Here is a 211,138-nt window from a genome sequence, read left to right on the forward strand (position 1 = left end):
CGACTTGCATGTATTAGGCACGCCGCCAGCGTTCGTCCTGAGCCAGGATCAAACTCTCCAAAGAATTTGATATAGCTCTTGAAAATGACGAAGCTTGCGCTTCAATCAAAACTTGTAAAACTTTTTTGCCTCATCGTTCAGTTTTCAAAGTTCGTCTGTCGCGCTTGGCGACTCAATTAATTTATCACGTTTCCTGATTAAAAGTCAACAACTTTTTTCACAAATTGTTTTTCTGGAATAATCATTTGCTGTGACAACGTTTATAACTATAATGCCTATTTACCACCGCGTCAATAAAAAATAACAAGAAAATAAAAAAAGATTGGATCTCTGTATTTAGAGACCCAATCCCAATCAATTTGTAGCCAGTGGCACGTATCCTGTCTTTTCAACAAGTGACTGTCCTTCTTCAGACGTCAGCCATTCGATGAACGGCTTATATTGCTCGTATTTGTCGGTCGTCGTGACCGCATAAAACTCGGATGTGATCGGGTACGTCCCGTCCCCGATTGTCTCGACCGTAGGCGCGACATCATCGACCCGTAACAATTTAATCGCATGTTCATCTACCATCTCCGTTGCATAAAAGCGGAACGAGAATCCGATGGCATTTTTATGGTTTTGATAGGAAGCCGTCTGTTCGATGATGCCACCCATTCCTTCCGGGACATCCTCGACCGGGGCGTCCATAAGCTTTTTGTCCCCCATCAAACGCTGCAAAGCCGTTTGGCTCCCGCTGTCTTCTGGCCGTTGGAACGCTCGAATCGAATCTTTTTTACCACCGACTTCATCCCAACTCGTAATGTCCCCTGCATAGATGTTTTGAATTTGTTCCAATTCGAGCGAGTCGACCGGATTGTCTTCATGTACAAAAAAGACGAACGCCTCACGGCCGATCGGTGTCATCTGAAACTCTACTCCTTGTCGCTCAGCTACTGCCAACTGTTGATCGGACGGTCCGGCTACAAAGATGATATCCGTTTCCCCTTTAACCAATCGCTCATACGCTGTACCTGTCGTCGTCGAGACGACCGAGCTGACTTCAGGGCTATCGGGGTTATAATCCGCTTCAGGATAAACCGCCTCGACGAATGCAGCATACATCGGATACAGCGCCGTCGCGCCGTCTAGTCGGGGAATGTTTGTTCCAATCTCAAATGTTGAAGGCTTATCGAGTTCAGCCAAATCAGACTTAGGCTTGAACGGTTGATAGTCACGCAACGAGACGCCACGTTCTTCAATCCGTAATCCCGCCGTATACACGTAATATCCTTTCACGGAACTAAAGAAAACAATCCCGACAACCGTTCCAATTAAAGCGATACGTTTGAGTTGTCCTTTCGATAACGACGAAAAGTCATATAGCGCCATAATAACAATCAAGAGAACGACCACGTACCAAATCGTCCAAATGATCGGCCGCTCACTTCCGAGAGGATCGCCCATCGCAAACAATCCTGTCACAATTGATAAGAATCCAGCCGCAAATATAATAAACACACTGCCGAGCAGAAATTTAGTAACCTTCATTCGATTCAGTTTCCCCATTCTCTTCTATATAGTTAAGCAATTTCATAAGCGACCGCTTCGACGCCTACTCCTTTTGTCGGACGTGTCACTGCCCGGACGTAACCTTTCCGGACTAAGAAGCCGACGATGCTGCCGAGGTCGACTTTTAACTCTTGTAAGTTCGGGTGCTCCATCAACTCCGAGAACGACCATGGTTCGTCACGTTGTTGCATCGCCTGCAAAAGTAACAACGTACCCGGCAAGACTTTAGATTGAATTAAATGCTCCATGCCGATGATGACCAGGTGAATACGTTGTTCGAGTGATTCGTGCCCGTTCACGAGTTCGTCGTGAAGCTTATACACTTCTAGGTCGAGTTTACGGACTTGCTTCCATAATACAATCTCCGGGTGGATTCCTGCCTCCAGGATGGAGAGCCGCGCCAAATGCGTGAGCGCATGGTGGATTTGGGTGAACGCATCTTGATGCTCTTCCTGTAAGAACAGTCCGCGCCCATCTTCGAAACGTCTAAGCAGCTTGGCGAACGCGAGCGAGAGTTGCAGTCGTTGTTCCTCGTTCGAGAAATTGCGCAACCGTTGCCTGAGCTCGAGCAAAAACTCATTTCGTTCGAACAGCACCATGCCGTCTTCGATCCAATGGATGGCACGCCGGTTCTCGTTCATTAGAATCCAACGATCCATCATCGAATCACTGACTATATGAAGAACGATTTTTTCTTGTCCGACTTGATAGTGTTTCACTGTCCAAAATGGTTCTTCCTTCGCTTCAATCACAATCAACAATCGATCCGATTGATCTGTTAATGGATCGCGCGGCCGTTTCTTCTTCACTTCAATGATGCCAAGCGTTGTTTTCAAGGCTGCATATTCTGAATAAATTGTTCGAGTCGCATATTCCATCGTCACCTTGATACCTTCTTTCTAATTAGTAAACGTCAATCGGTTCACACGATTATCTAATCTGATACAAAAATGATTCGCCTTCTTTTAAAATTCTCCTGCCACCGATTGTACGAACTTCTCAGCTTCGAGCAGATGAGCTATAGTAAAGACAGACATGGAGGGATTATGTATGAAAAAACGGGGGAATAAAATCAACCGCGCCAGAAACCTGGCTTTGCTGCTCGTGTTCGCTGGGATTGGGGTCATGTATCTCGGACTACTTGCCAAAAGCATCGCGTGGCTGATGATTATTTTCATGTTGCTCGGTTTCGTGATGGTACTGTCGAGCTCGGCGCTTTACTTCATCGTCGGCATGGCGTCGACGAAAGCAATCATCGTCACTTGTCCGAACTGTGAGAAAGAAACAAAGATGCTTGGACGTGTCGATCTATGTATGCATTGCGATGAACCGTTGACGATCGATCAATCGCTCGAAGGCAAAGACTTCGATGAGAAGTATAACAAACGTCAATCACACCAGAACGACTAAAAAAACATCCTCAGCCTGAGGATGTTTTTAATGTTTATGCGCTTGTTCAGTTTGGCAAGCCGGGCACGTCCCGTATACTTCGAGGCGGTGACGATCCACTTTGAACCCTGTCAATTGAGAAGCGACCGCTTCAATCTCGTCAAGGACAGGATAGTTAAAGTCGACGACTTTCCCGCACGCATCACAGATGATGTGATAGTGACGTGATGTCACAAAATCGAAACGGCTCGAAGCGTCACCATAATTCATCTCTTGAACAAGTCCGATATCTTTAAAGACACGTAAGTTGTTATAGACGGTGGCGACACTCATGTTCGGGAATCTACCCGAAAGTGCCTTATAAATGTCATCCGCTGTCGGGTGACTGTGCTCCGTGACGAGGTACTCCAAAATCGCCTGTCGCTGAGGCGTCATTCTGACTCCATGTTCTCGGAGCGACTGAACAGCATGGTCAAGCATTTCGCTTCCCACGTCAATCCCTCATTTCTTCTATTAGAATTTATGCGAAGTGTCTGTTTAGAATTAACCTATTTCTTACATAGTAATCTTTATAAATAGTGTACTGATTTCTAAACCCTTCGTCAAACGTTGAGATTATGCGGTTGACGGCTGTGATACAATAATTGCGAATTTGTAAAAGGAGGCAATACATATGACAACATCATCAAATCGTAAAATTTCAGACGTACTATATGAAGACGCATTGACGCATATCGTCGGGGGTGTCAACAGTCCCTCACGTTCGTTCAAAGCGGTCGGCGGCGGTGCCCCGGTTTATATGGAGCGCGGCGAAGGTGCTTATTTTTATGATGTGGACGGCAACCGCTATATCGATTACTTGGCCGCATATGGACCGATCGTTACCGGCCATGCCCATCCCCATATCCACAACGCCCTCATCGAAGCGTCCTCAAAAGGGCTTCTTTACGGGACGCCTCACGCGCTTGAGGTCGACTTCGCCAAGAAACTAAAAGCGGCGATCCCATCGATGGACAAAGTCCGCTTCACCAATTCCGGGACCGAGGCCGTCATGACGACAATCCGTGTCGCCCGTGCCTATACCGGACGCGAACTCGTCGTCAAGTTCAGCGGCTGCTACCATGGCCATTCCGACTTGATGCTGATTGCGGCGGGAAGCGGACCGGCGACGCTCGGCTCACCCGACTCAGCCGGTGTGACCCGCGCCACGGCGAAAGAAGTTATCACCGTCCCGTTCAACGACGTCGAGTCGTACCGGGCGATGATGAACGAATGGGGCGATCAAGTCGCTTGCGTTCTCGTCGAACCGATCGTCGGAAACTTCGGGATCGTTGAGCCAAAACCCGGCTTCTTGCAAGCCATCAACGAGATCACCCATGAACACGGCGCGCTCGTCATTTACGACGAAGTCATCACAGCGTTCCGGTTCACGTACGGAAGTGCCCAACAAGTGTACAACATCGAGCCAGACATGACGGCGCTCGGTAAAATCATCGGTGGTGGACTTCCAATCGGAGCATACGGCGGGAAAGCAGAAATCATGGAGACGGTCGCACCGCTCGGACCCGCTTACCAAGCCGGGACGATGGCCGGAAACCCCGCCTCGATGGCGACCGGACTCGCTTGCCTCGAAGTGCTCGAGCAACCGGGCGTCTATGAAACATTAGATTCGTTAGGCGCACGTCTCGAAGCAGGGATCCGTGAAGCCGCGAAAACTCACGGCGTCACGATCACGCTTAACCGCCTAAAAGGCGCGCTCACCGTCTACTTCACGGACGAGATCGTCACGGACTACGAAGGAGCCGAGAAGTCGGACGGCGAAGTATTCGGCCGCTTCTTCAAATTGATGCTTGAGAACGGTGTCAACTTGGCCCCTTCTAAATATGAGGCGTGGTTCTTGACGACGGAACATACGGAACAAGATATCGATGAGACGATTGTCGCAGTAAATCGCGCGTTCGCACAGCTATAAAACAAGGAGATGCCGCGGCATCTCCTTTTATGTTCATACGGACGGACGAATCCACAATTGATCATATCGCGGGTGACCGAACACATCGAGCGGCACATCTCCAAAGAAACTCGGAAAGCGGCGCTCACGAGCGACATGATACAGCGGGATGACGAGGGCCTCCTCAGTCAAATAGCGTTCGACTTCGCGATGCAGCATCGACCAAGCGCTCATGTCGGTTTGTTGATAGCGGTCCATCATCGCCCGGAGTTCCACTCCATTCGCGAGCAATTTGCCGACAAGCGACAGTTCACTCGTCAAAAAGGCTAGGAACGCCAAATCAAGATCTTCACTCATCATCTCTCCGCATAAAATCAAATCGGCACGGCAAAGCGTCTCATCTTGTAACAAAGACCCAATCGTATACGTCTCAGTCTCGACGGTAAACCCGGCCGTCCGTAACTGTGTAGCCACGAGCGCCGCGTCTTGCGCCGCCACTTCAAACGGCAAGTGCAACAGCCGGAGCGGACGCTGACAGATTGTCCCCTCCCCGGGCACGTGAACGGGACGACTCATCTCCGGAAAAAATCCATGCGCCACTTGGTGACGCTCTCCTCCCATCTCCACGAACGCCTCTTTTTGAATCGCTCGTTGAATCGCATGGCGCGCCGGCGCATCGTCCTTCAACCAAGACTGCCTCATGTTGAACACGAGATAGCGTGCTCCCGCCTCGGCGATCCACTTCACGAGGCTATGGTCGTCACGGGTGCTCCATTTCGCATAATCCGTTTCGGAAAACGTGACGAATTCAACCACATCCAAAGACGGTCTCGGCCGGAGCCCACGCTCGAACGCTCTTAAACGTACGACTTCCTCCGACGTCTGCTCCAGCTTGAACGGTCCCGTCCCCACGACCCCTTCGGCCCCTTGATACGTTATCGAGGCCGGGGTTTGGGCGAGAAGTCGTTCAATATAGGCCAGGTGTGCTTTCGTATGTAAATCAATGACGTACGGCGCCGGGGACTCGACTCGTTCGATCGGTGCGAACAACCATACTTGTTTGCCATGATCCAATAACCGATTCAACGAATAGACGACGTCCTTGGCCGAAAGCGTCACCCCGTTATGAAACGTTACCCCTTTGCGGATATAGCAACGAAATCCGAACGGTGTTTCCTCTATATAATGTGCGAGCGAGGACTGGACAGTCGTCCCGTCCCATTCGAACAGGCGGTCGAAGACGTGCCGTGACAAAGACGCCTCCATCGCGATGTGGATATCGAGCGGATCGAGCGATTCGAGCGCCCTCGTCCGCGGAAAAATGAACCGGTCTTCTTCAGTCTGCTCAAAGCCAAAACGGCTCCAAATAAGTGCTTGAATCACTTCTCGCAAGGCGGGTGGCCAGTCCCATTCCAACCACTTGGCCGCATCGGCCATCGAGGCCTGAACGAAAGACTCATCAATCCAAGCTCTCAGGGTCCGGTCAAACTCCGGCTGAAAGCGGAGCACCGATTCATGGCCTCGTCCTTTCCCCGGCCGATACTCCACCCACCCGAACGTTTCCCACATCTTCATATCCCGTTTCACTTGTTTCTCGCTATAGCCGACCGTATCGACCGCTTCCCGTAGTGTCAGTTCCACTTTGTTCTGTTCCAACGCACGACGATAAATCGCCACCAGCTTCGCATTCATGTCGTTCCCCCTAAAAGTGGACATCCAAAAATCATTTGTCTCTTTTTACCAAGTGTAGTCCACGATTAGACTAGTAACAAGGAGGTGCTCGCATGAAATTCAAAGATTTCCCTTTAAACGTTCGACTCCGGCTCGTCTGCGGCTTTTTCATCCGCATCGTCGGCTCGGCTATCTTTCCATTCATGGCTTTATATTTTTCCGAAGAACTCGGCAAAATCGCTGCCGGAATTATCATGACGTCGTTTGTTGTCGTCGGCTACGTCACCGGCTTGTTTGGCGGGTACTTTTCAGACCGCTTCAACCGCAAGCACGTGCTTCAAATCGGTCAGATCGTCCAAATCCTTTGTTTTCTGGGGATGACGGTCGCCATTCATCCGTCAAATAACTGGGCGTTTGCCGTCGCCGTGCTTTACTTTGGTCACGCCGTCGCGAACGGTTTGAACTACCCGGCTCTCGAAGCCATCGTCATCGATTCGATGGAAGAGTCGAACCGTAAAGCGATTTACGTATATGACTACTGGCTCGTCAATTTGGCGATTGCTGGGGGCGTCATGCTCGGAGGTGCTTTTTATCGAGACTATCGTTTCGGACTATTCGTCGGAATGACGCTCGTGTTGACGATCACGACGCTCGTCTTGCAACGTTTTCTCGTTGATAGCTATAAAGGAAACCGTTCGACGTCTGCTAACCCGCTCGTCGGCGTGTATCAAAACTATCGAATCGCACTCAGTGACCGTCGTTGGATGCTGTTCGTCCTCGGTAGCATGCTCGTCTTCTCGACCGAGTTCCATATGGCAAACTATATCGGTGTCCATTTGGCCGAATCGTTCACAGAACGGTCGATCGTCGGCGTCCCGTTCGACGGCGTCCGCATGATGGCGTTCATGCAGCTTGAAAACACGTTGCTCGTCGTCGCCATCACGTTCGCGGTCACCGCTTTTGTGAAACGCTACCGGGAAAAGTATATCTTCTTCATCGGCTTATCCTTATACGTGACGGCCTATGCCGCGATTACGTCAATGAACTCGTTCATCACGCTTGCCGTCCTCGCCATCGTCTTCACCATTGGTGAGTTGCTCTATTCGCCGATTCGACAAGTGAAACAAATCGACTTGATCGACCCGACTCGACGGGCCTCATACCTCGCCTTCGGAGGCTTGACGTTCCACGGGGCGAAACTTGTCGCCGCAGCCGGCATCGTCGTCGGCGCGTTCATCGGGCCGGTATTCATGAGCGGCTACATGTTCTTATTTGGCGCCCTTGGAGGTTACCTCTATTACATCTCGCTCTACAAGATGGAGCCTGCCCGTCAGCTCGCCGCTTGACGTTTGAGCATTCGTTCGAACGGATAAAGTCAGGAGAGAAGGAGGCGCTCCCTATGCCAGCCATTGTGTTATTTGACGGAGACTGCAACTTTTGTGACGCCAGTGTGCAGTTCATCTTAAATCGTGATTCAACAGGAAACTTCCATTTCGCCTCACTCCAAGGCGAGGCCGGACAAGCAATCCGAAAACGTCATCGTATCCCGGATACGGTCGATAGCATCGTTTTGATCAAAGACGGCGTCCCTTATTTGAAATCGGACGCGGCGACCCGAATCGCCGAGGGGTTGGACGGGAACTGGCGGATGCTTCGCTTCATCCGACTCGTCCCTAAACCGCTTCGTGATTTTGGTTACGACATCATCGCGAACAACCGCTATCGCTGGTTCGGTCAAAAAGAGACGTGCAAACTACCGACCCCAGAAGAACGGAGTCGCTTTATCGACCAAACACCAAACCAGCCGACTCATCAATGAGCCGGCTGGTTTTTTAGTCCATGCATGTCAAGTACGTCCAGTGGCACTCCGGCATCGGATTGCCCATAAAGCTGACCCCAAGGTCGTCCGCCCGGTGGATCGTCATCCACGGTGCATCGCCGACTTGGACGTAGACTTCATGATGCGGCGACTGGGTGTGACTTCCGGACAGTTTGAACGTCGCACTGTTTTTAAGTGCCGTGACGATGGTGTATTTAATATCAGGCGCAACGACGAGCGGATTGCCTACCGAATGTTGCAAACGAAATGCAGCTTTCCCCCGCTCGATGTCGACATCTTCTACATACACGCGGTCGACCGAAGCGACGTCTTCGCCCGTCAATCGATGATGCTTCGTATACCCGCGGGTAACGTTCGCATCTTTTTTTAACGAGATAATCGGAATATCGGTCAACCCCTCGACTTTCACTTCCGTCCGGGTCCGGTATTCGGTCGCATGGACGTTATAAGGACGTCCGTCCCCTTCAAAATACGGGTGCGGTGACATCAGGTTCGGGTTTTTAATCATCGGCGGACGAATGAACGTCTGGACACGCAGGTTAATGCCGTCGACCGTGGCCACGTCCGGACGTGTCGGACTGACGAGGAAATACATCGTGTAGAGCTCCTTGTCACGTCTCGTATCCGACTTCATCTCTTTCGCGATCGACATCACTTTTCCGACCATATGCACGATACGGGTCCCCGGTTTATCATCTCGCTTGACCGGACGCAAAGCCCGAACCTCATAGAGCGTCGGTTGTTCGAGCGGTGTCTCGTCGATGTATCCGCTCCCGACGATTTCCGCGATACGGCGTCCCTCACGATATACCGCATACGTGTCGACGTCCGCGATCGGGTCCCACTGTAAATACGTTCCGCTCGGCGCCACGACCGCCGACGTCAGATGACGATTCCAATACAAGTCGTCGTTTGGATTAACGGCCGCAGTATACAGTTTTGCCACTTCGCCAAACTCGTCCGAGATGCGGTAAGCGACTTGCTCCCCGACGCTCGTCTCCCGGTCGACATAATGCTGATCCGTCCCCTCATACACGTACTTCCCGTTCCGTGTGACGCGCACTTTCCCATCAAACGACCACGTTAACTCTAACCCGTCGTTGAGCGGACGGACATTGATCAATCCTTCCCCATTCATCATCGTGTCATCCCCCTTTTGGCATGTCGTTTCTTCATTCCCGTCTACTAGATACGGAAAACAAAAAAAGACTTCGAGTTGAACTCGAAGCCTCACTCCACGACAGCTAAGTCTTGGATCATATACAAATCATAGTACGCGCCACGGCGACGCATCAATTCTTCATGCGTTCCCGCTTCCATGATTCGACCGTTGTCGACGACGACAATTTTATCGGCGTCGGTGATCGTTGATAGGCGGTGGGCGACGATGAGCGTCGTCCGTCCTTTCGTCAATCTTGCGAGCGAATCTTGGATCATCGACTCACTCTCGAGGTCGAGCGCACTCGTCGCCTCATCGAGAATGATGATCGGCGGATGTTTGAGGAAGACGCGGGCGATGGCAAGACGTTGCTTCTGTCCACCCGACAGCTTCACGCCTTTTTCGCCGACCGGCGTGTTGTAACCGTCCTGCAAGTTCATGATGAACTCGTGGGCGTTGGCCGCTTTCGCAGCGGCGATGACGGCATCGTCCGTCGCTTCCGGATTCCCCATCCGGATGTTCATGGCGACCGACTCACTGAAGAGAACCGAATCTTGCATGACCATGCCGATTTGGTCGCGAAGGGCCCGGAGTTTAAAGTCACGGACATCGACGCCGTCGATTTTAATACTGCCGTCCGTCACGTCGTAAAAACGCGGAATCAGACTGACGAGCGTCGACTTTCCACCGCCGGACATGCCGACGAAGGCGACTCGTTCCCCGGACCGGATGTGCAGGCTGACGTCATGCAAAGCAAGCGTCCCTTCTTTTTCGTAGGCAAAGCTGACACGGTCGAGTTCGATGTCCCCGGCTGTCTGCACCGGCACGAACGCATCGCGTTTCTGTTCGATATCATACGGCTCATCGAGAAATTCAAAGACACGGTCCATCGACGCGACCGACTGCGTGAGCGTCGTCGCCGAGTTGACGAGACGACCGAGCGGTCCATAGAGGCGGTCGATATAAGCGATGAAGGCAACGAGTGTCCCGAGCGTGACCTCGAGTTGTAAGACGAGCCAAGAAGCCGACGTAAAGATTAAGATTGGCGCGATGTCCGTGATCGTCGACACGACGACGTACGTCTTCGCGTTCCAACCTGTATGGCGGAGTGCGGCTTTCAAGAAGCCGCCGTTCTGTTCTTCAAACGCTTTGTTCTCATACGGCTCGAGCGCGAAACTGCGGATGACGGCCATGCCGTTGACACGTTCGGTCAAATGGCCTTGAAGATCCGCGAGTGCGGCCGAGCGTTCTCGTGTGAGGCGGCGCAAGCGTCCATAGAAGTAGCGGACGGCGATCGCATAAAACGGGAGCGGCAAGATAGCGATGAGCGTCAATTGCGGGTCGATCGTATACATGATGGCGATGGCGATCAAAATCGTGACCATATCGAGCCAAATGTTCATGAGTCCCGTGATGACAAAGTCTTTCGTCTGCTCGACATCGTTGATGATACGCGAGATGATCTGCCCGGTCTTATTGTTCGAATAGTAGCGAAGCGATAGCTTTTGCACGTGGTCGAACAATCGGTTCCGAACGTCGAACAAAATTCGTGTTGCGGCCCATTGCGCTAAATATTGCCGCAAATACTCGATTGGCGGCTTCAAGACGAGGAAGATGAAGAAGACGATACCGAATAACCAAACGAGTTCGGTGTAATCGGCCGCCGGGTCCGGGTCCGTCAAATAGTTATCGATGACGTATTTGTAGAGCAACGGTAGCCCGAGCGGAATCGAGAATTTCAAGATCCCGACGAAAATCGTCAAAGCAATTTGTTTTTTATATGGTTTTACAAACTGTAAATAGCGTCTAACACTTCCCATAGAGCCCTCCTTCAAGAAAAAAAGCGGAGATGAGTACTCATCTCCGGTAACGTGCTTCGTATTCGCGATACCATTCATCGACGAATGTTGGGTTGAACGGCCCTTTCCGTCCTCGAATCCAGTTGATAAGTTCTTGAACGTTCTGTTTCAAGATTCGATCAATCGCTTTCGGATAATTCATTTCGCGACGATGCCGCTCATATTCATCCTCATCTAAAATCGTGTACGACATATCCGGGAACACTTTAATATCTAAATCGTAGTCAATGTACTTGATGGCTCGTTCTGCCCCATCGAACGTTGTCGGCGAACCTAGATTACAGTAGTAGTAAATCCCGTCTTCGCGAATCATACAGATGACATTAAACCAAAACTCAGATGAAAAGTAGCAAATTGCCGGCTCTCTTGTTCTCCATTGCCGGCCGTCTGATTCACTGACCATGATGCGGTCGTTGAACCCAATCATATCCGTTTTTGACGATTGAAGGACGAGCGTTTCTTCCCAAACGCGATGCAAAGTCCCGTTGTGCTTGTAGCTCTGTATCTCGATCTTGCTACCTGCTTTGGGAAATAAGCTCATAAGCTCCTCCTTTCCGCTATGATGCTGTACATTCTCATTTTTAATTATAGCGACTTTCAGAACCAATGAAAAAGGAAATCTCTTATTTTCACGAATTTAGTGCTTTTTGGAAGGCAACGGCTCGTCCTGCGAACATCGGGCGAAGAATAAACTGCTCGACAATCGCTTCGGGTAAGTAACTATCGAACGTCACTTCATCGACCATGACGGCCTTCCCATCGACTTCTTTCACACTGTGAACGTGACAAAACCGTTTGAACGGGAACGGCAAAGTCACACCTTGGTCACAAAATGCGTGCCGCCCCGCTAACGTGATCGCACTGATCCACGGCAGCGTGACCGGTCCGATACCAACACGGAGATGGATTCGATTACCTTCTACGGACGCGCCATCTCCGACGAGCGTCACTTCTGGAAACGTCGTCAGTTCAGATAAAAGCGACGCGTCTTGCAACAATTTCCACAATGCCTCGACGGAAGTATCGAACGGCGTTTCGACGTCAAACTGTCTCATTTCTATCCCCTACCAATCGTTCTAGTTTTTGTTGGGCAACCGACACGGTCAACACATCCCGCTCGTCCCCGGCGAGCCAAATCCACTCCTCGTCCGGCAACGTTTCGACCTCATATAAGTCGACGTACCAGATGATGTGTGAAAACACGTGTTTCACTTGTCCAATATAGGTTCCGTTTAACTGTTCCCCCGTTCCACGATCTGTAAGCGGGTATTGCCACATTCCCGCGAGCAGACCTGTATCGGGCCGCTGAACGTAGGCGATGCGACCGTCACGTTTACAGTAGAGGGCATCGAACATCTCGATCCGGGCCGCGCCTTTTTTCGTCTTGACCGGAAGCTCATCTTGGACATGATGTGCATAGGCGTAACATTCGTCTTGGACCGGACAGAGCGAGCACATCGGATTTTTCGGGGTACAGACGGTCGCACCGAGCTCCATGACAGCTTCATTAAAATCGGAGGCGTGCTCCGGGTCCATCAGGCGCCGAATGACTTGATCAAAAATCTTCCGCGTCTTTGGTACGGCAATATCTTCATAGATGCCAAACTGGCGGGCCATGACGCGCATGACGTTCCCGTCGACGGCAGGCTCGGGCTGATTGTAGGCGATCGAGAGCACGGCTCCGGTCGTATACGGACCGACCCCTTTCAATTTTTCAAACAGTTCTTTTTCCTCCGGTACGACGCCGTCATACGTAGAGACGACTTCTTTTACCGCTTGATGGAGGTTACGGACGCGTGAGTAATATCCAAGCCCTTCCCAATATTTGACGACCTCGTCGGGATGAGCCTCTGCTAAGTCCTCGATCGTCGGGAAGCGGTCCATGAATCGATTGTAATAAGGGATGACGGTATCGACGCGCGTCTGTTGGAGCATGACTTCGCTCACCCACACCCGGTACGGATTTTTCCCGTGTCGCCACGGCAAATCGCGTTTTTCACGATTGAACCAAGTGAGTAAATTTTCATTGAACTGACGAATAGTATAATTTGTGAACAATTTATCAATATCGAGCATTTTGTTTCCCCTCGTTTTAAAAATATTGTATGATGGTAGCGATCATTGAACGTCGTTTCTTTATTAACGGAGGTGCTGAAGCACATTGGATACTGCGACACACATTGGAATGGGCCTTGGTTTAAGCGCCCTTGCGACACTTAGCCCGGAAGTAGCAGGCGACTCGCAAATGTTCTTGGCTATGACGGCTACCGCTCTTGTCGGTTCGCATGCGCCAGACTTTGACACCGTCTTCAAACTTAAAGGAAACAGCACGTATTTACGCCAGCACCGCGGTCTTTCACACGGAATCACCGCACTTCTTGCTTGGCCGATCATCGTCAGTGCCATCATCGGTATGGTACTTGGCGTCAACCCTGCTTCATTATGGGTCATGGCACAAATCGCGGTATTGTTACACGTCACCGTCGACTTGTTCAACGCTTACGGGACGCAAGCCCTGCAACCTTTCTCGAAGAAATGGATTGGCTGGGGCGTCATCGGAACGTTTGACCCCTACTTGTTCTCTGCTTATTACGGAGCATATGTATTATGGCTTATCACAGGGGCAACTGTCCCGATTTTTGCACTGCTCATTGCGCTCGTCATCAGTTACTATGCGATTCAGTTCAAACTACGTAACCGTGCGCTCGCAACGGTCGCCCGTCACTTCGCCGGTGCCCATGAGCTCTTTATCTCACCAGGTATTGGTTGGGACGACTGGCACGTCGCCGTTCGTTTCCGCAACGGACTCGGTGCGGTCAAAGTGAAAAAAGGTGAAGTCATCGAATGTGGCCGCTTCCGTGACAAGGCGATGCCTGGCGAAGACGACCTGCACTTCGTCGAAGCTCGTAAAAATGCAGACTTGCAGTCGTTCTTAGCATTTTCAAAAATTCACACGTACACGGTCACACGTCACAACGGCATGATCGAGTATCGGTTCACGAACTTGCGCTACTTCTCGAAAGACATCTACCCGTTCGTTGCTGTCGTCATCGTCGACGAAGAGTCGAACGAAGTCTTGTCTTCGTTCACCGGTTGGGTGTTCAGCGAAGAAAGCTTACAAAAGAAACTTGTCTATGAACAGTAAAAAGTCGCTCTCACGAGCGACTTTTTCTTATGCCTCAGACTCCGTGAATTGGAGCTCAAATTCAAATTTCACTTTTTTATCGACGAGGACACCGCCGGCTTCAAGCGCCTGGTTCCACGTCAACCCGTAATCTTCCCGGTTGATCGTCCCGTCTCCGGTAAAGGCGTGCTTCATATTGCCCCACGGGTCTTTCGCACTGCCTTCATACTCGACTTCAAACGTCTCCTCGCGCGTCGTTCCACGAATCGTCAAATTACCGGTCAAAGCGAACTCGTTACCGCCTTTCGCTTGGAATGATGTCGACTCGAAGACGATGTCCGGATGTTGATCGGCGTCGAAAAAGTCGCCCGACCGTAAGTGTGCGTCACGGTCACCGTTGTTCGTGTCAATCGAGGCCGCTTTAATCGTCACGCTTACCCGTGCATTCGCTAAATCGTCAGGCTGTCCGTTCGCATCAACCGCAAACTCTTTAAGTTCGCCTTTCACTTTCGAGATCATCATATGCTTCACCGTAAAAGTGATTGAGCTGTGTGCTGGGTCGACTTGATAAGTTTTTGCCATGAATACGTCCACTCCTTCGATTTGAAATTGATTCCACAATACTGTTTTTACCACAAATCTTGACTTCAAAACATCTCGAAATAATTGTGTCAAATTATTGTCAAAAAATTTTGACTTTTATCACTGCAACCCGTTAGGATGAAAAAGGGAGCTATTGGCTTACTACAAAATGTAAGCGCATACATAGAACCCCTATACTTTACGGAAAAGGGAGGAACGATCATGATTTATGAAGTACCGAACTCTGCAGGCACGAAAGTCCAGTTCAAGGACCGCTATGAGAACTACATCAACGGAAAGTGGACAGCACCTTCAGGGGGAGACTATTTTGAGAACACCTCTCCGGTAAATGGTAAAGTGTTATGCGAGGTCGCTCGGTCGACGAAAGAAGATATCGAGCTGGCACTGGACGCGGCCCATGCCGCCAAAGGCGCCTGGGGCAAAACATCGGTCACCGAACGCTCGGTCATTTTAAACAAGATTGCCGACCGAATGGAAGAAAACCTTGAGATGCTCGCTTACGCGGAGACGTGGGAGAATGGAAAAGCCGTCCGTGAGACGTTGAACGCCGACCTGCCGCTCGCGATCGATCACTTCCGCTATTTCGCCGGTGTCATCCGCTCGCAAGAAGGCGGCATCAGCGAGCTCGACAACGACACGGTCGCCTATCACTTCGCGGAACCGCTCGGCGTCGTCGCTCAAATCATCCCATGGAACTTCCCGATTTTGATGGCAATCTGGAAAGTCGCACCGGCACTCGCCGCCGGCAACTGCATCGTCTTAAAACCAGCCGAACAAACACCGGCCTCGATTATGGTACTGATGGAGCTGATTGAAGACTTGCTGCCGCCAGGCGTGCTCAACATCGTCAATGGCTTCGGACTCGAGGCCGGGAAGCCGCTCGCCTCAAGTAACCGTGTCGACAAAGTCGCGTTCACTGGCGAAACGACGACGGGCCGATTGATCATGCAATACGCGTCGCAAAACATCATCCCGGTGACGCTCGAACTCGGGGGCAAGTCACCGAATATCTTCTTCGCCGACATTATGGATGCGGACGATGATTTCTTTGACAAAGCGATCGAAGGGCTCGTCATGTTCGCGTTAAACCAAGGCGAAGTGTGCACGTGTCCATCGCGCGCCCTCATCCACGAGTCGATTTATGAGCCGTTTATGGCACGCGTCCTCGAGCGCGTCAAAGCGATCAAGCTCGGCAACCCGCTCGACCCTGACGTTATGATGGGTGCTCAAGCATCAAATGAACAGCTGGAGAAGGTTTTATCGTATCTTGAGATCGGAAAAGCCGAAGGAGCCGAATGTTTGATCGGCGGTGAGCGCAACATGATGGACGGTGACCTCGCCGACGGCTATTACGTTCAACCGACCATCTTTAAAGGTCACAACAAGATGCGCATCTTCCAAGAAGAAATCTTTGGTCCAGTCTTGTCGGTGACGACGTTCAAGGACGACGCGGACGCGCTCGCCATCGCGAACGATACGCTCTATGGTCTCGGCGCCGGCGTCTGGACACGCGATATGAACCGGGCTTATCGGTTCGGCCGTGAGATTCAAGCGGGTCGTGTTTGGATCAACTGTTACCATCAGTATCCGGCCCATGCCGCGTTCGGCGGTTACAAAATGTCTGGGATCGGACGTGAAAATCATAAGATGATGCTCAACCATTACCAACGTACGAAAAATATGCTCGTCAGCTACAGCGAACAAAAACTCGGGTTCTTTTAAGATGGTGCGTCGCGTCGAGGCCACCCCCGCCACGCTCGCGCTCCTCGAGCAGTTGCTTGCGAAACACGGTCCGCTCCTGTTTCACCAGTCGGGCGGTTGCTGTGACGGGAGCTCACCGATGTGCTTCCCGCAAGATGAGTTCATGATTGGCGATCACGACGTCCTGCTCGGAGAGATCGGCGGCTGTCCGTTCTATATCCACGAGAAGCAGTACGAGTATTGGAAGCACACCCAGCTCATCATCGACGTCGTCGACGGCCGGGGCGGCATGTTCTCGGTCGAAGGCGTCGAAGGGAAACGGTTTTTGAGCCGTTCCCGCGTATTCACAGACGAGGAGCGTGCCGAGTTGCAACAGTCTTGATTGTTTTTTTGACCAGTCATCTTAACAGATGGTTGGTCTTTTTTGTGATTCACCGTGTACTTTTCAATTTCTTATTTCCAATAATCCCCAAAAATCACTCAATCGTTTCTCGTCATCTTGTATAGTGAACGTAGATAAGAAGGGAGAATGATGATGAGCCAATTATTAAACGAAGTACTTGGAAGTGTATTAATCTCCTTACTCAGTTTTGCTGTCCCGCTTTTTTTAATTTGTGGGACAATCGTGTACACAAAAGTAAAACGGTATAAACAAAGTCAATATTTTGCTCAGACCGGTCATCGCTACATCAAAGTCGTGCAAGATATCGGATTATATGGAGAGTACCGCTGTGTTGCTGAACTTGAGGCGCGCCGGCTCGCCCCGCTCATCTTGACGAACCTGTATTTGCCTCATCCAACAAAACGTGACCGGACGACAGAAGTCGATGTGGTGTTCATCGACGAGAGCGGTGTTCACGTCATCGAGTCCAAAAATTATAGCGGTTGGATCTTCGGACGGGAACAAGATCGACAGTGGACACAGGCTTTATCCAATCGAAAGAAGTTTAAATTCTACAATCCGATTAAGCAAAACGAGCTCCATATGCGGGCAATCGAACAGCTACTACATCTCGATCGAAGCTATTTACACTCCTGGATTGTCTTCAGTGATCGCTCTACGTTGAAGCGGGTTGAGTCGTCTAGCGTTCCTGTGTTGAATCGAAAAATATGGGCGAAGCAAATGATGGCCTCTCGTGAACCTCGATTGACGGCAGCTGAACGGATTGAAGTGTATGAACGACTCCTTCCTTATATGAACGCGAGCATCGAGGTCAAGGAAGCGCACATCGACGCCATCAGGCAGACAAAATCTCCAATCGGTTAATATAAGAATCAGCCTAAAAAGTCCCGCTCAACGTTTGAGCGGGACTTACTTTATTTACTCTGCATTTTGAAGCGCAAGTACAACTCGTTGTAATACGCGTTCATGCGTTTGCCTAGGTTTTCGTACACTTCAAGCTCATCTGTCACGTCTTTAGACGGATAGAACCGTTCGTCCGATGTGACTTCTTCATCTAAAAATTCAAGTGCTGCTTCGTTCGGTGTCGAATACCCGACGTAATCGGTATTTCGTGCCGCGATTTCAGCATCGAGCATGAAGTCGATAAATTGATGTGCCCCTTCAATGTTTTTCGACGTGCTCGGGATGACGAGGTTATCGAACCAAAGATTCGTCCCCTCTTCCGGGATGACGTACGTCAACTCGTCGTTCTCGTACATGATCTCAGAAGCGTCACCCGACCAGACGACGGCTGCGGCTGCTTCACGATTGGCCATGAGCATTTTGATCTCATCACCGACAATCGCTTTAATGTTCGGCCAAAGCGTTTCGAGCTTCGCTTCTGCCTCGAGCAGTTCATCACGGTCCGTCGTGTTGAGCGAATATCCGAGCGAGTTAAGACCGAAGCCCATCACTTCTCGTGTACCGTCCGCTAGCAAAATATCATTCTCGAGCGGCATGTCCCACAAGTCGTTCCATGATGTGATCTCACCGTCGACGAGTTCAGGATTGTAGACGATCCCGACCGTACCCCAGAAGTAAGGGACCGAGTACGTGTTGTCAGGGTCGAACGACTTGTCGAGGAAGCGTGGGTCGATGTTATCGAAATTTTCGAGTTTGTCGTAATCGATCGGCAAGAGCAGATCGTCTTCGATCATCTTACTGATCGCATAATCGGACGGGACGGCGATATCAAACGCGGTACCGCCTTGCTGGATCTTCGTCAGCATCGCCTCGTTCGAGTCGAACGTTTGGTAGATGACTTTGAGTCCGGTCTCTTCTTCGAATTCGCCGATCAAATCTTCATCGATATAATCACCCCAGTTGTAGACGACGAGTGTGTTATCGCCGCCAAACCCTTGGGCCATGTTGATTTGATACACCCAAACCAACAAACCAAAACTGACGAGAAGCGGCACTGTCAACATGATGACTAGTTTTTTCATCGTCTTACCTCCTTCGCACTCCGTTGTGCGAGTACGTAATAACCGAGGACGAGTATGAGCGTGAACACGAACAAGAGCGTCGACAACGCGTTGATCTCAAGTGAGATCCCTTGGCGTGCCCGTGAGTAGACCTCGACGGCAAGTGTCGTGAAGCCGTTACCCGTGACGAAGAACGTCACCGCAAAGTCATCGAGTGAATACGTCAGCGCCGTGAAGAACCCTGCGAAGATACCTGGCGTGATATACGGCAAGATGACTTTCGTGAGCACGTCCCACGAGCTCGCTCCAAGGTCACGCGACGCATCGATCAGTGTCGGGCTCATCTCTTGAAGTTTCGGTAACACTAAAATGACCACGATCGGAACCGAGAACGCGATGTGCGCCAAGAGCACCGAATAGAACCCGAGTTGAATGCCGAGCATCGTGAACAAAATGAGGAACGACGCTCCGATGATGACGTCCGGGCTGACGATCAAGACGTTGTTGAGCGATAAGAGCGACGTCTTCGTGAACCGTTGCCGTGCCGTATAAATGGCAAGCGCCCCGATGACACCGAGCACGGTCGAGATGGTCGCCGACAAGAGCGCAATGACGATCGTGTTCAAGACGATGACGAGCAAACGGGTATCTGTGAACAACGATTTATACCACTCGAGGGTAAACCCTTCAAAGTTACTCATCGTTCCCCCACTGTTAAACGAGTAAAACACTAGATAGAGGATTGGTGCGTACAGAATAAAGAACACCGCAATCAAATACAAATTCGCTAACTTGAATTTTTTCTTCTTCATCGACGCACCGCTCCTTTCGCGCCCCAGTCACGTGTGATGACCATGACGAGTACCATCGCCAAAATCAAGAATACAGCGATTGTTGACCCCATGCCCCAGTTTTGCGTGACGAGAAATTGTTGTTCGATCGCCGTCCCGAGCGTGATGACACGGTTTCCGGCAATGAGGCGCGTGATCATGAAGAGCGACAACGCCGGAATGAAGACGATTTGAATCCCTGACTTCACCCCGTCGAGCGTCAATGGGAAGATGACGCGACGGAACGTCGTCCAGTTCGAGGCACCGAGGTCACGCGACGCGTAGACGAGCGACGGCGGCAGCTTCTCGATGGCGTTGTAGATCGGCAAAATCATGAACGGGATGAAGATATAAACTGAAACGAATACGAAACTGAAGTCCGTGAATAAGATTTGTTTCGTCCCGATGCCGATCGCCTCTAAAAATTGGTTCGTGATGCCGTACGTTCCAAAGATACCAAGGAACGCGTACGCTTTCAGTAATAAGTTGATCCATGATGGCAAAATGATGAGCAACAGCCAGAGCTGCTTATGTTTCGTTCTCGTCAATAAATAAGCGGTCGGATACCCGATGAGAAGCGAGAAGGACGTGATGAGAAACGCATACCAGAACGAAGACAGTGTCATCGTCAAGTAAGTCGATGTGAAGAACATCTGATAGTTCTCTAAACTCAAGTTCCCTTCGATATCAAAAAATGAGTAGTAGACGACCAGGAGTAGCGGCGCGATGACGAACAGCGCAATCCATATCCAGTACGTCGTCAAATAGACCGTCTTGGCGGTTTGACTAGTTTGATTCATGGGCGACCTCCTCATACGATTCGAGACGACGGTCAAACTCTTCTTCGGTCTCGCCTAGACGCATGACGTGAACCGCCTCGTCATCGAACGTGAGCCCGATTTTCGACCCGACGACTGATTTCTTCGTCGAATGGACGAGCCACTCGTTGCCTTCTTGGTCGTAACAGCAAATCTCGTAATGGACGCCACGGAACAGTTGTGAGTCGACATCGACGACGAGTTTCGCCGCGTCGACCGACGTCATCTCCAAGTCTTCTGGACGAATGATGACTTCGACTTTTTCATTGCGGTCAAACCCTTGGTCGACACAATCGAACGTTTTCCCGGCAAACGTGACAAGGTGATCTTCCGGCATAACACCAGGAACAATGTTCGACTCCCCGATAAAGTCAGCGACGAAGCGGTTGATCGGCTCGTCATAAATATCTGTCGGTGTCCCGCTTTGAACGATCTCCCCGTTGTTCATGACGAAAATCTCGTCGGACATGGCGAGCGCTTCTTCTTGATCATGGGTAACGAAGATGAACGTGATTCCGAGACGCTGCTGAAGTTCGCGCAACTCGTACTGCATCTCAGTCCGAAGTTTGAGGTCGAGCGCTGAAAGCGGCTCATCGAGCAAGATGACTTCCGGTTCGTTGACGATGGCGCGGGCGATGGCGACGCGTTGGCGTTGTCCGCCTGACATCTCGTCGATTTCACGTGATTCGTAGCCTATCAAGTTGACGAACTTGAGCGCTTGTTCGACTTTCGTCTTGACGTCCGCTTCTTTCATCTTCTTGATGCGCAAACCGAAAGCAACGTTCTCGTATACGTTCAAGTGCGGGAACAAGGCGTAATCTTGGAAGACCGTGTTGACTTGACGTTTGTTCGCTGGCACGTCGTTGATCCGCTTCCCGTTGAACTCGATGTCACCTTCTGTCGCATCGGTGAATCCGGCGATGATCCGCAGAATCGTTGTCTTTCCGCATCCCGAAGGACCGAGCAGCGTATAGAATTTCCCACGCTCGATTTCAAAGTTAATATTCTCTAAGACGACAGTATCGTCGTACCGCTTCGACACGTTGTCAAAACGAATGATCGTTTCTGGGTTCATTTGGTTTCCTCCCTTGTTATAAATACGAATGTGTGGCGACGACGAGACACTCGCTTGCGCCATCAAAATCGTTGACGAGCTGATGCGCGTCTGAAGCGACGTAGTACAACGTCTCGCCCGGTTTGGCGAAGTACGTGTGGTTCCCTAGCTTGAGGGCGACACGGCCGGACAGTACGTAAACGAACGTCTCCGCGCGTGACGGCTCGTACCGTTTGAACTCCCCTTGTTTTGAGAACGTGAGGAGAATCGGTTCCATCTCTTTCTCATTGGATTCTGGGATGAGCCACTCCGTCCGATACAGCCGATTCTCGTCGACATATACCGTGCGGTCGTCTTCCGTATAGACGACTTTTTGATTGATTTCCTCATCGAAAAACTCTTTAGGCGAACATCCAAGCACTTCTAACAAATCAAACAGCGTCTCAAGCGAAGGAGAACTCAAATCACGCTCGATTTGGGAAATGTAGCCTTTACTTAAATCGGTACGTTCCGCCAACTCTTCTTGGGTCAACCCTTTTTTGACGCGGAGTCGTTTAATGTTTTGACCGACTTCCAAACTGTATTCCTCCTTCCCTTTCTAAGGAAAGTTTAGTGATACATGATACTTACTAAAGAAAGTTTATAAATACTCAACTCTAAAGCAAACAAATAGCGACTTTTATTATAACCAACTGTACCACGTTTGCAAGCAAAAAATCACGCAACAATCGCGTGATTTTTTAGTGGAGATCCCGTTTCGAAATCAGGTGTTTGAATTTTTCATTTTTCGTTTGAAATAAGTGCAATTGCGCCCCGTACGCATCGATTTGTTGAACGACGTATTGGAACGACTTTGCCTCCCCTGGGTACGGTTCACCAGCGCGGGCGAGTGTCGTCTCAAAATCTTCCCACAACACCTCAACCCACGTTAACGCCTCGTCTTCATTCAACAAGTCGTTCTTGTCTCTTAAGATTTCTGCCAACCGCTTGTATTGGTCTGACCGGTTCATACGCGCACCTCCGATAGCTCAGAGAGCGGGATCGCATGTTCCATCGCTTCTCCTTCAAACGTTCCCCAACCCATGACGCCGTTGACAAACTTCAATCGGAACGGACGATTATTGTAGGTGACGATATACGTCGTACCTGGTTTGAACGATGCCGGATCAATCAAATAACTCTCCGCGATGGCGATGCGGCGAAGCACGACCTCAATCTCACTCACCATACCCATCTGTTCGGCTTTTCGTTTCCGCTCATGCAAGTCACGAATTTCTTGCTCGAGCTCATACTTTGATAATGCACTCAACCGTTTTTCCATTTCGTTCACCTCACTTGTAGCGTATCAGATTTTCCGAGTAAAAGAAAAAGGCGAAACTGAATAATGTTCAGTTCGCCTTGAAGTTATAAAGCGGTTTAATCAGTTGATCAATCGTGACGGCCGGTTCAATATAGCGCACAATCTCTTTCATCGATTTATAGACGAACGGTGATTCATCAATTGTCGACTTCCGAACCGAGCTCGACCAGACGCCTTCCATCGATTTTTTAAATTCGTTGAAGTCGACGCGTTTTCGTGCCGCTGAGCGCGACATGATGCGCCCGGCGCCATGCGGACCTGAGAAGTTCCAGTCCGGGTTGCCTTTTCCGGTACAGATGAGCGACCCGTCACGCATGTTCATCGGGATGATGACGCGCTCTCCGGCTTTTGCGGAAATCGCCCCTTTTCTGAGGATCATGTCGTCGTGATCGATATAGTTGTGCACTGTATCGAACTGATCGACGACGTTCCAGTTCATCGCTTCGACGATGACATCGGTCATCGCCAGTCGGTTACTTGCCGCGTATTGTTGGGCAATCCGAACGTCATGCATGTAGTCGTCCATATCTGTACCTTCGATATAAGCGAGGTCTCGCAATCCTTGTTTCGCCGCCTTCGCGTACTCGAGATAAGCTTGAATATCACTTTCGCGTCCAGTTTCTTTCAAACGCTCGATCTCATTCTGTACTTCTGTCGTATCCATCATATGACGGATCGCTCGCTGCTGATAGTGTTCTGCAATTTGGACACCGAGGTGGCGTGAACCCGAATGGATGACGAGAAACGTCCGTCCATAATCATCACGGTTCACCTCAATGAAATGATTGCCCGAGCCAAGTGTTCCGACCGAGCGTAACGCCCGGTCTAGCTTATACGGGGCGCGAACGTCTTCTAGCGGAATCTTTGACGCGTATGAATGCGCCGACTCCCGGATGTTCATCCCACTCGGAACAAGTTGACGAATCATATCGTCAAGTTTTTGAAAGTCGATCCGCTTCACATTGATCTCGGTGCAAAGCATGCCACACCCGAGATCGACACCGACGAGGTTCGGTACGATTTTGTCGTGAATCGTCATCGTCGTCCCGACGACCGAGCCTTTGCCGGCATGCATATCCGGCATGATTCGAATCGCTGCCCCTTCCGTGAACGGTTGGTCGACGAGCGTTTGAATCTGTGCGCGCGTCATATCGTCAATCCGTTCATTGAAGACTGTAGCTTGATTATATTTGCCGATGATCTCCATAACGTCTCCTTTCTCAGCTGATCACTTGCTGTTTACTTTGCAACTCATGCATCCGGGCGTAGACGCCGCCGTCAGCGATGAGTGACTGGTGATTCCCGCGCTCGATGATTTGACCGTGGTCGAGGACGAGGATTTGATCGGCCTCACGAATCGTCGACAATCGGTGCGCGATGACGAACGTCGTGCGTCCGTATGTGAGCGTCTTCAGCGCGTCTTGGATGAGCGCCTCTGTCTCTGAGTCGACACTAGCAGTCGCCTCGTCAAGGACGAGGATCGCCGGGTCAAACACGAGCGCCCGGGCGAAACTGATCAATTGTCGCTCTCCACTCGAAAGTGAAGCGCCGCGCTCAATGACCGGCTCGTCGAGTCCTTGCGGCAACTGCTTGACGAACCGATCGGCACCGACCGCCGTCAACGCTTGCCAAATCCGTTCATCAGGAATGGTCTCATCACCGAGCGTCACGTTCGTCCGAATCGAGCCCGTGAACAAGAACGGGTCTTGCAACACGATGCCGAGATGGTCCCGAACGGCTTGCGTCGGAAGTGTCGTCACGTCCACCCCGTCGATGCAAAGTTTTCCTGACGACGGATCATAAAAGCGCATGAGCAAGTTCATGATCGAACTCTTACCGCTGCCGGTGTGGCCGACGAGTGCGACCGTTTCACCAGGTGCAGCTTGAATGTCGATCTGTTGTAACACGGGCTTTCCAGCCTCATAGCTGAACGTCACGTTGTCGAACACGACTTCGCCATTAAAGCGCGGAATGCGTTCAGACGAGACGTTTTCGCCTTTCTCGTCGAGCAGTTGGAACATTCGGTCCGCCGAAACGAGCGCTTGTTGGAGCGGTGACAACTGGTTCATAATTTGCGTCACCGGCTCAAAAATACGGGACACGTAATCGATGTAGGCGTAAAGTATCCCGAGCGTGAGCACACTGCCCGTTCCGAGCGTTTGCGCACCGACGACCCAAATGAGGAGCGCGAGTGCCATGTTGCGGAAGAAGTTGACCAAGTTGTGCGACATAAGGGCGTCGAGCTTCAACAGTTTCCGGCGTGTCTGGAAGTTGTCGCTGTTCTTGACATCGAACTCATCATAGACGAGGTCTTCACGCACATACGATTGAATGATCGGCATCGTTTGGATGCTCTCGTTCAATTGTGCGTTCATATCGGCGACGAGCGCCCGGACTTTAAAGTTGTTCCGGGTCGAGAGACGCTGGAACAACTTCACCCAGACGATGACGACCGGGATGATGATGAGCGAGACGAGTCCGAGGCGAACGTCTAGGAAGAACATGGCGATCAAAACACCGATCATCATGACGACGCTTTGGAAGACGCGGGCGAGAACGCCCAAATACAAATCACGAATCGTCTCCGTATCGTTCGTGACCCGGCTGACGATTTTCCCGATCGGCGTCTGGTCAAAGTAACGGACTGGAATCGTCTGCAAATGCCGCATGACGTCAAGGCGCATTGTCTTGACGATTGTATGCGCCGAACGTTGCAGGAGCATCTGTTGCCCCCAGTTGAGACCTGCTGCGATGAGCAACAGGACGACGTAGATGGCAGATAAGACGAGGACGGCCCGAAGATCCGTCTCATAAAACTGGAAGACGTCGGTCGAAGACAACGGCACGATGTTGTCGTACGTCGCTGTCTCCTCACTCCGCGTGATGGTCAAGACACCGTTATCGACTTCTCTGACCCCACCGCTCATGACGGCGTCCGGTACGAGATAGTAGCCTTCGGTCGTCTGAACGATCGAGACGGGACGGACGACGTCTTGCCCGTCCAACCGCGTCTCTTTCTCATAGTTATTGCCGTCAAACGAGACACTGCCCCCGGCCTCGACTTGAACCCAGTCGCGCTCGATAGCGACGATATGGTCATCGATGATAATTTTTGCGATATACGGTCCCGCAAGTTCTGCGCCGACCGCTAAAAAGAGTAGGATCAACCCGAGGAAAATCGAGCGCTTCACTTGTTTGGCATAGCCAACGAGTGAGCGAATCGTCTTTTTCCTGCGGACCGGATCTAATTCGTGTTGATCGATCATAAGAGATTCCCCCTTTCGTACGGATTACTCCGTCTCTCCTTGTCGATTGAACTGTTCGAAATACCAACCGTGCTGTTTCATCAGTTGGTCATGTGTGCCGCGTTCAGTGACGCGACCGTCTTGCAAGACAAGGATTTGATCAGCGTGGGAAACGGCAGACAAGCGGTGCGCGACGATGAACGTCGTCTGTTCGGCACGGCTCGTCCGGACCGAATCGATGATTCGGGCTTCCGTTTTCGCATCGACCGCCGAGAGCGAATCGTCGAGCAATAAAATCTCTGGGTCTTTCAAGAGCGCACGCGCAATCGACAGACGTTGTTTCTGTCCGCCTGACAGCATGACCCCTTGCTCGCCGACGACCGTATCGAGCCCGTTCTCTAAATGCTCGATATCGGTATCAAACGCCGCAAGCCGAATCGCCGTCTCGAGGTCGGCTTCGGTCGCGTCATCGGCCCCGAACAAGATGTTGTCGCGGACCGTCTTCGAGAACAATAGATGTTCTTGTGACACGTAACCGCTCCAACCTCGTACCGTGTCGAGTTTAATTTTGTGAACCGGGATCCCGTTGACGAGCAAAGAGTCATCGATTGGATATTCGCGGATCAGCTGACGCAGGAGCGTCGTTTTGCCGGCCCCGGTCGGTCCGACGATTCCGATCGTTTCTCCGCGTGATACGTGGAGTACGATGTCTTCGAGCGACGGGCGGCTCGCACCCGGATAGCGGAACGATAACGATTTGAAGGTGATCTTCTCTGGCACGTCGACTTGCACCGTGCCGTTCGAGACGACGTCCGGCGCTTCGTTCATCGTCGCTTCAATCCGCTCTAAGCTCGCCGTCCCGCGTTGGACGACGTTGATCAACTCACCGAACGCGTACATCGGCCAAATGAGCATCCCGAGATAAATGTTGAACGAGACGAGTTGACCGAGCGTGATGTCATTCGTAAAGACGAGGTACGTCCCGAACGACAAGCCGATCAAGTAACTCAAACCGACGAGCAGTTTGATGACCGGTTCGAACAATACGTCGATTTTGGCGACGTGCATGTTTTTCGCCATGACGTCGTCGGTGATCGTATCGAACTTCTTCGTATCCGCTTCTTCTTGCACGAACGAACGGATGACGCGAAGTCCTGAAATCGATTCGACGACTTGGTCGTTCATGACACCGAACGAATCTTGCGCCGCGGTGAAGCGAGCGTGAATTTGACGGCCGAGCTTATTCATCGACCAGGCAAGTAACGGCATCGGCAACAGTGCCGCGAGCGTCAATTTCCAATCGATGAACACCCCCATGATCGTCAATGCGATCAGTGTCATGTTGAACGAATCGACGAGCGTCATGACACCGAAACCGGCCGTCCGTTCAACCGCTTTCAAATCATTCGTCGCGAGCGCCATCAAGTCCCCGGTGCGGTGCTGTTGATAAAACCGCGGCGTCTGTTTGAGCAAATACCCGAAGAATCGGGCCCGCAGTTTTTTCTCGAGCAGGAACGCCGTCCCGAATAGACGCGCGATCCACAAGTACGATAAAACGTACGATAACACCATGATGCCTAGCAGTGAGCCGACGATTGTGATGAGCCGTTCCGTCGTCAAACTTCCTTCACGGATCGCATCGATTGCTTGCCCGATAATCCATGGCGGGAGCATATCGATGACCCCGGTAATGATGAGCAAAATGATCGCAATGACATACGTTCGTTTCTGCCTCTTAATAAACCAATCCAATTGTTTAATCAGTTTCACGACTGATTCCCCCTTCCGTCCTTTCCGAGCACGCAAAAAAGCGCACTCCACCTGATTGTGCAACCAATCGGATGAAGTACGCTTGAAAGTCTTCAGTCATTTGCATGGTCAGGGAAAGGACACTACCCCTATCCAGCTGCCGTGTTACGCAGTCAAATACGAGTAGCCATATGATGTTGTGTGTGTGCGTTGTAGTGTAGTCAAGTACTTCATCATGCTGGCTCCTCTCTCTTCATAGTTTGAAAATCTACTAAAACCTTAGCAGACTGTTCAGAAAATTGTCAATATTTTTTTGTAAAAATATTGTAACTTGTTTCAGTTTAAGAAGAACGTCGCGAGAATCATCCCGACGATCCCTGTTGCTGTCACATAGTAGATCATCGGCATGAGCGTGTAGCGAATAATCGTTCCTTCTTTACCGAGCAGACCTGCTACCGAAGCGACCGCGACGACGTTCAGCACACAGATCATGTTACCAGCGTTCGCGCCGGCCATCTGCATCGACAAGGCGAGCGTCTCACTCATCCCGACCGAATCGGCGACATTTGTCGTCAAGCTCGAGAACATCATGTTCGAGAACGTGGCCGATCCCGATACGAACGCTCCGAGCGCCCCGATCCACGGCGCGACAAGCGGCCAAACGCCACCAAACGTGTCCGCTGCAGCCGTCGCGAGTTCGACTGGCATCGATGCGAGTCCTGCTCCGCCATTCTCTGAATGGATAAAGATTCGAACCATTGGAACTGACGCCGCAAGCGTAATTAACGTTCCGCCGATACCGAGTGTCGTCGCTTTAAAGACCGACGTCACTTGCGACCAACTCATATTGTGTAAGAAGAACGTCGCAATCATCGTCAAGATGAACATGAACCCTGGTGAATAGAACGGCTCCCACGACGTCGAGATTCCTTCTACTCCTAAAATGTTCGGGAGGTCGATCCGGACACTGCGCGTCAACTCGTTCAAGAACGGGACCGTCCGTGTCAAGATGAGGAAGATCGTCAAAATCAAGTAAGGGGCCCATGCTTTCCACTGCGGAAGTTCACGTTTCCCTTTCCCGACTGTCGGCTGTTCAACCGGTTGGTCGAGCTCGTCGGCGTAACCGTCAAACGTCCAAATCCGTTTTGGCATGAGAATACCTTTTCGTGCCATCGCGACGAGAATCACAAGACCGGTCAAGCCACCGAGCATGCCCCCAAATTCAAATCCGAGGATGAGCGTCCAAATGTAAGCCGGAACGCTGTAGACGAGAGCCGCCACGAGGGCAATCGGCAGTACTTCGAATGCAGGTTTGACCGACTTCGCTTTACTAAAGAATCGAGTCAGCATCAAAATCAAAATGAACGGGATAAAAAGACCAACGAGCATATCGATCAATACCGTCTGTAAGACGACACTTGTTAAAAATTCGATTGATTCCGGTTTGCTCACATCGAGCGAGAGTCCGTTACCAATCCCGATCAAAGCCGGTGTCCCGACTGCACCGAACGTGACGGCTGATACGTCGGCCGACAAGGCGATGACAACAGCCGCAATCGGCGGGAAACCTAGTGCGATCAATAGCGGGGCCGCCACCGTCGCCGGTGTCCCAAAGCCTGAAGCACCTTCAATGAACGAAACGAACAACCAGCCGACGATGAGGACTTGAATCCGCGGATCCGGTGTGATGGTGACAAAACCGGAACGGATGGCGTTCATGCCGCCGCCCTCTTTCATCGTATTCATCATCCCGATCGCGCCATACACGATCCACGCTGCCGTGATCGCGATGACGATTCCTTGTAACACCGCCGCTGTAATGCGGGTTGCATCAAGTTCCCAGACGAAGAACGCAAGTAGCGCCGTCAACAGGAGCGAGAGTGGCATCGCAACCGATGCTGGTAAACGCATAATAACCAATAATACAAGCACAGCCAAAATTGGCACAAGTGCTGTAATCCATTCAAAAATCGTCAATGTAGACCCACCTTTTCAGATTTTTTCCCCTGCCGTAAATGAATTTCCCGTTATGTCTCTTGTTCAGCGAGTCGTTCTAAAGTCCGGTCAATCACCTCATACGGAAATCCTTTGCTCCGAAGCTGCATCTTCATGCGCTGTTTCCGCTCATATGGGGCATACCCGTTGTACTTCCGACTCAGTTTTTCAGCCTGCTTCAAGCAAGCTGCAAGCTCGACGTCCTCATCCTCGTTTTCCCAAAACGTAAGGATCGCCTCTGAAATGATATCAAACGAAAATCCTCTTTGCACCAGGGTTTGTTGAATTCTTTGTTGCACTTCTGTGGCGGAACGGCGATTCGTTTCCAATTGTTTCCTATTTACGAACTTTCCGGCTTTCTCAAGCTGGTCTTCGTGCGAGATCGCAGCGATGACCTCTTCAATGATTTCAGGTGTGATTCGAAGCTGGACCAATTCCCGCTTGATTTTGCTCGGGCCGCTCGGACTCGTATTAAACTTTGTCTGGGTGTAGGCTTTGGCGAATTCGGCATCGTTCAAATAGCGTTGTTCAATCAATCTGTCAATCACGCGCTTGATGGCTGCCTCATCTATCTCTTTCTTCACGAGATAGTCACGGACCTCTGAAACGGCACGCATTCGGTACGATAAATAATTGACGGCTGCTTTGTATGCTTTCTGTTCCTCTTCGGCTTGGAGGACGTCACGGACAAAATCGTCTTCAAGTTCCATCCCTTTCGTCAATCCATATTTAATGAAGACGTCTAAATCGATGGCGAACGCGAACTCTTCTTGCCCATCTTTCTCGATGAAGACGTTCAAGCGGTCCTTGTTTTTCTTTTGAGCCGTAAACTTGCTGATTTTCATGAAACCCCTCCTTTTCCTGCTTCTAACATATCACGTTCCCCTTTTCAGAAGGATTTTTGATAAGTTAAAAGAAAGGGTATTTATTTAACTAGCTATTGTATTTACCGTTATCATACCCGATTTGAAAACGCTTCAAGAATAATGGAGGGATTCACATGAAAATTGCAATCACCGGTGGTACCGGATTGATCGGCCGGCCGCTCGTTCGGGCGCTAGCCGAGGCCGGTCATCAAGTCGTCGTCTTGACGCGCCATCCGCGCCCACGTCAAGGAGGCATCTCGTTCGTCGAATGGTTGACGCCAGACAGCCATCCCGAGACCGAACTCCAAGATGTCGACGCCTTTATCCACTTGGCAGGAGCCTCCATTAACGACGGACGCTGGACGCACAAACAAAAACAAGCCATCCTCCAAAGCCGTATCGATGGGACGAAAGAAGTCGTTCGCATCATCAAAAACATGAAGCAGAAACCGGACGTTGTCATCAGCGGATCAGCAATCGGCATTTACGGCGAAGACCGGTCGATCACTTACTCGGAATCGACACCGCTCCCGGACCGGACCAACTTCTTAGGAAACGTCTGCGTCTTGTGGGAGAAAGAAATCGCGCCCGTCGCCGATATGGACATTCGTCTCGCCACGATGCGAACTGGTGTCGTCTTGTCAAACGACGGGGGCGCGTTCCCGCTCATGAAGCTGCCCTACACGCTCGGTGCCGGCGGACGGCTCGGTTCCGGAAAACAGTGGGTCCCTTGGATCCACATAGACGATCTCGTCCGCTTATTCGTCTACATCATCGAGACCGATTCGATGCATGGACCGGTCAACGGGACGGCGCCGACACCGGTGACAATGGACCAATTCGGGAAGACGCTCGGACAAGTGATGCATCGTCCACACTGGGCTCCGGCTCCGGCCCCGATCCTCAAACTCGTACTCGGCGAAAAGAGCGTGATCGTACTCGAAGGTGCCAAAGTCGTCCCGACAAAAGCGCTCAATCACGGCTTTCGTTTTCGCTATGAGACGTTAGAACCCGCACTAAAACAACTACTGCATTTGACTTGAGAGGAGACAGCTCGTGAGTAATCTATTAATTCGTAACGCCCATATTTATCCGATCACCGCGCCAAACTTTTACGGGGACATTCGCATAAAAGATGGAAAAATTGTCGAAATGGCGGACTTGTTAGACCCAACGGACGGCGAGACCGTCATCGAGGCGGAAGGCAACTTCCTGTTCCCCGGTTTCATCGATGCCCATACCCATCTCGGACTGTATGACGAAGGGACGGGTTCCGTCGGGAATGACGCCAATGAGACGGTCGAAGCGATGACACCGCACGCACGGGCCATCGACGGGGTTTATCCGCTCGATGAAGGCTTCCGTGAAGCGCTCATGGCCGGTGTCACGGCGGTCCAAGTCATGCCGGGCAGCATGAACGTCATCGGCGGAGTGACGAGCGTCATTAAAACGCACGGTCGCTTTATCGAGGATATGGTATTGCGCCGTTACGCCGGCTTGAAACTTGCTCTCGGCGAAAACCCGAAGCGCGTCCACAGTATGGGGAAATCCGGTGAGTTGACCCGCATGGGCATCATGGGACTACTGCGCGAGGCGTTCCGGACCGTCGATTCGACGAAGACGATCGGCACGTTCGGGAGTCAGATGATCCAACTCGCGCTCGACCGGAAGATGCCGGTCCGAGTCCACGCCCACCGTGCCGACGATATTCTTTCGGTCGTCCGCTTCGCTCAAGAGTTCGATCTCGATTACCGGATTGAGCACTGTACGGAAGGTCATCTCGTCGCCGAGAAGTTGCGTGAACTCGGCGTCAAACATGTCACCGTCGGACCGACGTTCACCCGTAAGTCTAAAATCGAACTTCAAAACAAAACGTGGGAGACGTACCGCATCTTGCATGAACACGATATGATCGTCTCGATCACGACCGACCATCCATATACCCCGGTCCAATATTTGAATCTTTGCGCCGGTCTTGCCGCCCGTGAAGGCCTTCCGGTCGACGTCGCCCTGCGCGCCATCACGATCCATCCGGCCCAGTCACTCGGGGTTGATGACCGCGTCGGGTCACTCGAAGTCGGCAAAGACGCCGACCTCGTCTTGTGGAGTCACTTCCCGCTCGACTACATGTCGAAGCCGATCATGACCATCGTCGACGGCCGTATCGTCTACTCGACGGATCGCTCGAAAACCCATCATGAAATGTGAGTAACCCCAGACGTGAAAGCGCTCTTTTATTTTTTTTGTGAAGTTACATTTTATTTGCTTGCTTTTTCAAAAAAAGTCTATAAAATAATCTTGTAACTCATAAAAGAGAGCAGCCAAGGCAAGTTCGAACAACGTAGCCAGAAGTATGCTTTCGTTACAACTATTCTTCAGCGGTCTGAACTAGGAGGAGGAATGTTTGGTGCTCAAATTTCGTGAGCTTACCGACTGCGCGGAGTTGTTCGAACTGATGCAACACCCAGATGTCTTTCCATATGTCCGTCAAAAGACGGTCCACTTTGACGAGTTTTTATTTAGCACGAAGCAAATCATCGAGCTAGAAGAGCAAGGAAACATCATCTCACGTACAATTACGAACGAGTTCGGTACCCCGATCGGGACGATCAGCTTGTTCGATGTGGAAACCGGTTACGGCTTCCTCGGTACGTGGCTTGGCAAACCGTACCATGGGAAAGGTTACAATCAAGTCGCGAAAGAAACGTTCTTCTCAGAGCTGTTCTTCGACCTTGATATTGAGAGTGTATTTTTAAAGATTCGCAAAGCAAATGAGCGTTCGATCGCGGCGGCGGCAAAACTTCCTTATGCGTTTTGCGCCGACGAGATCCGGCCCGATTTGTTAGCAGAAATTAATAGCGGTGACGTCGAATACGTCTTGTATGAAGTGTCGAAGTCGAGCTTCCAGCTGTACTTGCATTCACTTCATGCGCCTGAGTTCGATCATTCGTACGAAGCCCAACTCGAAGCATAAGCCAATTCTGACAAAGAATTGGCTTTTTTGTGGCGTTTTTGTGTGGATTTGTTGAGGACAACTTTACGACAATGAATAATTCTGTTCTAATTCGAAGAGATAGGTATGATAGAAGTATGAGGGAATTATCACATCCTTCGTTAACCGGTTTGTAAAGGAGAATGCCAGATGATAGAACCAGTATTTCGAATCTTAGTAACCGACGATGAGGAGCAGATGCGCGATTTGCTCGTTTCCAATTTAGAAAAAGAAGGCTATGAGACGGTCACCGCAACAAACGGCCTTGAGGCGATCGACTTGTTAAAAGAACAGTCGTTCCACCTCGTCTTGCTCGACGTCATGATGCCCGAGCTTGACGGTCTGACCGCCTGCATGCGCATCCGTGAGTTCTCGAACGTCCCGATCATCATGCTGACGGCCCGGTCTGAAGAACTCGACCGGATTCACGGATTGAAGATCGGCGCGGACGACTACATCACAAAACCGTTCAGCCCGCGCGAACTGCTCGCCCGAATCGAAGCGACACTTCGGCGCACGCACAACTTCTCAAAAGAACAAGAAGCCACGTTCGACGCCGGTGTCTTATCAATCGATATCGAAGGCCGCGCCGTCAGCGTGAAAGGCAAAACTGTCAACTTGACGCGTAAGGAGTTCGACCTCCTCTACTTGTTCATCACAAACGAAGACAAAGTGTTCTCTCGAGAACAGCTCCTCGACCAAATTTGGGGTACCGAATACCACGGCAACCTCCGGACGGTCGACACGCACATTAAAACGCTCCGTCTCAAGCTCGGCGAAGCCGGTGGCTACATCCAGACCGTCTGGGGGATCGGCTACAAGTTCGAGGCGAACGTATGAAGCAATACACGATCCGGAAGCGGATTTGGATCACCATCTGGACGGCCAGCCTCTTCTCTGCGTTCGTGTTCATCATCATGACGTTTTACTTGTACGACAAGTTTTACATTCAGACGCAAGAAGAACTGCTGATCAACCGCGGGGAGAAACTCGTCACCATCTATAAGGCGGACGGCTTCTCCGACGCGTTCGCTGACAGCATGACGTACACGAATGAACTGACCGAAACGAAAGTATTCCTCTCGTCCGTACGGGAAGATAGTCTCGGCTCCGGGAAGACGTTTTTACGCGAACAAGATCTCGCTCGTTTGCAAGACGGCTACGCCATCTCGGTCACGCGCAAGCACCCGACCGAGGATGTCGATATTCTCATGTCCGCGTTCCCGCTCATCCGTGACGGCGAACTCGATAATGCCCTCATCCTCTATATGGAGCTGAGCAAAATCAGTGAGCCGTTCCAACCGATCCGGCTGATGATCACGTTCTTGCTCATCTTGATGATTGTCAACTTGCTCATTTTCGGGACGCAAATCATCGACACAATCATTCAACCGCTCATCCAAATGAAACGCGCTTCCCAAGTGTATGCCAAAGGTGACTTCTCGCACCGCATCCCGATCGATTCCGATGACGAGATCGGTGACTTGGCCGAGACGCTCAACCGGATGGCCGAGTCTCTCGGACTCGTCGAGGAGCAGCGCAAAGAATTTTTGGCTAACGTCAGCCATGAGCTCCGGACCCCGCTGTCTTACATTCGCGGGTATACCGAGATGCTGCAAGACCCGACGCTCGACGAGAAGACGCAAGCCCAGTATTACGACATCATCGAGAACGAGACGGAACGGTTGCAACGACTCGTCAACGATCTGCTCGACCTCGCCCAGCTCGAACGCGATTCGTATCCGATGACGAAAGAACCGGTCGTGTACTCACAAGTGCTCGAAGACGTGTTATACCGGTTTGAACCGATCGCGCGCGCGAAAGGTGTCACCATCGAAGCGGATCTCGACTTCGACCTCATCATCCTCGGGGATCACGATCGCCTCGAACAAGTCGTCGGAAACTTACTCGATAACGCTCTTCGTTACACGGATGCCGGCAGGTCGATCCATGTGAGGACGTTCGCGGAAGAGAACTATGCCATCACCGAGATTCGCGATGAAGGCCGGGGCATCCCGAAAGAGGATCTCGATCAATTGACGAAACGTTTCTACCGCGTCAACAAATCGCGGACGCGTGAAGACGGCGGTACCGGACTCGGGCTCGCCATCGCCAAGCACATTATGGAACGCCATGGCGGCTCGATGCATTTCACGTCCGAAGTCGGCAGCGGCACGACCGTGTCGCTTGCTTTGCCGCTCTTGCCAGACGATGAAGACATATAAAAGAGGCAGCCGCGGCTGCCTCTTTTTAAATATCTTTGCCTTTATAGGCATCATCTGATTCGTTCATGAGCCGCTCGCGTTCGGCGTGTGTCTGCGGGAACCCGTTCGCTTGCCACTCGGCCCGATGATTCGAGTCGAGTTGCGTCAACCCTGCTTCCGCCTCGTCTTTATCGGAATCGACACTTTCCATCTTGTCCATCTTGCTCCACGTGTTATCCTCTTGGTCTTGCGTCAACAGCGCTGCGACTTTCGGCGCGACGAGTGCAGCACCAGCCACACCGAGCACGATCCCCATCAATACTTTCTTATCCATCCAATACCCCTCCTTAGTCACTATGCACAGATAATTCCACTGTTCCCGAAACTTGAAACACTTTTCTAAAGCGTTTACACAAAATACGGAAGTGGAATAACACTCAAAGAAGGAGGCGATGGAGATGAAGAAGCAGGAACAACCGTCAAAACGACCGTTCGATAATCCGGACGCCGTCGATACGGACAAAGAGAGCATCTTTGACCAAGAAGGCATGGAGACGGTCGACCCGATCCCGGTCGAAGAGCTGAATCAAAAAGTGAAAGACGAGAAACGAAAGCGCCACTCAAAAGACGACTCAGTCAGCGAGAAAAAATATGACGGCAACAAATAAGGATGCGGACAAAGTTGTCCGCATCCTTATTTTCATGTTAAGTCTTTTGGCGAGAAGCCGTATGGCAGCATCTCTTCTTTTGTCATCACTTTCGTCTCACCGGCCATGTTGGCCAAGATCAACGTGAAGTCGTCACTCGCAAACTCGGCGATGACTTGACGACAAGCGCCACATGGCGAGATCGGGCCGTCCGTGTCTCCGACGACGACGACCGTGTCGATTGACTTGCTGCCTTCCGACACCGCCTTGAAGATGGCAGTCCGTTCCGCACACATCGACAAACCGTACGACGCGTTCTCGACGTTACAACCTAAGATTTCCTTACCCGTCTCATCGATGACGACGGCACCGACGTTGAACTTCGAGTAAGGTGTATATGCGCGCGACCGCGCGTCAATCGCCTTATGAACGAGCTCTTGAACTTTTTCATGTGGAATCATTGAATGTTCCTCCGCTTCTTGAATTTAAAAAAGAAGTCTGACATCTGAACTATAACGTGAAAACGTTTTCTTTACAAGCGTTTTCACGGTCCCGTCAATATTTTTTCTTCTTCTTTTTCTCGAAGACGACAATCGATTCGACGTGAGCCGTTTGCGGGAACATATCGTACGGTTGGACGTAGTTGACCTTATAATCGGCTTTCATGAGTTGATCCGCGTCGCGCACGAGCGTCTGCGGGTTACATGACACGTAGACGATCCGTTTCGCTTTCGAAGAAATCATCGCGTTTAGGAGCTGATGGTCCACACCTGTTCGCGGCGGGTCGACGACGATGACGTCAGGAATCCACCCGTCTTTCACCCAGCGCGGAATCCAATGTTCAGCGCGCCCCTCGACGTATGTCGCATGATTGTAGCCGTTCTCACGCATGTGAGCATTTGCGTCTTCAACCGCTTCAGGTACGACTTCCATCCCGCGAATCTCTTTCGCGTGCGGTGCGAGCCAAAGTCCGATTGAACCGACACCGGCGTACGCATCGATGACGCGTTCTTCACCAGTCAGACCGGCCGCCTCGACGACTTCACGGTACATGACTTCGGTTTGGGCCGGATTGAGTTGGAAGAAAGCACGTGGCGACAAGTGGTAATGCACGTCGTCTAGCTGCTCGTCCATCTTATCTTGACCGGCGATGTGGACCGTTCGGTAACCGAAGATGACGCCCGACCGGTTCGAGTTGATGTTGATATGGAACGAGACGACGTTCGGCAATTCCATGATGCGGTCGCTGAGCGTATCCAAGTTCGGTACGTCCTCACTCCCGACGACGAGAACGACTTGAACGTCGTTCGTCTTGTAACCTGAACGGACGACGATCGTCCGGGCAAAACCGACGTCACGTCTCGCGTCATAGACCGGGATGTCGAGCTCGTTCAAAATACGGACGATAGCGTTGTTGACGTTCGTCGTATCACGTTGTTGCACCATGCAGTGCTCGATCGGCACGAGGTCGTTCGAGTTCGGCTTGTAGAGGCCTGAGACGATTTCGCCGCGTTGGACTGACAACGGGAATTGGGACTTATTACGATAGTACCAAGGGTTTTCCATCCCTTTCGTCGGACGGATATCGGACTTATCGACGTTCAACTTCGTCTTCTGACGGAACGCGTTGCGGACGATATCTTCTTTATAGTCCATTTGCAGACGTGAACTCATATGTTGAATCTGGCAACCGCCACATTCGTCATAAATTGGACACGGCGGTTTGACCCGGTCCGGCGAGTCGTTGTGTCGCTTCGTGACCCGCGCCTCGGCATAGTTTCGTTCGATGCGCGTGATTTCGATATCGGCTCGTTCCCCTGGTAACAGGTTCGGGATAAAGATGACCATCCGATTGATCATCGCGATGCCCTCCCCGTTAATGCCTAACCGTTCTGCTTTCGTGCTTGCACGTTCTCCTACGATCAATTTCAATGTGTTTCATCCTTTCGAGATACTTGTTCTAAATCTTTGGCGTAACGTACGACTTTCGCACGTAAGGAATCAATATCAGCTAACAATCGATGCAAATCCTCTGGCGTCGTGAATTCGTCTAACGTGTTGACTGATAAGCACAGTAACTCCGTTCTCGATTTTAACACGTTCATTTTTCCTGCCGTATCTGTTCGTGATTTACCCATCTCATGATCGCTCCTTCGCTTAGTGACAAAGAGTTGTTATTATAGCATACTATTTCATGTAACTTGATAAAAAGGTGGAATCCACATGCAAAACATCTCGACGACGTTCGATCCGTGGGAAGCGTATCTCGATCAAACCGAGTTCGGTCGACTCGTTCTCTCGAACGTCGAAGTGACGACGACGAAACTATGCAATATGCGCTGCGAGCATTGTGCGGTCGGCTATATGCTCGATCAAACGGAAGAACCCGAGGTCCCGCTCGAACTGTTGATTTCGCGCCTCGACGAGATCGAGCACTTGCGCGCCTTCTCGATCACGGGCGGTGAGCCGATGCTGTCGATGAAGTCAGTTCGAAACTATGTCGTCCCGCTTCTACGCTACGCTAAGGAGCGCGGTGCCCGCACACAGATCAACTCGAACTTGACGTTGCCGTTATCTCGCTATCATCTTATTACCCCTTACCTCGACGTTTTGCACATTTCTCATAATTGGGGAACGGACGCCGATTTCTTAGAGGGCGGTTTCGCGATGATGGACCGCAAGCCGAGCGAATCCGCTCGGCTCAAGATGCTTCAGACGATGAAGGACAATGCCCGAGCCCTCACGGCCGAAGGGGTCATCGTATCGGCCGAGACGATGATCAACAAGCGGACGATCCCCCATTTAAAAGAGATTCACGAGGAAATCGTCTCGCTCGGTTGTCAACGCCACGAATTGCACCCAATGTACCCCGCAGACTTCGCTAGCGCGCTCGAGTCGGCCTCTCTCGACGAGATCCGTCAAGCTATCCATGACGTACTCGACATTCGGGACGAGAACGTCTGGATGCTGTTTGGAACGTTGCCGTTTTACGCCTGCTCGGACTCAGAAGCCGACCGCGCCTTACTGCGGCGACTCTCGACTGCGAAAAACGTGACGGTCCGCAACGACCCGGACGGACGCTCCCGGTTGAACACGAACATTTTTGACGGTCAGATCATCGTCACCGACTTCGGCGACGAACTCGGCACACTCGGCACGTTGTACGATACGTCGTTCCAAGACGCGTACGATCAATGGACGAACAGCGCGTTGAACGCCACACTGTCGTGCCATTGTCCCGCCGTCAAATGCCTCGGACCGAACGCACTCGTCAAACAAGCGTACTATCCGACAGTCGACTTTAGACAACGTGTCGCCCACTCGTTTTAATTATTTCGATTCGGGAAATATTTAGTATATAAAACGAATCGAGGTGTTCGATGATGACAGCGATCTATGTGTTCATCGTTACCGTCATGGGAATCATCATTTTCGGAGGCGTGCTCAGCATCTTATTGACAGCCGCATTCGTTTCGGACAAAGTAGACCATGATGAAGTGTTCAGTCAAGGCAGTTGGGACGATGAGTTGTTACAAATAAATCATACTCCTCAACCGATTGATGAACCAAAAAGCTGAGTCCTCTCAGCTTTTTATTTTTGTATGTGAGGTGACCTATGGAACGGTTTCGTTTTTCGATCTTATTGCTCGTCGTTTTTATTTCGGGCTTGATTCAAGGGGCGCTCATCCCTTTACTATCCACATTAATCGAACGTGACGGCAACCCGGCCTGGCTGAACGGACTGAACGCGACGATGCTCTATTTGGGCATCATCGTCTCGGCACCGCTACTCGAACGGTTCGTCCGCAAATACGGATTCCGCCCGACAATCGTCCTCGGCATCGTGTTGACGGCGCTCGCCACGTTCTTTTTACCGCTTTGGCCGTCACTGCTCATGTGGGCCGTCATGCGCTTCGTCATCGGATTCGGGGACTCAGCGCTTCACTACGGCTCGCAAGTGTGGGTCACGTCGGTGAGCGAGAAACGGAGTCTCGGCCGGGCGATGGCGTATTACGGGATGTCGTTCAGTCTCGGGTTTGCAGTCGGTCCGTTGATCGCCCCGCTCGTCGATATTCACTTTTGGCTCCCGTTCCTCGTCTTGATCTTCTTCTGTCTCGGATCACTCTTCCTTATCTTCAAGGTCGACAACGAGTACCCCGAAGCGGAGAAAGTGAAGACGGATTCGACCGGACGCATCCGCCTCGTCTTGATCGGTGCCGGGTACACGCTGCTTCCGGCTTTTACATACGGCTTTCTTGAAGCGAGCCTGAATGCGAACTTGCCGATCTTCACCGTCCGTAACGACATCGGGCTCGCGCAGACGAGCACGCTCATCACGACGTTCATCGTCGCGTCCATCATCGTCCAGTTGCCGCTCGGACGGCTCGCCGATCACTTCGGGAAGAAACGCGTCCTGCAAATCGTCTTGACGCTCGGTACGCTCTTGTTCGCCCTCGCGAACCTCGCCGTCGACAACTATTTGTGGTTGCTCGTCTTGTTCGCCTTGGCCGGTGCCGGACTCGGTTCTACTTATTCGCTCGGCCTCGCCCATATGACGGAAGTGTTGCCCCGCTCACTCTTACCGACCGGCAACATGCTGTACAGCATCTCGTTCAGTGTCGGGTCGATCAGCGGTCCGATGATCGGTGCGTTTTGGGTCGCGTTGCCTAAAGAAGTATATTTCCTCATGTACGCCTTAATACTCGGCATCCTGTCGATCAGCCTGTTCACGTCAAAAGCCAAACCGATCGAAGCATAAGTAAAGGATGAGTCTCCTCGGAGATTCATCCTTTTCATTTGTCATTCGTTTGGTGGCCCGACTCTCACATCATTTCGTTCGAACGCCCGGATGAACACCTCATCGAGAGCGAACGGCTCCGTATCGAGCGATGCCAATACGTCGGACTTGAGCGTCACCTCGATGACGCGGTCATTGATTTGCCACTTCGTCTGGATGTCGTCGCCTTGCCTGACGGCGCGCACATCGACTTGGTCGTGATGTTCTTTCAATCCGCGACTCACGCACTTCATCACGTACTTGACATACTCGTCTCGCGGTTGGCGCGACACGAGGATGTTTCGGACAATCAAATTTCTCGTCATGGCACAAACCCTCCCTTCTGTTAACTTGTCGTACGCAAGTCTTTACAACGAAGACCGATTCATAACTGAAAAATTATCAGAATTTTTAATATATTTTGCCATGAGAATAAACTTCCGTCAACTGTACCTCGAACTCATTTCGCGGCAGAGCCGCCCGGTCGACGACGACCTTGAAAATACGTTGACAAGTAGATGCCGGCGATGACGAATAGTAACCCGACGAGCGCGTTCCAAGGAATCGTCTCACCGAGCAGTAAACTCGATAACAGGACGCCGAACAAGGGAACAAAGAACATATAGAGCGACACCCGGCTCACCGGGTTGTGCTTCATGAGCGTGTTCCACAACGTGAAACCAATCGCTGATAACAATGCGAGGTATAACAGGAACAATAGCGTCTTCACCGTGTAAGGCAAGAACACGCCTCCTGGGTCAAGGATAAATCCGACGATCAACAGGCCGAGCGAACCGATCACCATCGCCCAAGCGGTCATCGGGGCGACGTCATGATGTCGCGAGTAATCTTTCGCGACCAAGTTTCCGAACGCGCCAGACACCATCGCCAAGATGAGAAGAATTTCACCGATTCCAAAACCAATTTCCGAGCTTGCTGTCGGCCAGTTCGCGATGACGATCCCTGAGAAGCCGAGAGTGAGCGCGATGCCTTTCAACCGGTTCAACCGATCATCTTCATAGCGGAAATGTGCGAGTGCCATTTGAAAGAACGATGTCGAGCCGGCGATGATCGACCCTTGCACCCCGGTCGAGATGGACAATCCGATATAGAAGAACAGATATTGCAAAAACGTCAAGAACGCCCCTAAGTGTGCATATGCCTTCAATTTTTCCGCATTCAATCGGATCGGCCGCTTGAAGACGAGCCGGCTGATCACGAGCAACAGAATACCGGCCAGTAAAAACCGTTCGCCGGCAAAGAACAGTTGTTGGCCGTACTCGCCTGCTCCGATGTCTAACGCCTCATAACTTAATTTAATGAACGGGAAAGCACTGCCCCATAAAAACGTGTTGAACAACGCCAACAGCGTGACGCTCCAAGAGCGTTGAAAAATATTTTGCATGACACGAAATCTCCTTAATCTTTTAGTTTGTGAGTTGTTATGAATGATGATAAAATAGACTCACATGATAATCATTATAAATAAGAGACATGAAGAAAACGGATGTAAAACCCTTTAAAACAACAAAAGATAATGATAATCATCCTCAGTCATTATCATTTAAATGATATATATTCTCAATTAGAAAGAGGTGCCTACTATGAACGTACACGCAACTACTGCACAAGAAAAAAGCCACGTCTTCAAACGGGCAAACTGGTTCGAACATATCGAGCTCATCATGGCGCTCATCAGCGGTGTATTGATTGTACTCGCATATTTCACAGAAAGACAAGGCGGAACCCCTTGGATATACGTCACGCTCTACTTGAGCGCCTTCTTGATCGGCGGTTATGCCAAAGCCAAAGAAGGACTGACCGATACGTGGGAAACCCGTTCATTGAACGTCGAGCTACTCATGATCATCGCGGCGATCGGCGCCGCCTCGATCGGCTATTGGATGGAGGGCGCGATCCTCATCTTCATCTTCGCCTTGTCCGGCGCGCTCGAGACTTACACGCTGAACAAAAACGAGCGTGCGCTCGAATCGTTAATGGAACTCCAACCGGAACAAGCGACCCGTTTCGATGCAGCCGGCGGTCTCGAAGTCGTCCACATCGATGACTTAAAAGTCGGCGACCGGATTTACGTCCGGCCGGGTGAACGCATCCCGGTCGATGGGCGCATTTTGAGCGGGACCGCCTCCGTCGAAGAAGCAGCCATCACCGGGGAATCGATTCCGGTCGATCGGACCGTCGGCGACGAAGTGTTCGGTTCAAGTGTTAACTTGAACGGGGTGCTCACGTTATCCGTGACGAAACTCGCCACCGAGACGTTGTTCCAAAAAATCATTCAGATGGTGCAGCAAGCCCAAGAAGAAAAATCACCGTCGGCCCAGTTCATCGACCGCTATGAGGGACGATACGTCCAGATCGTGCTCATCTCGGTCACGGCCATCATCTTGCTCGGTCCCGTTCTCACTTCGTGGTCGCTCGAAACGAGCATATACCGCGGGATGATCCTGCTCGTCGTCGCCTCACCGTGCGCCCTCGTCGCGGCGATCACACCGGCCGCGCTTGCCGCCATCGCCTCGTCCGCTAAACACGGGATTTTGTTCAAAGGCGGTGTCCACATCGAGAACATGGGACACCTCAAAGCGATCGCATTCGATAAGACCGGAACACTCACAATCGGTAAGCCGGTCGTCCAAACGGCGTTGGTTCATCCTGACATGGCAGCAGAAGACGTTTATCGCGTCGTCAGTTTGATCGAAGAACATTCGATGCACCCGCTCGCCGAGGCGCTCGTCAAGTTCACGGGCAAACATACGGGGGACATGGACCACTTTAAAGACATCACTGGTTCAGGCATCGAGGCGACGATTGACGGCACTTCCTACCGGGTCGGTAAACAAAAGTTCGCCGACCGGAGCGGTGACTTCTACCGCGAAGATGTCGAGCGGTTAAAAGCCGCCGGACACACACTCGTCTTCGTCAGTGACGATAAGCAGACGATCGGTGCATTCGCACTGCGTGACACGTTACGCCCGGAAGCCAAACAAGCGATTGAGCGCTTGAACCATCTCGGAATCGCGACGATCATGATCACAGGCGACAATGAAGCGACCGCACGCGCCATCGCGACGGAGGCGGGCTTGACCCGCTACATCGCCGAATGCCTCCCGGAAGAGAAAGTCGAACAAATCAAGCTGTTAAAACAAGAGTACGGCACGATCGGGATGATTGGCGACGGCATCAACGACGCCCCAGCCCTCGCGACAGCAGATGTCGGGATCGCCATGGGCGAAGGAACCGACGCCGCACTCGAGACGGCTGACGTCGTCCTCATGAAAAACGACCTCGTCCGCTTGAGTTCAGCGATCGAGCAATCTCGTAAATTGAACCGGATCGTCTTGCAGAACGTCGTGTTCGCCCTCGGCGTCATCCTCGTTTTGATCGCGACGAACATCTTCGAGTTGCTCGTCATGCCGTTCGCCGTCGTCGGTCATGAAGGGTCAACGATTCTCGTCATTTTGAACGGACTGCGTTTGCTCAGTTCTTCATGGGACTGACAAATTTCGACAGCGTTTGAAACCGTCATTGAAAGCGAATGACGATTTCGCTATAATGGAAACAATGTGTCTAACAGACCGATAACAGATAGATGATTGGCTAAAGGTGGTACAGCATATGAATACGATTGCAGTGATCGGCAAAGTGTTTGTCGATATTAAAGGAACATCGTTCGCCCCGCTTCATAAAGATGCGAAAAACGTCGGGGACATCGCGTTCTCGAACGGCGGAACCGGCCGTAACGTCGCGCAAAACCTAGGTGTCCTCGGTAACGACGTCCGGTTCGTGTCAACCGTCACAAACGACCAAATCGGGATGGGTGTCCTTCAAGAGCTTCGCGACTTAAACGTCAACGTCGACCATGTCGACCTGCTTGAAGATAACGGTATGGGCATGTGGCTCGCCGTCATGGACAATAACGGCGATCTCCAGACCTCGATCTCGAAACAACCAGATGAAGCGATGATGGAACAATGTATCCTCCGCCGAATCGATACGGTGTTCGCCGAAAGCGAAGCCGTCGCCATCGACCTCGATTTGTCGGTCAACGTCTTGAATGAGACGATCGAACTTTGTCGCGAGATGAAGCTTCCGCTTTACGGGGTGTGCGGTCATTTGTCCGTCATCGAACGAAATCGCCACTTGCTTCAAGGCTTCACCGGCTTCATCTGTAGCCGTGAAGAAGCCGAAATCCTGTCTGATATGTCAATCGTCACCGTCGATGACGCATTGCGCGTCGCCGAAGTGCTCGCGATGAAAGGTGCGCCGCTCACAATCGTCACGATGAGCGAGCTCGGTGCCGTCTACGTCGATCTCCGGACGAACGAGCAAGGACACGTCCCGACGACGAAAGTCAAAGTCGCTGATTCAACAGGCGCCGGTGATTCTTTCTTCTCGGCCGTCATCTCCGAATTGATGAAACATCATTCGATCGAAGACGCGCTTCGCCTCGGCATGCGTGTCGCCGCAAAAGTTATCGGTTCTCATGAGAACGGTTTGACTTCTGATATGTACGAATCGTTAGAACAAAAGACGACAGATTAACAAAGCGCATCGACGGTGAGTCGATGCGTTTTGTTCACTATAAGCTACCGAAAGGAACGATCCCATTGGTCAGAACAAAATTACGCAGCGCCATCATCCTCACGAACGAACACGACGAGGTCGCGCTCATTCGACGCGAAAAAGAAAACGCACTCTATTACGTCTTCCCTGGCGGCGGTGTCGAATTTGGCCATACGGCTGAAGAAACTGCTGTCCGTGAAGCTTATGAAGAACTCGGTGTCCACGTCGAGCTTGAAGGAGTCGCCGCCTACGTCGCCTTCAACGGTGAATTGAATCCTTATTTTTGGGCCCGCGTCACAAGTGGCGAATTCGGCACCGGTACGGGCGAAGAGTTCCAAGCTGAACAGACGAACGGCTCGTACACACCGATTTGGGTGAAGCGGAGCGCATTGAGCCGCCTGCCGGTCAGACCCCCTTCTTTAGCCGAGCTGCTCACCACCAATCCAGAACGATTCTTTGACAAAACGTTAGCCGAAGACTGAATCAATGTGTAACCTGCTGACAAATCGGGAAAGATAGTTTCTAACGATAACGTTCAGGAGGATATGCGCATGGACACTACAGAAGTGAAAGAAAAAAAGAATTGGCTTTCCTTCGGGAAAGAGTTGTTTCGTCGTTTTAAAGAGCATGACGTTCAAGATTACGGGGCAACGCTCGCTTTTTTTTGGTTCTTATCCATTTTTCCGGGAATCATTTTTATTTTAGCGTTGCTCTCGTTCTTCGACATCACGCAAGCGTCGTTTCAAGAACAATTAAATAACCTGGCACCAGGTTCGGCGGCGACCGAGTTTTTATCAGGGATCTTTGAGGCAATCGGCGAGCCACGAGGCGGATTGCTCTCGATTGGTGCGATTTTAGCGATTTGGTCGGCCTCTAAAGGAGTCGAACGATTGATCAATATGGCAATCCACGCGTACGGTGAGGACAACGAACGCAACTTCTTCGTCAGTAAAGGCATCGCCCTCGGCTTGACGTTCCTCCTCGGCGTCGGCGTCTTGCTGCTCATCATCTCGAACGTGTTCGGCTCACAGATCATCGGATTCATTTCAGACTACCTCCCGATTTCCGGTGCCGAAGTCGTCTTGATCAACGTGTTCCGTTACGTGCTGACGACGGTCATCTTAATCTTGACGCTGTCGATCTTTTATAAGATCGCACCGCAACAACACGTATTTTGGAAAAGCACCGTCCCCGGCGCCATCTTTGGCGTCATCGCTTGGCAGCTCGTCTCACTCGGTTTTAGCCTATACGTCTCGAACTTTGGCAACTACGATTCGACGTACGGATCACTCGGAGGCATCATCGTCACGTTGCTTTGGCTGCAGTTGACCGGCATGATCATCTTGATCGGCTCTGAGATCAACGCCACGTGGCAACGCTTCTTCAAAACCCCGAGCGAGCAGGAGTATGAGAAAAACTATAAGAAAAACAAAAAATCCAAGTCGAAAGACTCGGACGAAGATGACTACAAAGATATTCCGGTCAACACGTACGGATGACAAAAGGCGAACTCCGTTGAGAGAGTTCGCCTTTTTGCATGGATGATTATGCCTCTACGACATCGAGTCGCCCCGTTCCTGGATCGATGACAAATCCGTGGACGTCCGTACCCGGCGGCAGGAGCGGATGGTTTTTGATCAGACTGACCGAGTTGACGACGTTCGCCTCGACCGAGTCAAAGCCATGCAACCACTTCTCCAAGTTCATGCCTGAGGCTTTGAGCGTCTGTAACGTCTGCGGATCAATTCCGCGCCGCTCCATCTCGCCGATGACCGCGTTCGGGTCGATAGCGGCCATGCCGCAATCGTAATGTCCAACAACGATCACCTCTTCCGCACCGAGAGCGTATAAGGCGACGAGAATCGAACGCATGACCGATCCGAACGGATGCGACAATACCGCGCCCGCGTTTTTGATGATTTTCGCGTCGCCGTTCTTCAAACCGAGCGCATGTGGCAATAACGACGTCAACCGTGTGTCCATACAAGTTAAAATGACAATTTTCTTATCAGGAAATTTATCTGACACGTACTGCTCATACTGCTTCTCTGTCACGAACCGTTCATTGAACGCAAGCATGTCTTTGACGACTGACATATCGTTCCCCTCCTCTATGTTTATGCGATAACGCGTGCGACGATCAATCCGATGACCATCCAGGCCCCGAACAACGTGTTGACCTTCGCCGTCATCGCCATCGCCGGCATCAGGTCGGCCGGCTCACGTTTCACCCAGAACCGCTTCACCGCACGAATCATGATCGGAACGGTCATTAACGAAAGCAATACCCAAGGCGTGACCCCGTAAACGAATACGGCGACGAGGATACCAATCAGCGCTACGATAAAGAATCCGGCCAAAACGAGCACGGCCCGGCGATGTCCGACGAGACACGCGATCGTGCGTCGTCCGTTCACCTTGTCGTTATCCAAGTCTCGAATATTGTTGGCCAGTAAAATCGCCCCGATCAAGAGCGCCATCGGGAACGACACGAGCAACAACTCAGTCGTCACCGTGCCGATTTGGATATACCCTGAAATCCCGATGATGACGTAGCCCATGAACAATCCGGCGACGAGTTCACCGAACGGCGTATACGCGATCGGAAGCGGGCCACCCGTATACAGATAGCCGACCACCATCGACAACGCTCCGATCCAAAGCAAATGCCAGCTCGTCGAAGCGGCAATGTATAGACCGAGAACTCCCGCGACGCCATACATCCCGAGCGCGATGCCGAGCACTTGACCCGGCGTGAACCCGTCTCGCACGATCGAGCCGCCAATTCCAATCGAGCCCTCGTGGTCGAGCCCGCGTTTGTAGTCATAGTATTCATTAAATAAATTCGTCGCGATTTGAATCAAGACCGAGGCGATGAGCATCGCCAAGAACAGACCCCATTTCAAATCGGTTTGACCGACGACGATAAACGTTCCTAACAGCACCGGAATAAAACTCGCCGTCAGTGTGTGCGGACGAATCATGCGCCAATAAGCACCTTTCTCTCTCTTCTTCATCTACTTCCCTCCCTTCGTTAGTTTACGTCTCCACAAAAAAATCTGTCAATGCCCGCCCCTCAATCGTCTGAAGTCATGTTTCTCGAGCATTTGACGGGCAGTACAGCCGTTAAGTCATGATACACTAAAAGATGAATATTCTATCGGATTGAGGAGGCTTTTCTTATATGCCAGATACTCAAACACACATTAAACAACGAATCGAACAAGCGCATAAACGCGCACGCGCATGGCAACGACCTGTCCTTGCCTCATACACGTGGGAGATCCCTTCGTTCGACGCGTTTCATATCATTCAAAATACAGAAACATCACACTATTATTTTTCGACACCCGATCGCTCACTTGAAATGCTCGGTTGTGCCGACGCGCTCGTCTTGACGGCGTCCGGACCCGAACGGTTCCAACGTCTGCAATACGACTGGAGCCTGCATCGCCGAGATGTCGATGCCGTCATCTATGCGTTCTCAGGATTTTCGTTCGATACGTTCGTCCGACCTCAAAAAAACATGTGGGACTCATTCGGCGAGGCGGCTTTAGTCGTCCCTAAATTTTTATACCGTCGTTCCGGTGACAAGCACACGTTGACGGTGTCGACCCTTGTTTCTTCAAACCAGACCGTTGAACAATATTTAATTCAACTAGCCGACCAATTGGCCCAGTTCAACGCCCTGCACGCGCCCGATGAGTCGACACCGACGTATTCGAAAGTAAAAGACGGCGTCGATCACTTTAAATCAAGTTTTCAACAGGCGAAAGGATATATCGCCGAAGAAAAAGTCGAGAAACTCGTCATCGCCCGGGAAGAGATTTACCAGACGTCAGATGAAGCGTTCCCGTTCGCGAAGACGCTACGGCACTTGTCTGAACATCAAGAAGGTAGTTACGTGTTCTTATATCAACCGAAACGGGAAATCGGATTTTTCGGGGCCACACCGGAGCGGCTCGTCCGTAAACAAGGACCGCATATCGAGACCGCGGCCATCGCCGGCACGATCAAACGCCCGGATACGGACGCGGAAACCGAGACGGCGAAACAGCAGTTGTTGCATGACCGTAAAAATTTAGAGGAGCACCAAATCGTCGTCAAAGACATTCAAAACGCTCTCACGCCTTATGCAGCGACCATTCATGTCGCACCGTCCCCGACGATTTTAGAGAACCGCTCGGTATTTCATTTACACACACCGATCAAAGCGACTTTGGACACGAACGCGTCTCTCCTCTCCATCATTGAGTCGTTGCACCCGACACCCGCACTCGGCGGTTCTCCGAAGCGGACGGCCGTCCGCTTGCTGCGCGACATCGAACGGTTCGATCGCGGCTGGTACGGCTCACCGTTCGGCTGGTTGAACACCGACGGAGAAGGTGAATTTGTCGTCTCCATCCGTTCGGCCCTCGTCCAGCATCAGTTCGTGGCATTATACGCAGGCTGTGGAATCGTCCAAGAGTCTGAACTCGAATCAGAGCTAGCCGAGACAGAAGTCAAATTGAGCCCGATCAAGCAAGCGCTCGGGTTAGACCAAGTCATTTCAGGAGGCAATCACGAATGAACGATATGTTAACGAATTGGGTATCCCATATGATGAATCGACTCGTCGAAACTGGGATTTATGACGTCGTCATCAGTCCCGGTTCGCGTTCGACACCGCTGGCGATGGCCGCGTATTTGCACCCGAATATACGCCATCACGTCGTCGTCGATGAGCGTTCAGCCGCTTTCTTCGCGCTCGGACTAACCCGCGCTGGCGAAGACGTTCGGCCGGTCGCATTAATTTGTACGAGCGGCACAGCCGCTACCAACTATTTTTCAGCTATCGCCGAGGCAACGATTTCCCAGCTCCCGCTCGTCGTCTTGACGACAGATCGGCCGCATGAGTTGCGTAACGTCGGGGCCCCGCAAGCAATCGATCAAGTCCGTCTCTACGGTGAACATGTGAAGACGAGCCTCGATCTACCGGTGCCCGAGCCAGAGAGTCTGCGCTATATGGAACAAGCCGTCGGACGTCTCGTACGCATGAGTGCGCAGGCCCCGCTCGGACCGGTCCATATTAACATTCCGTTCCGAGAACCGTTACTGCCCGATATCGAACGTCTGAAGTCACAATTGACCGCCACTTCGAGACGGAGCGAGACCTCGTACATTCGTCCCGTCACCGACGACTTGGTTCGCTTCAAACAAGAGACGGCCGTCGAACGGCTCGCTTTCGTCGTCGGACCTGGCACGCCGACGTCTTGGCTCGAAACCATCTCCAACGTAGCAAACACTCACCGAATTCCGGTGTTCGCCGATCCGCTCAGTGGCATGCGTTGCTTTGACGGCGTTTTGACGAATTATGACACGTGGCTCGCAAGTGAGCATAGCCCAGAATGGACGCCGAATGCGGTCGTTCGCTTCGGTGCGGCTCCTGTATCGAAACGGTTGAATGAATGGCTCAAACAGACCCACCAAATCTTGATTGAACAGCCTGGCTCGTTTCGCGACCCATCGAGTCGTGCGACTGTCGTCTACGGCGACGCGAATGATTATTTGGAGGTCATCGACGTCCCGTTTGACGACGTCTACCGCGCTCGCTTTTCCTTATTCGAACAAGTCGCCGAATCGGCCAAACCAAGTCTGAACGGTGAGAGCGCCTTGACGCGTCACGTCTTGAACGCTCAGATCGACCGGTTGTTCGTCAGCAACAGCATGCCGATCCGTGACGTCGACACGACGCTCGGCGCCGGACAAGCCGTATCCGTCTTCGCCAACCGAGGCGCGAACGGAATCGACGGAATCATCTCGAGCGCGCTCGGCGCTTGCTACGACACAGAACGAGCCGCGTTACTGATCGGTGACTTGGCGTTCTATCACGACAGCAACGCCCTGCAGTTACTAAAGACGCATCCTGGCTCGTTCTCGATCATCGTCGCCAACAACAACGGCGGCGGCATCTTCTCCTTCTTACCGCAAGCATCAATCGAGCCACAGATGTTCGAAGACTTGTTCGGTACACCGCTCGACTTGAACATCCGTGGCTTCGCCGACACATACGGGCTTAGCTATCAACTGCTCGAACGTCCAGAAGACGTGACAGCAGCGATCGAGGCCGAGATTCAGTTGATCGAATTCCCGTCTGACCGTGCCGACAACGTCTTATCCCACCGGAACTGGACGGAATCGATCTGCACGCGTCTCACGTTGGAGAACGGGACGTGAGACGCACTGTCCGTGACGTGTCGTATGAAGTGCTCGAGCACGGGTCCGGAAGACCGGTCCTCTTGTTGCACGGCTTCACGAGCAACGCCGGATGGCTCTCGTATTTCCCTGACTTGCCGATGCGCCTCGTCGCCCCGTCCCTGCTTCAACATGGACAGACCGGCAGTTGCTCGGTCGCCCGCGCGAAGATGAGCCAACAAGTGAAGGATTTGTCGACGCTGCTCGACACGGACGAAAGGCCGTGGACGGTCATCGGCTATTCGCTCGGCGGCCGCATCGGGATGACACTCGCAGCCTGTGACGAGCGCGTAGACCACTTCATCGGGATTAGTACGACGCCCGGTCTCACCGCTTCAGAACGACGAGCGCGACGCGACGCCGATGAACGGCTCGCGCGACGAATCGAGACGGACGGAATCGAAGCGTTCGTCGCCGCATGGGAGATGCTCCCGCTTTGGCGTCAAACGGACGAGATGCGGGCCTCGCTTCGACATGAGCGGCTCGCTCAAGATCCGTCGGCGCTCGCGAACAGTTTGCGCGCCATCGGGACCGGCAGTATGCCGTCGCTATGGACGCATCTTGACCGCCTGCCTCGAACCGATTTGATCGTCGGTGCGCACGATGTGAAGTTTCAAACGATTGCTCGCGCTATGCGTGAACGTCGTCCAGACATTCGGATACACGAAATTTCGGGTGCGGGCCATGCTCCCCATATCGAGAACGCCCAACAATTTGGTACAATGATAGAGAAATTGATTTTAGGGGGAATTTAAATGGAATCAGTAGCAAACTGGACATCGGTCCGGACGTATGAAGACATTAAATATGAGAAGTGGAACGGGATCGCAAAAATCACGATCAACCGCCCGGAAGTTCGGAACGCATTCCGTCCGCTCACGGTCAACGAATTGATTGACGCGTTCGCGCGCGCCCGTGACGATAAAGAAGTCGGCGTCATCATCTTGACAGGTGAAGGCGATCAAGCCTTCTGCTCAGGTGGCGACCAAAAAGTTCGCGGTCACGGCGGCTACGTCGGTGACGATGATATCCCGCGCTTGAACGTCCTTGATCTTCAGCGCTTGATCCGAGTCATCCCGAAACCGGTCATCGCCATGGTCGCTGGATACGCCATCGGTGGCGGACACGTCTTGCACCTCGTCTGTGACTTGACGATTGCGGCCGACAACGCTCGTTTCGGTCAAACTGGACCGAAAGTCGGATCGTTCGACGCCGGTTACGGTTCAGGCTACTTGGCCCGCATCGTCGGACATAAGAAGGCTCGTGAGATTTGGTACTTGTGCCGTCAATACGACGCACAACAAGCGCTCGACATGGGGCTCATCAACACGGTCGTCCCGCTCGAACAGCTTGAAGCCGAGACGGTCCAATGGTGCCAAGAGATCTTGCAACACTCGCCGACAGCACTCCGCTTCTTGAAAGCTGCGATGAACGCTGATACGGACGGCTTGGCCGGGATCCAACAGCTCGCCGGTGATGCGACGCTCCTTTACTACACGACAGATGAAGCAAAAGAAGGCCGTGACGCCTTCAAAGAAAAACGTGACCCTGACTTCGGTCAATTCCCGCGTTTCCCGTAAATCGTAAGAGAGTAGCGAATTCGCTACTCTTTTTTTGGAGGTAATTGTGATGGATTATGATTTGAAGCAACATCCTGTCGACACGATCGCCCTCGTCACCGCAACGGAACGTCTGACGTGGGGCGAATTGATCGATGAGAGCTCGCGCTTGGCACACTTTTTAGGCCGGACCGTTCCGGACGCTCGTCACATCGGACTGTATGCGTCAAATAGTAAAGACTATGTCGTCGCAGTCCACGCCGTCCATTTGCTCGGAAAAGTACTCGTCCCGTTGAATACACGACTGACCACAAGCGAACTCGCAATGCAACTCGACAAGGCCCACATCGACATCTTACTCGTCGATCAGGAAATCGACCTCAACGTCCCTCAAATCGACGTGAGCGTACGCGATCAAGAGCCATTGCGCCGACATCATCGCTGGGGGCGTGACGAGGTGATGTCGCTCATGTTTACGTCCGGCACGACCGGACACGCCAAAGCGGTGCAACAGACGTACGGAAATCATCGCGCGAGCGCCGAGGCCGCAAAAAAACATCTCGGATACGAGCCGACCGACCGCATGCTCGTCGTCACACCGCTGTTCCACATGAGCGGACTCGCTCAAGTGTACCGCTGCGCCCTGTTCGGCTCAGCATTATACGTTGAACCGAAGTTCGACGTCTTGCGTACGATCCAATTGATCGCGTCCGAACGGATCACCCATCTTTCCCTCGTCGCCATCATGCTCGGGCGACTGCTCGACGCAGGATTGACAAGTCACCATCTCCGCGTCATTCTCGTCGGAGGCGGACCGGTGCCACGGCCGTTACTCGAAGAAGCAGACCGCCGCCACTTGCCGATCGCGCAGACGTACGGGATGACGGAAACTTGCTCTCAAGTCGCGACGTTGTTGCCGTCCGAAGCACTGGACCATATCGGTTCAAGCGGTCAAGCGATCGCACCGACCCACATCCGTATCAGTCGCGATGGTGAGATCGAAGTCAATGGCCCGACCGTCACGCCCGGCTATTATAACGAATCGGAAGCGAACGCTTGGACCGAGGACAGGTACTGGCGAACCGGCGACCTCGGAACGATCCAAGACGGCTATTTATATGTTTTGGATCGCCGGAGCGACTTGATCATCTCGGGCGGAGAAAACATCTATCCCGCGGAGATCGAGAGCGTCCTGTTGCGATGCCCCGGTATCGAGGACGCAGGTGTCACCGGGAAGCCTGATCCGACATGGGGCGCCGTCCCGATCGCCTATATCGTCGGGACATACGACCCTCACGAACTTACGCAAATTTTAAACGACCACCTTGCTAAGTATAAGCACCCGAAGGCATTGATCGCGGTCACTCAGCTCCCACGAAACGCCAACGGAAAATTGATGCGACACCGCTTAAAGGAGACCGATTATGATTCAACGAGCTGACCTTTACATCGTCCCGCTCACGTTCAAACACCCGCTTGTGACAGCCCATGCCGTCTTGACGACGCGACGGACGGTCATCCTCCGTCTCGAAACGATCGACGGAGCAGTCGGATACGGGGAAGGTGTCGCCTTTGAGACGCCGTGGTACACGTCGGAGACGGTCCGCTCGACCGTCGACACGTCTGAACTGATCTATCGATTGCTGAAAGGGCAGACGGTCAGCGCGACCACATTTCCAGACCATGTCCGTTCGATCATCGGGCACCCGATGGCAAAAGCGATGTGGGAGAGTGCACTCTGGGAAATCGAGGCCGCCCGTGCTGGCGTGACGCTAAAACAACTTTTGCAAGCCGGACATCACGTCGCTTGCGGGCGGACGATTGGGATCGGCTTGCTCACCGAAACGTTGAACGCGATCGAACAGGCGCTCGATTCCGGGTTCGAACGGATCAAGTTGAAAGCATCGCCTCATGAGCTATTGACGGCGCTCGCGGAAGTGCGGACTTTTTTCCCGGACGCTCCGCTCATGATCGACTTGAACGGCAGTGCGCACGAGCAGTCGCTCGACTGGTTCGAACAACTCGACGCCCATCGCCTCTTGATGATCGAACAGCCTTATCCGAGCGACTGCTGGGTCGACTCGGCCGACCTGCAAACAAAACTCAAGACGCCCATTTGTCTTGACGAGTCCATCACCTCACGACAAGACGTCGAGACGATGAATCGGCTTCGGGCCGGACGCATCGTCAATATCAAACCCGCCCGCGTCGGGGGATTGACCGAAGCGCTCGCAATCCGTGACAGCGGTACTCCGTATTGGGTCGGCGGTATGTACGAATCATCGATCGGCCGTTATCATACGCTCTTATTCGCCTCGTTGACGGGTGCCGCCTATCCGGCCGACATGGCCGGAACGAGCGCCTATTTTGAGATTGACTTGCTCGATACGCCGCTCGAAGTCGAAAACGGTCAACTCTCGATCCCTGACGTCGTCACTCCGGATTGGAAAAAGATTCATCAGTTAAGCGAACAAATCATCCAATTAACGTAAACAAGGATACAGACCGCGGTCTGTATCCTTGTTTGATTGCGTCATTCTTCTCGGAACGTGCCAGTCAACACTTCATAGCCGTCCTCGGTCACGATGACCGTGTGCTCAAACTGCGAGACGGGGCTGTCGTTCGGTGTGAACAACGCCCAGCCATCCTCTTCTGACTGGTAGACAATCTCGTCTTTCGTCGAGACGAACGTCTCGACTGCGATGACTTGACCGACTTTCAAGATGTCATTCTCTTCCCGGCTATAATAATTGGAGATCGTCTCCGGTTCGCCGTGGAGCGTGCGGCCGAGTCCATGACCTGCCAAGTTTCGAATGACGGTGAAGCCATTTTTGCGGACATCCGCGTAAATCGCTTTTCCGATCTGGTTCACTTTCGTACCGGCCTTCACTTTGCTGAGACCTGCTTCGAGCGACGTGAGCGAGACCTCGACTAAGCGGACATGCTCTGGCGATTTCGGTGTGCCGGCGATCACCGTTCGTCCCGTGTCTGCATAATAGCCATCTTTCACGGCAGACACATCGACATTGACGATGTCCCCGTCTTTAATGACTTCTTTACCTGGAATTCCGTGGGCAGCCACTTCATTGATAGAGATACACGTATAGCCCGGAAACTCATACATCGTAATCGGCGCCGAGGCCGCTCCTTCTTCTTCAAGAATACGTTGCCCGATCGCATCGAGCTCCTTCGTCGTCATCCCTGGCGTGACGGCCCGTGCCATCTCATCCCTTGCCCGGGCGACGATTCTCCCAATCTCACGCAACGCATCATAATCGTAATCAAACATCATAATCCCTCTCAATCTAATAATCGGTTTTGGTATAAGTACTCTTCTGATAAATCGGCGAACAAAAACATGCCGTCCGGTAACGGGTAGCTGAACGTACGTGTCACTTCGTTGGAGCTGAAGTCGCGATAGTCTTCCGACAAATAGCCCCGCCCGCGAACACTCATCGCCGCCATCGTCCGGATAAAGTACGGTCGAAAACTCCAGTTATAGCCTCGGTATGTGTTATCGACTTTCCAAACGTGTTGCTCTTGGTAGACGTTCGCACTCGTCTGGAAGCCCGTTTGATCGGTCAAGTAGTAGCGGACGAGCATCCCTTCTAATTTAGGGGCGATATGGAGCAGCCATTCATCCTTCTTATCCCGTGACCATTTCCCGGTTTGGACGAGCTCCGCGACTTTTCCGTGAAGTTCGAATTCTAGCTCATACAACCGCTTCAATCGCTCTTGGTCGTGCAGGAAGAACGCTGGAACTTCTTGCGTGAGCACACTCATTCCTTTTGCTTCACGCGGCGGGGAATCCTCTTGACGACCTAACAAGCCGCCCATGTAGTAACTCCCACCGTGCTGCCAGGCGTAACGCAACTGACCGAGATGATCGATTGACTTATAAAGCAGCGGGGCCCCGAGTTTCGAAGCGATGTATTCCATCGTCTGGAGCATTTGGGGGTAAGTCACCGACAACGTCTTCTTCTCGACCATCGTTGCTAAATCGACAAGCAACAACTCCGGTGCAATCGTCATGATGTCCTCGATACTCGTCGACTCCGCGAAGTCGAGCGCGACTCTCACACCAGAAGATCGATAATATTGGACGACACGGGACAGACGAGACACATCGACGAGCTCGGTCCCTTGAAGTGTCACAAATATCCGGTGGAGCGGGAAGTTCAATTCCCGTAACGGTGCTAAAAATGCTTCGCCCCCTTCTTCAAGGATCCATTCCGACCGGCAGCGGAACGTGACGAACTGCTTTTCGTCACGTAACGCTTCGGCGGCCAACCGTTCCATCCGCTTGGCGATGTCGAGTTGATACTCGACCGGTACGTCGTCATCATAAAAGAACGGGGTGAGCGACTCGCCCCTGAAATGGCCGTGTACCATGTAGCCTTCCACTTGAAACGTGGCCGCCCCGAAAATCGGTTCATACGTCACTTCGACTTCATTTGGATTCATCATCACATCCACTGCATCCAATTGGATCACCTCATCCTCATTTTCGAAACAAGAAAGCGAGCCGGTTTCAGCTCGCTCGTGTATGCACATACATATAGGCACCGAAACAAGCAATAAAATACACGATACTCATCACACCGTATCCGATTCCCATCTTCCCGCCGACGCCGATGGCCATGACCAACCAAATCATCGCGCCAAACAAAAGTGTGGCGACCGGAATATATCGGAAATTCGGACGTACTGTCCGCATAACAATCGGCTTCAATGCTAGGATGCACGCCAATAATATGACGAGACCTAAACCTAGTTCTACCATCCGTTGACACCTCATCCTTCAATCTCTACTCGTTCAGTGTAGCATGAGATAAATAAAAAAACCGCAAATCCACTTAAGGAAATGCGGTTTTCGTTTTATCGATTAGTCACGCGGACGACGTGGGCCACGGTCTTCTGATGAGCGACGACGATCGTCAGTCCCACCAGTGCGTTTTCCACGGTATCCACCGCCACCGCTACGTTCGCCTGAGCGTCCGCCACGGTCTCCGCCGCCAGTGCGACGGTCTCCGCCACCACTGCGTGCGCCGCCACGGTATCCACCGCGGTCGTTGCGTCCACCTTGACGTTTCACACGGACTGGTTCTGCGTAAGAGATTTCAACAGGTGTTGAATCTGGCTCTTTCGTCAAACCACGAAGTGCTGCTGCGAGAAGCTCGACTGCTTCGTACTCTTCAAGGAGCTCAGTCGCAAGTTGCGTGTAAGCTTTGAAGTCGCCCGCTTGAACGCGTTCGATCAAATCTTCAGCTGATTGCTTTTGGTTTCCTTCAAGTACTTCTGCGATCGTCGGTACGTGACGACGGTTCATTTTCTTGTTCGTCACACGTTCGATTGACTTCACTTGACCGAATTCACGTGGCGTGATGAACGTAAGGGCAGTACCTGTTTTACCAGCACGGCCTGTACGTCCGATACGGTGCACGTAGCTTTCCGGATCTTGTGGGACGTCAAAGTTGTATACGTGTGTGACACCTGTGATATCAAGTCCACGCGCCGCTACATCTGTTGCGACCAAGATGTCGATCGTGCCGTTTTTGAAACGACGGATGACTTGGTCACGTTTTGATTGCGTCAAGTCACCGTGAAGGCCATCAGCCGTGTAACCACGTTTGATGAGTGCTTCTGTAACTTCGTCAACACGTTTCTTCGTACGAGCGAAGATGATGCTGAGTTCTGGTGAGTCGATGTCGATCAAACGGCAAAGCGTATCGAATTTTTGACCTTCGCGCAATTCGAGGAACTGTTGGTTGATGTTTTCAACTGTCATTTCCTTCGATTTTACTTTGATGATCGTTGGCGACTTCATGAAGCGCTCAGCGATCTTCTTGATTTGTGGTGGCATTGTCGCTGAGAAGAGAAGCGTTTGACGTTCAGCCGGAAGGCCTTTCAAAATCATCTCGATATCTTCAACGAAGCCCATGTTGAGCATTTCATCCGCCTCATCCAAGATCACTGTTTGGATCTCGTCGAGTTTGATCGTCTTGCGTTTCATGTGGTCCATGAGACGTCCAGGTGTCGCAACGACGATTTGCGGGTTCTTTTTCAAGCCGCGGATTTGGCGGTCGATTTGCTGACCACCGTATACAGGAAGTGCGTATACACGCTTCGTTTCCCCGATTTTGTTCAATTCTTCTGCAACTTGAATCGCAAGTTCACGTGTCGGTGCAAGAACAAGTGCTTGGACTTGACGCGCCTTTGTGTCGATTCGCTCAATTGTCGGAATACCGAAAGCTGCTGTTTTCCCTGTACCTGTTTGTGCTTGGCCTAATACATCCGCTCCTGTAAGTGCGATTGGGATTGTTTCAGCTTGGATCGGTGTCGCTTCCTCGAAGCCCATTTTGAGTACACCTTTTACTAATGCTTCACTTAACTGTAAATCTTGAAATTTTGTCAAATTATATTCTCCTTTGTTCATGCAAAAAACGTCTGAGGTTAGTTCTGCAGACGTTCTTTAAATGTTTCCTCGTAGTCAACTCTTATTACTATACCGCATTTGTTTCTAAAATGAAAGAAATACATTCTAAAACTTTTTTTAGCCACCTGGACATGAGTAATCTTATTTCAATTTATACCCGTTGTCGAGTTTTTCAACTTGCTTTTCTTTCAAGAGCTTCCCGAGCGCCCGTTTGAAGGCCGCCTTGCTCATGCCAAACTCACGGTCGATCACGTCTGGGGCTGTCTTGTCGCCGTAAGGCATTTCACCACCGCGTTCTTCGATGTAAGAACGAATGCTTTCCGCATCCGGGTCGATCGCTTCATACGCTCGCGGTTTCATCGATACAAGAACGGTACCGTCTTGCTTCACTTGCGTCACACGTACTGCTAACTGTTCGCCGAGACGCGGCCACCGCGTCATCTCTGCTTCATGTAAGAAACCGAGTGATTCATTCTCGACCCAGACGTTGACACCGACGTCACGTTTGTTGACGACGATCGCTTGAACGTCTTGATTGCCCCACTCTTCTTTCGCAGGACGGGCAAGCAAGTTCAAATACGCATAATGAGCCGGTTCTCCGAGAAGACGGCCTTTTTGATCGTATTTGAGACGGACGCATAGCTTATCGCCTTCTTTCGGCCAATATGTCCGGTTTTCAGGAAGGTCGTCGAGCGAGACGAGCACATCCTTTTGAATGCCGATGTTGACGAACACACCCGTATTGTAGCGAACGCCTGTCACCTCGAACCATTCATATTCTTCAAACGATACGTTCGGAATCGTCATCGTCGAAGCGAGACGGCCTTCCGAGTCGTGATAAAGGAAGACACGCACCGTTTGACCGACTGTGACTTCTTCTGTTTGTTCTTTCCGATGAAGCAATACCTCTTCACGGCCGTTCCCAATAAATACGCCAAAATCGGCTGAACGTTCCGCAACTAGATCGACTACATCTCCTGCACGTAATACCATTCTATACACATCCTTTTTCATCTTATTACTGTCAGTATACCTACCTACACACGTTCTTAATCATATCACGTTCCTTTTCCTGCTTCAGGTCAATTGTGTCTAATTTGTGAACGCAGCAATGAACCACCCAACCGTCAAATCTCTAAATCGACCGAGTATCAGACGGAATTTTGTGACAATTTTGTGAACAATGTTTTTCCATCTAGTATCCACTTTTTGAAAACGTTATTATTAAAGGAGTGTTGTTTATAAAACAGGTTTCAGCAATGTCCGAACGGGGGAAATAAAATGTTTGATGTTCAATCTCGCTCATTTGCGAAACGCTTCATGAAGGGCCTTTTGATTGCATTCTTCGCTCTTCTCGCTTCGCTGAGTTTCATATTCTCAAACGGTGTCGATACGAACGTGTCGTCTTCCGTCACGATGGTTCAAGAGTAAGCGCCCTCTCGCTCGTCAGAAGGCGTTTTTTTGTTTTGTTCGACAAAAAAAGGAATTTTTTGCTCACTTGTCGAACGAGAAATACGTTCGGTTTTTTCAATTGAATCATCTGGGAAGGGAGAGTCACTCATGCTATTTTATTTTCTCACCACGATTCTTTCAGTCGTCGGTTTGTCCGTCTCGCTCCAAACCGGTTTTTTCAAAGATCCGATCGGCACATTCTTGTTCGCGGCGCTGCTCGCCATGGGTCTATCTTCATTTAAACAGCTTATCGCACAAATGAACGTGCTCCTGAAAGAAAGGCGCAATCAAAAGCGCATCGATCGCATCGTCGCTCGCATGCACTCCAGTTCACGCAAACGCTCTACATAACGCTCGTGTTCCCACGCCACTTTTGGTATTCTATTCTAGATAGAAGAGCACAACGGACTTGGACCGTAGGAGGCACAAACACGAATGAATGAAATCCCTTTATCGAACGAATGGCTGTTACGCTATTCACCCGTCATGGAGCTGTGGCTGAAAGAAGACGGCATTTTGCTCGTCGATGACGACAATCGAATCCGCCTCACCTTAGAAATTGGCAGTGATCACGTGATGCAGTTTAAGAGCATCGAGCAAGACGGTGCCTACTTTGTCGTTGACCCGGTGAATAAACGAATTACGTTCGAACTCGAGGAAGAAGAAGAGGAAACCGATTCTCGCTTCTGGGAATAAAGATTCATGTCTAAGAGTCAGATTCTCTGTGTGAGAAGAAGACTCTTTCTTGCTGTTTGGCTCTATTTTGAAAAGGAGATTGATACTATGTTACGCACCGCCATTTGGTTTTTCTCGTTCTTCGCCGTCTTGCCCGTCTTGCTTCCGTTTTATCCGAAAGCAAAACGACTCGACGTACCGGCACGATACGATTACGTTCAAAAAATCGCCTACAACTGGGCCAGCTTCTTATTGAAAGTGGCCGGAGCCCGAGTCCGTGTGCACGGACAAGAACATATTCCGAACGAACCGGTCGTCTACGTCGCTAACCACCAAGGAAACTTCGACATCCCGATCATGATCACGGCGACGAACCATCCGAAAGCGTTCATCTCAAAAATCGAAGTCAAAAAAATTCCGATGATCGCGGGTTGGATGGAATTGATGGGTTGTATCTTTATCGATCGCAGTGACCGCCGCCAATCCGTCAAAGCGATCCGCGCCGGTGTCGAGACGATCCAATCCGGACAGTCCATCATCATCTTCCCGGAAGGCACTCGTTCAAAAGGCGGGCCGATGAAAGAGTTTAAAGCCGGCAGCCTGACGCTCGCCACGTCGAGCGGAGCAAAAATCGTTCCGGTGGCGATCAACGGCAGCTATCACCTGCTCGAAATGAAAAACCGGATTAGACCAGGTATCGTCGATGTGACGTTTTTACCGGCTATCGACCCGGCTGACGTCTCGAATAAAGAATTGACAGCGAAAGTAGAAGCGATGATTCGCCAAGTCGTTGAAGGAGGTTCCAAATGAGTTTATTAACAATCGAAGGCATCCGTAAAGAGTTCGCCGATAAAGTCTTGTTTGACGACGTCACGATGACGATTCATCCCGGTAACCGGATTGGCGTCATCGGCGTCAACGGTTCTGGGAAATCGACGTTCTTAAAAATCATTGCCGGCGTCGAAACAGCAGACAAAGGCACGATGCAACATCCGAACGACTATCGGATTCGTTATTTGACGCAAACCGTTGATTTCGCTCCCGGTCAGACCATTTTAGACGCCTTGTTCACGAGCAACACTCCATCCGTCATGGCGTTAAAACAATACGAGCTCGCTCGCCAGGCACTCGAGGCGAACCCATCGAGCGAGCAATGGCTCGAACGTTTCATGAAAGCACAGCAAGCGGTCGATGCCGCTGATGCTTGGGAAACGGAAGCGAAGCTGAAGTCGATCTTGAATCGGCTCGGGTTACCTGATGTGTCGGCCGAGATCAGCTCCCTCTCCGGGGGCCAACAAAAACGGGTCGCGCTCGCTGCGGCCTTGCTCGACGAAGCCGATTTGCTCTTACTCGACGAGCCGACGAACGAACTTGACGCCGATACGATCGCTTGGCTCGAGACGGTTCTCGCTGACTATCGAGGCGCGATCTTGCTCATCACCCACGACCGTTATTTCTTGAACCGGGTGACGAACCATATTCTCGAGATTGCCGACGGCACGTCTTACTTTTATGACGGGAACTATGAACTGTTTCTCGAGAAGCGAGCCGAACGCAAAGCCCGCTCCCAGTCGATGGAACAAAAGCGGCAAAACATCTTGCGACGCGAGCTCGCTTGGCTGCGCCGCGGTGCCAAAGCCCGGACGACGAAACAGAAAGCCCGGATTCAACGTGTCGAGGGCTTAAAGCAGCAAGAGGCACTCGCCGAAGACGATGCGCTCGACGTATCGGTCGGTTCACGCCGGCTCGGAAAAAAAGTCATCGAAGTCGAACAGTTGTCGTTCCAGTATGCGGACACGCCGCTCATTCACGATTTCAGCTGGCTGTTCGGACGCCGGGAACGGTACGGCATCGTTGGACCGAACGGGAGCGGCAAGACGACGCTCATGAACTTGCTCGCCGGTCGCATCGAACCGACGTCAGGCACGGTCGTCCACGGTGAGACGGTTCACATCGGTTACTACGGTCAACAAGTCGAATTTGACGATACGACGCGACGGGTCATCGACGAGATCGAACGGATCGCCCAAGTCATCTACACACCGGACGGCGAGACGATCACCGCCGGTCAAATGCTCGAGCGTTTCTTGTTCACACCGGACGCCCAATATAAACCGATCAGTAAACTTTCCGGTGGCGAGAAACGGCGCCTTGTGTTGTTGCGGATTTTGATGGATGAGCCGAACGTCTTGTTCTTAGATGAGCCGACGAACGATCTCGATACGGAAACGTTGTCGGTTTTAGAGGACTACTTAGAGTCGTTCCCAGGAACCGTCATCGCCGTCAGTCACGACCGTTACTTCCTTGACCGTATCGCCGAGCAACTGATCGCCTTCGAAGAGGGGACGATCAACGTCTACCACGCCGAATATAGCGACTATCTGGCCGAGCTTCAAGACGAGGCACGGCAACTTAAAAAAGAACCGAAAGACAAGAAAGAACGCGCCAAAGCCGACGTCGTCAAATTTACTTTTAAAGAACAAAAAGAGTGGGAGACGATCGAGGAAGAGATCGCTACAACCGAACAGAAAATCGAAGCTGCAGAAGCGCGACTCGCCGATGCCGGTAGCGATCTCGGAAAAGTGAACGATCTTTACGCTGAAATCAGTACCCTCAAGCAAACACTCGAAGAAAAAATGGAGCGCTGGGAGTACTTGTCTGAAATCGATGAACAAATTCAAGCTCAGAAAAAATAAAAAAAGACGGATCACAATTTAACATTGTGGTCCGTCTTTTTTCGCTATGTAGCCGTATACGTACACGTCGTATGGTTGATTGCCTTGGCGCATATAGTGGCGCAGCGTTCCTTCACGAATGAAACCATTGCGTTCTAACAGTTGCTGCGAAGGGATATTTTCAGGATAGACGATAGCCCCGACTCGCTCGATGTCTGCGGAACACGCAGCAAACGTCAATGCCGCCTGCAATGCCTCTGTCGCGTAGCCGTTCCGCCAATAGCGCGGATGGATCTCATAACCGATCTCGGCACGTCGATGGCGCGGGGCGCGATTGTGGAATCCGATCGTCCCCATCAACTCGGGATGACCTTTCCTCATAATGCCCCAACGCATGATCGATCCGTCGGCAATCCCTTCTAGCATCCCGAATAGCATTTGTTCCGTCTGTTCAAGCGATTGATGCGGCTCCATCCCATAATGGCGCAACACGTCGACGTTTGAAAAAATCGTGAATAGACGCTCCGCATCGGTCGGTTGTAACTGCCGTAACTGCAGTCGTTCCGTTTCAATCGTTGGAATCATCCCGTTTCCCCCGTCCGAGTGATTATTTGTCCACTAAATTATGTTGAAACGCATAGACGACCGCTTGCGTCCGGTCATAGACGTCAAGCTTCGTCAAAATGTTCGAGACGTGCGTCTTCACCGTCTTCAATGAAATATATAATTCATCGGCGATGACTTGGTTCGCCTTGCCTTCGGCCATCAGTTGCAAAATCTCGCGTTCTCGCGCCGTCAAACTTTCATGAAGGGTCGTCTCCGGGTGCCGCAGACGTTCGAGCATCTTGCCGGTCACTTGTGCGGCCATGACCGGATTACCGGCTGCCGTCTGACGGATCGCGTCGGCGATTTCATTCGCATTTGCCGTCTTCAAGACGTAACTCATCGCACCGGCCTCGATGACCGGATACACTTTTTCATCGTCCAAAAAACTCGTCACGACTAAGATTTTCGCATCTTTCCAGCTCGCTTTAATACGCTTCGTCGACTCGACTCCGTCCACAGGTTCCATCACGAGGTCCATCAAGACGACGTCCGGTTTTTCAGCGATGGCGAGTTCCGCTCCGGTCGCCCCGTCCGACGCTTCCCCGACTACTTCAATGTCCGGCTGTGTCGACAGAAATGCCGAGACACCGGCCCGGACCATTTCATGATCATCAATCAATACGACTCGAATCATTCTAACCCCTCCACTTGTTGTTTCACACGCACTTCGATTTGTGTACCGACTCCAGGCACGCTGACGAGACGTAACGTCCCGCCGACTTCGGCCGTTCTCTCTCTTATCGATTGTAAGCCATATGAGGCGACTTGTGTATCCTCGACATTAAAACCGATCCCGTCGTCATTTATTTTCAAGATGACCGTCTGTTGGACGGTCCGCATTTCAATTTCGAGCCGCTTCGCTTTGGCATGCCTGAGCGTATTGCTGATCGCTTCTTGAACGATGCGGAACAACTCATTTTCCGTATGGCGTGACAATTTCACTTCCTCGAGACGCCAGATGAGCTCGGTCGATTGTTTGCGGGACAGTTCTTCTAACAGACGTTCAATCCCCGTCTTCAAGGTCATCCCTTCTAACTCGACGGGACGAAGCTGCAACAAGAGCGAACGCATCTCGGCCTGGGCGGTCTGTGCCATGACTTCGACTTGACCGATCTGTTTAGCGGCGAGTTCCGGTTTCGATTCGATCGTCTGCTTGACCGCTGTCGTCATCATCGAGATCGCGTATAGCTGTTGACTGACCGAGTCGTGCAGCTCACGGGCGACACGACGACGTTCTTCGACGACCGCCTCGCTTCGTGCCTCTTCGACACTGACCGGCCGATCGCCGACCCGTTTGGCGACCTCGATCATCTCCGTACGTTGTTTGCTGATACGGACAATCCGTTCGAGCGTGTCGCGATACGGCGATAACGGCCGGAACGTGATCTCTTTTTGATTCTCGAGCTTCCATAGGGCAATCGCCACTTCACGGAAATCCCGGCGCAAGTAAAAGTAAGACCCAACTCCGAATATGCTGCCGATCAAAACGGCGATGACAACGATAGACACACCGAAAGGCAACCCTTCTTCACGTGTAAATAAATCTCGGAGTGAAGTCGAGTCACCTATTAGAAATGCAATCGTCACGAATAACGCCGTCAGTAGACTGCTGAATAACTGGTGCCAGACGACCGTCCTTGGGTAAGAATCTTTCTTCATACGGTCATCACCTCGACGCTTCCGCTCATGAGCACGATATGAATCCGGACTTTTCGCGTCGCCGCTTGGTACTCATCAGACGCCGTATAAAAACGGCGGTTGAACACCGGTGAATAATTCGATTCATCGACTTGGATCTTGCCGAAACCGATTGAGGCGTCGATCGAGTAATCGTAACCGGCCGGGATGAGGATACGGATATCCCCGGCGAGTCCGTTCAAGAGCAAGAACGTCTCCCCTTCCGGAATGATGGCGCGCGATAAATCCATCTCGACGTCGCGTAGCAAAAAGAATTCATTCGTGTCTTGCAAGACGTAATGGCCCGACTCTTTCGTCCCGAACGAAAACGCCTGTTCTTGACGAATGTGCGACCGGAACCGATTCGACTCAAGCGGTCGATTTTTATACAAACGGTACCCGAACATGAGCAATAATCCTGATAAGACGAACCCGAACGCGGCCGAAGAAAAGATGAGTCCGACGAGCATCACACCACCGATCCCGTAAAAGATATAACTGACCGGCTGATTTCCTTTCCGGCTGAAGCGACGCCCGATATAAAGCAATAAGAGCGGCACAATCATGCTGAAGAGGACGCTGTTCCCACCCGTCACGATGTCGATAAATAGTCCGATGGCAAATAAAATAATCATGAAGCCGATAATTTGGCGTGTGTTCCAACGTTCCACTCTGCTTCCCCCTCCCTAACGATATGTACAATGAAGCAAAGAAGCGATGGCCCGAAAATACTCTGGACCATCGCTGAACCAGTGCGTCAGTCTTGTTTAAAGCGACGCTCAAGTTCTTTTAATTTTGCTTCGAAATCATCTTCGTCCGCCGCGTCGGTTTTTTCTTCGGCCGCAGGTTCTTCCTTCGTTGCGTCTTTCTTCTCTTCTTCTGTGAACGGATGCGACTTCGATGTGTCCGCTCCGAAGATTTGATCGAGCGCACCTTTCAACAAATCAAGGTTCTCACGCATCGCGAACTCGTAACGTTTGTTTTGCATCTCGTCGAGTTTGAGGCGCATCTCGAGGGCACGGCGCTCAAGGGCGTCAAGTTCACGACCGCCTTCGTCTAGCAAGCCTTCGAAGTAGCGATACTGTTCACCGTAATGTTTTGACTCGAGAGCAGCGCGTTCAGCCAACTTCTCTTCGCCGGCTTGTTTCGCGAGCTCTGTCTGTTCGTAGCGCTTGTCAGCCATCAATTTGGCATCGTCACGCTTCGTCGCGAGTTCGCCGAGCAACGCCTTCTGACGCTCGACGAGACGTTCGACCGACAACGCCTCTTTTTCAGCACCGCGGATGTGGCGGTTTAATTCGGCTTCCCCACTCGAGCGTGGCGCCTCTTTTTCTTGATACTTTTTCATTTCTTTTGAAAATTCTTTCGTCAACTCGTTAGCTAAATCACGAAACTGATCAAATGGTGTCTTCATCATAAAATCCTCCTTCTAAAAACTTAGCGACGGTTTACAAACTTTTGCCAGACTTGATCGAACGATTGGAAGCTGCTACGACTAGCACGCGACCCGTCCGCATTTAAAATCTCAACGTCCCGCTTTTGGTTGGCATACATCATATACCCTTTAAACAACATCCATGCCACCACAATTCCGATTAACGCCCAAATATTCGACAAAATCGTGATGATCCCGATCACGGCGAGTAAGCCGTAACCGATTTTTGCGCCGACATGCGTCACGGCCATGAATCTGACTCCAGCCCAAAGTGCTAAGAGCGCCCCCAAACCAAACATGATCATATTTGGTAAAAAGCCGATTAGGACGAGAACTAGAGAGATTGCCGCCACGATGAACAACACTTGCTTCACTTGGCGATTCATCTGTCATCCCTCCTCATTAAGTACACTCTTATCATAATACGCCATTTAAAAGATGGCGACGAGCGGAAGGCTTGTTTTCCCTCGGTCTGTAGACTGAGATGATAGCGTTATCAGAAAATGTGGTACAGTGAATGTATCGAACAATGAAAGGATGATGTTTTATGAGCACCTTACAAACAGCCGTATACACCTTGTCAGCCAACAGGAGGGCAGTTGTCCTCCACAACTAAAAGGAGGATTCGATTTGGATCACACAACAACGGGACGCGTCACAGCACAGTTCCAACATATGTACACGGTAACGACAGAGGACGCTGCTTTCACATGCGGGATATCGGGCAAATTTCGCCACGAGGCGATGAGCGAGCGCGACTATCCGGTCATCGGCGACTTCGTCGAGTTCACGATTCGCGAGCACGGTCAAGGTACGGTTCGACGTCTCCTTGAACGACGGACTGTTCTTTCACGGACAGCCGCCGGCAACGAGACGCGCGAACAACTGATCTGCGCGAACGTCGACTATATTTTAATCACGATGGCGGTCGGTCACGACTTCAACCTGCGCCGGCTCGAGCGTTACTCGCTCGCCGCCTGGGAGACGGGGGCGATACCGCTTATCGTCTTAACGAAGGCTGATCAAGTAACTGATGTGGCCCCACTCGTTCAAGACATCCAACTGACGACGCCAGGCATTGATGTCTTCCCGGTCAGCTCGATCACCGGCGACGGGGTCGAGGCATTGCGAACTGCACTGCCGAGCGGGAGCACGCTCGTCCTAGTCGGTTCGTCCGGCGTCGGGAAATCGACGCTGACAAACGCGCTTGCCGGGAAAACACTCGCCGAGACGCAAGCCGTCCGTGAAAGCGACGAGCGCGGTAAGCATACGACGACGCACCGCGAACTGTTCCGCGTCGACGACTTCTTCATCATCGACACGCCCGGCATGCGTGAGTTCGGTCTTTGGGACGGCGCCGATCATCTCGACGACACGTTCAGCGATATCGAGGAGTTGTCAGAACGATGCCGGTTCCGTGACTGCTCGCATCAAGCCGAACCCGGTTGTGCCGTTCGCGACGCGATTGCGACCGGTGCGCTCGATAAAAAACGGTATGCGAGTTACGTCAAACTCGAACGCGAGCTGCGTTACGCTGAAAAACGCCAAGCCGAAGCGGCACGACTAGCAGAAAAGAAACAGCGCAAAACAAGAGCATGAAATCAAAGGAGTTGCGGAATATCCGCGACTCTTTTTGTTTTCGTTTATGATTGGCACCAAATGTTAAGACCAATTCTACATATATGAACAATCGTTCAGAAATAATTGCGTCCATAGCAGGTAAAACGCTCGAAAGTAAGCGGTTTCTTCGATACAATGTAGTCGATTGTGACAGACAAAAAATCGTACGCACACAGGGAGAGAGTTATGAAAACATTGAACGAACGCGCACTCGAGATGCATGCTTTGCACCACGGTAAATTGGAAACGACACCAAAAGTCGACGTCGACACGACAGAAGCGCTCAGCCTCGCCTACTCACCGGGCGTCGCCGAACCGTGCCGCCGCATCGCTGAAAATAAAGAGCTGTCCTATGAATATACGTTGCGCGCCAACACGGTCGCCGTCGTCTCGGACGGAAGCGCCGTACTCGGGCTCGGCAACATCGGTCCGGAAGCGGCGTTGCCGGTCATGGAAGGCAAGGCCGTCCTGTTCAAAAGTTTCGCCGGGGTCGATGCGTTCCCGATTTGTTTAGACACACACAACGTCGATGAGATCGTGCGGACGGTCGAACTGCTCGCCCCGACGTTCGGCGCCGTCAACTTAGAAGACATCAAGGCACCCGAATGTTTTGAGATCGAGGCCCGGTTGAAGCAGACGCTCCCGATCCCGGTCTTCCATGACGATCAACACGGGACGGCCATCGTCGTCTTGGCCGGCCTCGTCAATGCACTCCGTTTAGTCGACAAAGCGATGCCTGAACTGCGTGTCGTCATGAACGGAGCCGGGGCCGCCGGAATCGCCATCGCCAAGCTGCTCAAGCGCTTCGGCGTAGAGGACCTCGTCATCTGTGATACGAAAGGTGCGATCTATGAAGGACGCGCCGACGGCATGAACCCGTTCAAAGACCAGATCGCCAAGGCAACGAACCGGAAGCTCCACGTCGGCACACTCTCAGACGTGCTCGAGGGGGCCGACGTCTTCATCGGTGTCTCGGCCGCAGGCGCCGTCACCGAGGACATGGTCCGCTCGATGGCCACAGATTCGATCATCTTCGCCCTCGCGAACCCGGTGCCGGAGATTATGCCGGATCTCGCGACTTCCGCTGGTGCCCGCATCGTCGCGACCGGTCGCTCGGACTTCGCCAACCAAGTGAACAACGTCCTCGCCTTCCCCGGTATTTTCCGTGGGGCGCTCGACGTCCGGGCGTCAGAGATCAACGAAGAGATGAAAGAAGCGGCCGTCCATGCGATCGCCGACTTGTTGACAGAGGACGACCTCGCGAACGGCATCGTCATCCCGAGCCCGTTCGACGAGCGGGTCGCACCGGCCGTCGCGATTGCCGTCGCGAAGACTGCTGTCGAGACCGGTGTCGCCAACCGTCCGCTCGACGAGGACGCCATTCGCCGCCACGTACGTGATAAGCGGCTATAACACGAAAAACTGCGCAGACCATAACGGTCTGCGCAGTTTTTTAGACTGTACCTTGTAAGATCCCTTCCGCCCACTCGACTTCTTCCGTCGTCGGTGGTTTGATGCCTTTTAACGGATAGTCGAGGCCGAGCGCCTCCCATTTATAGACGCCCATCTCGTGATACGGCAAGATTTCGACTTTCTCGACGTGGTCGAGTTTTTGAATGAACGCCGCCGTGCGCCGGAGCGCCCCTTCATCAAGCGTCCATTCCGGGACAAGGACGTGGCGAATCCACATTTTCGTTCCGCGCTCGGATAAGTGTTCAGCAAGCGCGAGCGTGTTGGCGTTGCTCCGTCCTGTCAGTTTCTTGCACATGTCGTCATCGATATGTTTAATATCGAGCAAGACGAGGTCGGTGTGGTCTAAGATGGCGTCAAGGTTAGGGGGACGGAGTGCACCCGACGTATCGAGCGTCGTGTGGAGCCCGTGTTTTTTCGCTTCACGCAACAGCGCTTCTAAAAACTCTGGTTGCGCGAGCGGATCGCCCCCTGAAATTGTGATGCCGCCTTTTGATGCTTCCATGAACGGACGATAGCTGAGCGCTTCTTGAATGACGTCCTCGGCCGAACGATGGTTATTCTTTTTAAAATCCCACGTATCAGCGTTGTGGCAATACAAGCAGCGAAGCGCACAACCTTGCAAAAAGACGATAAAACGAATTCCCGGGCCGTCAACGGTTCCAAACGATTCGACCGAGTGTACATATCCCATTGTCATCGAGATGACCTCCTAACGAATGAGCGGCCTTCAAGCGAAGGCCGCCAAGCCTTTACTTACAATGAACCGTGGAACGTCCGGTTGATGACGTCGATCTGTTGCTCGCGTGTCAACTTGATGAAGTTGACGGCGTAACCTGATACGCGGATCGTGAGCTGCGGATACTCTTCTGGATGTTCCATTGCGTCGAGCAACGTCTCACGGTTGAAGACGTTGACGTTCAAGTGGTGACCTTTGTGCTCGCCACCCATATAGCCGTCAAGAAGTGCCGCCAAGTTAAGTTCACGTGCGACGTCTTCTTTACCGAGTGCTTTCGGTACGATCGAGAACGTGTATGAGATACCGTCTTGCGCGTGTTCGAACGGAAGTTTAGCGACTGACGAGAGCGACGCTGCCGCTCCTTTCGTATCGCGGCCGTGCATCGGGTTCGCACCCGGTGCGAACGGCTCACCAGCACGACGGCCGTCCGGTGTATTACCTGTTTTCTTGCCGTAGACGACGTTCGACGTGATCGTCAAGACCGATTGCGTATGAAGCGCGTCGCGATACGTTTTGTGTTTCCGGACTTTTTCCATGAACAATTCTACGAGTTCGACAGCAATCGCGTCGACACGGTCATCGTTGTTTCCGAATTTCGGGAAGTCGCCTTCTGTTTCAAAGTCGACAGCGATGCCGAATTCATTCCGGACCGGTTTGACCGTCGCATATTTGATTGCTGACAAGCTGTCCGCCGTCACCGAAAGGCCAGCGATACCACAAGCCATCGTCCGTAAGATTTCAGGGTCGTGGAGCGCCATTTCAATCCGCTCGTACGCATATTTATCATGCATGAAGTGAATGACGTTGAGTGTGTTGACGTAAAGCTCTGCGAGCCAGTCGAGCGTCCGGTCGAAGTCAGCGTACACTTTGTCGTACGTGAGGACGTCTTCTGTGTTCATGTCCCAAGCCGGAGCGATTTGTTCGCCGCTCTTCTCATCGCGTCCACCGTTCATGCTGTAGAGGAGTGCTTTCGCCATATTGGCACGGGCACCGAAGAACTGCATCTGTTTGCCGATCTTCATCGGTGACACACAGCAGGCGATGCCGTAATCGTCACCGAACTCTGGAAGCATGAGGTCGTCGTTCTCGTATTGGATCGCCGACGTCTCAATTGACATCTTCGCGCAATATTGTTTGAATCCTTCCGGTAATTTCGTCGACCAAAGCACCGTCAAGTTCGGTTCTGGTGCCGGGCCGAGGTTTGTGAGCGAGTGAAGGAAACGGAACGAGCTCTTCGTGACGTTCGAACGGCCATCCTCACTCATCCCACCGATTGATTCCGTGACCCACGTTGGATCTCCAGAGAACAATTCGTTATAGTCAGGCGTCCGCAAGAATTTGACGATGCGGAGTTTCATGATGAAGTGATCAACGATTTCTTGGACGTCTGACTCTGTCAAACGGCCCGCCGCCATGTCACGCTCAGCGTACACGTCAAGGAATGTCGATACGCGTCCGAGAGACATCGCCGCACCGTTTTGTTCTTTGACAGCTGCAAGGTAAGCGAGATATACCCATTGATAGGCTTCTTGCGTCGTTTCAGCCGGGCGACCGAGGTCGAATCCGTAAGCAGCGCCGAGTTGTTTCAATTCTTGAAGGGCACGAAGCTGTTCAGACATCTCTTCCCGCGTCCGAATGTCTGCTTCCGAGAGGAAACCGCCATTGTTCGCCAAATCTTTTTTACGCTCGGCAATCAAGAAATCTAAACCGTACAAGGCAACGCGACGGTAGTCACCGATGATCCGGCCACGTCCGTATGCGTCTGGGAGACCTGTGATGATCCCTGACTTACGTGCCGCCCGCATCTCTGGTGTGTAGGCATCGAAAACACCTTGGTTGTGTGTTTTACGAATGTCTGAATAGATTTTTGTGATTTCAGGATTTGGTTCGAAGCCGTATGACTCGAGCGCGGCGTCGACCATGCGAATGCCGCCGTTCGGATGAATCGAGCGTTTGAACGGTTCGTCCGTTTGGACACCGACGACTTTTTCAAGGTCTTTATTTAAGTACCCAGGTCCGTGTGAGATGATTGTCGACGGCGTGTTTTGATCGACATCCCAAACGCCCCCGCGTTCCCGTTCTTCTTTCGTCAATTCCATCACTTGTCCCCAAAGACGATTCGTCGCCTCTGTCGGTCCGACTAAGAAACGGTCATCCCCTGTATACTCGTGGCGGTTCAAGCGGATAAATTCACCGACATTCACTTCGTTCGTCCACTGTCCAGGAACAAATCCTGACCAGGCTGATTTAATTTCAGTTGCCATTATGGTCACTCCTCATAGTTGAGATAACTGCCTGATTCCTTATAATATGAGTGTACGTGAAAACGTGAACAATATGTTTTACATTCTTGTGAAAGTTGTAACAATCTCATGAACATTGGTGTTACGCCGTTTTTGTAAGCGCTATTTTATCTGTTATAGTAGTTTTTCAACTTACATAGAAACAGACGAATCCCTATCCGTTCACGTTCTTGTGAATTCTGTATTATCTTTAAGTAGTTGTGAAAAATCATACAGTTTTTGTAGTGACTTAACTCACAGGTTCGGGATAGAACTTGAATTTTTGCCTTATATCGAGCACAATGGAAGCAGAACATTGTAGAAGAGGAAGGGGTTCTTCCCATGACGTATGAACCATTAACAGCCGAGCATAACTTAAAAGCCGGTGACCGCATCTCCCTTAAAGTCGAAGAGGCTGGAGACAAGCGCGACGGATTTATCACAGAATTTGAAGAAAAAGGCTTTTGGATTCGCTTTGATGACGATATCGAGAATGAGGATTTCATCGATTTCCGTGACCATTTAATGGTCGCACTCGTGTCGCGCCCAATCGACGTCGCGACGACGTATCCAGAACTAAACGCCTATGCAAAATTGCTTAAGGAATTGGAATACCGCGTGTATCAAGGCTTCACAGTCGAAGGTGTCGAAGCCTCACCTGAGCACATCGACGTGCACATCAAACTCGTCGAGGACGGGCAAGTGTACACACAGACGCTCCGTTCATCGATTGACCAAGACACTGAACATGTTCGCTATATTTGAACCAGGGAGCGCTTATGCTTCCTTTGTTTTTGCCCAACGATAAGGAGAACTGATATGAACTTTACAAAACCATTCATTAACGAAGCCTGGGAACGCCTTGGCTTTAACGAACCGATGCCGGTCCAAGCGGAAGCGTTCCCGCCCCTTTTAGAAGGAAAAGACGTCACAATCGAAGCACCAACAGGGACAGGTAAGACACTCGCTTATCTTTTACCCGCTATTGAAAAAATCGATGCCTCGAACGACCGGATCCAAGTCGTCATCGTCGCACCGACGCGCGAACTCGTCATGCAGATCCAAACGGTGGCGCAACGTTTCACCGAAAAAGGTGACGTCCGGATTGCCTCGTTCATCGGCGGCGTCGAACTGAAGCGCCAAATCGATCGCTTGAAGAAAAAACCGCATTTGATCGTCGGGACACCAGGACGTCTCGTTGAATTGATCGAGAAGAAAAAGTTAAAGCTTCATGAGACGCATACGATCGTGCTCGATGAAGCCGATCAAATCATCGACAGCGGATTGACGGAAGCGGCTGAGCGCATCATCAACCATACGGCGCACGAGCATCAAATCTCACTCGTTTCGGCGACGTTGACGGATACGCTCCAAGCCTGGGCTGCCCCGTTCTTGAAAGAACCGGTTCACGTGAAGGTCGAACGGACTGTCAGTGCTCAAGTGACGTACGGCTATATGTTGACGACACGTCGCTATAAGCCAGAATTGCTTCGTCGCCTATCACACGTCGACGGTGTCAAAGTGCTCGCCTTCATCAACAACCGCTCGTTCTTACCGCCGCTCAAAGGTGAGCTCGATAAGATGAAAGTGAACTACCGTATGCTCGATAGCTTGAAAGGGAAACGTGCCCGCGTCGAGACGCTCCGCGAATTCCGTAAAGGCGAATATCCGCTCCTCATCACGACGGGTCTCGCAGCGCGCGGACTCGACATCGATGAAGTGACGCACGTCGTCCATTTCGATTTACCTGAATCGACCGATGACTTCATCCACCGCTCAGGACGGACCGCTCGCGGTAGCGCGGCCGGGACGGTCCTCTCGATCGTGACACCGGAAGATTTGACGCACTTGAAATCGTTCGCCCGCCAGCTCGGTGTCGAATTGAAAGAGCTTGAGATTTACCGTGGCGAAGTCATCGAGAAACGGATCGAAGACAAACCGCCGGTCGTCAAACGTCCTGCAGACAAGCGAGGACCACGGCGATGAAAAAAGACCGGAAAGTAATTCCCTTCCCTTTGCTCGTCGAAGAGTCCGAATTGCTGGCCGAACTGAAAAAGTTATACGAGCAAGCGGCACTCGCACGCAGCACGCAGTGGACGAACTATATCCAAGAGATCGCTTCGGAAGGCACGTGGCACTTGAAAGACGCCGAACTGTTCCGCGATTTGTTCATCGATTGGGCCGTCTTCTTTGAGACGGATGAGGACGGGATGACACCGCACGGCCGCTATTTGGCGGACCATAAAGCTGACATGTCACCTGCTCTCTATCATGCCTTGCGCGGTCTCGCCGTCCCCCGGTGCTCTGTGTTTGAAGTGACCGAAGACGGCTTACGTGATTGGGAGACGAAAGAGACGTACAAGGTAATGCTACCGGAAGTACGCGAACCAGGCGACGTCATGCTCGGCAAGCTGCTCGACATCCGTGGCAGCTGGCGCTTCGGGTCGGCCTTCCTCGCACTTCCAGCGAAGATGGCTGGCAACGTAGCGGATCTGTACATCGACTTCACGGATGAAGTCGGTCCAGGTGCGTTCCTCGATCAATTCCCTGAGTTTTGTGCGGAACTGATCGATATGTTGCTTGATTTAGAAGAAGGGGTCATCATCCCGAAACCAACGAAATAACCGAGAGGCAGCCGCCTCTCGGTTATTTTTTATCTCACATAAAATTGGGCGCCATCGAGCAATAACTTCGCTTCCTCGTTCGTCGCGTTCACCGCGGCGCTCGAGACGGCTTTCCCGTCCTCGTATACGTCGATGACGGCTCCGTCTTTCGTCGGACGGACGTGGTACAGTTGGTTTCCGACATAGGTAGTTGTGCCAACTGAACCATCGATGACTTGGCGTGGCGACGGTTTTCCTGTCATCAAATCGACGACGATTTCGGATCCGTCTAGTTGCACCGCCATCAACTCGTTATCATGTACGGTCAAGTTTGACTCTTCGGCTTTTGAAGCGAGTTGGACGACTTTATTCGTTTCGATGTCATAAGCGAACAGTCCTGGACGATTTGTTTCGGTAGAATGGGTCTCCCCGTTCTCTGTGAAGGATTCATACGCCCCAACTCGAACTGGGATAAACCGATTACCGGTCGAGATCGGCATCATATTGCGGTCATAAAACCAAGACGTCCCGAGCACTTCGGAAACGAAGTCGTTGTCGAGATCGAGATCTTTGATCGTTATCTCGTTTGTTCCTTCCTTAAGCACGGCAAGTTTTGTTTTTGATTCCGCCTCATAACCACTGCGGAAAATTAAATGAACGTCCCGGTCGTGAACGAACAGACCAGCCCACGAGCCCTCCATCACATCGGCCGGCGCCTTAAACGTCTCACTCGTCACAGTCTCACCATCCGTAGACTTGAATAAGACAATTTCCTGATTTCCGTTTTGTCCGAGGCCGACATATCCTTCATCCGTGCGAATCGATTGGGCAAAGTTCAATTCTTTCATCTGGCGATAGAAGCCGCGCAACGAAGGATCGAGTGTGTCTCGATAATGAATCGCTTCTTCGATATAGTTCATATTCGTCGCGATCCGACTACGTTCTGTCGTCACTTCGAATCGTTCACTCGTCTCGTTCTCCGTCTCATAAAACACATCGATCGTCTGGTCGGCCCATACATCAGGATTCGTTTTGACAGTTAACTCCCACTCCGCTTCCGTCTTGTTCATGTCGATGACGAACGTCCCGAGTCCGAGGACGATTAAAGCACCGAGCGCAGCCACATTCCATATTCGTTTCATATACTCACCTCACACACTTAGTTTCTTCGTCAAGTAGCGACGACTGATCCAAACCAACCCGATAAACCAAGCCGCCAAACCGATCCCGGCGACGAGCAACGATTCATCCATAAAGAGCCCGTTTCCGATGAAGCCGAAACCGATGGCCGGAAGCACAATGATGGCTCCCAATGAAACAGTGGCAATCACCGGCGCCCACATCGTCCGTTGCCATAGACTCCGTTCCACCAACACGAACGTGAAAATGAATAAAACAACGAGCCCAATCAACGCTTGGTGAATGATGAAATTCACGATTGACATCGGATACATGACAGACAGCATGCCATCATAAGAGACAGCCTGCTCGAACGAGCCACGTATCGGTACCATCTGCGAATCGAACCAACCCGTGAACGCTATGTACTGGAGCTTGAGCGCGATCCATTGGACGGCAAACAAACCGAGAATCATCAACAGCATCGTTGCGAATTTTGCCCCGAAGACGAGCATCCGTTGTTGCGGCATCATCAATAAGCGCATCATGAACATGCCGCGTCCTTGGAAATCGCGATACCAAATCCAAAAGCTATAAAGTAGCATCGCCGCAATCGCCAATCCAATCGACAAAATATATGCCGTCCCGCCGATATAGTTTCCAAACGATAATACATAATCAGGTGTCCCAGTGCGACGCAGTTTTTCATACATATTCGTCTCGCTCCATAAGAAGAAGCCGAGCCAAGCAAATTGGGTGACGACGAGAAGCGTGATCAAGATGAGATACGGTTTCGTCGCCCGCTCGACTTCCCATCCGAGTAGTCTTAACAAATTCATGCCCCATACTCCTCTCTCATGACGTCGACGATCGATTTCCCGTGAATGAAGCGGACGTCCTCGACGTCGAATTCACGGACGATCCGTCCTCGGTTCAACATGACGGCCTTGTCGACCAAATACTCGATGTCGTCAATCTCGTGCGTCGTGATCAAGACACCGCGGTCTTCCATGATGTCACTCGAAAACAGCTCGACGATTTGCTCTTTTGAAAACACATCGATACCTGAGAACGGTTCGTCGAGCAGCAAGTAGTCCGGGTCTTGGGCGATGCCGAGCGCCAAATTGACCTTGGCGAGCGTCCCTTTCGACAGTTCACTCAACTTGTCTTCTGGAAACAGTTTGAACTCGTCGACGAGTCTAGCGAACAACTTCGTGTCGAACTTCGGATAAAAATCGCGCATGAACGCTTCGCACTGCTCGATCGAAAAGTGGATCGGAAACGTCGAATGGTCCGGTACGAACGCGACGTTGTTCAAATCGATCGGCTTGCCGTCAATCAAAACGTTGCCTTGATCGAACGGGGTCAGCCCCATGATGCCTTTTAAAATCGTCGACTTGCCGGTCCCGTTCAGACCGATGAGGCATGTGATCTCGCCTTTGTTGGCCGTGAACGACACATCTTCGATGACTTGTTTTTTGCGGTAACGCTTCTTAACTCCCAGTACCTCGATCATCGAGATTCCCCTCCCCGTATTGCCGTTTGATTTTGCTGACGAGCTCGTCCATCGTGACGTCGAGCTCTTGAATCGATTCGACGAAGACAGCGACCGCCTCATCGACGAGTTCGGTCCGAATTCGTTTTAATACGTGGTCGTCCGTCGTCACCCGACTTGGACGATTGCGTTCGGTCGTGATCAATTGCTGTTCCTCCATTTCCTTGAACGCCTTTTGGACGGTGTTCGGATTGATTTTCAGTTCGGTCGCGAGCTCTCGCCGCGACGGCATCTCTTCGCCCGCCTTCAACTCGCCTAGCGCCATCTTCTTTTTGAAGTAGTCGACGACTTGGATGTAGACGGGAGACCTCGTGTTAAATTGAATGATCATGTTGTCACCTCTCTAAGTGTATGATGCGACTAATACACTATCTGACTGTATTATTACCGTAATACACTTGACTGTCAATAATAATTTCCCAAAACAATCCAAAACAAAAGACGCATCCTCATTGATTAGGATGCGTCAGTTTGATGAGCGGACGATATAGTCGGCTCGTATCACTGGATTGACCGTCTTGATGTAGTGCGCTTCACCCGGCCAGTAGCGGCGCTCATATTTGGCGAGCCGTGCCGCTAAATCGCCGATATACGTATCGCGATTTAGCACACGCTCGTAACGCGTCTCGCGTGGACAGTCAAGATAAACGATGTAGTCGAAATACGACCGCCACTCGTCCCGCAATAAGAAGATGCCTTCAATCAACACGAGCGCATTCGGAGCCACATCGATCGTCCGCATGACAATCGCGTCCTCGTCTCGCTCGTAGTATGGCAACGTCAGACGCGTCTCACCTCGGGACAACGGCTCGAACAACATCTTCACGAGCAGATCGACGTCCCATTGGAGCGCATAGTATTCCACCGCCTCAGGCTGCCCCGTCTCATAGCGCCGATGCCGTTCGACGATGAAGTCATCAATATGTAGAAGCAGTTCGTTCGGCGCGATACCACTCAATTGTTCGACGAGCGTCGTCTTCCCGGCCCCGCTCAAGCCGTCGATCGCGACGATGAACGGCCGGTCGTGGACACGGTTAGCGTATGCTTCACGAATCACTTCCTGTAACGTCTCCATACGTTCTCCCCCAAATCAAAAAAGTCAGCCCTAGAGGCTGACTTCAGTTTACCAGAGCACCCAACCTTTCGCTCCCGGAGGCGCGCTTTCAATCAAGTGCCAAATCGGAACCGTGTAGGCGAATGCGATCAAGACGAACGTGACCGTGATCCAGAGCTTCCAGTTCTCAAAGAACCGTGGCGTCTCCATTGCCGCCTCTTCCGTTTCCGCGAGTGGGAACTCTTCCTCACCTTTTGGTGCGAGGAATGACAGGTTGAACATCGAATAGACGAAGATGAGCACCGAGACGAGAAGGATCGTCCCGCCGATTGCCATCGCCATATGGTACGGGATCCATTCACGCGTCAACGCGTCTGAGAAATACGTCGCCGGACCGGTCCGACGCGGGTTACCTTGAAGGCCTGAGATGTGCATCGCATACGACATGATCGACATCCCGAACGCCCACGTCCCCGTCTGAATCAAACCGAGACGGTTCATTGATTTCGTGAGTGTACGTCCGCGTAGTACCGGTACGAGCCAATAGGCAGTTCCAAAGAACGTCAAGGCGACGGCCGTTCCGACCGTGATATGGAAGTGACCGGTGACCCAAAGCGTGTTGTGGACCATCGCGTTCAATTGGTGCGACGCGTTGATGATACCGCCGGCACCAGCCGGAATGAAGAACAACATCCCGACGAACGGGGCGAGGAAACGCACATCGCCGTACGGCATCTTTTTGACCCAACCGAACAGACCGCGTGCTCCGAGAGCGCGTCCCCGCAGCTCGAACGTCGCGAACAGCGAGAACGCCGTCATGAACGACGGAATGACGACGAGGAACGTCAAGATGACTTGGACGAACTTCCAAAACGGATCAATCCCCGGCTCTGTCAACTGGTGGTGGAAACCGACCGGGAACGAGAACAAGAGGAATAACAAGAACGCCATCCGCGCGAGCGCGTCCGAGAAGATCTTCCCACCGATGACTTTCGGCACGACCGTATACCAGACGATATAGGCCGGCATGAGCCAGAAGTAAACGAGCGGGTGACCGAAGTACCAGAACAACGTCCGGCTCAGTTCAATCCCGACCGTGTCTTTCCATCCGAGCGAGAGCGGGAGCAGTTGGAACAAAATCGTCCCGGCAACACCGAGTGTCGCGATGACCCAGAGCAACATCGTCATGATACTCATGTACGCTGGGAGTGGCGGATGGACGCCAGGGTGTTCCCGTTTATAGTCCGCATACATGCGGAACATCGCGAACGCCGAGAACCATGTACCGACGACGAAGAGAACGAGACCGACATAGAAGATCGGGTCGGCCATGAGCGGAGCGTAGAACGTGTAAAGTACAGTCGCTTTATTGGCGAGCACCATGATCGTCACGAGTACCGCCCCGGCGATGATCATCCAAAAACCGAGCCAAGCGACACGTGTCGGGAACGATTCAAACCGTCCGAACGACTTGGCGAGCAGCGCGTAAAGTAAGCCGATGATAAACATCGTCGTAAAGACGAGACCAAGCATGATACCGTGGGCCGTCAACAATTGATAGTAACCGAATACTTCCGGAATGATTCCTGTACGGATGAGCGTCTGCATGAGTCCCGCGATCGCTCCAATCAACACGGCGAGTACCGAGACGACAACGTGGGCATAGGCGAGGCGCGCTTCTTTCACACCGATGCTCGGCACCGGCACACCGCGCTCCATTTCCCACTGTTTCAGTTTTGAGGCTACGTCGTTCATTTAGTCCACCACCTTAATTTTTGTCGCCATCATGTGATGGCCCGTCCCGCAATATTCGTTACAGAGAATTAAAAATTCGCCTGTTTCTTCAAACGTATACGTGAGCGAGTTGATATGTCCCGGCACGACCATCATGTTGACCGGTGTCCCCGTCAACTGGAAACCGTGGACGACGTCCGGTGACGTGACGAGAAACGTCACTTTCGCACCTTTCGGGATTTCAACGTTACCCGGTGTGAACGTGAACGCCTGCGCGACCATGACGAGTTCATACTCGTTATCACCAATTTTATTAAGTCCAGGTTTATCGAACGGCGCCGTCTGATGCACTTTCGCCGGGTCGATCAAATCAGCGTCCGATGCGGGCTGGTTTCCGGCCGCAAACGCCGAAATGCCGAGCACTGTCAAAAACACGCCTAATAGAACGATGCCAAAGATCAACCAATATTTTTCAAGCTTATGAATATGCATGTTTGTTTTCTCCTTTTGACGTTATCGTGTAACAAATAAATAAAAGACCGACGACCACATGGCGATGATGACACCCGCGACGATCATGACCGATGTAAACGTGCCTTTCAGATTCGGTTCTTGTCCACCGTTCTTATCCACGTGAAGGACCCCTTTCGCTATAATTTCCTCTTTCATTGTATGAAATTCACCCCGACTTAATATGTGACTTTTATCACTTCAAAAGTGACAATCACATCAATTTTGCGTAGTTTCCACACATAAAATTCACAATTAGCCAAATCAAGACGACAAAAAAACCGCCTCTCTAAGAGACGGTTCCTCGTTATAATCGGCAAATCCCGGCCGGACAGCCTTCGCAATGGCACAGCTCTTTTAAGAAATCGATATCATGCAAGACGATCGAGTTTCCCGTCGTTGTCAGGACGCCTTCTTTTCGCCACTGGTTCATCATCCGGTTGACGGTCTCACGCGGTGCCCCGATCAGTTGACCGAGCTCCCCATCGGAAGGATGTCGTGAGATGACGACCGCGTCATCTTCCTCCACACCGTGCATGGCCGCCATCCGAAGCAACGTCGAAGCGAGCGCTCCCGGCTTTCCGTACAATAGCAAATCACGCAGTTTCATCTCTGAATGTTTACGCATCATCGACGTCCAGCGCAGCACGTCACCGGCAAATTTGGCGTCTTGCTGCATGATAGTCTCGATGTCTTTCTTTGAAATAACGCCAATGACACTTTCTTCCGTCGTCTCGATGCTGTAAGAACTCGGGAACGTGTCGACGATATCAAACTCACCAAAAAAATCGTCGGCGCCATATAAGAACATGACGATTGGATTCCCTTTTTTCGTGATCTTCGTGAATTTGACAGATCCGCTCTTCAAATAAAAGAATTTATCACACTTCTCACCTTCCCAACAGACGATGCTAGCCTTCGGGTAGTCTTGAGGTGTCATCATTTCGAGCAATAACTGTTTCGTCTCCGCTGAAAAGATAAAGCTGTTCGGTTCGGTCGTCCCACATTTCGTAGACATATTCGTCTGCTCCCTCCACAATTCATTCGTGCCTGGAATGTCTCGTACGTTTCATTTATGGCTTTATTATACAGTAGCGTGAGCACCCTGATCACAAAAGTATGTGACATTTCAAACAATCTTCTATTTTTCAATTCGTTCTCATAAAAAAAAGACTGTAGAAAGTCTACAGTCTCAGATCAGTCTCAGCGATAGACGAGACGGATCAGCTTCTCCGCACCTTTAAAGTTTGGATAACGAATCGGCACATCAAATTTTGTCGTGTTGCGTAATATTGATTTGGCATGGCTGAACGCCTCAAAGCTATAGCGTCCGTGATAAGCCCCCATCCCACTCTCCCCGACACCGCCAAATGGCAAGTTCGGGTTTGTCAAATGCATGAGGACATCGTTGACACAACCGCCGCCGAATGTCAGATGCTTGAGCACCGTCTGTTCGACAGCTTTCGTTTCCGTGAACAGATAGAGCGCGAGCGGATGCGGACGGTCGGACACAAACTCGATCGCCTCATCGAGTTGACGATACGTCAGCACCGGCAAAATCGGTCCGAAAATCTCGTCTTTCATGACAGCAGCCCCATCATGAATATCCGTCATGACGGTCGGGGCGATTTTCAAACTTTCCCGCTCCGTCGCTCCCCCGAAGAAGACGTCCCCTTGACTCAAATAACTCGTCAACCGATCAAAATGAGACTCGCTGACGATCCGGGTGAACCGTTCTGTCCCGATTCCGTTCCCAAACATCAGGAACGCTTCCCGCTTGATTGCTTCAAGAAACGCATCACGTTTCGACTCGTGGACGAGCACGTAGTCCGGGGCGACACACGTCTGCCCGGCGTTCATCCATTTCCCCCACGCAATCCGTTTCGCCGCAATGTTAATATTGGCATCTTCATGGACGATGGCCGGTGACTTCCCACCTAGTTCGAGCGTGACCGGCGTCAATTGCTTGGCCGCAGCCTCCATGACGATTTTTCCGACTTGGGTCGAACCGGTAAAGAAGATATGATCCCATTTTTGCGCGAGCAAAGCTTGAGCGACGTCTTTATCCCCTTCGACGCTGACGACGTAACGATCGGTGAACGCCCGTTCGAGCACTTTCGTCATTACTTGGGCCACGTTCGGCGTCAATTCCGACGGTTTCACGACAGCCGTGTTCCCGGCCGCGATTGCTCCGATGAGCGGTGCGATTGCCAATTGGAATGGATAATTCCAAGGCGCGATAATGAGAACGGTGCCGTACGGTTCATACATGACTTCACTTTTTGTCCCGAGGTGGATCGCTGCGCCGCGAACCCGTTTCGGGCGCATCCAACGCTTCAACTCTCGATTCGTCCGACTGATCTCGTCGTAAATAAAGCCGATCTCCGTCGTGAACGCATCGAGCTCTGATTTATTTAAATCTGTTTTTAACGCTTCGATAATCTCTGCTTCGTGATGTTTGATTGATTCTTTCAAAAACGTCAACATACTGAGACGGAATGCGAGCGATTTGGTCGCTTGCGTCTTAAAGAAACGACGTTGCTTACTGATGAGCTCTTCGATCGTCAACTGTTCGATTGGTGCGAGCATAAATCTGCCTCCCTTTGAGTGATAACGCTGTCTTCATCTTATCACTATCCAATCAGACCCGACCATTTTGAACGTTCAGCCGTTGCTGCTTGATACGTGCCCATCTCACCCGGTCTTGTTTGAAACGACACGTTTCCTTGTCTGCTCGATCACAATCAAAAGCAGGCCCGCTAGCAGCAAAACAATCCCGGTCAGCGTAAATTTCTGCGTTAACGAGACGGACAGCCACCCTAAGAGAGCCGAACCCACGACCGTACCGAGCGAGAAGAACGCATAGAAGTAGCCGTATGATTTGCCGCGATTGGCACTGTTCGTCGCTTTGATCAACATCGTGTTGATGGCCGGGAACAAAATAGCGAAGCCGACGCCATAACAGCCGAGCACGAGATAGAGCAGATTTGCGCTACCCGACAAACCGATCAGAATTTGACTAATCCCAAGGATGCCGATCCCGAGCGCAGCCAAGCGCGCCGGCTCGAACCGGTCGAAGATACGGTTCGTCGGTAAGACGAACACGAGGACGGCAGCAACGCCAAACGTGCTGAGCAACGTCCCGCTGAGCCGTGAGTCGTAACCGAGCGCTTGCACGTAAAGCGGTAATAAATAAGCGAGCGCTCCTTGCGAGAACATTAATAAAAACGCCCCGATATACGCTTTGACGACGTCACGCTCTAGCGTTTTCGAACCAACCACTTCGCGCCGGTCCTCATGTTTAACAGCGAATCGCAACCGCTTTAACACGACGAGGGCAAGCAAAGCCACAAGCACGCCATACGCCGCCACGTACGTAAATACGACCGGGACCGATGTGCGGCTGGCCATGATGCCGCTGAACGCTGGTCCTAGAATCGCCGCCAACCCGACGAAGCTCCCGGTGAGCGCCACTTTTTTCCCTTGTCGATTGGCCGCGGTCAAGTTCGCGGATAGCGTAAACGCAGCCGGTACAATCAAGCCGGCCACGAATCCGTGAACGACACGCACCACCAATAACATCGAAGCATCATCGACAAGGCGATACATGAGCAGACTCGCACTTGATAACACTAAACCGACGAGTAAGATTCGGAACGGACCGAACTTGTCCGTCCAAACGCCAGACAAAATGTTCCCGAACGTGTTCGACAATGAATAGATGGCAATGACGACACCGGCGATGAACGGCGTCGCACCGACTGAGGTCGCGAACGTGCTCATGACGGGAAGTTGGGCAAACAGATCAAAAAACGCAAAAAAGACGATACTATAAATCACAAAAGCGGATGGTTTATTCACGGAATTCTCTCCTTAGCTCAGCACCTCCACGGACACTGAGTTTTCAGCTTCAGTCTAGCTTGCCGGTTCCGCTTTGTATAGACACGTTGGCACACTGACACAAAAAGTCCCTACAAACGTTGCGTCTGTAGGGACTTATGATTTAGTTCGTCACTTCGACTGCTGTGTCGAGGGCGACACGAATCATCTCGTCGAACGTCGATTGACGTTCTTCTGATGTCGTCTCTTCACCCGTTAACAAGTGGTCAGAGATCGTGAGGATCGTCAAGGCGTTGACTTTATGTTTCGCCGCGAGCGTGTAAAGGCCGGCTGCTTCCATCTCGATTGCGAGGCAACCGAAGTCCGCCCACTTTTTGAAGTGGTGGAAGTCATCTTGGTAGAACTGGTCGGCCGTGAAGATTTGACCGACTTTGACCGGGATGCCCGCTTTCTCCGCGTTCATATACGCACGATGTAGGAGGTCGAACGTCGCTGTCGGTGCGTAGTCCATGCCGTCGAACCGGACACGGTTTTGTCCCATCTCACTCGATGCGCTCATCGCGATGACAACGTCACGCACTTTGACGTCTTCTTGAATCCCGCCGGCTGTACCGACACGAATCAAGTTTTTAGCACCGTACGACATGATCAATTCGTTGACGTAAATCGACATCGACGGCACACCCATACCTGTCCCTTGAACAGAGATGCGTTTGCCTTTATACGTACCCGTGAAACCGTACATGCCACGCACTTCGTTATACAGTTCGACATCCTCTAAGAACGTCTCGGCGATGTATTTCGCGCGCAACGGATCTCCTGGAAGTAATACCGTTTCTGCGATTTGTCCTTCTTTTGCCCCAATGTGTACACTCATGATAAAATTCCTCCTTTAAAGTTGTCGTTGGTAGTCTTCCCGATATTCGTTCGGGGTAACACCAACTTGTTTTTTAAAGACTTTTCGGAAGTATTTGTCGTCCGAAAAACCAACCGCTTGGGCGACTTCATAAATACGTTGTCTACTTGTTTCAAGGAGACGCTTGGCTTCGAGCATGCGGATCGACAGCAAGTACTCGGATAAGTTGACGCCATACTGCTGCTTAAAACGACGCGATATGTATTCGCGGCTCAAGTAAAAGCGCTCGCTCATCCCTTGCAAGCTGAGCTCTTCCGCATAATGACGCTCGATAAACGCACCGATTTGGAAGATTGGGTCTTCCTCGGCTGGACAGACGTCCGCGAGGGCACGTTCGAGCGTATCGTTCAACACGTCCGGATCAATCGGTTTCAGTAAGTAATCGAAGCTGCCGAGCTGAATCGCGCGCCGCATATACGAATACTCATCGTACCCGGTCAACACGATCAGCTTTACCGACTCCACCTCTTGATGCACCCATTCCATCAACTCAATCCCGTTGCAGCGCGGCATTTGAATATCCGATAAAACCAAGGCCGGGCGCTCTTTCGTGATAATCCGTTTCGCTTCTTCGCCGTCGCTCGCTTCGAACACTTTCGTGACGCCGAGACGTTCCCACTCCCCAAGCAATTTGACCGCTTCCCGTACCGGCGACTCATCGTCGACGATCAATACTTTCGTCATGACGCACCCGCCTCCTTCACGGCCGGGAAACGCATGACGATGCGGAATCCGCCGGTCTCTGGTGTAGCCAACATAAACTCAGCCTCCCGATTATAGTTTAACATGAGTCGATCGCGAATGTTCTTTAAACCGGTGCCTTCCGCACCATGAATCGGTCCTGTCGACCGTTCGATCCGTTGTTGCAGGGCGTTCAGCTCAAAGTCCGAGATCGCTCGCCCGCTGTTCTCACAACGGATGATGAGGTCGGCTCCCGTTTGACGGATGTTTAAGCAGAATCGATTGGCCGCCGTCGCCCCGTCCCGCTCAAACCCATGTTTGAAAAAGTTCTCCGCGAGCGGTTGGAGGATCATCTTCGGAACGATCAAGTCGAGCAACGCGTCCGGGACGTCGACCTCGACGTCGAACTGATCGGGGAAGCGGACCTGTTGGAGCCGAACGTACGAATTGAGATGCTCGACTTCGCGCTTGAGCGTCACCATCGACTCGTCCGGGTGCATCGTGTACCGCATCATCGAGGATAACTGTGTGATTAAGCGATAAACCGTTTTACCGTCCCCTTTTAGGGCGAGCGTCCCGATCGACTGCAGCGCATTGAATAAAAAATGCGGGTTCGTTTGTGCCTGCAGGGCGCGCAGTTCGTTCGTCCGATTTTCGAGTGCCAACCGATATTCGCGCTGAATCAAGTCATCGATCCGTTCGATCATCCGTTTGAACTGCCGACCAAGGACGCCGAACTCATCATTTCCCAGGGAATCGAACGAAACGGTCATGTCCCCTTGCTCGATTCGCCAAATGTTCGACGTGAGCGTTTTAATCGGCGTCGTCAAACGCATCGATGCGTATGTCGCCCCGATCAACGCTAAAACGAGCGAAACCATCCCGACGACGAAGATGATGAATGACGTCCGGGATGCCGGTTCAATCAACAACCGATCCGGAATCGATTTCCCGACATAAAACGTTTGATTTTCAAACTCGAACGATTTAATGATCCGATGATGTTTCCCGTCGACCGACATCGACTTCGCCGCCACAGTGTCCGGGATGTCCTCGTCCCCGAGCTTGGCAAACACTTGATTGTTCCCGCCAATAAACCAAAGGCTTTCCTCCGGATTGTTTTGCAACGACGCGAGTTGTCCGACAAACACGTCTTCCGGTATATCGATCGAGAGGATCGCGAGCGGTTTATCCGTCTCGATCTTGTCGAGCCGGAAATGGAGCGTCACGACCTCTTCTGCCGAGACGATCGGTCCAAAGTCATGGTACGGGACGAGCGGATGCGACGCCTCGAGCAAGACACGGCTCTCTTCATACTTCAGCAATTGTTGTTGAATCGCACTCGGTTGTTTTTTCGAACGTGGTGACACTTTCATTTTATAGGCGGCGAACGAGTCCATGTCTTCAAGCATGAGCAATTGAATCTGTGCGACATCCTCCCGTGATAAGTACATACCAAGGAGGGCCCGCCGAACTTCAAGCTCCGTCTGCTCGAGTGACAGCCCGGGACCGTATTCAAGAATGTCGAGGACGTCCCGATTGGCGTATAGGCTCGTCGGCAGGCGGCTCAAGTCAGAGATGTAGCGTTCGATCTGCAACGTCCCGCGCTCGAGTGACCAGTCCGTGAGCTCGAGACCGCGCTCTCGTTCCCGGTCTTTGACGTACCAAAATGATATGACGGTCGCTAAAATAACCGGAACGATGATCGTCAATGCGATCATCCCGGTCAATTTCGTACGGATGCTCCTCACCGACACCCCTCCTCTTGAAGATTATATCACGGGTCATGCAAGCGTTTGCAATCCCAACATAAAAAACTCGTCCCTCAGTTTCCCGAGAGACGAGCCAGCTGTTCATTCATAAGAACGTAGCAGTTCTATAATCCCAAATTCGTGGCTCCAATCTTTCGCCACATCGATCGGTGTCATACCATCGTCATTTTCTATGGTGACATCTGCCCCGCTTTCGAGCAAGAGCACTAATGAATCGTAGTCCATTCCATCGTTGTACAGCAAGTTATGGAGCGGCGTATCGCCATAACTGTCTTGCATATTGACATCTGCCCCATTCGCCAGCTCTTCTCGAATCGCATCGGCACCTGCATTGTCGTACGCCAATTCTTGGAGCGGTTCTTCCGTCATTTCACCAGCGAACCCTTCGCTGAACGGTGAAGCGGCGAGGCTCGTGAACCCATCACTCATGACGAGCCACGCGATGATGGCCCCGTTGACGAGCACGGTGACGACAATCGTTCCGATGATTGAGGCTTTGACATAACCAGCCGTCTTGAACATCGGCACGTTCGCCTCACCGGCATGCGTGGCGATAGCGGCGATCCGTTTCGGCAATGTCGGATGCGTCGAGATCAGTTCGCTATATTTGGCGATGAACCCGTTCTCACGACTTGCTTCATATAAATAGTCAAACTCGTTCACTTCTTTGGCGAGCCTTCCACCGACGGCGAGGATAGTGAGCGCCCGTTTTGAAGCCGCTTCGTCTTGAATGTAATGGGCGGCCATCCGGTCGCACGTATATTCGCAAGCGCGTGAATACGCTGTCCCTAAAAATGGGACGATATTCCCGAGCAAGACGAGCCACTGTTTTTGGACGTGATTGCGGCGGATGTGGGCGAGTTCATGCGCGATGACGAACTCGACTTCTTTCGTCTGACCGTTCCGAGACAGTTCCACGACGTCCGAATACAAGATGATCATATTCTTTTGGAAGAATCGGGTCGCGAACGCGTTCAAGACCCCGCCCGCCTGTAAAATATAGACGTCTGGCAACAAACGGATGCCCATCCCTTGTCCGACGCGCTGATACATCTCATGCAGGTCGGCGAATTGTCGCTCCGTCACTTTGACCCCGTTCGTCCGAATATAGCCGATTTGAATCCAGTGCGCGAACATCGACAGCGAGACGATTAGCCCGATGATCCACAGGAAGATACCGAGTGAGGCAATCGTCAAGACGATGCCGACAATGATCGTCAGGATGCTCATCGCGACGAGCAGTCCGAAATACAATTGTTCGTGTTTATGTACCAATTTTGAATGATCCATGTCATTAACTCCTTCATTTTCCAATTAACGTCTTTATTATACGTAATCTCACAAGTAATACAACAAAAAAATAGAAACTGACGAGATGTCAGTTTCTAACGTAATTCCAACATGAACAGTTGATCGTCTTCCGCTCCCGGATTTCCCCGGCCGTCCGTATTGTTCGTGATGTAATACAGGCGATCATCTTCTAACCAGACGTCCCGGATGCGCCCTTGATCCTCGACGAGCGGAACGACTTCGCGCGTCTCACGGTCGATCGCGACCAAACGATTTCCACGCAACGTCGCCATATAGACGTACTGTTCGTCGGCAACGATGCCAGATGGCGCCCATGACGTTCCTCCGACCTCAAACCAAGGCGTCTCGAGACCGTCTTCCGTCTCATCGGCCTCGATGATCGGCCACCCGTAGTTGTTGCCTGGCTCGATGATGTTCACTTCGTCATGACCGGACGCCCCGTGTTCGCTCGCATAGAGCACGTCTTCGATGACGGTCAACCCTTGCGGATTCCGATGGCCGGACGAATAAATCCAATCGACCGGGTCCCCTTCGCCGGACAACGGCACGCGCAGGATTTTCCCGGCAATCGACGTCTCATCTTGAGCGAGGTCTGGGACGAGTGCGTCTCCGGTCGTGACCCAAATCACGTCACCGTCGAGTAATAAGCGTCCGCCGTTATGGAACTGCGCCCCGGGTATGTCTTCCAAGACGATGTCCGTCTCTTCAAATCGTTCTCCGTCCCACGTCAATTCGACGACCCGGTTCCGCACATCCCCAGGTGTCCCGTACGTATGATAGGCGTACAGCTGTCGCGACGTCGCAAAGTCATCCGCGAGAGCAAGACCGAGTAGTCCGCCTTCCCCGATTTCAAGCACATCTTCAGTCAGCTCGACCGGTTGACGCGAGACGTTACCGTCAGCATCAATGACTGCAATCGTTCCCCCGCGCTCTGAAACAAGCCAACCGTCCTCGGTTCGTGCAATCGACCATGGGACGTCGAGCTGTCGTGCAATCGATTCGTTCGCCCCAACCGATAACGCGTCATCTTCGTTCGGCGCCCCTTCCGTCGATTCAGCCGGTTGTTCGATCGGGGTTTCCTCTTCTTGGACCGCATCGTCCGCCGAATCAGACGCACAACCGGCAACAAAGACGAGTGACAACATGAGTAACCATCGTTTCAACGTGACCGCCTCCTTTCCCCCATCATACCGCGCTTTTAGGCGTCGCGTGAAGGTTCGGGTGGGCGGGCCGGTAACCGAAGCGCGATGAGCAAGGCGATGAACGCCGCGAGCGCCGCTCCGACGAAGACACTGTTCAGTCCCGAGGCGATCAACTGCTCACCTTGCAGACGGACGCTCTCGTCAAGCGTGGCACTCGCCGCCCGGTTGAAGAACGATTCGAGCGAGACACCGCTCAACGTTTCGTCGTTCCGGAATCCGCTCAAGACGATAAAGTTGAACATCGCCCCGAACACCGCGACGCCGAGCGTCTGTCCGACCGTACTTAAAAATGAGTTCGCCGCTGTCGCTGTACCGCGCTGACGGTATGACACGACCGTCTGCAACACGACGATGAACATCGGTTGTGACAAACCGAATCCGACGCCGATGATGGCGACGGCGAGGTACACCCAGACGTCCGAACTCGATGGAGTCATCAGCGTCAAGATGACCGTCCCGATCAAGAGCAGGCCCATCCCGAAGACAGCCCGTCGTCGCGGTGATGCCGCTCCGAGCGTCCGTCCGCCGATAATCGACGTGAACGTCCATGCGACCGAGAGCGGCATGAGCATGAAGCCCGCCTCCGTCGCCGATTTACCAAGTACAGCCTGCGCCCAAATCGGGATGTAGGCTGACATCGAGACGAGCACCCAAGCAGCAAAGAAGACGGCCCCGTTGATGGACGCGATAATCGGCTGCTTCAACAGCTCGAGCGGCAGGAGTGGTGTCTTGGCCCGGCGCTCCGACATGAAGAAATTGACGAGCAAGATAAGACTGAGCACAGCGCTGACGACGACCGGTAGCGTCAAGATGTTCGTTTCACTGAACGTGATCAAGGCGTACAAGAATGCGGTCGTCCCCCCAGCGAACAGGAGTGCCCCTTTTATATCGATCCGTTCGGTCGTCTCGGCGACCGTCTCTTTATAAAATGTGACGATCATGATGAACGATAAGAGCGCAAACGGAACGTTCAACAAGAACACGTAGCGCCAAGACAACGTCTCGACCAAAAATCCTCCGATGACCGGTCCGAGTACACCGGACACGCCCCACACCGCGCTTAAAATCCCTTGGATTTTGCCGCGCTCTTCATACTTATACAAGTCCCCGATAATCGTCATCGAGATCGGCAGGACCGCACCGGCACCAAGACCTTGCAGCGCCCGAAACACGATCAACTGCTCCATCGATGTCGCTAAACCGCATAAGAGCGAGGCAAGTGTGAACAGCCCGATCCCAAACAAGAGGACACGCTTTCGACCGAACAAGTCGGCGACTTTCCCGTAAATCGGTGTCGACACCGCGGTAAATAGTAAGAAGGCGGCAAATACCCAACTAACGAGCGCCGCGCCGTTCAACTCGCTCGCAATGACCGGCGTCGCGACCGAGACGACCGTCCCTTCGATCGCCGCCAAAAAAGTCGCAAGCAGTAGTGCGACCGTAACATTCTTTCTCATCTGTTCCATCTCCCCACAAAAATAGTGGCGCCGGAAGGCTCCGACCACCACTTCAACTGTCTATTATTTTGTGCGAGCGGCGTCTGTTTGACAAGCCTCAACTTCCGGTTCGAAAAAGAAGTTTTTAATTTCGGCGTAAGCGGCCTGTTCATCTTGAACGAGGACACGTCCGGCCAGCCGGCCGGCATCAAGCATCCAGACTTCGTCAGCAAGCCTCGCCGCCACATCGAGCTGGTGTGTCGAGAACACGACCGTCGTCCCGCGGTCGGCCTCTTCCCGCAACAGTCGGCCCAATACATGCATCCACGTCGGATCGAGACCGTTCGTCGGCTCATCTAGCAGTAAAATGTCAGGTTTCGTGACCAACGCTTGAGCGAGCAGGAGACGTTGCCGCATCCCTTTCGACAACATCCCGACCTGTTGCCGGGTCTTGGCGTCAAGCCCGACACGGTTCAATAGAGACGCATCCGGTTTGACTCCTTGAAGCAACGCGTAATACGCAAACGTCTCACCGACGGTCCACGACGGATCGAATGCGAAATCATCAGGCATATAACCAAACGATTGATTATACGATTTTCGACGGTCACGCGTCTCCCCGTTCAACGAGATATGACCGACACTCGGTGCGAGCGTACCGTTCATCATGTTCAGTAGCGTCGATTTCCCAGCCCCGTTGCTTCCGCATAAGGCGACGACCCGACCGTCGGCAATCGCTCCGTCAAGCGGATGGAGCGACCATACATCGCCATAGCGTTTACCGACCTGTTCAAGCTGAATCATGTCGTCCCTCCTGTCGAAGTAACCAAGCTGTCCCGAACCACAACACAAACACGACACTCAAGATCGCGATGCTGACGGTCAAACTACCGAGTGGGTCGCCGAGCCAGCCGATAAACGTTTCATAGACGGCCCCGAACAGGTCAGGTGCCGACAAGACCGAGCTCACCCAGACGCGCAGTAGCTCAAATCCGTTCAAAAACAGAAGCCCGACCATCGCACTCGCTTGCGACCCGTAAGGCAGCCAAGCAATCGTTGCCACGAGGAGCGTCGGCCAAAGTAAAACGAGGACGACCCAGACGATGAACGAGAGGAGCACGGCTCGAAGCCTCGTCCGTCCGACGACGCCGATGAACGTGCCGATTGCGGCACCGTACGCGGTGAGGCCGAACGCATACACCCATAGGACGAACCACGTCTCGAGCGGCATCGAAACAAGGAACGAGGCGAGCGCGAACGCAAGCGTGATGATGAGTCCTTGCGTCGCCAGGAATGCGCTGTAACGCATCCAGACCACGCGGCGCATCGACACCGTGAACGTCGAGACGAGTCGCATCCGCTTTGATTCACGCTCATTGCCCCACTGCAGTGCCGTCGTCAACATGACGAGGAGCGGTAACACGAGCCCGATCACCGTGACGAGTGTCGCGCTGACGTTCGTATACGCCGTCGCCACCGGGATTGCTTGGCCGAGACCACCCAGCAAGACGAGTGTCAGTACCCAAGCAAGCAAGAAGACGTAACTTTCTTTCTGACGCAGCGTACGGGACCATTCGATCCGCCATAACATCGCTTACTGCCCGTGACCGTCAGATGACTCATCCGAATCGTGCGCGTCACTCATGTCGCTCGCTTCGCCATCGTCGTCCGAATTCATTTTTTTATGACCGTTCATCTCGCCGCGTTCCCACGTGTGTTCTTTCAAGTCGTCTAAATCCATCACCATGCCGCCATTCTCTTCGGCATACGTCTCCGCGTCCGCTGCTTTTGCGAACGAGACGATGTTATAAGCCATCGGCGTTTTCGCTTCTTTATTATAGACAAACGTACCTTCATCTAAATCGACCCAGTCCATCGTATTGTAGTCTTTCACATACATCGCCGCGATGTCCTCTTCCGTTTGCTCAGGGTACCAGTCACGCATCAAACAACCGATATCGTCGAACGCATAGCCTTTCCCGTTGTCCATAATCGCTTCGGCAGCGAATTGTTTATCCATCACTTTCATCTTGCACACTTCACACTCGGTCTTGCCCCATTCGATATCGAACGGTTCCGCCGCAGCGCTCGAACACGCCCCAAGTGCGAGCGTCAAACTTGATGCGGCGAATAGTCCTGCCATTTTCTTATACGTAGTCATATCGTTTCCTCCCAAATATCCATAGTAAAACCATCATTCCGGTTAAAGCGACCGCTCCGAACGACCCGTTCCACTCGATGCGAAACGCGGACACAATTGGCCCTGCGTCCGTGAGTGTGACCTCGTCCGGGCTACGGAGCACACGTTCAAGCACGGTTAGCCCCGGGGCACCGTACAGCAACTCGAACGCTTCATATGAATCGGCCAATAAAAACAAGTACGGGTCGGCCCGAAACGGGATCTCACTGAACCCGTCGCGTGTCAAATCGAGCGTCTGTCCGCCCCAATCGTTTCCTTGAATCACATTGTCTGCCGACTCAAACGAGACGACCGGATACCGATTGCCGGTCAAGTCGTTCCCTGCCATCGTCATCCCGTTCGCCGACTTCAAGCGCAGTCCTACATCATTGCCGTTTACACCGTTGTCATGAATCGTCGTCCACTCCGATTTTTCCGCATAAATCCCGATCCGATTGCCGAAGATCGCGTTGGCACGCAACGTCGTCTCGACTGCTTCAAACAACATGATCCCGGTCGCCGTCGCGCCGACTTGGTCATGGATTTGTCCGTTCTCGATGACGACGCGCTCTGTCCCCATGATCATCGCACCTGCTCCGTTGCGCCGGAGGTTCGGCAAATTGATCGACACGTCTGTCGGAAACATGAGATGGACACCGTATCTAGCATCGGCAACGCTCGGTCGAATCAGCTGGTGACCCGACCCGTTCTCGATGTAGATCCCGTCACGGACTCGGTCGATGACCGCCCCTTTGATCAAAGCCGCTTCGCTGTTCAATAGCGAGATGCCCTCGTGTTGATTAGACCCCGAGATGACGGGACGGACGAGCCTTACCCCGTAGCTGTCTTCCACTACGATACCGGTCCCGGACGCTTCGACGGTCACATCGATCAGCTGATGGCCAAGCCCTGAGACTTGTATGGCAGCCACGTCCGTCTGCCGGCACTGTTCGACCAAAACATTCTCGAGCACCGCCCCGGTCCCTTCTAACCGAAACGCCGGTTCATTGCAGCTGACGAAGCGTTTCCCCGCACCGTCAAACGTCTCATTCGAACGGACCACGATCGGTTCGTCAAGCGTCACTAAATCGGACTCCGCGTGGACAGACGGGGCTGCGAACAACAAGCCGATGAGCAATCCAAGTTTTAGTTGTCTCATAACCCCTCCTCTTGATCAATCGCTTACAAAACATATTGTACGAAAACCTAGGGGGGTATGTGTGTGCTTTTTATGGGATTCCTGTGACAGTTTCTTCATAAAAAAAACACAAGCGGCGAAGGGGTCAGTTCGCTGCTTGTGTTTTCTTTATTTAGCTTTATCCATCCATACTTTTGTGAAGTCTTGGAGCATCTCGTCACCGGTCTTCTGACCGCCGACGTACGCTTGCATCAAGGCACCATACTCGTTGACCGCGCCGTCCGGATACTTGAACCAGTTCCATGAGATCGTCTTGCCTTCGTTCGAATAGGCAAGGATATCGTCAGCGAGTGGTCCGAGGTCGTTCGCTTCGATCGACTTGAACGCCGGGATGAACTTGAACTTGTTGACCATGTAGTCTTTTCCTGTGTCTGACGTCGCCATCCACTCGAGGAAGTCTTTCGCTTCTTCTTTATATTGTGAGTTTTTGTTGACGACCCAGTTATTCGGGACGCCGACCGGCAAGCGGTCCATCTTCTCTTTATCATCATTGATCGGAATCGGTACGAAGCCCATCTCGATGTCCGGATTCACGTCGAGAATCATCTGTTGGGCCCAGTTGCCTTGCTGGAGCATCGCTGTCTCGCCTTGGGCGAACTGTGTGACTTGCGTGTTGTAGTCCGTCGTGAGCGGGTTCTTGTTGCCGTATTTGATGGTCAGGTCGAACAGTTTCAAGAACTGTTGGAACTGCTCATTGTCTTCGAACTTCTCTTTGTTGTCGTTGAGCGCTTGGATGAACGCATCGGGATCATCTTGTTGTGCCATCGGGATGTTGAGCAAGTGGATGCCGAGAATCCAAAACTCCGCGTATCCGACCGAGAACGGGGTGATGCCCGCCTTGTCCAATTTTTCAGCCGCGTCCGTCAATTCAGACAGCGTCTTCGGCAGTTCACTGATGCCCGCTTTCTCAAACAGCTCCTTATTGTAGATGAAACCGTAGCCTTCAAGGTTCATCGGCATACCGTACAGTTTCCCGTCCATCGTCATCGGTTCTTTGGCTACTTCCGTCAAATCACCGACCCACTTTTCATCCGACAAATCTTCCAACTTATCTTTCCACGTCTGCGCTTCCGTGAAGCCACCGTTGTTAAAGATATCCGGTTCATTGCCAGATGCGAATTGCGATTTGAGCGCGGCACCGTAGTCGGCTCCGCCGCCGACCGTTTGAACGGTTACTTTGACGCCCGTCTCTTCTTCATATTCTTTCGCCATCGCCTCGAGGTCTTTAGCGATTTCGGCTTTAAATTGGAAGACGTTCAACGTCACATCTTTTGAGTCACCGCTATCCGCGTTCCCGTCAGCCGACCCTTCCCCTTCTGTGAGCGATCCGCCCCCGCAGGCAGCGAGCGTCAATACCATGCCAGCCGTCATCACAGCTGTCGATAATCTCCATTTGCGTTTCATCTTGCTTCCTCCCTCGGTGTGTAAGTCGACTAAAATAATCGATCCAATCAGTACACCCTTACTTTAAATGAAAACGCTTCCATTATGTAGGTGTCAAAATTGACGTGTAGGGTGGAAAATGTTGTACAGAAAACCAGGACTTTCTCGTAAGAAAGTCCTGGCTCATTTGCTTCTATATAATTACAACAGGCTAATTCCAGCTTCTTCGCACGCCGCGACCATCTCGCTCGGCCAGACCGACGATTGGACTTCACCGATATGACGGGCCCGGAGCAGATACATGGCGACACGTGACTGGCCGATTCCGCCTCCGACCGTAAGTGGGAGACGTCCTTCGAGCACGGCTTGATGGAACGGATACTTCCGCTTCTCTTCCGCGCCGGCTGTCACCAACTGCTCAGCGAGCGCTGTCTCATCGACACGGATTCCCATCGACGACAGTTCGAACGCCGTCTCGAGTTCTGGATGCCAGACGAGAATATCGCCGTTGAGCGACCAGTCGTCATAGTCAGCCGCTCGGCCATCATGTTTCTCTCCTGAGGCGAGCGCGCCTCCAATTTGTGAGAGGAAGACCGCGCCATGCTCTTTACAAATCGCATGTTCCCGTTCTTTTGGCGTCAGCGTCGGATACAGGTCTTCTAGCTCTTGGCTCGTCAAGAAGTGAATCGACTCAGGGAGAATCGCTTCGATCGCGTATGCCGACTCGACCGACCGTTCCGTTTCAAGCAAGGCCGCATAAATCGATTCGACGGTCGCTTTCAAATAGTCGGTCGTCCGGTGTTCCCGGGCGATGACGCGTTCCCAGTCCCATTGATCGACATGAAGCGAGTGTGTCGCGTCGAGTTCTTCGTCGCGGCGGATCGCACGCATCTGTGTATACAACCCTTCGCCAACTTTGAACCCGTACCGGCCGAGCGCTTCGCGTTTCCATTTCGCAAGCGACTGGACGATCTCAAGCTCATGTCCCGGATATTGTGTGTCGAACTGAATGATGCGCTCGACGCCGTTCAAGTGATCGTTGACTCCGCTCGCCGATGTGACGAATAGCGGTGCCTGTACTTGCGTGAGACCTAGCGCCGTGCTGAACTTGTCCTCGAACATTGCCTTTACCGCCGTGATTGCCTGTTGTTTTTCCTTCATCATGCTTGTTGCTGTCGTTGTCATTTTGTCTTCCTCCAATTGTGGGATTTGGGACGGAGCAATAGAAAAAAGCCCTCCAATCCCATGGACTATGGGACGGAAGGCTTCAAGCTCCGCGGTGCCACCCAAATTAGTAGACGAATCTACTCACTTTTTCGAGACGAACATCTCGTAGTTCCGATAACGGGGAACGGTCCGGCTACGTCTACTTGCAAAGCGTTCGGGTAGCGACTCCAGGAGGTTCTTCGACAGAGATTTCAGTCCGGGCTCTCACCTTCCCCGGCTCGCTTTGCTTACGTCTTCTGTGTACTCGTCCTTTCAATGTCGTTCACAATTGAATTGAACTCATTATTATAAATATTCAGACGAATGTCAACAGCTTTTCTAAAAAAAATTCTCCCCCGTGTAGCGGACGAGGGAGATCCCTTGGGAAGGGTTATTTGATCGAGCCGCTCGTAATCCCTTTGATGATATGCTGTTGCATAGCAAAGAAGAAGATGAGGAGCGGAACGATCCCAAGAACTAAACCAGCGAGTGCCAAATCCCATTGTTTCGTATATTGTCCGAAGAAATAGAACGTCGCGAGCGGGATCGTCCGCAGTTCAATGTCTCGGAGGACAAGTGAAGGTAACAGAAAATCGTTCCAAATCCATAGGCTGTTCAAGATGACGATCGTTACCGTGATCGGTTTCAAGAGCGGGAACACGATCCGCCAGAACAGCCCCCATGTCGAGCAACCGTCGATGATGGCCGCCTCTTCGATCTCTTCCGGGATCGATTTCATGAAGCCATGATATAAGAACACCGAAATACCTGACCCGAACCCGAGATACATGACCATCAGTCCCCAATGACTGTTCAATAGACCGAGCACGCTCGATACTTTCACGAGCGGAATCATGATCGATTGGAACGGGATGACCATCGCCGCGACGAACAAGAAGAAGATGACGGTCGAGATCCAATGTTTCGTCCGGACGAGCTTCCATGCCGCCATCGACGTGAAGATGACGATGACGATGTTCGCGCCGGCCGTGATCAAAAGCGAGTTCAAAAAGACGCGGCCATAGTTCATCGCCTCCCACGCTTCCGTATAGTTCGATCCGAGCCAGACGTTTGGGAGTGCGGACGTGTTCGTATAAATCTCAGCGATCGACTTGAATGAGTTGACGATGACGTAATAAAACGGGACGAGATACAACAGTCCTAGTAAAATAGCGACCAATTCGATGAGGCCAAGGCCGGTCGTATATCCGCTCGTCCGCAGCGGCTTTTGCGGCAACTGCCGTCTCGGCGTCTGATCTATTTTTGGTTCGAACTGTTCAATTTTTTCCGTCGTCATGCCTGCACCTCCCGTTTTTTCGTCAAATACACTTGGGTGACGGTGATCGCCGCGACGACGAGGAAGAAGATGACCGCTTTCGCCGAGCCGAGACCGTAATTGTTGTTCACGAACGACTCTGTATAAATGTTCAAGGCGAGCATCTCGGTCGATTTGAACGGTCCTCCGTTCGTGAGCGACAAATTCGTATCGAATACTTTGAACGACCAGGAGATCGTCAAGAACAGACAGATCGTAATCGATGGCATGATCATCGGGAGCGTGATATGGCGCAACATTTTCAACCGGTTCGCCCCGTCGATCCGGGCCGCCTCGAGCAAATCCGTAGGCACGTTCTGCAGCGCCGCGATATAGATGACCATCACGTAGCCCCCGCCTTGCCAGATCGCGACGATGACGATTCCCCAAAACGCTGTCTGGGCGTCGCCGAGCCACGGCAGCTCGAACAGGCTCCAGCCGGTCAATGATCCGATCGACTCGAATCCTTTCACGTAAATGAATTGCCAGATGAAACCAAGGATGAGTCCGCCAATCAAGTTCGGCATAAAGAAGACCGTTCGCAATATATTTCGCGTCTTAATATTCATCGTCAACAGTAGCGCCAATGAAAAGCCGACAATGTTCGTCATGATGACGGCCACGATCGTGTATTTCGTCGTGATCCAAAACGACGAACGGAACTGGGCGTCCTCGAACAAGAGTCGATGATAGTTATCCCATCCGACAAAGTTCAACTGACCGGTCACCCCGTTCCAGTCCGTGAAACTGTAATAGATCCCGTTAAAGAACGGGATGAGTACAATGGCCACGAACGCCAAAAAGGCCGGACCGACAAATGCGATAAAGCTTGCCGGCTTCTTCCAATTCCGTCTCTGTTTGCTTCGCTTCGGTGTTTCAATCATCTTCATCGCCTCCACTATCAATTTACCTGCAATGAAATAAAATGAAAACGGATACATTTGACGGAATGGGTGGAATATATTGAACTCAATTAGTGAATTTGCAGAACTGATGCGTTATGATAAAGTCAATGACAATACGAACGAGCCAGTTTATATTAGAGAAACGATCCGAATTATGGCTCGAATCACGAATGAATCAAACATAATACTAGTAAAACGTTCGAAAGTGGAGGGAATTTATACATGACGACAATCAAACCGTTATCTGACTTAGCGATCGCCCAACAAGCGGACATGCTCCCCATCAAGCAAATCGCTGAAAAGCTCGGCCTACAAGAAGATGATCTCGACCTTTACGGGAAATACAAAGCAAAACTGTCGTTCGATTTGCTCGAACAAGTGAAGACTCGAGCAGACGGCAAGCTCGTCCTCGTCACAGCCATCAATCCGACGCCCGCCGGAGAAGGAAAATCGACGGTCACCGTCGGACTCGGTCAAGCGTTGAACCGACTCGATAAACAAGCGATCGTCTGTCTCCGCGAGCCGTCACTCGGCCCGACGATGGGGCTAAAAGGCGGAGCGGCCGGCGGCGGATTCAGCCAAGTCTTGCCGATGGAAGACATCAACCTCCACTTCACGGGTGACATGCACGCCATCACGTCAGCCCACAACACGATCAGCGCCATGCTCGACAACCACCTTCATCAAGGCAACGACCTAAAAATCGACGTTCGGAAAATCGTCTGGAAGCGCGTCCTCGACTTGAACGACCGTGCCCTTCGCCACGTGACGGTCGGACTTGGCGGAGCCGCACACGGTGTCCCGCGCGAAGACGGTTTTGACATCACCGTCGCCTCAGAAATTATGGCGATCCTTTGCCTCGCCGATTCGCTCGCCGATTTAGAGGCGCGTATTAAGCGGATCGTCGTCGCCTACGACTTCGATAATGAACCCGTCACGGCTGAACAGATTGGTGCGGCCGGTGCGGCCACACTCTTACTGAAAGAGGCGTTCAAGCCAAACTTGGTCCAAACACTTGAACAGACCCCGGCTCTCGTCCACGGCGGCCCGTTCGCGAACATCGCTCACGGCTGTAACTCGCTCATCGCGACAAAGACTGCCTTGAAGCTCGGCGAATACGTCGTCACCGAGGCCGGCTTCGGAGCTGATCTTGGCGCCGAGAAGTTCTGTCATATTAAATCGCGTATCGGCAACTTAAGTCCTGATGCGGTCGTCCTCGTGGCGACAGTCCGCGCGTTGAAGATGCATGGTGGTGTCGCCAAAGACCAACTCCACATCGAAAACGTCGAGGCCGTCACAAAAGGCATGGAGTTGCTCGCCAAACATGTCGACACGATGACAAAGCTCGGTTTGCCAACCATCGTTGCCTTGAACCGCTTTAATTCAGATTCGATCGCAGAGCTCGACACTGTGCTCGACTGGTGCGAAACGCATCAAATCCGCGTCGCCCTCAGCGAAGTTTGGGCGAGCGGCGGACAAGGCGGACAAGCACTTGCCGAGGCCGTCATCGAGACAGTCGAGTCGAACGAAGCCATGCTCACACCTCTTTACGAGCTGACCGATTCGATCGAACAGAAGATTACGACGATTGCCCGAGAAGTTTACGGAGCGGCCGGCGTCACGTTCACCGCTACGGCGAAAAAGCAAATGGCTCAAATTAAAGCGAACGGATGGGACGATTTGCCGATCTGTATGGCCAAAACACCGTTCTCACTATCCGACGATCCGACAAAACTCGGATACGTTCAAGGATTCACGGTAACCGTACGAGAGTTGAAACCGTCGGTCGGTGCCGGCTTCCTCGTCGCTTTGACGGGTAACGTCTTGACGATGCCAGGACTGCCAAAACATCCAGCCGCTCTCAACATGGGCATCGACGAGACAGGTAAGGCCATCGGATTGTTTTAATCCACACGACAACGGAGGGATGACTTTGGACGTCATTGAGCACACGTACGCAGACGGGTACCGCACGCACGTATTGCATGTCCCGGCAACGAACCCGATTGGAAATTGTTTCTTGTTTCACGGCATGCTCGAGCACCACGGCAGGTATGTCGAGTTCGCCGACTTTATGGCAACAACTGGATTTAACGTTTTTGTTTGCGACCTTCGCGGAGCTGGAAAATCAGCGCGTGCTCAATCCACATACGCTCACTTACTTCCAAAAGAAGGATTTGACCAAATGGTCGAAGACGCTGTCGCATTGATCGGTCACTATCAAAATGATTTGCCGACGTTTGTAATCGGACATAGTTTCGGTTCTTTGCTCGTCCGTCGTCTCGGTCAAATCATGGGTCATAACCTATCCGGCATCGTCGCCATTTCGCCGCCTCCTGGCTCTGGTTTCGTCGGCCGGCTAGGGCTTTACGCCATCGGGTCGGCAATTCGTATGAAAGGGAGCGATTACCACTCTCGCCTGTTCGAACGCCTCTTGTTCGGGCGCTACAATTTAAAATTCTTCCCAAGCAAGACGGAGAACGATTGGATTTCTAGCGTCCCGGAAGAAGTGGCCTCTTACCGCAGCGACCCGGACTGCGGCGGTATCCCGACACTCGGTTACTTATATGAAGTAGCTAGCGCTTCGCTAGAGGTCACATCCCTCGCCCGTATCCATGAACATCCGAAGACGCTCCCGATCCTCTTCGTCGCCGGAACGGACGACCCGGTCGTACACGACGGGGAAGGGTTGAAAGGGATTGTTCGAAACTATCAGGCAGCAGAAGTCGAGCTGACGGTGCTGTCTTACGACAACGCGCGTCACGAAGTGCTCCGCGAACGGCAACGCGACGAAGTGTGGACCGATATAAGCAGTTGGCTCTTGCGCAACCTTTAAGCTAAGACATGGAAAAACCTCCTATTAAATGGAGGTTTTTTTATTTTTACATTTTAAACCAACGACTTTCTAATTCATTTACCTTTTTTGAAATTTTTCATCTTCTTTCCATTTTTTAAGTGCGCTATACTTAGACCGCGCACTACGAAGAACACTTATAGATTGAAGTATATGGAATGAAAGGGGTAACACATTGAAACCAACTATTACACGACTGAGCGCGGCCGTCCTCATCTCTAGCACAGTATTGAGCATGATCGGACCGACCGAGTCATATGCAGCAACATACGAAGGCACGGTGAATACCTCCATTTTGAACGTCCGGTCGTCTACGTCGACTTCGGCAGCGATTGTCGGCAAGTTGACGAAAGGAACTGCTGTACAAGTTTATTCGACAAGCAACAACTGGGCCCAAATCGAGTTTCAAGGTCAAAAGCGATACGTTTCTTCCTCGTACTTAACGTTGAAGTCTACCGTCACGAAAGCGGCAACAACCAAAACGTATACAGCTAATGCGACCGTCAATATGCGCTCGGCGATGACAACGAGCGCTTCAATCGTTACAACGATTCCAAAAGGTGCGACCGTCACTTACATATCGACGCACGGCGCGACTGGATCATGGTTCAAAGTCACATACGGCGGGAAAACTGGCTATGTGGCTCAACGCTACTTCTCTCAAGTAGGAGGCGAAACCGTGGCACCCCAAGCGAACCCGACGCATAGTACGACAACAAACACGACGATGCATAGCTCGATGATTTCAACGTCCCCAACCCTGATTGCGATCCCGAAAGGTGCGAAAGTAACGTTCCTCTCGGAGCACGGCGCGACCGGATCGTGGGCCAAAGTGACATACAGCGGGAAGACGGGCTATGTCGCGAAACGGAACTTGCAGCCGCTCGTGACAGTCGAACCGACAACGATGTACGTCAAATCGACATCAAGTATTTTCAATTCGATGTCGACTTCAAGAAAAGTAGTCGGCACACTTCAAATCGCGACAAGCGTTAAATTGATCTCGACACACGGTACGACCGGGTCTTGGGCGAAAGTCGCAGCCGGCTCGTTGACAGGTTACGTACCGATGCGAAACTTATCTGAGTCACAAGTCGCAGAACAGGTCACACCTTACTACGCTAAAGAGACGGCGACGATGTACTCTTCGACTTCGACGCGCGGAAACGTCCTTCAAACGATCCCGGTCGGTGCAAAAGTCGATCAGCTGTCGGCGCACGGCGCGACGGGCTCATGGTTCAAAGTTCGTTACGCAAACACGACTGGGTATGTCGCAGCACGTAACTTCTCGCTCACAGCCCCGTCGACTTCAACCGAACAATACGGACCTGAGCTTGAAGTACAAGTCATCTCAAGCGGTACGCCACTGAACGTCCGGCCGACTCCTGGGACTGGAAATGCCGCCATCGGCACCCTTATCCATGGCACGATTGTAAAAGTGAAACCTGTCTTGAATACGGAATGGGGCATCTTGACGAGCGGAAGTTTCGTCGGCGGCTATATCCATTTGAGTTATACGGCACCCGTTACGACGACGCCGCCAGCTACTGGTATCCAACGCATTGTATCGTATACAGACTATCCAATGACAGTTCGCGGGATGGCCGAACGCCAAGCCGCCAATTCCGGGCTGACAGACGCGAATAAAACGAAAGCGACTTACTTACCGCGTTCGTGGGTAAAAGTCACCGGGTCTACTGGTGTGATCACTCATACACCTCTTCAAACAGTTCGATCGATTAACTTGCAAAAAAATCCGTCAAGCAATAACGCCGAAGTGTTGGCGACAATCCCAAGCGGCGCTCTTCTTCAATATATGGAGCGTCCGAGCGGCATCTCGACGTGGTACAAAGTTTCTTATGGTCCAATGATCGGATACGTTCCGGCCTCTTCCGTTGTCGGAGAAGCAAAACTTCTTAGTTTAGATAATCTGAATTCACATGTATACGGACATATTAACCCTGGTGAAACAGTCCGTATTACGGGACAAGTCGGAAATTACTATTTAATCGGTCCGTACTACCGACCAGGCGGACATAACGTTCGTATTTACGATCATGTTTGGCGTCACGCTTCGTTGTCTGAAATTGATGCGTTTACAAACCCTGATCATTTCACAGTTGGTTCAGGTGGATTTTATCAATTCCTCGACTTGACGAAGAATGCAGGAACGACTGCCCCGATGTTGAATAAAGTCCTCAATAACAACGGCAGATTGAGCGGAACGTTAACCGATAAAGGACAACTCTTCATCGACTCAGGAAAACAATATAATGTAAATGAAGTCTATTTGCTTGCCCACGCTACACATGAAACAGGGTATGGTTCATCACTTTTATCTAAAGGGGTTCCTGTCGATAAAGACGGCAACGCATTAATTAATAATAGCGGTACACGCATCTATCCTGAACGTCCTGTTGCGGCTACAGTCTACAATATGTACGGCATCCGAGCTTCAGATAGCAATCCCGTTGTTTTAGGCGCGAAATTCGCGTTCGAGCAGAAGTGGTTCACACCAGAGATTGCAATTAAAGATGGTGCTAGATGGATTAGCGAACAATACATCAATCACCCAACCTATAAACAAAATACACTTTATAAGATGCGTTTCAACCCAGACCGACCGGGTGTGCATCAATATGCGACCGATATCGGTTGGGCTTTAAAACAAACGCATCGAATCAATAACGTGTATAGCCAACTTAATTCGTACACAGTTCACTTCGACGTACCAAAGTTCCAATAACGAACAAGAGACACGAGCCAACTTGGCTTCGTGTCTCTTTTCATGTCCATTCGATGGAATCGACGATCGCTTCGATCTCTAACTTTTCATCCGTCTTCTTGTCGGCGACGTACGTCAAAAACAACAGGCGCTTCCCGTCCGTGAGCGACCAGACGTCCAAATACATGTCGTCTTCAATCCCACTCGCGTAAGCCGTCGTCATGCCGCCCGATTGATCCGTCACGCTCGGTGCGACTTTAATGTCGATCGGGAACTCCCCTAAAAAGGTATTCAGTTCTTGCAGCGCCGCATCTTCAGGGGCCTGGGCCTCCTCTGCTTCATAGATAGACATTTGAAGCGTGCCTTGCGCATCTTCCTCCACCGAATAGAAGCTGACGTGATCCTCTTCTTCATTGTATTCATAGTGCTCTGGGTAGGATAAACGAAGCCACCCGTCGATTTCGTATTCTTTCATGCTAATTGCTCCTTCGTTTTCTTGAATGTCAGGCCGGTGACCATTTTGGCTTGCAGCGCATATTTGAGCCGCTCCGTCACGTAAAGGCGTTGGCTGTTTCGATCTTGGGCGATCATATGTCCGCATAAATCCATCCGAACGGTTTGTCGGGACAGAAAGTAGAGACGATCCTCGCTTAACGGACGATATTCACCGGAATCCTCGAGGTGCTCGATCTCAAATCGGCGTAAGACGTTGAGCGCGCAATAGTGATCGGTCTTGCCGGTACTCGTATGCAGTTCAACCCGGACGAGCTGGATGTCGTACGGACATAGATTCATAAAGATGGGTCCGATTCGTTCGTGGATGAGCAAGACGCCCATATCCGTCTCAATCAAATCGGGTAACGCCCCCGCGTCTTGGGAGATGCTCAAGACGACATAGGGTCGTTCAGTCGGTGCGAGCAGTTCCCCTTTAAAAAAGCGGAACCGTTGGATGCCGGTCAATACGCGGGCCCGCCAAGCGCTGCCACGGGCTTCCGCTTCAATCCGATACAGTCGTTCTCGACTCACGACTACTCCCCCTTCAATTGTTTGAGCGCTTCGACGAATCGTTCCCACTCTTGGTCGTCGCAGACGATCTTACTTTCAATTCCCCATTCTTCCTCGATTTTCAAACGTACCTCGTTCGTTTCAACGTGGCGCGTGAGATGCAACGCTCCGATTTGAACGAACATCGGCTCGATGACCAACGTCTCGGTCGGTGAACTGACCCATTTTAGCCGGTCAGCCCGTAAAATCACATGCCACATCGACTCATGCCGCACCGAGAACGTCCATTGACGGAGCGTTACAGTTTGTTCGACTTGTTTCGCCTGGTTCATCATGCGAAACCCTTCACTCATCATCTTCAAATAAGATTTTCGTTCGCTCATGCCCGTCCCACTCCCCTCTTCTATTATCTTAGCAAGACCACCTATCCGCCACAACTAATGTTTTTTCGAAAAAGGGTTTGCAAAGGTTAAATCGTGTGCTATTATATTACCGTAACGTTAAGCGTTTCGCGGGTGTAGTTTAATGGTAAAACCTCAGCCTTCCAAGCTGATGACGAGAGTTCGATTCTCTTCACCCGCTCCAATTTTAAATTTCATACTTGAATGTGCGGGTGTAGTTTAATGGTAAAACCTCAGCCTTCCAAGCTGATGACGAGAGTTCGATTCTCTTCACCCGCTCCAATTTCCGACATATTCGCGAGGCTTAACTCGCACACATAACCACATGGTGCACACCATGTAACGAGCAGGAGGTCATTCGACTTCCTGCTCTTTTGTTTTTTGACGTCACGCTTAAATGAGACCGATTCGGGAAAAGAATTGGAGATATGAAGGAGGGATCACCATGATTCAAGTCCGCCTACAGCCATTTACCGTTTATGAGAGTGCTTTAATGCGAACCACATCGACTTTGATCGACACTGAAGACAGCCTCATCTTAATCGACCCGAACTGGTTGCCAGAAGAAGTTGCGACCATCCGTCGCGACATCGAGTTGAAGCGACAAGGTAAGAAATTGTACGTCATTTATACGCACCAGCACTATGACCATATCATCGGCGCTTACGCTTTCCCTGATGCGACCGTGATTGCTTCAAAAGCGTTCGTCGAAACAGACGCCAGCGCCCAACTTGAAGAGATTAAAACGTTCTACGAACAGTATTACATCGACCGCCCGATTCAAAAGCCGGTCGTCGACATCATCATCTCCGAAGACAGTACGGTCGAGCTCGGTGCTACCCCGATCACGTTCTACTTGACGCCAGGACATGAAGCGACCCATATGTCACTCATTGTCGAACCGTTGCGTCTGCTCGTGTGCGGTGATTACGGATCGAACATCGAACCACCGTTCATTGAGCACGACGCGGAAGCGTATCTCGAATCGCTTCAAAAACTTCAATCCGCCGTCTACGAACACGAGATCCGTTGGCTCATCCCCGGCCACGGCGACCTATGTGATGACCGCAGTAAGATGATTGAGCGACTCAGCGCTGCCGAAGAATATATCCTCGCTTTGCCTGAAGAACGCGTCTGGTCCTCGCTTTGGCCTGAGCACGCCTTTTTTAACCGGGTTCACGAACGCAATCGAAAACATGTCGAACAAAAAGAGCATGAGCGCGAGGCACGCCAACGCGACTATTGACGCAAAAAAATCGCAACGTCTCCCCAAGACGTTGCGATCCCCCTATGTAAACCTATTTCTTTGTGATGCGTTCTGAACGGACCGTGAACATACGGTCAATCCCATAAATCGTCACTCCGGTAAGAGCGAGCAATCCGATCATAGCTGATGAAAACATTGACCATACCCCCATTGTTCACAAATTCGTCATAATCACCCCGTGCCTTCATTATAGAAGAAAACATTTCAAAAAGAAAGCGTTTTCTTCTAACTTTCTTCACAATTACTGATCGTTGTTTACTTCTCCTTCGTTTGTGTAGCAACATTCAAATATGTGTAGGTTTTATGGAATGTGGGAATACACTCTATAAGAATAAAAGAGACAGAAAGCTGTTCGCTGAGGAGGAAGAGGCATGATCAAATACGGCACGTTGGTGCGAGTCGAAGGGAAATACGCCGTGTTACGTTGGAACAACGGCTCAAGTTTTATCCCACGACGATTCTTGCCATCAGAAGCACGGGTTGGCGATACGATCATTCGAGATAACCACCATTATTATCTTGAAGAAGACATGACACCGAATTTCGATGCGCTCATCAAACAACATTATAAAAAGTAAACAAAGACAGACCGGTTCTCTTCCAGTCTGTCTTTGTACGTTCATTTTGTCTGTTCGCGTAACCAGTTAAAGTCGACCGGACCGACTTGTTTGGCTGTAATCACACCGTCCGGACCGACGACATACGTTGTCGGCAAAGCGACGACGCGGTACGTCTTCTCCACCGTGCCTGCTTCGTCCAATAATACCGGGAAGCTGACCGGGACTTCTTTCAAAAACGCCTCGACGTCTTGTCTGCCGCGTCGCTCATTTTTCGTGACGTTCACCCCGAGCACCGGAATCCCGGTTTCTTCGCCGAACTCGATCAATTCCGGCAGTTCTTCTCGGCAAGGCGGGCACCACGATGCCCAGAAGTTTAAGACGACTTGCTGTCCTGCGTATGCATCAAGTGCCAACGTTTCCCCTTCGATTGTCTCCAGTTCGAAGGCGGGCGCGCGTTGACCGATCTCGAGACCACCGAGAACCGTGTCGTCCGTCGCGACACGGTCAGTCTGTTCGCTCGCTTGACTCGCCTTGTATTCGTCATACCCTTTATAGCCCAGACCGGCGATCAGTCCCGCCATAATCAATCCAATAGCCAGTTTATGAAATCGCATCATTTACCCCTTGTTCTCTGTCCTATTCATTTCTAAACTTAACTTATCACATTCACTCAAAGGAGCGGAACTATCGTGCAACTTCACAATGAAAAAGTCAGTGTCACTTTGAAAGCGCAAGGCGCGGAAATGACGAGTTGGAAAGTCGACGGGACCGAGCTACTCTGGCAAGGCGACCCTACGTATTGGGGACGACAAGCCCCGATTTTATTCCCGTTCGTCGGACGATTGTTGGATGACCGTTACTTATATGATGGCTTGACGTATACGATGAGCCAACACGGATTCGCTCGCGATGAGACGTTCGAAGTCGCAGAATCGTCTGATACACACGTCCGGTTCGTTCTCCGTGACTCGGTCGAGACACAGAAACACTATCCGTTCCCGTTCGAACTTCACGTGGACTATCGACTGATCGGCGAGGAATTGAACGTGACATATCGCGTCCGAAACGGCGGCGACGAGGTGTTACCGTTCAGCATCGGCGGACACCCTGCCTTCAATATCCCGTTCGCGGGCGGGGTGTTCGAAGAGTATACAATCGATTTCGGTGAGACGCGCTCACTTGATCGCTTATTGTTAGAGGGTCCTTATTTGACCGGCGCCTATCAACCGCTCGGCGAACGCCGCTACATCCCGCTCTCGCATCACTTGTTCGACCAAGACGCTTTAATTTTCGAAAATATCGAGTATGCTGCACTGCGCCACCAACCGAGCGGTCGCGCCATCGTCATGGAGTGCCCGACATTCACCCATTTCGGGATTTGGTCACCGCCTCAGTCTGACGCCCCGTTCGCCTGCCTCGAACCTTGGTTCGGTCATGCCGATTATAAAGGACATCGTAAAGACATCCGTCAAAAAGAAGATATGCAGTTGCTCGCACCGAACGAAACGTTCGAAGCGACTTACACGCTCTATACGGAATGAAAAAACGTGCTGACCGCATTGGTCAGCACGTTTTCGTTAGAAGCGGCTTTCTTGTTCCGCCTCATACTCTGAAGGCGGTTTTTTCATGACAATCGCGAGCACGATATAAATTAACAAGCCCGGTCCGCCGAATAAGGCGAGAACGACGAAGATGATCCGCATCAACGTCACGTCTACTCCGAGGTACTTCCCGAGCCCCGAGCAAACGCCTGCTATCATTTGGTCAGACGGATCTTTGTACAGTTTTCGTTCCATCAAGACACCTTCTCCTTCATTTTTTCGGTCATCGCTGTGGTCGACGAAGTGTCGTTCTTCCAGCTGTCGCGGCTTCGCCTCGACTATCAAAATCGAGTGCATCGTTGATCGGTGTACTTCCTGATCTAATTTCAATCCGACGTCCGTACAAGCCCCGATTATCGAGCGAGGCAGCAATGACTGTCGCGACGTCCGTCTCGGAAATCGTGGCGCCTGAGGCGTCACTTAAGTCTTCTGAAGCTTCGATCGACCCTTTTCCAGGTCCATCTATAATTGCCACTGGGCAAATGATCGTGTAGTTCAAGCCGCTATGTTCGATATACTCATCGGCCGCATTATTCGCAGACAAGAAGTTGTAATGTTCTTTCGGGCCCGCGTCTGGTCGATCGGCACCGTATGCGCTTAGTAAGACCACGTGACGGACGCGCTCTTTTTTAGCGGCGTCAATCGCTTTCATCGCGACGTTCCGGTCAAGCAGTTCAATCTCTTTGCTCGTGCCTTCAGCACCTGCTGTCGCAGCGACGATGACGGCGTCTTGGCCAGCGGTCGCCTCGTGAATCTTTTTATCAAGCTCTTTTTCAACATCGACGGTGAGCACGCGCGCACCCATTTTTTCGTACTCTGCTTGCAGTTCAGGATAACGAATTAAAGCGGTCACTTGATGCGTTTTCGCTAAACTTTTCAAGACACGTCTACCGATCTTTCCTGTTGCTCCAATGACTAAAACTTTCATTCAAATTTCCCTCCTCAAAAGAGTAGTTCATTTGATTAAAATTCCTCTTTCCGTACGGAATCAAACCCGTTTCGCAAAATTATCTCACAGTTCCCCACATCGTTAAGTCGAGCGCGTCACGAATCGATTGGACGCTCTCTTCATTCGGTTGGTAATAGTAGACGTTGTCAATGTAAGCATCTTGTCCGTCGACTTGAAGTTTGTTCACTTCGGGTTGAAGCATCATCGTGAGGCCAACCGACGCCATTTGCAGCGGATTCATTTCGAGCCCCATCTCATCTTTCATAAAACTGTACGTGGCCGGGATCTTCGACCATCCGGCCGGGCTTACCAACTTGTCGGCCACTGCCGACATGACTTCGGTTTGGCGACTTGAACGGGCACCGTCTGTATCCGATTTACGATGTCGCGCGTAGGCGAGCGCCATATCCCCGTCCATCGAATACGATACACCTTCCGTGTATTCATACGTTTGATTAAACCCCTTTTCGCTGAACGAATGGGTGGCCGTGATGTTCACTCCGCCGACGACGTCGATCAATTCCATGAACGTCTCGAACGTGATGACGACTTGACCGTCGACCGAAGTCTCGGTCAATCCTTCGACTGCACCGACCGTACACTCAGCGCCTCCATAAGCGAAGGCATGGGTAATCTTATCGCCTTCGCGCTCAGGTTCACAAGGGATCGTCGTATACGTATCTCGTGGAATCGATACGTTTTGAACGGTCCGCGAACGCGGGACGAACTCCATCAACTGAAGCGAATCGGTTCGTGAACCGGACACCGATTCGCCGACACGGGCGTCACTGCCCATGACTAAGAACGTAACTGGGTTTGATGCCATATAACCGACCCCGATCACGAGGAGCAACAAGACGAGCAAGAGCTTTCCTTTCCAACTTCGGCGCTTGCGCTTGTCTTTTTGCGGCTTTTGTTTCGGCGGTACGCTGCTTTGCTGCTTCGGAACACGCTCTTTCGTGTCATGAGAGCGAGGTTCTCGCTTGTCCTCACGCTTTTGGCGCTTCGCTTTTTTCCCGAACGGCATCTTCAGTTTAGGTGCCTGAACCTTCCGTTTTCGATTATTGTTCGTCTCGGTCCGTTTTTCATCGGAACGATCTAAAAATGGATGGTCTTGTCCTTCCGCTTGCTTCGACTCTGGTGAAGGGCGAATCACTTCGTCTTCTGCCTCACCCGGATTCACTTGTTCATCGCGAGACAGTTCTTCTAGCCGCTCGCGTTCTAATTCACGTCTGCGTCGTTCGACACGTGAGAGTTGTTGATCGTCATTCATATGATGTACCTCTATAGTTTAGATTTTCCTACATTATCATCGACAAACTCTATTCTGACAACGGTTAGCGCAAAAATCCGTCTTAAGCATGAGACGCGAGGATTGTTTTAAATGAAAAGCGGGAAAGGAATAATAATCGGTGTCTGCCTATAAACGAGACATGGCAGCCCGTTCGATGTCCTTTGAAGGGAGGGAGAGCTAATGCGCATCGGGAAGCTCCGCATGTTACTTGAACAGTACGGAGAGACGACTCTTCGCGATTTAGTCGTCGAAATGTACCGAAACACCCCTAAAGCCGTTATCGAAGAAAAAGATATGGATTACATGATTAGTCAGTTCACTCGTTACAAAGAACAAAAATCGTCAGACGAGCGACATTCGCTCTCGCAGACAGTAATCCTCGCTGAACGCTTCGTGGAATTGGCTTACGATCACCTCTACTTGCTGCCAAATCAAATCATGAGCGAACGCGATCAAAAGAATTGGTATATACACGCCAAGAAAATCATTCGTGACTTATCGTATTACGCCGAAGATGAAGCAGAGGCACGGACGATGTATGAGGAAATGTTTTTACTCTTGTCCTCTTCGGCAGGGGAAGAGCCCCTATTTTCAACAAGTGACCCGTTTCGACTGCTGAAACTCTCGCAAACCACGATGCTCACTCAATTGATTCATTACTATCAACTCGACGCCCCCACCTCCGACGTGTGGATCGATCGTTCTTTGTACACGGCGCTCCACGTCCCAAAAGATGTTGACTCGACACGGGTCGACTTACTCTCTACACTTCTTGAGCAACCCTACACTTCGTTTGAATGGAATTTATTCCATCAACGCATCATCACACTTTGTGAACGGACACTTGCCAAAGCCCCGTCCGATGACAGTGCACTTGAGGACTATCAAGCACTTAAAATGCTTGAACTCGAACTCCTCGTTGAGCGCGGACAATTGTCAGAAGCTGAACGGAAGTTGTTTTCTGAGTACATCCCCTTCTTCTCACACCGTTCAGAACCGTTCAAAGTGTATGTCAATATGCTCGAGAGCCGCGGACATTCTGATGAAACGAAACGACTTCGCCGGCTAGCCAAAGAGAAACGCATCCAATTTTAAAAAAAAGGGAGTCAACCGACGGCGTCGGTTGACTCCAAAACATGATATGAACGAGGGGTGTTCATCTGAAAAGAGGAGTGGAAGTTGGTGCAGAACTTCCTTCCTACATACCTAGTATAAAAGATATTTGAAACCGCTTCCGGGATAGTTATTGCAGTTTTGTGAACGTTTTCACGTTATTCAATCGCGTTAATAATGCCCAACCCGATCACTGACAACAGAACAATTAAAACGAAAATAAACACCATCTCATTTGGTGACCGGAAGCCTTCGTATAACTCGACCTGTTCTTCAACGATGACATTGTCATGGACTACAATCGGTTCAGTCTCGGCAAGAGCCGTGGCCGGGACACCGACCAATAGCAGCGCCAACCATAAACTTATTACGTATCGCATATCATACTCCTGTCGTTTTTTCTCACTGACAGTATAGCACGTCTCTCTCGCTTCGACCCATTCGTTTCTCCTCTTCCCACCGGAAAAGTTTAACAAATCTCACAGCCCCTTCGTTGCTCTAAACTTCCTCGTTCCGACACGGATCACACTTCGATAAAATGCTCATTCCAAAGCCATTTCCCTCACCATTCCCCTTTAAAAATCTGACTTTCCACGTGTCAAAACAGTAATCAAACATGATGAATGTTCATAAAATGAACACGACATTTTTCAATTGGTAGCCCTTACAATTTAAGGGTAGTGATTATTTTAGAAGAAAGAAGGATTCCTCATGAAACGGACGCTTATATTCGCGGAGTGTCGCCAAATCCAACCTAAAAAACGTTCACTGCTTCACCAATTGTACAACCCGGGCGAGTCGCCTCACATCCTCGCCATCCGACCACACCAATATGTCCATACGGCCTGGCAAGGAGATGTTCCCGTCGCAGCAATCGCCTCCGACTATAGCGATTATGCAACGGATCAGATGATCCGGCTCACGCACGAGGCTTATCGGGACCGCTATGTCTTCCGAGGTTTGCTCGACCGACTGATCCGTGAGATACGTCGAAACAGTATACATGACACAACGTTGCTGTTACACGTCAAACAAGACCACGACCAAGATAAGCGTCGAATGTTTGAAGTGCTCGGTTTTGATCCATATCACGAGACTGTCACTTACACATTGCCGCTCATCCCTTTCCAAAAATATACATACGAGAACTGGTCGCTTCACGTTGATTATTTTGCGACACACTCTAGCTGGCTCGCCTACCGAAATCAATATGCGCATATGCTGACTGATGTGTTGCCGCTGACTGCATCACGACTGCTCGAGCATGAACGTCGTCAGGAAGTCTTCCATTCCCTTAAATTGAAAGGGAAAATCGTCGGCATCATGCGATCAAGAATTGGATCTGGACGACTGGACGTATATGAACTCCACGTGTCAGGTAGCGATGAATTGATTCAAGAGGCCGTGTCTTTTATTCAGCAAGAATTTTATTTCCGGTTCAGGTCGCTTGAACAGATTCGGGTCACGTTGACTTCGCTCCAACCAGAGCTACGATACGCTTTGATCCGACAAGGCGGATCGCCAACCCAAGCAGGAACCTACACGATGATTAAAGAAGTGGCGCCTTCCGCGCCATCGTTTCCACTCAATTAGAAAAAGACGCTAAACGTCACGTCCTTTTCACGGAAAGGATTCGTTCGTTTGGCGTCTTTTCTTCATTCAGCAGCGTTTGCCGATTCGATTGCTAAGGGTGGCATCTCTTCGAACAGCACGGTTCGAAGCCCGATATCACGTCGGTCCAACGATTCAATCCGATCGAATTGAATTTCACGGTCCGCGACACTGAACCAATACGTGATGTGAGGTTCATCCGTGAAGCGAAGCGCATAATTCGAACCGTTCAAATGAAAATCCACTTCGGTCGAAAGGATTTCTGCCGGGCCGATTTTTTTGTGGGTCGTCAGTCGTTCGAGAACGACTTGCTCCTCATTGATCTGATAATCGACAAATGTCGCAAGTGAGAGTCCAAACACAAATGATACCAGCGCGAACGCGCTGATCAATCCAAGAGTGATCTTTCCGTTCATGTCGCCGTCCCTCCCTCTTCTACTATATCGGATTTTGCTAAAACGTTGTGAAGTGACATTTTGTTCAAGTTTCGGCAAACTAGAGCAAGAGGAGGGATTAGTATGCAAATTGACCACACCGGGATCGCTGTTCGCGACTTAGACGAAGCGATCTCGTTTTACACGAACGTGTTACAAGGAAAACTTGTCGACCGTTATACGAATACGGCAGCCGGTGTCGAAACCGAGCTCGCCGTGATTCACGTCGGTGAAGACGTGATCGAGTTGCTCTTGCCGACAAGTTCGACGAGCCCGATCGCCCGATTCATGAAAGCACGCGGCAAAGGCGTTCACCACATCGCCTATCGAGTCGATGATTTAGAAGCATCGATTGCCGCTTTGAAACGCGACGGCATCACGTTTTTAGAAGATACGCTCCGAACGACGGCAAAAGGCCGACGCCTCATCTATATGGACCCACGCCACTCGGGCGGGGTCATCGTCGAACTATGTGATTATCCGGCAATGAAGCAGTGAGGGACATCCCTCACTGCTTCATTATTGTCCGCTCGATAATATCACGATTTTTCGCTTTCAACCGTTCGTTGTGCGACGACACCATCGCCGACTTCGTCGCGTCCGGATCGATGAACGTCTTGGCCCGGTTGACCGCGTTAGCCGCATCTTGGAACGCTCCCGCAATCAGATGCACCTTGCCTTCATGCGTCAAAATATCGCCCGCTGCATAAAGTCCAGGTACTGACGATTCACTGCTCGCGTTCCCGTTCACATAGAACCCATCCACCATCTCGACTTTTAACTCGCTGTCGTTGAGGAGAGCCGAGTCCTGTTCGTAGCCGTGGTTGATGACCACTTCATCGACCTCGACCAATTCACTTGCCCCGGTCCCGCAATCGATGAGCTTGACGGCATGGATCGTCGTGCCATCATTGGAAATCAAGTCCTCGATCGTTGTATGAAGTCGGCAGTCGACTCGGCCACAGAGGAGCTTGTCGACTTGCGATTCATGCCCTTTGAGCGCTTCTTTTCGATACGTCAAAATCACGCGCTCCGCAATCGGCTCAAGTTCGTTCGCCCAATCGATGGCGCTGTTGCCGCCACCGGAAATCAATACCGTCTTCCCTTTAAAACGCATCAACGACTTAACCGTATAGTGAAGGTTCGAGACTTCGAACCGCTCCGCCCCGCTGATCTCAATTTTTTGAGGTTGTAAAATACCGCTCCCCGTCGCGACGATGACCGTCTTTGACACGTGCCGGCCGTTCGTCGTATCGAGCACGAAATGACCAGTATGATCTTTCGCCATCGATTCTACTTTCTCGCCGAGCACGACGGTCGGATCGAACGTGAGACCTTGCTCGATCAATTGTTCGATGAGGCGGGCACCTGTCGTCGGGGTGACGCCACCGATATCCCAAATCATCTTCTCCGGATAGACATGGATCTTACCACCGAGATGCGGTTGAAATTCGATCAACTTCGTCTTCATCCCGCGCAACCCGCTATAAAAAGCGGCATACAATCCCGCCGGACCGCCACCAATGATTGTTACGTCGTACACGTCCTGTTCGCTCATCCGCTCCATCCTCCTTAAACATTTACCGTCACTGATTATCATTCTCATTTAATATACATCGAAATTTTAGTTCAGACAATCTATTTTGATATCAAAACATTCGTTGACAGCTTTTCATTTAGACTGCTATAGTTGACGTTACATTGAGAATCATTATCAAAACTACTGTTACGAGGAGAGGGGAATCCACATGTCACGGATCCATACGGCAGACATCGAGGTCGGTTACGGCGGCAAAACAATTGTGAAGCAATTGAGTTTATCGATCCCGGACCGTCAAATCACAACCATCATCGGCCCGAACGGTTGTGGGAAATCGACACTCTTGAAAGCCATGACTCGGATTCTGTCCCCGTCTAACGGTTCGGTCCATTTAGACGGAGCGGACATCGCCAAATGCAATACGAAAGAAATCGCCCAAAAGATGGCGATTTTGTCGCAAACGCCTGAAGGCGCTGGCGGCTTGACCGTGGGAGAACTCGTCTCGTACGGTCGCTTTCCTTATCAATCCGGGTTTGGTCGTTTATCGAAACATGACCATGAAGTGATTGATTGGGCGCTTGACGTGACCGGTACGCTCGAGTTCAAAGATCGAAGCGTCGACGCCCTTTCAGGCGGACAACGCCAACGGGTGTGGATCGCGATGGCACTGGCCCAAGAGACGGACTTGATATTTTTAGATGAGCCGACGACGTATCTCGATCTCGCTCATCAGCTCGAAGTGCTCGAACTACTCGAGACGTTGAACCGCGAGCAGGGCCGGACGATCGTCATGGTCCTCCACGACTTGAATCAGGCCGCCCGGTTTGCCGACCATATCGTCGCCATGAAAGACGGAGAAGTGCTCGCGACGGGCTCCGCCGAGGAAGTCATTTGTCCGCTCGTCCTTAGACAAGTCTTTCATATCGATGCCATCATCGGACGAGACCCACGGACCGAAAAACCGATGTGCCTCACCTACCAACTTATAAAAGATGAGATTCAACGTGAAGCGCTCGACCCTTCGAGTGCTGATCTCGTTGCTAGTTCTCGTTAGTATGATGAAGCGAACGGAGCGCCTCGCACATTGCGAGGCGTTTTTCAGCAGGAAGAGGCGGGTAATGAGTGGAACATATTGAAGAAAGGGGGAAACGCTATGGATTGGCTCGATGGTTTGTTCATTCTCGTCTCGACCGCATGGCTGTATGAGATGAGGCGATACCGTAATCGTGATGAACCGACCGATGGCAACAGTGAGCACATGAGCTTTTACATCGTCTCACTCATTATGGTCACCGTGTTCGCCGTCTCGATCGGTTTATCTATTTTCACTGAAACACGCCAACCGCTCCTAGTCCGTTGGCTCGGGCTCGGGTGTTACATAGCCGGTGTTTCACTTCGTTACTGGGGAATCGCGCATTTGCGTCATCAATTCACTCGTCACGTCGTCGTCCGTCCTGCTGATGAGATCGTCAGCTCTGGACCGTACCGCTTTTTGCGCCATCCGCTCTATACCGGGCTATTATTTATCACGTTCGGATTTTCGCTCTATTTCAGTCATTGGGGCGTCGCGCTCGTCGGTACGTTCGCCATGGGGATCGCCTTGCTTTGGCGCATCCATATCGAAGAACAGATGTTGACGTCACACTTCGGCAGCGCCTATCAAACTTGGGCGAAATCACGAAAACGATTGATTCCGTTCATTTATTGAACAAGCGTCGAAAAACACGAATTGATAACCTCGACCCAACAAAAATGCGATCCTGTCAGCAAATGACAGGATCGCATTTTTTATACGGAAAATCGGCCGAGCAGTCGGACGATCAAAAAACCGGCAACGAACGAAACAACGCTCAAGACCCACATCGTCGCCGTCTCCGGAAGACCCGGGAAGACGACGGCGAGGGACCCGATGACGAGTCCTAAGATGACCGAGAACGTCATGCCCGGGAAATTCCCGAGCAAATAACGGATCACTTTACTGCTGACGATGAATCCGACGGCTACACCGAGTCCGACGATCCCGATAATGAGCACGTTCAAGTTCGACAAGGCGCTGATGACCGTCGGGTACACGCCAATCAAGAGCAAGACGAACGAGCCGCTGATCCCCGGGAGCAACATCGCCATACTGCCGAGCCAACCCGAGAAGAACAACAACAGCGCCGTGCCGGTCGACAGTTCAGTAATAATGGCTGTGTCGGCCGGTTTGATGATTGCCATACTTGCTACTAGAATCGCTCCGATCACCATCGCCACGATGTGCACGGGGCGCATCGTCGCACGCGATTTAAATTCAAACATCAACAGTGGGATAATCCCAAGAATCAAGCCGATGAAAAAGAACTGTGTAGGTGCATAGTATTCTAACAATAAAAATTCAATTAGACGGCTCAGTCCTAAAATCGCGGTTCCCATTCCGATTGCTAACGGAATTAGAAACCCAATATGCTTTTTCCACTGCCGACTGAACACACCGCTGATCGCTTCGATCAATCGATCGTAAATCCCTAAAATGACTGCGATTGTCCCCCCGCTGACGCCAGGAATCAAGTCACTCGTCCCCATCGCGATACCGCGCAGGATATTTTTCCACTCCATAATCGATCTCCTTTTATATCTGATTCGTTTCAAGCACTTAGTATATCCGAGAAGCTCGGGTTTTGCATCGGTTTCGAGACTGAGACTCGGACTTCGGTCCATGTTTCACAAGTCGAGCATCATATAATCGAAACGGTCTCCTGAAATCTCAATCTCTTTATGTTTGCGGAATCCAAGACGTTCGTACAGACGAGCCGCTGCCGGATTGCCCTGGTCGACGTTGAGTGTGACGGCCGGGATGTTTGTTTCGCGAGCATGTTCGACCACTCGCTGGATCAACTTCGTACCGATACCGCGTCCTCCAAATTCTGAGTCGACGGCCACGGAATCGATATACAAAACGTCTCCTTCCGTCTCCACGTCAAGATGTCCAGGCTGCCCATGTTCGATGAGCCATTGCTTAATCGGCTCATCCAACTCAATCGCGCGCTTGCCCTCATAGGCGATAATAACGCCTGCGATGACGCCGTCTATGTCTGCCACCCAAATGTTTTCATAACTTAACCGGTTGTTCGGCCGGCCGATCCACATCGCTAAGCGTTCGAGCACTTGCTTTTGGTCTGCCGTCCCCGTCAATGAATAGGCGATATCATGAATCGCTGCGTAAACGAGCGGTGCGATTGCTCCACTTTCGTTTGACTGTGCGTGTCGAATGTTCATCATTTATCTCCTCCATCAATCAGTTTAGCACAAAGCTAGAAACTAGTGGTTTGTCACATCTAGAAGTGTGGGATGATAGAAACAGAAGGGAGGAATTTGTAATGAAAGCTATTTTAACGGGCATGAACGGTACAGTCGCACCGGTCGTCGCCAAAACGATACAACGACATGGGATCGAACCTGTCGCCTGGGACAGATCAACAGTCTCGACGTCAGACGAGGCGGCGATGCGTGAATTTATCGAATCGGTGCGTCCTCATTATTTTCTTCATATCGGTATGGGATCGGTTGAATGGGCGGAAACGTTGGCCCGCCTTTGCGGAGAATACAACATCCCGTTCTTGTTTACGAGCACGGTCTCGGTATTCTCAGACAATGTGACTGGTCCAATCACGCCGGACACACCACCTGACGCAACGGACGAGTACGGCACCTACAAACGCGCCTGCGAAGAAGCAATCGCCCGGACCAACCCTGGTGCACAAATCGTCCGACTCGGCTGGCAAATCGGCGAAGCTGCCGGTTCGAATAATATGATGGACTATTTTACGAATGAAATGAACCAACACGGTGTCATCAATGCGAGCGCACACTGGTATCCATCCTGCTCCTTTTTAGAAGACACGGCTGACGCATTGTTCGAGATATTGACGAAGCGCGGTCCGGGTCTATATCAATTGAACGGCAATCCGAGCCTGTCGTTCTATGACATCGCCACTTCGTTAAACGAGTTGCATGACCTCGCGTGGCGCGTCGAGCGAACGGATGAACCAAAACGCGACAATCGGATGGTCGACATGAACATCACAATCCAACCGATCACGAAACGATTGACACTTCATACAAAATGAGTCGACGAATTCGTCGACTCATTTTATGGTTATAAAGGATGTTACCTCGCTTCTACCGAACAAACTTACATAGGAAGGGAGGGGGCCGTATGCTCTCATTCATTTTGACGTTTCGTCGCATGTTTCGTGGAATATGGCGTGGGTTGAAAGAGCCTGAATTTCAAGTTCTGTTCAGTCTAGCATTCCTCACGATTTTGTCAGGTACGCTGTTTTACTCCCGTTTTGAAGATATGCGTTGGTTAGACGCCCTCTATTTCAGCGTCATCACGCTCACGACGATCGGCTACGGTGATTTCGTCCCGACGACCGATATCGGCAAAGTGTTCACGATCGGTTACGTCATCACCGGCGTCGGCATCATGGTCGGGTTCGTGACACAAGTATTCAATCACTTGCAGCAGGCACGACTCGAGGAAATCAAGAACAAACGTAAAATGCCGCCATCCGATTAAGGATAGCGGCGTTCGTTCGTTATGATGCTTTTCGACTTCGGTTCTCGATTGCCAATTGCTGATTAAAACGCTTCGTCTCAGCGATGACGACGCCCGACAAGAACAAGAGCCCGATCAAGTTCGGGATGGCCATCAAGCCGTTGAAGACGTCAGACAGTGCCCACACCATGTTCAAGTTCGTCGTCATCGCCCCGAGTCCAGCGACGAGTACGAATGCGATCCGATATGGGATGATCGATTTTTGACCGAATAAGTAATGAATCGATCGCTCACCATAATACGACCAACCGAGCACCGTCGAGTAAGCGAACATGACGAGACCGATTGTGACGACATAACTGCCGAACGGCCCGAGGAACTGTTCGAACGTCGCCGTCGTCAACTCGACCCCTTCAAGTCCCGATCCGATTTGACCGCCCATGACGAGCGTGATCCCGGTGACCGAACAGACGATCAACGTATCAAGAAACACCTGCGTCATCGAGACGAGGCCTTGACGACCTGGCATGTCCGTCTTGGCCGCGGCCGCAGCGATCGGAGCCGAGCCAAGACCAGCTTCGTTCGAGAAGACTCCGCGCGCAACCCCGTACCGGATGGCTGCCCCAATGGCCCCGCCGCCAATCGCTTCGGCACTGAACGTGCTGCTAAAGATGAGCGCGATCGCATCGGGGATGAGTGTGTAGTTCATGATCATGATCAAGAGACCGCTCCCTAAGTAAAAGACGATCATGACCGGGACGAAGTAACTGACGACACGACCGATCGATTTGACACCACCGAGAATGACGGCGCCCGTGAAAATCATCATCAAGATACCCGACACGTAAAGCGGAACGTCGAACGTCGAGTTGAGCGCTAACGCGACCGAATTCGTTTGAACCCCGTTCCCGATCCCGAACGCGGCCAGTGAGGCGAACGCTGCAAACGCGACTGCGAGCCAGCGTTGCTTCAAGCCCCGTTCCAAATAATACATCGGTCCTCCGGCCATTTGACCACGTTCGTCCGTCACCCGGTACTTGACGGCGAGCACGGCCTCGGCGTACTTTGTTGCCATCCCGAAGAAGCCCGATACCCACATCCAAACGATCGCGCCTGGTCCCCCGAGGACGACCGCAGTCGCGACACCGACGATATTCCCCGTACCGACGGTCGCCGCGAGCGCTGTCATGAGCGCTTGGAAGTGGCTAATATCTCCTCGTGACGTCTTATCTTGATTTTTAGAGAATGCGAGTTTCAACGCGTAAGGCAACTTCGTGATTTGGAGTCCCCCGAGACGCACCGTCAAATAAACGCCTGTCCCCACAAGCAAAATTAACAGCGGCGGTCCCCACACAAAGTCTGAAATCGTACCGATTAGTTCGCTGAACGATTGACTCATGCTGTAATCCCCTCTCCCCTTATGTAATAAATACACCTCTATTTTTTCAGAATACTCGGAACGTTGTCAAAAGTATTGTGCTAAAACAAAGAAGGGGATAAACGCCCTGTATCTAAAACAGCGAGCCGTCGGTTAGACGTCTCGCTGTGACGGTGGCTTTTCGCGTTGCAGAGGGGCTTTCCAATCAAAATCGTCCGGCACATAGTCAAGTCCGCCCGAATGAAACGGTTGGCACCGCAACAGGCGCCGCGTCGTCAAATACCCGCCTTTGACAGCGCCATGCTTCTCAATCGCCTCAATCCCGTAGTGCGAACAGCTCGGATAAAATCGGCACGTCGGGGGCTTTAAAGGAGAAATAAAGCGTTGGTACCCTTGAATCCCACGTACTAATACTCGTTTCATTTCAATCGCCTCGCTCAGTCAGATTACTGCAATGATAGCCCGGACTGCGTGAATTGTCATCTGCAGCGCTTCGTCGATTCTCGTTACAAAACGACGAGTTTTTTTCCTTTCTTTTACAATTCAAGCGTGGCAGGCGATAATTGTTCGAACATTTGTTATGATAGGCAACATATATACGACCGAATCAAATGAATGAAGAGGTGACGGAAATGAACATATTAATGGTAGGAGCAGGATCGATGAGCGAGGCACTCGTCCGAGGCTGGATCGCTTCCGGGCTCTCCCCTGAACAGATTACGATGACGAACCGGAGCGACCTTGCACGTCTAGAGCAGCTGCAAGATGAACTCGGCGTACAGATCGTCGAAACAGAAGACGTCAACGCTTATACAATCGTCGTGCTCGCGATGCAACCAGACGGCGTCTTAGCTTACGCTCAATCACAGACGTGGAAAACACCACTGCTCGTATCCGTTGCGGCGCATATCGAGCCGAGCGAGCTTGAAGAAGTAGCCGGCATCCCAGCCATCTGCGCGATGCCGAACACCCCGGTCGCCCATCAAACCGGGATGACCGGACTCTGGTTCGGACCTGAGACAGATGCGACCGACCGCGAGACGGCGACGGCACTGTTCAACCGTGTCGGTCGGACGGCCGTAACGGACGCGAAAACGATGTCGGCTTTCATGGCGGCGGCCGGATGCAGTCCTGCGTTCTTTTACGAGATCGTCGGTTCGATGACCCCGGTGCTGACAGAAGCCGGGTTTGATGAAGACACGGCCCGCCAAATCGTCGCTCAAGCGATGAAAGGATCAGCCGAGTTATTGTTGCATGAGACACGTCCGACCGACGAGCTGATCGCAGACGTCGCCGCACCTGATGGACCGACCGACCGCGGTGTCGGCGTGCTCCGCTCACGTGACTTGTCTGACGTGATGTCGTCCGCGCTCCGCGAGAGCGCGAAAGAAAATCATGATCCTATCGACGCAACGATTGAAAGAACGTAAGTACTTGAACCGCCCGATGCAAGCCGGATTTTATTCCGACTTACATCGGGCGGTTTTTTTAATTCTCGCACTACTATTTTTTAGAAGTCATAAAATCCACAAATAATCCTGCTTCCCGATAGTAAAGAACGTGTTATGCTACCAAATGAGAAGAATTATCATTTGACTAAAATGGAGAGATCTTAATGAGTTCATTACTTGCTATGCCGCTACATCAACCAGTGCTCATATCCGATTTAACGAGAATTGATGACCGCTTGCGGCGTCGCATGATCGCCTTAGGATTTTATGAAGGTTGCTCCGTCCGAATCAAGCGCCGGGCCATCTTTTCCGGACCGCTCACGATTGAACAAATCGAACATCAACAAATGATTGCCATCCGTCGCTGTGACGCTGAACAGATTGGGGTGATAGTCCCATGACACAACGGATTGCCTTAATCGGAAACCCGAACACCGGAAAAACGTCTCTATTTAACCGCTTGACCGGCTCCTTCGCCCACGTCGGTAACTGGGCAGGTGTCACGATCGAACAGAAAATCGGGGAGCTGCATGGAAACATCGGACAGTTGATCGACTTGCCCGGTGTCTATGATTTAGACCCGCTATCGGCTGACGAAGCAATCGTCTCGCGATTCCTGTTGCAGGAACCGTTCGATGGGATGATCAATATCATCGATGCCTCGCAGTTCGAACGTAACTTACAATTAACGCTCCAATTGCTCGAAATGGGCCGTCCGCTTCAAATCGGTCTGAACATGGTCGATGTCGCCAAAGGACGGGGCATCCACATCAATTTAGAGCGCTTGAAAGAACGTTTGGACGCGGACGTGTTTCCGATCACAGCGCGCACAGGCGCCGGCTGTGAAGTCCTCCTGTCCTCCCTGCGAACGACCCCTCGCGAACCTTTCGTACTCGATTACGGGGAAGAGACCGAACAGGCGATTCAACAAATTCTTGAAGCGACGGGACTGAGTGAGCGCGATCGCTGGATCGCCATTCAATACTTGGCCGGAAATCGTGTCATTTCAGAACAGCTCGAATCGTCGACGCCAACCGTCAATGAAATTCGTAAAGCGTTAGAAGTGAAACTCGGACGCTTCGCCCACGCCCACATTACAGAACGCAGACGCGACTGGACGAAAGACGTTCGCCATCACGTTGTCGATCAGCAAGGCGCACAACAAGCCACGGTCACCGACCGCATCGATGCCGTCGTGACACATCCGATCTGGGGCTTACCCATTTTCTTTACAGTACTTTACGCCTTGTTCCACATCACGTTCAACTGGATCGGTGCCCCGTTGTCCGATCTGTTGGATGGATTTCTGTCGGGTCCGGTCACGTCCGGAACGAGCTCGTTGTTACAAATGCTCGGGACCTCTTCTTTCATCCAGGCGTTGCTGATTGATGGGGTGATTGCCGGTGTCGGCGGTGTCCTCGTCTTCGTCCCTCAGATTTTCGTGCTCTTTTTCTTTATCTCGTTTTTAGAGGACTCTGGCTATATGGCGCGTATCGCCATTGTCATGGACCGATTCATGCAACTCGTCGGACTGAACGGGAAAAGTTTCATTCCGATGATCATTGGATTTGGTTGTAACGTCCCAGGTATTATGGCGGCACGGACGGTCGAGGAAGAGCGGGAGCGGCTCGTCACGATTTTTATTTCGCCGTTCATGTCGTGCTCGGCGCGTCTACCGATTTATGCCGTCTTCGCTGCCAGTTTTTTCGCATCAAACCAAGCGCTCGTCGTCTTATCGCTCTATATGCTCGGGATCGTCCTGGCGTTGATTGCCGCGAAAATATTCACGTCCGTATTGGCGGCGGAAGATCGAAACAGCCTCTTTATCGTCGAACAGCCTCCATATCGTGTCCCCCAAGGGTTGACGCTTTGGCGTAGCACGTGGCAAAAAGCGAAAGGGTTCGTCCGAAAAGCAGGTACGTTCATCTTTGGCGGTTCCGTCTTCATTTGGTTACTCGCCTATTCCGGTCCAGCCGGAATGGACGTCCCGATGAATGAGAGTTTTCTCGCTATGGTCGGCGGGGTCGTTGCGACGTTGTTGGTTCCACTCGGTTTCGGGACGTGGCAGGCCGGTGCTTCGCTCATCACAGGTTTTTTGGCGAAAGAAGTCGTCGTATCGACGATGGCGATCATTTATGCGGTCAGCGAATCTGACTTGTCTGCTTCGTTGCTTCCCGTGTTTACGCCGTTGAGCGCATATAGCTTCATGGCGTTCGTCCTCTTGTACGTCCCTTGTCTAGCGACCGTCGCCGTCATTCGGCGCGAGGTGGGAAGTGCCAAGTTGACATGGGTCGCTAGCCTTTATGGGCTTGGTGTTGCGTACGTCGTATCACTGATGATCTATCAAATCGGTCGTCTGTTCGGATTGTCTTAACAAGGAGGAAATCATATGTTCTTATTTGATTTACTGATCGGTCTTGCCGTATTCGGGTACGCCGCTTATTCGCTCCATCGCTACACCCGTAAAGCAAAAGCCGGTAAATGCGCCACGTGCGAAATCGCACCGACTTGTACGACATCCTGTGACGCCGCAGACTGGGATCAAATCATTGCGGAAGCACTACATCCTGATCAACCAGTCACGGCCCACAAAAAAACGGACTAGCGCATTTTTTTCGCTAGTCCGTTTTTCATTGGAAGATATGTAACGTGGTGACAATGATCGCGACCATCAAAATACCGGGCAGCAAGTTGGCGACACGAATCCGGGTGATCCCGACCAGGTTCAACCCGATGGCGACGATCATGACGCCGCCGGTCGCCGTCATCTCCAAAATAAAGTCATCCATGAGCGACTCCGGAATAAACTTCATGATCTGGATGGCGAGCAACGCGATCGCTCCTTGGTACAACAAGACCGGTACGGCCGAGAACATGACGCCGATGCCGAGCGTCGAACTGAGCACAAGCGCCGTGAAACCGTCAATCAACCCTTTTGTATAGAGGACGTCATGGTCCCCGCGCAGGCCGCTGTCGAGCGCCCCGATGACGGCCATCGCCCCGATTACAAAGATGAGCGTCGCCGTGATGAAGCCTTCCGCGATGCTCGACTTACTTTTTCCACCGAGACGCCGTTCCAACTGATAGCCGATCTCGTTCAACTTCTCGTCGAGCTTCCACCATTCGCCAAGTGCGGCTCCGATAACGAGACTGCCGATGACGATTAAAAAGTTCTCACTCTTCATGCCCATCTGCACGCCAAGCACGACGACGGCGAGACCGATGGCAGCCGTGACCGTCTCTTTCATCCGCTCGGGGATTCGGTGAAACAACAACCCGAGTAATGTGCCGACCACGATCAAGGCCGCATTGACGATTGTTCCGGTTAATACCATCGTATAATTCCCCGTTTCTGTATGTATTGAGAGGAATATACCAACTGTTTATGTGGGCTGTCAATTAAAAGAATACACAAAAAAAGCCACTTCTCGTAAGAAGTGGCTGCGCGGAAACCCACGTTCCTATGGGTTTCGCATCGGGTTTGGCACCCAAGTGATTCTGACTGGGCTCGAACCAGCGACCTCTACCCTGTCAAGGTAGCGCTCTCCCAGCTGAGCTACAGAATCAGGTCGTGTCCTCTCTTTAGGACACTATTAATATATCAAGAAACTAATGCCTTGGCAACTGTTTTTTAAAACTTTTTTTATTTTTTTCACCGCGTCATTTCTTCCCGCTTCATGTGACGGCATAGACGTTCCAAATCGCCGGCATACACGGACACAATCATGCCTCCGTGTTCGGTGTCACGGTCCCAATGCAATCCGTTCGCTTTCGCGACTCGTTGTGACGGCACGTTGTCCGGGTGAATGAGCGAGATGATGTCTTTCTCGCCTTCCTCGAACGCATGCCGCATGAGACGCGCGGCCGCTTCCCGGCCGTAGCCCATGTGCCAGTGCTTTGGTGCCAGCCAATAACCGACCTCGAGCTCGATGTTGCCATCAAGTTCATGCAAGAGCGTCCCGGCATGGCCGATCGGCTCATCGCTGTGATGTGTCATCAGTTTGAGGAGTCCGGTCTGTCGGCCCGTTGTATAGCGGACCAATTGTCTCTCGAACCATTCGATTGTCTGTTCATCCGTATATGGCTTGCCGTCCGGACTGATGAAACGCATCACTCGCGGATCTTGGAGTAGCGATTTTACGAAATAGAAATCGGAGATCGTGTAATGTTCAAGCCGTAGACGTTCTGATTGCAACTCGACAAGATTCATCTTTCCCGCCCCTTTCGTTCACAGTCTGAACTATTCGATTCCCGTTTTCATCTCGTTTCAATCCTATTCACGCCACGACTTTCAATCCGATAACGCTCCCGATAATGAGAATTAAAAAGAAGATACGCCAGCGATCCCTCGACTCGTTCAAGTACAACATACCGAGAATCACTCCACCCGCCGCGCCGATCCCGACCCAAATCGAGTAAGCGAGTCCGAGCGGCAGCGTCTCGAGGGAACGTGACAACAAATAAAAACTTAGTGCGAACGTCGTGATCGAAAGAAGCGACCATTTTAAAATCTGATAGCCTTTTGATTTTCCCATGAAGAAAACAGCAAGCATCTCAGCGAGCCCAGCCCCGATTAAAAATGTCCAACTCATGCCGACTCACCTCCTGTCACTTGCTTCAAACCGACCACCCCGATGAGGAGCGTCGCGATAAACAACAGCTTCATTCCCGTCATCGTCTCATCAAACAAAATATTTCCAACGATGACCGTCCCGACAGCACCGATACCCGTAAAAACGGCGTACCCGGTGCCAGCTGGCAACACACGGAACGACATCGCCAACAAGCCAAAACTGACAATCAATAACACGATGGTCACGACGGTCGGTCCTAACACGGTAAACCCGTTCGACAATTTCATCGTCGTCGCCCAAACAATTTCAAGAAGTCCGGCGAGCACGAGCCACAACCAAGCCATTTGTTCCTTTTTCATGTCCACCCGACTCCTCTCTTGAAAATTTTAAATGCTGCATGCTGTCGTTGCGCTCGATTCGTTGCAAACGAAAAGAGTGAAAGCAACGCCCCGTCCAAAAAACAATAGTACGCGTCATATACGTCGTCGAGCGATTGTTCCGGTAAATCGCCACGCTCCATCGCCAAACGGAATTGCTCTTTCTCAAACGCCTGGAGCTCGGTCTCGACCGACCCAATCGTCGTCTCGATGAAGACGCGCAGCTCAGGAGGCGGTACGAGCAGCATTCGCTTCGTCAACATCCACGTCTCTTCTTCTTCGAAGAAATGAATCAGCGCTTCAACGATTGTCTCGATCCGTTCGAGCGGTGCCGCATCATTTGACGCGTCCCGCGCTTGTGACCAAGCTCCCTGGTAACGCTCGGCCATCTGTTCGACGACTTGTTTGAACAGCTGTTCTTTTCCGTCGATGTGCGCATATAAAGACGCCTTCTTAATCCCGACATCTTCGGCGAGCGCCGCCAAAGATAATCCTTCATATCCTTCAAGCGCGAACCGGCGTCTGGCAGCTTGTTCAATGCGCTGTTTCGTGGTCATATGCGATCTACCCCTTTCATCTCCCCTTACTTTACCTAACGAACGGTAGGTAGTCAAATTTCCGGATTGAGTTTTTGTACGGACAACGCCAAAATGAGAAGAGATTGTCAGAGGAAGGAATGATTGTATGATCGAACAGTTTAGTTTCACCTTGCCGACCGAGACGATGCGCGGCCGAAAACGAATCGTCCGCGTCTACCGTCCCGACTTCGCTCGTACCGACGAGGCGTTGCCCGTGCTCTATATGCATGACGGCCAAAACGTCTTCGATGGCAAGACCGCGACAATCGGGGAAGGTTGGGCGATTGACCGCCATCTCGACGATTTGCAACTGCCGCTCATGGTCGTCGCCATCGCGAGTGCCCCCGATTGGCTCGACCGATACGATGAGTACTCATTTTATGAAGACGAGATGCTTTACAAGCGCATCGGGCCTGAACTCGCTAAGACCCGGCCGACACTCGGCGGCAAGGGGCGCCTCTATGCCGACTGGCTCATGCAGGAGCTGAAGCCGTGGATTGACGCACGCTATGCGACCGATCCGGATGACGTCGGCGTGATGGGCAGTTCGATGGGCGGCGTCATCTCGCTCTACATGATGGCGACGTATCCGGCAATACGTCGTGTCGGTTCGCTGTCGACGGCCGCCTGGTCCAACCTCGACTCGCTCATTCGCGAACTGAAACAAACTGACCTGTCTGCCCGACTCTATATGGATATCGGCACGAACGAGACGAGCGGACCGATCACGCCCGAGGACTACTTATACACGAATGCGAGACTCGTCGAGACGATTGCTCGGACCGGCGTCGCCTTCCGCTACGAAGTCGAGCCCGGGGCGGTCCACAACGAGATTGCATGGCGGCGTCGGTTGCCGAACGCGCTCGCATTTCTGTATGAACTCTCATGACATGAAAAGACGCAAAGGCGGTCGCCTTTGCGTCTTTTCAACTATCTTTTTCTATTAGATGACCCAGTTCCCATCACGCATGATCGCTTCGCGTGTTCCGTCCTCGAGCTCACCGTCGATATTCATTTCGGCCGAACCGATCATGAAGTCGACGTGTGTCATCGAATCGTTCGCGCCATTCTCAGCGAGTTCTTCGGGCGACATCGTCGGTCCGCCTTCAAGGCATGTCGAGTAGGCACGTCCGAGCGCCAAGTGGCACGATGCGTTCTCATCGAACAACGTGTTGTAGAAGAGGAGTCCCGAGTTCGAGATCGGCGAATCGTCCGGCACGAGCGCGACTTCTCCGATGCGGCGCGCCCCTTCATCAAGGTTCAACAGTTCATCGAGTGCTGCCTGCCCCTGCTTCGCTTCCGCTTTTACGACTTTTCCGCCTTCGAACCAAAGCGTGAACCCGTCGATCAAGTTCCCGCTGTAGCTGAGCGGCTTCGTGCTCGACACGTGTCCTTCGACCGCATCTTTATCGGCGAGCGTGAACACTTCCTCCGTCGGCATGTTGGCGATGAAGTCGACGCCGTCCATGTTCGGACCACCGCCGCCGAGGAAGACGTGCTTCTTCGGAAGACCGATCGTCAATTCCGTGCCTGGTGCTTTGTAGTGAAGTTTCGCGTATTTCTTATCCGTCAACAGCTGCGCCCGCGAGCGCAACGCTTGATCGTGCTCGTCCCAGGCGGCAACGACATCGTCTTGGTCCATTCGTGTCGCTGCGAAAATCGCTCTCCACAGGGCTGGAACCGCATCTTCACGGTCTGGGAATACTTTTTTCGCCCATGCTTCAGATGCACCGGCCACGATTGACCAGCTGACATTATCACTCATGACATACTTACGCCATTTCGCGAGCGCGACACCAGACGCCCGGTTCGAGTCGGCGATGCGTGATGATTCGACACCGTTCAGCGCGTCAGGATCGTCGCTGACGATCGACAAGAACGCCGTCTTCTCTTCCGCGAGTTGCTCGAATCGTGCTTTGAGCCACTCCGGGAACTCCTTGAACGCTTCAGTCGGTGCGTTGAAGTAACGCACTTTCGTCGTCTCTTCATCACTCCAGTTGACGTACACTTGTTTCGCTCCGGCCGCGTAGGCCGCTTTCACGATTTGGCGGACGAGCGGTGCTTGGCTAATATCGGCTCGGACTTCGAGCTGTTGACCCGGTTGAATGTTGACACCTTTTTTGACAGCAAGCTCGGCATAGCGGGCAAATTCTGCCTCGGTCGGTAAAGTTACAGTAGACATATGTACAGTTCCTCCTTTTTCACTTACTTCTATTTTCTTAAATTTTCGGAAAAGTTGCAACCAAATCGCAAAAACGGGCATATTAGTAGTTGTAGAGAGAAGGAGGAGAAAAACATGTCAGATTGGAAAACGACTTATTCACACTTTTTAAACAACGCCCAAACCGAATTCACCGAGAACGAAAAGCTAGGTGACTTATTAGTTCAAGGAGAACTCGCCCTAGCAAAAGTCACGGTCGACGTCGCCTCAAACGAAATCAGCGACATCGAACGGGAAGAGGAGCTCACACTATACTTCCAAATGAAACAACTGCTCAACATGCTACGTGCCGTCTACAACGCCCAGTTCGAGATGCAGCCCGACAAGCAACACGCTCTCGTCGCGGCCGTTCTCTATTTCGTCTCACCGTTCGACGCGATTCCGGACGACGCCCCGCTCGGACTGTTTGACGACGCTCAAGTCATCGACTACGTCCACGAACAGCTAGCGAGTGATATCGACCGCTTCCATAACGAGTTATAATCTTTCAAGACTTGAAATTCCGGCGTCATCGGAGTACGCTTGCATGAGTTCATTCAAAGGAGGCGTATGGCGCCTTAGCCACTCATATGTACGCAAAATCACGTAAACGGATCGCTGTCGAGACTATCCTTTTTATCATCGCCGGAACAATCCTACAATCTATCTTTGTCGGTCTGTTACTCAAACCGAATGAAATCGGATCCGGCGGGATTGTCGGAATCACGCTCATCGTCAACGAGCTGTTCGGCACACCGATCGGACTCACCCAGTTGGTACTAAACATCCCGCTCTTCATCATCGGGATCAAATATCTCGGGAGACGATTTATTCTCATGACAGGACTCGTCGTCATATTGTCATCGATTTTAATCGATGCGCTGCCTGTCCTCATTCCACCGACGCCACTCGATGATCCGCTCGTCGCGTCCGTCTTCAGCGGTATCGTCTCAGGACTCGGTTTGGCACTTTTGTTATTTGCCGGGGCATCGACAGGCGGGCTCGATATTTTGGGGAAAGTCATCTTCATGAACAACCGCAACTTATCGCTCCCGAAAATCTTTTTGACCCAAGATATCATCGTCTACATTCTCGTGTTCATCACGTTCGATATTAAAGCGGTCATGTACGCACTCGTTCTCAGTTTTGTCCGGTCGCGGACGCTGTTGACGATCCATCGCTTCTTCTCCGCCCAAAAACAGTGTTTCATCATCTGTAAAAAAGCGGATGAGATCAACTTGGTCATCAAACAAAACTTGAAGCGTGGGGTCACCATCATGGACGCGACCGGCGGCTATTCGAACGACGCGAAAAAAATGCTATACGTCGTCGTTCAAAACAATGAGATTCCAAAGTTGCGTCAAATCGTCTCAGACATTGATTCCGAGGCGTTCGTCACTGTCTCAGAAATCGACTCGATTGTCGGTAACTTTAAAGAACATTCGTATACACTTTAATCGACAGCATCGTGCTGTCGATTTTTTTGTGTAATAAATACCCGAACGGTCCGATAATAAGGATGAGCCTCAGAGACATATACAGAAGGAGGTGCATAAGTTGTCTAGCCACACTTTGCGCCAATCAGTCCCCGCTCTTCTCGTCGGGACGTTTTTTATCGGTCTATTCGTTATCTTATTCAGCCCTTATGCGTTAAGGGAGACGAGCTTGTTCGTCTACTTTATGATCATCGCACTCGTCGCCACCGTGGTAAGCGGGAGTGCCATATTGCGCCATCACGGGATGCGCCGCTATATCTATCTTCTCATTAGCGCTGGCAACGTCTGTTTCATCGCTTATTTGGTGGGACACCGCTTTACCACGGCGATGCCAATTGATATGATGCTGTTCATTCAAAACTTCTTTTATTTGATCATGGCCCTCATCGTCATCACCCAATCGATTGAAATTAGAACGTTGAAGTTGCGTACGTTTGATGTGTTCGCACTGCTCAGCTTTTTGATTGTCGGTGCGTTGCATATCTTCTTTTACACAAAGAACGGCGGCCAGTATGTCACGAGTTTGAACGGCTTTGAAGAACAGATGCTGCTCATCAGCCTTTACATGGTGCTCGGTTTCTTATATTTGAATCGCATCGTGACATCCGGGCAAGGCTTCCGCGTGATGCTCCTCATCGGGATTCTCGGTTTTACAACCGCCTCGATCATCAATGAGCTGCAGTTGTTAACCGGTATCGGCCATGAGCTTCTCCATTTGCTTCAAGTCATCAGCATTCTCATCATTTCAATCAGTTATTTGTTCGATGAATCGACAGAAGACGTCCTCGCCCATGATTCTGTGTTTGATTACGTCATCTACAGTACGATTGTCATGCTGTACATGCTCGCCTCGGATCGACTGCTCGGCACCTCGATCGTCGACTCGATGATTGCGAACGCGGTGTTGCTACTGCTCATCCGTCAATTCGTTGTCGCCAAACAGAACGCACTCATTAGCCATCGCTTACATACCGTCAATACAGACCTCGAAGTCGCGGTCACGACGAAAGCCCACGAGCTCGAACTCCGTGAACAACAGTACCGCTCGCTGTTCGCGTATCACGCAGAGCCCATCTTTTTGTTCGACCTTGACGGCGAAGTGTTGTCCGTCAACGAAGCAGGGAGCTCTGTCCTCGGTCATGACACCGAGACGCTCATCGGATCAAATATTTTAGACATCATCGAACAAACGGATCGATCCGCCTATACGAACGTGTTACGTGACCTTACGAACGGACGGCCGCAAACATTAGACGTCAATGTCGTGACAGAAGATGGTTCGGCACGCGTTTGGCAATTGATGAACATCCCGATGATCATTGATGGGGAAGTCGAAGGCATCTATGCCATCGTCAAAGACATCACGCAAATGATCGTCCAGCAAGAACAGATCCTGTATCAGGCTAACCACGATAGCTTGACCGGGCTGCATAACCGTTACGCGCTGCAAGAACAGATCGAGCGCCTGATTGCGGACGGCCGACCGTTCACACTCATGTTCTCCGACCTCGACGGGTTCAAAGAAATCAATGACCAGTTCGGCCATCATATGGGTGATCAGTTGCTGCAGCACATCGGTAAACGTCTACGCAGCGCCTTGTTGCCAAACGAATATGCCGGACGACTTGGAGGCGATGAATTCATCGTCGTCGCCGAACACAATGATGATGAAATTCTCGTTGAACGTTTACGTCGTCTCGTTTATCGTCCTCCTTATTTCATGGCCGGGAACCTCGTCGAAATTCATGCTTCAATCGGAATCGTCCGTTATCCGGAGCACGGCACGACGCTGAAGCACCTCTTATCGAACGCTGATTTGGCCATGTATAAGGCAAAAGACAAAGGACGCGATGAGACCGTCATCTTCGCTCCTGCGCTTCGCGTCGACAAGGAAGAACGAAAATTGTTGATGGAAGGACTTGATATGGCACTCGAGAAAGGTGAAATCTCACTTTATCTCCAGCCACAGGTCGATGCCTCGACGAAGGCGATCATCGGCGCCGAGGCACTCATGCGTTGGCAACGCGACGGCAAGTTCATCCCGCCGAGCGAATTCATTCCGATTGCCGAAGAGACCGGTCATATTCATGACCTCGGTCGTTGGATGATTCATGAGACGTTCCAACTGATGTATGCGTTTGAACAAGGCGACATCGATTTGCCGAAACTATCGGTCAACTTGTCGGTCCGGCAATTGTTTGATGAACACTTGATCGATTATTTGACGACGTTGTTCGAACGCTTCCCGATCGAACCGAGCCGCTTGAACTTCGAGTTGACCGAAACGGTCGCGGCGCACCAGTCGGACCGCGTCTTAAATCGAATTCTCGAGTTGAAGGCACTCGGCATCAAACTATCGATCGACGATTTCGGGACCGGCTACAGCTCACTCGCCTATCTCGTCCGCTATCCGATTGACGAGTTAAAGATCCCGCGGGAGTTCACGATGCAGCTAGAAGAAAATCGCGAGTATCAAACCGTGACCGCGACCATCGTCGCCATGGCACGACAACTTGGGATGGCTCTCGTCGCTGAAGGCGTCGAGACCGAATACCAAGAGACGTTCCTTCGGCGGATCGGTTGCAATTCGATGCAAGGGTATCGTTACGCGAAACCGATGCCGCTCGACGAGTTCGTCATCTATTACATGAAACAAAACGCTTGAACAGACAAACGCCTCGGATCCACTTACGGATCCGAGGCGTTGCTTATTTCATTTCATAGATTTTGACTTCGCCTGGCATCAAATTGACCCAAAGGTCCCAGTTGTCGTCGAACGAATGCTCGGCGTACGGCCATGAGTTCGGTGAGTACACCATCTCGGCGAAACGACTCGCGTTCCAGTTCCGGCGACGCACCCCATCGAGCGGCACCTTCCCTTGCAGGTGCTCTTGCATATTCGTGTTGGCGATGATGAGCAACGTCTCGTTCGTATCTGCCCGTAACCAAGCTAGACCGATGAACGGCGCCCCCATATCCATCATCGTGAGCGGTTCAAAGTGACTCGGGTCGACGAGAACATCGAGCCAACGGCGGCGAACTTCCGCCACTTGATGCATGAGTTCAACCATTTCAGTCCGCTCGGGATGATCCCAATGGAACTGATACGCGTCGAAGAAAGCAAGTTTCCCGAAATATGGATCGGTCGGGAACAACTGATACGCCTCTTCCGGTCGGCAATCGAGACCGGTATTCATCGGCTGCGTCTCATACAGTTCAAGCCCCGAGTTCGTCAATGGCACCCCGTTCGGCATGAAGCCGTTCAGTACGGTGAGCAAGCGACTCGCCTGGCGTCCACCGTCTCGTGTCGCAATCCGGCGTGTATCGGCTGTCTCACCAGCCGCAAATACCGGCAACGGCAAGAAACGTGAGTCGTAGATGAATTGATGGGTGTCATGCGTGTCAAAACGCGGCTCTTTATAGAATCCGTATCCGATGATCATATTGTAGCCGGCGTCACGCGCCGACCAAGCCCCGACTTCGATCAGTTCTTCGGCGATGAAACTGAAGTTCGAATCGAGTTGACGCGGCTCTGTCAAGATGCGCTGGGCGAGATCGACTGGCAAAGCGTGTCCCATGTCGATTCGGGCACCGTCAATCCCATATTCGCGTTGATAATGCGGGATGATGTCGGCTAACATCACCCAAAGCGGCTCGTTGATCTCGTCACCCCGGAACTGGTTCGACTTGATCGAGTCGAACAAAATATACGGTGCCAGACTCGCCTCGCCGACATAAGGTGCAGCTGCTGTCGGGTGATCGAGGAACAGGCGGAAGTATGTGACGTCCGACCACGGCGGTTGCGGATCGTTGATACAATCCGAGAACGCCGGAGCGGTCGTCAAACCGAACTCACGCTCGATGACGGCAAGTAAGTTTTCGTCCGGATGTTCGACCAAGCAGGCTTTCACCGTCTCCCACTTGGCAGCATCGACAAGATTAGGCGCCATCGAGAAGCGGCGGAGATGGTGCCAAACGTCCTCAGATCCATAGATCATCGGCAGGAATGCATACTCAGGCTTCACGTTTTCTCCGATTCCCGGGACGTGAGGCGGGTGATAGTAATCGAGTTCCGCAACCGGAATCCAGTAGAACCATTCCGGATTTTCTAAAATGAGACGGTTATCGCGGGCGCACGTGCGAGGAATGACATCGATGACGACACGAATGCCCACCATATGACACGCCTCGACGAAAGCGGCGAACTCTTCCTCGACCGTCAACCCGTCCCCTGTCAATGTCTCTTTTAGTTCTTCGTCGATGGCAAAGAAATCTTGGACAGCGTATGGGGAACCGAACTCACCTTTCTTATTTTTATGACTGTGCTGCGAGATCGGCAATAAAAATAACGTGTCGATCCCCATGTATAACAAGTGCGGCAACAGAGCCAGCGTTTTCACGAACGTGCCGGTATCTTTCATGCCTTGAGAGTTGTCCATCTCGACGTAGCCTGACCCGTCATGGTCCCACGACGTCGAGGTCCGGACTTGCATCGAGTAGACCGAGGAGCGCTTAATCCAGTCTCCCCCTGTCTCGAGGTGCCCGTCCGCTTGTGCGACCGACTGACGATAATCACGCCCGTTGACAGCGTGCGGAAGAATGCCTCGTTCAATCGTATCGATTAAAAAGTCGTACGGGTTCACCCGTTCGACACCGTCGCGCACGGGTTCTGCCGGAAATCGCATCCGGTTCCACAAGGTCGGGATTTCATATTGAAGATTGGTCCGGTTTGTTTTTAAGACCTGATGTAACTTTTTTAACGACGAGTTCTCTGGCATATTTACTCTCCTTATGAATGAAATCATTCCATCGTCTATTGTAAGCGATAACAAGAAACGTCATATTATATATTTAACTCTTTACCCGGTTTTTCCTTTCCCAAAAAAATATTTTATGCTGAAACCCGAAAAATATTGTACGATTGTCTTCATAAAGGAGGGATGAACATGTCCCAACGAAAGTGGCTGCTGCTGCTCGCCTCATTGTCCGTATTAATCGTCCTCGTCATCGCCAGTTTCATCGTTCAACTGCGAAATACGACTGACCAGATCGATACCATTCACGAGCAACGGTTCGATTCATATGAAGCAATTGAAGAAATCATGTACTACAATATCGAACGCGCCAACGCTATCCGCGGTCTCCTCGCCTATGAAGACCGCCGCTTTTTAGAAGCCTATTACAGCATGTCCCAACGTACGAAAGAGTTGAAGGAATCTATCAAGAATGATCCGAGAACGCCAAGTTCATTCCTCGACTTACTGCATCGGGACGGCATTTGGGAACAAGAAGCCGACCGCGTCCTCGTCATGTACGAGAGCGGTGACATCGAACAGGCGACGGTGACGGCCAAGTCGATGACCGATCAACGGCAGACGATACTAGAAGATTTAAGAGCTTTGAAACAGATGCAATACAACGATATCCGGAAAGAGCTCGTATCCACTCAAAATCAAATCGATATCGTCATTCAAGCACTGTACTCAATCGTTTTCTTACTCGTAGCGGTCCTCATCATCCTCATGTTCATGATTTTCAAAACACGTCAAAAAAAGACCGATCACAACTGATCGGTCTCAAGTATTCACCAAACTTCAAGCTCGCTTGAAGTTTTTTTAGTTGGAACGGATCAAGCGAGTCGCGTTGCCGATCGCGAGCAACGCGACGCCGACGTCTGCGAACACAGCTTCCCACATCGATGCGAGTCCGAGCACGCCGAGCAGGAGGAACAGCGCCTTCATCCCGAATGCGAGGATAATATTTTGCCACACGATCCGCTTCGTCCGCTGACTTAGCTCAATCGCCGCAACGACATCGCTCGGTGCGTCATTCATGAGCACGAGGTCTGCCGCCGTCACTGCGGCATCGCTCCCGATTCCACCCATGACGAGTCCGACGTCCGCACGGGCCAGCGCTGCCGCATCGTTCAAACCGTCACCTACGAACGCGACTTTCCCTCGTGCGGCCAACTTCTCCACTTCCTCGACTTTCTGATGGGGAAGTAACTCACTTTTCACTTCATCGATTCCGATTTTCAAACCGACCGACGTCGCAACTTCATCCCGGTCCCCTGTCAACATGACCGTCCGATAGCCGAGACGTTTTAGCGCGGCAATGGCTGCTGCGGCATCCTCTTTCACCGTATCCATCAGTTCAATCCGCCCGAGCCAGCGGTCATTTCTCATGACGTGGACGCTTGTGCCCATTTGTTCATCTTGAATCGAATGTCCTAACTTCCTCATGAAACGAGCACTTCCGACATAGATTGTATCCGTGCTATCTGTCGCTGTCAGACCGTAGCCCGGGTCTTCGGTAATATTCGCAAACGCGGTCGTCTTGCTCGCCTTCGCGACGATTGCTTTTGCCAACGGATGCGTCGATGCCATCTCAACACGGGCAGCGAGCGTTAACAACTCCGCTTCTGTCACGTCTCCGTTCGTCGTCACGTCCGTCACTTCAAAGCGACCGGTCGTGAGCGTTCCCGTCTTGTCAAAGATGACCGTCTTCACTTCGGCGAGCACGTCTAAATACTCGCCGCCTTTGACCAAAATCCCTCGTTTAGAACCAGCCCCGATCCCGCCGAAATAACCTAACGGAATTGAAATGACGAGTGCGCACGGGCAACTGATGACGAGGAAAATTAAGGCACGATACACCCACTCCTCTAAATTCCCAACGAAAAGAGGTGGGATGAACGCAACGATTGCTGCTAAAACGACGACAATCGGCGTATACACTCTGGCTAAGCGTGTGATCATCTGCTCTGTCTTCGCTTTGTTCGAGCTTGCCTGTTCGACAAGCGCAATCATCTTTTGCAAGCTCGACTCCGTCGCAGATCGTATGACGCGCACTTCAAGTCGCCCTTCTAAATTGACCATTCCGGCGAGCACTTCATCGTGCGGTCCGACTTGACGGGGAACCGATTCGCCCGTCAATGATGCCGTATCGAGTGAACTCGAGCCGATCACGACGCTCCCGTCCATCGGAACTTGTTCTCCGGCACGGACGATGATGACCGAGCCGATTGCCACATCTTCAGGACGCCGTTCGAACTCACCGTCCGGACCGAGCACACGTGCCATCGTCGGTTTCATATTCAATAATGACTGGATCGACCGACGCGACGCGTGGACGGCTCGTCCTTGGAAGTATTCGCCGAGTTGATAAAATAGCATGACGGCGACCGCTTCCGGATATTCTCGAATTGCGAACGCTCCAATCGTCGCAATCGTCATTAAAAACTTCTCATCGAACCATTCGCGATGCCATACGTTTCGTGCTGCCGCATAGACGACATCATAGCCGGCGACCGCATAAGCAACAACGTATAACGGCAGTGATTCAGTCAAGAGAGCGAGCACAAGCAGGCTGAGGGCGATACCAAAGCGCCACAACAGGTGGTTCGATGCTTGCTCGATTTGATCAGTTTTCACGAAATGCGCGCCCGGTTCAATCCGCCCCATCGTCTCTTCAATTGAACGGAGCGCTGTTTCACGCTCGGACGGATCAATCCATTCGATGATCATCCGGCTCGTCGCAAAGTCGATTTGACAGGATGCGACACCGGTCTGCTCCGAGACGCTTTTCTCGATCTTCGCCGCACAATTTGTACAAGTTATACCTTCGACTGGTAAGACGTCACGTGATTCCATCGCTCTTCCTCCCACTTCATTCAAACGTTTATTTGAATATATCGTAACGCTGATTGGAAGAGAATACAATATAAAAAAGTGTCTACTGTGTTGTCGCAGTAGACACTTCTCAAAGACCTGATTGCTGTTCGGCACTGTGCGCCATCGCGATTTCGACGAGAAGACGAACGTGCTCATCATCTAATGAGTAATAAACAACTTTCCCATCTTTACGATATTTTACGAGCCCTTGATCGAGGAGCGTCCGTAAATGATGAGACGCGGTCGCGTTCGAGTGTCCGATCACGGCGGCGACGTCACAGACACATAATTCTTGCTCGAGCGTCAGGACGTACAGCACTTTCAGTCTCGTCGGATCAGCGAACGCCTTAAACAACCGACTGACTCGGTTAGCATCCAATCGCACAAGTGCCTGTTGCAATACAGCCACATCTTCACTTTGGATGGCGATTGTTTCGCATTGTGGTGCCTTCATCCGTGTCACCTCATTTCGTATAATTTCATTTTAGCAAATCCAAACAGAAAAATCTGTTATAGATTATAATTGACTTAAACACAACTGTTATAATACAATGAATACAACTTAACAAACGCACGCATACTTAAAGGAGGCGCTTTATATGAATGAATGGGCAAGCCGACTCGAATCGTCAGTCGAATTTTATCGGAAATTACCAGATAAGACGTGTCAAGAATGCGGACAACATATGGATGAGCAGTGTGAGTCTTATGAAAACACATGCGCATCATGTGCTGAAAAGCTTCAACTCGCTGAACAATAAACAATCCCTCGGAGTTTCCGAGGGATTGTTTATTGTCCAAATTGGTAGCCGAGGTAGGCGGCAATTAAACCGAAGACATACGTCGCCAGTAAGTATAAACCAAAGCGAACCCAATCTTTCGTCACGAACCGCATCACTTCAAGTTTGAACGTCGAGAACGTCGTGAACGAACCGAGGAAGCCGACGCCGATTCCGAATCCCACCACCGAAGGTACAGGGGCCGCATACAAATATCCGAGCCAAAACGATCCGGTCACGTTCACGAACAAAGTCGCCCAAGGAAAGACCGATGTCGTCCATACTTTAACGAGCTGACCAATCCCGAAGCGGGCCATCGCCCCGAAAAAGGCACCGATCATCACTGTCAAAACAGTCATCACGCCTCCCCCTCTCGCTTCACAAAACGCCGGAATCGTCTTCTTCCTAGTTTATAGCCTAACCACGAGCTGAACAGACCGAGGACGATGCTCAGTGTCACATAGGTGAGCGCTCCGACCAGGTTCCCTGACTCGATCATCACAATCGTCTCGACACTGAACGTCGAGAACGTCGTGAACGAACCGATAAACCCTGTACCGACCGCCGTAATGACCATCGGTGAAAACTTTCCGGTCTGAAACAAGTAATGGGTGAGCCAACCGAGTAGAAAACTGCCGATCAAGTTGACGGTGAGCGTCCCTAGCGGAAATGTACCTGTCCACAACGTATGCATCCCTATACCGACCCCATACCTTGCTAGCGCTCCAAGCGCTCCTGCTAAACCAACGTAAACGTAGAGCACGACCGTTCCTCCTTACGAAAAGACACCTGCCGCGAAAACATCGCCCGGCAGGTGTCTGCATTTCTTCTCAAATTATAACAAGCCCTCCCGCATTATGAAATAGGAGTCGGTGCGAATACAGCCTCGATTGCCGTGAACGCCTCATCGAGTTCTTCTTTCGTAATGACAAGCGGTGGCGCGAGTCGAATGACCGTCTCGTGCGTCTCCTTGCAGAGCAAGCCCCGCTCTTTAAGCGCCTCACAATAAGGACGAGCCGCTTCCGTCAACTCGATCCCGATGAATAGGCCGCGGCCCCGGACTTCTTTAATGCGTGGGTTGTCGATTGACTTTAAACGGTCCATAAAGTACGTCCCGAGTTCGAGCGAACGCTCCGGAAGCTGTTCTTCTTCAAGCACCTCGAGCGCAGCGATTGATACCGCCGCCGCGAGCGGGTTCCCCCCGAACGTCGACCCGTGCGATCCTGGATTGAACACTTGGAGGACGCTTTCGTTAGCAGCCACGCACGATACCGGGAAGACACCGCCACCGAGTGCTTTTCCGAGGATATACATATCGGGATCGACGCCTTCCCATTCGATTGCGAACCATTTTCCAGAGCGGCCAAGACCTGACTGAATCTCATCTGCGATGAACAACACGTTGTTCGCCTTACACAATTCAGCCGCCCGCTTCAAGTAACCCGCCGGCGGGATGATGATACCCGCTTCCCCTTGAATCGGTTCAACGATGAACGCCGCCGTGTTCTCCGTGATCGCCGCCTCGAACGCGTCGATGTCTCCGTACGGCACGACTTTGAAGCCTGGGAGGAGCGGTCCGAAACCGCGCTGATAGTCCGCTTCTGTCGACATCGACACAGCCGCCATCGTCCGTCCATGGAAGTTGCCGGTGCAGACGATAATCTCGGCTTGCCCCGGAATTTGTTTGACCTCATAGGCCCAGCGTCGTGATGCCTTGACCGCGGTCTCGACCGCTTCGGCACCGGTGTTCATCGGTAACACCATTTCTTTATTTGTAAGCGCTGCCACTTTTTTGTAGAAGCGACCGAGCTGATCGTTGTAGAAAGCACGTGACGTCAACGTGATCTTGTCGGCCTGATCTTTTAACGCTTGAATGATTTTCGGATGACAATGCCCCTGGTTGACAGCCGAATACGCACTCAACATATCCATGTAACGATTTCCTTCCGGATCCGTCACCCAAATCCCCTTCGCCTCCGAGATGACGATTGGAAGCGGATGATAATTGTGCGCCCCGAATTTCTCTGTCAATTCAATCACTTCTTGTGTTTTTGACATTTGATTTCCCCCTTATGAAAAGAACTACCTTACACCTTCAGTATATGATGACCGTCTTTCTTTTGACAACGACGAACTTGCCCGTTCCTTGGGTTGGGAAAATAAGGTACACTGAACGTATAGTATGACTTATTTGATGTAGATTGGAGGAATTTGTGTGACTTCATTGCGTGATTTGCCGATTGATACGTTCATCGATGCCCTATCGATCCCATGCTGTTACATCGATTTTGACGGCACCGTCCTTCTTTGGAACGAACAAGCGGAGACGCTGTTCGGTTGGGAGCGTGACGAGGTACTTCACCACGCATTACCCGTCGTCCAACATTTAGAGCAGGCGCTTGAAACGTGGTCACCATTGCTCCTTCAATATCCATTCTCGACGACGGCGTTGACGGCGTTTAAACATAAAAACGGCTCGGTCGTCTATGCGACCGCTTACTTACAAACTTTTTCGATCAACGACGTCAACGGCTATTTTTTAGCCTTCCTACCGAAAGGCTTCGGTCCGCTCATCAGCACCGAGCAGTTCAACCTGCTCCACCACTTCCAAGCGATGATCGAGCATTCGACTTATTATTTGGCAGCCAACGCTCGTGGCGAGATCACCGAGATCAACCCGCTGTTGTGCGACTTGATCGGGGCACCTGACCAACAATTCATCGGTCGTAACTGGTTCGAGCTCATTCACCCATCCTTTGAAGATGATCCGATTGCGGGCGTGGTACGTCAAGCGCTCACGACCGATCAAATTTGGAACGGCGAGATGCCGGTTCGATCGCAACGACATGTGACGAACATCTGCTGGCTCAACTTGACGATTGTACCGATTTTAAGTGAAGACGGCGAAATCGCCCAGTACACGGCGTTTGGTTTCGACGTGTCTGATAAAAAACGTCTCGAACAAGAAGTGAACTACCTCGCCTATCACAACGATTTGACCGGGCTGTTAAATAAAAAAGGGCTCTTGCGCCAATATGCGCACTCACTTACTGACGTGAAAGAACATAACGGGTTATTGCACGTCGCCCTCTTCGATATCGATCGGTTCAAAATTATCAACGAGTCGTTCGGTTCACGCGTCGGCAATGAACTGTTGCTCCAAATTAAAGACCGGGCTGAACGCTTCCTGCCCCAGTCGAGTGTCATGTTCCATCCTTCGGGCGGCTTGTACGGTATTCTTTTCTTTGAACAATCAAAAGAAGAAGTGTTCCAGCTGCTTCGTCAACTGCAACACGAACTGCAACGACCGTTCCGGATTTACCACCATTCGATCATGTTATCGATCTCGATCGGTTGCGTGTTCTACCCGTCGGCCACTAATTCGTTGGACGAGCTGTACACCCGGGCCGAGAGCGCTTTGTTCAAAGGCAAGCGCATCGGTGTCGGGACGATCCAATTCGTCACGAAAGACATGGACGATGCGTTCTCAAGACAAATCCATATCGAAAAAGCGCTGTACCAAGCGCTCGAAGAAAAACATTTTTATCTCGAATACCAACCGAAGTTCGACTTGAAAACGGATAAGCTGATTGGATTTGAGGCGTTACTGCGCTGGCATCACGACCAACTCGGGCAAATCCCGCCTTCGGAGTTCATCCCGCTCGCTGAAGAGATGGCGCTGATCGTCCCGATCAACAACTGGGTCATTCTTGAGGCCACCAAGCAACTGAAGGCGTGGCAACCGCTCGTCAATCATCCTCTATCGATGGCGGTCAATATTTCGCCGAACCAGTTCCGCAGCGAGAGTTTCATCAACACGCTCCGAAACATCAAGCAACAACTCGATTTGAACCCGTCCGACGTCATTCTCGAGATCACAGAAAGTCTCGTCATGCAACAGACGGAGGAAACCATCGCTCGGATGAATCAAATCAAACGGCTCGATTACCGCCTGTCGATCGACGACTTTGGAACCGGCTTCTCGTCGCTTCAATACTTGAAATCGTTCCCGGTCGACGAGCTGAAGATCGACAAAGTGTTTCTCGACGACTGGTTGACGTCGAAGTCTCACTTGCTCGACGTCATCGTCCACCTCGGCAAGAGTTTGAACCTTCACGTCGTCGCCGAAGGCGTCGAAGACCAAATCATGCTCGACCATTTAAAAGAGACCGATTGCGACTCGTTCCAAGGATTTTTATATGCCAAACCAATGCCACCCGACCAAGTCGTCCGGTTGCTCACGAATAACGAGACATAAAGAAGCACCGGTCGTCATCTCGACGACCGGTGCTTCTTATGATTAGAGGCTAATCGCAGCCGTCCATAGTCCGTACACACCATAAGTCGCCGCGAGGATGATGACAGTCGCAATCGCATACTGGATCCCGCTTAGGAACTTCCGTCCTTGCTCCCGTTCTGCGAGCATGAAAACGAAGATTCCCGGCGCATACAAAATCATTGCGATGAGCATGTATTCAATACCGGATGCGTAGAGTAACCATGCCGCGTAGAGCGAGGCGACACTCGAAACGAGGACCATTTTCCGAACACCAGTCCGCCGTGCCTCTTTCCAGCCGAACAAGGCCGAGAATAAGTAAGGCACGAGCGCGGCGATACCGGCGATGCTCGAGAGCACCAAGTACGTCTGTTCCGAGAACAAGGCGATGACCGTGACTGCTTGCGTGAACGCTTGCGTGATGAACAAGGCGCTCACCGGCGTATCATTTCGATTGAGTCGATTGAACAATTTCGGGAACACACCGTCCCGGCTCGCCACGTAGGAGATCTCCGTCGCCAATATCGTCCACCCGAGCAACGCCCCAGCGAGCGACACGAGCAGACCGATATTGATGATCGTCGCACCGACCGGACCGACGACCGCTTCGAGCACGTACGCCATCGACGGTTCCGGGAGCGCCGTGAGTTGTTCTTGCGTCATGACGCCAAAGGAGAAGATTGAAATCATCATGTAAATCAACAGCGTCCCGATGAGGCCGATCACCGTCGCCCGCCCGACATCGCGCTTATTGCGCGCCCGCGACGATAAGACGACCGCGCCTTCAATGCCGACAAACGCCCAAAGCGTCACGAGCATCGTCGATTTTACTTGGGGAAACACGTGCGACCAACTGAAACCAGACTCTCCCCAAACATCGATTTGGAACGTCTCAATCTGGAACGCAAACAAAATGAGCACGATGAACAAGAAGATCGGGACGAGCTTCGCAATCGTCGTGACGATGTTCAAGAGCGCCGCCTCCTTCATCCCTCGGGAGATGAGCCAGAACAGCCCCCAAATGAAGAACGCGCTCATCACTAACCGGAACGATCGATGCTCTGCTGAAAAAATCGGGAAAAAGTAACTGAGCGTGCTAAAGATCAGCGTGATGTTCGCTACCGTCCCGATCCAAGCGGACATCCAATAACCCCAGCCGCTATTGAAGCCGACGAACTTCCCAAACCCTTCTTTAGCGTAGGCATAAATCCCACCCTCAAGTTCAGGACGTGAATCCGCCAAAAATTGGAATACGAACGCCAGCATAATCATACCGACCCCTGTGATCGTCCAACCGATCATCACTGACCCGACCCCGGCACCTTGGGCCATCGCTCCTGGCAAGTTAAAAGCTCCTCCGCCAATCATCGTCCCGACGACCATGGCAGCAAGCCCGAAAAAGCCGATTCCGGCTGATTGTGACTTCATTCAAAACCCTCCAACATTAGTTCACTTTTATCGAATAACTATACACACATAATGTATAAACATTCGACGATTTTCTCATTCTACTGAATAAAGGAACGTTTAGATAGGTATTTCAGTAATGTTTGTATTTTCGAATAATTTAAAAAATTTTATTGCGCATTCATTCTGTTTGTAGTTTAATTGCAATATATTCGAAACAATCAGAATTTTCGGGAGGTAAGACAATGCGGAATAAAAAATGGTTAGCTTTATCGGGTGTCGCTTTGCTTGCTACAGCAGCGTGTGGCGGTGGAGAAGAGGCAACAGATTCGACGGACGGATCGTCATCAAGTGACGCGAAAAAAGAAGTCACGCTCGTTTCGGCAACTGATTTGCCACAGCTTGACCCGACACTCACGACCGACTCGACATCGATCATCGTGACGAACAACGTCTTCGAGGGACTGTATCGTCTTGATGAAAACAACCAACCAGTACCAGGTATTGCTGAGGACGTCGAGATTTCGGAAGACGGTCTTACATACACATTTAAATTACGTGACGCCAACTGGTCAGACGGCTCACCAGTAACGGCTGAAGACTTCGTTTACTCGTGGAAACGTGCCCTCAACCCTGAAACGGGTGCCGAGTACGCATACATCCTTCAAGACTTGAAGAATGCCAACAAAATCCTCGGCGGCGAAGCTGAACTCGATTCACTCGGTGCGAAAGCAGTCGATGAGAAGACGCTTGAAGTTCAATTGGAAGCACCGGCTCCATACTTCCTCGGGTTGACAGGATTCCCGACGTACATGCCGCAAAAACAAGAGTTCGTCGAAGAACAAGGCGAGTCGTTCGCGACAGCCGTCGATAAAACGCTCTACAACGGCCCTTACGTACTTGATAGCTGGCAAGACAACGAAGGTTGGGTTTATAAAAAGAATCCAGACTACTGGGATGCTGAAAACGTCAAGATGGACACGATTAACGTCAAAGTCGTCAAAGAAGTCGCGACCGGTGTCAACTTGTTCGAGTCAGGTGAAGTCGACTATACGCTCTTGTCTTCTGAATTCGTTCCACAATTCCAAGAAGCAGAAGAGTTTAAAACACGTGCTGACGCACGGATCAACTTCCTTCGTTTCAACCAAAAGAATGAAGCACTCCAAAACGTGAATATTCGTGAAGCGTTGGCGAAAGGTTTCGACAAGCAAGGCGTAACCGACGTCATCTTGACAGACGGTTCACAGCCGGCCAACTTCATCGTCGCTAAAGACTTCACGTTCACGGAAGACGGAGCTGACTTCCGCGAGAAGTATCCTGATCTTCAAAGCTACAACGTCGACGAAGCGAAAGCTGCCTGGGATAAAGGACTTGCCGAGCTCGGCGTCGAGACGATCGAACTCGAATTCCTCTCACGTGATGAAGAAGCGTTCAAGAAAGTCAACGAGTACATCAAAGGTGAACTCGAGAAGAACTTGCCTGGACTCACGCTTAACATCAAACAACAGCCGTTCAAAAACTTCCTCGAGCTTGAAGGTGCAGGCGACTATGATATCTCTGCTGCCGGCTGGGGCCCTGACTATCAGGATCCAATGACGTACCTCGACATGTGGATCACAGACGGTCCGTTCAACCGGATGGCGTACTCGAACGATGAGTACGATCAGTTAATCCAAAGCGCGAAGAAAGAAGCTGATCAAATGAAGCGTTGGGAGACGATGCAAGAAGCTGAACGCATCTTGCTCGAAGACGACTTCGCGATCGCACCGATCTACCAAAAAGGTGAAGCTTACCTCGAGCGCTCAAACATTCAAAACATGTACCGCCATCCGTTCGGAGCTGACGCTAGCTTCAAGTGGTTGGACGTTAACTAAAAAACAAATCCTGTCGCATAGCGGCAGGATTTGTTTTTACATTCCATACAAAAAAGATGTGTGTCACGCGATTCGTGACACACATCTTTTCGGATTGTTAGACGAGCTGTTTACGCTTCACGCTCAGCACGCATCTCTGCCGGCACTTGGCCGCGCTTCGAGATGATTTGAGCAATCACGAGAGCGACGACGAACGTCGCGAACGCCGCGAAGAATCCAATCCACATCGAGCTTGTGATTCCGAGCACCAAGTAACCGACCGCCGACACTCCTGCCGCGATTAACGCGTACGGGAGTTGTGTCAACACGTGGTCGATGTGGTGCGACCCGGCACCCGTCGAACTGAGGATCGTCGTATCCGAGATCGGTGAACAGTGGTCACCGAACACGGCACCTGCGAGCACAGCGGCAAGTGTCGGGAGCAACAGCTCTGGGTCGACCGCCATGATCAAATCAGCACCAATTGGTAGCATGAGACCGAACGTCCCCCAGCTCGTACCTGTTGAGAACGCCATGAGACCGGCGATCGCGAACAAGATGAGCGGCAAGTATGACGCCGCGATCGTATCTGTGACGAAGCTTGCCAAGTAATCACCAGTTCTCATATCCCCGATGACGGCAATGATCGTCCAAGCGAACAGCAAGATGAGTACGGCTGGCCACATGGCCCGGATACCGGCCCACGCTGCATGACCGTAGTCTACAGCTGGAATGTTGCGACCGATGAGAAGCAAGAACGCCACGATCAAACTGATGACCGCGCCGGCAACGAGTGAACGCGTCACGTCCGTCGATTCGAACGCTCCGAGCAGCGAGAAGCTTTGACCGTCAGCAGCAAGCGCTTGGCCACCTGTGTAAAGCATGGCCGAGACGGTCGCGATGATCAAGACGATGATCGGGACGATCAAGTCGCGGACTTTCCCACCATCATGCTCTTTAATGTCTTCACTCATTCCCATCGGTGCACCTTTCGACACATCGTAGAGCTCGCCTTTAAGCGCACGTAGCTCGTGCGTCCGCATCGGTCCGATGGCAAGCCCTGTGAAAGCGACGTACCCCGTCAACATGAGTGCGAAGATGGCATAGAAGTTCATCGGGATGATTTGAATGAACGCCGAGAACGACGAGTAGCTGTCGATTGAGTACTTCGTTAAAATACCAGCGATGATGGCGATGATGTAGGCACCCCAGCTCGAAAGTGGGCTGATGACACAGACTGGAGCCGCCGTCGAGTCGATCGTATACGCGAGTTTAGCGCGCGATACTTTCTTGCGATCCGTCAGCGGTCGGCTAATGTTCCCGACAGCGAGACTGTTGAAATAGTCGTCGATGAAAATCAAGATTCCAAGACCGAACGAGACGAGGCGCGCGCCGCGCGCCGTTTTGACGTTAGAAGCCGCCCATTCACCGAACGCGCGAGCGCCGCCCGATGTTTGGATGATCGACGATAAAATACCAAGCAAGAGCAAGAACGCGATCAAGAGCACGTTCCATTCGTTTATGGCACCATCTGCCCAGAACAAGGCGATGACGTTCGACCATAAGTACTGAATCGATTCAAGCGGATTGAAGCTATGAAGGAGCAAGACCCCTGCGATGATCCCGACACCGAGTGACGGAATGACTTTCCTAGTTGTGATCGCCATAATGATGGCGAGTAGTGCCGGTACTAACGAAAGTACCGATGTTGAATAATCTACCATGCTGATTTCCTCCTCTTCTGTTTGAGATGAGGCCCCCCAATGCTTAAAAAAACGCAAAGCGAGGGCATCGGCAACAAAGCCGACACCCTCGCTGGATGTTCCGTCTTTCTTAGCCGACTTGGAGCGCTCCATACGTAATATATGTATGGCAGTCTGACGGGTGTTTCCCGTCAGCCCAGCATAAAGTCAGAGACATGACTTTACACTTCGGCGATTCTGCCTTTCTGTAGTCTTCACCGTTGTCATCCTCGGACTACTTACTCATCAGCATCGCACCTCTACCTCATCGATAGCACGAATATTCATTTAAAGTTACGTCTAAATTATCATAGGTTACAGTAACATATCAATAGTTTTTTTAGTCACGGACGATTTGTTTTAATACAGCGAGCGCGGCTTGGTCGTTTGACTCAACGGCTTTAAAGAAATCACTAAAGAAATGATAAAGCACGAACCGTTCGGCATGCGATGACGTATGATCTTTGATCGTCAATAAAATCAAACGGCGCAACCGTCGCTTCGTCTGCGTCTCGCTAGGCAATTCTTCACATCGGTCCTTGAAGGCACGATACACAGAATTGATCAAATCCTCATGTTCATCATACGACCGGTTGTAAGCAACTTGTTCCATCTGTTATATCCCCCCTTTCAATTTGTACCGATGAAACTTGTTGTAACTATATCAACTTAAGCGCACGCATTCAATCGTTTCGGGTTGATCTTTACGAAAATCATACGTTAGACCGAGTCAATTTTCGACAAATGAGAACGTCGTCACATCAAACAGTCCCATGTCCGTCAACTTCAAGTCGGGAATGACGGGAAGTGCCAGGAACGACATCGTCAAATACGGGTTGAAGTGACGGTGAGCCCCGACGACGTCAAGTGCGTCGTTCAGCTGTTCGAGCACGTCTGCGACTTCATGATACGGACGCCTCGTCATGAGCCCCCCAATCTCGAGCGGCAAGACGGCAAGCACTTCCCCTTCCGAGACGGCGACGACACCGCCACCGATCTTCTCGAGCGTCTCTGCAGCCAGTAACATGTCTTCCGGGCTGACACCGGCGATGACAAGGTTATGGCTGTCGTGGGCGACAGTCGCTGCGAGCGCACCACGTTTCAGTCCAAAGCCCGTCACCGGTGCGAGCGCCATATGGCCCGTCCCGTGATGCCGCTCGATGACGGCGAGCGTCACGATGTCCTCGTTAAGATCAGCGCCCGATTCATCCGGATTGAACACGTGGCGGACCCGCTTCGTCAACAGGCTGTTCGGCAACACTTGAATGACGTCGACCGCTTCTTCCTTGATCGGCAAGCGGAACGAGTCAGTTGTCAGGTCCGGGAGTTTGAGCTCACCTTTCATCGGCTTCGGCACTTCAATCCCTTCGGCCTCGAACGTGGCTTTCCCCGCTCGAGCGACTACTTCACCATCGACGTAGACGGTTTCGATGTTAACCGATTCGACGTCTGACAAGATAACAAAGTTCGCTTTCTTGCCCGGCGCGATCGCACCGACGTCTTTCAAGCCGTATGCTTCGGCCGCATGAAGGCTGGCGATGGCGTATGCTGTCTCCGGCTTGACGCCCTGACGGATTGCCATGCGGATGTTATAGTCGATACCACCTTCTGCCACGAGATCATCGAGGTGCTTGTCGTCCGTACAGAACAAGAAGCGGTGGGCGTTACTTTCGGTGATGGCCCGACTCACTTTTTCGACGTTTCGCGCGACCGAACCTTCGCGAATCTGGACGTAAAAGCCACGACGGACCCGCTCGATCGCCTCTTCTGCCGTCGTACATTCGTGGTCGGTCATGATGCCGGCTGTCCGGTACACGTTCAACTGATCAGGATTGAGGCCTGACGCGTGACCATCGACGACTTTTCCCGCGAGTTCCGTTTGTGCGATTTTTTGGAGCATGTCCTCGCTTCCGGCTTCGACCGATGGATAATCCATCACTTCCCCGAGACCGTGCACCCCTGGGTCTCCTAAAAATGGCGCAAGGTCTTCGGCGTACAGTTTGGCGCCCGCGTGTTCGAACGGCGTCGCCGGGACGCAGCTCGGGAGCATCATCCGGACGTCGAGCGGCAACCCGTTCGCATCGGCAAGCATATACTCGATCCCGAGCGCACCGTTGACGTTCGCGATCTCATGTGGGTCGGCGATGACCGTCGTCACACCGAGCGGCAGGACTGCTTTCGCAAACTCATGCGGAGGTACCATCGACGACTCGATGTGAACGTGTGAGTCGATGAATGACGGAGCGAGCGTCCAAGACGGGTCATGATATTCCGTCTCCCCTTCGTAACCTTCCCCGATGGCGACGATATAGCCCGAGTCGATGGCGACATCGGTGCGAATCGTCTCGCGGCTATAGACGTCGATGACCGCTACGTCCTTAAAGACGACCGCCGCTTTCTTTTTCTTGGCGGCAATGTCGATCAAATATTGTTTTTCCATCTGTCTGTCTCCTTTTGCAACGTATTTTACCTATCTTATCAAGAATAATCTTTCGGGCGCAATTTCTTTTTGTAGTTGTGCGACAATGAACGCATATCTAATTGAAAGGGGTTACACATATGCAATACAAATTAGGAGACCTGATCCCACAAGTCGACGAGACGGTATTCGTCGCGCCTGGCGCCCACGTCATCGGTGACGTCACGATCGGAGCCCATTCCGGCGTCTGGTTCAACACCGTCATCCGTGGAGACGAGGGTCCGATCCAGATCGGCGCTTACGTCAATATTCAAGACGGGTCGATGATCCATCAATACGAAGGATCACCGACAATCATCCATGACCGTGTCTCGATTGGTCACATGGCGATGATTCACGGGTGTGAGATCGAGGAAGGCTGTCTCATCGGGATGCATGCGACCGTGCTTGACGGTGCGAAAGTCGGGAAAGGCTCGTTCGTTGCCGCCGGCGCCCTCGTCACACCGAATATGCAAATTCCGGAAGGTGTCATGGTCATGGGCGTACCGGCCAAAGTCGTCCGTCCGCTCAATGACGAAGACCGCTTCATCATGGAACGGACCGTCAACAAGTATGCGAAGCGGGCCGAGCAGTATTTGAACACGTGTGAACCGTTAACACCGACACAAAGTTTGTGAAAGCGTTTACAAGATTCATAAATTGTTAACGATTACCCCGATTTTTCTTCATGTTTCCCTTGTATACTGAGGATGTAGTCAAGCCGACGTGTTGAAAGGGGCCAATTGTATGTATCCAAACCATGCACAACTCATGTTAGACCTGTACGCCTCGTCCATTAACCCGAGCTATTGCCTTCACATCGATGATTCGTTCGATGATACGCTAAAAGGTACACATCGAGAGGTTTGGGAACGGATGCAATCGGATAATGACATAGAAGAAGAAACTCAAACTGGGGGAAAATAATTACCATGATTCCGACGAATGTCATTCAAAACTGGCTTGCTGGCAAGCTCAAAAAATAAACTGAGACGTTTTTAAACGTCTCAGCCTGTTTATACATCCAGCTCGAGTGCGGCCACGCCGTGCTCGAGCTTTTTCATGTTCACTCGAAGATCGTCAAACACGCATCAAGCGACTGCCGCGCCTTCGTCGGCGGAACGTCTTCAAATCGTCCGAGTTGGAGCAGACCGACGAACGTCTCCCCGTCCGCCCCGATCATCTCCTGCAGGCGAGCGTCTTCGAAGATACCGCCCGTCCGCCAGACGAGCCCGATGTTTTGCTCGGCACAGAGCAAATGGAAGTTCTGGATGAACGTCGCCGTCGCGAGCAGTGCATCCTTTTGCCCTTTCTCCGTCTCAAACGGCTTCGTCGTCACGTACACACACGCCGCCGCGTTGCGGATTCGTCCGGTAATCTTCTCTCGCTTGGCCTCAGGACCGTCTTGAAACGCCGGTTCGAGCGCGTCTAACAACACGCCTTTCCCGTCTCCATTGAACAAATAAAGATTCCACGGCTCGACTTTGTTATGAAACGGCGCTTGGTGGGCCGATGTCAGCAACTGATACAGCAATGCCGTATCAAGCGGTTCCTCTACAAACATCCGAATCGTCCGCCGCGACTCGATCAACTGTTGTCCGACTGTCTTCTCCATTAGAAATCACTTCCCCTGATGTAGTCTTTTTCATCATAAGTGAAAACGGTTCTCACGTGTAGCAATTTGACCGAAAAGCATGGGAACTTGGTAGCTCATCGTCCCGTATATAGAAATGACTAGACTGTTCTTTTGATTGAAACTTGCACTCCGTTTGAAGACGATACAAATAAGGAGAGGATCACCGTGACCCCACGTTTCAAATCGTTTCTATGTATGTACGCTCTCGTTCGTCATCTTTACAACAGCATGTCAATCCGCGACATCGTCACCTTTGACGATTGACATGAAGAGCGAAGAAGAACAACGCCAAATCGTAGACAACTTCGCGTTCGAAGATTATAAAGCACTGTTTGACGACGTCATCACCGAAGCAAACCAGTTCGACGTTGAGGAACCGCTTCGAAAGTGGGTAATTCGGACATTGTCCCAAGAGAAACTGTATTATGAAACCGACTTGACGGATGAACAAGTCATCACGCTCTCAACGGAAGCGATGAAGCATGACATCGCATGGAAAATGGTCGCAAAAGAGCAGTACAACATTCACGTAACGGAAGAAGAAATTGACCGTTACATTCAACAAGGACCGGAGTGATTTACCGAGTCATCTCGCCTACGCGAGCGCCCTCGGCTTGTCGCTGCAACAACTAAATCATCAGTTCGATCGAGACCTTTATGAAAAGAATACGATTTGGCTAAAGTTGAAACTTGAGTTGGAAAAGAAGTACCAGACAGACGACAACAACGAGCTCGTTGATCGTTATGAAGCGGAAGTCAACGCACAACTAGATTAACCTGATAGATCGACTCGATAAAGTCGCATCGGTCGTTCATACGAAAAGGGGTTCAGTCGTGTTTATGACTGAACCCCTTTTCTTTATCTACCTACAAAATTATGTCGATTGTCCAATCACTTCACACGCGACCAAGTCTTCGAGTGTCTGTCTGCGGACGACGAGACGATGTGTCCCGTCTTTCACGAACACGACGGCCGGGCGGAGCATTTGGTTATAGTTGCTCGCCATCGAGAAGTTATAGGCGCCTGTCGCTTTGACGAGGAGAAGATCCCCGGCTTCGACCGGCGGGATGAGCGAACGGTTCGAGATGATGTCTCCCGACTCGCAGCATGCCCCGACGATCTTCGCTTCAAGCGTCTTCGCTTCATCCATCCGCGTCGCCGCAATGACGTCATATTCGGCATCATAGAGGGCAGGGCGGATGTTGTCTGTCATGCCGCCGTCGACCGAGACGTATGTGCGGACACCGCTCACGTCTTTGACCGTCCCGACTTCATACAGCGTCGCACCGGCGTTGGCGACGAGCCAACGTCCCGGCTCGATGCCGATTTTCGGGAGCGGTAGACCGAATCGCTCCACTTCTGAAACGAGCGTATCCATCACTTCCGTCATCGTAGCGGCAAAGTCGAGCGGGTCGTCCGTCTCGAGATAGGCGACGCCGAAGCCACCGCCGATGTTCAACACATCAGCCGTAAAGCCGGTCTCCCGACGAATCGTCTCGATGAAGTTGACCATCGTCTTGACCGTATTGATGAACAGCGTCGGTTCTTGAATCTGTGACCCGACGTGACAATGGATCCCTTTCAGATGAAGACGTTCCGTCGCGAGTGTTTCCCGAACCGCTTCGAGATACGTGTCGTCATGCGTCGGGAAACCGAACTTCGTATCGACCCCACCCGTCTGGATCGCCTCGTGGGCGCCTCCGACGACTTGCGGGACGATGCGGAGCAAGACGTCGACGTCGACATCATGCTTTACGGCGAGACCCGAGAGCAGACCGATCTCACGCATGTTGTCGATCGTGAAATGGGTGATGCCGTTCTCGAGCGCGAACGAGATGTCTTGCACCGTCTTATTTGACCCGTGAACGTGAATCCGGTCAGCCGGGACACCGGCATGGAGCGCGACGAACATCTCACCGCGTGAGACGACGTCGATGCTCAAGCCCGCCGTCATGACTTTCTCATACACGGCCGCGATCGACATCGCCTTTGACGCATAGAGCGCGTACGTGTTCGGATACTTATCTAAAAATGCGCTCCGGACGAGCCCGAGCCGAGCTTCAAGTTCTGGCTCGCTCATGATATAGAGCGGTGTCCCGTACGTCGCTTGAAGTTCTTGGACGGATACGCCCTCGATCATACAAACGGATTGGTTGCTGGTGTACATAAAATGCCTCCTTCAAAGCGATGCGGGACACGCCATGAGCGTGCGCATAGTTGTTCCGAGTTGTTGGCGTGCCCGGTCCGGGTCACGTCATCGATCTTCGTCTCATTACCGTACAGCTCGACCCGGTCGCCGATTTGAACCGTCTCGTCGACGCGGAGGAAGCTGTGGCTCATGAAAATATTGCTGACGAACGGGAACGCCCGTCCATTAATGTGGACCGGCAAATGCCGGCGAGCCCGCATCAAGCCATCACCATATCCGACTGACAATACGGCGATCCGCTCTTTCGACGGTGCCGTGTAGCCCGTCCCGTAGCCGACGTGTGCGCCGGCCTCGATGTCGTGCACGGCAACGACTTCCGTCTCCCAATGAAACGCCGGGACGAGCCAATCGACCGCCTCGACCGATGAGTAGCCGTAGAGAAAGATTCCGACCCGGACGTGCGTGCAGTGCCCGAGACGCGGATCGGCTTGAAGCGTCGCCGCGCTGTTGGCGGCATGGACGACTTCAAACGAATGCCGTTCGATCAGACGCGTCGACCAGTCGGCAAACCGTTCGACATGGACGCTGTGCTCGATTTCGGCGTTATCGGCGTCGGCGAGCGGAAAGTGTGTGCATAAACCGACGAGATTGAGCTTTTCATCTTGGCAGAACGCTAAGATGGCGAGCGCTTCTTCGAACGTCTTCGCACCGAACCGGTTCATGCCGACGTCGAGCTTCAAATGAAGACGGACGCCGTCGAGCTCATGGCGTTGTGAGACGAGCCAATCGTACGAACCGATTGCTACATCGAGGCGATGGGCATGGACCGCTGCCCAATCATAGACCGGGTTCATGACCAAGACACGCGCCTCTTCCGCATGACTCCGCACTTCTGTCGCTTCCTCGAGCGTCGTCACCATGAAGTGACGCACCCCCTCTGCGTACAGTGTCGTCACAACTGGCTCCATCCCTAAGTTATAGGCGTTGTTTTTCACGACGGCAAACACCGGTCGGCCGAGTGCCTCGATCCGACGTTTGTTCTCGCGAATCGCGTTTAAGTCAATTGTGACTCCCATACACATTGCTCCCTTATTCTTTGACTGCTTCTTTGACGAACGTGATCCAATCGCGATGTGCCGGGATTTGTCCCGTCACGGTCTCGCGGTAACGGGCGAGCATAGTCGTTGCGACCGTCTGGACCCCGCCGCCGATCGAGATATTGTCGACTTCGATGACACTCGTCACTTCAGCTGCTGTACCCGTCAAGAAGATCTCATCTGCTACATACAATTCGTCACGTCCGATATGGCGCTCGATGACCTCGAACCCTTCTTCACGGGCAAGATCGATGACCGTTTGACGCGTGATGCCGTCGAGGACAGAACAGTCGAGTGACGGTGTGAAAATTTTATTGCCTTTGACGAGGAAGATGTTGGCGACGCTCGCCTCGCTGACGTTTCCGTTCATGTCGAGGGCAATCGCTTCGTCATACCCGTCTCGGACCGCTTCTCCTTTAAGGAGTTGCGAATTCATATAGTTGGCTGCCGCTTTCGCTTGCATCGGCATCATCGTCGACGAGACGCGGCGGTATGACGCGACTTTCGCCCGGATACCGACCGTCTTGCTGAAATATTCGCCGAGCGGCCAGCATGAGATGGCAACGTGTACTTTCGTTTCCTGCGTCGGCATGAGTGCCTGCCAAGGTGTGCCGAGGAAAACGAATGGACGGATGTAACACGCTTCAAAGCCGTTGCGTTCGATCAATTCGATCGTCGCTTGTTCGAGCTCGTCGACCGTGTACGGTAGTTCGACGTGATAGTAAGCACACGAACGAACGAGTCGCTCCAAGTGTTCACGGAGTCGGAAGATGGCTGGACCTTCCTCTGTGTGATACGCCCGAATTCCTTCGAAGAACCCGCTACCGTAGTGGATCGCGTGCGTCATGATACTCGTGTTCGCGTCACTCGGCTCGATCCAAGCCCCGTCTTTCCACATCCATTGTCCATATTGTTCCATTGTTCAACTCTCCCATTCACTTTTGATATTTTCTGTCTATTATACGTTACAGGGAGCGTAAGTCATCCACTAGTTGTGTTTTTTCTGCTGTTTTTTCATCTTTTTGCTTGATGACACGGGCTGGCGTGCCGGCGACGACACTTCCTGCCGGGACGTCGACTGTGACGACACTGCCTGCTGCGACGACCGCATTCTCGCCGACACGGACACCTTCTAAGATGACCGCGTTTGCACCGATCATGACCCCGTCTTCGATGATGACCGGATCTTTTGAAGGCGGCTCGAGGACACCTGCGACGACTGCGCCAGCGCCAAGGTGGACGTTTTTACCGAGTGTGCCGCGGGCGCCGATGACGGCGTTCATGTCGACCATCGACCCGTCACCGATGACGGCGCCGATATTGATGACCGCCCCCATCATGACGACGACGTTGTTGCCGATTTGAACGTGGTCACGGATGAACGAACCTGGTTCGATGCGGGCGTTCAACTTCGTCGTGTCAAGCATCGGCACGGCGCTGTTGCGGCGGTCGAACTCGAGGTGCGAGTCGGTGATGACTGACGCGTTCGCTTCAAGGAAAGCGGCCGCACGTTCAGCCGTCGTGAGGAATAGTTTCGACTCGTCCGTTCCGAATGCTTTTGCTTCTTCGATTGTTAGACCTGCCAACTGACCGTTGACGTACAATTTGACTGGCGTTTCTTTCTTGGCATCTTTAATGTATTGTGCGATTTCATAAGCGTTTGTGAGTAACATGAGTGGCCTCCTCGTATAGGTTCGTTAAATTGTATAATCCGGCTGGGCGGTCGAGAATTGTCGCCGCCGCGGCGAGTGCCCCGTTCGCGAAGACGCGTTTCGACAGGGCCGTATGTTTTAATTCAAGCATTTCATCGTCTCCGGCGAAGAGCACCGTATGCTCACCGAAGATCGTACCGCCGCGGACCGAGTGCATGCCAAGTTCGTCGGCACCTCTCGCCTCACGGCGTGACGCACGTTCGTACACCGGCGTCACGTCCCGCTTCGCCTCGATGGCACGGGCGAGCAGTTCAGCCGTCCCGCTCGGCGCGTCGACTTTTTTACGGTGATGCGCTTCGATCACTTCGATATCATAACCAAGCGTGAGCGGCACGAGCTGGTCAAGCAACTGCTTCAACAGCGCAATCCCGTAAGACGTGTTATACGACTGGAAGATCGGGATCTGTTTCGATGCGTCCTCGATCTTTGCCAGTTCCGCTTCCGAGAAGCCCGTCGTCGCGATGACGAGCGGGATTTGCTTGTCTTTCCCGAACGCGAGCACGTCATCTAGCAGCGCCGGGTTCGAGAAGTCGATGACGACGTCGATCGCGGCGTCAACTTCTTTCAGTGAAACGGGATGATCGCCGCCCGCCGGTGAGACGATGGCCGCGACGTTCAAGTTTTGAGCGAGCGCGACTTCTTCAACGATCTGCCCCATCGCGCCGTATCCGTGAATTAACAAGTTCACTGTCTCACCTCATTAAACTGCTCCATCGCCGACAACAGACGTGCCTCGGCCGTCGCGCTCATCGGAACGAGCGGGAGGCGCGGCGAGCCAAATTCGAAGCCGCGGGCGTTCAACGCCGCCTTGACCGGGATCGGGTTCACTTCGGCGAACAGTTCATCGATGACCGGAAGCAAGCGGATCTGCCATGTGCGGGCCGTCTCTAAATCTCCGGCGAGAAGCGCTTCGGCGAGCGCGACCGTCGCTCCCGGATACACGTTCGAGAGCACCGAGACGACACCTTGGGCGCCCCATGCCATGTACGGCAGGATTTGGTCGTCATTTCCGCAGTAGACCGGGAAACCTTCCGGCAAGTGGGCCATCATTTGCGCCATCACCGAGATGTCCCCGCTCGCTTCTTTCAACGCAGCGATCTGTGGGTGTTCGGCGAGTTCACCGACCGTTGCCGGATCGAGGGCGACGCCTGTCCGTGACGGGACGTTGTAGAGCATGAGTGGAATCGGTGACGCGTCGGCGATCGCCGTGAAGTGGGCGATCAGCCCCGCTTGGGTCGACTTATTATAGTAAGGCGTGACGACCATCGCCATCTCGGCACCAAGTTCTGCCGCCCGTTTCGTCTTGGTGATACTTAACGCCGTATTGTTCGACCCTGTCCCGGCGATGATGACGGCACGACCGGCGGCGACTTCGATCGCCTTCGTGAGGAGCGTCTCGAACTCTTCGTCCGTGATCGTCATCCCTTCGCCTGTCGTCCCCCCGATGACAAGACCGCTGACGCCTTCTTTGATTTGATCTTCAATCAATGCTTCCCACGCTGTGAGATTTAACTGACCGTCCGTTTGGAACGGTGTAGCGAGTGCTGTAGCGACTCCTGTGAACATATGATTTCCCCCTTATTTCGTAGCGACTTGCCCGATCATGCACTGGGCGATTTGAACGGCGTTCGCCGCCGCCCCTTTGCGAACGTTATCGGCGACACACCAGAGATGGAACGTGTTCGGTTGCGACTCGTCGCGGCGGACGCGACCGACGTACACTTCGTCCGTCCCGTTCGCATCGAGCGGCGTCGGGTAGACGAGTTCGCTCGGGTTGTCCATGAGGACGACGCCTGGCGCGTCACTGAGGACCGCCTTCACTTCCGCGAGCGTCGCTTCGCGATCGAGCGTGACCGTGATCGAGACGGCGTGGCTGTTACGGACCGGGACGCGGACACACGTCGCCGTCACACCTAATTCTGGTGCGTTCAAAATTTTGCGTGTCTCGTCGATCATCTTTTGTTCTTCTTTCGTGTAGCCGTTCTCGAGGAAGACATCAATATGCGGCAGCACGTTATCGTAGATCGGATACGGGTAGTTTTGCGGCTCTTCACCGCGGGCGCCCCGTTCGAGATCTTCGATGCCTTTTTGTCCCGAACCGGAGACGGCTTGGTAAGACGTATAGGCGACACGCGTCAATCCATACACTTCTGCGAGCGGTGCGAGGGCGACGACCGATTGGATCGTCGAGCAGTTCGGATTGGCGATGAGCATCTTGTCCGGGCCCAGTTCGACTCGGTTCACTTCTGGTACGACGAGCGGGATTCCTGCTTGCATCCGGAACGCGCTCGAGTTATCGATGACGATGACCCCTTGTTCACTCAGACGCGGTGCATACTGTTCACTGATGCTACCACCGGCCGAGAACAAGGCGATGTCGATCGCGTCTGCGTAAATCGCGTCCGACAGTTCACGGATGACGATGTCGCGACCGTTCACTTCGACTGTTTTCCCAGCCGAGCGGGCTGACGCATATAGTAATAGTTCATTGATTGGAAACTCATATTCTGTGAGCACGTCGATCATTTTTTGACCGACGGCGCCTGTCGCACCGATGACGGCAACGTTGTACATGGTAACTCCCCCTTATAAATGGAAACGCTCCGCGATGGCCGCGACCGCCGCTTCAACGTCTTGATCGTTAATCGTGTAAGAGATGCTGATCTCTGAAGTTGTGACTTGATAGAACGGGATCCCGCTCTCACGGAACGTGGCGAACAATCCGGCTGCGACGCCGGTCGCGTCGCGCATGCCGATGCCGACGACCGAGATTTTCGCATGTTCGGTATGACGGTCGATTTTAATTTGCGGGAACGCCTCCGTCAGTTCGGCGAGCGCTTCTTCGAGGAACGCCTCCTCGTCAAGTGGACAAGTGAACGACAGGAACACTTCACCGTCGAACGCTGTCTGACTGATCATGTCGATATTGACGTGACGCTGTGACAACTTCTCGAAAATATCGGCAACCCCTGCCACTGAATGCGGAATATGTTTGATCGAGACGCTGAGCACGTTTTTCACGACGCTCACGCTCGTCACCGCTTTTTGTTCCATCGCCTGTGTCATATCCATGATCCATGTTCCTCCTTCGCTCGATAGCGTCTTCCCTACAAAGATGTTCACATCATATTTTTTGGCCAGCTCGACGCTGCGCATTTCCATCACTTTCGAGCCGAGCGCGCTCATTTCCATCATCTCGTCATACGAGACGGTATCTAGGCGACGTGCCGTTTTATGGATACGCGGGTCGGCCGTATAGACACCGGCGACGTCCGTATAAATCTCACAACGTTTACTGAGGACGGCGGCAAGTGCGACGGCTGTCGTATCCGAACCACCGCGTCCGAGCGTCGTTACATCCCCGAACTCGTTGACGCCTTGGAAGCCGGCGACGATGACGACGTCATTCGTTCTGAGCCTTTCTTCCAACACTTCTTTCCGGATCGCTTTGATCTTACTTTTCGTGTGAATGCCCATCGTGTCGATCCCGGCCTGTTGCCCCGTGAGCGAGATGGCGGCGACGCCTCGTGAGTTCAAGGCGATGCTGAGTAGACTGATCGTCTGTTCTTCTCCGACGGCGAGCAAGCGGTCGAGCTCACGAATCATCGGACGCTCTGTAATTTGTTTTGCGAGTGACAGGAGCGAATCGGTCGTTTTCCCCATCGCGGAGACGACGACGACGAGTTTCTCGCCAGCAACGACTCGTGTCTGTAAATATTCAGAAATTGCCTGAATCTGTTCGATTGTGGCAACAGAACTTCCTCCAAATTTTAGTACGGTTGTCATCAGGTTCCCCACTTTCATGATGTCGACCAACAGAAAAAGCGGCAGACCGGTAGGAAGCACTCTCCCTACGGTCTGCCGCTTGTACGCGCAGTTGAAAAACGATTAAAAAATCGTTCCGTAGATAGCGCTCCATGGCATTTCATCCATGGCAGTGTAGGCGTTGTTCACGACTACCCCAGCCTTCGTTCGTACGCATGCGAACGTTGACTTCGGCGAATTTCCCCTTTCGGCTCGATCCGGAATGCGTCCGTTTCAATCAAGCTTACTCATGTCATTCGCAACCTCTATCTGTCAGTTGTTAGTTTTAGTTATAACAAATGCTTCCCGGCTTGCCAACCTTTTTTTAGAAAAAAAGAAACTTTCTAAAAATAATCACCACGACTTCTTCATCATCCGATGCGGGATATCGGCGTCTAAAAACTCGTCACCGAACGTCGTATAGTCGAGCCGTTCATAGAACGGGAGCGCCGTCAGTTGAGCGCCGAGCTTCAACTCATGCAGCCCGCTCTCGCGCGCCACATCCTCGATTTCGAGCATCAGCTTTTTCGCATATCCGTTCCCTCTCGCCGATGCGAGCGTGGCGACCCGTTCGACTTTGCCGACACCGTCTCCGATTGGTCGCAGTCGTGCCGTCGTCACGGGCTCCCCGTCTATCATCCCGACAAAATGGATACAGATTGGATCGAGGTCGTCATATTCGAGCGCCGGGTCAATCCCTTGCTCGCCGATAAAGACAACCTCCCGTACGGAACGGGCTCGTTCGATGAGCGACGTGTCGTTGCCGTGTTCAATCGTCAACATGACACCACTCCTTCCTGTAACCGTTTGACGACTTCTGCCGTGGCCCGTTCTAGGTCGACGATCGATTCGAAGCGGGCTTGGGCTTGTTTATGACTGCCACCGCCCCGACCGATGCCAAGGTCGTCTAACGTCCGTTTTAAAAACTTGCCGATGGCGATGTCATGCGTCCCGTCATGCATGAGCAACAGTTTTTGTCCGGTATGATTGGCACCGACGGCAATCCGTCCGGTCGCCGCGATCCGTTCGACGATCATCGTCGTGAGCGTCTCCGCCTCGGTCTTGCCGATGTGCGTGATGACGTAATTGTCCTCTTGTAAGAATGCTGCGACTTTCGCCTTGGCGACCCGGGCCTCGAGCACCTTCACTTCTTTTTCACGTTCGAGTCGCGCCGTCCGCTCTTCGGCGACACGGGCCGCGACCGTCTCGTTCGTCGTCGACAACGTTTGATGGATCGCCCGTAGCGCGGTGCGCGAAGATTGGATGACCGTTAGTGCCCGCATCCCTGCGACATACGTCAAACGAACGTTCCCCCGCACTTTTTTCATCGAGGTCACTTTAATGATCCCGAGCTGGCCGGTCGTCGACACATGCGTCCCTCCGCAAGCGTTATAATCGAGTCCATCGATTTCGACGATCCGAATCGTGCCGGTGCGATCCGTCGCTTTACGTAACCGGTCATGCTCGACTTCGCCATCCTGTAATTCAAAAATGTGAATCGGTCGGTTGTCGAAGATGATCTGCTGAACGTCACGTTCTAACGTTTCGATTAACTCCCAATCGAATGATTCGGCCGCGATCTCGATCGATGAATCGTCAGCACTGATTCCAAAACTGAGCGTCTCGATACCGTATCGGTCTTCAAGCAAGGCCGTCAGCACGTGTTGCGCCGTATGTTGGATCGAGTGGTCGTGACGTGTCGCTGCGTCGATTTGACCGATCACTACCGTTGCTTCGTCGATTGGCTCGTTGACGAGGTGCCACACGGTCGAGTCGTCACGTTGCACATCTAAAACGGCTTGTCCGCCAATCGTCCCTGTATCGGCCGGTTGTCCGCCACCTTCCGCGTAAAAATGTGTTGCTGCAAGCGCGATCCACGTGCCCCGCTCATCTTCCCGCTGCGCTGTCACCGTCGTTTCAAATTGCCATGAGTTCATATTGGTCGCCACCTTTTCTGCATGATATGTTCAGACAACTAGTCTGATTTGGTCTATAATAAGTAACACTTACCCTTAGGTCAGGAGCGATATGTATGTTACAGATTGATAAAAAGTCCCCGCTACCTATTTATTATCAAATCGAAGCCTATTTAAAGCAACAAATAGACGCTGGCGAGCTCCAACCCGGCGAATCGATCCCGTCCGAACGGGAATATTCGGAGCGGTATAACGTCAGCCGGATGACGGTGCGCCAGGCGATCACGAACCTCGTCAACGCTGGTTATTTGAGCCGTCAAAAAGGACGTGGTACGTTCGTCGCCAGTAAAAAAATCACGATGGCGTTGTCCGGTTTGACGAGTTTCTCAGAAGAAATCAAACACCGGGGCATGCGCCCGTTCAGCCGTCTATTGTCATTCGACACGATTCCGGCCTCGAATAAAATCGCGCAGAAATTGAATGTCGCAGCCAGTACGCCGGTCTATGAGATGAAGCGTCTCCGACTCGCCGACGAGGACGTGCTCGCTTTAGAGACCGCCTATATCCCGGTCGCCTTATTGCCCGAACTGACCGAGGCAGATGCCGTCGGCTCGATTTATGAGTTCGCCGAACAGTCCGGACTGCGTTTGAAAAACGCGACACAGACGCTCGAAGCCCGAAGCGCCGGACCTGTTGAAGCGAAGCTGTTGACCATCTCCCCGAACGCGCCCGTCCTATTGATCGACCAACGGACGTATCTCGAGAACGGCGACATGTTCGAATACAGTCGTTCTTTGTTCCGCGGCGATGCGTATTCGTTCACTGTCGCGATGGAACGCACCTAAAAAAATGGTTTGCCCCGCTGAGGGCAAACCATTTTTTATTGGGCTTCGTATGTGATGCCGGACGGGTCGAGCATATAAGACTCGAGCTCCGTCTCCGTCATCGCTTCGACTTCGTTGCCGGAATCCGCTTGTTGCACACGGTACCGGACCTCGTCGAGCAACGGTTCGTTCAAGAAGTAATAGAAGTGGCCGTCATTGCCACGCGCACCTTCTCCGGTCAATTGATATTGAACCGTGTTGTTAAGGGCACCGACGTCTTCGATCAAACGCATATAGTCGTTCGGTCCAAGCGTCGTCTGCATATTGTCACCGACCGATTTGAGCACTTTATCATAGTTGTTGATCAATGACGTGCCGAGCGACTGCTCGAGCACGGCGTTGATGACTTCCATTTGACGTTGGCCGCGCCCGATGTCCCCGCGCGGGTCGTCATAGCGGTTTCGAACATAAGCGAGTGCTTCTTCACCCGACAACTGCTGAAGGCCGGCTTCGACTTGGACGGCTTCACGGGATGCGTCATAACTCTTCTGTTCAGACGAGAACGGAACGTCGATTTCGACGCCTCCGACAGCATCGATGAAGTCGACGAATCCTTGGAAGTTGAGCGACACGACGTGGTCGATTTCAACACCGACTAGGTCTTCGACCGTATTCGTCGACATGCGCATACCGTTGTTCGGATCCGACTCGTCCATCGATCCGAAATAGTAGGCGTGCGTGATTTTGTCTTGATCGAGACCGGTCTTACCGTAAGGGATATCGAATCCTGTGTAATCGATATTGACGTACGAGTCTCGCGGAATGCTGAGCATCGTCGTCTGCTTGTCTTTCTTGTTCAAAATGACGACAATCATGACGTCAGAGCGACCGAACTCCCCTCGCGCTTTCTTTTGCGGGGAGAGGTCGGTCCCGAGCACGAGGAAACTTTCGGTGTCCTCTTTATCAAACCGGGTCGGTTCGATCGTCGGGTCGTCCTCGAGCGTCACTTGTGTGCCGGACAACATGTTGTGCGCTTTATAAAAAGCCGCCCCATACATGCTAGAGCCGACGATGACGGCAATGAGGATCAGCGAGCTGAACACTTTATAAAACGTAGACGGACCTTTACGCCGTCTACGCGCCTGGGTTCTTGAGTTCATGTTTTTCTCCTTCACGGTCGAATGATACGAGCTTCACTTATTATAGAGGAATCCTCGAGTTTTGTCGAAAACGTTTTGATGACAAACTCATTTCCATACAATTTCCCATAATCGCAACCAAAAAAACCTGGGGACGTGCGTCCCCAGGTTGAACGGTTATGAGCGGATCGAGAAGAACCGTGCGGCTGCTTCGCTTCCGCGTGCCTGCAAAGCTTGCGCGCACTGTGAGGCCGCCTCGGTATCAAGTACGATCGTGACACTCGGATGCGCCTGCAAAATCGTCGCGGGCCAATCGACAGACGGCACACTCTCGATCATGTGATGGACCGCGTTCGCTTTTCGGTCTCCCGTTGCGACGAGAACAATCTCGCGCGCGTTCATGATCGTATCGAGTCCCATCGTGATCGCGTGCGTCGGGACTTCTTCGCTTGCATCGAAGAAGCGGCGATTCGCCTCCCGCGTCGACTCAGTGAGCGCTGTCACGTGCGTCTTCGCATCGAGCGCCGTCCTCGGTTCGTTGAACGCGATATGCCCGTTTTCACCGATCCCGAGCAGTTGAAGATCGACACCGATTGATCGGACGAGCTGTTCATACCGCTCCGCTTCAGCATCAGGATCTTTTGCGTCACCACGCGGAAGATGGCTTTCTTTGAACGGAACATCGTTGAACAGACGTTCTTCCATGAAATGATAGTAGCTTTGAGGATGACTCGGAGCAAGCCCGATATATTCGTCCAAATTGACGCTTGTCACATGGCGGCAATCGAGCTGGTCCTGCTTGAACATCTTATACATCCCGACCGGCGTGCTCCCCGTCGCCAGCCCGAGCACGAACTCACGTTTCCCGGCCAATCGCTCTTTAATGAGCGTATAGGCAATCTGTTCAGCGTCCGCTGGTGTCTTCGCTACTAATATATTCATTTCACGTCCTCCTTCTCAAATCCGATGCGTCCTTGGTGAATTGTCTGCTCGACCGTCAATGACTCGTCCCAGATGACGAGATCAGCGTCAAACCCGGCTGCGATTGACCCTTTTTTACTCATGCCGAACTCCGCGGCTTGGTTCGCGGACGTCATCTTCACTGCTTCTTGAATCGTGCAGCCGGTGAAGGCGATGATGTTGCGGAACGCCGCGTCCATCGTCAACACACTTCCAGCCAAGTTACCGGCTTCAAGCCGCGCTGCGCCATCCTCGACGATGACCGGTTGTCCCCCGAGCTCGTAACGCCCGTCCGGAAGACCTTTCGCCCGCATCGCATCCGTGATGACGACGAGACCGTCTGCGCCTTTCAAGCGATACGCGAAATCGACCATCTCGGGGCGGCTGTGAATCCCGTCCGGAATAATTTCAACCATGACGTCCCGTTCTAACAGGCAGTAACCGACCGTCCCCGGTTCACGGTGGTGCAACCCGCGCATTTGATTGTATAAATGTGTGCCGTGCTTCACGCCAGCCGCTTTGTTCTCGGCAAACGTCGCATTCGTATGACCGGCTGAGCCGATGGCACCCGATTCAATCATTACTCGCTCAAGCTCTCGTGCGCCCGGACGTTCCGGTGCGTACGTGACGAGTCGGATGTGACCGCCCGCCTCGTCTTGCCAGATGCGAAACTGTTCGGCGTCAGGATCGATAATATATTCTGCGGGTTGAGCCCCCGCGTTCTCGACGTTGACGAACGGTCCTTCTAGATGGATACCGCCAACCGTCGTCTCGTTTGACTCGATGACGTCACGGACAGACTCGAGCGCCTTGGTGATTTCTTCCGGTGACTGCGTGATCGTCGTCGCAAAAAACGAGGTCACTCCTTCGGCGAGCATCGATTGACTGAGGAAACGTAACCGGTCTCGGTCCGCATCCATCGTGTCGACGTCATAACCCCCGTGGACATGTATATCAATCATGCCCGGTGTCACGAGTTTTCCTGCGACATCGATCACTGTCTCATCTCCAGCCTCATAGTCAGCCATCGCCCCGACCGCTTCAATCGTTTTCCCGTTTATCCGAACGTAACCCTGTTCCCACGTCTCCTGTCCAGAAACGAGGTGTGCGTTAATAATCACCATCATCAGTCATCCACCCTTTCACTACTATTCTCGACAATAGCATAACAAAAATCAGTATAGTTGTATAGACCAATTTGTCCATTTTAAAAAAACATCAAATCATCAGTCATTTGCCCGACTTCCCTGCGACTCAAACAAAAAAAGGCTGAACCTGGGCGAACCAGATCTAACCTTATTTTGTCACGCCGTCTCTTCGACAGCTGCTTTGGCATTGTATCGTTTGACGATATGGACGAGGCGCATGAACAAGAGCACTGCCCCGGCGGCAAGTCCGACGATGAGCCCGATCCAATAACCATCGGGACCGAAGCCGAACCGTTCCGCGAGTAAGAAACCGAGCGGCAGCCCGATCACCCAGTAGGCGATGAGCGACAACACGAGCGTCACGTTGACGTCCTTGAAACCGCGCAAGATGCCTTGAATCGGGGCGGCGACGGCGTCAGACAATTGGAAGAAGACCGCAAAGATCATGAAGTGGGCCGCAAGTTCCACGACAGCGGCGTCATTCGTATAAATGGCGGCGACGCGTTCATTCTGCCAGAACAACAAGGCGCCTGAAAATGATGATACGGCCAGACAGAGCGCGATCCCAATCTTGGCATAGCGCACCGCGTCTTGGAGCCGACGGGCACCGAGTTCATAGCCGACGACGATCGTCAAAGCGCTCGAAGCGGACAACGGCAACATATAGACGAACGAGGCAAAGTTGATCGCCGCTTGGTGGGCGGCGACGATATTGTCCCCGTACTCGCTAAGGAGTAGTGTCACGGCCGCGAAGATGCTGACCTCGGCAAAGATGGCGAGGCCGATCGGCGTCCCGAGCTTGAGCAGCTCTTTTTGGCGCGGCCATGCTAAACGATCCGGCGCGCGCAGGAACCGATACTCAAGGAACGGTTTCCCGCTCCGGACGAACGCGAACGCCATGAAGAAGAGAAGCCAATACGTGATCGCAGAAGCGATGCCGGCCCCGATGCCTCCATAAGCAGGAAGTCCGAGCTTCCCGAAAATGAAGATGTAGTTTAACCCGACGTTAATGGGTAACCCTAATAGTATAAGCAACATGGAAATTCGGGTTTTTCCGAGTGAATCCATGAGCGTCCGGAGCACGTTGAACAAGAACATCGGCAAGACGCCGAATCCGAGCGCGAGCAAATAACCTTTGGCGATTCGTTTTCCTTCCTCACTTAGCCCCATCCCGTCCACTGCGGCCGGAACGAGGAACGCACCGAGGACGAGTGTCGCGATGCTCAGTCCGATCGCTAAGTAAACGCCTTGATACAACGTCCGTTGGATATGTTGGATATTACGGGCCCCGAGCGCCTGAGCGACAATCGGTGCGACTGCAAGCAGAATCCCGCTCAGTCCCGTATAGACCGGCATCCATAGACTCGAGCCGACACCGACGCCAGCCAAGTCGACGGCTCCGGCTCGGCCTGACATGACCGTATCGAAGAAGCTGATTAAGTAGAATGATACTTGCGTGACCAAAATCGGAAAGAAAATCGTGAAGAACAATTTTATTTTTTCGTTAAGTGAATGCGTTTGATACATGGACAACCCTCATCTCATTTCAGAAAGGAACAAATTCGGATGAATCAACGGAATGCAGAGAAGCTAAAGTACGAACTATTGGAAACATGGAATACGTTCAACCATTATATGACCGAAGCGCTCACCTTTCAAAACACAGAAGACGTGCATCAGGCCCGGGTCCATTTGCGCAAGTTGCTGACGTTCATGCAACTGTACGAAACGAAACCTTCCACGTATCGGCAATTGAAACAGCTGATGGAAGCGCTCGGCGCGGTCCGTGACGGGGACGTGTTGCTCCAAGGTCTCGCAATCGAGACCGGGCTCGAGCAGGCGTTTGCCGATCACATGGAAGCGAACCGCGCCAAAGACCGGACGTTATTAAATTCGCGCGTCACCGAAAAGATGACGCCGTCGCTCGACCAACAAGTGCGCCGCTTCATCGGCGGTCAATTGTATCGCTCGTTAAAGAAGCAAGACGCCTCAGCGTTTCTCGATAAGGCAAAATCGGAGCGGAAACGCCGCGTCGAGTCCCACCACCACGCCACATCAAAGCATGACCGGCTCGAGGCACTCCATAAAGTCCGGCTCGCCGTGAAGCGTGAACGCTACTTGCACGAGTACTTGATAAACTACGAAGAAAAGGCCTCGAAAGACCAGGTCCAAAAGTTGAAACGGCTCCAAACAGAGCTCGGTGAGATGAATGACCGTCATCAATTGCTGCTGCGCTGGACCGATTTTTCACCGCCGACCGAATACGTTTCGGCGTATGAACGACTCATCGACACACTGCACGAGCAACTTGACGCTTCTGTCGACGCCATCAAGCTCTAGCGTGACGTGTAGCGTTCGACGAGTAGTTCGAGTAGCTTCATACCAGCAATCGAATTGCCTTTTGAGTCGAGCGCGGGACCGAAAATCCCGAAGCCGACGTCGCTCAGTCCGAGTTCGTGCTTCCCAGTCGCGAGAATCGCACCCGACACCCCGCTCTTCCCTGGCAGACCGACACGAACCGCAAACTCACCGGAAGCGTCATACATGCCGCACGTCGTCATGATCGCTTTGACGATGCGGACGACCCGCCGCGGAATCAACTCTTCGCCTGTGACCGGGTCTTCCCCGTTGCCCGCGAGCACCCGTCCGATGCGGGCCAACTCAAAACAGTCGATCTCGATGGCACATTGTTTCGTATAGACGTCGATGATCTCATCGACGTCACCTTCCACGATGCCGTGGTGGCGCATGAAATAAAGCAAGGCCCGGTTCAAGTCGGTCGTCTCGTATTCCGAGCGGGCGACTTTTTCGTTGTACGTCACTTCTTCGACCGGCACGCCGAGTAACGTCGCTAAAAATTGACGGAACTGATAAATTTTAAGTTCCGCCGTATCCCCTAATATCATGCTCGTGACGGCTAGCGCCCCGGCGTTAATCATCGGATTGAGTGGTTTCGATGGCACAGTCTCTTCGAGCTTGGCGATCGAGTTGAACGCATCACCCGTAGGCTCCATTCCGACTTTCGAGAACACGAAGTCCTCGCCGAACTCCATCAACACGTAACAAAGCGCGAGTGCTTTCGAGACGCTTTGAATCGTAAACTTATGATGGACATCACCCGCATGGATGTAAGAACCGTCAGGCAGGCAAATCGCCACGCCGAGCAAGTCATCCTTGACATGTGCGAGCTCAGGGATATAATCCGCAACTTTTCCTTGAGCCGTATACGGACGACACTCGTCGACCAAATGCGCCAACTGTTGTTCTAATACGTTCATCAAAATCACCTCATATCCGATAGTTTACAACCGGCTCATCTTATCATATCTTCTCAAGCTTAGCCATCAGGCGGACCGTCATCTTTGGACGATCCTGGCTTGTACCAGTCTTCGTCGGCCCAAATGACCGGCGGACTTTCCTCATCCCCGGCAAGCTTCTCTCCATGTCGGTTCATCGCGGCGATGAATGCGACAATCCCAACGACGACAATCGAAGCTGTGATGCCGAACCAAACCATAGTCGCCCCTCCCTTTCATCCGTGACAATTTCGTCTAGAACCGTGTGATACTTATCCTATGTCTACACCCATATTCTCGGTACGGTTAATTCGAAGACTATATAGAAATGGGTGAATCAATTGAACAACATTGCGATTATCGGGGGCGGCATCACGGGTATGGCCGCTGCCTACTATGCGAAACAGGCCGGTGCACACGTCACACTCTATGAATCGAGTGATCGGATCGGCGGGAAAATCAAGACGGTTTATCGGGACGGATTTGTACTCGAATGCGGTCCCGACGGTTATATGGCCAGAAAGCCGACGTTGACCGAGCTCATCACCGAACTCGGTCTTGATGAACAGCTCGTTCGTTCACAGACCGGCACGTCTTACATATACGTTCGCAACAAGTTACGGCAAATGCCAAACGGTTCTGTCATGGGCATCCCCACGAAATTTTGGCCGATGGTGAAGACCGACCTGTTCACGTGGCGTGGAAAGGCTCGGGCCGGGATGGACTTGGTGCTCCCCCGCGTCTATGCGGGCGAAGACATTTCGCTCGACACGTTTTTCCGGACCCGGCTCGGCTCTGAAGTCGTCGAATCGATGATCGAACCACTCCTGTCAGGCATTTATAACGGGACGCTTCAAGATATGAGCATCGAGTCTACTTTCCCTCAGTTTATCACGATTGAACAAAAAACACGCAGCTTGATTCTCGGCATGAAAGCACTCACGCCGCCTGTACAAGCCGGAGTGAAACCGCGTGAGGCCGGGAAGTTTTTATCGTTACAAAACGGGCTCGGAATCCTCATCGAGGCGCTCCGTCCGTCGATCGACCGCCTCTACACCGGCACCCGTGTCGCCTCGGTCCGCCCTCATGAGATCGAACTCGAGGACGGCACGATCGAACAGTTTGACGGCATCATCTTAGCGACTTCGCCGAATGCGCTCGGCCCGATCCTCGGAATCCCCGAGGCGGAGCGATTATCTCAATTGAAGCGCACCTCATCGATCACCGTCCTCGCGGCGTTCGACGAGAAAGATGTGGCGTCACTCGACGGGACAGGTTACGTCATCGCCAAAGCGGAAGCCAATGCGTTGACCGCCTGCAGTTGGATGCATAAGAAATGGCCCCACATGGCACCGAAAGGTAAGGCGCTCTTGCGCGTCTATATCGGTTCCGATCACGTTCCCGACTTATTAGCCGCAGCGGATCAAGCGGTCGCCGAGTTTGCGTTAAACGAGCTCCGCAAAATTCAACACGTCGGGACACCGCTTTTCACGAAAGTCGAGCGCCACGTCGATACGATGCCACAATACGAGGTCGGTCATAAGCAACATGTGCACGCGTTCGAACATGCCTTGGCCGCTCTCGATGGCGTCGAGGCGTGCGGGGCGATCTTACACGGGGTCGGGCTTCCCGACTGTGTCGATTCCGCCAAACAGGCCGTCATGCGGGCGATGACGGCGAAGCAGGCGGTGCGCTCATGAAACGGATTGATTACAACGAGAACCCGTTCATCGTCATCTGGGAAGTGACGCGCGCCTGCGCCTTGTCTTGCGTCCATTGCCGGGCCGAGGCGCAGTACCATCGTTACCCGGATGAATTAGACACGGCGCAAGGCAAAGCGCTCATTCGTGACATTTACGCGATGGACAACCCGATTCTCGTCTTCACAGGCGGCGACCCACTCATGCGTGAAGACTTGTTCGAGTTGACTGAATACGCGGCGTCACTCGGCATGCGCGTCTCAATGACTCCATCAGCGACGCCACGGGTGACTCATGACGCGGTCAGACGGGCCAAAGCGGCCGGGTTGACACGCTGGGCGTTCTCACTCGACGGTGCCGACGCGAAAGCGCACGATTATTTCCGGGGGACACGCGGCAGCTTCGAGCGGACGATTCGCGGCATCTCCTATTTCCGGGAGGAAGGCATGTCGTTCCAAATCAATACGACCGTGACCGAGTACAACGTCGACCAACTGCCAGAGATCGCGAAACTCGTTGGTGAGCTCGGCGTCTCGGTCTGGACGCTGTTCTTCCTCGTCCCGACCGGTCGCGGCTCGCTCCTGCAACCGATCTCGCCGGAACGACATGAGGACGTGCTGCGCTGGGCGTTCGCGCTGCAAGAACATGTGCCATACATCATCTCGACGACCGAGGCCCAGTTCTATCGCCGGGTCGCCCGGCAAGAAAATCAAAAACGGAAAGACGCAGGACTCGCGCCGATCGGTCATCCACATGACGACCTCGCCAAAGCGCCACGCGGGACGAATGACGGCAACGGCTTCGTCTTCATCTCTCACACCGGTGATGTTCAACCGTCCGGCTTCCTGCCGATCAACTGCGGCAACGTCAAAACGACACCGCTTGCCGAGATTTATCGGGAACATCCGGTGTTCAAGACGCTGCGTGACCCGGACACGCACGGCGGCAAATGCGGCTACTGCGAATACCGTTACTTATGCGGCGGATCGCGTGCCCGAGCCTACGCCGTCACCGGCGACTATAAGGCAGAGGAACCGTATTGCACGTATCAACCTGAACACGCGAAATAAGGAGCGCAGGCCTCGGCCTGTGCTCCTTATTGTTTAGTACGCCACCGTCGTCGGACGGAGCGTCAATTCTCCGTTCTCGACGTCGATCATGACGGTCTGACCATCCTCGACGTCACCGGCGAGAATGCTGCGCGCGAGCTTCGTCTCGATCGTCCGTTGTACGTAACGGTTGATCGGACGGGCGCCGAACTGTGGCTCGTACGCTTCGTCGGCGATGAACGCTTTCGCCGCGTCCGAGATTTCGATCCGAATCGAGCGTGCCGTCAAGCGGCTGCCCATCCGAGCGACCGCTTTCTCGACAATCTGTCCGATTTGGGCGCGCGTGAGCGGATGGAACAAGATCGTTTCATCGACCCGGTTCAAGAACTCCGGCCGGAAGTGGCGACGGAGCCGCTCGATGACTTGACGTTCTTCCTCTTCATCGATGACACCGTCTTTCGCGGCCTCGAGTAAAATATCGGCCCCGATGTTTGAAGTCATGATGACGATCGTGTTCTTAAAGTCGACGACGCGACCGTGTGAATCGGTCAAGCGACCGTCATCGAGCAATTGTAGCAAGATGTTGAACACGTCGGCGTGCGCTTTCTCGACTTCGTCAAGCAAGAGCACCGAGTACGGGCTGCGGCGCACCGCTTCTGTCAATTGACCGCCCTCTTCGTAGCCGACATATCCTGGAGGTGCCCCGACGAGGCGAGATACGGCATGTTTCTCCATGTACTCACTCATGTCGAGACGGACGATGTGGTCTTCAGAATCGAACATCGCTTCGGCGAGCGCTTTCCCGAGTTCGGTCTTCCCGACCCCGGTCGGACCGAGGAAGAGGAACGAGCCAATCGGACGGTTCGGGTCTTTAATGCCGGCCCGGGCCCGGATAACGGCGTCGCTGACGAGTCGGATCGCCTCATCTTGTCCGAAGACACGTTGATGCAGCACCGTCTCGAGGTTGAGCAACTTGTCGCGCTCACCTTCTGTCAACTTCGTCACCGGGATGCCCGTCCATTTCGAGACGACCTCGGCGATCTCTTCTTCCGTCACTTCTTCCCGGACGAGTTCACGCGTCACCGAGCCGGCGAGACGTTCCGCTTCAGCGAGGTCACGTTCGAGCTCTGGAATCCGTCCGTACTTCAACTCGGAAGCCCGATTCAAGTCGTAGCGGCTCTCGGCTTCTTGCAGTTCGAGCTTCACTTTCTCGAGGTCCCCGCGAATGTGTTGGACGCGGTGTGTCGACTCTTTCTCGTTCTCCCAGCGCAGGCGGAGCGCATCCGCTTGTTCACGCGTCGAGGCGAGCTCTTGCTGGAGCACGTCGAGACGTTTTTTCGAAGCCTCGTCGCTCTCTTTCTTCAAAGCAGCCTCTTCGATTTCAAGTTGCATGACGCGACGTACGAGTTCGTCGAGTTCCGCCGGCATCGATTCCATCTCGGTCCGGATCATCGCGCACGATTCGTCGACAAGGTCGATTGCCTTGTCCGGCATGAACCGGTCGGTGATGTAGCGGTTCGACAGTACAGCCGCCGCGACGAGCGCATTATCATGAATGCGGACGCCGTGATGGATCTCAAAGCGTTCTTTCAATCCGCGCAAAATCGAGACCGTGTCTTCGACGTCCGGCTCGGCGACGAGCACTTGCTGGAAGCGACGTTCGAGCGCCGGGTCTTTTTCGATATATTGGCGGTACTCATCGAGTGTCGTCGCGCCGATACAGTGAAGTTCACCGCGGGCGAGCATCGGTTTGAGCATGTTGCCCGCGTCCATCGCGCCTTCCGCTTTGCCGGCCCCGACGATCGTGTGCAACTCGTCGATGAAGAGGAGGATCTTCCCTTCCGCCTCTTTCACTTCGTTCAAGACCGCTTGTAACCGTTCCTCGAACTCGCCGCGATATTTGGCGCCGGCGACGAGCGAGCTCATGTCGAGACTGAAGATCGTCTTGTCTTTTAAGCTTTCCGGGACGTCACCGCGGACGATGCGCTGGGCAAGTCCTTCGACGATCGCCGTCTTCCCGACCCCTGGCTCCCCAATGAGCACCGGGTTGTTTTTCGTCTTCCGGCTCAAGATGCGGATGACGCGGCGAATCTCACTGTCACGCCCGATGACGGGGTCGATCTTTCCGGTCTTCACTTCTTGAATCAAATCACGGCCGTACTTCGTCAAGACGTCGTACGTCGCTTCCGGTGACTTCGACGTGATGCGTCGGTTGCCGCGCACGGCGACGAGCGCCTCGCGCAACTTGTCCTCGGTCACGCCTTTACGCTCGAGCATCGCTTGCGTCTGGCTCTTGTTGAGGAGAATTCCGAGTAGGACGTGTTCGACCGAGACGTACTCGTCACTCATACCGGTCGCTTCACGCTCGGCCGTCGTCAACACGTTAAGCAGCGAGGCCGAGATCATCGGTGTCGTCGGATTTTGAAGTTTCGGTGCGTTCTTGAGCGCCATTGCTACTTCTGCTTCTATCTCCGCGACGTTCAACTCCATCTTTTGCAACAACAGTGGAATGATGCCATCAGCTTGCGAAATCATCGAGGCGAGGACGTGCCATTCATTCATCTCGCTATGATGATACTGTTTAGCAAGTGCTTGCGAACTGACGATCCCTTCATGCGCTTTATCTGTAAATCGATTGAAATCCATGTTGTTTCCTCCTTATGCTCAGCGTTCTAGTTGTTCATAAACAGACCGGTGGGCGGCGTCGAGCGGCAAGTCGACCTCGAGTTGGATGAACAAATCGGACCGGACTTTTGAAGCGGTCATGAAACCACGACCCGGAATCCGCATCCGTTGGCCCGGACGTGAGCCCGGTTTGACTTTAAGCTTGACGCGGCCGCCGTCGAGCGTCGCCACGACGACTTCGGTACCGTCTAGGAAAGCGAGTGGCCGCAACCGTTTGACGGTGATGACGTTCGCTCCTTCTCGTCGATACGTCTCGTCATCGGTGAAATGGAGTTCGACGTACACATCGCCCCGGTCGCCTGATTGACCGACTTTGCTGCTCTTGCCTTTCAGTCGAAGTTTTTGGCCCTCATGGGCGCCTTGCGGAATCTTCACGTTGACCGTACCCGTTTGCAGGCGCAAACTCACTTTCGAATCACTCGTCAACTGACTGAGCGGCACGTTGACCCGGACCGTCTCATCTAAATCTTCTTCTACCGCTTGGTTGAAGAAACTTCCGAACATGTCGTCGAATCCGAACGTCCGCGACGTCGTGCGTGATCCGCCACCGAACTGACGGAACAAGTCTTCAAATTGCGCCGAACCTTCCCCGTATCCGTCACCGTCATACGTCCCTTGACCGAACGTCGGGCCTTCCGGACTGCCGTAACGGTCATAATTCGCTTTCTTGTCAGGGTCGCTCAACACATCGAACGCTTCTTGGATTGCTTTGAACTGATCTTGTGCCCCCGGCTCTTTATTCACATCCGGATGATATTGTTTCGCTAGTTTTCGATAAGCTCGCTTAATGTCTTGGTCGGATGCCTGTTTCGACACGCCAAGCACGTCATAGTAGTTTTTCGTCATCTCGATTCACCTCACCTTATTCTTTCCCGTTTCTGTTAAGTCTATTCTACCGATTTGGTCAAAGAAGGTCAAAGATTTTCCTCGTTACAATACATACGAAAAAAAGAGGCGCTTCGTTTCATTACGAAGCACCTCTTCTGTTAAAAGTAAACTTTCGGTGTATCCATGCCTTCTTCGAACACGATTGTCACTTCTTGTGTGCCACCGAGTGAGGTGACATTGATACGGACCGGGACGTTCCGATTGTATTCCCAACGGTTCTCAAGCAAACCGACGACGTGTTGCGTGAAACCGACGAGTTCGGCCCGGCTGTAGAATTGAATCGGGATGTCGATCTCGATGCGTGACAAGTCACCGTTCTGATAGAATCCTTTACCGATCATGCCGCTGAAGTCAGGGAAGACATCAGCGATTCGGTCGCTAAACAACGTGAACTTCTGTGCGTCATCACGCACTTCGGTCGTCGCCGTATTCGATGGGAAGTAGTAGTACTTCTCGTCGATTGCTTTCCAATCAGACGCGGCTACTTCCGCACCTTCCCCGACGAACGCTGACTTGACATAATTGCCAGGTGTCGGTGACCCTTGCGCCGACTTCATGTATAGGGCAACGTTAATGTCAAGACCCTTAAAGTCTTCACGCTTCCGCAGTTGTGCGACGAGTTCATTTGCCATCCGTTCCCCTTCTGCGATGACTTTTTTCGCATCTAACTTTTCCGTATAGGTCGGACCGAAGTTCGGGGCCTGGAAGACGTACTCACGGTTCAAAATGAGGGCGAATGAGACGCCATCGAGTTGATATCCGCTATCCGTCTTTGTCATATAGTTTTGTTCGATGAGCGACGCCAAATAGAGCGGCGACTTCTTGTTTTCTTCAACGAACTTGTCCTCTGCCACTTCTGCCGTCCCGTTCGCATAGGCCGGGTTGAGCGGTGTCAGGCCTTCAGACGTTTTATCTTTTCGTCCGAGCAGACGAGAGACGTCTTCAGCCGTCAATAATTGCCCTTCTTGATAAACGTATTGTTCAGGCGCGAACGCGCCGGTCGAATGGCGCATGAGACCAAGCTCGACTTCTTCTAGTTCGAGCGATGAGCTGACTTGGCGTTGGGCGAGCCCGCGCGCTGCTGCCGGCTTGAACGGAATCACCATCTGGTAATACGAGTCACGCGCTTCAATCGCTTGTGTGACACCTTCTGACGTCGTCTCGTTCCCGGTCGGCGTCACTTCTTCTTCCCCCATCGGAATTTTCATTGAACACCCACCGAGAAATACCGTCGCGGCGAGGGCGGGGATTATTATTTGTTTCCATTTCATCTATGTCCAAACTCCTTTGACGAATCAATTCGTTATACACTTCGTCCATTATAACAAAATCGTCTGTTGAAAAAAGTGTCGAAGCGGAATCAGTCGAGAATCACAAAAATACGTCCCTCGACTTTCATCGAAGGACGTATGATCAAGTTTTTGAAGACGGCCGGCGCCGGTGTGTGAAGAACAATAGGCCGAGTACGATCAAGACGAGGCCAATCACAGTAGCCCACGTCTCGGTCGTGCCGGTCATTGGCAATGTGCCTTGCTCAGGTGACACGGGCGTGGTCGGTTCTGGTACGTATGCTTCCTCATCTTCCCGTTCCGGAATCGCTTGTTTGACGTGGACTGTCGTTTCCGCCGACCGAGAGACGCGAGCTGCCTCGTTGACTTCAAACGTGAACGTGACCCGGTTCGTCAAAATCCCCCCGGCTCGAACATCGTATGACGGCAGCAACACTTTTTCTAGTTCGAGCACGACTTCCTCGCCCGGAATCAATCCGTTCTCGACTTCAGCGAGCGCTCGCATCCCGTCGCGGAGCACCTCTGTCGTCTCGCGTTGTTCTTTCGCCGTCAAAGCGCCGCTCGTCCACTCTTCCACCACGTCGACGAAGTAAAGGGTGACGTTCGACGTATTCGTGAGCGTGTACGTATAGAGGATCGTCTCGCCCGGATGAACCGTTTGCGGGTTCGCGACTTTCGTGACCGTGAAATCGATCCGGTTGAGCAAAACGATTTGCTGACTTTCGGCGTTAACGACACGACCCGATTCATCAGTCGCAGCGACACGGAAGATGTTCCCAACTTCCGGATGCATCACTTGGTCGTAGTCGCTCGGCACATCGAGAATTACAGTCGTTTCGACGCGTTCGCCGGAAGCGAGACCATCGTCACCGATGAGCGCCGTCAACTTGCTGCGTACTTCCTCGTTGAAAGCAGTGACGGCATCGTCTTGAATCCCACCGCTGAAAAACTCGTCTTCAATCGACGTGATCGTCAACGTCGCATCGCCCGTGTTCTCGATGACGAACGTATAAGGGATGCTCCCTCCGACGACGGCTTGGTCGATGTTCGCCTCTTTGCCGACTTCAAGTCCGATTGCGACCGCTGGTTCGACCGTCGTCGCCGCGACTTCTTCGATCATCGGTGCTTCGGTTGCCGGTTCTGCCACTTCGCTCACTGGTTCACTGCTCTCGTCGGTGACACCAGATTCTGTCACCTCGAGCGCTGGCTCTTCAATCGGTAGCTCAGCTGTAATCGATGCTGGCGTAAACGAGTACGGCACGCCTTCCTCGTTATATAACGTGACTTGATCAATCAAGGACGTCTCGACTGCTTGAACGTCCACGATAAAACGCCAGACGTCCGCGGTCTCGCGAACCCCATAATACGTAATATCGGCATAGACAAGACTAGCTTCGTCTAGTGTCGCTTGCTCTTCAGCGGTGAGATCGACTTGGACGTACAGCGTGCTCGTTTCCGTCGTGTCGCTTGCATAAAGAACGTTTGGTGCCCACATGCCGATGAGTAAAACGAATAACGTGATGAATGCCGTGAACCGTTTGGTGGCGCTACGCATGGTGGTCCCCTCCTCTAAGATGTATGTCCATCAGTGACAAAATGTCCCGACGACAGCGCTCTGGCACGGAGGGGAGATAGAGGGTGAGTGTGCACGAGTCGTGGTGTCAAGAGTACCTCGGTTGCAGAAAAATTTTACAATTTTGTTGTTACTATTCATTACCCGTCCACCACTTTAGTGAATCCGTCCATATACTGAGATTTTTATAAATCAAGTCAATGAAAAAAGACCCTCGCTTCTTTGAGGGTCTTCCGTTCAGACGTGTTCCGCTAAAAAGGCGAGCAGTTTCGATTCATCCCATACTTCGACACCGAGCGCTTCGGCTTTCGACAGTTTTGAACCTGCCTTCTCGCCAGCGACGAGGAGATCGGTGTTCTTACTGACACTTCCGGTCACGCTCGCGCCGAGGAGTTCTAATCGTTTTCCCGCCTCACCGCGTGTCATCTCATACAACTTCCCGGTCAAGACGACCGTCTTACCAGCGAGCGGGGCGTCGGCGGCGACGGACCGCTTCACTCCTTTGAACGTCAAGTTGACACCGGCCGTATCGAGTTCACGGACGAGTTCACGCGCCTCAGGCTTCTCGAAGTAAAGAACGATCGATTCCGCCATCTTCGTCCCGATCCCGTCAATCTCGATCAAAGCTTCAACCGAGGCGTCCATAATCGCGTCCATCGTCTCGAACCGCTCTGCGATGAGTGAGGCCGCTTTCTGACCGACGAGACGAATCCCGAGGGCGAACAACACCCGTTCAAGCGAATTCTGTTTCGATTGTTCGATTGCGGCAAGCAAGTTCGTCACTGACGTCTCACCCATCCGTTCTAAATCAAGGAGTGCTTCTCGCTCGAGGACGTACAAGTCGGCGACGTTATGGACGAGGCCGGCCTCATGAAGCTGGGTGATGACTTTTTCACCGAGACCGTCGATATTCATCGCTGGTCGTGACACGAAATGAATCAGCCCTTCGAGCAGTTGGGCCGGACATTCCGGGTTGACGCAGCGATGATCCGCCTCACCGTCTAAGCGGACGAGTTCGGACTCACAAGCCGGGCACCGGGTCGGGAAAACGATTTCTGCCTCGTTCCCGGTCCGTTCGCTGACGAGCGCGGACACGACGGCCGGAATGACGTCCCCGGCCTTTTTAATGACGACTCGGTCGTTGATCCGAAGGTCTTTCTCTTTGATGAAGTCTTCGTTATGGAGTGTCGCGTACGTCACGGTCGATCCCGCGACCGCGACCGGCGCGAACCGGGCCCGCGGCGTCACTTTCCCCGTCCGTCCGACACTGAAATCGACGTCTTCGATCGTCGTGACGACTTCTTCGGCCGGGAATTTATAGGCGACGGCCCAGCGCGGGCTCTTGGCCGTAAAACCGAGCTGTTCTTGTTCTTCGTAAGCCGCGACTTTGATGACGATCCCGTCAATTTCATACGGAAGTTCTGAACGTTTCGTCACGTACATCTCGATATAGTCCCACAGCTCGTCCGCTGTCCGACATGTCGTATATTCCCCGCTCACGGCGATCCCGAGACGCTTCAAGTATTCGAGCGACTCATCATGTGACGCGACGAGCTCATCGTTTGAGACGAGCCCATACGCGAAGAAGGCGAGATTTCGTGACGACGCGATCTTCGAATCGAGCTGACGCAACGACCCCGCGGCCGCATTACGCGGATTGGCGAACAACGGCTCCCCAAGGCGTTCCCGCTCGTCGTTCAAGTGTTCGAACGAACGTTTCGGCATATACGCCTCGCCGCGCACTTCGAACGTCACATCCTCATTCAGACGGAGCGGGATCGTGCGAATCGTCTTCAAGTTTTGCGTGATGTCTTCGCCTGTCGTCCCGTCTCCACGCGTCGCCCCGCGCTTGAGGCGACCGTCTTCGTATTTGAGCGAGACGGCAAGACCGTCGAACTTCAGCTCGGCGACGAACAACGGGGCATAGCCAAGATCTTTTTCAATCCGCTCGACCCACTCGATCAAATCGTCTTTCGAGAACACGTTGCCGAGCGAGAGCATCGGGGTATCGTGCGTCACTTTCACGAACGCATCGAGCGGGGCGCCGCCGACGCGTTGCGTCGGCGAATCCGGGCTCCTAAGCTCCGGATAGTCCGTCTCGATTTGAATCAACTCGTTCATGAGCCGGTCGTACTCGGCGTCCGGGACGCTCGGCCGGTCAAGCACATAATATTCATAGCCGTATTGGTTCAACTTTTGTCGTAACGTTTCGACGTGTTCTGTCATCTCCATACGATCACCTCACGCTTTTTCGATCGGGGCAAATTTGGCGAGCAGGCGTTTAATCCCGACTTGCGGGAAGGCGATATCAAGTTCGAGCTGATCGCCCTCGCCGCGTGTCTGAACGACCGTCCCTTGTCCCCATTTTTTATGATTCGCTTTATCCCCGACTTGCCAGCTCATCGACTCGGCACCTGACGATTGGGCGACTTTTGGCTTCGGTTTCGAACTGAACCCGTTGACTGGCAACTTCCCAGGTGATTCGACCGGATTCCACGGCATCGCTTTCTTCGCTTTGCCGGAACGTTCGAGCAGCGTTTCCGGCAACTCGTGCAAGAAACGGGATTCCGGATTGTTTTGGAACCGTCCGTACAACATGCGCGACTGGGCCCGTGTCAAATACAGGCGCTTCTCGGCACGGGTGATGCCGACGTAGGCGAGACGGCGTTCTTCTTCCATCTCTTCCGGGTCGTTCAACGAACGGCTGTGCGGGAACAACCCTTCTTCCATCCCGATCAAGAAGACGACCGGGAACTCGAGCCCTTTCGCCGAGTGAAGTGTCATGAGCGTCACTTGATGCAACTCATCGACCTCTTCAAGCGAGTCAAGGTCTGAGACGAGCGTCAAATCGGTCAAGAAGGCGACGAGCGTCTGCTCTTCGCTCTCCTTCTCAAAGTTTTGAGCGACCGAGAGAAATTCTTGTAAGTTCTCGAGGCGGCTCTCGGCTTCGAGCGTCTTCTCGATTTTAAGCATCTCTTCATAGCCTGACTTCTTCAGCACTTCTTCAATCAGTTCAGAGATCGACAAATAGTCTGCCATTTGCCGAAGGTCGATCATGAGCTGGCGGAACTCGGTCAGCTTCGTCGCCGCTCGCGGCGCGATGCCCGACAGTTCGATGTCGCGAATCGCTTCCATGAGCGAGACGCCTTGCATACCGGCGAAGTCGCCGAGCTTATCGACCGTCGCCGCGCCGATGCCGCGTTTCGGTTCGTTGACGACGCGGACGAACGAGAGGTCCTCGTCCGGATTGGCGATCAAGCGCAAGTACGACAGGATGTCTTTAATTTCTTTACGCTCATAGAACTTCGTGCCGCCGACCATCTTGTATGGGATGTTCGACTTGAGCAACGTTTCCTCGAGACCACGCGACTGGGCGTTCGTCCGATATAAGACGGCCATCTGGCCGTATTCGATGCCTTCTTGGCGCAGTTCTTTCATCTCGTTGATGATAAAGAACGCTTCGTCCCGGTCGTCCGAGGCGACGTGGATGAGCAGTTTCTCTCCCTCGTCGTTATCGGTCCATAAGTTTTTGTCTTTACGGGTCGAGTTGTTTTTAATGACCCCGTTCGCCGCTTCTAGAATCCGTTTCGTCGACCGATAGTTCTGTTCGAGCAAGATGACGTGCGCGCTCGGATAATCTTTCTCGAACGTCAAAATGTTGGCGATGTCGGCCCCGCGCCAGCGATAGATCGACTGGTCCGAGTCACCGACGACACATAGGTTCTCGTGAGCGGCCGCGAGCATCTTGACGAGCGTATACTGGGCCCGGTTCGTATCTTGATACTCATCGACGTGGATGTATTGGAACTTCTTCTGATAGAACGCGAGCACGTCCGGGGCTTCTTCGAATAACTGGATCGCTTTCATGATGAGGTCATCGAAGTCGAGGACGTTGTTGTGTTTCAGCTTCTTCTCATACGCCGTGTAGACGTCCGAGATGACTTTTTCGTACGGATTGTTGCCGACGAGTCCGGCCGCGTCTTTCGCTGTGCGCAGTTCATTTTTATGGTTCGAGATCATCCCGAGTAACGTCCGGGGCTCGTACTTCTTCGGATCGAGGTTCAACTCTTTGAGCACTTGCTTGATCGCCGTGAGCTGATCGGACGAATCCAAAATCGAGAAGTTACGGTCGTAACGAATCCGATCGATGTCGCGGCGCAAGATGCGCACACACATCGAGTGGAACGTCGAAATCCAAATGTCGTCCGCCACGCCGCCGACGAGACGGGCAATCCGGTCTTTCATCTCACGGGCTGCTTTGTTCGTGAACGTGATCGCGAGAATATTCCATGGCGCGATCTGTTTCGACGCCATCAAATAGGCGACGCGATGCGTCAACACACGTGTCTTACCTGATCCGGCACCAGCCATGATCAAGAGCGGACCGTCTGTATATTTGACCGCTTCTGCTTGTGGCGGGTTCATGCCTTTGACTAATTCTTCGCTTAAGTTATACATAGGGGGTATCCTTCCTTATTTCCAAACATTTGTTCTTATTTTAACGGACTACTTGCACAGTCGCAAGCGCCCCTTCGAGATTGTCGTAAATGATGTTGCCGACGACGATCGTGTCGGCGTATTCGGCCATCATCCGGGCCGTGTCGCTCCCGTCGATGCCGCCCCCATAAAACACGTGGGCATCGGGTAAAGCCAGCTTCACTTCTTTGACGACGTCAGGTGAACCGAGCGTGCCGCTATATTCGAGATAAAGCGACGGGAGACGGAACAGATGATGACCTGTTTCCGCGTAGGCGACGACTTCTTCAAGCGTCAACGTTGCTCTCGCCCCGGTCACAGCGGCCACTTTCGCCTCCGGATTCAAGACGATATACCCTTGCCCGGTCACGTTGTTTGAGTCAAACAGATGGCCGTACCGTTCGAAAGCCCGCATTTGATGACCGACGACCCAATCGACGGTGCCGGCGTTCAACACCGTCGGGATAAAGTAATGATCGAATCCACGGATGGCGTGTTCAGGATGACTCATCTCGAGCGCGACCGGAATCCCGCAACCTTGCAGCCGTGCGTAAAGGGCGAACGTGTTCTCCGCATCGACCCCGTCCGTACCACCGATGAGAAACGCGTCCGTACCTGAACGGAGGAGCGCGGCAAGTGCCGATTCATCGAGCTGTTTGTTCGGGTCCAGTTTAAACACATGGCGCCACGTCTGAAAATCCATCCATCTTCCCTCCATTCGATACCTTCTCTAGTGTAGCGATTTTTAGGACAGGTTGCATCTGTTGGACAAAAAAAAGACTTGCCGAAGCAAGTCATGTACGTGCGGTCCGGCTACGCTCGCGCTCCGTCAACCATTTGGCGACGAGGAGCGCGAACAAACCATAGACCGGGACGAACCAGAGCGGGTTGGCCAAGAAAAAGCCAAGCACGGGGATATCGAGTAGCGGTGAATCCGGCGAACAAAGCGCCGTCCCGTTCACAACGGCGATAAACGGCAACACCGGAACAGCGAACACGTAACCGAAATTGATCCAAAATGCCTTCATGTCACAATCTCCTTAACCTAAGATAATCGATTCTTTCGGATAGTTGTACATTCGCTTCGGCTGTCTCCGTTGCAAGAGCAAGATGAAGGCGATGACACCGATCCGACCGATGAACATGAGAATGGTGAGCACCCATTTGCCGACATTGCTAAACTCCGACGAGAGCCCAACCGAGAGCCCGGTCGTCCCGAACGCCGAACACGCCTCAAACAAAATGCGCGTAAGCGATGCGTCCTCAAAGAACGTGAGAATCAACACCCCGGTCAGTAATACAGCAAGCGATACCGTGATGATCACGAACGCTTTCCAAATATCTTCGAGCACGATCTCACGTCCGAACACCTTGATCGATGAGTCCCCGCGAATGAACGCGATGACTCCGAGCACGGCGACGGCGAACGTCGTCGTCCGAATCCCCCCGCCGACAGAAGACGGCGAGGCCCCGATGAACATCAAGATGGATAAGAGCAGCATACTGCCTTCGGAGAACAAGTTGACGTCAACCGTCGACAGCCCTCCGTTTCGCGTCGTCACGGACTGGAACAACGAATCGGAAAGCGCGAGCCAAAGCGGTAAATCTTTGAACGCGTTATTGTATTCGAACAAGAACAGACCGACCGTACCTACGGCGATCAAACTGAAGAACGTTGATACCGTCAACTTTGTGAACAAAGAAAAACGACGCGGGAAGTTCTCACTCTTGCGACTGATCCGGTTCGTCAAGTACGTCCGGATCTCGACGAGCACTGGGAAGCCGATCGCGCCGCCGGTCATGAGCACGATTTGCGTGAAGATGACGAACGGGTCTTCACGGAACGGTGCGAGCGAGCTGCCGGTAATATCGAACCCGGCGTTCGTCGTCGCACTGATCGAACCGAATAAGCCTTGCAGGAACGCCTCTCCGGCCGTGTCAAAGTAGTTTAAGTAATGGACCCCGAGCAGGATCGCCCCTACCGCTTCGATCGCGATAACGGTAATGACGATTTCCGCGATGTATTTGACGATGCCAGACATCGACGTCTGGTTCTGGTCGCGCAAAATCAACTGGCGCTCGCGGAATCCGATTCGTTTCCCGAGCAAGATCCACATGATGACGTGGAGACTGATCAAACCGACCCCACTCACTTGAACGATGAATAAAATGATGAACAGTCCGAACGTCGAGAACGTATCGGTCACGACGATCGGGGTGAGTCCGGTGACACTGACGCAACTGACCGCGAAGAAGACGAGATCGGTGAACGTGATGGTGACACCAGGTTGTCTTGCGATCGGCAGAGCCAACAAAACCACGGAAAGGACGACCGCCGCGCTATAAATTAAAACGAGCGTCTGGACTGGCGTCAATTTCCGGAAAAATAGCTGTAAATTTCGCTTCATGAACTTATCTTGCATCTCGCCCCTCCTCTCCATCAAAAACAAGATGACTCTTACGAGTCACCTTCTGATTGTTGTAGACGTTCAAGGGCAAGATCATAGCCACCTGACCCATAATTCAAGCAACGCTTGACGCGGGAAATCGTGGCCGTCGAAGCACCTGTCGCTTCTTCAATTTTATGATACGTGCTGCCTTCACGAATTTGGCGTGCCACTTCTAACCGTTGGGACAACGCCTGCACTTCGTTCACGGTCGCTAAATCTTCGAATAGTTGATAACAGTCTTCGAGTGTGTCGAGCTTCAAAATCGCTTCAAAAAGCTGATCGAGCTCTCGTCCTCGTAATTTATCGAGTTGCATCCGCAAGCATCCTCTCTCATCGTACTTCTTTATCATTCTAAAGCACGACCGGCTCGGACTCAACTGTTCATCGTAAAATTGCCGGAAATAGTATTTGTTTTTTCATAACTTCGTATATACCGAGCGGTGTCGCCCGGACGTAAGGCAAGTGGGTCGACGCCAGGAACAGCAACGTATAGACCGGGTCCTCGAAGTGATAGCCGCGGGCAATCAGCTCGGCACGCAACCGTTGTTCTTGGACAATCAATTGTTCGAGCGGCTCTGTCGAAGTCATCCCGCAAAGCGGTAACGGGATCTCCGCGATGATTTCCCCTCTGTCGACGAGGACGATTCCGCCGCCGAGCTCTCTCATCCGTTCGAACGCCATCAACATGTCTTGTTTACACTTCCCGAGGATCAAGTAGTCGCCGCTGATCGAATACGAGCTGACAAGACCGCCGAAATCGTTGGCGAACCCTTTCAGCACCGTATTGAGCCGCCATTTTCCTTCTTTATCTAACAGCATCAAGAACGATTCGTCGCAGTCGCGCGGCAGTTCGTCTTGACCGGTGTCGTGTGTGATTTTAAACAGCTTCATGATGACCGAGTTGACCATATCGAGACCGACCGGCATGCTGAACGATAAATCGTTTGGCGTCAAGTCGATCGTGACGTCGGTCGCCGGCATGAGCGCGAGCGCCGCCTCGATGAGTTCGTTCGGGAAGAACGAGGCCCCGTCCCGGTAGATCCATTGGCCTTTAGCGATGACGGCCGACGGACGCGGCTCATCGATCGCATCGAGGATGTTCAGGTGGGCGATCCGTCCCGGCGCAATCGAGCCGAGGACGTGATCGAGTCCGAAATGCCGCGCCACGTTGAGCGACACGATCCGATACGCCTCGATGGCAGGCAGACCCGCCTCGATCATAATCTTCACGAGCGCGTCCTGAAGGCCGTCTTGATAAAACCCAGGGGTCGAACCGTCCGTCGTCACCATCAAGTGGTCGTACGCTTCGAGACCTGCGCCCAATAACCCGCGAATCATGCCCGGCAAATCGGGACGGATCGACGAATGACGGAGCGTCGTCGTATAACCATGTTCGAGTCGGCATAACGCCTCGTTCGCCGTCATCGCCTCATGGTCGCTGTGAACACCCATCAACGCCATCTTCGTCAACGTCTTCGCGGACGCGCCTGGGAAATGTCCTTCGACCGGGAGACCGCACGTCTCCGCGTCGAGCATCCATTGGAGCATCTCATCGTCACCTTTTAACGTACGCGGCCAAGCCGTCAATTCTCCGGCCATGACGACGTCAGGATGATTGAACCACGCGTGGACGCGCTCCGAGTCGACGAGGACGCTGTCGCGGTCGAGCTCGGTTTGCGTGTCGAGCCGAGCCCACCAATACGTGCTCGTCGGGAGCTGTTGAATCGCCTCGAGTTGCGCAAACGCTTGCTCCTTGTCTTGTAAAAAAAGAAGCATGTTATCGTTCACGAGCGTCGTCGTACCCCGCTCGCCTGCATACTTCGACAGCGTCGCCGGATTATAAAGTTGGAACGGATGCGCGTGCGGCTCGATGTAACCTGGTACGATATATTTCCCGGTCATGTCGACCGTCTCGACGGCCGAATCCGGCACGTCTGGTCCGACGTAAACGATGCGGTCGTTTTCAATCCATATGTTGGCCTGTTTCCACTGTTTCACGTACACGTTTAAGTATGTGGCGTTTGTCAATACGAGCGAAGGTGGTCGCAATTGATCCACGACTTCAAGTTGTGAGCGAATCATCGCTTTTGACCACGGTGCCCGCGCCGATCGTTTTAAAGGCATCGAACCCAGTCCTCCCTTAATCGCTTCAATAGTATCAAAAAATAATATTGTAAGCGTTTTCTTTCATTTGTTTCAAGTTTACCTTTTCTATGAAACACCTGCAAGCTATGTTGCCAATTGTAACGGAATTCACACGAAATTCACATAATAAAGACGCCTCTTCACAGAGGCGCCTTCACCAATCGTACATCGTTGCCGTTTTCTTCAAATAATGCTCCAGTTGCGCGAGCGGAACCGGCTTGCTGTAATGGTAGCCTTGAATCAATGAACCGCTATGCTCGAGCACGAACGCGAGCTGTTCCGGACGTTCGACCCCTTCGGTTACGATGTCGAGCCCGAGCGTATGGAACGTCTGGTAAAGTCCTTCAAGGAGGGCCCGGTCGAACGTGTTCTCAGGAATCCCTTTGACGAAGTTTTGATCGATCTTGATGATGTCGAGTTGCAGCGATTGCAAGAACGACAGCGACGATGTGCCGACACCGAAGTCGTCGAGTGAGATCTTGACGCCGATCGCTTTGAGCGAACGGATGAACTGTTGCAGCTCATACAAGTTACCCCCGACCTCGCTTTCCGTAATCTCGACATGGAGCAGGAGCGGGTCAAACCCTGTTTCGTGCAACACATCCTCTAACTCCTGAAGGAACGAACCGTCCGCAATTTGACGCTTCGAGACGTTGATCGACAAGAACAAGTGATGGCGGGCTGCGTGCTCTTTCATCTCCAACATGGACTGCCTGAGTACCCAGCGCCCGATATCCGAGATGAGTCCCAGTTGCTCCGCAATCGGGATAAACAGCCCAGGTGAAATTTGTCCTTTACCCGGATGGTTCCAGCGAATGAGCGCCTCGACCCCGCGGACAGCGAACGGGCGCGGGGACACGATCGGCTGGTAGTATAGCTCGAACTCATCATGTTCAAGCGCGTAGCGTAAGTCACGCTCCATCTCGAGCGTCTGGAGATAGTGACTTCCATCCTCGATGTCTTGGAACGACAGGATCCGATTTTTCCCAGACAGTTTGGCCTCATGGATGACGACGTCGAGACGTCCCATCATGACTTCGTACGTATGATGCGACTCGCGACAGGCGAATACATCGAGACCGATTGTCGCCGTCATTCCTTTGACACCGTTCACGTCGGACCAGTTTTTCAAATCTTTCGTCAGTCGTCGCGCAATCGGCTTCAATTCTTCGAGTGTCCAATTCGGGTGCAAGAAAATGAACTCATCCGCACCGAGCCGGGCCGCAAATCCGGCTTCTTTATAGAAATTCAGACGCGACGCGATATAAATCAAGACGGCATCACCGGTACGGTGACCGAACTGGTCGTTGATACGTCGGAAGTCGTCTAAGTCCAAACCGATCACACCGATCCGTTCATGGCCCCCCCTCACGGTCGAAAAATAGTCTTCGAGGGCGAGCCGGTTCGGCAGCAACGTCAACGCATCGCGAAACGCGCGATCGAGCACTTCTGCCCGCGTATCTTCGAGTGCCGAGAGCACTTCGTTCATGCTCGTCGCCATCTGTTCGATCTCGTCTCGGCTATGTTGATCTCGACGCAGACGGAGCCGGCTATCGCGCTCGACCGTGATGTGTTTCAACTCATCGACGATTTCCATCACTCGCCGAATCACGACATGATGAATCGTCCATAGAAGCGACAAGAACAGACCTAACGCTAAAGCAAGCAACGACAACATCCCGAGCCTCAGCATCGAGATCGTGTTCTGGTAATGGGTCGGTTCGACGATAAAGCCGACTTCAAAGTCTGCCGTTTGAAAGACGGTATCGAGTGGCACGACGACCTCGGTCCCATCATTTTTGAGCGTCATCTTCGTCTCACTATGTTGGACAGGCTGCATCGTCAGCGGAATTTTCGTTTGGGCGCTTAAGTCTGCCAAAAAATCCGCGTCAACAAATTCAAGCATGACGAGCGTCCCTTGAACCGGTCCGCTCGTGTCACTCCGTAAGATCGGGTGACTGGCGTATAGGATCGGTCCATAGTCGCTGTCATATACACCGTCTTGTTTTTCTAGGCCCGGGCTCAACCGATTCGTAATATCTGAGATGATCGTTTGCCGATCCGCTTTAGACAACGGGGCGTCTTCTTGACGGAATGTCGAATAGTGGACCTCACCTTCACGGTTCAAGTACACAATCGCTTGCACACTCAAGTTTTCGAGCGACTCCTCACTTATATTGCTCGCTATGTAAGAATCGTTCTGATTTTGAATGAACGCATACGTGTCGTTCCAAACCGCCCAGTCGACGAGCGTCCGTTCAAGCGTACTTTTTCGATTCGCGAGCGTCTCGGTCACACTCGCAATTTGACTCTCGACCGTTTGACGGTCTTGCTCCATGCTTTTCTCGATAAAGTAGGGACGAATCACAAAAAAGATGACACTGACAAACACAAGTATATTCACGGCAACCGCAATCATCAGCTTCGTCCGAATGCGCACGTCGACCACCTTCTTCCTTCAATCTACTTCACCATTGTAGAGCAGGAAGCCGGTATTCCCTTTTTTTCGCATGAAAAAAAGGATGGGTTGACCCATCCTTTAAAAAATCCGCGCAAGCGCCCGTCCGCCGATGTCTCGACGATAGAATGTCTGCGGTAAATCGAGCATTTCTAGTCCCGCGTAAACAGCCGTCTTCGCTTCAAGCAAGGTCGGTTTCGTCGACGTGATGACGAACAGTCGCCCACCGTTCCCGATGATGTGACTACCGTCACGCGTCGTCCCCGCATGAAACACGAGCACGTCTTTCGGTAAGCGCTCAAAATCTGAGAGCACTTGCCCCGTCGTCGCTCGTTCCGGATAACCGGCGGCTGCGACGACGACACCGATCGTATACCCGTCAAGCCATTCAATCGCATACGGTCGTTTAGCGACGACCGCCTCGATGACGTCAAGGAGCGGCGACGCCAAGTTCGGGAGGATGACTTCCGTTTCCGGGTCACCGAACCGGGCGTTGAACTCGATCACTTTCGGTCCGTTTTCCGTCAGAATCAGACCCGCATATAAGAATCCTTCGAACGGTGTCCCCCGCTCCACCATCTCCCGCGCGAGCGGGACGAGCACACGTTCCACCGACTCAACGTAAACGGCTTCCTCTAAATGCGGCATCGGGCTATACGCCCCCATCCCGCCCGTGTTCGGTCCTTTGTCCCCGTCGAATGCGCGCTTATGGTCTTGCGACGTGATCATCGGGATGACGTGTTCACCAGAGACGAACGCCATGAGTGAAAACTCTTCCCCGTCCAAAAATTCTTCGATGACGACGCGTGACTGGTCACCGAACTTGTCGGTCGTGAAGATATCATGAATCGCCGCACGTGCCTCATCAAGCGATAAGGCGACCGTGACCCCTTTACCGGCTGCGAGACCGTCCGCTTTGACGACGAGCGGTGCCCCGATTGACTCAATATAAGCGAGCGCCGCTTCCGCTTCCGTGAACGTCTCATAATCTGCTGTAGGGATGTTCGCTTCACGCATGATTTCTTTAGCGAACGCTTTGCTACCTTCTAGCAACGCCGCTGCTTTCGTCGGTCCAAAGATGCGTCGTCCGCTCGCGTTGAACGCATCGACGACACCCGCCATGAGCGCTGACTCAGGCCCGACGATCGTCCAATCGATGTCTTCGGTCTCTGCGAAGCGGACGAGTGCGGTGACGTCCGTCTCTTCAATCGGCACACACGTCACACCGTCCATGTTCAAGTTACCCGGGGCGACGAATACGTCATGCCCGTCTTGTCTCAACTTCCACGCGAGCGCGTGTTCACGGCCGCCGCGGCCAATGACGAGTACGTTCATCCTCTTGCTCCTCTCAATGTTTGAAATGTCGGACTGAAGTGAACACCATCGTAATGCCGTGACGGTTCGCCGCTTCAATCGACTCGTCGTCCCGAATCGAACCACCTGGCTGGATGATGGCCGTAATGCCGGCTGCAGCTGCAGCTTCGACCGTATCGCCCATCGGGAAGAACGCGTCGCTGCCAAGCGCGGCACCGACTGCACGGTCCCCTGCCTGTTCGAAAGCGATTTTCGCCGCACCGACTCGGTTCATCTGTCCGGCACCGATGCCGATCGTCGTCTCGTCTTTCGCTACGACGATTGCGTTTGATTTCACGTGTTTGACGACACGCCACGCGAGCTTCAAGTCTTCCCATTCGGCCGCCGTCGGACGACGGTCGGTCACGATTTGGCACGAAGCATCGTCGAGTATCATGTCGTCGCCGTCTTGGACGAGGAGACCGCCCGCGACTGCCGTCAGACGCATGCCTGTCATCTGCCCCATCTCAAGCGTCAATAGACGTAAATTCTTTTTCTCTTTCAATCGGTCAAGTGCTGCCTCACTAAAGGATGGGGCAATGACGATCTCTAAGAAGATGTTGCGGAGCGCTTCTGCCGTCTCGAGGTCGACTTCACGATTGAGGGCGACGATACCGCCGAAAATCGAGATCGGGTCGGCCGCATGGGCGCGAGCGAACGCTTGGCTGATCGTCCGACCGACAGCGACGCCGCATGGATTCATATGTTTGACGACGACCGCTGCCGGTTCCGTCAACTCGCTGAGCGCCTCGAGCGCCGCGTTCGTATCTTGGATGTTGTTGTACGAGAGTTCTTTGCCGTGGAGTTGCACCGCGTTGGCGAGCGTCATGCCGTCATAGAGCGGAGTCTTATAGAACGCCGCCTGTTGGTGCGGGTTCTCCCCGTAACGAAGGTCTTGGACTTTTTCGTACGTGACCGTCAGCTGTTCTGGGAACGTTTCGCCGATTTGCTGACCTAAATAGTCGGCAATCAAGGCGTCGTACGCCGCCGTATGACGGAACGCCCTCAAAGCGAGTCGTTGCCGCGTCTCAAACGACGTACCGCCATTCTGAATCTCTGCGGCAACGTTGCCGTAGTCGGCCGGGTCGACGACGACCGTCACGCTGGCATGGTTTTTCGCGGCTGAACGGAGCATGCTCGGGCCGCCGATATCGATGTTTTCAATCGCCTCTTCATACGTCGCGTTCTCTTTTGCGATCGTCTCTTTGAACGGATACAAGTTGACGACGACGTAGTCGATCGGCTCAATGTGGTGATGTTTCATCTGTTCGACGTGTGAATCTAAATCACGGCGTCCGAGCAGACCGCCATGGACGAGCGGATGCAGCGTCTTGACACGTCCGTCGAGCATCTCGGGGAACGATGTCACTTCCGAAATATTTTTCACGGGCAGTCCGGCCGCGACGAGTGCCGCTTCCGTCCCACCTGTCGAGATGAGTTCGATGCCCGCTTCGTGCAAGACGCGCGCGAGTTCGACGATACCTGTTTTATCTGACACACTCAGTAATGCTCTCACTTGAAAACCTCCTGTTGGTTCAACACTTGTTGTAATACGCGTGGATAGAGTTGGTGTTCGATCGCTTGAATCCGGTGGCCCGCCTCGATACGGTCACATCCCGCGATGTCGACTTCTTGTTGCGCGATGATTGGACCCGTGTCCATCCCGGCGTCGACGTAATGGACGGTGACACCGCTCGTCGACACGTTCGCGGCAAGCGCTTGACCGATTGCATCTTTTCCTGGGAAGGCCGGCAAGAGCGACGGATGGATATTGATGATCCGACCCGGATACGCCGCGAGCAGCACATCCCCGATTAAACGCATATAACCCGCCAAGACGATATAGTCGACGTGTAGCGCTTCTAACAGAACGAGCAGCTCCCACTCAAACTCTGACTTCGACGCATACGCCTTCGGCTCGAACGAGAACGTCTGGATATGATGACGGTCTGCCCGCTCGAGCACTTTCGCCTCAGGCTTATCCGTGACGAGGAGCATACACTGTCCGCTCAGCTCGCCGCGCTCAATCGCTTCCCAAATCGCTTCGGCGTTGCTCCCAGATCCAGAGGCGAAGATAGCGAACCGCTTCACTGGTCGACCCCCATAATCCGGACGCCTGGTTTCGCTTCGACTTTGCCGATCCGATGCGACGTCTCGCCGATCCGTTCGAGCGCGGCTTGTACCGTGTCGACGTCTTCGGGACGTACCGTAATCATGAAGCCGATGCCCATATTGAACACGTTGAACATCTCTTGCTTCGACACGTGGCCGACTTGTTCGAGCCAGTCGAATACCGGCAGGCTCGGCCAGCTTGATGCGTCAAACGTGACACCAAGACCTTCAGGCAGCATGCGCGGCACGTTCTCATAGAAACCGCCACCAGTGATGTGGGCCATCCCTTGGACGAGTCCGGTCGAAATGGCCGCTTTCGCCGCTTCCGAATAGATGCGGGTCGGTAGCAATAAGGCGTTCCCGAGCGTCGTATCGAGCATCGCGATTTCATCCGTGTACTCGAGCCCTTGCGCCTCGACGATGTGACGGACGAGCGAGAAACCGTTCGAATGGACACCTGACGAAGCTAACCCTAGAACGATGTCCCCCGCTTCGATCGTCCGTCCGTCGATGAGTAACTCTTTCTCGACGACACCGACGGCAAACCCGGCGATATCGTACTCCCCGTCCGGATACATGCCCGGCATCTCGGCCGTCTCGCCGCCGACGAGGGCACACCCTGCTTGGACGCAGCCTTCGGCCACACCCGCGACGATGCGTTCGAGCTTCGCCGGTTCCGCTTTTCCAGTCGCGATATAGTCTAAGAAGTAGAGCGGTTCGGCTCCGTGGACGAGACAGTCGTTGACGCACATCGCCACGCAATCGATTCCAATCGTATCATGTTGGTCGAGCGCGAACGCGAGTTTTAGCTTCGTGCCGACCCCGTCCGTCCCGCTCACGAGGATTGGATGTTTCAATTGCATCGAGCCGAGATCGATCATCGCCCCGAAACTGCCAAGTCCGGTCATCACTTCTGGACGCATCGTCCGTGCGACGTGACGCTTCATGCGTGACACCGCTTCATAACCTGCCTCTAAATTCACACCCGCTTGTTCATATCTTAAACTCATCGTCAGTCCCCCTCAAGCTTTTGTCTCTGTCACAAGTTCCGCCAGTTCAGTTGGATAAAGTCCGGTGAAGCAAGCGGCACACTGCCCGCGCAAGTTTCCTTCGAACGGTCGGCCGATCGCTTCGACCGTACCGTCTAATGTGAGGAACGCTAATGAGTCGGCCCCGATCTCTTGTTTAATCTCTTCGATCGATTTGATGGCCGCGATCAACTCGTCCTTTGATGATGTATCGATACCGTAATAGCACGGATGTTTGATCGGTGGTGACGTGATGCGCACATGTACCTCGGTTGCCCCTGCTTCCCGCAGCAACTTGACGATGCGACGGCTCGTCGTGCCCCGGACGATCGAATCATCGACCATGATGACACGCTTGCCGTTGACAACCCCACGTAGCGCCGACAGCTTCATCTTGACGCCGCGCTCACGCAATTCTTGTGACGGCTGGATGAACGTCCGCCCGACGTAACGGTTTTTGATGAGACCCATCTCGTACGGGATCCCGCTCGCCTCGGCGTACCCGATGGCTGCCGAGATGCTCGAGTCCGGGACACCGGTCACGACATCCGCCTCGACCGGTGCCTCGTTGAACATCTTTTTCCCCATCGCCTTACGGGCCGTATGCACGTTGATCCCGTCGATGATCGAGTCTGGCCGCGAGAAGTAGATGTATTCCATTGAACACATCGCCCGGACCGCTGCTTCACTGTAACGTTCTGAGACGATCCCGTCTTTCGTGATCATCAACAGTTCGCCCGGTTCGACGTCACGTACGTACGTCGCCCCCACGACGTCGAACGCGCACGTCTCTGAAGCGAACACGAACGCCCCGTCTTCAGTCTTTCCGAGCGAGAGTGGACGCAAACCATGGACATCGACGCCGACGTAGAGCGCGTCTTCCGTCAAGAAAAGAAACGCGAACGCGCCGACGAGACGCGCCAAGCTGTCCGAGATCCGCTCTTTCAACGAGTTGCCGCGGCTCCGTTTGATTAAGTGGGCGACGACTTCCGTGTCAGACGTCGTCTGAAAGATCGCCCCTTCCGCCTCGAGCATATGCTTCAACTCGTTGGCGTTGACGAGGTTGCCGTTATGCGCCATCGCAAGGTCCCCGGTGAGCGATTTGAAATGGAGCGGTTGGACGTTCTCAAGCGTGTTGCCGCCCGCGGTCGAATAACGGACGTGACCGATGGCGTGATGTCCCGTGAGGGCATCGAGCGACGGTTCGTCGAACACTTCGGCGACGAGACCGAGCCCGCGTTTCGCGTGCAGGCGCTCGCCGTCAGCCGTGACGATGCCCGTCCCTTCCTGACCTCGGTGTTGCAGGCTGTGCAGTCCGTAGTAGGCGAGGTGTGACGCTTCGTGGTGATTGAACACCCCGAACACCCCACACTCCTCGTTCATGCCTCGGATGTCATATAACATGGAATAGCTCCTTCCCATACACGTTCAAGTTCAGTGACGTCCATTTCAATTAACCGATCGCTCGAGCGGACCGTCAGTTGCGCCGCTTCGGTCACTTGACCGATTCGTGTCGCGTTCGTCAGTTTGGCGAACGTGTCCGCGTGAATTGGCGCGACCGTGACGAGGAAGCGCGACTGTGACTCGCTGAACAGTGTCGTCACGAGATCCGTGTCGACGCTGACGTCTGCACCGAGCCCCGTTCCGAACACGAGCTCAGGAAGTGCCGCTGCTAAGCCACCTTCTGAGACGTCGTGAGCTGCCGTGACGAGTCCTTGACGAATTGCCGTGAGCAGAGATTGCTGGTGACGGCTCTCGATCTCGAGGTCGAGCGTCGGTGCTTGTCCGCTCACTTTTCCGTCTTGCAACATTTGTAGCGCACTGCCGCCAAATTCAGGCTTCGTATCGCCGAGAAGGAAGATGACATCTCCCGCTGTCTTGGCGTGTGACGTCGTGATATGTTCCGGTTTCGTGATCAAACCGACCATGCCGACGACCGGTGTCGGGTAGATCGCCGTTCCGTTCGACTCGTTATAAAGCGAGACGTTCCCGCCGATGACCGGTGTGTCGAGTGCTAAACACGCCTCGGCCATACCTTCGACGGCTTGGTCGAGCTGCCAGAACCCTTCCGGTTTGTCCGGACTCCCAAAGTTCAGGCAATCGGTGAGCGCAAGTGGCTCGGCACCGCTCGCGATGATGTTGCGCGCCGCTTCAGCGACTGCGATGGCACCGCCGACGCGCGGGTCGAGGTAGACATACTTCGCGTTACAGTCGGTCGTCATCGCGAGCGACTTGTCCGTGTCACGGATTCGGATGACGGCCGCGTCGCTACCTGGTGCGACGACGGTCGACGTTTGGACCATATGGTCGTATTGCTCGTACACCCAGCGTTTCGAAGCAATCGTCGGCATCGCGAGGACATCTTTCCACGTCGCGAGCACGTCTGTGACGACCGGTTGAACCGGCGCCATCGCTTGGAACGCCTCGTAGTATGCTGGAACTTTTGACGGTTTATGGTAGACTGGCGCATCTTCCGCGAGCGCGTCGACCGGCACTTCAGCGGCTACTTCGCCGTGATGGACGAGACGGAGCACTTTCTGTTCGATGACTTCGCCGATCTTGATCGCATGAAGTCCCCACTTCGTGACGATCGCTTCGATCTCATCTTCGTGTCCTGCCTTGACGACGAGGAGCATCCGTTCTTGTGACTCGGACAACATCATCTCGTAAGGCGTCATATCCGCCTCACGTTGTGGGACGAGGTCGAGGTTCATCTCGATACCCATGCCCGCTTTCGATGCCATCTCAGCCGAAGACGACGTCAGACCGGCCGCACCCATGTCTTGAATGCCGACGAGGGCCGGATGTTTGATGACTTCAAGACACGCCTCGATCAACAACTTCTCCATGAACGGGTCGCCGACTTGGACGGCCGGACGTTTCTCATCGGCGTCTTCGCCGAGCTCTTCAGAGGCGAACGTGGCGCCGTGAATGCCGTCGCGTCCCGTTGTCGCCCCGACGTACATGACCGAGTTGCCGACCCCCTCGGCGATCCCTTTTTGAATGTCTTCGTGGCGGATGAGACCGACACACATCGCGTTGACGAGCGGGTTGCCGGCGTAGGCCGGGTCGAACGCGACTTCTCCGCCGACCGTTGGGATGCCGACACAGTTGCCGTAGCCGGCGATGCCGGAGACGACGTGGCCGAAGAGATGTTTCACACGTGATTCGTTCAAATCTCCGAAGCGGAGCGAGTTGAGGAGTGCGACCGGACGTGCGCCCATCGAGAAGATGTCGCGGATGATCCCGCCGACACCTGTCGCCGCACCTTGATACGGCTCGATGGCCGACGGGTGGTTATGGCTCTCGATTTTGAAGGCGACCGCCTGACCATCGCCGATATCGACGATTCCAGCTCCTTCACCGGGTCCTTGAAGGACGTGTTTTCCGGTCGTCGGGAATTTACGGAGCACTGGCTTCGAGTTTTTGTACGAACAGTGTTCAGACCACATGACCGAGAATAAACCGATCTCGGTGTAGTTCGGGTCACGGCCTAAGAGCGAGACGACGAGTGCGTATTCGTCGTCAGTGAGCCCCATTGTGGCATACAGTCTTTGTTCACGGATGTGCGTCGCTGTCGGTTCAGTTGTAAGTAACATGTCGTGTCCCCCATTTTACAATCGAAGTGAATAACCGTTTGCCGTCTTCTCCGCCGAGCATCGCCTCGACCGCTCGTTCCGGGTGCGGCATCATGCCGAGCACGTTTCCTTGTGCGTTCGTGATGCCCGCGATGTTCGCGACCGATCCGTTCGGGTTGTCTGTGTAGGTGAAAGCGATCTGGCCATTCGTTCGCAGTGTCTCAAGTGTTTCTTCGTCACAGTAGTAGTTGCCTTCTCCATGTGCGATTGGGACGCGAATCGTCTCGCCCACCGCATAATCGCTCGTAAACATCGTCTCGTTCGTCTCGACTTTCAGTTCGACCGTCTTGCACATGAACTTCAAATCACGGTTGCGCATCAATACGCCTGGTAGGAGTCCTGCCTCGACGAGCACTTGGAACCCGTTGCAGACGCCGAGTACCGGACGTCCCTCTTCAGCGAATCGCTTCACCTCACTCATGATCGGTGAGAACTGGGCGATCGCGCCGCAACGCAAGTAGTCCCCGTATGAGAACCCGCCTGGTAACAGCACACCATCAAAACCGACAAGTGACGTCTCCGTGTGGAATACATATTCCGCTTCCTCCCCGAGCACGTCTTTGACCGCATGATACATGTCGAGGTCACAGTTTGATCCCGGGAAGACGATGACTGCGAACCTCATGCGAGTACCCCCATCTCGATCCGATAGTTCTCGATGACCGTATTGACGAGCAATTTCTCGCACATGTCACGGACCATCGCCTCGGTCGTCTCGTCTGCGACTTGAAGTTCGATGACTTTACCGATCCGTACCGATTCGACGCCTGCGAAGCCGAGATGCTCGAGTCCGCCTTTGACGGCGACGCCTTGTGGGTCAAGTACACTTTCACGTAATGTCACGTACACGTTTACTTTTTTCATTGGTCAGTTCCCCCTATGCGTGTTAACAATTGGCCGTACGTCTCTGTCAGTGATCCGAGGTCTCTGCGGAACACGTCTTTGTCGAGCTTTTGTTTCGTCTCTTTATCCCACAGGCGACACGTGTCGGGCGAAATCTCATCGGCGAGTATGATCGTGTCATCGAGTTTACCGAACTCAAGTTTAAAGTCGATCAAATCGATACCGTGTCCGTCGAAGAAGTCGAGCAAGACATCATTCACCCACAACCCAAGTTGTCGCAATGTTTCGACTTCTTTGTGTGTGGCGACTTGCAGTAAACGGATATGGTCCTCTGTTAAAAGCGGATCTCCGAGTGCGTCATCTTTATAGTAGAACTCGACGATCGGCGACAACAGCGGCGTCCCTTCTTCCCAGCCGAGCCGTTTAGCGAGACTCCCTGCGGCGACGTTGCGTACGACGACTTCGAGCGGGATGATGTCGACGCGGCGTACGAGCTGCTCGCGGTCTGACAGTTTCTTGATGAAGTGGGTCGGAATCTTGTTGTCGTGCATGAGCTCGAACAAACGCGTCGTGATGGCGTTGTTCAACACGCCTTTCCCTGCGATCGATTCTTTTTTCTCTCCGTTGAATGCCGTCGCGTCATCTTTATAGTAGACACGGAGCACACCTTGTTCTTCTGTCTCGTATAACGCTTTCGCCTTACCTTCGTAGATTGCTTCCATCTGTATCGTCCCCCTTTAAAGTGAGAGGGGCATAGCGCCCCTCAACGATCACAAACCACAGCGTTCAAAGATTGTATCGACACGACGTACGTGATGGCTTGGGTCGAACAAGTCATCGAGCTCGTCACTCGTGAAGAGTGCGCCCATCTCGGCATCTTGTTCGATCAACGTCCGGAACATTGTCTCTTCTTCCCACGCTTGCATCGCTTTCGGTTGGACCGCGTCATAAGCGGCTTCACGTGACCAGCCTTTCTCGATCAAGGCGAGCAGGATGCGTTGCGAGAAGATGATGCCGAACGTCCGGTCCATGTTGCGGCGCATGTTCTCCGGGAACACCGTCAAGTTCTTCACGATGTTGCCGAAGCGGTTGAGCATGTAGTTCAGAAGGCCGGTCGCGTCCGGGAGGATGATCCGTTCCGCTGACGAGTGCGAGATATCGCGTTCGTGCCAAAGCGGGACGTTCTCATATGCCGTCACCATGTGACCGCGAATCACGCGGGCGAGTCCCGTCATGTTCTCCGAACCGATCGGGTTACGTTTATGTGGCATCGCCGACGAACCTTTTTGGCCTTTGGCGAAAAACTCTTCGACCTCACGTGTCTCTGTCTTTTGAAGGCCGCGGATCTCGGTCGCCATTTTCTCGATGGATGTGGCGATCAAAGCAAGCGTCGACATGTACTCGGCGTGGCGGTCACGCTGTAACGTCTGTGTCGAGATCGGGGCTGCTTGAATCCCTAACTTGTCACACACATACGACTCGATGAACGGGTCGATGTTTGCGAACGTTCCGACGGCGCCGCTCATTTTTCCAAACTCGATCGTCTCGCGTGCGGCCATGAACCGTTTCTTGTTTCGCTTCATCTCTTCGTACCAGAGTGCGAGTTTCAAACCGAACGTCGTCGGTTCTGCGTGGACTCCGTGTGTACGACCCATCATGATGTCATATTTGTGGGCTTTCGCTTTCTCGGCGAGGATGTCGATGAAGCGATCGATATCGGCTTCAAGGATGTCATTCGCTTGTTTGATCAAGTACGATAGCGCCGTATCGACGACATCAGTCGACGTGAGACCGTAATGGACCCATTTCTTCTCGTCTCCGAGCGTCTCTGAGACGGCCCGTGTGAAGGCGATGACGTCATGGCGCGTCTCCTGCTCGATCTCAAGGATACGCTCGACATCGAATGATGCCTTGTCCCATAATACGTTGACGTCCTCTTTCGGGATGACGCCTAGTTCGCTCCACGCCTCGCAAGCATAAAGCTCTACTTTGAGCCATGCATCAAACTTGTTCTCATCTGTCCAAATCGCCGCCATCTCGGGACGGGTGTAACGTGAAATCATAAAACGGTCTCCTTCCAAATTGCCAGTTGTTCGATGGTGTGAAGCGCGTCCTCGACGGTACTGCCGAGCACGTTCAAGTGCCCCATTTTCCGTCCGGGTTTCGCTTCTTCTTTTCCATACAGATGTAGTTTAACATTCGATGGTAACGTTTGTGGGTTCACTTTATCCATATGTTCGCCGAGCAGATTGACCATGACGACCGGTGTGTACTGTGTCGTCCGTCCGAGTGACATGCCTGTAATCGCGCGGATGTGTTGTTCGAACTGTGACGTCTCGCATGCATCAAGCGTATAGTGTCCTGAATTGTGAGGACGTGGCGCGAGCTCATTCACGTATAGCTCGCCGTCTTCCATCACGAATAGTTCGACGGCTAGCGTACCGATCAATCCAACATGGTCAGCGAGCTGAAGTGCTAAATGGCGCGCATCTTCTAGAATGTCCATGTCGAGCCGGGCCGGAACGATCGATAAATGTAAGATGTTATTTTGATGGATGTTTTCACTGATTGGGAATGTTGTCGTCTCATGTGCGCCTCTCGTCACGATGACCGAGATTTCTTTTCGGAATGGCAACCACGCCTCGGCGACATATTCATCTTCATTGAACTGTTCTATGAACGCGCGTACGTCCTGTGATGTCCGGAGCACGGTTTGCCCTTTCCCGTCATAACCGAAGCGGCATGTTTTGATTACCAATGGGAGTCCTAGCAAATCTTCGGCCCGGTAAACGTCCCGTACCGATCGGACCGGCACGTAAGGTGCGACATGCAATCCGGCCGCCTCGATCATCTGTTTTTCGAACAGACGATGCTGCGTCGCTGTTAACACGTCCATCCCTTGCGGACATTTATCGGCAATCGCCTCAATCATCGCTGAGTCGATATTTTCAAATTCGTACGTGACGATGTCCGAACGGCCTGCTAGTTCTTTTGCCGCTGAGATGTCGTCGAACCCGGCGACGATACTCGGTGCGACTTGTGCTGCCGGAGCCGTCGGGTTCGGGTCGAGACTGAGCGTCTCGTAACCCATTGCGCTCGCACTGAGTGACATCATCCGCCCTAACTGTCCTCCGCCTAATATCCCGATTCTCATTAGACGAGTTCCTCCGTTCCGCGCAGCGCCATGTCTCGTTTTTGTTGACGATACGTTTCTAGACGATCGATGACTTCAGGGAATTGAAGACTGAGAATTTGAGCGGCAAACAGTCCGGCGTTTGTCGCTCCGGCTTTTCCGATGGCGACCGTTGCGACAGGAACACCTGCTGGCATCTGAACGATTGACAGTAACGAATCAAGTCCGTTCAGTGCTTTCGATTGAATCGGGACTCCGATGACCGGAAGCGTCGTCTTCGCTGCTACCATACCCGGAAGGTGGGCCGCCCCGCCTGCACCGGCGATGATGACGTGTATCCCTCGTTCCCGAGCCGCTTCGGCGTATTGGAACATCAAGTCCGGCGTTCGATGCGCGGAGACGACTTGTTTTTCGTATGGAATGTCTAACTCTTCTAGCGCGTCGCACGCATGCTTCATCGTCTCCCAGTCAGAAGAACTTCCCATGATCACACCTACTGTTGCCTTCACATCAACGTCCCCCTTAAATAAAGAAATCCCTAAACTGATTAAACAGTTTAGGGTATAGGCCATGACAAAAAAATGTCGGCTATACCCCATAGTCTGATCAGAATCGGTGATCAGGTAGAAACTTGCAAGCCATTTCCTTGCGATTATATGGAGCAATATTTGATTTTCTTAACTCACAAGCCTATCGTACCTTGTTCTTTGAAAACATGTCAACAAACAGCGAACAATTTAATTGTCTGAATATTTATCGTTCGTCTTTACGATGTTTTTACAAAAACAAAAAAACCGCCACGCATTCGTGACGGTTTGGCATTATGGTTTGAGAGCGACGCACTCAAATAAGATTGATTGATGAGAATGAACAGGTTCGTCTTTGGTTCCCGTTTTTTCAAAGACAGGCTTTTCAATCCTTCGTACCGGGCGATACCCCATTTGAGCGATTCGGTCTAAACACTCACCGACTGTCTCGTTTGGCTCGACGTATACTTTGATTTTCTTGGCCATCTGTTATTCCTCTCCTTCATTTGAGTCACGATACAAAATACAAAAAAGCGGCGGCCCTTGAGCGAATGCTCCAGAACCACCGTTTGCCTGGCGACGTCCTATCCTCACAGGGGGAGACCCCCAACTACTTTCGGCGCTGAAGCGCTTAACTTCCGTGTTCGGCATGGGAACGGGTGTGGCCGCTTCGCTATCGCCACCAGACAAGGGATTGTTCCCTGAAAACTGAAGACTCATCAAGTTCAAACCGTTTCTAGATCAAAGCCTCGACCGATTAGTATCATTCAGCTCCACACGTCGCCGTGCTTCCACCCATGACCTATCTACCTCATCGTCTCTGAGGGGTCTTTCTTGATTGCTCAAAGGGAAATCTCATCT

Annotated in this window: 208 protein-coding genes, 3 tRNA genes, 3 rRNA genes, 3 riboswitches and 1 other annotated feature; of the genes, 70 read left to right on the forward strand and 144 right to left on the reverse strand. The window is 52.4% G+C overall.

Going from position 1 to position 211,138, the window contains the following annotated elements; all coding sequences use genetic code 11:
• The 3 genes from EVJ21_RS12235 to EVJ21_RS12245 form a co-directional block, all read right to left on the reverse strand.
• Positions 1–64: ribosomal RNA gene (locus tag EVJ21_RS12235) — 16S ribosomal RNA — on the reverse strand; the annotation flags it as partial.
• A gap of 290 nt (positions 65–354) precedes the next feature.
• Positions 355–1,530 (reverse strand): PstS family phosphate ABC transporter substrate-binding protein, encoded by a 1,176-nt coding sequence (locus EVJ21_RS12240; RefSeq protein ID WP_236636587.1) that lies wholly within the window; start codon positions 1,528–1,530, stop codon positions 355–357.
• Between the two features lie 32 nt (positions 1,531–1,562).
• A complete protein-coding gene (locus EVJ21_RS12245) occupies positions 1,563–2,429 on the reverse strand; it encodes a nucleotidyltransferase-like protein (RefSeq protein ID WP_070328983.1) in 867 nt (288 codons plus the stop codon).
• 172 nt (positions 2,430–2,601) lie between these two features.
• Between EVJ21_RS12245 and EVJ21_RS12250 the strand changes: the two genes are divergently transcribed.
• On the forward strand, positions 2,602–2,961 hold the full coding sequence (locus EVJ21_RS12250; RefSeq protein WP_070328968.1) for a YgzB family protein: 360 nt from the start codon (positions 2,602–2,604) through the stop codon (positions 2,959–2,961).
• A gap of 27 nt (positions 2,962–2,988) precedes the next feature.
• On the opposite strand, the gene perR is transcribed toward EVJ21_RS12250, so the two are convergent.
• On the reverse strand, positions 2,989–3,420 hold the full coding sequence (perR, locus tag EVJ21_RS12255) for a peroxide-responsive transcriptional repressor PerR (RefSeq protein WP_131490673.1): 432 nt from the start codon (positions 3,418–3,420) through the stop codon (positions 2,989–2,991).
• Between the two features lie 193 nt (positions 3,421–3,613).
• On the opposite strand from perR, the gene EVJ21_RS12260 reads away from it, so the two are divergent.
• Positions 3,614–4,912 (forward strand): glutamate-1-semialdehyde 2,1-aminomutase, encoded by a 1,299-nt coding sequence (locus tag EVJ21_RS12260; RefSeq protein WP_070328966.1) that lies wholly within the window; start codon positions 3,614–3,616, stop codon positions 4,910–4,912.
• A gap of 33 nt (positions 4,913–4,945) precedes the next feature.
• Here EVJ21_RS12260 and EVJ21_RS12265 read toward each other — a convergent pair whose 3' ends face one another.
• Positions 4,946–6,583 carry an ABC transporter substrate-binding protein gene (locus EVJ21_RS12265; protein WP_071399196.1) on the reverse strand — a complete coding sequence of 546 codons (1,638 nt, stop codon included), beginning with the start codon at positions 6,581–6,583 and terminating at the stop codon, positions 4,946–4,948.
• Positions 6,584–6,675: 92 nt separating this feature from the next.
• On the opposite strand from EVJ21_RS12265, the gene EVJ21_RS12270 reads away from it, so the two are divergent.
• Positions 6,676–7,908: an MFS transporter gene (locus EVJ21_RS12270; protein ID WP_131444188.1), complete on the forward strand. Its 1,233-nt coding sequence runs from the start codon at positions 6,676–6,678 to the stop codon at positions 7,906–7,908.
• A 53-nt stretch (positions 7,909–7,961) separates the two neighbouring features.
• Positions 7,962–8,381, forward strand: coding sequence for a thiol-disulfide oxidoreductase DCC family protein (locus EVJ21_RS12275; RefSeq protein WP_071399194.1), 420 nt, complete (start codon positions 7,962–7,964; stop codon positions 8,379–8,381).
• Positions 8,382–8,394: 13 nt separating this feature from the next.
• Here EVJ21_RS12275 and EVJ21_RS12280 read toward each other — a convergent pair whose 3' ends face one another.
• The 5 genes from EVJ21_RS12280 to mutY all read right to left on the reverse strand — a co-directional run bounded on the left by EVJ21_RS12280 (position 8,395) and on the right by mutY (position 13,496).
• Positions 8,395–9,543, reverse strand: a complete 1,149-nt coding sequence (locus tag EVJ21_RS12280) for a DUF3238 domain-containing protein (RefSeq protein WP_071399193.1) — start codon at positions 9,541–9,543, stop codon at positions 8,395–8,397.
• 89 nt (positions 9,544–9,632) lie between these two features.
• On the reverse strand, positions 9,633–11,381 hold the full coding sequence (locus EVJ21_RS12285; protein ID WP_131490633.1) for an ABC transporter ATP-binding protein: 1,749 nt from the start codon (positions 11,379–11,381) through the stop codon (positions 9,633–9,635).
• Positions 11,382–11,418: 37 nt separating this feature from the next.
• Positions 11,419–11,961: a nucleoside tri-diphosphate phosphatase gene (gene ntdP / locus EVJ21_RS12290; RefSeq protein WP_021067741.1), complete on the reverse strand. Its 543-nt coding sequence runs from the start codon at positions 11,959–11,961 to the stop codon at positions 11,419–11,421.
• A gap of 88 nt (positions 11,962–12,049) precedes the next feature.
• Complete coding sequence (locus EVJ21_RS12295) at positions 12,050–12,475, reverse strand: SRPBCC family protein (RefSeq protein WP_131441081.1); 426 nt, start codon at positions 12,473–12,475, stop codon at positions 12,050–12,052.
• A complete protein-coding gene (mutY, locus tag EVJ21_RS12300; protein WP_070328959.1) occupies positions 12,462–13,496 on the reverse strand; it encodes an A/G-specific adenine glycosylase in 1,035 nt (344 codons plus the stop codon). The genes EVJ21_RS12295 and mutY overlap by 14 nt, the downstream gene beginning before the upstream one ends.
• Positions 13,497–13,581: 85 nt before the next feature.
• On the opposite strand from mutY, the gene EVJ21_RS12305 reads away from it, so the two are divergent.
• The gene (locus tag EVJ21_RS12305) at positions 13,582–14,565 is read left to right on the forward strand and encodes a metal-dependent hydrolase (protein WP_070328958.1); all 984 of its coding nucleotides are present in this window, start codon (positions 13,582–13,584) and stop codon (positions 14,563–14,565) included.
• Positions 14,566–14,592: 27 nt separating this feature from the next.
• Here EVJ21_RS12305 and EVJ21_RS12310 read toward each other — a convergent pair whose 3' ends face one another.
• Positions 14,593–15,126, reverse strand: coding sequence for a YceI family protein (locus tag EVJ21_RS12310; protein WP_071399187.1), 534 nt, complete (start codon positions 15,124–15,126; stop codon positions 14,593–14,595).
• A gap of 222 nt (positions 15,127–15,348) precedes the next feature.
• On the opposite strand from EVJ21_RS12310, the gene exaC reads away from it, so the two are divergent.
• The 3 genes from exaC to EVJ21_RS12325 all read left to right on the forward strand — a co-directional run bounded on the left by exaC (position 15,349) and on the right by EVJ21_RS12325 (position 18,115).
• On the forward strand, positions 15,349–16,869 hold the full coding sequence (gene exaC / locus EVJ21_RS12315; RefSeq protein ID WP_070328957.1) for an acetaldehyde dehydrogenase ExaC: 1,521 nt from the start codon (positions 15,349–15,351) through the stop codon (positions 16,867–16,869).
• 1 nt (position 16,870) lies between these two features.
• Positions 16,871–17,230, forward strand: coding sequence for a DUF779 domain-containing protein (locus EVJ21_RS12320; RefSeq protein WP_070328956.1), 360 nt, complete (start codon positions 16,871–16,873; stop codon positions 17,228–17,230).
• A gap of 153 nt (positions 17,231–17,383) precedes the next feature.
• Positions 17,384–18,115 carry a nuclease-related domain-containing protein gene (locus EVJ21_RS12325; RefSeq protein ID WP_070328982.1) on the forward strand — a complete coding sequence of 244 codons (732 nt, stop codon included), beginning with the start codon at positions 17,384–17,386 and terminating at the stop codon, positions 18,113–18,115.
• Positions 18,116–18,165: 50 nt separating this feature from the next.
• Here EVJ21_RS12325 and EVJ21_RS12330 read toward each other — a convergent pair whose 3' ends face one another.
• The 12 genes from EVJ21_RS12330 to recX form a co-directional block, all read right to left on the reverse strand.
• Positions 18,166–19,236, reverse strand: coding sequence for an ABC transporter substrate-binding protein (locus EVJ21_RS12330; protein ID WP_070328955.1), 1,071 nt, complete (start codon positions 19,234–19,236; stop codon positions 18,166–18,168).
• Entirely contained in the window at positions 19,233–20,027 is a 795-nt protein-coding gene (locus EVJ21_RS12335) for an ABC transporter permease (RefSeq protein ID WP_070328954.1), read from the reverse strand. The genes EVJ21_RS12330 and EVJ21_RS12335 overlap by 4 nt, the downstream gene beginning before the upstream one ends.
• Entirely contained in the window at positions 20,024–20,845 is an 822-nt protein-coding gene (locus tag EVJ21_RS12340) for an ABC transporter permease (RefSeq protein ID WP_070328953.1), read from the reverse strand. The genes EVJ21_RS12335 and EVJ21_RS12340 overlap by 4 nt, the downstream gene beginning before the upstream one ends.
• On the reverse strand, positions 20,832–21,938 hold the full coding sequence (locus EVJ21_RS12345) for an ABC transporter ATP-binding protein (protein ID WP_131465658.1): 1,107 nt from the start codon (positions 21,936–21,938) through the stop codon (positions 20,832–20,834). The genes EVJ21_RS12340 and EVJ21_RS12345 overlap by 14 nt, the downstream gene beginning before the upstream one ends.
• Before the next feature lie 16 nt (positions 21,939–21,954).
• Positions 21,955–22,494, reverse strand: a complete 540-nt coding sequence (locus EVJ21_RS12350) for a helix-turn-helix domain-containing protein (RefSeq protein ID WP_070328951.1) — start codon at positions 22,492–22,494, stop codon at positions 21,955–21,957.
• Positions 22,495–22,657: 163 nt separating this feature from the next.
• A complete protein-coding gene (locus EVJ21_RS12355; RefSeq protein WP_070328950.1) occupies positions 22,658–22,927 on the reverse strand; it encodes a YfhJ family protein in 270 nt (89 codons plus the stop codon).
• Complete coding sequence (locus EVJ21_RS12360) at positions 22,924–23,238, reverse strand: YfhH family protein (RefSeq protein ID WP_070328949.1); 315 nt, start codon at positions 23,236–23,238, stop codon at positions 22,924–22,926. The genes EVJ21_RS12355 and EVJ21_RS12360 overlap by 4 nt, the downstream gene beginning before the upstream one ends.
• 67 nt (positions 23,239–23,305) lie before the next feature.
• Positions 23,306–24,484, reverse strand: coding sequence for an RtcB family protein (locus EVJ21_RS12365; RefSeq protein ID WP_131490634.1), 1,179 nt, complete (start codon positions 24,482–24,484; stop codon positions 23,306–23,308).
• A gap of 13 nt (positions 24,485–24,497) precedes the next feature.
• Positions 24,498–26,543 (reverse strand): ABC transporter ATP-binding protein, encoded by a 2,046-nt coding sequence (locus EVJ21_RS12370; RefSeq protein ID WP_070328947.1) that lies wholly within the window; start codon positions 26,541–26,543, stop codon positions 24,498–24,500.
• A 24-nt stretch (positions 26,544–26,567) separates the two neighbouring features.
• Positions 26,568–28,292: an ABC transporter ATP-binding protein gene (locus EVJ21_RS12375; protein ID WP_070328946.1), complete on the reverse strand. Its 1,725-nt coding sequence runs from the start codon at positions 28,290–28,292 to the stop codon at positions 26,568–26,570.
• Between the two features lie 315 nt (positions 28,293–28,607).
• Positions 28,608–30,248, reverse strand: a complete 1,641-nt coding sequence (locus EVJ21_RS12380) for an L-lactate permease (RefSeq protein ID WP_083274120.1) — start codon at positions 30,246–30,248, stop codon at positions 28,608–28,610.
• 50 nt (positions 30,249–30,298) lie between these two features.
• Complete coding sequence (recX, locus tag EVJ21_RS12385) at positions 30,299–31,111, reverse strand: recombination regulator RecX (protein ID WP_070328945.1); 813 nt, start codon at positions 31,109–31,111, stop codon at positions 30,299–30,301.
• A 155-nt stretch (positions 31,112–31,266) separates the two neighbouring features.
• Here recX and EVJ21_RS12390 point away from each other — a divergent pair, with 155 nt between their 5' ends.
• The 5 genes from EVJ21_RS12390 to EVJ21_RS12410 all read left to right on the forward strand — a co-directional run bounded on the left by EVJ21_RS12390 (position 31,267) and on the right by EVJ21_RS12410 (position 36,349).
• Positions 31,267–32,175: a TIGR01777 family oxidoreductase gene (locus EVJ21_RS12390; protein WP_070328944.1), complete on the forward strand. Its 909-nt coding sequence runs from the start codon at positions 31,267–31,269 to the stop codon at positions 32,173–32,175.
• A gap of 13 nt (positions 32,176–32,188) precedes the next feature.
• On the forward strand, positions 32,189–33,340 hold the full coding sequence (locus EVJ21_RS12395) for an amidohydrolase (protein WP_131490635.1): 1,152 nt from the start codon (positions 32,189–32,191) through the stop codon (positions 33,338–33,340).
• Between the two features lie 199 nt (positions 33,341–33,539).
• Positions 33,540–34,106: a GNAT family N-acetyltransferase gene (locus EVJ21_RS12400; RefSeq protein ID WP_070328980.1), complete on the forward strand. Its 567-nt coding sequence runs from the start codon at positions 33,540–33,542 to the stop codon at positions 34,104–34,106.
• Between the two features lie 168 nt (positions 34,107–34,274).
• Positions 34,275–34,964 carry a response regulator transcription factor gene (locus EVJ21_RS12405; RefSeq protein ID WP_070328942.1) on the forward strand — a complete coding sequence of 230 codons (690 nt, stop codon included), beginning with the start codon at positions 34,275–34,277 and terminating at the stop codon, positions 34,962–34,964.
• Positions 34,961–36,349: a sensor histidine kinase gene (locus tag EVJ21_RS12410; protein ID WP_070328941.1), complete on the forward strand. Its 1,389-nt coding sequence runs from the start codon at positions 34,961–34,963 to the stop codon at positions 36,347–36,349. The genes EVJ21_RS12405 and EVJ21_RS12410 overlap by 4 nt, the downstream gene beginning before the upstream one ends.
• Positions 36,350–36,374: 25 nt before the next feature.
• On the opposite strand, the gene EVJ21_RS12415 is transcribed toward EVJ21_RS12410, so the two are convergent.
• Entirely contained in the window at positions 36,375–36,662 is a 288-nt protein-coding gene (locus EVJ21_RS12415) for a hypothetical protein (RefSeq protein ID WP_070328940.1), read from the reverse strand.
• 124 nt (positions 36,663–36,786) lie between these two features.
• On the opposite strand from EVJ21_RS12415, the gene EVJ21_RS12420 reads away from it, so the two are divergent.
• Positions 36,787–36,996 (forward strand): hypothetical protein, encoded by a 210-nt coding sequence (locus EVJ21_RS12420; RefSeq protein WP_070328939.1) that lies wholly within the window; start codon positions 36,787–36,789, stop codon positions 36,994–36,996.
• Between the two features lie 32 nt (positions 36,997–37,028).
• On the opposite strand, the gene cdd is transcribed toward EVJ21_RS12420, so the two are convergent.
• From cdd to EVJ21_RS12435, 3 genes are all read right to left on the reverse strand, one after another.
• Positions 37,029–37,436: a cytidine deaminase gene (gene cdd, locus EVJ21_RS12425; RefSeq protein WP_131443918.1), complete on the reverse strand. Its 408-nt coding sequence runs from the start codon at positions 37,434–37,436 to the stop codon at positions 37,029–37,031.
• 94 nt (positions 37,437–37,530) lie between these two features.
• Complete coding sequence (gene rlmD / locus EVJ21_RS12430) at positions 37,531–38,907, reverse strand: 23S rRNA (uracil(1939)-C(5))-methyltransferase RlmD (RefSeq protein ID WP_070328938.1); 1,377 nt, start codon at positions 38,905–38,907, stop codon at positions 37,531–37,533.
• The gene (locus EVJ21_RS12435; protein ID WP_016510454.1) at positions 38,904–39,113 is read right to left on the reverse strand and encodes a hypothetical protein; all 210 of its coding nucleotides are present in this window, start codon (positions 39,111–39,113) and stop codon (positions 38,904–38,906) included. Before EVJ21_RS12435 ends, rlmD begins: the two co-directional genes overlap by 4 nt.
• 85 nt (positions 39,114–39,198) lie before the next feature.
• Between EVJ21_RS12435 and yfkAB the strand changes: the two genes are divergently transcribed.
• Genes yfkAB through EVJ21_RS12450 form a run of 3 tightly spaced genes read left to right on the forward strand, consistent with a single transcriptional unit; the run spans position 39,199 to position 41,734 of the window.
• Positions 39,199–40,305, forward strand: a complete 1,107-nt coding sequence (gene yfkAB, locus EVJ21_RS12440; RefSeq protein WP_071399171.1) for a radical SAM/CxCxxxxC motif protein YfkAB — start codon at positions 39,199–39,201, stop codon at positions 40,303–40,305.
• Positions 40,306–40,355: 50 nt separating this feature from the next.
• The gene (locus tag EVJ21_RS12445) at positions 40,356–40,553 is read left to right on the forward strand and encodes a hypothetical protein (protein WP_070328936.1); all 198 of its coding nucleotides are present in this window, start codon (positions 40,356–40,358) and stop codon (positions 40,551–40,553) included.
• A 38-nt stretch (positions 40,554–40,591) separates the two neighbouring features.
• Positions 40,592–41,734, forward strand: a complete 1,143-nt coding sequence (locus EVJ21_RS12450) for an MFS transporter (protein ID WP_016510467.1) — start codon at positions 40,592–40,594, stop codon at positions 41,732–41,734.
• 41 nt (positions 41,735–41,775) lie between these two features.
• On the opposite strand, the gene EVJ21_RS12455 is transcribed toward EVJ21_RS12450, so the two are convergent.
• Positions 41,776–42,078: a hypothetical protein gene (locus EVJ21_RS12455; protein ID WP_016510464.1), complete on the reverse strand. Its 303-nt coding sequence runs from the start codon at positions 42,076–42,078 to the stop codon at positions 41,776–41,778.
• A 134-nt stretch (positions 42,079–42,212) separates the two neighbouring features.
• On the reverse strand, positions 42,213–43,157 hold the full coding sequence (locus EVJ21_RS12460; protein WP_131465662.1) for a DMT family transporter: 945 nt from the start codon (positions 43,155–43,157) through the stop codon (positions 42,213–42,215).
• Positions 43,158–43,356: 199 nt separating this feature from the next.
• Between EVJ21_RS12460 and EVJ21_RS12465 the strand changes: the two genes are divergently transcribed.
• The 4 genes from EVJ21_RS12465 (at position 43,357) to EVJ21_RS12480 (ending at position 47,832) form a co-directional block, all read left to right on the forward strand.
• Positions 43,357–45,267: a heavy metal translocating P-type ATPase gene (locus EVJ21_RS12465; RefSeq protein ID WP_131465664.1), complete on the forward strand. Its 1,911-nt coding sequence runs from the start codon at positions 43,357–43,359 to the stop codon at positions 45,265–45,267.
• Between the two features lie 118 nt (positions 45,268–45,385).
• On the forward strand, positions 45,386–46,312 hold the full coding sequence (locus tag EVJ21_RS12470) for a carbohydrate kinase family protein (protein ID WP_070328933.1): 927 nt from the start codon (positions 45,386–45,388) through the stop codon (positions 46,310–46,312).
• A 65-nt stretch (positions 46,313–46,377) separates the two neighbouring features.
• The gene (locus tag EVJ21_RS12475) at positions 46,378–46,815 is read left to right on the forward strand and encodes an NUDIX hydrolase (RefSeq protein WP_167615739.1); all 438 of its coding nucleotides are present in this window, start codon (positions 46,378–46,380) and stop codon (positions 46,813–46,815) included.
• A gap of 69 nt (positions 46,816–46,884) precedes the next feature.
• Positions 46,885–47,832: a YihY/virulence factor BrkB family protein gene (locus EVJ21_RS12480; RefSeq protein WP_131465668.1), complete on the forward strand. Its 948-nt coding sequence runs from the start codon at positions 46,885–46,887 to the stop codon at positions 47,830–47,832.
• Positions 47,833–47,878: 46 nt separating this feature from the next.
• Here the strand turns inward: EVJ21_RS12480 and EVJ21_RS12485 are convergent, their stop codons facing one another.
• Complete coding sequence (locus EVJ21_RS12485; RefSeq protein ID WP_070328930.1) at positions 47,879–48,430, reverse strand: beta-class carbonic anhydrase; 552 nt, start codon at positions 48,428–48,430, stop codon at positions 47,879–47,881.
• 20 nt (positions 48,431–48,450) lie between these two features.
• Complete coding sequence (locus EVJ21_RS12490; protein WP_131441102.1) at positions 48,451–49,350, reverse strand: 1,4-dihydroxy-2-naphthoate polyprenyltransferase; 900 nt, start codon at positions 49,348–49,350, stop codon at positions 48,451–48,453.
• A 167-nt stretch (positions 49,351–49,517) separates the two neighbouring features.
• Between EVJ21_RS12490 and EVJ21_RS12495 the strand changes: the two genes are divergently transcribed.
• Genes EVJ21_RS12495 through menC form a run of 6 tightly spaced genes read left to right on the forward strand, consistent with a single transcriptional unit; the run spans position 49,518 to position 56,618 of the window.
• Positions 49,518–50,903: an isochorismate synthase gene (locus EVJ21_RS12495; RefSeq protein ID WP_131441103.1), complete on the forward strand. Its 1,386-nt coding sequence runs from the start codon at positions 49,518–49,520 to the stop codon at positions 50,901–50,903.
• Entirely contained in the window at positions 50,900–52,549 is a 1,650-nt protein-coding gene (gene menD / locus EVJ21_RS12500; RefSeq protein WP_131490636.1) for a 2-succinyl-5-enolpyruvyl-6-hydroxy-3-cyclohexene-1-carboxylic-acid synthase, read from the forward strand. Before EVJ21_RS12495 ends, menD begins: the two co-directional genes overlap by 4 nt.
• Positions 52,546–53,322 carry an alpha/beta fold hydrolase gene (locus tag EVJ21_RS12505; RefSeq protein WP_236636588.1) on the forward strand — a complete coding sequence of 259 codons (777 nt, stop codon included), beginning with the start codon at positions 52,546–52,548 and terminating at the stop codon, positions 53,320–53,322. The genes menD and EVJ21_RS12505 overlap by 4 nt, the downstream gene beginning before the upstream one ends.
• Positions 53,323–54,147, forward strand: coding sequence for a 1,4-dihydroxy-2-naphthoyl-CoA synthase (gene menB / locus EVJ21_RS12510; RefSeq protein ID WP_070328925.1), 825 nt, complete (start codon positions 53,323–53,325; stop codon positions 54,145–54,147).
• 49 nt (positions 54,148–54,196) lie between these two features.
• Positions 54,197–55,567, forward strand: a complete 1,371-nt coding sequence (gene menE, locus EVJ21_RS12515) for an o-succinylbenzoate--CoA ligase (protein WP_131490637.1) — start codon at positions 54,197–54,199, stop codon at positions 55,565–55,567.
• Positions 55,551–56,618: an o-succinylbenzoate synthase gene (menC, locus tag EVJ21_RS12520; protein ID WP_131490638.1), complete on the forward strand. Its 1,068-nt coding sequence runs from the start codon at positions 55,551–55,553 to the stop codon at positions 56,616–56,618. Before menE ends, menC begins: the two co-directional genes overlap by 17 nt.
• A gap of 41 nt (positions 56,619–56,659) precedes the next feature.
• On the opposite strand, the gene map is transcribed toward menC, so the two are convergent.
• From map to EVJ21_RS12545, 5 genes are all read right to left on the reverse strand, one after another.
• A complete protein-coding gene (map, locus tag EVJ21_RS12525) occupies positions 56,660–57,415 on the reverse strand; it encodes a type I methionyl aminopeptidase (RefSeq protein WP_131456863.1) in 756 nt (251 codons plus the stop codon).
• 11 nt (positions 57,416–57,426) lie between these two features.
• Positions 57,427–58,620: an EAL-associated domain-containing protein gene (locus tag EVJ21_RS12530; RefSeq protein ID WP_236636589.1), complete on the reverse strand. Its 1,194-nt coding sequence runs from the start codon at positions 58,618–58,620 to the stop codon at positions 57,427–57,429.
• A 37-nt stretch (positions 58,621–58,657) separates the two neighbouring features.
• Entirely contained in the window at positions 58,658–58,909 is a 252-nt protein-coding gene (locus EVJ21_RS12535; protein ID WP_035385950.1) for a hypothetical protein, read from the reverse strand.
• A gap of 102 nt (positions 58,910–59,011) precedes the next feature.
• Positions 59,012–60,541, reverse strand: a complete 1,530-nt coding sequence (gene cshA, locus EVJ21_RS12540) for a degradosome RNA helicase CshA (RefSeq protein ID WP_070328919.1) — start codon at positions 60,539–60,541, stop codon at positions 59,012–59,014.
• 162 nt (positions 60,542–60,703) lie between these two features.
• The gene (locus EVJ21_RS12545; RefSeq protein ID WP_070328918.1) at positions 60,704–61,555 is read right to left on the reverse strand and encodes a CvfB family protein; all 852 of its coding nucleotides are present in this window, start codon (positions 61,553–61,555) and stop codon (positions 60,704–60,706) included.
• 567 nt (positions 61,556–62,122) lie between these two features.
• On the opposite strand from EVJ21_RS12545, the gene EVJ21_RS12550 reads away from it, so the two are divergent.
• From EVJ21_RS12550 to EVJ21_RS12565, 4 genes are all read left to right on the forward strand, one after another.
• Positions 62,123–62,365 (forward strand): hypothetical protein, encoded by a 243-nt coding sequence (locus EVJ21_RS12550; RefSeq protein ID WP_070328917.1) that lies wholly within the window; start codon positions 62,123–62,125, stop codon positions 62,363–62,365.
• Positions 62,366–62,449: 84 nt separating this feature from the next.
• Complete coding sequence (locus EVJ21_RS12555) at positions 62,450–62,710, forward strand: hypothetical protein (protein ID WP_016508370.1); 261 nt, start codon at positions 62,450–62,452, stop codon at positions 62,708–62,710.
• A gap of 87 nt (positions 62,711–62,797) precedes the next feature.
• Positions 62,798–63,499: a lysophospholipid acyltransferase family protein gene (locus EVJ21_RS12560; RefSeq protein ID WP_070328916.1), complete on the forward strand. Its 702-nt coding sequence runs from the start codon at positions 62,798–62,800 to the stop codon at positions 63,497–63,499.
• Positions 63,496–65,385, forward strand: coding sequence for an ABC-F family ATP-binding cassette domain-containing protein (locus EVJ21_RS12565; protein WP_131465683.1), 1,890 nt, complete (start codon positions 63,496–63,498; stop codon positions 65,383–65,385). Before EVJ21_RS12560 ends, EVJ21_RS12565 begins: the two co-directional genes overlap by 4 nt.
• A gap of 18 nt (positions 65,386–65,403) precedes the next feature.
• Here EVJ21_RS12565 and EVJ21_RS12570 read toward each other — a convergent pair whose 3' ends face one another.
• The 6 genes from EVJ21_RS12570 to EVJ21_RS12595 all read right to left on the reverse strand — a co-directional run bounded on the left by EVJ21_RS12570 (position 65,404) and on the right by EVJ21_RS12595 (position 69,468).
• A complete protein-coding gene (locus EVJ21_RS12570; protein ID WP_131490639.1) occupies positions 65,404–65,949 on the reverse strand; it encodes a GNAT family N-acetyltransferase in 546 nt (181 codons plus the stop codon).
• A 22-nt stretch (positions 65,950–65,971) separates the two neighbouring features.
• A complete protein-coding gene (locus EVJ21_RS12575) occupies positions 65,972–66,604 on the reverse strand; it encodes a response regulator (RefSeq protein ID WP_070328913.1) in 633 nt (210 codons plus the stop codon).
• Complete coding sequence (locus tag EVJ21_RS12580) at positions 66,601–67,629, reverse strand: sensor histidine kinase (RefSeq protein WP_016508424.1); 1,029 nt, start codon at positions 67,627–67,629, stop codon at positions 66,601–66,603. The genes EVJ21_RS12575 and EVJ21_RS12580 overlap by 4 nt, the downstream gene beginning before the upstream one ends.
• A complete protein-coding gene (gene liaF, locus EVJ21_RS12585; RefSeq protein ID WP_070328912.1) occupies positions 67,626–68,318 on the reverse strand; it encodes a cell wall-active antibiotics response protein LiaF in 693 nt (230 codons plus the stop codon). The genes EVJ21_RS12580 and liaF overlap by 4 nt, the downstream gene beginning before the upstream one ends.
• Before the next feature lie 86 nt (positions 68,319–68,404).
• The gene (locus tag EVJ21_RS12590; RefSeq protein ID WP_071399150.1) at positions 68,405–69,061 is read right to left on the reverse strand and encodes a PspA/IM30 family protein; all 657 of its coding nucleotides are present in this window, start codon (positions 69,059–69,061) and stop codon (positions 68,405–68,407) included.
• Positions 69,062–69,084: 23 nt separating this feature from the next.
• Entirely contained in the window at positions 69,085–69,468 is a 384-nt protein-coding gene (locus tag EVJ21_RS12595; RefSeq protein WP_016508398.1) for a lmo0954 family membrane protein, read from the reverse strand.
• Between the two features lie 244 nt (positions 69,469–69,712).
• Here EVJ21_RS12595 and rsgA point away from each other — a divergent pair, with 244 nt between their 5' ends.
• Both rsgA and EVJ21_RS12605 read left to right on the forward strand, forming a co-directional pair.
• A complete protein-coding gene (rsgA, locus tag EVJ21_RS12600) occupies positions 69,713–70,681 on the forward strand; it encodes a ribosome small subunit-dependent GTPase A (RefSeq protein WP_236633745.1) in 969 nt (322 codons plus the stop codon).
• 207 nt (positions 70,682–70,888) lie between these two features.
• Positions 70,889–72,115: an NAD(P)-dependent malic enzyme gene (locus EVJ21_RS12605; protein WP_131465687.1), complete on the forward strand. Its 1,227-nt coding sequence runs from the start codon at positions 70,889–70,891 to the stop codon at positions 72,113–72,115.
• Positions 72,116–72,155: 40 nt separating this feature from the next.
• Here the strand turns inward: EVJ21_RS12605 and pflA are convergent, their stop codons facing one another.
• Together pflA and pflB are read right to left on the reverse strand one after the other, a co-directional pair.
• Entirely contained in the window at positions 72,156–72,872 is a 717-nt protein-coding gene (gene pflA, locus EVJ21_RS12610; protein WP_070328909.1) for a pyruvate formate-lyase-activating protein, read from the reverse strand.
• 56 nt (positions 72,873–72,928) lie between these two features.
• Positions 72,929–75,175 (reverse strand): formate C-acetyltransferase, encoded by a 2,247-nt coding sequence (pflB, locus tag EVJ21_RS12615; RefSeq protein WP_131490640.1) that lies wholly within the window; start codon positions 75,173–75,175, stop codon positions 72,929–72,931.
• A 360-nt stretch (positions 75,176–75,535) separates the two neighbouring features.
• On the opposite strand from pflB, the gene EVJ21_RS12620 reads away from it, so the two are divergent.
• From EVJ21_RS12620 to EVJ21_RS12630, 3 genes are read left to right on the forward strand one after another with little or no spacing between them, the layout of a single operon-like run.
• The gene (locus tag EVJ21_RS12620) at positions 75,536–75,958 is read left to right on the forward strand and encodes a hypothetical protein (RefSeq protein ID WP_070328907.1); all 423 of its coding nucleotides are present in this window, start codon (positions 75,536–75,538) and stop codon (positions 75,956–75,958) included.
• A 54-nt stretch (positions 75,959–76,012) separates the two neighbouring features.
• The gene (locus EVJ21_RS12625; protein WP_070328906.1) at positions 76,013–77,179 is read left to right on the forward strand and encodes a DEAD/DEAH box helicase; all 1,167 of its coding nucleotides are present in this window, start codon (positions 76,013–76,015) and stop codon (positions 77,177–77,179) included.
• Positions 77,176–77,817 carry a hypothetical protein gene (locus tag EVJ21_RS12630; RefSeq protein WP_131441118.1) on the forward strand — a complete coding sequence of 214 codons (642 nt, stop codon included), beginning with the start codon at positions 77,176–77,178 and terminating at the stop codon, positions 77,815–77,817. Before EVJ21_RS12625 ends, EVJ21_RS12630 begins: the two co-directional genes overlap by 4 nt.
• A gap of 29 nt (positions 77,818–77,846) precedes the next feature.
• Here the strand turns inward: EVJ21_RS12630 and EVJ21_RS12635 are convergent, their stop codons facing one another.
• The 25 genes from EVJ21_RS12635 to EVJ21_RS12755 form a co-directional block, all read right to left on the reverse strand.
• Complete coding sequence (locus EVJ21_RS12635; RefSeq protein ID WP_131490641.1) at positions 77,847–78,938, reverse strand: hypothetical protein; 1,092 nt, start codon at positions 78,936–78,938, stop codon at positions 77,847–77,849.
• Between the two features lie 9 nt (positions 78,939–78,947).
• On the reverse strand, positions 78,948–79,754 hold the full coding sequence (locus EVJ21_RS12640; RefSeq protein WP_131465693.1) for a hypothetical protein: 807 nt from the start codon (positions 79,752–79,754) through the stop codon (positions 78,948–78,950).
• Positions 79,751–80,431, reverse strand: a complete 681-nt coding sequence (locus EVJ21_RS12645) for an ATP-binding cassette domain-containing protein (protein ID WP_131441121.1) — start codon at positions 80,429–80,431, stop codon at positions 79,751–79,753. Before EVJ21_RS12645 ends, EVJ21_RS12640 begins: the two co-directional genes overlap by 4 nt.
• Positions 80,409–80,801 (reverse strand): GntR family transcriptional regulator, encoded by a 393-nt coding sequence (locus EVJ21_RS12650; protein WP_070328901.1) that lies wholly within the window; start codon positions 80,799–80,801, stop codon positions 80,409–80,411. The genes EVJ21_RS12645 and EVJ21_RS12650 overlap by 23 nt, the downstream gene beginning before the upstream one ends.
• A 135-nt stretch (positions 80,802–80,936) precedes the next feature.
• Positions 80,937–81,545 (reverse strand): kinase, encoded by a 609-nt coding sequence (locus EVJ21_RS12655; RefSeq protein ID WP_070328900.1) that lies wholly within the window; start codon positions 81,543–81,545, stop codon positions 80,937–80,939.
• 48 nt (positions 81,546–81,593) lie between these two features.
• On the reverse strand, positions 81,594–83,279 hold the full coding sequence (locus EVJ21_RS12660; protein ID WP_070328899.1) for a b(o/a)3-type cytochrome-c oxidase subunit 1: 1,686 nt from the start codon (positions 83,277–83,279) through the stop codon (positions 81,594–81,596).
• Positions 83,280–83,750: a cytochrome c oxidase subunit II gene (locus EVJ21_RS12665; protein ID WP_070328898.1), complete on the reverse strand. Its 471-nt coding sequence runs from the start codon at positions 83,748–83,750 to the stop codon at positions 83,280–83,282.
• 21 nt (positions 83,751–83,771) lie between these two features.
• Positions 83,772–83,891 carry a cytochrome c oxidase subunit 2A gene (locus tag EVJ21_RS12670; protein WP_233589685.1) on the reverse strand — a complete coding sequence of 40 codons (120 nt, stop codon included), beginning with the start codon at positions 83,889–83,891 and terminating at the stop codon, positions 83,772–83,774.
• A 184-nt stretch (positions 83,892–84,075) separates the two neighbouring features.
• Positions 84,076–84,786 (reverse strand): Crp/Fnr family transcriptional regulator, encoded by a 711-nt coding sequence (locus tag EVJ21_RS12675; RefSeq protein WP_070328897.1) that lies wholly within the window; start codon positions 84,784–84,786, stop codon positions 84,076–84,078.
• Between the two features lie 185 nt (positions 84,787–84,971).
• On the reverse strand, positions 84,972–86,357 hold the full coding sequence (locus EVJ21_RS12680) for an aldehyde dehydrogenase (RefSeq protein ID WP_070328896.1): 1,386 nt from the start codon (positions 86,355–86,357) through the stop codon (positions 84,972–84,974).
• 105 nt (positions 86,358–86,462) lie between these two features.
• The gene (locus tag EVJ21_RS12685; RefSeq protein ID WP_131490642.1) at positions 86,463–87,629 is read right to left on the reverse strand and encodes an MFS transporter; all 1,167 of its coding nucleotides are present in this window, start codon (positions 87,627–87,629) and stop codon (positions 86,463–86,465) included.
• A gap of 142 nt (positions 87,630–87,771) precedes the next feature.
• The gene (deoD, locus tag EVJ21_RS12690) at positions 87,772–88,485 is read right to left on the reverse strand and encodes a purine-nucleoside phosphorylase (protein ID WP_016508372.1); all 714 of its coding nucleotides are present in this window, start codon (positions 88,483–88,485) and stop codon (positions 87,772–87,774) included.
• Positions 88,486–88,500: 15 nt separating this feature from the next.
• Entirely contained in the window at positions 88,501–89,208 is a 708-nt protein-coding gene (locus EVJ21_RS12695) for a response regulator transcription factor (RefSeq protein WP_070328894.1), read from the reverse strand.
• Complete coding sequence (locus tag EVJ21_RS12700) at positions 89,205–90,956, reverse strand: sensor histidine kinase (RefSeq protein ID WP_070328893.1); 1,752 nt, start codon at positions 90,954–90,956, stop codon at positions 89,205–89,207. The genes EVJ21_RS12695 and EVJ21_RS12700 overlap by 4 nt, the downstream gene beginning before the upstream one ends.
• 102 nt (positions 90,957–91,058) lie before the next feature.
• Positions 91,059–92,267 carry a M48 family metallopeptidase gene (locus EVJ21_RS12705; protein ID WP_070328892.1) on the reverse strand — a complete coding sequence of 403 codons (1,209 nt, stop codon included), beginning with the start codon at positions 92,265–92,267 and terminating at the stop codon, positions 91,059–91,061.
• Positions 92,268–92,362: 95 nt separating this feature from the next.
• Positions 92,363–93,451 (reverse strand): PQQ-dependent sugar dehydrogenase, encoded by a 1,089-nt coding sequence (locus EVJ21_RS12710; RefSeq protein ID WP_236633512.1) that lies wholly within the window; start codon positions 93,449–93,451, stop codon positions 92,363–92,365.
• Positions 93,452–93,486: 35 nt separating this feature from the next.
• Positions 93,487–94,947 (reverse strand): MDR family MFS transporter, encoded by a 1,461-nt coding sequence (locus tag EVJ21_RS12715; protein ID WP_131490643.1) that lies wholly within the window; start codon positions 94,945–94,947, stop codon positions 93,487–93,489.
• A gap of 63 nt (positions 94,948–95,010) precedes the next feature.
• The gene (locus EVJ21_RS12720) at positions 95,011–95,730 is read right to left on the reverse strand and encodes an ABC transporter ATP-binding protein (protein WP_131490644.1); all 720 of its coding nucleotides are present in this window, start codon (positions 95,728–95,730) and stop codon (positions 95,011–95,013) included.
• Positions 95,717–96,517 carry an ABC-2 transporter permease gene (locus tag EVJ21_RS12725; protein ID WP_070328888.1) on the reverse strand — a complete coding sequence of 267 codons (801 nt, stop codon included), beginning with the start codon at positions 96,515–96,517 and terminating at the stop codon, positions 95,717–95,719. Before EVJ21_RS12725 ends, EVJ21_RS12720 begins: the two co-directional genes overlap by 14 nt.
• Before the next feature lie 3 nt (positions 96,518–96,520).
• Entirely contained in the window at positions 96,521–97,087 is a 567-nt protein-coding gene (locus tag EVJ21_RS12730; protein ID WP_201739011.1) for a nitrous oxide reductase accessory protein NosL, read from the reverse strand.
• On the reverse strand, positions 97,074–98,264 hold the full coding sequence (locus EVJ21_RS12735) for a right-handed parallel beta-helix repeat-containing protein (protein WP_131443902.1): 1,191 nt from the start codon (positions 98,262–98,264) through the stop codon (positions 97,074–97,076). Before EVJ21_RS12735 ends, EVJ21_RS12730 begins: the two co-directional genes overlap by 14 nt.
• Before the next feature lie 147 nt (positions 98,265–98,411).
• Positions 98,412–99,707 carry an ABC transporter substrate-binding protein gene (locus EVJ21_RS12740; protein ID WP_070328885.1) on the reverse strand — a complete coding sequence of 432 codons (1,296 nt, stop codon included), beginning with the start codon at positions 99,705–99,707 and terminating at the stop codon, positions 98,412–98,414.
• Positions 99,708–99,887: 180 nt separating this feature from the next.
• Entirely contained in the window at positions 99,888–100,871 is a 984-nt protein-coding gene (gene asnA, locus EVJ21_RS12745; protein ID WP_070328884.1) for an aspartate--ammonia ligase, read from the reverse strand.
• A gap of 65 nt (positions 100,872–100,936) precedes the next feature.
• Positions 100,937–101,178 (reverse strand) — a binding site (T-box leader).
• Between the two features lie 105 nt (positions 101,179–101,283).
• Positions 101,284–102,189 (reverse strand): carbohydrate ABC transporter permease, encoded by a 906-nt coding sequence (locus tag EVJ21_RS12750; RefSeq protein ID WP_236636590.1) that lies wholly within the window; start codon positions 102,187–102,189, stop codon positions 101,284–101,286.
• Complete coding sequence (locus tag EVJ21_RS12755; RefSeq protein WP_070328883.1) at positions 102,186–103,091, reverse strand: carbohydrate ABC transporter permease; 906 nt, start codon at positions 103,089–103,091, stop codon at positions 102,186–102,188. The genes EVJ21_RS12750 and EVJ21_RS12755 overlap by 4 nt, the downstream gene beginning before the upstream one ends.
• Before the next feature lie 243 nt (positions 103,092–103,334).
• On the opposite strand from EVJ21_RS12755, the gene EVJ21_RS12760 reads away from it, so the two are divergent.
• The 3 genes from EVJ21_RS12760 (at position 103,335) to EVJ21_RS12770 (ending at position 108,712) form a co-directional block, all read left to right on the forward strand.
• Positions 103,335–105,020 (forward strand): formate--tetrahydrofolate ligase, encoded by a 1,686-nt coding sequence (locus EVJ21_RS12760; protein ID WP_070328882.1) that lies wholly within the window; start codon positions 103,335–103,337, stop codon positions 105,018–105,020.
• Positions 105,021–105,045: 25 nt separating this feature from the next.
• Positions 105,046–105,948, forward strand: coding sequence for an alpha/beta fold hydrolase (locus tag EVJ21_RS12765; protein WP_131490645.1), 903 nt, complete (start codon positions 105,046–105,048; stop codon positions 105,946–105,948).
• 193 nt (positions 105,949–106,141) lie between these two features.
• A complete protein-coding gene (locus tag EVJ21_RS12770; protein ID WP_131465703.1) occupies positions 106,142–108,712 on the forward strand; it encodes an SH3 domain-containing protein in 2,571 nt (856 codons plus the stop codon).
• 40 nt (positions 108,713–108,752) lie between these two features.
• Here the strand turns inward: EVJ21_RS12770 and EVJ21_RS12775 are convergent, their stop codons facing one another.
• Genes EVJ21_RS12775 through EVJ21_RS12785 form a run of 3 tightly spaced genes read right to left on the reverse strand, consistent with a single transcriptional unit; the run spans position 108,753 to position 110,079 of the window.
• The gene (locus EVJ21_RS12775) at positions 108,753–109,166 is read right to left on the reverse strand and encodes a hypothetical protein (RefSeq protein ID WP_070328880.1); all 414 of its coding nucleotides are present in this window, start codon (positions 109,164–109,166) and stop codon (positions 108,753–108,755) included.
• Positions 109,163–109,717, reverse strand: coding sequence for a hypothetical protein (locus tag EVJ21_RS12780; protein WP_070328879.1), 555 nt, complete (start codon positions 109,715–109,717; stop codon positions 109,163–109,165). Before EVJ21_RS12780 ends, EVJ21_RS12775 begins: the two co-directional genes overlap by 4 nt.
• A 2-nt stretch (positions 109,718–109,719) precedes the next feature.
• Positions 109,720–110,079 (reverse strand): hypothetical protein, encoded by a 360-nt coding sequence (locus tag EVJ21_RS12785; RefSeq protein WP_070328878.1) that lies wholly within the window; start codon positions 110,077–110,079, stop codon positions 109,720–109,722.
• Between the two features lie 128 nt (positions 110,080–110,207).
• On the opposite strand from EVJ21_RS12785, the gene EVJ21_RS12790 reads away from it, so the two are divergent.
• The 4 genes from EVJ21_RS12790 to EVJ21_RS12805 all read left to right on the forward strand — a co-directional run bounded on the left by EVJ21_RS12790 (position 110,208) and on the right by EVJ21_RS12805 (position 111,942).
• Positions 110,208–110,281 (forward strand) — tRNA-Gly (locus EVJ21_RS12790).
• A gap of 24 nt (positions 110,282–110,305) precedes the next feature.
• Positions 110,306–110,379, forward strand: a tRNA-Gly gene (locus EVJ21_RS12795).
• 163 nt (positions 110,380–110,542) lie between these two features.
• Complete coding sequence (locus EVJ21_RS12800; RefSeq protein WP_131490646.1) at positions 110,543–111,343, forward strand: MBL fold metallo-hydrolase; 801 nt, start codon at positions 110,543–110,545, stop codon at positions 111,341–111,343.
• A gap of 392 nt (positions 111,344–111,735) precedes the next feature.
• Positions 111,736–111,942: a DUF3006 domain-containing protein gene (locus EVJ21_RS12805; RefSeq protein WP_016508383.1), complete on the forward strand. Its 207-nt coding sequence runs from the start codon at positions 111,736–111,738 to the stop codon at positions 111,940–111,942.
• A 41-nt stretch (positions 111,943–111,983) separates the two neighbouring features.
• Here the strand turns inward: EVJ21_RS12805 and EVJ21_RS12810 are convergent, their stop codons facing one another.
• Positions 111,984–112,538: a TlpA family protein disulfide reductase gene (locus tag EVJ21_RS12810; protein WP_070328877.1), complete on the reverse strand. Its 555-nt coding sequence runs from the start codon at positions 112,536–112,538 to the stop codon at positions 111,984–111,986.
• Between the two features lie 75 nt (positions 112,539–112,613).
• Between EVJ21_RS12810 and EVJ21_RS12815 the strand changes: the two genes are divergently transcribed.
• Positions 112,614–113,465 carry an aldose 1-epimerase family protein gene (locus EVJ21_RS12815; RefSeq protein WP_233589682.1) on the forward strand — a complete coding sequence of 284 codons (852 nt, stop codon included), beginning with the start codon at positions 112,614–112,616 and terminating at the stop codon, positions 113,463–113,465.
• Positions 113,466–113,501: 36 nt separating this feature from the next.
• On the opposite strand, the gene EVJ21_RS12820 is transcribed toward EVJ21_RS12815, so the two are convergent.
• From EVJ21_RS12820 to EVJ21_RS12830, 3 genes are all read right to left on the reverse strand, one after another.
• A complete protein-coding gene (locus tag EVJ21_RS12820) occupies positions 113,502–113,720 on the reverse strand; it encodes a PspC domain-containing protein (RefSeq protein WP_016508377.1) in 219 nt (72 codons plus the stop codon).
• Positions 113,721–113,748: 28 nt separating this feature from the next.
• Complete coding sequence (locus tag EVJ21_RS12825; RefSeq protein ID WP_071399121.1) at positions 113,749–114,453, reverse strand: SDR family oxidoreductase; 705 nt, start codon at positions 114,451–114,453, stop codon at positions 113,749–113,751.
• A 79-nt stretch (positions 114,454–114,532) separates the two neighbouring features.
• Entirely contained in the window at positions 114,533–115,747 is a 1,215-nt protein-coding gene (locus EVJ21_RS12830; RefSeq protein ID WP_131490647.1) for an LCP family protein, read from the reverse strand.
• A gap of 201 nt (positions 115,748–115,948) precedes the next feature.
• Between EVJ21_RS12830 and EVJ21_RS12835 the strand changes: the two genes are divergently transcribed.
• Positions 115,949–116,863 (forward strand): hypothetical protein, encoded by a 915-nt coding sequence (locus tag EVJ21_RS12835; protein ID WP_070328874.1) that lies wholly within the window; start codon positions 115,949–115,951, stop codon positions 116,861–116,863.
• A gap of 176 nt (positions 116,864–117,039) precedes the next feature.
• On the opposite strand, the gene EVJ21_RS12840 is transcribed toward EVJ21_RS12835, so the two are convergent.
• On the reverse strand, positions 117,040–117,261 hold the full coding sequence (locus EVJ21_RS12840; RefSeq protein WP_035385937.1) for a hypothetical protein: 222 nt from the start codon (positions 117,259–117,261) through the stop codon (positions 117,040–117,042).
• Between the two features lie 331 nt (positions 117,262–117,592).
• Here EVJ21_RS12840 and EVJ21_RS12845 point away from each other — a divergent pair, with 331 nt between their 5' ends.
• Complete coding sequence (locus tag EVJ21_RS12845; RefSeq protein ID WP_131490648.1) at positions 117,593–118,474, forward strand: hypothetical protein; 882 nt, start codon at positions 117,593–117,595, stop codon at positions 118,472–118,474.
• Between the two features lie 62 nt (positions 118,475–118,536).
• Here EVJ21_RS12845 and EVJ21_RS12850 read toward each other — a convergent pair whose 3' ends face one another.
• Complete coding sequence (locus EVJ21_RS12850) at positions 118,537–118,908, reverse strand: hypothetical protein (protein ID WP_070328872.1); 372 nt, start codon at positions 118,906–118,908, stop codon at positions 118,537–118,539.
• A 102-nt stretch (positions 118,909–119,010) separates the two neighbouring features.
• Here EVJ21_RS12850 and EVJ21_RS12855 point away from each other — a divergent pair, with 102 nt between their 5' ends.
• Positions 119,011–119,424 (forward strand): VOC family protein, encoded by a 414-nt coding sequence (locus EVJ21_RS12855; RefSeq protein WP_070328871.1) that lies wholly within the window; start codon positions 119,011–119,013, stop codon positions 119,422–119,424.
• A gap of 10 nt (positions 119,425–119,434) precedes the next feature.
• Here the strand turns inward: EVJ21_RS12855 and EVJ21_RS12860 are convergent, their stop codons facing one another.
• Complete coding sequence (locus EVJ21_RS12860) at positions 119,435–120,484, reverse strand: NAD(P)/FAD-dependent oxidoreductase (RefSeq protein ID WP_070328870.1); 1,050 nt, start codon at positions 120,482–120,484, stop codon at positions 119,435–119,437.
• A 190-nt stretch (positions 120,485–120,674) separates the two neighbouring features.
• Here EVJ21_RS12860 and EVJ21_RS12865 point away from each other — a divergent pair, with 190 nt between their 5' ends.
• Together EVJ21_RS12865 and EVJ21_RS12870 are read left to right on the forward strand one after the other, a co-directional pair.
• A complete protein-coding gene (locus EVJ21_RS12865; protein WP_070328869.1) occupies positions 120,675–121,520 on the forward strand; it encodes an ABC transporter ATP-binding protein in 846 nt (281 codons plus the stop codon).
• A gap of 99 nt (positions 121,521–121,619) precedes the next feature.
• Positions 121,620–122,174, forward strand: coding sequence for a methyltransferase family protein (locus EVJ21_RS12870; RefSeq protein ID WP_016509434.1), 555 nt, complete (start codon positions 121,620–121,622; stop codon positions 122,172–122,174).
• A gap of 80 nt (positions 122,175–122,254) precedes the next feature.
• Here the strand turns inward: EVJ21_RS12870 and EVJ21_RS12875 are convergent, their stop codons facing one another.
• Together EVJ21_RS12875 and EVJ21_RS12880 are read right to left on the reverse strand one after the other, a co-directional pair.
• Positions 122,255–123,064 (reverse strand): DUF368 domain-containing protein, encoded by an 810-nt coding sequence (locus EVJ21_RS12875; RefSeq protein ID WP_070328868.1) that lies wholly within the window; start codon positions 123,062–123,064, stop codon positions 122,255–122,257.
• Between the two features lie 105 nt (positions 123,065–123,169).
• On the reverse strand, positions 123,170–123,724 hold the full coding sequence (locus EVJ21_RS12880) for a GNAT family N-acetyltransferase (RefSeq protein WP_236636591.1): 555 nt from the start codon (positions 123,722–123,724) through the stop codon (positions 123,170–123,172).
• 101 nt (positions 123,725–123,825) lie between these two features.
• Between EVJ21_RS12880 and EVJ21_RS12885 the strand changes: the two genes are divergently transcribed.
• Both EVJ21_RS12885 and EVJ21_RS12890 read left to right on the forward strand, forming a co-directional pair.
• On the forward strand, positions 123,826–124,575 hold the full coding sequence (locus EVJ21_RS12885) for a sugar nucleotide-binding protein (protein ID WP_131490650.1): 750 nt from the start codon (positions 123,826–123,828) through the stop codon (positions 124,573–124,575).
• An 89-nt stretch (positions 124,576–124,664) separates the two neighbouring features.
• Positions 124,665–125,027, forward strand: coding sequence for a potassium channel family protein (locus EVJ21_RS12890; protein WP_131490651.1), 363 nt, complete (start codon positions 124,665–124,667; stop codon positions 125,025–125,027).
• A 19-nt stretch (positions 125,028–125,046) separates the two neighbouring features.
• On the opposite strand, the gene EVJ21_RS12895 is transcribed toward EVJ21_RS12890, so the two are convergent.
• Both EVJ21_RS12895 and yidD read right to left on the reverse strand, forming a co-directional pair.
• Positions 125,047–126,405, reverse strand: a complete 1,359-nt coding sequence (locus tag EVJ21_RS12895; RefSeq protein WP_131465718.1) for an alanine/glycine:cation symporter family protein — start codon at positions 126,403–126,405, stop codon at positions 125,047–125,049.
• Between the two features lie 132 nt (positions 126,406–126,537).
• Positions 126,538–126,807 (reverse strand): membrane protein insertion efficiency factor YidD, encoded by a 270-nt coding sequence (gene yidD, locus EVJ21_RS12900; protein ID WP_083274114.1) that lies wholly within the window; start codon positions 126,805–126,807, stop codon positions 126,538–126,540.
• Positions 126,808–127,016: 209 nt separating this feature from the next.
• Here yidD and EVJ21_RS12905 point away from each other — a divergent pair, with 209 nt between their 5' ends.
• From EVJ21_RS12905 to EVJ21_RS12920, 4 genes are all read left to right on the forward strand, one after another.
• Complete coding sequence (locus EVJ21_RS12905) at positions 127,017–127,814, forward strand: pyrroline-5-carboxylate reductase family protein (protein ID WP_236633749.1); 798 nt, start codon at positions 127,017–127,019, stop codon at positions 127,812–127,814.
• 185 nt (positions 127,815–127,999) lie between these two features.
• Positions 128,000–128,236: a FeoA family protein gene (locus EVJ21_RS12910; protein ID WP_070328862.1), complete on the forward strand. Its 237-nt coding sequence runs from the start codon at positions 128,000–128,002 to the stop codon at positions 128,234–128,236.
• The gene (gene feoB, locus EVJ21_RS12915; RefSeq protein ID WP_131490652.1) at positions 128,233–130,209 is read left to right on the forward strand and encodes a ferrous iron transport protein B; all 1,977 of its coding nucleotides are present in this window, start codon (positions 128,233–128,235) and stop codon (positions 130,207–130,209) included. Before EVJ21_RS12910 ends, feoB begins: the two co-directional genes overlap by 4 nt.
• 15 nt (positions 130,210–130,224) lie before the next feature.
• Positions 130,225–130,440, forward strand: a complete 216-nt coding sequence (locus tag EVJ21_RS12920; protein WP_131465724.1) for a FeoB-associated Cys-rich membrane protein — start codon at positions 130,225–130,227, stop codon at positions 130,438–130,440.
• Between the two features lie 25 nt (positions 130,441–130,465).
• Here the strand turns inward: EVJ21_RS12920 and EVJ21_RS12925 are convergent, their stop codons facing one another.
• The 6 genes from EVJ21_RS12925 to EVJ21_RS12950 all read right to left on the reverse strand — a co-directional run bounded on the left by EVJ21_RS12925 (position 130,466) and on the right by EVJ21_RS12950 (position 133,343).
• Positions 130,466–131,170, reverse strand: a complete 705-nt coding sequence (locus tag EVJ21_RS12925) for a DUF554 domain-containing protein (RefSeq protein WP_016509421.1) — start codon at positions 131,168–131,170, stop codon at positions 130,466–130,468.
• A gap of 158 nt (positions 131,171–131,328) precedes the next feature.
• Positions 131,329–131,401 (reverse strand) — tRNA-Val (locus EVJ21_RS12930).
• Positions 131,402–131,487: 86 nt separating this feature from the next.
• Positions 131,488–132,045: a GNAT family N-acetyltransferase gene (locus EVJ21_RS12935; RefSeq protein ID WP_131465726.1), complete on the reverse strand. Its 558-nt coding sequence runs from the start codon at positions 132,043–132,045 to the stop codon at positions 131,488–131,490.
• Positions 132,046–132,112: 67 nt separating this feature from the next.
• Positions 132,113–132,427 (reverse strand): DMT family transporter, encoded by a 315-nt coding sequence (locus tag EVJ21_RS12940; RefSeq protein WP_070328858.1) that lies wholly within the window; start codon positions 132,425–132,427, stop codon positions 132,113–132,115.
• Complete coding sequence (locus EVJ21_RS12945; protein ID WP_070328974.1) at positions 132,424–132,753, reverse strand: DMT family transporter; 330 nt, start codon at positions 132,751–132,753, stop codon at positions 132,424–132,426. Before EVJ21_RS12945 ends, EVJ21_RS12940 begins: the two co-directional genes overlap by 4 nt.
• 11 nt (positions 132,754–132,764) lie before the next feature.
• Complete coding sequence (locus EVJ21_RS12950; protein WP_131490653.1) at positions 132,765–133,343, reverse strand: TetR/AcrR family transcriptional regulator; 579 nt, start codon at positions 133,341–133,343, stop codon at positions 132,765–132,767.
• A 127-nt stretch (positions 133,344–133,470) separates the two neighbouring features.
• On the opposite strand from EVJ21_RS12950, the gene EVJ21_RS12955 reads away from it, so the two are divergent.
• Positions 133,471–134,253: an alpha/beta hydrolase gene (locus tag EVJ21_RS12955; RefSeq protein WP_070328856.1), complete on the forward strand. Its 783-nt coding sequence runs from the start codon at positions 133,471–133,473 to the stop codon at positions 134,251–134,253.
• A gap of 54 nt (positions 134,254–134,307) precedes the next feature.
• On the opposite strand, the gene EVJ21_RS12960 is transcribed toward EVJ21_RS12955, so the two are convergent.
• Positions 134,308–135,546 carry an aminopeptidase gene (locus EVJ21_RS12960; protein WP_070328855.1) on the reverse strand — a complete coding sequence of 413 codons (1,239 nt, stop codon included), beginning with the start codon at positions 135,544–135,546 and terminating at the stop codon, positions 134,308–134,310.
• Between the two features lie 114 nt (positions 135,547–135,660).
• On the opposite strand from EVJ21_RS12960, the gene EVJ21_RS12965 reads away from it, so the two are divergent.
• The 3 genes from EVJ21_RS12965 (at position 135,661) to EVJ21_RS12975 (ending at position 139,725) form a co-directional block, all read left to right on the forward strand.
• Positions 135,661–136,068 (forward strand): YkvA family protein, encoded by a 408-nt coding sequence (locus EVJ21_RS12965; RefSeq protein ID WP_070328854.1) that lies wholly within the window; start codon positions 135,661–135,663, stop codon positions 136,066–136,068.
• An 86-nt stretch (positions 136,069–136,154) separates the two neighbouring features.
• Positions 136,155–137,021, forward strand: coding sequence for a YitT family protein (locus tag EVJ21_RS12970; RefSeq protein WP_070328853.1), 867 nt, complete (start codon positions 136,155–136,157; stop codon positions 137,019–137,021).
• A 100-nt stretch (positions 137,022–137,121) separates the two neighbouring features.
• Positions 137,122–139,725 carry a putative bifunctional diguanylate cyclase/phosphodiesterase gene (locus tag EVJ21_RS12975; RefSeq protein WP_236636592.1) on the forward strand — a complete coding sequence of 868 codons (2,604 nt, stop codon included), beginning with the start codon at positions 137,122–137,124 and terminating at the stop codon, positions 139,723–139,725.
• Positions 139,726–139,768: 43 nt separating this feature from the next.
• Here EVJ21_RS12975 and EVJ21_RS12980 read toward each other — a convergent pair whose 3' ends face one another.
• Positions 139,769–141,838 (reverse strand): alpha-amylase family protein, encoded by a 2,070-nt coding sequence (locus EVJ21_RS12980; RefSeq protein ID WP_131490654.1) that lies wholly within the window; start codon positions 141,836–141,838, stop codon positions 139,769–139,771.
• A 168-nt stretch (positions 141,839–142,006) separates the two neighbouring features.
• On the opposite strand from EVJ21_RS12980, the gene EVJ21_RS12985 reads away from it, so the two are divergent.
• Positions 142,007–142,630, forward strand: a complete 624-nt coding sequence (locus EVJ21_RS12985) for a hypothetical protein (RefSeq protein ID WP_236633751.1) — start codon at positions 142,007–142,009, stop codon at positions 142,628–142,630.
• Positions 142,631–142,675: 45 nt separating this feature from the next.
• Here the strand turns inward: EVJ21_RS12985 and EVJ21_RS12990 are convergent, their stop codons facing one another.
• Both EVJ21_RS12990 and EVJ21_RS12995 read right to left on the reverse strand, forming a co-directional pair.
• Complete coding sequence (locus tag EVJ21_RS12990; protein ID WP_131465740.1) at positions 142,676–144,712, reverse strand: heavy metal translocating P-type ATPase; 2,037 nt, start codon at positions 144,710–144,712, stop codon at positions 142,676–142,678.
• A gap of 109 nt (positions 144,713–144,821) precedes the next feature.
• Positions 144,822–145,187, reverse strand: a complete 366-nt coding sequence (locus EVJ21_RS12995; protein ID WP_070328849.1) for an ArsR/SmtB family transcription factor — start codon at positions 145,185–145,187, stop codon at positions 144,822–144,824.
• A 145-nt stretch (positions 145,188–145,332) separates the two neighbouring features.
• Here EVJ21_RS12995 and yhfH point away from each other — a divergent pair, with 145 nt between their 5' ends.
• Complete coding sequence (gene yhfH, locus EVJ21_RS13000) at positions 145,333–145,494, forward strand: protein YhfH (protein ID WP_016509445.1); 162 nt, start codon at positions 145,333–145,335, stop codon at positions 145,492–145,494.
• Between the two features lie 29 nt (positions 145,495–145,523).
• Here the strand turns inward: yhfH and EVJ21_RS13005 are convergent, their stop codons facing one another.
• The 3 genes from EVJ21_RS13005 to EVJ21_RS13015 all read right to left on the reverse strand — a co-directional run bounded on the left by EVJ21_RS13005 (position 145,524) and on the right by EVJ21_RS13015 (position 147,570).
• Entirely contained in the window at positions 145,524–145,871 is a 348-nt protein-coding gene (locus EVJ21_RS13005) for a fluoride efflux transporter FluC (RefSeq protein ID WP_236633519.1), read from the reverse strand.
• The gene (gene crcB, locus EVJ21_RS13010; RefSeq protein ID WP_131441166.1) at positions 145,871–146,275 is read right to left on the reverse strand and encodes a fluoride efflux transporter CrcB; all 405 of its coding nucleotides are present in this window, start codon (positions 146,273–146,275) and stop codon (positions 145,871–145,873) included. The genes EVJ21_RS13005 and crcB overlap by 1 nt, the downstream gene beginning before the upstream one ends.
• Positions 146,276–146,367: 92 nt before the next feature.
• Complete coding sequence (locus tag EVJ21_RS13015; protein ID WP_131441167.1) at positions 146,368–147,570, reverse strand: ornithine--oxo-acid transaminase; 1,203 nt, start codon at positions 147,568–147,570, stop codon at positions 146,368–146,370.
• Positions 147,571–147,727: 157 nt separating this feature from the next.
• On the opposite strand from EVJ21_RS13015, the gene EVJ21_RS13020 reads away from it, so the two are divergent.
• Positions 147,728–149,770 carry an EAL domain-containing protein gene (locus EVJ21_RS13020; protein ID WP_131490655.1) on the forward strand — a complete coding sequence of 681 codons (2,043 nt, stop codon included), beginning with the start codon at positions 147,728–147,730 and terminating at the stop codon, positions 149,768–149,770.
• 42 nt (positions 149,771–149,812) lie between these two features.
• On the opposite strand, the gene EVJ21_RS13025 is transcribed toward EVJ21_RS13020, so the two are convergent.
• Positions 149,813–151,216: a basic amino acid/polyamine antiporter gene (locus tag EVJ21_RS13025; protein ID WP_070328844.1), complete on the reverse strand. Its 1,404-nt coding sequence runs from the start codon at positions 151,214–151,216 to the stop codon at positions 149,813–149,815.
• Between the two features lie 224 nt (positions 151,217–151,440).
• Between EVJ21_RS13025 and EVJ21_RS13030 the strand changes: the two genes are divergently transcribed.
• Positions 151,441–153,069 carry a peptide ABC transporter substrate-binding protein gene (locus tag EVJ21_RS13030; protein ID WP_131465746.1) on the forward strand — a complete coding sequence of 543 codons (1,629 nt, stop codon included), beginning with the start codon at positions 151,441–151,443 and terminating at the stop codon, positions 153,067–153,069.
• Between the two features lie 110 nt (positions 153,070–153,179).
• On the opposite strand, the gene EVJ21_RS13035 is transcribed toward EVJ21_RS13030, so the two are convergent.
• The 3 genes from EVJ21_RS13035 to ade all read right to left on the reverse strand — a co-directional run bounded on the left by EVJ21_RS13035 (position 153,180) and on the right by ade (position 157,230).
• Positions 153,180–154,772, reverse strand: a complete 1,593-nt coding sequence (locus tag EVJ21_RS13035) for a Na+/H+ antiporter NhaC family protein (RefSeq protein ID WP_131465748.1) — start codon at positions 154,770–154,772, stop codon at positions 153,180–153,182.
• A gap of 113 nt (positions 154,773–154,885) precedes the next feature.
• Positions 154,886–155,061, reverse strand: a riboswitch (Lysine riboswitch).
• Between the two features lie 69 nt (positions 155,062–155,130).
• The gene (locus EVJ21_RS13040) at positions 155,131–155,403 is read right to left on the reverse strand and encodes a hypothetical protein (RefSeq protein WP_070328841.1); all 273 of its coding nucleotides are present in this window, start codon (positions 155,401–155,403) and stop codon (positions 155,131–155,133) included.
• A 117-nt stretch (positions 155,404–155,520) separates the two neighbouring features.
• Positions 155,521–157,230: an adenine deaminase gene (gene ade / locus EVJ21_RS13045; RefSeq protein ID WP_131490656.1), complete on the reverse strand. Its 1,710-nt coding sequence runs from the start codon at positions 157,228–157,230 to the stop codon at positions 155,521–155,523.
• Between the two features lie 119 nt (positions 157,231–157,349).
• Here ade and EVJ21_RS13050 point away from each other — a divergent pair, with 119 nt between their 5' ends.
• On the forward strand, positions 157,350–157,886 hold the full coding sequence (locus tag EVJ21_RS13050) for a gamma carbonic anhydrase family protein (protein WP_070328839.1): 537 nt from the start codon (positions 157,350–157,352) through the stop codon (positions 157,884–157,886).
• 428 nt (positions 157,887–158,314) lie between these two features.
• Here EVJ21_RS13050 and EVJ21_RS13060 read toward each other — a convergent pair whose 3' ends face one another.
• Positions 158,315–158,863, reverse strand: coding sequence for a nitroreductase family protein (locus EVJ21_RS13060; protein WP_070328837.1), 549 nt, complete (start codon positions 158,861–158,863; stop codon positions 158,315–158,317).
• A 286-nt stretch (positions 158,864–159,149) separates the two neighbouring features.
• Here EVJ21_RS13060 and EVJ21_RS13065 point away from each other — a divergent pair, with 286 nt between their 5' ends.
• Together EVJ21_RS13065 and EVJ21_RS13070 are read left to right on the forward strand one after the other, a co-directional pair.
• On the forward strand, positions 159,150–159,461 hold the full coding sequence (locus EVJ21_RS13065) for a hypothetical protein (protein WP_131490657.1): 312 nt from the start codon (positions 159,150–159,152) through the stop codon (positions 159,459–159,461).
• The gene (locus EVJ21_RS13070; RefSeq protein ID WP_131490658.1) at positions 159,430–159,660 is read left to right on the forward strand and encodes a hypothetical protein; all 231 of its coding nucleotides are present in this window, start codon (positions 159,430–159,432) and stop codon (positions 159,658–159,660) included. The genes EVJ21_RS13065 and EVJ21_RS13070 overlap by 32 nt, the downstream gene beginning before the upstream one ends.
• Positions 159,661–159,759: 99 nt before the next feature.
• Here EVJ21_RS13070 and lysA read toward each other — a convergent pair whose 3' ends face one another.
• The 10 genes from lysA to EVJ21_RS13120 form a co-directional block, all read right to left on the reverse strand.
• Complete coding sequence (gene lysA, locus EVJ21_RS13075; RefSeq protein WP_236636593.1) at positions 159,760–161,052, reverse strand: diaminopimelate decarboxylase; 1,293 nt, start codon at positions 161,050–161,052, stop codon at positions 159,760–159,762.
• Positions 161,022–162,110, reverse strand: coding sequence for an alanine racemase (gene alr, locus EVJ21_RS13080; protein ID WP_131465756.1), 1,089 nt, complete (start codon positions 162,108–162,110; stop codon positions 161,022–161,024). Before alr ends, lysA begins: the two co-directional genes overlap by 31 nt.
• A gap of 13 nt (positions 162,111–162,123) precedes the next feature.
• On the reverse strand, positions 162,124–163,050 hold the full coding sequence (locus EVJ21_RS13085; protein ID WP_131441174.1) for a branched-chain amino acid transaminase: 927 nt from the start codon (positions 163,048–163,050) through the stop codon (positions 162,124–162,126).
• A 46-nt stretch (positions 163,051–163,096) separates the two neighbouring features.
• Positions 163,097–163,804 (reverse strand): 2,3,4,5-tetrahydropyridine-2,6-dicarboxylate N-acetyltransferase, encoded by a 708-nt coding sequence (gene dapD, locus EVJ21_RS13090; RefSeq protein ID WP_070328832.1) that lies wholly within the window; start codon positions 163,802–163,804, stop codon positions 163,097–163,099.
• Positions 163,782–164,531 (reverse strand): 4-hydroxy-tetrahydrodipicolinate reductase, encoded by a 750-nt coding sequence (gene dapB / locus EVJ21_RS13095; protein WP_070328831.1) that lies wholly within the window; start codon positions 164,529–164,531, stop codon positions 163,782–163,784. Before dapB ends, dapD begins: the two co-directional genes overlap by 23 nt.
• Positions 164,528–165,409, reverse strand: coding sequence for a 4-hydroxy-tetrahydrodipicolinate synthase (gene dapA, locus EVJ21_RS13100; RefSeq protein WP_070328830.1), 882 nt, complete (start codon positions 165,407–165,409; stop codon positions 164,528–164,530). Before dapA ends, dapB begins: the two co-directional genes overlap by 4 nt.
• A 12-nt stretch (positions 165,410–165,421) precedes the next feature.
• Positions 165,422–166,417 (reverse strand): aspartate-semialdehyde dehydrogenase, encoded by a 996-nt coding sequence (locus EVJ21_RS13105; protein WP_131465758.1) that lies wholly within the window; start codon positions 166,415–166,417, stop codon positions 165,422–165,424.
• A 12-nt stretch (positions 166,418–166,429) separates the two neighbouring features.
• Positions 166,430–167,629: an aspartate kinase gene (locus tag EVJ21_RS13110; RefSeq protein ID WP_070328972.1), complete on the reverse strand. Its 1,200-nt coding sequence runs from the start codon at positions 167,627–167,629 to the stop codon at positions 166,430–166,432.
• A 114-nt stretch (positions 167,630–167,743) separates the two neighbouring features.
• Positions 167,744–167,924: riboswitch (Lysine riboswitch) on the reverse strand.
• Between the two features lie 77 nt (positions 167,925–168,001).
• Positions 168,002–168,430, reverse strand: coding sequence for a GNAT family N-acetyltransferase (locus EVJ21_RS13115; RefSeq protein ID WP_131465760.1), 429 nt, complete (start codon positions 168,428–168,430; stop codon positions 168,002–168,004).
• On the reverse strand, positions 168,424–169,584 hold the full coding sequence (locus EVJ21_RS13120; RefSeq protein ID WP_131465762.1) for an alanyl-tRNA editing protein: 1,161 nt from the start codon (positions 169,582–169,584) through the stop codon (positions 168,424–168,426). Before EVJ21_RS13120 ends, EVJ21_RS13115 begins: the two co-directional genes overlap by 7 nt.
• A 95-nt stretch (positions 169,585–169,679) precedes the next feature.
• Between EVJ21_RS13120 and EVJ21_RS13125 the strand changes: the two genes are divergently transcribed.
• On the forward strand, positions 169,680–170,408 hold the full coding sequence (locus EVJ21_RS13125) for a GntR family transcriptional regulator (protein ID WP_131456711.1): 729 nt from the start codon (positions 169,680–169,682) through the stop codon (positions 170,406–170,408).
• Positions 170,409–170,443: 35 nt separating this feature from the next.
• Here the strand turns inward: EVJ21_RS13125 and EVJ21_RS13130 are convergent, their stop codons facing one another.
• The 4 genes from EVJ21_RS13130 to EVJ21_RS13145 all read right to left on the reverse strand — a co-directional run bounded on the left by EVJ21_RS13130 (position 170,444) and on the right by EVJ21_RS13145 (position 175,161).
• A complete protein-coding gene (locus tag EVJ21_RS13130) occupies positions 170,444–171,547 on the reverse strand; it encodes an LCP family protein (RefSeq protein ID WP_070328825.1) in 1,104 nt (367 codons plus the stop codon).
• Positions 171,548–171,703: 156 nt separating this feature from the next.
• Positions 171,704–172,468, reverse strand: coding sequence for a glucosamine-6-phosphate deaminase (gene nagB / locus EVJ21_RS13135; protein WP_131490659.1), 765 nt, complete (start codon positions 172,466–172,468; stop codon positions 171,704–171,706).
• On the reverse strand, positions 172,465–173,613 hold the full coding sequence (nagA, locus tag EVJ21_RS13140; RefSeq protein WP_131490660.1) for an N-acetylglucosamine-6-phosphate deacetylase: 1,149 nt from the start codon (positions 173,611–173,613) through the stop codon (positions 172,465–172,467). Before nagA ends, nagB begins: the two co-directional genes overlap by 4 nt.
• 177 nt (positions 173,614–173,790) lie before the next feature.
• A complete protein-coding gene (locus EVJ21_RS13145; protein WP_131490661.1) occupies positions 173,791–175,161 on the reverse strand; it encodes an MATE family efflux transporter in 1,371 nt (456 codons plus the stop codon).
• A 39-nt stretch (positions 175,162–175,200) separates the two neighbouring features.
• Between EVJ21_RS13145 and EVJ21_RS13150 the strand changes: the two genes are divergently transcribed.
• Entirely contained in the window at positions 175,201–175,974 is a 774-nt protein-coding gene (locus EVJ21_RS13150; protein WP_131490662.1) for a CHAD domain-containing protein, read from the forward strand.
• Here the strand turns inward: EVJ21_RS13150 and glsA are convergent.
• Together glsA and EVJ21_RS13160 are read right to left on the reverse strand one after the other, a co-directional pair.
• On the reverse strand, positions 175,971–176,912 hold the full coding sequence (glsA, locus tag EVJ21_RS13155; RefSeq protein ID WP_070328820.1) for a glutaminase A: 942 nt from the start codon (positions 176,910–176,912) through the stop codon (positions 175,971–175,973). The two genes, EVJ21_RS13150 and glsA, sit on opposite strands and share 4 nt — an antisense overlap.
• A 59-nt stretch (positions 176,913–176,971) precedes the next feature.
• Positions 176,972–177,151, reverse strand: coding sequence for a hypothetical protein (locus EVJ21_RS13160; RefSeq protein ID WP_070328819.1), 180 nt, complete (start codon positions 177,149–177,151; stop codon positions 176,972–176,974).
• Positions 177,152–177,262: 111 nt separating this feature from the next.
• Here EVJ21_RS13160 and hemG point away from each other — a divergent pair, with 111 nt between their 5' ends.
• On the forward strand, positions 177,263–178,630 hold the full coding sequence (gene hemG, locus EVJ21_RS13165; protein WP_131490663.1) for a protoporphyrinogen oxidase: 1,368 nt from the start codon (positions 177,263–177,265) through the stop codon (positions 178,628–178,630).
• A complete protein-coding gene (locus EVJ21_RS13170) occupies positions 178,627–179,700 on the forward strand; it encodes a TIGR04053 family radical SAM/SPASM domain-containing protein (RefSeq protein WP_070328818.1) in 1,074 nt (357 codons plus the stop codon). The genes hemG and EVJ21_RS13170 overlap by 4 nt, the downstream gene beginning before the upstream one ends.
• Positions 179,701–179,733: 33 nt before the next feature.
• Here the strand turns inward: EVJ21_RS13170 and clpB are convergent, their stop codons facing one another.
• The 27 genes from clpB to EVJ21_RS13305 all read right to left on the reverse strand — a co-directional run.
• On the reverse strand, positions 179,734–182,325 hold the full coding sequence (clpB, locus tag EVJ21_RS13175) for an ATP-dependent chaperone ClpB (protein ID WP_131490664.1): 2,592 nt from the start codon (positions 182,323–182,325) through the stop codon (positions 179,734–179,736).
• 18 nt (positions 182,326–182,343) lie between these two features.
• On the reverse strand, positions 182,344–183,210 hold the full coding sequence (locus EVJ21_RS13180; RefSeq protein ID WP_070328816.1) for a DnaJ C-terminal domain-containing protein: 867 nt from the start codon (positions 183,208–183,210) through the stop codon (positions 182,344–182,346).
• Between the two features lie 140 nt (positions 183,211–183,350).
• Entirely contained in the window at positions 183,351–184,460 is a 1,110-nt protein-coding gene (locus tag EVJ21_RS13185; RefSeq protein ID WP_236636594.1) for a CamS family sex pheromone protein, read from the reverse strand.
• 205 nt (positions 184,461–184,665) lie between these two features.
• The gene (locus EVJ21_RS13190; RefSeq protein WP_131490679.1) at positions 184,666–186,096 is read right to left on the reverse strand and encodes an LPXTG cell wall anchor domain-containing protein; all 1,431 of its coding nucleotides are present in this window, start codon (positions 186,094–186,096) and stop codon (positions 184,666–184,668) included.
• 255 nt (positions 186,097–186,351) lie between these two features.
• Entirely contained in the window at positions 186,352–188,346 is a 1,995-nt protein-coding gene (gene ligA / locus EVJ21_RS13195) for an NAD-dependent DNA ligase LigA (protein WP_131465778.1), read from the reverse strand.
• A 9-nt stretch (positions 188,347–188,355) separates the two neighbouring features.
• Positions 188,356–190,572, reverse strand: coding sequence for a DNA helicase PcrA (pcrA, locus tag EVJ21_RS13200; protein WP_070328812.1), 2,217 nt, complete (start codon positions 190,570–190,572; stop codon positions 188,356–188,358).
• 40 nt (positions 190,573–190,612) lie between these two features.
• A complete protein-coding gene (gene pcrB / locus EVJ21_RS13205; RefSeq protein ID WP_131490666.1) occupies positions 190,613–191,293 on the reverse strand; it encodes a heptaprenylglyceryl phosphate synthase in 681 nt (226 codons plus the stop codon).
• Between the two features lie 91 nt (positions 191,294–191,384).
• Complete coding sequence (locus EVJ21_RS13210) at positions 191,385–191,618, reverse strand: hypothetical protein (protein WP_016509263.1); 234 nt, start codon at positions 191,616–191,618, stop codon at positions 191,385–191,387.
• Between the two features lie 12 nt (positions 191,619–191,630).
• The gene (locus EVJ21_RS13215) at positions 191,631–193,013 is read right to left on the reverse strand and encodes a TrkH family potassium uptake protein (protein WP_083274110.1); all 1,383 of its coding nucleotides are present in this window, start codon (positions 193,011–193,013) and stop codon (positions 191,631–191,633) included.
• Between the two features lie 35 nt (positions 193,014–193,048).
• A complete protein-coding gene (locus EVJ21_RS13220) occupies positions 193,049–193,354 on the reverse strand; it encodes a YerC/YecD family TrpR-related protein (protein ID WP_016509246.1) in 306 nt (101 codons plus the stop codon).
• 67 nt (positions 193,355–193,421) lie between these two features.
• The gene (locus tag EVJ21_RS13225) at positions 193,422–195,164 is read right to left on the reverse strand and encodes an adenine deaminase C-terminal domain-containing protein (RefSeq protein WP_131490667.1); all 1,743 of its coding nucleotides are present in this window, start codon (positions 195,162–195,164) and stop codon (positions 193,422–193,424) included.
• A 175-nt stretch (positions 195,165–195,339) separates the two neighbouring features.
• Positions 195,340–197,625: a bifunctional diguanylate cyclase/phosphodiesterase gene (locus EVJ21_RS13230; RefSeq protein ID WP_236636595.1), complete on the reverse strand. Its 2,286-nt coding sequence runs from the start codon at positions 197,623–197,625 to the stop codon at positions 195,340–195,342.
• 99 nt (positions 197,626–197,724) lie between these two features.
• Complete coding sequence (purD, locus tag EVJ21_RS13235; protein WP_131490669.1) at positions 197,725–198,978, reverse strand: phosphoribosylamine--glycine ligase; 1,254 nt, start codon at positions 198,976–198,978, stop codon at positions 197,725–197,727.
• Positions 198,979–198,991: 13 nt separating this feature from the next.
• Positions 198,992–200,512: a bifunctional phosphoribosylaminoimidazolecarboxamide formyltransferase/IMP cyclohydrolase gene (gene purH, locus EVJ21_RS13240; protein WP_131465786.1), complete on the reverse strand. Its 1,521-nt coding sequence runs from the start codon at positions 200,510–200,512 to the stop codon at positions 198,992–198,994.
• Positions 200,509–201,087 carry a phosphoribosylglycinamide formyltransferase gene (gene purN, locus EVJ21_RS13245; protein ID WP_131490670.1) on the reverse strand — a complete coding sequence of 193 codons (579 nt, stop codon included), beginning with the start codon at positions 201,085–201,087 and terminating at the stop codon, positions 200,509–200,511. Before purN ends, purH begins: the two co-directional genes overlap by 4 nt.
• The gene (gene purM, locus EVJ21_RS13250) at positions 201,084–202,118 is read right to left on the reverse strand and encodes a phosphoribosylformylglycinamidine cyclo-ligase (RefSeq protein WP_070328805.1); all 1,035 of its coding nucleotides are present in this window, start codon (positions 202,116–202,118) and stop codon (positions 201,084–201,086) included. The genes purN and purM overlap by 4 nt, the downstream gene beginning before the upstream one ends.
• 12 nt (positions 202,119–202,130) lie before the next feature.
• Positions 202,131–203,540 (reverse strand): amidophosphoribosyltransferase, encoded by a 1,410-nt coding sequence (gene purF, locus EVJ21_RS13255; RefSeq protein WP_131444204.1) that lies wholly within the window; start codon positions 203,538–203,540, stop codon positions 202,131–202,133.
• Positions 203,516–205,735, reverse strand: a complete 2,220-nt coding sequence (purL, locus tag EVJ21_RS13260; RefSeq protein WP_131490671.1) for a phosphoribosylformylglycinamidine synthase subunit PurL — start codon at positions 205,733–205,735, stop codon at positions 203,516–203,518. Before purL ends, purF begins: the two co-directional genes overlap by 25 nt.
• Positions 205,719–206,399 carry a phosphoribosylformylglycinamidine synthase subunit PurQ gene (purQ, locus tag EVJ21_RS13265; protein ID WP_131490672.1) on the reverse strand — a complete coding sequence of 227 codons (681 nt, stop codon included), beginning with the start codon at positions 206,397–206,399 and terminating at the stop codon, positions 205,719–205,721. The genes purL and purQ overlap by 17 nt, the downstream gene beginning before the upstream one ends.
• Positions 206,396–206,638: a phosphoribosylformylglycinamidine synthase subunit PurS gene (purS, locus tag EVJ21_RS13270; protein ID WP_016509255.1), complete on the reverse strand. Its 243-nt coding sequence runs from the start codon at positions 206,636–206,638 to the stop codon at positions 206,396–206,398. Before purS ends, purQ begins: the two co-directional genes overlap by 4 nt.
• A complete protein-coding gene (gene purC, locus EVJ21_RS13275; RefSeq protein ID WP_131465790.1) occupies positions 206,635–207,339 on the reverse strand; it encodes a phosphoribosylaminoimidazolesuccinocarboxamide synthase in 705 nt (234 codons plus the stop codon). Before purC ends, purS begins: the two co-directional genes overlap by 4 nt.
• Positions 207,340–207,387: 48 nt before the next feature.
• Positions 207,388–208,680 carry an adenylosuccinate lyase gene (gene purB / locus EVJ21_RS13280; protein ID WP_070328800.1) on the reverse strand — a complete coding sequence of 431 codons (1,293 nt, stop codon included), beginning with the start codon at positions 208,678–208,680 and terminating at the stop codon, positions 207,388–207,390.
• A complete protein-coding gene (gene purK / locus EVJ21_RS13285) occupies positions 208,677–209,771 on the reverse strand; it encodes a 5-(carboxyamino)imidazole ribonucleotide synthase (RefSeq protein WP_070328799.1) in 1,095 nt (364 codons plus the stop codon). The genes purB and purK overlap by 4 nt, the downstream gene beginning before the upstream one ends.
• Entirely contained in the window at positions 209,771–210,259 is a 489-nt protein-coding gene (gene purE / locus EVJ21_RS13290) for a 5-(carboxyamino)imidazole ribonucleotide mutase (protein WP_131441206.1), read from the reverse strand. The genes purK and purE overlap by 1 nt, the downstream gene beginning before the upstream one ends.
• Positions 210,260–210,328: 69 nt before the next feature.
• Positions 210,329–210,430, reverse strand: a riboswitch (purine riboswitch).
• A 141-nt stretch (positions 210,431–210,571) separates the two neighbouring features.
• A complete protein-coding gene (locus EVJ21_RS13295; protein ID WP_034809046.1) occupies positions 210,572–210,763 on the reverse strand; it encodes an NETI motif-containing protein in 192 nt (63 codons plus the stop codon).
• Positions 210,764–210,848: 85 nt separating this feature from the next.
• Positions 210,849–210,964, reverse strand: a 5S ribosomal RNA gene (gene rrf / locus EVJ21_RS13300).
• A gap of 50 nt (positions 210,965–211,014) precedes the next feature.
• A 23S ribosomal RNA gene (locus tag EVJ21_RS13305) occupies positions 211,015–211,138 on the reverse strand; the annotation flags it as partial.

Source organism: Exiguobacterium sp. SH0S2 (assembly GCF_004337185.1).
Taxonomy (GTDB): Bacteria; Bacillota; Bacilli; order Exiguobacteriales; family Exiguobacteriaceae; genus Exiguobacterium; species Exiguobacterium aurantiacum_A.

Bases quoted from the DNA above. Each gene is read 5' to 3' on its own strand.
- EVJ21_RS12240 (WP_236636587.1), bottom strand. From the start codon at position 1,530: ATGAAGGTTACTAAATTTCTGCTCGGCAGTGTGTTTATTATATTTGCG.
- EVJ21_RS12245 (WP_070328983.1), bottom strand. From the start codon at position 2,429: ATGGAATATGCGACTCGAACAATTTATTCAGAATATGCAGCCTTGAAA.
- EVJ21_RS12250 (WP_070328968.1), top strand. From the start codon at position 2,602: ATGAAAAAACGGGGGAATAAAATCAACCGCGCCAGAAACCTGGCTTTG.
- perR (WP_131490673.1), bottom strand. From the start codon at position 3,420: ATGCTTGACCATGCTGTTCAGTCGCTCCGAGAACATGGAGTCAGAATG.
- EVJ21_RS12260 (WP_070328966.1), top strand. From the start codon at position 3,614: ATGACAACATCATCAAATCGTAAAATTTCAGACGTACTATATGAAGAC.
- EVJ21_RS12265 (WP_071399196.1), bottom strand. From the start codon at position 6,583: ATGAATGCGAAGCTGGTGGCGATTTATCGTCGTGCGTTGGAACAGAAC.
- EVJ21_RS12270 (WP_131444188.1), top strand. From the start codon at position 6,676: ATGAAATTCAAAGATTTCCCTTTAAACGTTCGACTCCGGCTCGTCTGC.
- EVJ21_RS12275 (WP_071399194.1), top strand. From the start codon at position 7,962: ATGCCAGCCATTGTGTTATTTGACGGAGACTGCAACTTTTGTGACGCC.
- EVJ21_RS12280 (WP_071399193.1), bottom strand. From the start codon at position 9,543: ATGATGAATGGGGAAGGATTGATCAATGTCCGTCCGCTCAACGACGGG.
- EVJ21_RS12285 (WP_131490633.1), bottom strand. From the start codon at position 11,381: ATGGGAAGTGTTAGACGCTATTTACAGTTTGTAAAACCATATAAAAAA.
- ntdP (WP_021067741.1), bottom strand. From the start codon at position 11,961: ATGAGCTTATTTCCCAAAGCAGGTAGCAAGATCGAGATACAGAGCTAC.
- EVJ21_RS12295 (WP_131441081.1), bottom strand. From the start codon at position 12,475: ATGAGACAGTTTGACGTCGAAACGCCGTTCGATACTTCCGTCGAGGCA.
- mutY (WP_070328959.1), bottom strand. From the start codon at position 13,496: ATGCTCGATATTGATAAATTGTTCACAAATTATACTATTCGTCAGTTC.
- EVJ21_RS12310 (WP_071399187.1), bottom strand. From the start codon at position 15,126: ATGGCAAAAACTTATCAAGTCGACCCAGCACACAGCTCAATCACTTTT.
- exaC (WP_070328957.1), top strand. From the start codon at position 15,349: ATGATTTATGAAGTACCGAACTCTGCAGGCACGAAAGTCCAGTTCAAG.
- EVJ21_RS12320 (WP_070328956.1), top strand. From the start codon at position 16,871: ATGGTGCGTCGCGTCGAGGCCACCCCCGCCACGCTCGCGCTCCTCGAG.
- EVJ21_RS12325 (WP_070328982.1), top strand. From the start codon at position 17,384: ATGAGCCAATTATTAAACGAAGTACTTGGAAGTGTATTAATCTCCTTA.
- EVJ21_RS12330 (WP_070328955.1), bottom strand. From the start codon at position 19,236: ATGAAAAAACTAGTCATCATGTTGACAGTGCCGCTTCTCGTCAGTTTT.
- EVJ21_RS12335 (WP_070328954.1), bottom strand. From the start codon at position 20,027: ATGAAGAAGAAAAAATTCAAGTTAGCGAATTTGTATTTGATTGCGGTG.
- EVJ21_RS12340 (WP_070328953.1), bottom strand. From the start codon at position 20,845: ATGAATCAAACTAGTCAAACCGCCAAGACGGTCTATTTGACGACGTAC.
- EVJ21_RS12345 (WP_131465658.1), bottom strand. From the start codon at position 21,938: ATGAACCCAGAAACGATCATTCGTTTTGACAACGTGTCGAAGCGGTAC.
- EVJ21_RS12355 (WP_070328950.1), bottom strand. From the start codon at position 22,927: ATGAACCGGTCAGACCAATACAAGCGGTTGGCAGAAATCTTAAGAGAC.
- EVJ21_RS12360 (WP_070328949.1), bottom strand. From the start codon at position 23,238: ATGGAAAAACGGTTGAGTGCATTATCAAAGTATGAGCTCGAGCAAGAA.
- EVJ21_RS12365 (WP_131490634.1), bottom strand. From the start codon at position 24,484: ATGGAGATCATCGGCAAATATAATCAAGCTACAGTCTTCAATGAACGG.
- EVJ21_RS12370 (WP_070328947.1), bottom strand. From the start codon at position 26,543: ATGATCGATCAACACGAATTAGATCCGGTCCGCAGGAAAAAGACGATT.
- recX (WP_070328945.1), bottom strand. From the start codon at position 31,111: ATGAAAATCAGCAAGTTTACGGCTCAAAAGAAAAACAAGGACCGCTTG.
- EVJ21_RS12390 (WP_070328944.1), top strand. From the start codon at position 31,267: ATGAAAATTGCAATCACCGGTGGTACCGGATTGATCGGCCGGCCGCTC.
- EVJ21_RS12405 (WP_070328942.1), top strand. From the start codon at position 34,275: ATGATAGAACCAGTATTTCGAATCTTAGTAACCGACGATGAGGAGCAG.
- EVJ21_RS12410 (WP_070328941.1), top strand. From the start codon at position 34,961: ATGAAGCAATACACGATCCGGAAGCGGATTTGGATCACCATCTGGACG.
- EVJ21_RS12415 (WP_070328940.1), bottom strand. From the start codon at position 36,662: ATGGATAAGAAAGTATTGATGGGGATCGTGCTCGGTGTGGCTGGTGCT.
- EVJ21_RS12420 (WP_070328939.1), top strand. From the start codon at position 36,787: ATGAAGAAGCAGGAACAACCGTCAAAACGACCGTTCGATAATCCGGAC.
- cdd (WP_131443918.1), bottom strand. From the start codon at position 37,436: ATGATTCCACATGAAAAAGTTCAAGAGCTCGTTCATAAGGCGATTGAC.
- EVJ21_RS12435 (WP_016510454.1), bottom strand. From the start codon at position 39,113: ATGGGTAAATCACGAACAGATACGGCAGGAAAAATGAACGTGTTAAAA.
- yfkAB (WP_071399171.1), top strand. From the start codon at position 39,199: ATGCAAAACATCTCGACGACGTTCGATCCGTGGGAAGCGTATCTCGAT.
- EVJ21_RS12445 (WP_070328936.1), top strand. From the start codon at position 40,356: ATGATGACAGCGATCTATGTGTTCATCGTTACCGTCATGGGAATCATC.
- EVJ21_RS12450 (WP_016510467.1), top strand. From the start codon at position 40,592: ATGGAACGGTTTCGTTTTTCGATCTTATTGCTCGTCGTTTTTATTTCG.
- EVJ21_RS12455 (WP_016510464.1), bottom strand. From the start codon at position 42,078: ATGACGAGAAATTTGATTGTCCGAAACATCCTCGTGTCGCGCCAACCG.
- EVJ21_RS12460 (WP_131465662.1), bottom strand. From the start codon at position 43,157: ATGCAAAATATTTTTCAACGCTCTTGGAGCGTCACGCTGTTGGCGTTG.
- EVJ21_RS12465 (WP_131465664.1), top strand. From the start codon at position 43,357: ATGAACGTACACGCAACTACTGCACAAGAAAAAAGCCACGTCTTCAAA.
- EVJ21_RS12470 (WP_070328933.1), top strand. From the start codon at position 45,386: ATGAATACGATTGCAGTGATCGGCAAAGTGTTTGTCGATATTAAAGGA.
- EVJ21_RS12480 (WP_131465668.1), top strand. From the start codon at position 46,885: ATGGACACTACAGAAGTGAAAGAAAAAAAGAATTGGCTTTCCTTCGGG.
- EVJ21_RS12485 (WP_070328930.1), bottom strand. From the start codon at position 48,430: ATGTCAGTCGTCAAAGACATGCTTGCGTTCAATGAACGGTTCGTGACA.
- EVJ21_RS12490 (WP_131441102.1), bottom strand. From the start codon at position 49,350: ATGAAGAAGAGAGAGAAAGGTGCTTATTGGCGCATGATTCGTCCGCAC.
- EVJ21_RS12495 (WP_131441103.1), top strand. From the start codon at position 49,518: ATGCCAGATACTCAAACACACATTAAACAACGAATCGAACAAGCGCAT.
- menD (WP_131490636.1), top strand. From the start codon at position 50,900: ATGAACGATATGTTAACGAATTGGGTATCCCATATGATGAATCGACTC.
- menB (WP_070328925.1), top strand. From the start codon at position 53,323: ATGGAATCAGTAGCAAACTGGACATCGGTCCGGACGTATGAAGACATT.
- menE (WP_131490637.1), top strand. From the start codon at position 54,197: ATGGATTATGATTTGAAGCAACATCCTGTCGACACGATCGCCCTCGTC.
- menC (WP_131490638.1), top strand. From the start codon at position 55,551: ATGATTCAACGAGCTGACCTTTACATCGTCCCGCTCACGTTCAAACAC.
- map (WP_131456863.1), bottom strand. From the start codon at position 57,415: ATGTTTGATTACGATTATGATGCGTTGCGTGAGATTGGGAGAATCGTC.
- EVJ21_RS12535 (WP_035385950.1), bottom strand. From the start codon at position 58,909: ATGGTAGAACTAGGTTTAGGTCTCGTCATATTATTGGCGTGCATCCTA.
- EVJ21_RS12545 (WP_070328918.1), bottom strand. From the start codon at position 61,555: ATGGTATTACGTGCAGGAGATGTAGTCGATCTAGTTGCGGAACGTTCA.
- EVJ21_RS12550 (WP_070328917.1), top strand. From the start codon at position 62,123: ATGCTATTTTATTTTCTCACCACGATTCTTTCAGTCGTCGGTTTGTCC.
- EVJ21_RS12555 (WP_016508370.1), top strand. From the start codon at position 62,450: ATGAATGAAATCCCTTTATCGAACGAATGGCTGTTACGCTATTCACCC.
- EVJ21_RS12560 (WP_070328916.1), top strand. From the start codon at position 62,798: ATGTTACGCACCGCCATTTGGTTTTTCTCGTTCTTCGCCGTCTTGCCC.
- EVJ21_RS12565 (WP_131465683.1), top strand. From the start codon at position 63,496: ATGAGTTTATTAACAATCGAAGGCATCCGTAAAGAGTTCGCCGATAAA.
- EVJ21_RS12570 (WP_131490639.1), bottom strand. From the start codon at position 65,949: ATGATTCCAACGATTGAAACGGAACGACTGCAGTTACGGCAGTTACAA.
- EVJ21_RS12575 (WP_070328913.1), bottom strand. From the start codon at position 66,604: ATGATTCGAGTCGTATTGATTGATGATCATGAAATGGTCCGGGCCGGT.
- EVJ21_RS12580 (WP_016508424.1), bottom strand. From the start codon at position 67,629: ATGAAGAAAGATTCTTACCCAAGGACGGTCGTCTGGCACCAGTTATTC.
- EVJ21_RS12590 (WP_071399150.1), bottom strand. From the start codon at position 69,061: ATGAAGACACCATTTGATCAGTTTCGTGATTTAGCTAACGAGTTGACG.
- EVJ21_RS12595 (WP_016508398.1), bottom strand. From the start codon at position 69,468: ATGAATCGCCAAGTGAAGCAAGTGTTGTTCATCGTGGCGGCAATCTCT.
- EVJ21_RS12605 (WP_131465687.1), top strand. From the start codon at position 70,889: ATGAAAACATTGAACGAACGCGCACTCGAGATGCATGCTTTGCACCAC.
- pflA (WP_070328909.1), bottom strand. From the start codon at position 72,872: ATGACAATGGGATATGTACACTCGGTCGAATCGTTTGGAACCGTTGAC.
- pflB (WP_131490640.1), bottom strand. From the start codon at position 75,175: ATGGCAACTGAAATTAAATCAGCCTGGTCAGGATTTGTTCCTGGACAG.
- EVJ21_RS12620 (WP_070328907.1), top strand. From the start codon at position 75,536: ATGACGTATGAACCATTAACAGCCGAGCATAACTTAAAAGCCGGTGAC.
- EVJ21_RS12625 (WP_070328906.1), top strand. From the start codon at position 76,013: ATGAACTTTACAAAACCATTCATTAACGAAGCCTGGGAACGCCTTGGC.
- EVJ21_RS12630 (WP_131441118.1), top strand. From the start codon at position 77,176: ATGAAAAAAGACCGGAAAGTAATTCCCTTCCCTTTGCTCGTCGAAGAG.
- EVJ21_RS12635 (WP_131490641.1), bottom strand. From the start codon at position 78,938: ATGAAACGAATATGGAATGTGGCTGCGCTCGGTGCTTTAATCGTCCTC.
- EVJ21_RS12640 (WP_131465693.1), bottom strand. From the start codon at position 79,754: ATGAATTTGTTAAGACTACTCGGATGGGAAGTCGAGCGGGCGACGAAA.
- EVJ21_RS12645 (WP_131441121.1), bottom strand. From the start codon at position 80,431: ATGATCGAGGTACTGGGAGTTAAGAAGCGTTACCGCAAAAAACAAGTC.
- EVJ21_RS12650 (WP_070328901.1), bottom strand. From the start codon at position 80,801: ATGATCATTCAATTTAACACGAGGTCTCCCGTCTACATCCAAGTCGTC.
- EVJ21_RS12655 (WP_070328900.1), bottom strand. From the start codon at position 81,545: ATGGAGACGTTACAGGAAGTGATTCGTGAAGCATACGCTAACCGTGTC.
- EVJ21_RS12660 (WP_070328899.1), bottom strand. From the start codon at position 83,279: ATGAACGACGTAGCCTCAAAACTGAAACAGTGGGAAATGGAGCGCGGT.
- EVJ21_RS12665 (WP_070328898.1), bottom strand. From the start codon at position 83,750: ATGCATATTCATAAGCTTGAAAAATATTGGTTGATCTTTGGCATCGTT.
- EVJ21_RS12675 (WP_070328897.1), bottom strand. From the start codon at position 84,786: ATGTCTACGAAATGTGGGACGACCGAACCGAACAGCTTTATCTTTTCA.
- EVJ21_RS12680 (WP_070328896.1), bottom strand. From the start codon at position 86,357: ATGCTCGCACCAATCGAACAGTTGACGATCGAAGAGCTCATCAGTAAG.
- deoD (WP_016508372.1), bottom strand. From the start codon at position 88,485: ATGAGTGTACACATTGGGGCAAAAGAAGGACAAATCGCAGAAACGGTA.
- EVJ21_RS12695 (WP_070328894.1), bottom strand. From the start codon at position 89,208: ATGACGAAAGTATTGATCGTCGACGATGAGTCGCCGGTACGGGAAGCG.
- EVJ21_RS12705 (WP_070328892.1), bottom strand. From the start codon at position 92,267: ATGGATCATTCAAAATTGGTACATAAACACGAACAATTGTATTTCGGA.
- EVJ21_RS12715 (WP_131490643.1), bottom strand. From the start codon at position 94,947: ATGAGAAAGAATGTTACGGTCGCACTACTGCTTGCGACTTTTTTGGCG.
- EVJ21_RS12720 (WP_131490644.1), bottom strand. From the start codon at position 95,730: ATGATTCAGCTTGAACAGGTCGGTAAACGCTATGGCGATGTATGGTCG.
- EVJ21_RS12725 (WP_070328888.1), bottom strand. From the start codon at position 96,517: ATGTTATGGCGGATCGAATGGTCCCGTACGCTGCGTCAGAAAGAAAGT.
- EVJ21_RS12730 (WP_201739011.1), bottom strand. From the start codon at position 97,087: ATGACTACGTATAAGAAAATGGCAGGACTATTCGCCGCATCAAGTTTG.
- EVJ21_RS12735 (WP_131443902.1), bottom strand. From the start codon at position 98,264: ATGAGACAACTAAAACTTGGATTGCTCATCGGCTTGTTGTTCGCAGCC.
- EVJ21_RS12740 (WP_070328885.1), bottom strand. From the start codon at position 99,707: ATGAAACGCAAATGGAGATTATCGACAGCTGTGATGACGGCTGGCATG.
- asnA (WP_070328884.1), bottom strand. From the start codon at position 100,871: ATGACAACGACAGCAACAAGCATGATGAAGGAAAAACAACAGGCAATC.
- EVJ21_RS12750 (WP_236636590.1), bottom strand. From the start codon at position 102,189: ATGACGACGGAAAAAATTGAACAGTTCGAACCAAAAATAGATCAGACG.
- EVJ21_RS12755 (WP_070328883.1), bottom strand. From the start codon at position 103,091: ATGATTGAAACACCGAAGCGAAGCAAACAGAGACGGAATTGGAAGAAG.
- EVJ21_RS12760 (WP_070328882.1), top strand. From the start codon at position 103,335: ATGACGACAATCAAACCGTTATCTGACTTAGCGATCGCCCAACAAGCG.
- EVJ21_RS12775 (WP_070328880.1), bottom strand. From the start codon at position 109,166: ATGAAAGAATACGAAATCGACGGGTGGCTTCGTTTATCCTACCCAGAG.
- EVJ21_RS12785 (WP_070328878.1), bottom strand. From the start codon at position 110,079: ATGAGCGAACGAAAATCTTATTTGAAGATGATGAGTGAAGGGTTTCGC.
- EVJ21_RS12800 (WP_131490646.1), top strand. From the start codon at position 110,543: ATGATTCAAGTCCGCCTACAGCCATTTACCGTTTATGAGAGTGCTTTA.
- EVJ21_RS12805 (WP_016508383.1), top strand. From the start codon at position 111,736: ATGATCAAATACGGCACGTTGGTGCGAGTCGAAGGGAAATACGCCGTG.
- EVJ21_RS12810 (WP_070328877.1), bottom strand. From the start codon at position 112,538: ATGCGATTTCATAAACTGGCTATTGGATTGATTATGGCGGGACTGATC.
- EVJ21_RS12820 (WP_016508377.1), bottom strand. From the start codon at position 113,720: ATGGAACGAAAACTGTACAAAGATCCGTCTGACCAAATGATAGCAGGC.
- EVJ21_RS12825 (WP_071399121.1), bottom strand. From the start codon at position 114,453: ATGAAAGTTTTAGTCATTGGAGCAACAGGAAAGATCGGTAGACGTGTC.
- EVJ21_RS12830 (WP_131490647.1), bottom strand. From the start codon at position 115,747: ATGAATGACGATCAACAACTCTCACGTGTCGAACGACGCAGACGTGAA.
- EVJ21_RS12835 (WP_070328874.1), top strand. From the start codon at position 115,949: ATGCGCATCGGGAAGCTCCGCATGTTACTTGAACAGTACGGAGAGACG.
- EVJ21_RS12840 (WP_035385937.1), bottom strand. From the start codon at position 117,261: ATGCGATACGTAATAAGTTTATGGTTGGCGCTGCTATTGGTCGGTGTC.
- EVJ21_RS12845 (WP_131490648.1), top strand. From the start codon at position 117,593: ATGAAACGGACGCTTATATTCGCGGAGTGTCGCCAAATCCAACCTAAA.
- EVJ21_RS12850 (WP_070328872.1), bottom strand. From the start codon at position 118,908: ATGAACGGAAAGATCACTCTTGGATTGATCAGCGCGTTCGCGCTGGTA.
- EVJ21_RS12855 (WP_070328871.1), top strand. From the start codon at position 119,011: ATGCAAATTGACCACACCGGGATCGCTGTTCGCGACTTAGACGAAGCG.
- EVJ21_RS12860 (WP_070328870.1), bottom strand. From the start codon at position 120,484: ATGAGCGAACAGGACGTGTACGACGTAACAATCATTGGTGGCGGTCCG.
- EVJ21_RS12865 (WP_070328869.1), top strand. From the start codon at position 120,675: ATGTCACGGATCCATACGGCAGACATCGAGGTCGGTTACGGCGGCAAA.
- EVJ21_RS12870 (WP_016509434.1), top strand. From the start codon at position 121,620: ATGGATTGGCTCGATGGTTTGTTCATTCTCGTCTCGACCGCATGGCTG.
- EVJ21_RS12875 (WP_070328868.1), bottom strand. From the start codon at position 123,064: ATGGAGTGGAAAAATATCCTGCGCGGTATCGCGATGGGGACGAGTGAC.
- EVJ21_RS12880 (WP_236636591.1), bottom strand. From the start codon at position 123,724: ATGAACATTCGACACGCACAGTCAAACGAAAGTGGAGCAATCGCACCG.
- EVJ21_RS12885 (WP_131490650.1), top strand. From the start codon at position 123,826: ATGAAAGCTATTTTAACGGGCATGAACGGTACAGTCGCACCGGTCGTC.
- EVJ21_RS12890 (WP_131490651.1), top strand. From the start codon at position 124,665: ATGCTCTCATTCATTTTGACGTTTCGTCGCATGTTTCGTGGAATATGG.
- EVJ21_RS12895 (WP_131465718.1), bottom strand. From the start codon at position 126,405: ATGAGTCAATCGTTCAGCGAACTAATCGGTACGATTTCAGACTTTGTG.
- yidD (WP_083274114.1), bottom strand. From the start codon at position 126,807: ATGAAACGAGTATTAGTACGTGGGATTCAAGGGTACCAACGCTTTATT.
- EVJ21_RS12905 (WP_236633749.1), top strand. From the start codon at position 127,017: ATGAACATATTAATGGTAGGAGCAGGATCGATGAGCGAGGCACTCGTC.
- EVJ21_RS12910 (WP_070328862.1), top strand. From the start codon at position 128,000: ATGAGTTCATTACTTGCTATGCCGCTACATCAACCAGTGCTCATATCC.
- feoB (WP_131490652.1), top strand. From the start codon at position 128,233: ATGACACAACGGATTGCCTTAATCGGAAACCCGAACACCGGAAAAACG.
- EVJ21_RS12920 (WP_131465724.1), top strand. From the start codon at position 130,225: ATGTTCTTATTTGATTTACTGATCGGTCTTGCCGTATTCGGGTACGCC.
- EVJ21_RS12925 (WP_016509421.1), bottom strand. From the start codon at position 131,170: ATGGTATTAACCGGAACAATCGTCAATGCGGCCTTGATCGTGGTCGGC.
- EVJ21_RS12935 (WP_131465726.1), bottom strand. From the start codon at position 132,045: ATGAATCTTGTCGAGTTGCAATCAGAACGTCTACGGCTTGAACATTAC.
- EVJ21_RS12940 (WP_070328858.1), bottom strand. From the start codon at position 132,427: ATGAGTTGGACATTTTTAATCGGGGCTGGGCTCGCTGAGATGCTTGCT.
- EVJ21_RS12945 (WP_070328974.1), bottom strand. From the start codon at position 132,753: ATGGCTTGGTTGTGGCTCGTGCTCGCCGGACTTCTTGAAATTGTTTGG.
- EVJ21_RS12950 (WP_131490653.1), bottom strand. From the start codon at position 133,343: ATGACCACGAAACAGCGCATTGAACAAGCTGCCAGACGCCGGTTCGCG.
- EVJ21_RS12955 (WP_070328856.1), top strand. From the start codon at position 133,471: ATGATCGAACAGTTTAGTTTCACCTTGCCGACCGAGACGATGCGCGGC.
- EVJ21_RS12960 (WP_070328855.1), bottom strand. From the start codon at position 135,546: ATGTCTACTGTAACTTTACCGACCGAGGCAGAATTTGCCCGCTATGCC.
- EVJ21_RS12965 (WP_070328854.1), top strand. From the start codon at position 135,661: ATGTCAGATTGGAAAACGACTTATTCACACTTTTTAAACAACGCCCAA.
- EVJ21_RS12970 (WP_070328853.1), top strand. From the start codon at position 136,155: ATGTACGCAAAATCACGTAAACGGATCGCTGTCGAGACTATCCTTTTT.
- EVJ21_RS12980 (WP_131490654.1), bottom strand. From the start codon at position 141,838: ATGCCAGAGAACTCGTCGTTAAAAAAGTTACATCAGGTCTTAAAAACA.
- EVJ21_RS12985 (WP_236633751.1), top strand. From the start codon at position 142,007: ATGTCCCAACGAAAGTGGCTGCTGCTGCTCGCCTCATTGTCCGTATTA.
- EVJ21_RS12990 (WP_131465740.1), bottom strand. From the start codon at position 144,712: ATGGAATCACGTGACGTCTTACCAGTCGAAGGTATAACTTGTACAAAT.
- EVJ21_RS12995 (WP_070328849.1), bottom strand. From the start codon at position 145,187: ATGAAGGCACCACAATGCGAAACAATCGCCATCCAAAGTGAAGATGTG.
- yhfH (WP_016509445.1), top strand. From the start codon at position 145,333: ATGAATGAATGGGCAAGCCGACTCGAATCGTCAGTCGAATTTTATCGG.
- EVJ21_RS13005 (WP_236633519.1), bottom strand. From the start codon at position 145,871: ATGACTGTTTTGACAGTGATGATCGGTGCCTTTTTCGGGGCGATGGCC.
- EVJ21_RS13015 (WP_131441167.1), bottom strand. From the start codon at position 147,570: ATGTCAAAAACACAAGAAGTGATTGAATTGACAGAGAAATTCGGGGCG.
- EVJ21_RS13025 (WP_070328844.1), bottom strand. From the start codon at position 151,216: ATGAAGTCACAATCAGCCGGAATCGGCTTTTTCGGGCTTGCTGCCATG.
- EVJ21_RS13030 (WP_131465746.1), top strand. From the start codon at position 151,441: ATGCGGAATAAAAAATGGTTAGCTTTATCGGGTGTCGCTTTGCTTGCT.
- EVJ21_RS13035 (WP_131465748.1), bottom strand. From the start codon at position 154,772: ATGGTAGATTATTCAACATCGGTACTTTCGTTAGTACCGGCACTACTC.
- EVJ21_RS13040 (WP_070328841.1), bottom strand. From the start codon at position 155,403: ATGGAACAAGTTGCTTACAACCGGTCGTATGATGAACATGAGGATTTG.
- ade (WP_131490656.1), bottom strand. From the start codon at position 157,230: ATGGAAAAACAATATTTGATCGACATTGCCGCCAAGAAAAAGAAAGCG.
- EVJ21_RS13050 (WP_070328839.1), top strand. From the start codon at position 157,350: ATGCAATACAAATTAGGAGACCTGATCCCACAAGTCGACGAGACGGTA.
- EVJ21_RS13060 (WP_070328837.1), bottom strand. From the start codon at position 158,863: ATGGAGAAGACAGTCGGACAACAGTTGATCGAGTCGCGGCGGACGATT.
- EVJ21_RS13065 (WP_131490657.1), top strand. From the start codon at position 159,150: ATGAAGAGCGAAGAAGAACAACGCCAAATCGTAGACAACTTCGCGTTC.
- lysA (WP_236636593.1), bottom strand. From the start codon at position 161,052: ATGTACACCAGCAACCAATCCGTTTGTATGATCGAGGGCGTATCCGTC.
- alr (WP_131465756.1), bottom strand. From the start codon at position 162,110: ATGGGAGTCACAATTGACTTAAACGCGATTCGCGAGAACAAACGTCGG.
- EVJ21_RS13085 (WP_131441174.1), bottom strand. From the start codon at position 163,050: ATGGAACAATATGGACAATGGATGTGGAAAGACGGGGCTTGGATCGAG.
- dapD (WP_070328832.1), bottom strand. From the start codon at position 163,804: ATGTTACTCACAAACGCTTATGAAATCGCACAATACATTAAAGATGCC.
- dapA (WP_070328830.1), bottom strand. From the start codon at position 165,409: ATGTTCACAGGAGTCGCTACAGCACTCGCTACACCGTTCCAAACGGAC.
- EVJ21_RS13105 (WP_131465758.1), bottom strand. From the start codon at position 166,417: ATGTACAACGTTGCCGTCATCGGTGCGACAGGCGCCGTCGGTCAAAAA.
- EVJ21_RS13110 (WP_070328972.1), bottom strand. From the start codon at position 167,629: ATGACAACCGTACTAAAATTTGGAGGAAGTTCTGTTGCCACAATCGAA.
- EVJ21_RS13115 (WP_131465760.1), bottom strand. From the start codon at position 168,430: ATGTTGACGATTGAACACGGCAACGACACGTCGCTCATCGAACGAGCC.
- EVJ21_RS13120 (WP_131465762.1), bottom strand. From the start codon at position 169,584: ATGAACTCATGGCAATTTGAAACGACGGTGACAGCGCAGCGGGAAGAT.
- EVJ21_RS13125 (WP_131456711.1), top strand. From the start codon at position 169,680: ATGTTACAGATTGATAAAAAGTCCCCGCTACCTATTTATTATCAAATC.
- EVJ21_RS13130 (WP_070328825.1), bottom strand. From the start codon at position 171,547: ATGAACTCAAGAACCCAGGCGCGTAGACGGCGTAAAGGTCCGTCTACG.
- nagB (WP_131490659.1), bottom strand. From the start codon at position 172,468: ATGAATATATTAGTAGCGAAGACACCAGCGGACGCTGAACAGATTGCC.
- nagA (WP_131490660.1), bottom strand. From the start codon at position 173,613: ATGATGGTGATTATTAACGCACACCTCGTTTCTGGACAGGAGACGTGG.
- EVJ21_RS13145 (WP_131490661.1), bottom strand. From the start codon at position 175,161: ATGTATCAAACGCATTCACTTAACGAAAAAATAAAATTGTTCTTCACG.
- EVJ21_RS13150 (WP_131490662.1), top strand. From the start codon at position 175,201: ATGAATCAACGGAATGCAGAGAAGCTAAAGTACGAACTATTGGAAACA.
- glsA (WP_070328820.1), bottom strand. From the start codon at position 176,912: ATGAACGTATTAGAACAACAGTTGGCGCATTTGGTCGACGAGTGTCGT.
- EVJ21_RS13160 (WP_070328819.1), bottom strand. From the start codon at position 177,151: ATGGTTTGGTTCGGCATCACAGCTTCGATTGTCGTCGTTGGGATTGTC.
- EVJ21_RS13170 (WP_070328818.1), top strand. From the start codon at position 178,627: ATGAAACGGATTGATTACAACGAGAACCCGTTCATCGTCATCTGGGAA.
- clpB (WP_131490664.1), bottom strand. From the start codon at position 182,325: ATGGATTTCAATCGATTTACAGATAAAGCGCATGAAGGGATCGTCAGT.
- EVJ21_RS13180 (WP_070328816.1), bottom strand. From the start codon at position 183,210: ATGACGAAAAACTACTATGACGTGCTTGGCGTGTCGAAACAGGCATCC.
- EVJ21_RS13185 (WP_236636594.1), bottom strand. From the start codon at position 184,460: ATGAAAATTCCGATGGGGGAAGAAGAAGTGACGCCGACCGGGAACGAG.
- EVJ21_RS13190 (WP_131490679.1), bottom strand. From the start codon at position 186,096: ATGCGTAGCGCCACCAAACGGTTCACGGCATTCATCACGTTATTCGTT.
- ligA (WP_131465778.1), bottom strand. From the start codon at position 188,346: ATGGAGATGACAGAACACGTCGAAACGTTACGACAAAAGTTGAACCAA.
- pcrA (WP_070328812.1), bottom strand. From the start codon at position 190,572: ATGTATAACTTAAGCGAAGAATTAGTCAAAGGCATGAACCCGCCACAA.
- pcrB (WP_131490666.1), bottom strand. From the start codon at position 191,293: ATGGATTTTCAGACGTGGCGCCATGTGTTTAAACTGGACCCGAACAAA.
- EVJ21_RS13210 (WP_016509263.1), bottom strand. From the start codon at position 191,618: ATGAAGGCATTTTGGATCAATTTCGGTTACGTGTTCGCTGTTCCGGTG.
- EVJ21_RS13215 (WP_083274110.1), bottom strand. From the start codon at position 193,013: ATGCAAGATAAGTTCATGAAGCGAAATTTACAGCTATTTTTCCGGAAA.
- EVJ21_RS13220 (WP_016509246.1), bottom strand. From the start codon at position 193,354: ATGCAACTCGATAAATTACGAGGACGAGAGCTCGATCAGCTTTTTGAA.
- EVJ21_RS13225 (WP_131490667.1), bottom strand. From the start codon at position 195,164: ATGCCTTTAAAACGATCGGCGCGGGCACCGTGGTCAAAAGCGATGATT.
- purD (WP_131490669.1), bottom strand. From the start codon at position 198,978: ATGAACGTACTCGTCATTGGCCGCGGCGGCCGTGAACACGCGCTCGCG.
- purM (WP_070328805.1), bottom strand. From the start codon at position 202,118: ATGAGTTTAAGATATGAACAAGCGGGTGTGAATTTAGAGGCAGGTTAT.
- purF (WP_131444204.1), bottom strand. From the start codon at position 203,540: ATGTTATATGACATCCGAGGCATGAACGAGGAGTGTGGGGTGTTCGGG.
- purL (WP_131490671.1), bottom strand. From the start codon at position 205,735: ATGTTACTTACAACTGAACCGACAGCGACGCACATCCGTGAACAAAGA.
- purQ (WP_131490672.1), bottom strand. From the start codon at position 206,399: ATGAGGTTCGCAGTCATCGTCTTCCCGGGATCAAACTGTGACCTCGAC.
- purS (WP_016509255.1), bottom strand. From the start codon at position 206,638: ATGAAAAAAGTAAACGTGTACGTGACATTACGTGAAAGTGTACTTGAC.
- purC (WP_131465790.1), bottom strand. From the start codon at position 207,339: ATGGAAGCAATCTACGAAGGTAAGGCGAAAGCGTTATACGAGACAGAA.
- purB (WP_070328800.1), bottom strand. From the start codon at position 208,680: ATGATTTCACGTTACACCCGTCCCGAGATGGCGGCGATTTGGACAGAT.
- purK (WP_070328799.1), bottom strand. From the start codon at position 209,771: ATGAGAATCGGGATATTAGGCGGAGGACAGTTAGGGCGGATGATGTCA.
- EVJ21_RS13295 (WP_034809046.1), bottom strand. From the start codon at position 210,763: ATGGCCAAGAAAATCAAAGTATACGTCGAGCCAAACGAGACAGTCGGT.